Genomic DNA, 222,324 nt, shown 5'->3' with positions numbered 1-222,324 from the left:
GCCGCATCCTGACCGGTGAAACCACTGTCGAAGACGGCTTTGCCAATATCGAAGCCGAAGCCAACAAACTGCTGGCCCGCTTCGCAAAAACCCAAGGTTAATCGCTTAACTCCTGATCGGCGGCTCGCTGCGCAAGCAGCGGGTCGCCGGTTCTTATGAATTGGAGAGATTATGAAACGCGCTGGATTTGCCAACCCGTGGTTGCCCATTCTTTTATTGGTGCCGCAGTTGACCATTATTGCCGTATTTTTCTATTGGCCCGCGGCGCATGCGATCCAATCGTCATTTTTCTTGCAGGACCCTTTCGGGTTCGGCTCGACGTTTGTGGGGCTTGAGAATTACGCTGACCTGCTGGGCAACAAGGAATACCTGAAAGTCGCGGGTTTTACGGTCGTCTTTACGCTGCTTGTGACCTTCCTGTCGCTTGGGCTCGCTTTGTTGTTGGCGGTGAAAGCTGACAATGTCATTCGCGGGGCCAAGACCTACCGCACACTTTTGATGTGGGTCTATGCCGTCGCGCCCCCGGTGGCCGGTTTCATCGGGATCTTGATGTTTGATCAATCAACCGGCCCGCTGACCGCATTTTTCCAATCGCTGGGCTGGGATTTCAAACTCGGCGTGGTCTATTCGGATACGGCCTTTGCCATGGTCACGGTTTCGGTGTGGAAACAAGTGCCGGTGAATTTCATTTTTTTCCTGTCTGGGCTGCATTCCATCCCCGTTGCGGTGCGCGAAGCCGCGCTGATTGACAATCGTTCGGCGTCGGGCCGGTTCTGGGATGTCACTTTTCCACTGCTTGCGCCGACCGGGTTCTTTCTGCTGATCACCAATATCACCTACGCGCTGTTTGATACTTTCGGTGTGATAGACACGCTGGTCAAAGGTGAGCCGGGCAACAACCCGATGAACCTTGTTTACAAGGTCTATGTTGATGGTTTCCGCGGCAATGATCTGGGCGGCTCCTCTGCGCAATCCGTTATCCTGATGGTGCTGGTTCTGGCTCTCACCGTCTTTCAGTTCCGCCTTGTTGAGCGGCGCATTCACTATACTTGAGGGCACGATGATGACTGACACATTGACCGAGACCCCAACTCTTGTGCAGCCCAAAGCACCCCTGTTGCGCTGGCGTGTGATCACTGATCACGCAGTGCTGATTGTGGGTGCGCTGTTCATGCTGATGCCGCTGGTGCTGGTATTCACAACCGCGTCGTTGCCAGATGCCGAAATCGTAAAGCACGGGTTGCAGCTGCGCATCGGCGATCAGCTGGATGACAATTTCACGAAAGCAATGTTTGAAACCAGCGGCTTTACCGATGCCAATTCTGGCCTAGTGATGCTGAAAAACTCCATGATCCTGGGTGTTGGCTTTGCGGTGGGCAAAATCGTGCTTGGCATGATGGCCGCCTATGCGCTGGTCTATTTCCGCCTGCGCTTTGCACTCTTTGCCTTTTGGGTGATCTTCACCACCCTGTTGCTGCCGCTTGAGGTGCGCATTCTGCCCTCCTACGAAGTGATCCAGGGCTTGGGGCTCATGAACACTTACACCGGCCTGATCGTGCCGCTGATTGCCTCCGCCACTGCCACTTTCTTTTTTCGACAGTTCTTCCGCTCTGTGCCCGAGGAATTGGTGGAAGCGGCGCGCATTGACGGGGCTGGCCCGCTGAAGTTTTTCATCGACATTCTTGTGCCGCTCAGCCGGACCATGATCGCGGCCATGTTTATCATCATGTTTGTCTATGGCTGGAACCAGTATCTCTGGCCGACGATGATCACCACGGATGAAGGCATGTTCACGCTGGTGCGGGGCATCAAACAGATCACGCAGGTGCTCGAGGGCACCAATCTTCCCGAATACGGTCGCGCGAACCTTTTGGCGATCATTGCGGTGCTGCCTCCTGTGGCCATCGTGGTGTTCTTCCAAAGCTGGTTCGTCAAGGGCCTCACCGATTCCGACAAATAAGGAAACCAGACAATGGCGAGTGTCATTCTGAACAATCTCAAAAAGACCTATCCCAATGGGTTTCAAGCCGTGCATGGCGCTGATTTCACGATCCGTGATGGCGAATTTATCGTGTTGGTTGGCCCCTCCGGTTGCGGCAAATCCACTTTGCTGCGCATGATCGCTGGGCTTGAGGACATCTCCGAAGGGACGTTGTCCATCGACGGGCAGGTGGTCAACACCATCGACCCCGCAGACCGCGATATCGCCATGGTGTTCCAGAACTATGCGCTCTATCCGCATATGTCCGTGGCCAAAAACATGGCCTATGGGCTGAAAAACCGCAAAATCAGCAAGGCCGAGATCGAAAAACTGGTGGCGCGCGCCGCACAGGTTCTGAACCTGACGGAAATGCTGGACCGCAAGCCCAGTCAATTGTCCGGCGGTCAGCGCCAGCGTGTGGCAATGGGGCGGGCCATTGTGCGCAACCCTAAGCTCTTTTTGTTTGACGAACCGCTGTCCAACCTTGACGCCAAGCTGCGTGGCCAGATGCGGATTGAAATTCGTCGCCTGCAGCGCGAACTGGGGGTGACGTCAGTCTATGTGACCCACGATCAGGTCGAGGCGATGACCATGGCGGATCGCATTGTGGTCCTGAACGGGGGGCGCATTGAACAGATCGGCACGCCCGCCGAAATCTATCACCGCCCGGCATCGACCTTTGTCGCCAGTTTTATGGGGGCACCCCCGATGAATTTGCTCGCCGCGACGGCCGCCGAAAACGGCGCGGTTTCTTTGGGGCAGGATATCCAGGTCGCCGCTGGTGCCGATCTTGCAGCGGGCCGCAAAGTGACATTCGGGTTGCGTCCAGAGGACGTCGCCTTGGTGGCAGAGGGCGGCATTCCATTTGACGTTCAGATCGTCGAAGAATTGGGCGCAAACCGTTTGCTGCACGGCCAAGTCGCTGCGCAGCCTTTCACCGTCTCGGTGCCCAAGGACAACCCCGCCACCACAGGGCGCAATCAGCTTTTGGTGCGGCCGGAAACCGTCCACCTCTTTGCTGACGGCGTGGGCGCGCGGATTTGATATGACCCTTGTTCTCAACCAGCTTCCGGCCGTCAGCGCGGCGGAGGCGGCGCGTATAACGGCTGCGCCGCGCACCGAGGAGGCGCATCGCGCGCTCATGGCCAGCCTGCCCGCAATGACCGCCGTGGAGGTGTCCGGCACGCCAAGTCGCGATGTATTGCCAAAGCGTTTCACGGCGGCGGCCTGGAATATCGAGCGGTGCCTATTCCCGGAAAAATCCGCAGACCTGCTTGCGGATTTGCGGCCCGATGTCGTGTTGCTCAGCGAGGTGGACGCCGGCATGGCGCGCACCGGCCAGCGGCACAACACCGCCGAGATGGCGCAGGCGCTTGGCATGACATATGCCTATGGGGTCGAATTTTATGAAATGGGTCTGGGGTCTGGCAAAGAGCTGGAATTTTGCAGCGATGATGCCAACGCGCTTGGGTTCCATGGCAATGCGATCCTGTCCTCTGCGCCTTTCATCGATGTGACCCAGATCAGGCTGGATGAACGTGGCCATTGGTTCTGCACAACGACCAATCCGGGGGCGGATACGCAGCCGCGCGTCGGCGAGCGCATGGCCATCGCGGCAACGATTTTGTCCGAAGAAGGCCCGGTTTGCGTTGTCTCAACCCATTTGGAAAGCAACGCAGATGCAGCACATCGCCACCAGCAATTTGCGCGTATTCTAGATGCGGTTGATCACTTCGCCCCTGGCTTGCCGACACTGATTGGCGGCGATTTGAACACGGGCAATCATCTGCCGCCCGATTTTGACCATCGTCAGGAAACCCTGTTTGCGCTGGCTGAGGCGCGGGGGTTTGACTGGGGGCTGACGCCGGAAGGGGTGACAACGCGCGCCAGCCTCATCACGCCGCATGATTCACGGCGCATGAAATTGGATTGGTTCTGTCAGCGTGGCTTTAGCGCCGGGCAGGGCCGGCTGATCGCCGCGCTGGATCCAGAGGATGTTCCTCTGTCAGATCACGAATGTATTTCTGCTGAGCTTACGCTCTGAACGAAAAAGCCCCGAGAGAAATCTCGGGGCTTTCAGCTTGGTTTGCGGGTCGCCTTACCCGATCGCGACGGATTTCACGTCGGCATCGATATAGGGCAGATAGGGCTCAAAATTGTCTGAGAACATCTGAACCAGCTTGGTGGCCTGCGCATCATAGGCGGCTTTGTCGTCCCAGGTGCGGCGTGGGTCCAGCAGGACTTCGGCGACGCCAGGCACCGAAACGGGAACCTCAAAGCCAAAGTTTGGATCCTTGCGGAACTCGGCAGAGACCAGCGATCCTTCGAGCGCTGCGGTCAGCAGGGCGCGGGTTGCGCGGATCGGCATGCGCGAGCCGGTGCCATAAGCGCCGCCCGTCCAGCCGGTGTTCACCAGCCAGCAGGTGGCCCCATGCTTAGCAATCTTCTCACGCAGCAGGTTGCCATAGACCTCTGGGCGACGCGGCATGAAAGGCGCGCCAAAGCAGGTGGAGAAGGTTGGCTGTGGCTCGGTAACGCCGCGCTCGGTTCCGGCCACTTTGGCTGTGAAGCCGGACAGGAAGTGATACATCGCCTGCGCCGGGGTCAGACGCGCGATTGGAGGCAGAACGCCAAAGGCATCACATGTCAGCATGATGATGTTTTTGGGATGGCCGCCGATTGAGCTCTGCGAGGCGTTGGAGATGTAGTGCAGCGGATAGGCACACCGCATGTTGGCCGCGAGGCTGTCGTCTGCAAAATCCAGTTCTTTGGTGTCCGGGTCGAAAACCATGTTTTCGATTACGGTGCCAAATTTTGTGGTGGTTGCGTAAATCTCTGGTTCGGCTTCCGGGTCCAGATTGATCGTCTTTGCATAGCAGCCGCCTTCAAAGTTGAAGGTGCCCTGATCGGACCAGCCGTGTTCGTCATCACCGATCAGAACGCGATCAGGGTCGGCGGACAATGTGGTTTTGCCGGTGCCGGACAGGCCAAAGAAGACCGCAGTATCCACCGGGTTGCCTTTGGCGTGGTTGGCCGAACAGTGCATCGGCATGATGCCCTTTTCCGGCAACAGGTAGTTCAGCAGTGTGAACACCGATTTCTTGTTCTCGCCCGCGTATTCGGTGCCACCGATCAAGATCAGCTTGCGATCAAAGTTCAGCGCAATCACCACCTCAGAACGGCAGCCGTGTTTCTTTGGGTCGGCCACAAAGCTTGGGCAGTTGATGACGGTGTAATCAGCGGTGAAATCATCCAGATCTTCGCGATCCGGGCGACGCAGCATCGTGCGGATGAACAGCCCGTGCCAGGCCAATTCCGTGACCATGCGCACATTGATCGAATGGCGCGGGTCCGCGCCGCCGACCAGATCCTGAACATGGTAGTCCTTGTCCTGCATATGGGACAGGAAATCAGCATAGAGCGCATCAAAATGCGCAGGGCTCATTGCAGCGTTTTCTTCCCACCAGATCGTGTCTTTGACGCTGTCGGTCTTGACCACGAATTTGTCTTTGGGGGACCGGCCTGTGTATTTGCCGGTCGACGTCAGAAACGCGCCGCCATTGCCCAGCGTGCCTTCGCCATTTTTCAACGCGGTCTCAACCAGCGCTGGTTCCATGTAGTTGTAATAGACATTGCCCAGACCTTCGATCCCTTGATCTTCGAGGCGGAACTGCGGGTTGAGCCGTCCAAATGTCATTATTCTAACTCCTGTAGCCGCGCTGGTGCGGCGGTCCTTGATCAAAATCCGGGGTTTCGCCCGAATTATTCGGCCAAAGAAGCATGACCGATATTGGCGCTCTTAACACGCGATTTCTGGAGTTGAATAGAGGGCTGGAGGCAAGTTAGCGCAACCAAGTATATGTTATCGCAAACTTTTTGAAACAATCTTGCCGCGTCGGCGGGAATTAGCGCACGGTTAAGGAAATTGGAAAAAAATGGGTGCGCTCATGTGCTGATTCGCCAAATGGGATTGATTGATCGGCAAAATTTGGCGCATAATGCCTCAAAAAATAATTATAGAGCAGTAAAAGGAATACTCCTATGTCCAAGATTGCGCTTGTGGACGACGACAGGAATATCCTGACGTCGGTTTCCATGACTCTTGAGGCGGAAGGCTTCGAGGTCGAAACCTACAACGACGGTCAGCAAGCTCTGGACGCGTTTAACCGCAAACTTCCCGATATGGCCGTGCTGGATATCAAGATGCCCCGTATGGACGGGATGGATCTGCTACAGCGTCTGCGCCAGAAAACGTCGATGCCCGTGATCTTTCTCACGTCGAAAGATGATGAAATCGATGAGGTGCTGGGCCTGCGGATGGGGGCGGACGATTACGTCAAGAAACCCTTTAGCCAGCGCCTGCTGGTGGAACGTATCCGCGCCCTTTTGCGCCGCCAAGAGGCGCAGAATGGCACCATCGTGAATGGCGAGACCGAAGACACCAAAGTGATGGAGCGCGGCGAACTGTCGATGGACCCATTGCGGCACGCCGTGACCTGGAAAGGCAAGGACGTCACATTGACCGTGACCGAATTCTTGCTGCTGCAGGCTCTGGCGCAACGTCCAGGTTTTGTGAAATCACGCGATCAGCTGATGGATGTCGCATATGACGATCAGGTCTATGTGGATGACCGCACCATCGACAGCCACATCAAGCGTCTGCGCAAAAAGATGCGCACAGCGGACAGCGAATTTTCCGCGATTGAGACGCTCTATGGTATCGGTTATCGGTATAACGAAGAATAATGGCACTGGCTGAACAGATAAGTGCAGGGCGCATGTCGGCGGGACGTGAAGGTGATGTGGTATTGGGCGACGATTGGGTCGCCCCTGAATCGACCGTCGAGCGTGAAATGCGCGGTCGGCGCGAACGGCGTCGCCTGACACCTCTCAGCCGATCTCCTCTGACCCGGAAAATCATCACATTCAATCTGATCGCGCTCTGCTTTCTGGTTGCCGGTATTCTGTATCTGAGCGCGGCGCGCAGCAACTTTGTCGAGCAGCGCAGCGAAAACCTGATGGCCGACGCCCAGTTGATTGGCGGCGCGATGACGGTGCAAATGCCTGCGGGCGCGCCGGTCAGCCTGGTGTCCGGCGACGGGGTTGATGTGCGCCGCACGCTTGATCAATTGCCGCTGCGGCGCGGTATCAACGTCCAGATCAGCGATTTTTCCGGCGCAGTAATTGCCGAAAAGAGCGGCGCGTTAAGCGCCCCGCAAGAGGGGCGGGCCACCCCGTTGACCGACGCGCTGAGCTGGCTGTGGCGCAATGTTGTCGGCGAGGACACGCGCCTTGAAAATGCGGCCTTTCTAAATGGAGAAATCGCCCGGTTTTCGCAAGACGCCCTGAACGGCGGCGCGCAGGTGGCTGAGTTGACCACCTCAAACGGGGAAACCGTCTTGGCCGTCGCTGCGGTGATGGAGCATGCCGGCCGCCCGCTGGGGGTGGTGACGCTGACCAGCGCCGTGGGTGAGATCGACGAAATGGTGCGTTTGCAGCGCGAACGTATCTTGCAGATGTTTTTGATTGCCATTGTTGTCTCGGTCGGCCTGTCCATTGTGCTGGCCTCAACCATTTCCAACCCGCTGAGTGATCTGGCCGCTGCGGCAGAAATTGGGCGCGATCGCGACGCCCGTCAGGTCAACCCGGGGCGTGTGCGCATTCCGGATCTGACTGCGCGCCCGGATGAAATTGGCCGCCTCAGCAGCGCTTTGCGCGGCATGGTCGGCGCGCTATATGACCGGATCGACAACAACGAACAATTTGCCGCTGACGTGGCGCATGAGATCAAGAACCCGCTGGCCAGTCTGCGCTCGGCGGTGGGCTCTCTCCGCATGGTCAAGCGCGAAGATCAGCGCGAAAAACTGCTGGATGTGATTGATCACGACGTGCGCCGTCTTGATCGTCTGGTTAGTGATATTTCCAACGCTTCGCGTCTGGATGCGGAACTGGTGAAAGAAGAGGAAGAGCAGTTTGACATGCTCTCCATGGTCAGCAACCTAACGCAATATCTGGGTGAGGAAGCGCGCGTAAAGGGCATCGACTTTATCACCGATCTGCCCAGCAAACCCATTGAGATCACCGGGCTCGAAGCGCGCCTGGCACAGGTGTTTGTCAATCTGATCACCAACGCGGTCAGCTTCTGCGAAGACGGCGATGCCATTCGCGTCTGGGTGCGCAAGCGCCAGAACCGTGTTTTGGTTGTGGTAGAGGACACCGGCCCCGGTATCCCGGATCAGGCTCTGGGCAAAATCTTTAACCGCTTCTATTCCGAACGCCCCGAGCATGACTTTGGCAACAACTCCGGCTTGGGTCTCGCGATTTCCAAACAGATCGTCGAAGCGCACGGCGGGGTCATCTGGGCCGAAAACATTCGCCCGACCGAGGCTGACATTACTTCTGATCCGCTCGGTGCGCGCTTCGTTGTGGGTCTGCCGGTCTGACGTCATGAGTGCATCCGGCAATTCGAGTTCGGGGCCGTTGCCAACAGGCAGCGGCCCTTTCTCTGGCCACTATGAGCACGCGAGCTGTGTCAGTATCGAAGGGAGGGGCGTGCTCCTCTCAGGGCCGTCAGGCAGCGGCAAATCCGCTCTGGCGCTGGAGTTGATCAGTCGCGGTGCCCAATTGGTGGCGGATGACCAAACCGTGCTGGCGCGCGACGGTGCCCAGATTGTGGCGCAGTGCCCAAAGCCGATCTCAGGAAAAATCGAGGCGCGCGGTGTGGGGATCTTGCGTGCCGTCCCGGCGGGACCGACGCCGCTGGCACTATGGGTGGATCTGGGGCGCGTTGAAACCAAGCGGTTGCCCCCAGCGCACACGATCACGCGATTGGGCGTTACGTTGCCCTTGCTATTTCACGTCGCATCCCCACATTTTCCAGCAGCGATCATACATTATGTAAGATACGGTCGGAGCGACTGAGATGACCAATATACCCAACGCAGAGCAGAACCAGAGACTCGTGCTGGTCACGGGCCCTTCGGGGGCCGGGCGCTCGACCGCGATCAAAGTGCTGGAAGATGTCGGCTTTGAAACCATCGACAATCTGCCACTGGGGCTGGTGTCGCGGCTGTTTTCCGGCCCGCCGCTAGAGCGGCCGCTCGCCTTGGGCCTTGATACGCGCAACCGGGATTTCAGCGCATCTGCGTTGCTTGATTTGATGCACGCGCTGCGCGCGCATGCGCCCGAGTTGCTGTATTTGGATTGCAGCCCTGCGGTGCTCCAGCGGCGCTATAGTGAAACCCGCAGGCGCCATCCGCTGGCCCCAGCCGAAAGCGTGACGGTCGGCATCGAGCGCGAGCAAGAGCTGCTGGCCCCGATCCGCGCCAGCGCCCATGTGTTGATCGACACGTCTGACCTGAATGTGCATGGGCTTCGGGACACGCTGGAGCATCAGTTTGCGCCGCGTGGCGGCAAGTTCCTGGCTGTGACCCTGACCAGCTTTAGCTACAAGCGCGGCGTACCGCTCGGCGCGGATATGGTTCAGGATTGTCGGTTCTTGCAAAATCCCTATTGGGACCCAAGCCTGCGCGCCTTTGATGGACGTGATCAGGCCGTGGCCGAGTTTGTCGCTAAGGACGAGAGATTCGAGGAGTTCTTTGATAGGTTGCGAGGTTTGATTTCGTTTCTCCTTCCGGCGTATCGCGCCGAAGGCAAGGCACATCTGAATATCGCTCTCGGGTGTACTGGGGGGCAACATCGATCGGTTTTTGTCACCGAAAAGCTGGCGCAGGCCCTTGCGCAAGCTGGCTGGCAGGTGTCAATTAGGCATCGCGAATTGGATCGACGCGAAGGGAGGAGCGCGTCGGTGCAAAAGGCTGCTGGTAGCAAGGAAGCAAAGGCGTGATCGGAATTGTCATTGTGGCCCATGGCGGGTTGGCAAAGGAATATCTCCTCGCTGTTGAGCATGTTGTAGGCTCGCAGAAAGGCATTCGTGCCATTGCAATTGCTGCTGACCATGATCGCGGCACCAAGCAGAGCGAAATATGCACTGCCGCCGACGAGGTCGACACAGGGGCCGGCGTTGTTGTCGTGACCGATATGTTTGGCGGCTCTCCCAGCAACCTTTCCCTGCGGGCCTGCGCCCCCGAAAATCGCCGCATCGTCTATGGTGCGAACCTCCCAATGTTGATAAAGCTCGCGAAAAGTCGGCATCTGCCGGTGCCTGATGCCGTGCGGGCTGCACTGGATGCAGGTCGCAAATATATAGACAGCCAAAATATTGTGGCAGATTGATTGAATTTATGACGCAGAGCGAAACACGCACACTGAAGATTGTGAACGAAAAAGGGCTGCACGCCCGTGCCTCCGCCAAGCTGGTCGAGGTCGTCGAAGGGTTTGACGCTTCGGCAGAAGTGTCCAAGGATGGGTTGAGTGCAGGCGGCGACAGTATTATGGGGTTGCTGATGCTGGCCGCGTCCTGCGGGACCCAGATCGATGTGCAGACATCCGGTCCCGACGCCGCGGCACTGGCAGACGCGATTGAGGCGCTGGTCGCCGATAAGTTCGGAGAAGGCTTCTGAGGCCCGCCGGGCGGCCTCGGAGTCTCAGCCGGACAGGAAGTAAACACGTTGGACAAGTCATCTGAAACACCGGCCACGGCCAAAAACGGCGGCGAGACCTACGACCGCCGGCAGCTGACCTATGCGCATTCGTTTGACGACAGTTGGACAACGGCTGCGATCAAGACCATAGAATGGTTCACCGGCAAAATCTCGATCCTGCGCATGGTCAACCGGTTTGAGCGCATGAATGCCAACCATCGCGGCCAGGCGTTCTGGCGCGGGGCGCTTGGCGTCATGGGGATCGATCTGCAAACGCCCGAAGAGCAAATCAACAACATCCCCAAAGAGGGCCCGATTGTCGTGGTCGCCAACCATCCGCACGGCATGGTGGATGGGATGATCCTGGCGGAACTGATTGGCCGGGTGCGCGAAGATTATCGCATCCTGACGCGCTCCGTTCTGACGGGGCTGGATGAGGCCGCGACCTCGTTCATGATCCCGGTGCCTTTTCCCCATGACCCGGATGCGCAGCGCAAGATGGTCGAAATGCGCGCCAAAGCGATGGACTTCCTGAAGCAGGGCGGTGTTGTTGCGCTGTTTCCCTCGGGTGTGGTGTCATCGTCCGACAGCCTGTTTGGCCCGGTGATCGAGCGCGAGTGGAACGTCTTTACCGCGCAGATGATCCGCCGGTCGGGCGCGCGGGTGGTGCCGATCTTTTTCCCAGGGCAAAATTCGCGCTGGTATCAGATGGCAAACCGCATCTCAGCGACGCTGCGGCAGGGGCTCTTGCTGCATGAAATCGTCAATGCCTGTAACAAGCCGCAGAAACCCGTGATCGGCGCGCCGCTGACAGATCAACAGATGGAACAGTTGCAAAGCGATCCACGCGGCTTCATGGCCTATCTGCGCGCGCATACGCTCGGGCTTGGTACCAAATCTGACTCTTAGGGCCTAGCGCGTCGGCACCGGGGTTTCGCCGCGATAATCATAAAATCCGCGTTTGGTCTTGCGACCCAGCCAGCCGGCTTCCACATATTTGGTCAGCAAAGGGCAGGGGCGATATTTGGTATCCGCCAGCCCGTCATGCAGCACGTTCATAATCGCAAGGCAGGTGTCCAGCCCGATGAAATCCGCCAGTTCAAGCGGCCCCATCGGATGGTTCGCACCCAGTTTCATCGCATTGTCGATAGAGGCGACATTGCCCACGCCCTCATAAAGCGTATAGCAGGCTTCGTTGATCATCGGGATCAGGATGCGGTTGACGATAAAGGCCGGGAAATCTTCGGCTGAGGCCGCGGTCTTGCCCAGTTTTTCCACAATCCCATGGCAGGTCGCGTAGGTCTCGTCATCCGTTGCAATCCCGCGAATAAGCTCAACCAGCTGCATCAGCGGCACTGGGTTCATGAAATGAAAGCCCATGAATTTCTCAGGCCGATCCGTGCGACTGGCGAGCCGGGTGATCGAAATCGAGGAGGTGTTGGATGTCAGGATTGTATGGGGCTGAATATGCGGCAACAGCCCTTCAAAGATCTTGTATTTGATCTCTTCATTTTCTGTCGCGGCTTCGATGATCAGGTCGGTTTGGCCGACCTCTGGCTGCGCCAAGGTGGTTGAGATCCGCGCCATGGCGAGGGCCTTGGCATCTGCGCTGATCACTTCGCGTGATACCTGGCGATCCATGTTTTTCGAGATCCGGGCAACCGCGGCATCCAGGCTGTCCTGTTGAATGTCGTTCAGCACGACATCATAGCCGGCCAATGCCATGACATGCGCGATGCCGTTGCCCATCTGGCCCGCGCCGATGACCCCAATAGATTTGACTTCCATGCTCAACCCCTTCGCCTCTTGCCAGACATTACGCGCGCTGATGGGCACTTCACAAGAGGCAGCGACAGAAACAATTTGCTGAAAATCGTCTCTTTAACAAGATCGCAAGGGGATTCGCCTTTTCATGGCTTTGGTGGGCAGAAAGGTGACAGAATGAACTATCCCCAGACGCGACGACGCGCCCTGCATTACGACCCCTGTCGCTATGGGCAATCGCGGATCAATTTTCGTGGGCCCAAGCGCCGCACAAATGGTCGCTATATCGCCTTTCTTGGCGGCACGGAAACCTATGGCAAATTCATCGTCGCGCCTTTCATTGACCTGACCGAAGAATTGCTCAGCATCCCTTGTGTGAATTTTGGCTGCATGAACGCGGGTGTTGATGTGTTCCTGCAAGATCCGGATGTGATGTCGATTGCGGCCGGGGCCGAAATTACGGTGATTCAGGTGCTGGGCGCACATAATATGTCCAATCGCTATTACCGCGTGCACCCGCGCCGCAATGATCGGTTTCTGGATCCCTCTGCTTTGATGGAGTCGGTGTTTCGCGACGTGGATTTTGCGGAATATCATTTTACGCGCCACTTGTTGCAGGGCATTGAGCAGCGCGCGCCAGATCGCTTTTCCTTCATGCGCGAAGAATTACGCTCGGCCTGGATGGCGCGCATGCAGACTTTGATTGAACAGTTGCCGGGCAAGAAAGTGCTGCTGTGGTTTGCGCCGCACAGCCCGCCCACTACCCCGATCACCAGCGCAGATGGGCCTGAGCCGTTGTTTGTCGACGCAGCAATGCTTGATCGGCTGCGCCCGATGGTCGATGGGGTGGTTCAGGTGCGGCTGAGCCGGGAGGCGCGGGTCGCCGGCACGGTTGGCATGGTGTTTGCGCCGCATGAAAAACAGATGGCCGCGCAGATGCTGGGGCCTCAGGCCCATGATGAGGCGGCGCGCAGCCTTATCAAAGTGCTCAGGCCGCTGCTGCCCAATGCACAAAAGCAAAGGCCCGCCTGAAGCGGACCTTTGTAAATCGCGATTGCCTTTGAAACGCTGGGCTTAGCCGAGCTTTTCGGTGAGTTCGGGCACGGCCTCAAAGAGGTCGGCGACGAGGCCGTAGTCGGCGACCTGAAAGATCGGCGCGTCTTCGTCCTTGTTGATCGCAACGATGATCTTGCTGTCTTTCATCCCGGCCAGGTGCTGGATCGCGCCGGAAATGCCGATGGCGATGTAAAGCTCCGGCGCGACGACCTTGCCGGTCTGCCCGACCTGAAGATCATTGGCCGCATAGCCTGAATCCACCGCCGCGCGCGAGGCCCCCACCGCTGCGCCGAGTGTATCGGCCAGCTTTTCGATCAGCGCAAAATCCTCTTCAGAACCGACGCCGCGCCCGCCAGAGACAACAATGCCTGCTGAGGTCAGCTCGGGCCGATCGCTTTCGGCGACCTTGTCTTCCACCCATTCGGACAGGCCGGGGTTTTCGGCGGCAGAAATGCTCTCAACAGGGGCTGCGCTCCCTTCGCCCGCGGCCTCAAAACCGGCGGTGCGGAAGGTGATGACCTTTTTGGCGTCCGAGGTTTGCACGGTCTGAATCGCGTTGCCGGCATAAATCGGGCGCTCAAACGTATCGGCGCTGACAACCGCCGTCACATCCGAGAGCACCATCACATCCAAAAGCGCCGCAACGCGCGGCAGGATATTTTTCGCATCCGTCGTCGCCGGGGCCACGATATGCTCATAATCGGCCGCCAGGGACGCAATCAGCGCCGCCGTCGGCTCCGCCAGACGATGGCCCAGGGCGGCGTCTTCGGCCACCAGAACCTTGGTCACGCCGTCGATCTTGGCGGCAGCTTCGCCCGCCGCCGCGGCAGAGGCCCCCGCCGCCAGAACAGTGACATCGCCCAGGGCCTGCGCCGCAGTCACAGCCTTTGCAGTGGCATCCAGCGCCAGCGCGCCATCGGTGACTTCAGCCAAAAGAAGTACAGCCATTACACCGCCCCCGCGTCTTTGAGTTTCTCAACCAGCTCATCCACTGAGCCGACTTTGATCCCGGCAGAGCGCTCTGCCGGTTCTGCCGTTTTCACCACGCTGAGGCGCGGGGTCACATCCACGCCCAGATCGGCGGCTGTCTTTTCATCTAGCGGCTTTTTCTTGGCCTTCATGATATTGGGCAGCGAGGCATAGCGCGGCTCGTTCAGGCGCAGATCGGCGGTGATGATCGCGGGCAGTTTGACCGAAATGGTCTGCAGGCCGCCGTCAACTTCGCGGGTCACTTTGGCGGTCTCACCAGCGATTTCAACGCCGGAAGCAAAGGTCGCCTGCGACCAGCCCAGCAGCGCCGACAGCATCTGGCCGGTGGCGTTCATGTCGTTGTCGATCGCCTGTTTGCCGGCAATCACCAGACCGGGCTGCTCTTCTTCCACCAGCTTGGCCAGGATCTTGGCCACGGCCAGCGGCTCGATATCCTGATGCACGTCATCAGCCGCGACCACCAGAATGGCGCGATCCGCGCCCATCGCCAGCGCCGTGCGCAGGGTTTCCTGCGCCTGCTTCACGCCGATGGATACCGCGATCACCTCATCGGCCTGACCGGCCTCTTTCAGACGGATCGCCTCTTCCACCGCGATCTCGTCAAACGGGTTCATCGACATTTTAACATTGGCGAGATCAACTCCGCTGCCGTCCGCTTTCACGCGAACCTTCACGTTGTAGTCAATCACGCGCTTGACAGGTACCATGACCTTCATTGCGTCAGACTCCTTTAAAACTGCCGGTCGCAGGCGACTCGGCAAATCATTCCATCCCGGCTTTGATAGCCCGTCGGGCGCACTAGAAACAGGCGAAAATCGTCAGATTCTTGCGTTCGGACGTCGCGTTTTCTTTGTTTATTTCGGCAAGGATCGCGGGGCTCTTCGGTGATGGCGCTATCAGTCAGCGGTTGGCACCCGGCACCCAAAGCACATCTTTTTCGCCGTTTTCATTTGCGATGCGCGCGGCCACAAAGAACCAATCAGAGAGGCGATTGAGATAGGTGATCACATGCGGGTTCACCTCGGCGTGGCTGGCCAGATCGGTGCTGAGCCGCTCGGCGCGCCGCGCCACCGTGCGGCAGACATGCAGATGCGCGGACAGCGCGCTGCCGCCTGGCAGCACAAAGCTGCGCAGCGGTGTGAGCACGCTGTTCATCGCGTCAATTTCGCTTTCTAGCCGTTTGACCTGGCTTTCGGCCATGCGCAGCGGTGGGAATTCTGCGTCGGCGTCCTTGGCGAGATCCGGGCGACACAGGTCGGCCCCAAGATCAAAGAGATCGTTCTGAATGCGCGCCAGTTGATCATCCATCGCGCCCTCTGCCGCCAGTCTCGCGACGCCGACAAAAGCGTTGAGTTCATCGCTGGTGCCATAGGCATTGACCCGCGCGTCATGTTTGGCAACGCGATCACCATTGCCCAATGCGGTTGTGCCTTTGTCGCCGGTTTTGGTGTAGATCTTATTCAGGACAACCATGTCAGCCCCGCCCGCTGAAGAATACAAACAGTAGGATCAGCACGACCGCGGCAAACTGCGCAGCAATCCGCAGTCGCATCAGCTTGTTGGCGTATTTCTTGTTGAATTCGCCCCCGCGTGCAAAGCCGCCGATGCCGATCATCAGAACAACAAGAACACCAATCGAGGCCGCAGCCGCGATGAGAAACAGGGGATCTTTTAGCATCACTCACTCCTATAGGACTGCGCTCTAGATAGCGTGATTTTCACGGAAGGCGAGCGGCGAAGTGACGCGAGGCTATCAGTTTTTTCAGCCCTTGGCGATGAGCCAATCCAACGTGCGCGTGGGCACCAGGCGGCGCATTGCGCCCATGAAATACGTGGGGGTCGTGATGTAATAGCGTGGGCGCGGGCGGCGGGCGGTCAGCGCATGCACCAGTTTTCGGGTGACGGCTTCGGGTGGCAATTCAAATGGATCGGGGCCGCGATCCTCATAGAGGCGTTTCAGCAGGCGGGTTTCATATTGCTGTGCGCGCGGGGAGGCCTGCCAATCGATCCAGCGTTCGAAATGCGGGATCGAATTTTTGCGAATATTGGATGTCACCGGGCCGGGTTCGAGCAGGCAGATGTGGATGGGGGTGTCGCGCATTTCGATGCGCAGCACATCTGTCAGCCCTTCGAGTGCATATTTTGTTGCCACATAGGCCCCGCGCCAGCCCAGCGGCACCAGCCCCAGAACCGATGAGTTGTTGATGATCCGCCCATGCCCTTGGGCGCGCATCACCGGGATGACCTGCCGTGTCAGATCATGCCAGCCGAAAACATTGGCCTCAAAGATGCTGCGCAGCGCGTCGGTTGGCAGATCCTCGACCGCGCCGGGCACCCCGAAGGCCCCATTGTTAAAAAGCGCATCCAGCGTGCCGCCTGTTGCTGTGAGCACCTCGGCAAGTCCGCGGCGAATGCTGTCGTGGTCCTGATAATCAATGCGCGGGCTTTCCAGCCCCATGTCACGCAGACGCTGGCAATCTTCTTCCTTGCGGCAGGCGGCGAAGACGCGCCAGCCCCGGGCACTGAGCCCGATGGCTGCATTGTGACCGATGCCCGAGGAGCATCCGGTGATCAGAATGGATTTCGTCATGCTGCCTTGCCTGCTGCTTGCCTTGCTTTGCAAAGCATGACGCAAGCCGCCGGGCGGCGCAATCACGCGCTTGGATCAATATTGATCGATTTTTTCCAGAAGGCGCGACGCCATCCAACCGATCTGCCCGGTTTCAAGCGACTGCAGCTTGACCCATCCGATATTTTCATCGCGCAGAACTTCGACCTGTGTGCCTTGGATGAACTTGCCGATGACAGAATATTCAGTGCCCGGGCCATTGCGCAGATTGACGCGATAGGCAGACACCTGGCGGAAATCGGGGGCTTGCACCCCATTGCCAGCCACGGCGAGCGAAAAGGCAGGTGCGCTGGCGCGCGTCACTTCGGGCTGGGCCGAGGCTGTTGCTGTGGTGACATCCGCCGTGCTCATGCTGGCTTGAACCACGGGCACGCCCACGGTGTCTGATGCCTCGGCAGCCGTGCTGGCAGGCGCAACAACGGCGATCTCTTCTTGAGGTATGGGCACCGGTGTGCCCACGAGCGCAGGACGCTCATAGAAACTGGCCAAGATCGGCTCCAGTACCTCTGGCGGTATGGCGTCAGCATCTGCCTCATCAGAGGCAATCACCACTTCGGTTTCGCCACTGCGCGCCGCATCCTGCGCGGCGCGATAGCCCGGTTGAAAGTCTGAGCCCCCACTTGCTTCGTAGAAAGCCCATCCCAAGAACACGAAGGTTAAACCAATAAATCGTAACACTGTATCATCCCCTATACTGCCGCCCCAAAAGGACTCAGCCTTTCGCGGCGGTACGGGGGAAGTATAGCACATTTACGATTTCTCAAGTTCAGGGCAAAAATCGCGGCTTTTCCCCCTATGCTCGCTTGTCGGGGTTTGGGCGGGGCTGTATCACTTTCCTATGACTGATCTTGTTGACGACGAAGACACCCCATCGCTTGAAGTTGCAGAGCCGTTGCGCCGCGCCATTGGCGAGCGTTACCTGACCTATGCGCTGAGCACGATTATGCACCGCGCGTTGCCCGATGCGCGCGACGGGCTGAAGCCCGTGCACCGGCGCATTTTGTATGCGATGAGTCGGCTAAAGCTGGCGTCGAGCGGTAAGTTTTTGAAATCAGCCAAGATTTCCGGGGATACCATGGGGGATTTTCACCCGCATGGCGATGCGGCCATCTATGATGCGATGGCGCGTTTGGCGCAGGATTTCAACGTGCGCTACCCGCTTGTCGATGGTCAGGGCAATTTTGGCAACATCGACGGCGATAACCCGGCGGCCAGCCGTTACACCGAAGCGCGGATGACCTTTGTCGCCGAGGCGATGTTGCAGGGGCTTGATGAGAACGCCGTTGATTTCCGTGACAATTATGATGGCCGGCTGACTGAACCCGTGGTTTTGCCGTCGGAGTTTCCGACGCTTCTGGCCAATGGCGCGGCGGGAATCGCCGTGGGCATGGCGACGAATATTCCGCCGCACAATATTGTCGAACTGGTGGAGGCCTGCCTGCATCTGATCAAAACGCCCGATGCGCGCGATGATACGTTGCTCAATTACGTGCCAGGGCCGGATTTTCCGACCGGGGGCGTGATTGTTGAGCCAAAAGAAAACATTGCGCAGGCTTACCGAACCGGACGCGGGTCGTTCCGGCTGCGCGCCAAATGGGAAGTTGAAGATCTTGGCCGCGGGCAGTGGCAGATTGTTGTCACTGAAATCCCCTATCAGGTGCAAAAATCCAAGCTGATCGAGAAAATCGCTGAGCTGATCCAGACCAAGAAAGTGCCGATTCTGGCGGATATTCGCGATGAATCTGCTGATGATATTCGGGTGATCCTTGAGCCGCGTTCCAAGAATGTCGAGCCTGAGGTGCTGATGAACATGATGTTCCGCAGCAGCGACCTTGAGGTGCGCTTCAGCCTGAATATGAACGTGCTGATCGATGGCGTGACACCGAAGGTCTGCAGCATGAAAGAGGTCTTGCAGGCCTTCTTGGACCACCGCCGCGACGTGTTGCAGCGCCGCTCGCATTTTCGGGTGGAAAAGATCGATCACCGTCTTGAGGTGCTGGAAGGTTTTATTATCGCTTTCCTCAATCTGGATCGGGTCATTGATATCATCCGCTATGATGATTCCCCTAAACAGGCGCTGATGGCGGAAAGTTGGGGCGGGGCATTTGTACGCGCCACCGATGAAAAGGATTATCAATCGCCGCTGCCGGCCAAGAGTGAGGGCGAGCTGACCGAGGTGCAGGCCGAAGCGATCCTGAACATGCGGCTCCGCAGTCTGCGCCGCCTTGAGGAGATGGAGCTGATCAAGGAACGCGATGCTCTGATGGCCGAGCGTGCGGATCTTGAGGATCTGTTGGCCAGCGACCAGCTGCAATGGGACAAGATTGCCGAACAACTCAAGATCACCAAAAAGACCTTTGGCAAGGATTACGATGGCGGCGCGCGGCGGACGCAGTTCGCCGAAGCCGGTGAGGTCGAAGATGTGCCGATTGAGGCAATGATCGACCGCGAACCAATCACGGTTGTCTGCTCGCAGATGGGTTGGATTCGCGCCATGTCAGGCCATATTGACCTGACGCGCGAGTTGAAATTCAAAGATGGCGATGGGCCGCGGTTCATCTTCCACGCCGAAACCACCGATCGCCTTTTGGTGTTTGGCACCAACGGTCGCTTTTACACCGTGTCGGCCAGCAACCTGCCCGGCGGGCGCGGTATGGGCGAGCCGCTTCGGTTGATGGTAGATCTGCCAAATGAGGCTGACATCGTTGACATCTTTACCCATCAACCGGATCGCAAGCTGCTAGTGGCCTCGACCGCAGGCGACGGGTTTATCGTCGCCGAAAACGATGTGCTTGCCCAGACGCGGACCGGCAAACAGGTTCTGAATGTGCGCGGCGAGGTGAAAGCCCTGCTCTGCAAACCGGCCACGGGCGATGCGGTCGCCTGCGTGGGCGAAAACCGCAAGGTTTTGGTCTTTGCGCGGGACGAATTGCCGGAAATGGCGCGCGGCAAAGGCGTGAGGCTGCAGAAATACAAAGATGGCGGGCTGAGCGATGCGGCGACCTTTGTGATGGACGAAGGGCTGAGCTGGAAAGACCCAGCCGGCCGCACCCGGACCGAGACCGAACTTGCCGAATGGACAGGCAAACGCGCTGGCACCGGGCGCATGGCCCCGCGCGGCTTCCCGCGTGACAACAAATTTAATTGAGTGACCGGCTCACCCCATTAGGTGGGCCGACGTGTATCAGCGGGCCTTTGGGCGTGCACCGGATGAGAGAGGGAGCGCGATGACACTCGTCTCGCCCTGGCAGGCGGCCAAAGATGCGCCGCCGGCTGAGCCCACGGTGGGCAGCACCGATTTCGCGGGTCGCCGCTGGCGTCTGTTTCGCATGACCATTGGCCTTGGCCTGCTGACGGTGCTGACACTTGGCCTTTACCGGTTTTGGATGAAAACCAAACTGCGGCGCTGGTATTGGTCCGCGTTCCGCCCGCTGGGCCACCCGGTGGAATATGTCGGGGACCCATGGGAGAAACTCCTTGGGTTTCTGATCGCGGTGGTTTTTCTGGCGTTTTACATCGGGGTCGTGAACCTGTTGCTGATGTTTGCCAGCTTTTCGTTGTTCAACGGAAATGTCGCGGCCTATTTCCTCAGCTTTCTGGGGGTGATCCCGCTGTGGTTTTACGCCCGCTACCGCGCGCGGCGTTATGTTTTGGCGCGCACCCGCTGGCAGGGCATCCGCTTTGGTCTCGCGCCCGGGGCCTGGGGGTATGCGCGCCGTGCGCTTTGGCATTGGTTTTTGACACTGATCACCTGCGGGCTGCTGTGGCCGCGCAAGGCATTTTATTTGGAAAAATTCATCACCGACCGGACGTTTTTCGGCGATCAATCGCTTCGGCAGGAGGGGCGGTGGACCGGTCTGCTGCGCCCCTGGCTCGGGGTGTGGCTGCCGCTCTTTGCGCTCGCGGTGTTTCTGGCGACGCTGGTCTATGTGGATTCGCAGATCGTTGCGCCCGAGCTTTTCGATGATCTGTTTGATGAAGCAGCAGAATCTGCGCCCTTTGCGCAGCTCTTTAGAACTTTGCTTGTGGCGCTGCCAATCGCCTTTACTGTCCTGCCGATCTGGGCGGCGTTGGGCGTAGTAAATTATCATGTCAAATCGCTGCGCTATCTGACGGAAAACAAGCATCTGACAGAGGCCAATCTGTCCATCGCCCCCCGGTTCTGGCGCGTGACGGGCATCTATTTCTGGGGCTATCTGCTGGCGTCGCTTGTCGCGTCGCTCTGCCTGATCCCGATCATTGCCCTGATTGTCGTGGTGGCGATGTCCTATGGGGCGGGCTTTGAGATGGAAATTGGTGTTCTGACCGATCTGCCGCGCATTGTCGCCGTTGTCTTGGCCGTCGCGGGGTATTTCACACTGTTTTTGATGTGGTCGGCGCTGACGCATACCTTTGTGCGGTTTCCGCTGTTGCGCCATTACGCTGAGACGCTCAAGATCCATCACCCGGTGGCGCTCAAGGAAGTGCGGCAGCGTCCGCGCGATGAGTTTGGCGAGGCCGAGGGCTTTGCCGAAGCGCTGGATGTGGGGGCTGCGATATGAGTGATGAAACCACGATCCGTGTGGGCGTGCGCCCCGCGGCACTGGGGGCGCTGGGCACCTACTTTGACGGGCATACAGCCACAGCCCAGCCAGCGCGCCTGCGCATCGAAGAAAGTCGACGCGCGCTTGTGATCGAACTGCCCGGCCAACACGTCACATGGCCCCTGAATGAGGTGCGGCAACTCCCGGATCAAGCAACAAAAGACGAATTGGTGTTGGCGCGCGCAGGGGATCCTGTGGCGCGGCTTGTGACCGATGAGATGCGCCTAGCGCAGCGGTTCCCGAACCTCAGCCGCCGCCACAGCCATGTCAAACGCAGCCGCGTTGCGCGCTGGGCGCTTATGGCGCTTGCGGCGGTTGCCTTGATTATCTTTGTGCTCGTGCCGCGCATGGCCGACCAGCTGGCCAATTTCATTCCGCCCGAAGGGGAAAAGGCGCTCGGCGATGCGACGCTGGGGCAGATCCGCAGCGCGCTGGGCGGAGGGGACGCCTTTCCGATTGCCACATGTGAGGGGGACGCTGGTCAGGCCGCACTGTCCAAGATCGAGGCGCGCCTGGCGGTGCATGCCCAATTGCAAACCCCATTGACCGTGCATGTTCTGGATCATGAGATGGTGAATGCCTTTGCCCTGCCCGGAGGGCATGTGGTCTTTTTTGACGGGCTGTTGCAGGCCGCTGAAACCCCAGAAGAATTCGCGTCGGTCTTTGCGCATGAGATCGGCCATGTGGTCAGCCGCGACCCAACGCGCCATGCGCTGCGCTCAGCCGGGTCCATCGGGGTCTTGGGGCTGCTGTTTGGGGATTTCGCGGGCGGGGCTTTGGTGCTCTTTTTGACCGAACGTTTGATCGATGCTCAGTATTCGCAAGCGGCGGAAAGCGGCGCGGATGAATTTGCGCTAACGCTGATGGAAGCGGCAAGCGTGCCGCCCAAGGCGCTCGGCGATATGTTTGACCGGTTCCGCAGCCTTTACGGCGATATCGACGGCACAACCGCGCATTTCCTCAGCCATCCCTCGTTGGGTCGGCGCATCGACAGGGCCGAGGTCTGGCAGGCTGAGGCCGAGGCGCGCGGCTTCATCGCGGCCCCGCTTCTCAGCGACACGGAATGGCAGGCCCTGAAAGCGATCTGCCGCTAAAGCGGCTCCGCAGTGAGCCAGACCCCGCCTTCGGGGCGCAACGTCAGGATCATCACCGGCTTAGGCGTGCGGCCGGGGATGGATTTGAAGCGAAAGCTTTGCAACAGAGTGGCCAGTATGATCATCGCCTCTTGGATGGCAAAACTTGCGCCGATACAAATCCGTGGCCCATCGCCAAACGGCAGATAGGCATAACGATCCACCGGTTTCTGATCCAAAAACCGCTCTGGGCGAAAATGGTCAGGGTCTTCCCACAGCAATTCATGCCGATGCAGCGCATAGATCGGGATCATGACGGTATCACCGGGGCGCACCTCGCGCCCACAAAGCGTATCGGCTGCCTGCGCTGTGCGCGAGACGATGCCAGCAGGCGGATAAAGCCGCAGGGTTTCGTCTATCAGGGCCCGCAAGTAAGGCAGTTTCGGCAGGTCTTCGGCCCGGATGGGCCTGTTGCCAATGGCCTTAAGCACCTCTTGCCGCGCCCGGTTCTGCACAGCCGGATCAAAGGCACAAAGATAAAGCGCCCACGAAAGGGTAAGGGCGGTGGTCTCATGGCCTGCGACAATGAAGGTCAGGAGGTTGTCGCGCAATTCTGCCGCGTTCATCTTTTGCTGCGTTTCAGGATCTTCGCCCTCCAGCAACAGATCCAGCAAATCGGGCACATCACGCGGCCCACGCGCCTGACGGGCGGCGATCGCCTCGTCCGCGACACGTTTCATATCGCCGACGGTGTTGCGCGCCCAGATGCGCCCCGGACGCGGCAGCCAATCTGGTGCGCCGATCATATCAAGCAAAGAGATCTTCCCGGCATCGGCAATATAAGCATCAATGGCCTGGTGCACAGCGGCGGCGTCAAACGCGCCTTCGCCGGAAAAGGTCACATCAGCGATGACATCAAAGGTGGTGCGCACCATTTCATCCATCAGATCCACCGCAGCCGGGTGTTGCCCCTGAATGCGCTGCGCACAGCGCGCGGCAGCCGCTTGCATGATCGGGCCCAAAGCCGTGACATTGCGATGCGAAAACACCGGGGCAGCCGCGCGTCTTTGCCAGCGCCAATGGGCCCCTTCGGCCACGAACAGGCTTTCGCCGATGGCCGGGCGCAAGAGGTTTTTGGTGGCGGCGGATTTTGGGTAATCCTCCAGCTTTTCCAGCAGCATGTGGCGGATCGCAGCCGGGTCCATCACCATGTGCCAGCGCAGGCCGGTCTTGCCCGACACCATGGGTTGCTTCACGGCGATGTAAGGCAGAATGCCCAAGAGATTGTGGCGCGCGGCTTTCAGGCTCGCCCAAAGACCCAATGGCGTGCGATGCAGCGCGGCGTGGACAGGCAAAGGCGGCTGGTCTGGCATCCTTGATCCTCCTTACGGGTAGTCTAGATGGTTTTGCAGCCAAGAAAAGCTGTGGATCGCGCAATTGCCTCGGATCATTTGCGCCCTCGCATGGGTTGGGTTATGCCGTTAAGGACCATTACTAGAGGAAGATGCATGAAACGTCTCGTTGCCCTCGCGGCCCTGATTCTCAGCCTGACAGCCTGCGCGCAGGACGGGGATACGCCAGCAAAACTGGATTTGGGTGATTTTGTGCTGGGGCACAATATCGTCGTGGCACCTGATCTGAAAAAGGGCCCGACATCACGCAATGCGACACCAGAGGAATTGACCGAAGCGCTGAAAGCCAAGCTCGACACACGGCTGGGGCGGTACGATGGCGATCGTCTGGTGCATTTGGGCGTGAACATCGGGGCCTATGCCCTGGCGCGCCCCGGTCTGCCGCTGGTCTACACGCCAAAATCGGTCCTGGCGATGACCGTAACCGCCTGGGATGATCGTGCAGGTGTCAAATTTCACGAGGAACCCAAGCAGGTCATCGTCTTGGAGCGGTTTGGCGGCACGCCGGTTCTTGGCTCTGGCCTGACGAGCACCCGTGAAGAACAAATCGAAGCGCTGACCGAGAATGCGGCGCGGGCGATTGAAAAATGGCTTGCCGAAAACGCGGCCTGCATGACAGAAACACCGACCGAACGGGAACTTGCAGCCTGCTGGAAAGAGCCGGAGCGCCCCCAAAACGACGAGTGAATTTCCTATAAAGCGCGGGGTTTTGCGCCCTGCGCTGAATTGCGCGCGCGAAGGCAAAACTGTGGCTTGATTTTTGCGCTGCAACCCAATATGTCGCGCCCGGAAGATTAATTTGGGCCGACCCGAGGCCCCCCTAACATAAAAGGCGCCTGAAGATGGCTAAGGAAAAGTTTGAACGTTCCAAACCGCACTGCAACATCGGCACAATCGGCCACGTTGACCACGGTAAAACCACGCTGACCGCAGCGATCACCAAGCAATTTGGTGACTTCAAAGCGTATGACGAGATCGACGGTGCGCCCGAAGAAAAAGCGCGCGGCATCACCATCTCCACCGCGCACGTTGAATATGAAACCGACGCACGTCACTACGCGCACGTTGACTGCCCAGGTCACGCGGACTACGTGAAAAACATGATCACCGGTGCGGCGCAGATGGACGGCGCGATCCTGGTTGTGAACGCAGCTGACGGCCCAATGCCACAGACACGTGAGCACATCCTGCTGGGCCGCCAGGTTGGCATCCCTGCGATGGTTGTTTTCATGAACAAAGTTGACCAGGTTGACGACGAAGAGCTGCTCGAGCTGGTTGAAATGGAAATCCGCGAGCTGCTGTCTGAGTATGAATACCCAGGCGACGACATCCCTGTGATTGCTGGCTCCGCTCTGGCGGCGCTGGAAGATCGCGACGACAACATCGGCAAAGAGAAAATCTCTGAGCTGATGGCAGCGGTTGACGAGTATATCCCACAGCCACCACGCGCGGTTGACGAGCCGTTCCTGATGCCAATCGAAGACGTGTTCTCGATCTCTGGCCGCGGTACTGTTGTGACCGGCCGTGTTGAGCGTGGCGTGATCAACGTGGGCGACGAAATTGAAATCGTCGGCATCAAAGACACTCAGAAAACCACCTGTACTGGTGTTGAAATGTTCCGCAAACTGCTGGATCGCGGTGAAGCGGGCGACAACATTGGCGCGCTGCTGCGCGGCGTTGACCGTGAAGGCGTTGAGCGTGGTCAGGTTCTGTGTAAGCCAGGTTCCGTGAACCCACACACCAAGTTCGAAGCGGAAGCCTACATCCTGACCAAGGAAGAAGGCGGTCGTCACACCCCGTTCTTTGCGAACTACCGTCCACAGTTCTACTTCCGGACCACAGACGTGACCGGCACAGTGAACCTGCCAGCGGGCACCGAGATGGTGATGCCAGGCGACAACCTGAAATTCGACGTTGAGCTGATCGCGCCTATCGCGATGGAGCAAGGCCTGCGCTTCGCGATCCGCGAAGGTGGCCGCACCGTTGGGTCCGGTGTTGTATCTAAGATTGTTGAGTAAGATTGTGGCTTGAGCCCGCAAGGGCTCAAACACGATCAGGCGGTAGGGGCTTTTGAGCAGCTCAGCTGAGCAAAAGCTCCCGAAAGCCATCAGCGACAGAAATTAGAAAGGCCGTCCCACGGGGCGGCCTTTTTCGTTGGGGGCGCTCCGGCTGGGCGGTCGAAATGCCAGAGCTCAAACACATGAAAGGCGGCCCTTGCGGGCCGCCTGTTTCGCTTTGATCCGCGCTGATTGGGAGGAAAGCAGCGCGGATCAGATGCTGCGCATTATTGCAGGTGCTTCAGCGCGGAGCGCACTTGTGCTTGGGTCTGAACAAAGCTGTCGTCGCCATCGTCGTTGATGATGCTCAGGATGTGGGCAACAGCAGCGTCCGAGTAGCCGGAAAGATCAGCCTCCGGGGCAAATTTTTGCACAGTTGCGTTGCCTGCGGTCATGGCGGATGCGGCACCGGATACGGCGATCAGGGCTGCGGCGGAGAGTGTCAGAATACGTTTCATTTCAGTGGTCCTTTCTTGGGAGTGTCGTGGGGTAAGGGGCGTTATTGCAGGTGCTTCAGTGCGGAGCGGACTTGCGCCTGTGTCTGCAGAAAGCTGTCATCGCCATCGTCGTTGATGATGCTCAGGATGTGGGCAACAGCAGCGTCCGAGTAGCCGGAAAGATCAGCCTCTGGGGCGAATTTTTGTACAGTTGCATTGCCTGCGGTCATCGCGGATGCGGCACCGGATACGGCGATCAGGGCGGCTGCGGAGAGTGTCAGAATACGTTTCATGTCAGTGGTCCTTTTTGGGGGTGTCGTGGGGTAAGGGTGGGTTATTGCAGGTGCTTCAGCGCGGAGCGAACTTGCGCTTGGGTCTGCACAAAGCTGTCGTCGCCATCGTCGTTGATGATGCTCAGGATGTGGGCAACAGCGGCGTTCGAGTAGCCGGAGAGGTCAGCTTCTGGGGCAAATTTTTGTACAGTTGCATTGCCTGCGGTCATGGCAGATGCGGCACCGGATACGGCGATCAGGGCTGCGGCGGAGAGTGTCAGAATGCGTTTCATGTCAGTGTTCCTTTCTTTAGTGTCATGCCCGGTGATGGGGTGGGCGTTTTGTTGTTTGCGCCAGCTGTCGTGCTGACACCAAACAAACTAGGAAGGCGGCGGCCGAGTTTGAATTCACGAAAACGCACACGCAAAATCACGCTTTTCTGCGTTGAAATGAGCCGCGCGAAAACAGGGGGCTGTGCGAAATTGCAGAGCAACCGTGCACATCAATAAACACTGGCCAATGGCCTCTCCTGCGGCCTGATCCGGTGTTAGCAGCGCGCGAGCGAAGCGTGAGAATTTCCTGATTTCATCCTGCTGTCACAAAAACGTGCAGGGCTTTTTTCCTGAATATGTTTCAACCTTTTCACAGACCCGCGCGCGATCTGTCAGTGGCGGCGATTTTTCGTGAGCATTCTGTGAACTGATTTCTGAGGTAGAGTCGTTTTTTGGCTTGAAGTTGCGGCGAGTCTCTCGTAATTCGATCCACACCTTAGGGGTATAGCTCAGCTGGTAGAGCGACGGTCTCCAAAACCGTAGGTCGCGGGTTCGAACCCTGCTGCCCCTGCCATTCCTTCTGGAGTTGGGAACGTGACTATAGCGCTGCACTGATTTTCGACGTATTTTCAGACAGGAGCGTTTCATGCCTTTTCCGGACCCAACCACTGTACATCCGATCAAGCTGCAAGATGGCACCGTGCATAAAGGCACTGTGTTTCTGAAAGCTGCGCTGACGCACCCGCGCATCGAGGTTGGCGACTATACTTATATGTCCGATCATACGCCGTTGCTGGAGCCCGGCGATATCGCAGAGCGGCTTGCGCCCTATCTTTGGGATTTCGCGCCAGAGCGTTTGATCATCGGCAAGTTCTGTCAGTTGGCTGCGGGGGCGCAGTTCATCACGGCCTCGGCCAATCATCGCTATGACGGATTGTCGAGTTTTCCATTCCTTGTGTTTGGTGGCGGCTGGGAGGGGCGCGCAAGCCGGCCTGCGCCGGGGGCAGACACGCGCGTTGGAAACGATGTCTGGATTGGGGCCGGGGCCAAAATCATGCCCGGCGTCACCATCGGGGACGGGGCCATTATTGCGGCAGGCGCGGTCGTGGCCAGCGATGTTGCCCCCTATACCATTGTGGGCGGCAACCCGGCGCGGCTGATCCGGGCGCGGCTGTCAGAAGAAGACGCAGCAGAGATGCAGCGCATTGCCTGGTGGGATTGGCCGATCGCGCATATCACCGCGCATGAGGCAGAGATTTGCGGCGCGGATCTTGCGGGTTTGGCGGCGGCGGCCCCGGTGCCGGGCAAATAAAATAAAGAGATCACGCGGGCGCGCATCAAGACTGCGGGCCTTGAATTTTCCCGGCGCGCGGCGTATGTCAGCAGTCGATTCAGAAAAAGAAGATGCATCATGGCCCGTACGAACCCAGCCCAGTTCATTCAGCAGACCCGCGCAGAGGTGTCCAAAGTTGTTTGGCCCACCCGCCGCGAAGTGGTTTTGACGACCGTCATGGTTTTCATTATGGCGGCGCTGACCGCTGTTTTCTTTGCGACAGTGGATCTGGGCATCCGCACCGGGCTTGAGATTGTTCTCAACATGTTTGGCTGATTTGTCTTCGGACAAAGCCCTTGAATTTGCGTCGCTTCCCCGGTAGGTGACGGGCTACTTTCTGACATGGCGCGCTGCGATTCGAGTTGCGCGCCGATTTTATTGGGAAAGCGGGCATTAAGCCCTTGAGGTCAAATAATTTTCGGCACGAAGCCGAACGGACGGGAAAGAACGGCATATGGCAAAGCGTTGGTACTCTGTAAGCGTCCTCTCAAATTTTGAGAAGAAGATCGCTGAGCAGATTCGCCAATCGGCGATCGAATCTGGCCTTGAGGATCAGATCGAAGAGGTGCTGGTCCCAACCGAAGAAGTAATCGAAGTGCGCCGCGGCAAAAAGGTCGCGACCGAACGCCGCTTTATGCCGGGGTATGTTCTCGTGCGCATGGAGATGAGCGATCAGGGCTATCACCTTATCAGCTCCATCAACCGCGTGACGGGCTTCTTGGGTCCGCAGGGCCGCCCGATGCCGATGCGTGATGCCGAAGTGCAGGCCATCCTGGGTCGTGTCGCTGAAGGCGAAGAGGCACCGCGTACGCTGATTTCGTTTGAAGTTGGTGAAAAGGTTCAAGTCAACGACGGTCCGTTTGAAGGCTTTGACGGGATGGTTGAGGACGTGGATGACGATAACCAGCGTCTGAAAGTGACTGTGTCGATCTTTGGCCGCGAAACGCCGGTCGAACTGGAATTCACTCAGGTGTCCAAGCAAGCGTGACCTGATGGGTACACCGATTATCTTAAGCCGCCTTCGGGCGGCTTTTTTGTGTCCGCGACTTTCGCAAGCTGTGTGACCTCCCTAAAAGAGCGAAAAAATGACAACGCTTCTCGGCGTTTGAGGGAATGGTTATGAGAATTTTTGCAACAACGCTGATCGGTTTGGTTGGTTTGGCAGCACTGCCCGCTGCGGCAGACCAGACTTATTATGAGCTGGATTTGTCAGCAGCCTATGATTGGCGCGGCGGCAATGGTCTTAATAGTTCGGGTTCGCCTTTGCGCGAAATCGAAGAATTTGAACTTGGCGGCATCTCGGCGCTGGCCAACACCCGTTTTGACAATGGCGTCATTCTGCAGGGGCGTTTGCGCTATGATCACAGCTTTGCGGAAACCGAGTTGTTTGGTTGGATTCCGTCAGGCGACTCCTACCGCAACGGCAGCGAGCTTGCGGTGCAAGGCGGTCAGATGCTCGGGGCCTATTATCTTGGTGGGTTTGCGTCGCTGGGGCAGGTCAACGCCAATCCGTGGGACGATGATCAGGACGCTGGCTTTGCGAGCTTTGGCGTGCAGGCGGCTTGGTATGGCGAGAATTGGTCTCTGTCCGGCACGCTTGGCAGCCTTGATACCTGGGCCGAAGACCCTGAAGTGATCGACAACGCAGTAATGGTAGGCCTGTCCGGGGCATATTATTTCAACGGTGGGGCAACTTCGGTTGGCGCGTCGGTGACAAAACTGGCGGGCGAACAGGACACAGATTCGGGCAGCGGGCCAGATCCTGTGGACGTCTGGACCGCCAGCATTGAGATTGAACATCTGCTGCGGGACAGCACCAGTTATGCGATGACGGTTTATGGCGGTTTTCAATGGATCGAAGCGCGCGAGCAAAGCAGCAGCGGGTTCACCGAGATCGTCAATGACCGCATCCTAAACGCCGGTGTGCGCATCCAGTTGGGCAACCGCGCTGCGGCGAAAGGGCCGCGCGCCAAAACGCCGCCGCTGCCGGATATGTTGCGCGCGATCGGCGCGGTGCCAGCGGTCGATTAAGAATATCATGCGTGACGCTTCCTGCGCTTGCAATCTTGGTAGGGGCGGTGTAGGTCGCGCGCTTAAGCCGCTTCTGCGGCGAATCTCCCGTGGGAGGTACGGTCATCGCGATGATCACGCCGGACCACGCAACATAAACCGGGCAAATCGCGTTTTGCCCCCGTTGAAAGGAACAGCAGATGGCTAAGAAGCTTGCTGGTACTATGAAACTGCAGATCCCTGCAGGTGCAGCGAACCCATCTCCGCCAGTTGGCCCAGCCCTGGGTCAGCGCGGGATCAACATCATGGAATTCTGTAAAGCGTTTAACGCAAAAACACAGGATCTGGAAAACGGTGCGCCGTGCCCAACCGTGATCACCTATTATCAGGACAAGTCCTTCACCATGGACATCAAGACGCCTCCTGCGTCTTACTACCTGAAAAAAGCCGCTGGCCTGAAGCCAGTTGGCAAGCGTAACCGTCCACGTGGTGCTGAGAACCCAGGCCGCGAAACCGTTGCGACCGTGACCGTCAAGCAGGTTCGTGAAATCGCGGAAGCGAAAATGAAAGACCTGTCTGCAAACGACGTTGAAGCAGCAATGCAGATCATCATGGGCTCCGCACGCTCCATGGGTATCGAGGTGAAAGGGTAAGTCATGGCTAAACTTGGTAAACGTACCCGCGCCGCGCGCGAAGCATTCGCAGGCAAAGACAACCTTTCTGTTGAAGAAGCGGTTGCTCTGGTCAAAGGCAATGCTGCTGCGAAATTCGATGAAACCGTAGAAATCGCTGTTTGCCTGGGTGTTGACCCACGCCACGCGGACCAAATGGTGCGCGGCGTTGTTGGTCTGCCAAACGGCACCGGCAAATCCATGCGTGTTGCAGTTTTTGCCCGTGGTGCAAAAGCAGAAGAGGCCCAAGCGGCCGGCGCAGACATCGTTGGCGCAGAAGACCTGATGGAAACCATCCAGGGCGGCACCATCGATTTTGATCGCTGCATCGCAACCCCTGACATGATGCCCATCGTTGGTCGTCTGGGTAAAGTGCTTGGCCCACGCAACCTGATGCCAAACCCAAAAGTTGGCACCGTAACCATGGACGTCAAGGCAGCTGTCGAAGCGGCCAAAGGCGGCGAAGTACAGTTCAAAGCTGAAAAAGCAGGTGTTGTACACGCTGGTGTTGGCAAAGCCTCCTTTGACGAAGGCAAGCTGGTTGAGAACGTTCGTGCCTTTATGGGCGCAGTTCTGAAAGCCAAGCCTGCTGGCGCAAAAGGTGCCTACGTGAAGAAAATCGCACTGAGCTCCACCATGGGCCCAGGCGTGACTGTCAGCGTTGAGAACGCAACAGCGGAATAAGCAGATCCACTGATCTTGCAAACGAAGGCGCGCACTGCAGGGTGCGCGCCTTTTGTTTTGGCCCGAACCTAGGCAGACGTCTAGGTTTTGCGTCCTTAGAATTATGTGTTAAGATGCATGTCAGAATTCGCAGCAATCGGCAAAAGGTGGCAAATGCCCCTGCTTGCCCCTTGCGCAGCAGGTTAATCCCAACTAAATGACAGTCCTACAAGCCAGCGTGCGATTCTTCGTGCGCTGTTTTGTATTTCGTCCAAGACGGTGAGTGAGGGTTTCCTTCTTAATTTCTTGCCTGAGACGGGAAAGACCAGATTGACCGGGGACTTTCCTCGGGTGGTTTTGGTTCAGCCCCGTAAGTCGGACCTGAACGCTGAGCTTCGCTTAGCAAATATGAGCCGGGGGGCGGATGCCTCCCAAATTTGGAGTAAAACTGTGGATAGAGCACAAAAAGAAAAATTGGTCGACGAACTCGGCCAAATCTTTGAAAGCTCTGGCGTTGTAGTGGTTGCCCACTACGCGGGTCTTACAGTTGCTGACATGCAGAACCTGCGCGCGAAAGCGCGTGATGCAGGCGCTGCCGTTCGCGTTGCCAAAAACAGGCTCGCCAAAATCGCCCTAGAAGGAAAGCCTTGCGCAAGCATCGGCGACTTCCTGTCGGGTATGACCGTTCTGACCTATTCCGAAGACCCTGTGGCCGCGGCCAAAGTGGCTGAGGACTTCTCCAAGGAAAATGACAAATACGTCATCCTTGGCGGTGCAATGGGTGAGAACGCTCTGGATCGTGCTGGCGTGACAGAAGTGTCCAAGATGCCTTCCCGCGAAGAGCTTATTGCTACTATCGCTGGTATGCTTGGCGCACCTGCTTCCAATATCGCTGGCGCAATTGGCGCACCTGCTTCGAACATCGCGAGCATTCTGTCTACCATCGAGGAAAAGGCAGAAGCTGCGTAAGCAACTTGAGAGCCGCGTTTGGTTAATTGCTGAACGTTGGAACACATATCTTATAACGGAAAGAGTCTAAAATGGCTGATCTGAAAGCACTCGCAGAAAGCATCGTGGGTCTGACCCTGCTGGAAGCACAAGAACTGAAAACCATCCTCAAAGACGAATACGGCATCGAGCCAGCTGCTGGCGGCGCCGTAATGGTTGCAGGCGCAGCAGGCGGCGACGCTGGTGCAGCTGCTGAGGAAAAAACTGAATTTGACGTAATTCTGAAAGCCGCAGGCGACAAGAAAATCAACGTCATCAAAGAAGTCCGTGGCATCACCGGCCTGGGCCTGAAAGAAGCAAAAGAGCTGGTTGAAGCCGGCGGCAAAGCCGTCAAAGAAGGCGTCGACAAAGCTGAAGCAGAAGACATCAAAGCGAAGCTGGAAGCAGCTGGCGCAGAAGTCGAGCTGAAGTAATCTTTTCCGGGTTTTACCCGGAGTGATTGTGAGCAGGGTACGGTTTTCCGTACCCTGCTTAACCTGTCTTAGTAAGGCCCTTATCTGTAAAGGGTTTTTCTAAGACGAGGTTACGGATCGGGAGGCCGCTGGTGGGACAGGGCCGGGAATTGATCCATCGTCTGTCTCGATAGGGAATGGTGCCGGGGCCCGACGGTATGCAGACCCGATGAGAATTTTGAAAGGTGTCATCGAACATGGCTCAAACTTTCCTTGGCCAGAAACGCTTGCGCAAATATTTCGGCAAAATCCGTGAAGTATTGGAAATGCCGAACCTGATTGAGGTTCAGAAATCCTCATACGATCTTTTCCTTCGCTCCGGCGATGCAGAGTTGCCACAAGATGGCGAAGGCATCAAAGGCGTGTTCCAGTCGGTTTTCCCGATCAAGGACTTTAACGAGACCTCGATTCTGGAATTCGTCGGCTATGAGCTGGAAAAGCCGAAATACGACGTTGAAGAATGTATGCAACGCGACATGACATACAGCGCACCGCTGAAAGTCACGCTGCGTCTGATCGTGTTTGATGTCGATGAGGATACCGGCGCGAAATCCGTAAAGGACATCAAGGAACAAGACGTGTTCATGGGCGATATGCCTTTGATGACGCCAAACGGCACCTTTGTCGTAAATGGCACCGAGCGTGTGATTGTTTCGCAGATGCACCGCTCGCCCGGCGTGTTCTTTGACCACGACAAAGGCAAAACTCATTCCTCGGGTAAGTTGCTGTTCGCCTGCCGCATCATTCCGTACCGCGGCTCTTGGCTGGACTTTGAGTTTGACGCCAAAGACATCGTCTATGCGCGTATCGACCGTCGCCGCAAACTGCCTGTGACCACCCTGCTGTATGCGCTGGGTCTGGACCAGGAAGGCATCTGCGAGGCCTACTACGACACTGTCGATTACAAGCTTGAGAAGGGCAAAGGTTGGGTCACCAAGTTCTTCCCAGAGCGTGTGCGCGGCACCCGTCCTGCCTTTGATCTGGTGGACGCCGGCACCGGCGAAGTCATTGCCGAAGCCGGTAAGAAAGTCACCCCACGTGCCGTCAAAAAGCTGATCGACGAAGCGCAGGTGACTGACCTGCTGCTGCCATACGATCAGATCGTGGGCCGTTTTGTGGCGCGTGACATCATCAACGAAGAAACCGGCGCGATTTATGTCGAAGCAGGTGATGAGCTGACTGTCGAATACGACAAGGACGGTGATGTTATCGGCGGCACGCTGCAGGATCTGGTGAACGCCGGCGTGACCGAGATTCCGGTTCTGGATATCGACAACATCAACGTTGGCCCCTACATCCGCAACACCATGGCGGCCGACAAGAACATGAGCCGCGAAACCGCGCTGATGGACATCTATCGCGTGATGCGTCCGGGTGAGCCACCCACCGTCGAAGCGGCCTCTGCGCTGTTTGACACGCTGTTCTTTGATTCCGAGCGTTACGACCTGTCTGCGGTTGGTCGCGTCAAGATGAACATGCGCCTTGCTTTGGATGCCGACGATTCCCAGCGCACGCTGCGCAAGGAAGACATCATTGCCTGTATCAAAGCGCTGGTTGAACTGCGCGATGGCAAAGGCGACGTGGATGATATCGACCACCTCGGCAACCGTCGTGTGCGCTCTGTTGGCGAACTGATGGAAAACCAGTACCGCGTTGGTCTGCTGCGCATGGAGCGCGCGATCAAAGAGCGTATGTCTTCCGTCGAAATCGACACTGTGATGCCACAGGATTTGATCAACGCGAAACCAGCGGCTGCTGCTGTTCGTGAATTCTTCGGCTCCTCGCAGCTGTCGCAGTTCATGGACCAAACCAACCCGCTGTCCGAAGTGACGCACAAACGTCGTCTTTCGGCGCTTGGGCCAGGTGGTCTGACACGTGAGCGTGCCGGCTTTGAGGTGCGCGACGTGCACCCAACCCACTATGGCCGCATGTGTCCAATTGAAACGCCGGAAGGCCCGAACATTGGTCTGATCAACTCGCTGGCAACATTTGCGCGGGTGAACAAATACGGCTTTATCGAAACACCTTATCGCAAGGTTGTGGATGGTCAGGTCACTGACGATGTGACCTATCTGTCGGCAACCGAAGAAATGCGCCACACTGTTGCGCAGGCGAACGCCAATTTGGATGCAGACGGTCGTTTCGTAAATGAAATGGTCAACACCCGTCAGTCGGGCGACTACACCATGGCCTCTGTTGCGGCTGTCGATCTGATCGACGTTTCGCCAAAACAGTTGGTATCGGTTGCGGCCTCTCTGATTCCATTCCTTGAAAACGACGATGCGAACCGCGCCCTGATGGGCTCGAACATGATGCGTCAGGCTGTGCCTCTGCTGCGTGCAGAAGCGCCGCTGGTCGGGACAGGTATCGAAGAAGTTGTTGCGCGCGATTCTGGTGCGGCAATCATGGCGAAACGCGGCGGTATCATCGACCAAGTTGATGCGCAGCGTATCGTTGTGCGCGCGACCAGCGATCTGGAACTCGGCGATGCCGGCGTTGACATCTATCGTCTGCGTAAATTCCAGCGTTCCAACCAAAACACCTGCATCAACCAGCGTCCGCTGGTCAAAGTAGGCGACACAGTTACCAAAGGCGAAGTGATCGCTGATGGCCCGTCCACTGATATGGGCGAACTGTCCTTGGGTAAAAACGTGATCGTCGCGTTTATGCCTTGGAACGGCTACAACTACGAAGACTCCATTCTGATCTCTGAGCGTATCGCGCGTGACGACGTGTTTACTTCGGTGCACATCGAAGAATTCGAAGTCGCCGCACGTGACACCAAGCTTGGCCCAGAAGAAATCACACGCGACATTCCAAACGTCGGTGAAGAAGCGCTGCGCAACCTCGACGAGGCGGGCATCGTTTACATCGGTGCGGATGTAGAGCCGGGTGATATTCTGGTCGGCAAGATCACACCAAAGGGCGAAAGCCCAATGACGCCAGAAGAAAAACTGCTGCGCGCCATCTTTGGTGAGAAAGCCTCTGACGTGCGCGATACATCGCTGCGCGTAAAGCCAGGCGATTTCGGGACTGTGGTTGAGGTACGTGTCTTCAACCGCCACGGCGTTGAAAAAGACGAACGTGCCCTGCAGATCGAGCGTGAAGAAGTCGAAGCACTGGCACGTGACCGTGACGACGAGCTGGCGATCCTGGATCGCAACATCTATGCGCGTCTGCGTGACATGATCATGGGTAAGAAGGCTGTGAAAGGCCCGAAAGGCGTTCGCCCGAACTCCGAAATTACCGAAGATCTGCTGTCGATGCTGACACGTGGTCAATGGTGGCAGCTGGCTCTGGAAGACGAGCAGGATGCACAGATCGTAGAAGCGCTGCACGAACAGTACGAAATCCAAAAACGTGCGCTGGATGCGCGCTTTGAGGACAAAGTCGAGAAAGTGCGCCGCGGCGATGATCTGCCCCCAGGCGTCATGAAGATGGTCAAAGTCTTTATCGCGGTGAAGCGTAAGCTGCAGCCGGGCGATAAGATGGCGGGTCGTCACGGGAACAAAGGTGTTATTTCCAAGGTTGTCCCAATGGAAGACATGCCGTTCCTCGCAGACGGTACGCCGGTTGATTTCTGTCTGAACCCACTGGGTGTTCCATCGCGGATGAACGTTGGTCAGATTCTTGAAACCCATATGGGTTGGGCCGCGCGCGGTCTGGGCATCAAAATTGACGATGCTCTGCAAGACTACCGCCGCACAGGCGATCTGACACCGGTTCGCGAAGCCATGGAACATGCTTATGGTCCTGAGGTTTACGCCGAAGGTCTGGCAGGCATGGAAGAGGACGATCTGGTCACAGCGGCGGCAAATGTCACCCGCGGTGTTCCGATTGCGACACCAGTCTTTGATGGCGCGAAAGAGGACGACGTGAACGACGCCCTCATGCGCGCTGGCTTTACCACAAGCGGTCAGTCCATCTTGTTTGATGGCCGCACAGGCGAGCAATTCGCGCGTCCTGTTACCGTTGGTGTGAAGTACCTGCTGAAACTGCACCACCTTGTGGACGATAAAATCCACGCGCGATCGACTGGTCCATACTCGCTGGTTACTCAGCAGCCATTGGGCGGTAAAGCGCAGTTCGGTGGTCAGCGCTTTGGTGAGATGGAGGTCTGGGCTCTGGAAGCTTACGGCGCTGCATACACCCTGCAGGAAATGCTGACTGTGAAATCGGATGACGTGGCTGGCCGGACGAAAGTCTACGAAAGCATCGTCAAGGGCGAAGACAACTTCGAGGCAGGCATCCCAGAATCGTTCAACGTTCTGGTGAAAGAAGTCCGGGGTCTCGGCCTGAATATGGAACTCCTGGATGCGGAGGTTGAGGAATAAGGGCCTCGGCCCTTCTTCCCCTCCACCCTTCCGCACGAATTTGAGGTATCAAAATGAACCAGGAACTGACCAACAACCCGTTTAACCCGCTGACCCCACCAAAAGTCTTTGATGAAATCAAAGTCTCCCTGGCGTCCCCGGAACGGATCCTGTCGTGGTCCTATGGCGAAATCAAAAAGCCAGAAACCATCAACTACCGTACGTTCAAACCAGAACGCGACGGTCTCTTCTGCGCACGTATCTTTGGCCCAATCAAAGACTACGAATGTCTTTGCGGCAAATATAAGCGCATGAAATATCGCGGCGTTGTCTGCGAAAAATGTGGTGTCGAAGTGACGCTGCAAAAAGTGCGCCGCGAGCGCATGGGCCACATCGAACTGGCTGCGCCGGTTGCGCACATCTGGTTCCTGAAATCGCTGCCAAGCCGCATCGGCCTGATGCTGGACATGACACTGCGTGATCTGGAACGTGTGCTGTATTTCGAAAACTACGTGGTGATCGAACCCGGCCTGACAGATCTGCAATTCGGTCAAATGCTGACCGAAGAAGAGTTCATGGACGCGCAAGACGCCTATGGTATGGACGCTTTCACCGCCAATATCGGTGCCGAAGCGATCCGTGACATGCTGTCGATGATCGACCTTGAGGCCGAGGCTGAAACGCTGCGCGCCGAACTGGCCGAAGCCACCGGTGAGTTGAAGCCAAAGAAAATCATCAAGCGTCTGAAAGTTGTCGAATCCTTCTTGGAATCCGGCAACCGCCCAGAGTGGATGGTTCTGACCGTGATCCCAGTGATCCCACCAGAGCTGCGCCCGCTGGTGCCGCTGGATGGTGGTCGTTTCGCGACCTCCGATCTCAACGATCTGTATCGCCGCGTGATCAACCGGAACAACCGTCTGAAGCGTCTGATCGAGCTGCGCGCACCTGACATCATCGTACGTAACGAAAAGCGGATGCTGCAGGAATCTGTGGATGCGCTGTTTGACAACGGCCGTCGTGGTCGCGTGATCACTGGTGCCAACAAACGCCCATTGAAATCGCTGTCTGACATGCTGAAGGGTAAGCAAGGTCGCTTCCGTCAAAACCTTTTGGGTAAGCGCGTCGACTTCTCTGGTCGTTCGGTGATTGTGACCGGTCCTGAACTCAAGCTGCACCAATGTGGTCTGCCGAAAAAGATGGCGCTGGAGCTGTTCAAGCCGTTCATCTATTCGCGCCTCGAAGCCAAGGGTCTGTCTTCCACTGTGAAGCAAGCCAAGAAGCTGGTGGAAAAAGAACGCCCCGAAGTTTGGGATATCCTGGATGAGGTTATCCGCGAACACCCGGTTATGCTGAACCGTGCGCCAACGCTGCACCGTTTGGGCATTCAGGCGTTTGAACCCACGCTGATCGAAGGTAAGGCTATTCAGCTGCACCCGCTGGTCTGTTCTGCGTTTAACGCGGACTTTGACGGCGACCAGATGGCCGTGCACGTCCCGCTGAGCCTTGAGGCCCAGCTGGAAGCGCGGGTTCTGATGATGTCGACAAACAACGTTCTGTCGCCAGCCAACGGTGCGCCGATCATCGTTCCGTCGCAGGATATGATCTTGGGCCTTTATTACGTGACCATCGCCCGCGATGGCATGAAAGGCGAAGGCATGGTCTTCTCGTCGATCGACGAAGTAGAGCACGCCTTGGATTCCGGCGCGGTGCATTTGCACACCAAAATTCAGGCGCGTATCCCGCAGATCGACGAGAACGGTCTTGAGGTGATGAAGCGGTTTGAAACCACACCGGGTCGTGTGAAACTGGGCGCGCTGCTGCCGCAGAATGCCAAGGCACCCTTTGATCTGGTGAACCGGCTGCTGCGGAAGAAAGACGTGCAGAACGTGATCGACACCGTCTACCGTTACTGCGGTCAGAAAGAATCTGTGATCTTCTGTGACCAGATCATGTCCATGGGCTTCAAAGAAGCGTTCAAGGCCGGCATTTCGTTCGGTAAGGACGACATGGTTATCCCTGATACCAAATGGACTTTGGTTGATGAGACCCGCGAGCAAGTAAAAGACTTTGAACAGCAGTACATGGACGGCCTGATCACTCAGGGCGAAAAGTACAACAAAGTTGTCGATGCTTGGTCAAAATGTAACGACAAGGTCACCGACGCGATGATGAACACCATCTCCGCGCCAAAGACCGATGAGGCCGGTGCCGAAATGGAACCGAACTCTGTTTACATGATGGCCCACTCCGGTGCGCGTGGCTCGGTCACTCAGATGAAACAGCTGGGCGGGATGCGCGGTCTGATGGCCCGTCCGAACGGCGATATCATTGAGACTCCGGTTATCTCGAACTTTAAAGAAGGTCTGACCGTTCTTGAGTACTTCAACTCCACCCACGGTGCCCGTAAGGGTCTGTCGGATACGGCGCTGAAGACTGCGAACTCCGGTTATCTGACACGTCGTCTGGTGGACGTGGCGCAAGACTGCATCGTACGTCTGCAAGATTGTGGCACCGAACGCGCGATCACAGCGGAAGCTGCGGTCAATGACGGTGAAGTGGTTGCGACGCTGGCTGAGCGTATTCTGGGCCGTGTGGCTGCAGATGACATTCTGCGTCCGGGTACGGATGAAGTTCTGGTTGGCGCGGGTCAACTTATTGACGAGCTGATGGCCGATTCTGTTCACGAAGCTGGTGTTGCCTCTGCACGCATCCGCAGCCCGCTGACCTGTGAAGCCGAAGAAGGCGTATGTACCCAGTGTTATGGTCGTGACCTGGCACGCGGTACTGTGGTGAACACCGGCGAAGCCGTTGGTATCATCGCGGCGCAGTCGATTGGTGAACCTGGTACACAGCTGACAATGCGGACCTTCCACATTGGTGGTGTTGCGCAGGGTGGTCAGCAGTCCTTCCAGGAAGCAAGCCAGGAAGGCACGATCCGCTTTGAGAACCCGAACCTTCTGGACAATGCCCAGGGCGAGACCATGGTTATGGGCCGCAACATGAAGCTCGAAATCGTGGACGGCAATGGCGACGTGCGCGTCACCCACAAGCTGAGCTACGGTTCCAAGCTGTTCGTCAAAGACGGCGCGACCGTTTCGCGCGGTGAAAAGCTGTTTGAATGGGACCCATTCACACTGCCAATCATCGCCGAGAAAGCCGGTAAAGCGAAATACGTGGACCTCGTGTCCGGTATCGCTGTGCGCGACGTAACCGACGAAGCCACTGGCATGACCCAGAAAATCGTATCCGACTGGCGCTCTGCGCCAAAAGGCAACGAGCTGAAACCAGAAATCATTCTGGTGGACGCAGATGGTGAACCAGTGCGCAACGCGGCGGGCAACCCTGTGCATTACCCAATGTCTGTGGATGCCATCCTGTCGGTTGAAGACGGTCAGGACCTGCAAGCGGGTGACGTTGTTGCGCGTATCCCGCGCGAAGGTGCAAAGACCAAGGACATCACCGGTGGTCTGCCGCGCGTTGCGGAACTGTTCGAAGCGCGTCGTCCGAAAGATCACGCGATCATCGCCGAAGTCGATGGTTACGTGCGCTTTGGCCGCGACTACAAGAACAAGCGTCGTATCTCGATCGAGCCATCCGATGAGTCTCTGGAGACCGTCGAATACATGGTGCCGAAGGGTAAGCACATTCCTGTACAAGAAGGCGACTTCGTGCAGAAAGGTGACTACATCATGGACGGCAACCCAGCACCACACGACATTCTGGCCATTATGGGTGTCGAAGCGCTGGCAAACTACATGATCGACGAAGTTCAGGACGTGTACCGTCTGCAGGGTGTGAAGATTAACGATAAACACATCGAAGTTATCGTGCGTCAGATGCTGCAGAAGTGGGAAATCTCTGACTCTGGTGAGACCACGCTGCTGAAAGGCGAGCATGTCGACAAACAAGAGTTTGACGCGGCCAATGAAAAAGCGCTTGCGCGTGGCAAACGTCCGGCTCAAGGCGCGCCGATCCTTCTGGGGATCACCAAGGCGTCGCTGCAGACACGTTCGTTCATCTCTGCGGCGTCCTTCCAGGAAACCACCCGCGTTCTCACCGAGGCCTCTGTCCAAGGTAAGAAAGACAAGCTGGTTGGCCTGAAAGAGAACGTCATCGTGGGCCGTCTGATCCCAGCCGGGACCGGTGGCGCAACCCAAGCTGTGCGCAAAATCGCATCGGATCGCGACAATGTTGTGATCGAAGCACGCCGCGAAGAAGCAGAACAGGCCGCCGCTCTGGCTGCCCCCTCTGCCGAAGGTTTCGCGTCTGCGGATGATGTCTTTGACAGCGGTCTGGTGGAAACTCCAGAAAGCCGCGAAGAGTAATCTTCGCCCAAAAGAAGCTTTGATGACCCCCGGCTTTGACCGGGGGTTTTCTTTTGCCGCCGCCAATTCCGGCTTGCACAGCGGGCATCAACGGCTAGGGTCGGCGCATTGCTCTTTTGATTGGCGCGACGATGCCTATTTCTGTTTCTGACAACTTGCGTGGCGTGCTGCTGATGATTGCGGCCATGGCCAGCTACACCAGCAACGACACCGTCATCAAATATATGGCCGGGGATATGTCGTTGTCCCAGCTGCTGGTGCTGCGCGGGGTGCCGACCATATTGCTGATCACCGCGCTGACTTATTACATTGGGGCGCTGCGGGTTGCCGGAACGCGCCGCGACTGGGGGTTGGTTTTCATCCGCTCCCTTGCCGAAGCAGCGGCGGCCTATCTGTTCATCCACGCCCTGAGGCGCATGGAAATCGCCAATGCCACAGCGGTTCTGCAGGTGCTGCCACTGACCGTTGCGCTGGGGGCGGCGGTGTTGTTCCGCGAGCCGCTGGGCTGGCGACGGCTTCTGGCGATTGCCATTGGATTTATCGGCATGCTGCTGATCGTGCGCCCGGGGCCAGACGGCTTTCGCACCGAGACATTTTATGTGCTTGGCGCGGTGGCCTGCATCACGGTGCGCGACCTTTCGGCGCGCAAAATTTCAAGTGCGGTGCCCTCGCTGATGGTGGCGCTCTGCTCTGCGCTTGGTGTGACCCTGATCGCGTCGATGGTTTCCCTTGTGACGCAGAATTGGCGGCCGGTGACACCAACCGAAATGGGCTTTCTCTGCCTGGCGGCGGTGTTCATTGGCGGGGGCTATCTGTTTTCTACCATGGTGATGCGGGTGGGCGAAATCAGCTTTATCGCGCCATTTCGCTATACCAGCCTGCTGTGGGCGATGGTGCTTGGCTATCTGGTTTTTGGCGACTGGCCAGATGCGATCACGCTGCTGGGCGCAGCGATACTGGTGGCAACCGGCGTCTTCACGCTTTACCGCGAGGCGCGCGCCAAGCGCCGTCAGGCAAAGGCGCGGCGGACCTGATCGCAGTTGATGGCGAAGGTCTTTTCAAAATGCGCTTCGCCCGCGGCATCCAATAGCGTCATTTCAAGCGGCTTGACCCGTTTGCCTTGGCGCGAGTCATTAAACCCATTGTGCCCGCGCACAAACATATCCTCATCGGTGTAGGTGACTGTGGGCATGAATTGATGCAGCTTGCTGTGGGCAAAATTCATGATGGTGGTCGCCTTGAACTGCGCAACCGCCATGGCCAGCGCGACCCCGTACGAGGGCAGCACCGTGGGTGTGGCCAGCATGCCCTCGGCTGACGGGCGCGCGGAATACCCGCGATTGAAATCAAACCCCACCAGCGGGTTTTTCGCCACCAGACTGGCGGTGTCATCGACCGCCGCGCGCAGGCGGGCAACGAAATTGACCGATACGGCATCGTCATCGTCATGGCGAAACTGCAGGCTGGGCAGCGCGGTGTTTCGGTTGAGGCTGCGGTTGATGATCTTTTTCATGATCTGCCGATGCGGTGCCGGATCTTCAGCGATGATGCGGGCCTGCGGCATGTCTGCGGTCATCGCGTGCAGCCGCTCTAGATAAGGCTTGGGCAGGCAGCTGCCGACGACAATCAGAAAGTCGAAATTCTGATCGGTCTGCGCTTTGAGACCGGGCAGGGCGATGGTTTCGAACATGCGCAGGCGTTCTTCCATTCGCTCTGGCGCATAGAGGAACGCGCGCCGGTCCTCGATGCTGTCATGTTCCACCTGAAAGCCCCCCAGCGCCGGGTAGGAAAAGCGGCATAGACCGATCACCTGCATATCGCTTGCCTGCATCTGATTGCCCTTTGTGGTTGCTGCCGTTTTTTTTGAACATGTCAGCGGGGCCGGGGAAAAGCAACAAGGCCAGGCCCCACCCGTGGGGCGGGTCGGAGGCTTGCCAGCTTTGCCGGCAAAGTCCATTGATTAAGTTGAACTTACAATGACGCGGCGCTGCTGCACGCGCCCCCATCGGTTGACAACCCTCCCGACTCCGCTTATACGCGCGCTCATCCGGCAATGGGCGCAGTGCGTCTTACGCCGAAATCAAGATTCTGGTGGCTAAGGTCCGCGCTGTTTTGAAGTGCGCACCCTCTGGAAACAAACCGCGATGTTCGCCTCGGAATGGGAACATTTGCGGCTTTTCGCTATGTGGCAACGCATACCGGGAAAAAAAGATGAGCGTATGGGGCAACCCATGCAGATATGAGTTAGGAAACGGGAAACCCCTATGCCAACGATCCAACAGCTGATTCGCAAACCGCGTCAGCCTAAAATCAAGCGCTCCAAGTCGCAGCACCTGGAGCAGTGCCCACAGAAACGCGGTGTGTGCACCCGCGTTTACACCACTACGCCGAAGAAACCGAACTCCGCGATGCGTAAAGTTGCGAAAGTTCGTCTCACCAACGGCTACGAAGTCATCTCTTACATCCCGGGTGAATCCCACAACCTTCAGGAACACTCCGTGGTTCTGATCCGTGGCGGTCGTGTAAAAGACCTTCCGGGTGTCCGTTACCACATCCTGCGCGGTGTTCTGGATACCCAAGGCGTTAAAGACCGTAAGCAACGTCGCTCCAAGTACGGCGCGAAGCGTCCTAAGTAAGAAGGATATTTATAGATGTCTCGTCGTCACGCTGCTGAAAAACGCGAAATTCTGCCAGACGCAAAGTTTGGTGATCGTGTTCTGTCCAAATTCATGAACAACCTCATGATCGATGGTAAGAAATCCGTCGCAGAAAAAATCGTTTACAACGCGCTGGATCGCGTTGAAGCGAAAGTAAAACGCGCCCCTGTCGAAGTGTTCCACGAAGCACTGGACAACATCAAACCAAACCTGGAAGTCCGTTCCCGCCGTGTGGGTGGTGCAACCTATCAGGTTCCGGTTGAGGTGCGTCCTGAGCGCCGCGAAGCGCTGGCCATCCGCTGGCTGATCGCTGCGTCCCGCAACCGCAACGAAAACACCATGGAAGAACGCCTGGCGGGTGAACTTCTGGATGCCGTGAACTCTCGCGGTACTGCCGTTAAGAAGCGCGAAGATACTCATAAGATGGCCGATGCGAACAAAGCATTCAGCCATTATCGCTGGTAATTCCAAAAGGCTTATTTGACCAATGGCACGCGAATATACACTGAACCATTACCGTAACTTCGGTATCATGGCGCACATCGATGCAGGTAAAACCACCTGTTCCGAACGCATCCTGTATTACACTGGTAAATCCCACAACATCGGTGAGGTGCACGATGGTGCGGCCACCATGGACTGGATGGAGCAGGAACAAGAACGCGGTATTACCATCACTTCCGCTGCGACCACCACATTCTGGGAACGCACCGAAGATGGCCAAACTGCGGACACGCCAAAGCACCGTCTGAACATCATCGACACCCCAGGCCACGTTGACTTCACCATTGAAGTTGAACGCTCCTTGGCGGTTCTGGATGGTGCGGTTTGTGTTCTGGACGCCAACGCTGGTGTTGAACCTCAGACCGAAACTGTTTGGCGTCAGGCTGACCGCTATAAAGTTCCTCGCATCGTGTTCGTTAACAAAATGGACAAGATTGGCGCGGACTTCTTTAACTGCGTTCACATGATCGAAGACCGTACAGGTGCAACGGCTGTTCCAGTTGGCATCCCAATTGGCGCAGAGACCGAGCTGGAAGGCCTGGTTGACCTCGTGACCATGCAAGAATGGGTCTACGAAGGCGAAGACCTGGGCGCATCCTGGGACAAACGCGAAATTCGTCCAGAGTTGAAAGACATGGCGGACGAATGGCGCGGCAAGATGATCGAAGCGGCCGTCGAAATGGACGACGACGCGATGGAAGCCTATCTGGAAGGCGAAGAGCCTGACGTTCCAACCCTGCGCAAACTGCTGCGCAAAGGGACACTGGAAATGGCGTTCGTGCCTGTTCTGGGTGGTTCTGCGTTCAAAAACAAAGGTGTTCAGCCGCTGCTCAACGCTGTGATCGACTATCTGCCGTCCCCACTGGACGTTGTTGATTACATGGGCTTCAAACCAGGCGACGAAGAAGAAGTTCGGGATATCGCGCGCCGCGCGGATGACGAAATGGCCTTCTCTGGTCTGGCGTTCAAAATCATGAACGACCCATTTGTTGGCTCGCTGACCTTCACACGTATCTACTCCGGTGTTCTGAACAAGGGTGATACGCTGCTGAACTCCACCAAAGGCAAGAAAGAGCGCATCGGTCGTATGATGATGATGCACTCCAACAACCGTGAAGAAATCACCGAAGCATTCGCAGGTGACATCATCGCGCTGGCCGGTCTGAAAGACACCACAACCGGTGACACGCTCTGCGCTGTCAACGATCCTGTGGTTCTGGAAACCATGACCTTCCCAGATCCGGTGATCGAGATCGCGGTTGAGCCAAAGACCAAAAACGACCAAGAGAAAATGTCTCAGGGTCTGCAGCGTCTGGCGGCAGAAGATCCATCCTTCCGCGTGGAAACTGACCTGGAATCCGGTCAGACCATCATGAAAGGCATGGGCGAACTTCACTTGGACATCCTGGTGGATCGTCTGAAGCGCGAGTTCAAGGTTGAGGCAAACATCGGTGCGCCACAGGTGGCCTACCGTGAAACCATCGGCCACGAAGTCGAGCACACCTATACCCACAAGAAACAGTCGGGTGGTTCCGGTCAGTATGCTGAGGTCAAACTCATCATTACCCCAACTGAGCCAGGCGAAGGGTACTCCTTTGAGTCCCGCATCGTTGGTGGTGCTGTTCCTAAGGAATACATCCCAGGTGTTGAAAAGGGCATCCAGTCCGTTATGGACAGCGGTCCGCTCGCAGGCTTCCCTGTGATCGACTTCAAAGTTGCTCTGATCGACGGTAAGTTCCACGACGTTGACTCCTCCGTCCTGGCCTTCGAAATCGCTGGTCGTATGGCGATGCGCGAAGGTATGCGACTGGCAGGGGCCAAACTGCTGGAGCCTATGATGAAGGTTGAGGTGATCACCCCGGAAGAATACACCGGCGGCATCATCGGCGATCTCACCTCCCGTCGTGGTCAGGTGTCTGGTCAGGAGCCACGCGGCAACGCGGTTGCGATTGACGCATTTGTGCCACTGGCCAACATGTTCGGCTACATCAACACCCTGCGTTCCATGTCTTCGGGCCGCGCGCAGTTCACGATGCAGTTTGACCACTACGATCCAGTTCCGCAGAACATCTCGGACGAGATCCAGGCAAAATTCGCTTAACGGGGGCGGCGGGCTTCGGTCCGCCCTACCCATAACCCGTAGGCCGGGCGTCTGCCCGGCATCCCCAAATAGGAGGCCATCATGGCTAAGGAAAAGTTTGAACGTTCCAAACCGCACTGCAACATCGGCACAATCGGCCACGTTGACCACGGTAAAACCACGCTGACCGCAGCGATCACCAAGCAATTTGGTGACTTCAAAGCGTATGACGAGATCGACGGTGCGCCCGAAGAAAAAGCGCGCGGCATCACCATCTCCACCGCGCACGTTGAATATGAAACCGACGCACGTCACTACGCGCACGTTGACTGCCCAGGTCACGCGGACTACGTGAAAAACATGATCACTGGTGCCGCTCAGATGGACGGCGCGATCCTGGTTGTGAACGCAGCTGACGGCCCAATGCCACAGACCCGCGAGCACATCCTGCTGGGCCGCCAGGTTGGCATCCCTGCGATGGTTGTTTTCATGAACAAAGTTGACCAGGTTGACGACGAAGAGCTGCTCGAGCTGGTTGAAATGGAAATCCGCGAGCTGCTGTCTGAGTATGAATACCCAGGCGACGACATCCCTGTGATTGCTGGCTCCGCTCTGGCGGCGCTGGAAGATCGCGACGACAACATCGGTAAAGAGAAAATCTCTGAGCTGATGGCAGCGGTTGACGAGTATATCCCACAGCCACCACGCGCGGTTGACGAGCCGTTCCTGATGCCAATCGAAGACGTGTTCTCGATCTCTGGCCGCGGTACTGTTGTGACCGGCCGTGTTGAGCGTGGCGTGATCAACGTGGGCGACGAAATTGAAATCGTCGGCATCAAAGACACTCAGAAAACCACCTGTACTGGTGTTGAAATGTTCCGCAAACTGCTGGATCGCGGTGAAGCGGGCGACAACATCGGCGCGCTGCTGCGCGGCGTTGACCGTGAAGGCGTTGAGCGTGGTCAGGTTCTGTGTAAGCCAGGTTCCGTGAACCCACACACCAAGTTCGAAGCGGAAGCCTACATTCTGACCAAGGAAGAAGGCGGTCGTCACACCCCGTTCTTTGCGAACTACCGTCCACAGTTCTACTTCCGGACCACTGACGTGACCGGCACAGTGAACCTGCCAGCGGGCACCGAAATGGTGATGCCGGGCGACAACCTGAAATTCGACGTTGAGCTGATCGCGCCTATCGCGATGGAGCAAGGCCTGCGCTTCGCGATCCGCGAAGGTGGCCGCACCGTTGGTTCCGGTGTTGTTTCCAAGATCACTGAGTAAGATTGTGGCTTGAGCCCGTAAGGGCTCAAACACGATCAGGCGGTAGGGGCTTTTGAGCAGCTCAGCTGAGCAAAAGCTCCCGAAAGCCATCAGCGACAGAAATTAGAAAGGCCGTCCCACGGGGCGGCCTTTTTCGTTGGGGGCGCTCCGGGCTGGGCGGTCGTAATGCACAGGATGTTGCGTCGCGGCACGAACCGAGGGAAGGGCGCTTACGCTATGTTCCGCCATACGCATCGTTCGATCAAAAGCCGATAGATGAACTGCCCCACGAGAACATCTCGATGCCCACCCGAGGTCGGGCGCTGCCCGGCCTGCAACCCTTCATAAAAACCCCTTGCCACAAGGGGTTTCAGCCCGTATACGGCGCGAGTTCTCTTACAGAACATCAAGGCGGGGTGATTCCCGCCTTTTGGGTTCGAAGAGGGTTTGCGGTGGTCGCACATCCTCCTCTCAACTCTGACGCCAAAAAAGGCTGACGAAATGCAAAGTCAAAACATCCGCATTCGGCTGAAGGCATTCGATTACCGTGTACTGGACGCCAGCACACAGGAAATCGTCAACACTGCAAAGCGCACCGGCGCTGACGTGCGTGGCCCGATCCCAATGCCAAACAAAATCGAGAAGTTCACCGTTCTGCGTGGTCCACACGTTGACAAGAAATCTCGTGACCAGTTCGAAATCCGTACGCACAAGCGTCTGCTCGACATCGTTAACCCAACCCCACAGACCGTGGACGCGCTGATGAAGCTCGACCTGGCGGCTGGCGTTGACGTTCAGATCTCAGTTTAAGGAGCTCTGACATGCGTTCTGGTATTATCGCGAAAAAAGTGGGCATGACCCGCTTGTTCATGGAAGACGGCAAGCAGATCCCTGTGACCGTACTTCACCTTGATGAGCTGCAGGTTGTTGCGCAGCGTACATCTGAAAAAGACGGTTACACAGCGGTTCAGCTGGGTGCCGGTGCAGCCAAAGCAAAGCGCACATCCCAAGCGATGCGCGGTCACTTTGCGGCAGCAAACGTTGCGCCTAAGCGCAAGGTTGCGGAATTCCGCGTTGACGAAGCCAACCTGATCGAAGTGGGCGCAGAAATCTCTGCCGAGCACTTTGTTGAAGGTCAGAAGGTTGACGTTGCGGGCACATCGATCGGTAAAGGTTTTGCCGGTGCGATGAAGCGCCACAACTTTGGCGGTCTGCGCGCGTCGCACGGTGTTTCGATCTCTCACCGTTCCCACGGTTCGACAGGTCAGTGTCAAAACCCTGGTCGCGTCTTCAAAGGTAAGAAGATGGCCGGTCACATGGGTGCTGTGCGCGTGACAACGCAGAACCTCGAAGTTGTGAAAACCGACGCCGAGCGTGGCCTGGTCTTCATCAAAGGTGCCGTTCCTGGCTCCAAAGGTGGCTGGGTGACTGTCAAAGACGCCGTGAAAAAGAAACTGCCTGAGAACGTTCCGTTCCCAGCTGCTCTGAAATCCGCCGCAACCGAAGCTCCGGCTGAAGAAGCACCTGCGGAAGGTGGTGAAGCATGAAACTTGACGTGATCAAACTCGACGGCGGCAAGGCCGGCTCTGTGGACCTGTCCGAAGATCTGTTCGGTCTGGAACCACGTGCAGACATCCTGCACCGTGTTGTGCGCTGGCAGCGTAACAACGCGCAGGCTGGCACCCACAAGGTGAAAACCCGCTCTGAAACTTCTTACTCGACCAAGAAGATCTATCGCCAAAAAGGCACCGGTGGCGCACGCCACGGCGACCGTAACGCGCCGATCTTCCGCGGTGGTGGTATCTACAAAGGTCCGGTTGTGCGCAGCCACGGCCACGAACTGCCAAAGAAGTTCCGCAAGCTGGGTCTGCGCCATGCGCTTTCCGCCAAGGCGAAAGCAGGTGAGCTGGTTGTGATCGAAAATGCAGAAGCCGAAGGCAAAACCGCTGCTCTGGCCAAACAGGTGAAAAACCTGGGCTGGAAACGCGCGCTGGTCATCGACGGTGCATCGGTCAACGAAGGCTTCCTGAAAGCAGCGCGCAACATCGAAGGTCTGGACATCCTGCCAACGATGGGCGCAAACGTTTATGATATTCTGAAGCGTGACACTCTGGTGATCACCAAAGCAGGTATCGAAGCACTGGAGGCTCGACTGAAATGAGCGCGAAGGCTGAACATTACGATGTGATCCGCAAGCCGGTGATCACCGAGAAGGCAACCATGGCATCCGAAAACGGTGCGGTTGTGTTCGAAGTGTCCATCGACAGCAACAAACCTCAGATCAAAGAGGCCGTTGAGGCCCTGTTTGGTGTGAAGGTCAAAGCGGTCAACACCACGATCACCAAAGGCAAGACCAAGCGTTTCCGTGGTACCATGGGTAAACGCAAGGACGTGAAAAAAGCATATGTGACCCTCGAAGAGGGCAACACAATCGACGTGTCCACCGGACTCTAAGATCTGCTTTTTGCCAAGCTATTGCAAAGCCCCGGAGAGACCTCTCCGGGGCTTTTGCTTTGGTGCGCCGCGTGTTGACCCGGCAGACTGCGCCCGGCATGATGCGCCGCAGAATGATTTCATAAATTGAGGGCTGGCCGTGGCAGAAGATTTGGCGACATCCGCAGAGGACACACAGGCGGGCTGCGTCTATACGCTTGATCCGGGGACGTTATTTCTGGATGCCAAAGAGGCCGCAGAGATCGGCGCGCGCTATGCCGCAGACTATCAGTCCGGCACGCCCTATCACTACATCTGAATTGATTATTTCCTGCCGCTGTATTCACGGGCCGTGTTTCAGGCGCTGAACTCCAAATCCTTCATTCGTTTTCTCGAAGAGATGACCGGCATCGATGGGCTGATCCCCGATCCCTATTACCACGGCGCGGGCATTCACCGCACCAACAACGGCGGCTATCTGGGGATTCACGCGGATTTCAACCACCACAAACAGATGAACCTTGAGCGGCGCCTAAATGTTCTCATCTATCTGAACCCGGATTGGCAGGCCGATTATGGCGGCAGCTTTGAAGTCTGGACCGATGACATGCAGGAAAAGATCGCGGCGTTCCCGCCGGTCATGAACCGCTTTTGCTGTTTTTCCACCAGCTCCACCAGCATGCATGGCAACCCGGAGCCGGTGAACCACCCCGACGGCCAGCCGCGCCTGTCCATCGCGCTTTATTACTATACGGCCACGTGGAGCGACAGCCACGTCGCCCATTCTACCCTGTTCCGGGTGCGTCCGGGCATGGGCGATGTTGCCGAAAGCAAAGAGCACCGCCTGCACAAAATGCGCAAATACACCCCGCCTGTGGTGCATGGCTTTGCAGAGAAAGTGATGCGGAAACTGCGGCTGGTGTGAAGCGACGCCAGAAAGAGATGCGTAGGCCGGGCTTCAGCCCGGCCTACCGTTTCGCGGTATCGGGCGGTTTCGTCATGACGGGCGCGGGACGAGGCCACAGGCTTTCATGTCGCCCCCAAAGGGCTGCTCCCGACCGCGGGTGGGGGTGAAGCCCCCGCCCATGGGGGCGGTCGGGGGCTGCCCGGCGTACCGCCGGCGACATTTATTTCTATTGCGCGATCCTGTGAAAGGCTACGGATATTGGAGGGATAAACTGGCCGATTGTACCAGAGCAGCGGACCCCGCGGGACGGCTTCCAGTCGACGACTAACCGGACTTAACTTCGCCAGCTTTTTGAATGATCTGAACAAAGTCAATTGGGTCATAGAAGTAGTTTCGGTAGGCTGATCGGAGTTGATTGGGATTATCCGAGCGCACATAAACTGCGTTGATGCTAGTTTCTTCTTTCTCAAGCTCAGAAGATTTATCGATAGCTTGTGTGGCCGACGAAAACGGTAGAACTTCCAAGCAAGGCTCGCCATTTTCGTCACGGTAAATGTTAAGTACGTTGTGCCTTCTCAGCCGATCAGCACTTTCAAATTGTTTTAGAACCTTCAACCTACCTAGTATGCCCAATTTATTTTCCAGCGATTGCAACTCGTCTCGCAACTGTTCCAATGACTGTGCAGGAAAGGCTCGTGCGATGTTCTCATGACTTCGAGCAATGATTTCGCTGGCTAATGCGAAAAAGCGACCTCGATCAGATTGATTTAACTCAAATTTTGTTTGCTCTCCGTCTAAGAGATCCGAGATTTCAACCGCTGTTGCCCAAGCGTGTTGCGCCCGAGTTCTGTATTGAATTTCTACAAGGAGCCCGTCCCATGGTTTCTTGTCTTCGCCTCGGGTTGAGCCTCTTGGAAAGTGTTTGTAAACATCATGGATTCCTCGGTAGCCTGTGAACTTTGGCTTTTCGATGTAGTCATATTTTTGGGGATCATGTCGAAGCTCGTGTTCAACATTCCTCATTACTTTGCTCGAGTGCATGAAATTGCGAAATGAACGAAGAGCATCTAGGTTTTCAAAAATCATACGGCAGCCTGCGAAATCGTGCATCGAAGCGACATCTTTTATTAAGAAGTTTCCGTCTGCATCTTGACGTTTGAGCTTTCCTATCACCGTATTTCGCCGTTTTAGCCTTTGCGCAAATTCAACTGAATGACCTTGTTTGGCAAAATGCCTTTTCAGCCAGATTTGAAAGGTGTTAATGACGTAGCCGTGCGATGCTCGCCATTGGTCGACTAAATTTATGTCATCATTGGTTGCCTTCCCGGCTGCGATCTTTTGGCCAGCTCGCCGCACTGATGACTTGCTGTTCGGTGGAGTAGGATATGCCATATGAAATGTATCTTTTTAATTATCTGGTTAGTACGTTCCGTTCAGCATATTGGTCGGTCTCGGTAGTGTTCAACTCAAAATGACTTGCAGCTATGAGTTAACTCTTGCGGTCTCCCCCATTGCCACCTATCCCCATCCCTGTTAAACGCAGCCATCGCTCTCAGCCTCAGATTCGTTCTGGGGCTGATTGTTATTGTTACCGGGACCTTCGGGGCCCTTCATACGGTCACCCATTTTTTCCAAGGTGGGGGGCTTTCATCGCGGGATCGTCACGTAATAAGGGCGGGCCGCATTGCTAAACGGAAGACAGTAAACATGGCACTCAAGTCGTATAAACCGACGACGCCGGGCCAGCGCGGGCTGGTTCTGATCGACCGTTCGGAGCTTTGGAAAGGACGTCCAGTCAAGTCTCTCACTGAGGGTTTGACTAAATCGGGCGGCCGGAACAACACCGGACGGATCACTTCTCGTCGTCGTGGCGGTGGCGCAAAGCGTCTGTACCGGATCGTTGACTTCAAACGTACGAAATTTGATGTCGCGGCAACCGTAGAGCGGATCGAATATGACCCGAACCGTACCGCGTTCATCGCTCTGATCAAATATGAAGATGGCGAACAAGCCTACATTCTGGCCCCACAGCGTTTGGCTGTTGGCGATCAGGTTGTGGCATCGGCCAAGGCCGACATCAAGCCAGGCAACGCTATGCCGTTCTCTGGCATGCCGATCGGTACCATCATCCACAATATCGAACTGAAGCCAGGCAAGGGCGGTCAAATCGCACGTGCCGCTGGTACATATGCTCAGTTCGTCGGTCGTGATGGTGGCTACGCTCAGATCCGCCTGTCCTCGGGTGAACTGCGCCTGGTCCGTCAGGAATGCATGGCCACCGTTGGTGCCGTGTCCAACCCTGACAACTCCAACCAGAACTACGGTAAAGCGGGCCGCATGCGCCACAAGGGCATCCGTCCGTCCGTTCGTGGTGTTGTTATGAACCCGGTTGACCACCCCCATGGTGGTGGTGAAGGCCGGACCTCTGGTGGTCGTCACCCGGTTACGCCGTGGGGTAAGCCAACCAAAGGTAAGCGCACCCGCAACAAGAACAAAGCGTCGCAAAAGCTCATCCTGCGCTCGCGCCACGCCAAGAAGAAGGGGCGTTAATATATGTCTCGCTCTGTATGGAAAGGCCCTTTTGTCGATAGCTACGTCCTTAAAAAGGCCGAAGCTACACGTGAAAGCGGTCGCAACGAAGTTATCAAGATCTGGTCGCGTCGTTCCACCATTCTGCCTCAGTTCGTAGGTCTGACATTTGGTGTGTACAACGGTCAGAAACACGTTCCTGTCAACGTCACAGAAGACATGATCGGTCAGAAGTTCGGTGAGTATTCACCAACTCGGACCTATTACGGTCACGCTGCAGACAAAAAAGCGAAACGGAAGTAAGTCATGGGCAAGGCAAAGAACCCCCGCCGCGTGGCAGATAACGAAGCAATGGCAAAACTGCGCATGCTCCGTACTTCCCCGCAAAAACTGAACCTGGTTGCTGGCATGATCCGCGGCAAGAAAGTTGAGAAGGCGCTGACCGACCTGACTTTCTCCAACAAGCGTGTCGCGCAAGACGTGAAGAAATGCCTTCAGTCCGCCATCGCCAATGCTGAAAACAACCACAACCTGGATGTGGACGAGCTGATCGTTGCAGAAGCTTACGTAGGTAAGAACCTGACAATGAAACGCGGCCGTCCTCGTGCACGTGGTCGTTTTGGCAAGATCATCAAGCCATTTGCTGAGATCACCATCAAGGTGCGTCAAGTAGAGGAGCAAGCCTAATGGGACATAAAGTCAATCCGATCGGCATGCGCCTGCAGATCAACCGGACTTGGGACAGCCGCTGGTACGCGGACACCAAGGACTATGGTGATCTTCTGCTTGAGGACATCAAGATCCGTGAATTCATCAAGGAAGAGTGCAAGCAAGCTGGTGTTGCTCGTGTGATCATTGAACGTCCGCACAAAAAGTGCCGCGTGACGATCCACACCGCACGTCCAGGCGTTATCATCGGCAAGAAAGGTGCAGACATCGAAGTGCTGCGCAAGAAGCTGGCCGCGATGACCGACTCTGAACTGCACCTGAACATCGTTGAAGTGCGTAAGCCAGAGCTCGACGCTCAGCTGGTTGGCGAGTCCATCGCGCAGCAGCTGGAACGCCGTGTGTCCTTCCGTCGCGCAATGAAGCGTGCCGTGCAGAACGCCATGCGTATGGGTGCCCTGGGTATCCGTGTGAACGTCGCTGGCCGTCTGGGCGGTGCCGAGATTGCACGGACTGAATGGTACCGCGAAGGTCGTGTGCCTCTGCACACCCTGCGCGCCGACATCGACTATGCACATTCCGAAGCGATGACCGCCTATGGCATCATCGGGATCAAGGTTTGGATCTTCAAAGGCGAGATCATGGAACACGATCCAGCGGCGCGCGATCGCCGTTCGCAGGAAGTCCAAGATGGCCCAGCACCACGCGGTGCCGGCGGTCGTCGCTAAGGGAGAACTGAAAGATGCTTCAACCAAAGCGTACAAAATTCCGTAAGGCCCACAAAGGCCGGATCAAAGGCGATGCAAAGGGCGGGTCTGACCTGAACTTTGGCTCCTTTGGTCTGAAATCTCTGCAGCCAGAGCGTGTGACTGCACGTCAGATTGAGGCGGCTCGTCGTGCGATGACCCGCCACATGAAACGTCAGGGCCGCGTTTGGATCCGCATTTTCCCGGATCTGCCTGTGACCTCTAAGCCCGTCGAAGTACGTATGGGTAAAGGTAAAGGGTCCGTGGACTATTGGGCCTGCAAAGTGAAGCCTGGTCGCGTGATGTTCGAAATCGACGGTGTATCCGAAGATGTCGCACGTGAAGCGCTGCGTCTGGCCGCGATGAAACTGCCGGTGAAAACCCGCGTAGTGGCACGCGAAGACTGGTAAGGTCGTGCCGGGCTGAAGCCCGGCCTACGAAAGATTGGCCCCCGGCGCGAAAGCGGCGGGGGTTTTTTTGTGTTGGATTGGTCCAGCGACCGAACCGAGGGGCGCAAGCGAAGCGCCCGCCCCGTGGGGGCGGTTCGGGCGCTGCAAAATCATTGATTTTGCATTGGCCGAATTGGCAGGGCTGGGACGCTTATTCCGGCTCAAGCGGCGTCAGCGGCGCTGCAAGGGGACGAACCCCGCGCCGCAGCGGTTAGTCCACCCACTTATAGTTGAAGCTGACCGAGATGCGTTCTTCCTCGGCCATATTCATCGGCACCTCATGGCGCAGCCAGCTTTCCCACAAGAGGACATCGCCGACTTTTGGGGCCACGTAGATGAAATTGCGCATTTCCTCGCGCGCGGTCTTCAGGCGGGCAGGGGCATTCATCATCATCGCATGGCGCGGGTCTTCCAGCTTGAGCGCGCTGGTCCCTTCGGGCATGGCCACATAGGTGGTGCCGGAAATCACCGAATGGGGATGGATGTGCGAGCCGTGGGAGCCGCCCTCGGGCAAGACATTGATCCAGAGGTCTTCCAGCACCAACTTACCCTCGCCAAGGTCAAATTCCAGATCCTTGGCAAACGCCATCACATGCTGGTCCAGCACTTTGACCAGATCGGCAAAGATCGGAAACCGCCAGGGCAGATCGGTGAGAGAGGCATAGCTGGTGTAACCCGGATAGGCGTTTTCTTCGCACCATGCGTGGCCCGCGTCGTCATCATCGGCAATGACGCGGCAAGAGGTTTCCAATTCGGCACCGTCGATGGCAGGACCGAAGTCGGCAAGCGCGGCACGATAAAGGCGGGTCACAAAGAGAGAGCTGATATCTGGCATGACGTCCCTTTAGCGCAGCGCGCGCTTCTTGGCGAGGGCCGGCACCCCTGCAAACCCCATAAAATACCCAGAAAAAATTGACATATCCGGGTTTTTCCCTTGCCCCGTGGGGGATGCCCCCCTATAGAGGCGCATCTCGCGGATTCCCGTTAACGGGATTCGTGTGTTTGTCATTGATCCACCAGGTTTAAGGTGACCCTAAACATACTGTCAGGGGCCTTCTGGTGTTTTGAGAAAGGAAGAGGCGCATGAACGCCAATGAACTTCGTGAGAAGTCCGCGGAAGAGCTCCGCGACGAACTCGCAAACCTGAAAAAAGAAAGCTTCAATCTGCGCTTTCAACAGGCCACCGGTCAGCTGGAAAACACTGCAGGCATCAAAGCGGCTCGCCGCAACGCTGCACGTGTAAAAACCATCCTGAACGAAAAAGCCGCACAAGCTGCAGAATAAGGAGCTTTGAGACATGCCTAAACGTATTCTTAATGGCGTCGTGACCAGCAACGCAAACGAGCAAACAGTAACCGTTTCCGTTGAACGTCGTTTCACGCACCCTGTTCTGAAGAAAACCATCCGTAAGTCCAAGAAATACCGGGCTCACGATGAAAAGAACGCTTTCAACGTTGGTGACAAAGTCAAAATCATTGAGTGCGCACCAAAGTCGAAAACGAAACGTTGGGAAGTTCTGGAAGCTTAAGTTCAAGCTTCCCGGACGACTTAACAAAGTCGAAACCCTGGGAACATAGCTGACACGCATCGTCAGTTCCCAAAGGTCGGGAGAAACCAAATGATCCAGATGCAAACAAACCTGGATGTTGCTGACAACTCTGGCGCGCGCCGAGTTCAGTGCATCAAGGTTCTGGGTGGCTCTAAGCGTAAGTACGCATCCGTCGGCGACATCATCGTCGTATCGGTTAAAGAAGCCATTCCACGTGGTCGTGTGAAAAAAGGCGACGTCCGCAAGGCCGTTGTTGTTCGCACCGCCAAAGAAGTTCGCCGTGAAGACGGCACAGCCATTCGCTTTGACCGCAACGCGGCCGTGATCCTGAACAACGCAGGTGAGCCGGTCGGGACCCGTATCTTCGGGCCAGTTGTGCGCGAACTGCGTGCCAAGAACTTCATGAAAATCATCTCGCTCGCCCCGGAGGTGCTGTAAGATGGCTGCTAAGTTGAAAAAAGGCGACAAGGTCGTCGTGCTTGCCGGCAAGGACAAGGGCAAAGAAGGTGTGATCACCTCCGTTGACCCAAAAGCGGGCAAGGCTGTTGTGGAAGGCGTCAACATGGCCATCCGCCACACCAAGCAATCCCAGACATCTCAGGGTGGTCGCGTGCCTCAGGCTATGCCGATCCAGCTGAGCAACCTGGCATTCCTGGATGCAAACGGCAAAGCAACACGCGTTGGCTTCAAAGTTGAAGGCGACAAAAAAGTACGCTTCGCAAAGACCACAGGAGATGTGATCGATGCTTGATAACACTGATTACACCCCACGTCTGAAGGCGCTGTACAAAGACAGCATCCGTGCCGCTCTGAAAGAAGAGTTTGGCTATAAGAACGACATGCAGATCCCTGCACTCGAAAAAATCGTTCTGAACATCGGTTGCGGTCGTGCGGCTGTAAAAGACAGCAAGAAAGCCAAGTCCGCGCAAGCAGACCTGACTTTGATTGCCGGTCAAAAAGCACTGACCACCACTGCGAAAAACTCCATTGCTGGCTTCCGCGTTCGCGAAGGCATGCCAATGGGCGCAAAGGTGACTCTGCGCGGCGACCGCATGTACGAATTCCTCGATCGTCTGATCACCGTAGCGATGCCACGTATTCGTGACTTCCGCGGCGTGAAGCCGAGCTTTGATGGCCGCGGCAACTTTGCCACCGGTCTGAAAGAGCACATCGTTTTCCCAGAAATCGACTTCGACAAAGTTGACGAGAACTGGGGTATGGACATCGTGATTGCAACCACCGCAAACACCGACGCCGAAGCCAAGAGCCTGTTGAAAGCTTTCAACATGCCATTCAACGCTTAAGCGCGGGAGAGGATATCATGGCTAAAAAATCTATGATCGAACGCGAAAAGAAGCGCGAGCGCCTGGTTGCTAAATACGCTGCCAAACGTGCCGAGCTGAAAGAAATCGCAAACGACGAAAGCAAGTCGATGGAAGAGCGTTTCAAAGCGCGCCTGAAGCTTGCCAAACTGCCGCGCAACAGCTCGGCCACACGTCTGCACAACCGTTGTCAGCTGACCGGTCGTCCTCACGCTTACTACCGTAAGCTGAAGATGAGCCGTATTGCGCTGCGGGAACTTGGCTCCAAAGGCCAGATCCCAGGCATGGTTAAGTCGAGCTGGTAAGGAGGGTTAAAGAATGAACGATCCTATCGGTGATATGCTGACACGCATCCGCAACGGCCAACTGCGCGGCAAGTCCACAGTGTCTTCGCCTGCGTCTAAGCTGCGCGGCTGGGTCCTGGATGTACTGGCTGACGAAGGCTACATCCGCGGCTACGAAAAGACCACTGATGTCAACGGCCACGCGGCTCTTGAAATCAGCCTGAAATATTTCGAAGGCACCCCTGTTATTCGTGAAGTGAAGCGGGTTTCCAAACCTGGCCGTCGCGTTTACATGGGCGTCAATGACATTCCTGTTGTCCGTCAGGGCCTGGGTGTGTCGATTGTCTCCACCCCAAAAGGTGTGATGTCGGATGCGAACGCTCGTGCCAACAACGTTGGTGGCGAAGTGCTCTGCACAGTCTTCTAAGGAGAGCTGACTATGTCTCGTATTGGTAAAAAACCGGTCGAGCTGCCCAGCGGCGTAACTGCCTCTGTCTCCGGCCAGACCATCGAAGTGAAGGGCCCAAAAGCGACCCACAGCTTCACCGCAACCGATGATGTGACCCTGTCTGTTGAAGACAATGTTGTCACCATCACCCCACGTGGCAAATCCAAGCGCGCGCGTCAGCAGTGGGGCATGTCCCGCACTGTTGTGCAGAACCTTGTAACCGGCGTGACCGAAGGCTTCAAAAAAGAGCTGGAGATCGTTGGTGTTGGTTATCGTGCACAGATGCAGGGCAAAGTCCTGAAGCTGTCTCTGGGTCTGTCCCACGAGGTGAACTTTGAGGTTCCAGAAGGCGTAACGGTCACTGCACCAAAGCCAACTGAAATCATCATCGAAGGCACCGATGCACAACTGGTTGGTCAAGTCGCGGCAAACATCCGCGAATGGCGTAAACCAGAGCCTTACAAAGGCAAGGGCATCAAATACAAAGACGAGTATATCTTCCGCAAGGAAGGTAAGAAGAAGTAAGGACCAGACAAATGGCAAACAGCACACGGGAACTGTTCCTCAAGCGCCGCCTGCGCGTCCGGAACAAACTTCGCAAGGTCAACGTTGGCAAGCTTCGCTTGTCCGTGAACCGCTCGAACAAAAACATCAGCGCGCAGCTGATCGACGACGTAAATGGCGTGACCCTGGTCTCCGCTTCCTCTCTGGAAAAGGATCTGGGCGTTGTTGGCAAGAACAACATCGAAGCGGCAACGAAAGTGGGCGCGGCAATTGCCGAGCGCGCAGTCAAAGCTGGTCACACCGAAGCGTATTTCGATCGCGGCGGTCGCCTCTTCCACGGCAAAGTGAAGGCTCTGGCCGACGCTGCGCGTGAAGGTGGCCTGAAAGTCTGATTTTGGTGCCCCCTGGCCAAGCCGGGGGGCGCTTTATCAACGTGAGGGTCTGCGTTTGCGGGCCCCGATGATCCGGGGGCCATTTGGCCCACCAGGATTGGACAATAGGCGCCAAGCGCCAGAACATAAAGGAATGCCAAATGGCAGAACGTGAAAATCGTCGTGGCCGCGGTCGCAACCGCGAAGACGAAACACCAGAATTCGCGGATCGCTTGGTTGCGATCAACCGCGTATCTAAAACCGTAAAAGGTGGTAAGCGCTTTGGCTTCGCTGCTCTGGTTGTCGTCGGCGACCAGAAAGGCCGCGTTGGCTTCGGCAAAGGGAAAGCGAAAGAAGTCCCTGAGGCGATCCGCAAGGCGACAGAACAAGCCAAGCGTCAGATGGTTCGCGTACCTCTGCGCGAAGGCCGCACTCTGCACCACGATGTCAACGGCCGTCACGGCGCAGGCAAAGTTGTGATGCGTACCGCACCTGAAGGTACCGGTATCATCGCAGGTGGTCCAATGCGTGCGGTATTTGAGATGCTGGGCGTGAAGGACGTGGTTTCCAAGTCCATCGGTTCTCAGAACCCTTACAACATGATCCGCGCTACCCTGAACGGCCTGACCAAAGAGTCCAGCCCACGTCAGGTGGCCGCACGTCGTGGCAAAAAAGTTGCTGACATCCTGCGCAAGGACGAAGCACCTGCTGCTGCACCTGCAGACGCAGACGCATAAGGAGACTGAATCATGGCTAAAACTATCGTTGTGAAGCAGATCGGTTCCCCGATCCGTCGCCCACAAGATCAGCGCGCGACTCTGATCGGTCTGGGTCTGAACAAGATGCACAAAACCCGTGAACTGGAAGATACCCCTTCCGTACGTGGCATGATCAACAAGATCCCACACATGGTTGAGATCATCGAAGAAAAAGACTAAGTCCCAGACTTACTCATTTCTACAAGAACGCCCCCGATTTTCGGGGGCGTTTTTTGTTGTGTGGCGGCTGTTGTTCCCAGGCCGCCCAAAGGCGCGCCAAATGCGATCAAAACGCGGGCAGATCGCGCATTCAGGCATGCTGCAACTGCATAACGGCACTGCCGAAACGTCCGTTGTTGGCGCTAACGGAATGCCCTATCTCTAAGGCACGAGGAGAAAACAACTTAAACCGCTGGGAAATTCGTCCCGGCACACACAAAGGATTTGCAATATGGCAACCGCAGTAAACACAGCATTCTTCGGCACCGGCATTTCTGATCGCCTTCGTGGCCTGATCGCAAATGTCAAAGAAGCGCAAGCAAAACGCGCCCTCTACCGCACCACCTATTTTGAGCTTTCGTCGCTGAGCGACCGTGATCTGGCGGATCTGGGGTTCTCTCGCTACGACATCGCCTCTATCGCGCGTGAGCACGTCTACGGCAAATAAGCCGAAGCATCATACGCCAAAGTTTTGCGCCTCCCGTTTGGGGGGCGTTTTGTTTTGGGCTACTTGCGTTGACGCCATCGCTTGAGTTCAACTGGGGTGTCCTCACAGGTGCTCAGTATCAAATCCCGGGACAGATAGGGGCCGGCCTGACGGCTGTCCGCCGAGGTTGATAGGCAAAGATTTGGCGCGGCGGCAGGGCGGATTTCGCCACTCTCGCTTTCAAAGCTGAATTTCTGAGACTGTGATCCTGTGCATGGCGCCAAGGCAAACTCTGTGTCAGCGATATCTAGGCAGATCCCGCTGAACGTCGCTGACAGAATTTGCTGGCTGGCGTCATCGTAGAAAAACTGCACATCCCCGCCACGTGGCTTGCAAGAGTGTACATGGGCGCGGTTTGATTGACCGCGACCAACAGTGTCAAGGCAATAGCCCAGCTTGTCCGGCTCATCGAGGTTGTCGGCAAGATAAAGAACGGGCGCAGGCGTTTGAATATTGGGCTCTTCGGCGAGGACCGCGTTTGGAAGTGCCAGTGGCAGAATGACATAAAGGAATTTCATGGCGCGCTCCTAGGTTGGTTAGGGATTATACGCTGTGACCGCGGATTTCCGACGAAATTTCTTAAAGTGGGCGCGCAGCGCTGCAGGCGGGCGCTGCCAGGGTGTGCGGGCCATGATTCCTCGCTTGATTCTGCATCAGACTCCGCCTATACGCCCCCAGTGGCCTCTTTGGGTCACAGAATCACAAATCAAGAAAAGCCGTGTTTGGCCCGCTTACGCTTCAGGGGTCAGTTCCGGCAAGGAGAAGCGAAATGAAACTGCACGAACTCCGTGACAATCCAGGTGCCGCCAAGAAACGCATGCGTGTTGGCCGTGGTCCTGGCTCTGGCAAAGGTAAAATGGGTGGCCGTGGTATCAAAGGCCAAAAATCCCGTTCCGGTGTTGCGATCAATGGCTACGAAGGTGGCCAAATGCCCCTGTACCAACGTCTGCCAAAGCGTGGCTTTAACAAGCCAAACCGCAAGGCATTCGCTGTTGTGAACCTGGGCCTGATTCAGAAATTCATCGACGAAGGCAAGCTGGACGCAAAAGCGGCGATCACCGAAGACGCAATGGTTGCTTCCGGTCTCGTACGCCGCGTTAAAGACGGCATTCGCGTGTTGGCCAAAGGTGAAATCACCGCCAAAGCCACCATCGAAGTGACCGGCGCGTCCAAGTCCGCGATCGAAGCTGTTGAAAAAGCGGGTGGCTCTCTGAAGGTCACTTCCGCGGCAGCGGCTGAATAAGAGGTTGTGAGCGGGCGCTGGTCCGCTTACATACACTCTAGTTTTCCTAAGAACGCCGCCGGAGCTGGAAAACGCTCTTGGCGGCGTTGTCATTTGAAGAGAGATCCAGATGGTATCTGCAGCAGAGCAAATGGCGGCCAACACAAGCTGGGCCGCGCTTGGTAAAGCCACCGATCTTCGCAAACGCATCCTGTTCACAATCGGCCTTTTGATCGTTTATCGCCTCGGCACCTATATTCCGGTGCCTGGGATCGACGCCGCCGCACTGCGTGAATTCATGGAATCTGCGGCCAGCGGCATCGGCGGTATCCTGACAATGTTCACCGGCGGCGCCTTGGGCCGCATGGGGATTTTTGCTCTGGGGATCATGCCCTATATCTCTGCCTCGATCATTGTGCAGCTGCTGACCTCCATGGTGCCAGCGCTGGAACAACTGAAAAAAGAGGGTGATCAGGGCCGCAAGAAGATCAACCAATACACCCGCTACGGCACCGTCGTGCTGGCGACCCTACAGGCCTATGGTCTGGCGGTCAGCCTGCAGTCGGGTGATCTGGTGACGGATCCGGGCCTTTATTTCATCATCTCCTGCATGGTGACGCTGGTGGGGGGCACCATGTTCCTGATGTGGCTGGGTGAACAGATCACCGCACGCGGCATTGGCAACGGGATCTCCTTGATCATCTTCGTTGGCATTATTGCTGAGGTGCCTGCGGCGCTGGCGCAGTTCTTTGCCTCTGGCCGCTCTGGCGCGATTAGCCCTGCGGTGATCATCGGTGTGATTGTCATGGTCATTGCGACCATCGCCTTTGTGGTGTTCATGGAACGCGCGCTGCGCAAGATCCACATCCAATATCCGCGTCGTCAGGTCGGCATGAAGGTCTATGATGGCGGCTCTAGCCACTTGCCTGTCAAAGTGAACCCAGCGGGTGTGATCCCGGCGATCTTTGCCAGCTCGCTGCTGCTGCTGCCAACCACGATCAGCACATTCTCAGGCAGCCAGACGGGTCCGATCATGTCGACCATTCTGGCCTATTTTGGCCCGGGCCAGCCGCTTTATCTGCTGTTCTTCGTGGCGATGATCGTCTTCTTTGCGTTCTTTTATACGTTCAACGTGTCGTTCAAGCCTGACGAGGTCGCTGAGAACCTGAAGAATCAGAACGGTTTTGTGCCCGGCATCCGCCCCGGTAAGAAGACCGCCGAGTATCTTGAATACGTCGTGACCCGGATTCTCGTGCTTGGGGCCGGTTACCTTGCGGCAGTTTGCCTCTTGCCAGAGATTCTGCGTGGTCAATTGGCGATCCCATTCTATTTTGGCGGCACTTCGGTTCTCATCGTGGTCTCGGTTACGATGGACACCATCCAACAAGTCCAAAGCCATCTGCTGGCCCACCAGTATGAAGGCTTGATTGAAAAATCGCAGCTGCGCGGCAAGGGAAGCAAGAAGCGCGGCAGGAAGGGAGCTGCGCGTCGATGAATATTATTCTTTTGGGCCCACCCGGTGCTGGTAAAGGCACTCAGGCCAGCCATCTTGTGAAAACTCGTGACATGATTCAGCTGTCCACTGGTGACATGCTGCGCGAGGCAAGAAGCAGCGGCACTGACATGGGCAAGAAAGTTGCGGCCATCATGGACGCAGGCGAGTTGGTCACAGACGATATCGTGATCGGCCTGATCCGCGAAAAGCTGGAAGGCAACAAACAGGGCGGCTTTATCTTTGACGGCTTCCCGCGCACCTTGACCCAGGCGGATGCCCTGGAAGAGCTGCTGAATGAGGTTGGCGAAAAGCTGGACGCGGTGATCGCGCTGGCAGTGAACGACGAAGTTCTGGTGGACCGGATCGTTGGCCGCGCAGCTGAGGCAGTGGCCGCTGGCGGTGTCGCCCGCGCGGATGACAACGAGGAAAGCCTCAAGATCCGCCTGATGGAATATTACAAAAAGACCAACGCGCTGATTGGCTATTACCATGCCAAGGGCAATCTGGTCTGGGTGGATGGCCTGGCACCAATTGAAGAGGTGCAGTCCAACATCGCAAAAGCGCTGGACTAAGCTTTCTTGACAAAAAACGCTAAGGGCTGGTGGCAACACCGGCCTTTTTCTTTTTGGCAACAAACTTTACTTTTGCACCCGCTCTGTAATGCTGGCCAAAACGGAACCAGCAGGGGCGTGTGATGACCGATTTTCTACTCTTGGCGTTTGTTTTTCTGATTGCCGGGGTTTTGGCCGTGCCGATCGCCTCGCGGCTGGGGCTTGGCTCTGTGCTTGGCTATCTGATTGCAGGCATCGTGATCAGCCCCATTCTGGCCTGGCTGCATGTCGACGTGATTTCCATTCAGCATTTCGCCGAATTTGGCGTTGTGATGATGTTGTTCCTTGTGGGGCTTGAGCTTGAGCCAAAATTGCTCTGGTCCATGCGCGCGAAGCTTTTGGGGCTTGGCGGCGGGCAGGTTGGCATCACCGCGGCTTTGGTCATGGCCGTGGCGATGGCCTTTGGGCAGCCGTGGACCGTTGCCCTGGCCATCGGTCTGGTTTTTGCGCTGTCCTCCACTGCCATTGTCTTGCAGACGCTGCAGGAAAAAGGCCTGATGAAAAGTGATGGCGGACAGTCGAGTTTTTCGGTGCTGCTGTTTCAGGATATTGCCGTGATCCCGATGCTGGCGCTTGTGCCGCTGCTGGCGATGCCCGAGATCATCGAAGCCATGAGCCAAGCGGCGGCGCAGGCGGCTGATCACGGGGATGGGCACGGCGGCGACGGCCATGGATCGTCCATGAGCCTCGTTGATGGGCTGCCGGGATGGGCGGCTGCGCTTGTGACGCTTGCGTCGATTGCGGTGGTTGTAGGGGGCGGCATGTTCCTCACCAGCCCGATTTTCAGGTTCATTGCTGGCGCGCAACTGCGCGAGCTTTTCGTGGCCACGGCGCTGATGATGGTGATCGGCATTGCCTTGCTGATGTCTCTGGTCGGGCTGTCGCCGGCCTTGGGCACCTTCCTTGCCGGGGTTGTGCTGGCCAATAGCGAATATCGCCACGAGCTTGAGAGCGACATTGATCCCTTCAAGGGTCTGCTTTTGGGGTTGTTTTTCATGACGGTTGGGGCCGGGATCAACTTTGGCCTCTTGTTTGACAACCTCGCTGCCATCGTTGCGCTGACGCTGGGGCTGATGCTGCTGAAATCTGCGGTGCTTTTCATGCTTGCGGTGATCTTTAAGATCAAAGGCGCAGACCGTTGGCTGTTTGCGCTGGGTCTTGCGCAGGCGGGCGAATTTGGCTTTGTGCTGCTGTCCTTCACAGTTTCAAGCGCGGTGATCCCTGCGGATCTGGCAGACCGCCTTTTGTTGATCGTTGCGCTGTCGATGCTGCTGACGCCGGCGCTTTTCATCATCTATGATCGTGTGATTGCCCCGCGCTTTAGCCAGCAGGAAGAGCGCGAGATGGATGAGATCGCCGAAGAAAGCGATATCATTATCGCGGGGCATGGCCGCGTCGGCGGCATTGTCGCGCGGATGATGCGGGGGGCTGGCCTTAATCCAACGGTGATTGACTACAGCTCTCGGCAGCTGGAGATGCTGAAACTGTTTGCGGTGCAGGCCTATTACGGCGATGCGACACGCCCCGACCTCTTGCATGCGGCGGGGATCGCCAATGCCAAGCTGTTGGTTGTGGCCATCGACGACAAAGACCAGATTTCTGAGCTGGTTCACTATGTGCTGACCCATTACCCCGACGTGCATGTTGTCGCCCGCGCCGTGGATCGGAACCATGTCTATGATCTCTATGCTTTGGGCTGCCGCGATATCATCCGCGAAACCTATGACAGCTCGCTGCGTATGGGGCGATCTGCCTTCGAAGGCCTGGGTTATTCGCGCGATCAGGCGCAGCGGATCGCAGATATTTTTTCCGAAGTGGACCGGCGCGGCATGGTCGCTGTGGCCGAGCATTACGATCCGGCAATCCCGGCAACCGAGAACGAGGCCTATCTGGCATCGATCCAGGAACGGCGCGCAGAATGGGATGCCGAGCTGAGTGAACGCACGGGGGCAATCATGGCAGAAGGGCGCGCGAAAACCGGATAAGTAAATGCCCGCAAAAGAATAGGCATTGAGGGGAGCCGGATCGCGCGCTCCTTCTGCGCCTTTAGATTGTTCTTAGGTGAAGACTGCTTTAATGAAACCTCGTGTTTTTTTTAAATGAGGTTCATATGCTTGGTAAAAAGTTCAAATGTGAATTCAGTGTGGGTGAAGCTATTGGCCAATTGGTCATTTGGATAATCCTATCCGTTATCACATTGGGTTTAGCTCTCTTTGTTTTGCCATATTATTTTGTAAAGGCACCAATTAACCGCACCTATATGGTGGATCAGGACGGTGCAAAAATCGCAAAACTTCATGCCGAAGTGGCGTTCGTGGATATCTTAGGTCATGCTTTGGTCTGGTTGCTGCTGACAATTGTCACCTTCGGTTTGGCTTATCTTATTTACTGGCCTGCTGTGATTAAGCGTGTTCTGAATTCGGTAAAAACAACCGAACTGTAAGTTGGTTTGGGGAAGGCCTTGACCCTCCCCAAATTCCCCCGTATGCACCCCTATCTCTGTTAGAGAATCAAATTCCGTCATGCGGGTCGCCCCCGGATGACAGACCACCTGATCAGCTGTAGCCCGATGGCCTTATCGCCTCGGGCTTATGTTGTGAAAAAAGGTTCTGGAGTTACGGAACCGCAACGAAAAGGAAAGTGACACGTGGCACGTATCGCCGGCGTAAACATCCCGACCCACAAACGGGTCCCGATCGCCCTGACCTATATCACTGGTATCGGTCATACCTCCGCTAAATCCATCTGCGAAGCTGTTGGCATCGACGCAACCCGTCGTGTGAACGAACTGTCTGACGCAGAAGTTCTGGCTGTTCGCGAGCACATCGACGCAAACTTCACCGTTGAAGGTGATCTGCGTCGTGAAGTTCAGATGAACATCAAACGCCTGATGGATCTTGGTTGCTACCGTGGCCTGCGCCACCGCCGCAACCTGCCTGTACGCGGTCAGCGTACCCACACCAACGCTCGTACACGCAAAGGCCCTGCAAAGGCCATTGCTGGTAAGAAGAAGTAAGGGGAGGGTTTGATCCATGGCACGCGAAAAGACTCGTACTAAGAAAAAAGAACGCAAGAACATCGCCTCTGGTGTTGCGCATGTGAATTCTTCTTTCAACAACACCAAGATCCTGATCTCTGACGTTCAGGGCAACGCAATTTCCTGGTCCTCTGCAGGCACCATGGGCTTTAAAGGCTCTCGTAAGTCTACGCCTTATGCTGCACAGATGGCTGCGGAAGACGCAGGCAAAAAAGCGCAAGACCACGGTGTAAAAACCCTGGAAGTGGAAGTTCAAGGTCCAGGTTCTGGCCGCGAATCCGCACTGCGCGCGCTGGCTGCAATTGGTTTCAACATCACCTCTATCCGTGATGTGACCCCAATGGCCCACAACGGCTGCCGCCCACCAAAGCGCCGCCGCGTTTAATCTCAAATTCTGTTTCTGGGGCCGCGTGTATCGCACGGCCCCAGTTCGTCATTTTGAAACCTCGGGAGTCTGACCCTTTCGGAACATGGGGGTAAGACAAGAATGGAGGGACGCATGATCCACAAGAATTGGGCAGAATTGATCAAGCCGACCCAGCTTGAAGTGAAGCCGGGCAATGATCCTGCGCGTCAGGCGACTGTTGTCGCCGAGCCGCTGGAGCGTGGCTTTGGTTTGACGCTGGGCAATGCATTGCGCCGCGTTTTGATGAGCTCGCTGCAAGGCGCGGCCATCACATCCGTACAGATCGACAACGTTCTGCACGAGTTTTCTTCGGTTGCAGGTGTACGTGAAGACGTCACCGACGTGATCCTGAACCTCAAGCAGGTTGCTCTGCGCATGGAAGTCGAAGGGCCAAAGCGCCTGTCGATCAGCGCCAAAGGCCCTGGTGCCGTGACTGCAGGTGACATTTCTGAATCCGCAGGCATCGAAGTTCTGAACAAAGACCTGGTTATCTGCCATCTGGATGATGGCGCTGACCTCTTTGTTGAGCTGACGGTTAACACCGGCAAAGGTTATGTGTCTGCAGACAAGAACAAGCCAGAAGATGCGCCTATTGGTCTGATGCCAATCGACGCCATCTATTCGCCTGTCAAGCGCGTGTCCTATGATGTGCAGCCGACTCGTGAAGGTCAGGTTCTGGACTATGACAAGCTGACGATGAAAATCGAAACAGATGGCTCCATCACACCAGAAGACGCGGTTGCTTATGCAGCACGTATTCTGCAGGACCAACTGTCTATCTTCGTCAACTTTGATGAACCTGAAGCGGCTGGCCGTCAGGACGAAGACGATGGTCTGGAGTTCAACCCACTTCTGCTGAAGAAAGTGGACGAGCTGGAACTGTCGGTACGTTCTGCAAACTGCCTGAAGAACGATAACATCGTTTATATCGGCGATTTGATCCAGAAAACCGAAGCAGAAATGCTGCGCACCCCGAACTTTGGCCGTAAGTCTTTGAACGAAATCAAAGAAGTACTGTCCGGTATGGGTCTGCACCTTGGCATGGACGTCGAGGACTGGCCGCCAGACAACATCGAAGATCTGGCAAAGAAATTCGAAGACGCCTTCTAAGCGCGTCTTGAACAATTCGGGCGGGCCGCTTATACGGCCCGCTCAAATGCCCACAATAGTGGGGAAAACAAGGGCAATCCTGCCCCAAGGAGAGCGGCCCACCCGCATGGGACGCCAGACAAAGCACCGCCTGACCAAGGGCACCAAAAAAGGATTATTAAAATGCGTCACGCACGTGGTTACCGCCGCCTGAACCGTACCCATGAACACCGCAAAGCGATGTTTGCAAACATGGCCGGCTCCCTGATCGAGCATGAGCAGATCAAAACGACTCTGCCAAAAGCAAAAGAACTGCGCCCGATCGTAGAAAAAATGATCACACTGGCGAAAAAGGGTGATCTGCACTCGCGCCGTAATGCTGCGTCTCGTCTGAAGCAAGACAAGCACGTTGCGAAACTGTTTGACGTCCTCGGCCCACGTTTTGCTGAGCGTCAGGGTGGCTACATCCGCATCCTGAAAGCGGGCTTCCGCTATGGCGACATGGCCCCAATGGCGATCATCGAATTCGTTGATCGTGACGTTGACGCCAAAGGCGCAGCTGACAAAGCTCGTATCGTAGAGATCGAAGACGCCGAATAAGCGCCTCTCTCGTCACGATTTAACAAGGCCCCGTCTGGTTTCAGGCGGGGTTTTGTCGTTTTCAGGCAAGGCATTGCATAAACTTTGGGCAAAAGCAAAAATACATCAGTAAATGTGACCTATTTTGCGGGCTGCGGCTTGTCAGCGGGCCGGCCGGGACTTAGGTCACAGGAAATCCCGATACATTTTCTGTTTTGGTGCGCGCCATGACCCTCAGCCGTTTGAAATCATTGTTGACCCCATTTGACATGCAGGGCCTGACCTTTGGCATCCTCTTGGCCTGCCTGTCGATGGTGCTTTTGAAAAGTGCAGGGCTTGTCACCGGGCAGACCGCTGGTTTGGCGTTGTTGCTATCGTATGTGCTGCCGGTTGGCTTTGGCCCGATGTTCTTTTTGATCAGCTTTCCCTTTTTCATCGCGGGCTGGATCAAACGCGGCACCGTCTTTGCGTTTCACACGTTTCTGGCCATTCTTGGCATTTCGCTCATCACGCCTGTGCTCGATGCTTCGATCCATTTCACCTATATTCACCCATTGGTGGCGGCGATTTTGGGCGGGGTCTGCGCCGGAATGGCAGTGATCGCGATTTTTCGCCACAACGGATCTGCGGGCGGCATGACGGTTCTGGGGCTGCTGGTCGAAGAACGCACCGGCATCAAGGCGGGCTGGGTTCAATTGGCCATCGATGGTGTCATTTTTCTTGTGGCCGCAGCGATGATGCCTTTGGTGCTGGTGCTCTATTCCTTTGTGGGGGCGGTGGTGATGAACCTCATGATCGCTTGGAACTTCCAAATTAGCCAGAGCGGACAGTCGCCAAAAATGTCCGGAGAACCCGCGCAGTAATGTCACAGCCATAAACCAATGTTTATCAACGGCGCGCATGGGCCTGCGCGCGGTTGACGCGGCGCGCTTGGGACCGCATCAAGTTCCCCGAACTCCACCTTGGACAGAATGGAAAAATGCGCTTGAATCCCCTTGGTCTTGTTTTGACTTTTGCCGCTCTTGTGGTGCCCATCATCTGGTTGCCCGCGCTCAATCACGGCGGGGACACGCTCGCGCTTTTCAGTCAGTACATGGGGATGGCAGCGCTGATCGCGATGGCGATTTCTCAGTTGATCGCAACACGCTTCAAAGTCGTGGAAATGATATTCGGCGGGCTGGATCAGGGCTATGTTCTGCACAAGTGGCTTGGCATTCTCGCCATGGTGTTCATCCTGCTGCACGATACGATTGACGCAGACATGCGCCATCTGGGTGGGCAAAACTGGCTGGAGGAACTGGCCGAAACCTTGGGGGAGCTGAGCCTTTATGGCCTGCTGATCCTGGTGGTGATCACCATCGCTACCTTCATTCCCTATCACCTCTGGCGCTGGACACATCGGTTGATGGGGGGCTTTTTCGTCGCTGGCGCGGCGCATTATCTTTTCATTCTGAAGCCGTTCAAAAATGGTGATCCGCTTGGGCTTTATGTCTCGGCCTTCTGTCTCTTGGGCTGCCTTGCCTTTTCTTATCGGCTGTTGCCCGCGCGCCTGCGCCCCTCGCGCCGGTATGAAGTGGCCGAGGCAACACCGACAGGCAATGCGCTGGCCATAACGCTGACCCCAAAGGGGCGGGCGCTGCGCTATCGGCCGGGGCAATTCGTCTTTGCCAGCTTCGCCAGCGCAGAGCCGCATCCTTTCACGATTTCCAAAGCGCCAAGCGACGATGGGCAATTGCGGTTGAGCGTTGCGAAACTTGGGGATTTCACCCACCGTCTGCATGGCAACCTGCGCGTGGGGGATGCCGTGCGCATCGAAGGCCCCTTTGGTCATTTCGAACGTCGCTCGCGCGGGAAGGGCCAGCAGGAACTCTGGATTGCCGCTGGCGTTGGCATCACGCCGTTTCTTGCCTGGGCCCAAGCGCTGACAGATCAGGACGATCCGGTGCATCTGGTCTATTGCGTCAAATCCAAACCCGCCGCCGCGCATCTGGCTGAACTCGAGGCGCTGGCCGCGCAAAAACCGAACCTGACGCTCCATTTGCATGTGTCCAGCAGCGACGGGCGCGCCGATGCTGACAGCATTCTTGCCAAGACCGGCCAGGATCCGGCCAAACTCACCGTCGCGTTCTGTGGTCCAAAGCCCATGCGAAAGGCGCTGATTTCCGGGTTTGGCAAACGTGGCGTCTCGGCGCGGCGCTTCAAATTTGAAGAATTTGAAATTCGTACCGGCATTGGCTTGCAGCGGCTCGCCAATCTGCTGTTTGAACGGGTGGCTTTGCCGGAGCGTATCAAAACGCGGCTTGATCTCTGACGGACCAAAACGCGCGGCCTTGGCGCGGGTTGTAATTGCCTGGCATGGGGCGCATATGCTCAAAAAAACGAGCATCGGAGGCCCCATGTTGTTGCGCGCAGCTATTTTCTCACTCGTATTGGGTGCGGCCAGCACGCTGGCAGCGCCGAGCTTCGCCGAAACCCGCGTGCCAACCTCATCGGCTGAGGTCACGCTAAGTTTTGCGCCCCTCGTGAAAGAGGCGGCACCCGCCGTGGTGAACATCTATGCCAAACGGGTTGTGGCCGTGCGCGAGAGCCCGTTTTCGGGCGATCCGTTTTTCCAGAACCTGTTCCGTGACTTTGGCAGCGCACGGCCGCAGGTCCAAAACTCGCTCGGATCGGGTGTGATCCTGTCGCCAGATGGCATTGTGGTGTCCAACTATCACGTGGTTGGCATGGCGACGGATATCCGCGTGGTGCTGAACGATCGGCGCGAATATACCGCGCGGGTGCTTTTGGCTGATGAGGCCAACGACCTTGCCATATTGCAGATCAACGAAGACGTCGCCGACATGCCGCACCTCGCGCTGCGTAACAGTGACGAGGTCGAAGTGGGCGATCTGGTGCTGGCCATCGGCAACCCCTTTGGAGTGGGGCAGACCGTCAGCAGCGGCATCGTTTCGGGTCTGGCGCGCTCGGGGGCGGCCGCAGGCAGCGGGCAGGGGTATTTCATCCAGACCGATGCGCCGATCAATCCGGGCAATTCGGGCGGCGCATTGATTGACCTGACCGGGCAATTGATCGGGGTGAATACGCGCATCCTGACCCGTTCGGGCGGCAGCAACGGCATCGGCTTTGCCATTCCGGCCAATCTCGTGGCGCAATTTGTGGCGCAGGCGCAGGCGGGCAACAGCCGTTTTGAAATGCCTTGGGCCGGGGCCGTCGGCCAACCTGTCGATGCCGACATCGCCAGCAGCCTCGGGCTGGATCGTCCGGGCGGTATTCTGATTTCGGATCTGCACCCGCAAAGCCCCTTTGCCGATGCAGGTATTCGCCCCGGCGACGTAATCCTTGCCGTTGATGGGCTCCCCGTGACCGGCGGGGCAGAGATGATCTTTCGTATGGCAGTGGCGGGTCTTGGGGCTGAGGCGGAGATGACGGGCATCTTTTCTGGCAAAGAGGGGGTGCGCCGGGTTGCGCTGACCGCGCCGCCAGAGACCCCGGCGCGCGCGCCTTTGGAAACCCAAAACACCTCTGCCATTCCGGGCCTGTTGCTGTCCAATATCAACCCGGCGGTGATCGCGGAGTTTGGCCTGCCCCTCACCGCCCGCGGGGTTCTGGTCGAGGACGTCGGCACCATCGGCCGCCGCGCAGGGCTGGTCCCCGGTGATATCCTTGTGGCGATCAACGGCGCAGAGGTTGCTGATACTAACGGGGCCGCAGAGGCGTTGCGCCAGGCCCAAGGGCGTCTGCGGCTGGATGTACAACGCGGCTCGCGCCGGCTCGTGATGCGCTTTAGACTATAGCTATGTCCGACCTCTTTTCAGATTCTCCCGCGCCTGATGGCCCCGCAACCGACACCGCCCCCCGGCCACTGGCGGATCGGCTGCGTCCGCAATCGCTGTCTGATGTGATTGGCCAGCAGCAGGTCCTGGGGCCGGAAGCCCCTTTGGGGGTCATGCTGGCTTCGGGCGCACTAAGCTCGCTCGTCTTCTGGGGGCCACCCGGTGTTGGCAAAACCACAATTGCACGGCTACTGGCGCAGGAAACCGATCTGCATTTCGTGCAGATCAGCGCGATTTTCACCGGCGTGCCCGAATTGCGCAAAGTCTTTGAAGCGGCGAAGCTGCGGCGACAGAACGGTCATGGCACGCTGCTGTTCGTGGATGAGATCCATCGTTTCAACAAGGCGCAGCAGGATGGGTTTTTGCCACATATGGAAGATGGCACCATCCTGTTGGTGGGCGCGACCACGGAAAACCCCAGCTTTGAGCTGAACGCCGCGCTGTTGTCACGCGCGCAGGTGCTGGTGCTGGAGCGGCTGGGCTTTGACGATCTTGAGGCCTTGACCAAACGCGCTGAGGCGGAACTGTCGCGCCCCTTGCCGCTGGCGGCGCAGGCACGCGAGACATTGCTTGAAATGGCCGATGGCGACGGGCGCGCGCTGCTGAATTTGGTCGAGCAGATTGCCGCCTGGAAAGTGGCGGCACCGCTCACGCCCGAGCAACTCGCCAAACGTCTGATGCGCCGTGCAGCGAAATACGACAAGAACGGCGAAGAACATTACAACCTGATTTCGGCGCTGCATAAATCGGTGCGCGGCTCTGACCCGGATGCCGCGCTCTATTGGTATGCGCGTATGCTGGAGGGGGGCGAGGACCCGCGCTATCTGGCGCGGCGCTTTGTGCGCATGGCGGTGGAAGACATCAGCCTCGCAGACCCGCAGGCGCAGGCGGTCTGCCTGCAGGCCTGGCAGACCTACGAGCGGCTTGGCTCCCCCGAAGGGGAACTGGCGCTGGCCAATGCGGTGGTCTATCTGGCGCTCGCGCCAAAATCCAATGGGGTCTACAAAGCCTATAAGGCCGCCCGCGCGTCGGCGCGCAAAACCGGTTCACAAATGCCGCCCAAACACATTCTCAACGCACCCACGAAATTGATGGATGAGCAGGGCTATGGCAAAGGTTACGCCTATGATCATGATGCCGAGGATGGCTTTTCTGGTCAGAACTATTTTCCCGAGGGCATGCAGCGCCCGGCGTTTTACGAACCGGTTGAGCGCGGCTTTGAACGCGAGCTCAAAAAGCGGCATGAGTACTTTGCAAAGCTGCGCGAAAAACGCCAAGATCGCCAATGATTGCAGGTCATAGCGTGACGCTTTCGCCCGGTGTTCGCGCGCGCTGACAGGGCGCGTGGGCTTTCGCTTGCCTTGTGCCGGGGGGAAGCGTAACAGACCCGGATGATACTGAATCTCGTATATGTGGCGCTTGGGGGCGCGGTGGGCGCATGCCTGCGATACCTAACCGGACTGGGCGCGCTGCGTCTGTTTGGTCCTGGCTTTCCCCTGGGTGTGATCACGGTCAATATTTTCGGCTCCCTCGTTATGGGGATCTTGGCGGTGTATCTGGCCAAGCGTGGACTGATGCAATTCAGTCCGCTGCTGATGACCGGGCTGCTGGGCGGGTTCACAACATTTTCGGCGTTTTCGCTTGAGGCGGTGACGCTTTATGAACGCGGGCAGGCCAGCGCGGCGGCGGCCTATGTATTGATTTCTGTGGTGGGCGCGCTGATGGCGCTGATCGTGGGGCTTTGGATCGCGCGGGGGATATGGGCATGAGTGGCGTACAGAATATCACGGTTTCAGCGGATGACGCCGATATGCGGCTGGACCGCTGGATGAAAGCGAAATTTCCGCAGCTCAATCAGATCCGCATTGAGAAAATGTGCCGCAAGGGCGAATTGCGTATCGACGGCGGGCGGGTCAAACCGGCGACGCGGCTGGTCGAAGGCCAGAGCGTGCGCGTCCCGCCGGTGCCGGATTTCTATGCGCCCAAACCACAGAGCACCCTGCGTATTTCGGCGGCGGATGAGAAACTGATTCAGTCCTGCGTGATCTACCGCGATGATGACATCATCATTTTGAACAAACCTGCGGGCCTGCCAACCCAGGGCGGCAGCAAACAGACGCGCCACGTCGATGGGCTCGCTGAGGCGCTGAAATTTGGCTACGAAGAAAAACCGCGTCTGGTGCACCGGCTGGACAAGGATACCTCCGGGGTTCTGGTGCTGGCGCGCAGCCGCAAGATGGCGAGCGATCTGACAGCCGCCTTTCGCCACCACGCCACGCGCAAGATCTACTGGGCCGTCGTTGCTGGCGTGCCAACGCCCTATCTGGGTGAAATCAAATTTGGCCTCGTGAAGGCACCGGGTCGCGGCAAACACGGCGAAGGCGAGAAGATGATTGCGCTGCATCCGCGCGATGTCGCCAGCACGCCGGGGGCGAAGCGGGCGATTACGCAATATGCGACGCTCTATCGTGTGGCCAGCCGCGCGGCCTGGGTCGCGATGGAACCGATCACCGGGCGCACCCATCAGCTGCGCGCGCATATGGCCGAGATCGGCCACCCGATTGCCGGCGATGGTAAATATGGTGGCTCCGGTCAAGAAAACCTGGGCGATGGCTGGGGCGCACAGTTGGGTGGTATTATCAGCAAAAAGCTGCACCTGCACGCGCGCACCATTTCCTTTGAGCATCCGGCGACGCGACAGGTCCTGACCATTCATGCGCCTTTGCCCGATCATATGAAACACACGTTTGAAACCTTTGACTGGACGCCCGACATGGCGGCGGAAGATCCGTTTGAGGAACTGCAATGAGTGATCTGCGGCTGGTTCTCTTTGATGTCGATGGCACCTTGGTGGACAGCCAGGCCGACATTCTGGGGGCGATGTCGCTGAGCTTTGACTCGGTGGGTCTGCCGGTGCCTGAGCGCGAGGCGATCTTGCAGCAGGTGGGACTATCTTTAGAGGTGATATTTCCCAACCTTGTGCCGCATGGGTCAGCGTCGCAGCATGCGGCGTTGGTTGAGGGTTATAAATCTGCCTATATGCATTTGCGGCAAACCAAGGGCAGCGCCGAAAGCAGCCCGCTGTTTCCCGGTGCACGCGCGGTCATTGATCAGCTGCATGCCGACCCCGAAACGCTGTTGGGTGTTGCCACCGGGAAATCGCGGCGCGGATTGGACAAGTTGCTGGACGGTCATGGCCTGCGCAAATATTTCGTGACGCAGCAAGTGGCGGATCACCACCCGTCAAAACCGCATCCGGCCATGGTTCTGGAGGCCTTGAATGAAACGGGCGTCAGCCCGGACCGTGCGGTGATGGTCGGCGATACCAGCTATGACATGGAAATGGCCAAAGCTGCGGGTGTGTTTGCGATTGGCGTTGACTGGGGCTATCACCACGCTGCGCAGCTGACGGCGGCGGATGTCGTCATTTCCAAATTTGCAGAAGTGCACGATGTGCTGAATTCGGTCTGGGGGTAAGTCATGTCCAATTGGGAAGTCAAAAAACGGTTCTGGAGCGCGGCGGGCTATCGTGAGAGCGATAGTGGCTATGTGATTGAGCTTGATGGGCGCGGCCTGAAAACCCCGGCCAAGACCCCGGTTGTTGTGCCAAGCAAAGCGCTGGCCGAGGCGATTGTTGCTGAATGGCAGGCGCAGGGTGATGAGATCGATCCCCTGGCGTTGCCCTACACGCGCACAGCCAATTCAGCATTGGATAAGGTCACGCCGCAACATGCGGCCGTCGCGGATATGCTTGCGGAATACGGTGGCACCGATCTGCTGTGTTACCGTGCAGAGGCGCCCGAGGGGCTGGTCGCGCGCCAAGCTGCTGCGTGGGACGAGGTGTTGGATTGGGCGGCCGAAACTTTGGGGGCGCGGCTGAAGTCCACTGCTGGTGTGATGTTCCTTGAACAGGATGCGGCGGCGCTTGCGGCGCTGCGAGAACAAGTGCACGCGCTTTCCCCATTTGAACTGGCCGCATTTCACGATTTGGTGAGCCTGACCGGATCGCTTGTTCTGGGATTCGCGGCCACACGCGAATTTTTGCCTTCGGAAGATATCTGGCAGCGCTCGCGCGTTGACGAAGCTTGGCAAGAAGAGCAATGGGGAAAAGACGAAGAGGCAACTTCCCTTGCGGAAACCAAGCGTCAGGCGTTTTTACATGCCTATGATTTCTATAAAAAGTGTAACGATTAAGCATATTTGTGCGCGAATTTTTCGCCGCAGGCAGTTTTTGAGAATTCATCAAAAACCTTGATGGCGCCCTTGACCTTTTCCAATGAATCCGCCCAAACTGCCCTCGCTGAGGGGGCGAGAACCCTACCAGTATGAAGCCATTCTAGAAATAGAAGGGCGACCGCCCTAACAGGGGCGGCAATTCAGGAAGAGGTAAATATGAAAAAATCCGTAATCTTTGGTGCCGCGACAGTTGCTTGCTTGTCCGCCGGTGCTGCTGCTGCTGGCACTCTTGATGACGTCAAGGCCCGTGGCAAACTGAACTGCGGTGTAACGACCGGTGTTGTCGGCTTTTCCGCACCAAACGCTGAAGGCGTTTGGGAAGGTTTTGACGTTGACGTATGCCGTGCTGTTGCCGCGGCCGTTTTGGGCGATTCCACTGCGGTAGAATTTGTACCAACCACACCAAAGACTCGTTTCACCGCGCTGTCCGCTGGTGAGATCGACATGCTGTCCCGCGTGACCACATGGACTCTGTCCCGTGACGCAGACCTGAAGTTCACCTTTGTTGGTGTGAACTATTATGACGGTCAGGGCTTTATGGTTCCAAAGGAACTGGGCGTGTCCTCTGCCAAGGAACTGGACGGTGCAACCGTTTGTATCCAAACCGGCACCACAACCGAGCTGAACCTGGCGGATTTCTTCCGCTCCAACAACATCAGCTATGAGCCAGTGCCAATCGAAACCGTTGCTGAAGCTCAGCAGCAGTATCTGGCAGGGTCTTGCGACGTTTTCACAACCGACGCTTCGCAGCTGGCCTCCACACGCGCCACTTTTGAGACTCCTGGTGATCACACCATCCTGGGTGACATCATCTCCAAAGAGCCGCTTGGCCCAACCGTTCGCCACGGCGATGACGAGTGGGCAGATGTTGTACGCTGGTCCTACAACACTCTCGTAGCCGCAGAAGAGCTGGGCATCACGTCTGCAAACATCGCCACACTGGCGGGTGAAAAGACTGACAACCCAGAAATCAACCGTCTGCTCGGCCACGAAGGCAGCATGGGCGAGATGCTGGGTCTGGACGCCGACTGGGCGGTCCGCATCATCTCTGCTGTTGGCAACTACGGTGAAAGCTTTGAGCGTCACCTGGGTGGCCAGTCCGCAATTGGTCTGGCACGTGGTCTGAACGCACTGTGGACCGAAGGTGGTCTGCAGTACTCTCCACCAGTACGCTAATAGCCTAAAGTTTGGGGCGTAGGCGCAAGCCTGCGCCCCATTCACTATACCGGCACTGAAATTCGATCGCGCGCCTCGGGCGCATATAAACCAAACAAAAGACGATCGAAATCACGGGGAATCTCTAATGTCTACACTTACCGACCCTCCGAAGGAGTCGTTTCGGCTGTCTATGCTGATTTACGACACGCGCTACAGGTCACTTACATTTCAAGTGATCGCTGCGCTTGTCCTTGCTCTTTCATTCTGGTTTCTGGGAAACAACCTCATTCAAAACCTGCGCGCTGCGGGTTTGAATATTTCCTACAGTTTCTTGGGTGATACCTCCGGGTATGACATCAACCAAGTTCTGATCGACTATGACAGTCAATCCACCCACCTGCGCGCCGCCATTGTCGGGGTTCTGAACACCCTGTTGGTTGCGTTTTTCGCCTGTCTCACCGCCACTGTATTTGGTGTGATTGCAGGTGTTCTGCGCCTTTCCAACAACTGGCTCGTGGCCAAAGTCATGTCGGTTTACGTGGAAATTTTCCGCAATATTCCGGTACTGATCTGGATCATCATCATTTTCACCATCATGACAGCGGTACTGCCGGGGCCACGCGCATTCCGCGGCGATAATGCGACCTCCAGCATGGTGCTTGATCTTTTTGCATTCACCAACCGCGGGATCTATATCCCAAGCCCACAATTTGAGAGCGGGCTGTTTGCCAGCGCTGGCCTCAACTGGCTGCTGGTGATTGCGTTTCTGATCGGGTCCTGGTTTGCGACGCGCCGCGTGGCGGCCTGGGCGACAGCCAAGCAAGAGAAAACCGGTGAGCGTCCTTCGACCCTGTTCATCAACCTTGCGATCTGGTTTGTCCCTTTTGTCCTGCTGATGCTCATCATGGGTCTGACCTGGGATGTGCCGGCGCTGAAAGGGTTCAACTTTCAGGGAGGCATCAAGGTTGGTGGCCCGCTGATTGCGCTGTGGTTTGCACTGTCGATCTACACAGGTGCCTTTATCGCAGAGAACGTGCGCGCGGGTATTCAGGCGATTTCCAAAGGCCAGACCGAGGCCGCCTCTGCTTTGGGGCTGCGTCAGAGCCGGGTCATGAACCTCGTGGTGCTGCCGCAAGCGCTCCGCGTGATCATTCCGCCACTGATTTCTCAGTATCTGAACATCACCAAGAACTCGTCTCTGGCGATTGCAGTGGGCTATGCCGACATCACCGCGACCCTGGGCGGCATCACGCTGAACCAGACCGGCCGCGCGATTGAATGCGTGCTGCTTCTGATGTTGTTCTATCTGACGATTTCGCTGCTGATCTCCGTTGTTATGAACTTCTACAACAACGCTGTTAAGCTGAGGGAGCGTTGATATGAATACTGATATCGCCTTTGTACAAACCGAAACCATTCCGCCATCTCCGCCCCCATCCAGTGCGATCGGGCCGTCAAAATGGATCAAGGACAACCTCTTTTCGAGCATCCCGAACACCATTTTGACCATCGTTACCATCTGGCTGATCTACACGGTTTTGATGCAGGTTGTGCCATGGGTGGCAAATGGTGTTTGGACAACATCATCGCTGACCGAATGCCGCGAAGTCCTTCAGGGCAAAACCGGCGCCTGTTTTTCGGTTCTGAGTGAACGCTGGAACCAGATCCTCTATGGGTTCAAATACCCGGTCGATTCCTACTGGCGTCCAAACCTTGCGCTGGTTCTGCTGGCCTTTGCCGCTGCGCCGGTGATGTTCTTTGATTTGCCGCGCAAAATGCTGATCTTCACGGCGCTTTACCCATTCATCGCCTTCTGGCTGATTTGGGGGGGCACAATCCTGGGGCCGCTTGTGGCGCTTCTGGGCTTTGTGGCCGGTGGCTACACCTTCAAGACGCTGTCGATGAAAAGCTTTGCCGCCGGGTTCTTCGGGGCGATTGCCGCTGCCTTTGCCATCTGGATTATTGGCGGCGCTTTGATCCCGGAAACCGCATCTGAGAATGCATGGCTTTCCCCGGTTCCGAGCCGCGATCTGGGCGGCTTCATGCTGAACCTGATGCTGGGCGTGACCTGTGTGTCGCTGTCCCTGCCATTGGGCGTTGCCCTGGCATTGGGGCGTCAGTCGAACATGCCCCTGATCAAGGGGATCTCGGTCGTTTTCATTGAATTCGTCCGTGGTGTGCCGCTGATCACCTTGCTGTTCGTGGCCTCGGTCATGCTGGCGTACTTCTTCCCACCGGACAGCACCGTGGACTTGTTCCTGCGGGTTGTGATCATGATTACTATGTTCTCGGCAGCCTATATCGCCGAGGTGATCCGGGGTGGCCTGGCCGCCTTGCCAAAAGGTCAGTACGAAGCAGCGGACAGCCTTGGTCTTGATTATCCTCAGGCCATGCGGTTGATCATCCTGCCGCAGGCGCTGAAAATCTCGATCCCGGGCATCGTGAACGTCGCGGTGGGTCTGTTCAAAGACACCACACTGGTTTCCGTTATCTCGATGTTCGACCTGGTCGGCATGATCCGGGGCCCTATTCTGGCGTCCACCGAATGGAATGGCGTCTATTGGGAGCTTCTCGGCTTTGCCGCGCTTCTGTTCTTCATCGTCTGCTATGGCATCTCACAATATTCACAGTGGCTGGAGCGTCGTCTTGCCACAGATCACCGTTAAGGAGTTCACACCATGTCTGAACTAGCAATTGAACGCGAAATCGATCGCTCCAAAATGCAGGTCTCTGATGAGATCGCAATTCAAATCAACGGCATGAACAAATGGTACGGAACGTTCCATGTGCTGCGTGATATCAACCTCACCGTGAACCGCGGCGAGCGTATCGTTATTGCGGGCCCTTCGGGGTCGGGTAAGTCGACGCTGATCCGGTGTCTGAATGCTCTGGAAGAGCATCAACAGGGCCAGATTGTCGTGGATGGCACAGAGCTGACATCCGATCTGAAGAACATCGACAAGATCCGTTCCGAAGTCGGCATGTGCTTTCAGCACTTCAACCTGTTCCCACATCTGACGATCCTGGAAAACTGCACACTGGCCCCGATCTGGGTGCGCAAGACCCCCAAAAAGGAAGCGATCGAAACAGCGATGCACTTCCTGGAAAAGGTCAAGATTCCGGATCAGGCGCATAAGTATCCGGGGCAGTTGTCCGGTGGTCAGCAGCAGCGTGTGGCCATTGCGCGCTCGCTTTGCATGAAGCCGCGCATCATGCTGTTTGACGAACCAACCTCTGCGCTTGACCCAGAGATGATCAAAGAAGTGCTGGACACCATGATCGAACTGGCGGAAGAGGGCATGACCATGCTCTGCGTGACGCACGAGATGGGCTTTGCTCGTCAGGTTGCCAACCGCGTGATCTTTATGGACCAAGGTCAGATTGTTGAGCAGAACGAACCGGAAGAGTTCTTCAACAATCCCAAGAGCGAACGCACCAAGCTGTTCCTCAGCCAGATCCTCGGCCACTAAGCCAAGCGACAAAGACAAGAAAGCCCCGCCAAGTGCGGGGCTTTTTCATGCGCAGCTGAGGCGCGCTGTTATTCAAGATCGCGCGGTGTGGTGAAACCAATCACCTCACCGCTGCCAAATGTGACTTCAGACCAATCTTCAACGTCAAAATCGATCACCGTGGTTGCCCCGGTCGGGTAGTCGGCAAATCGGTCGTGCGCGGGGGGCGTGGCCACCAGCCGGTGCGCCAGATCTGCAATTCCGGGGTTGTGACCGATCAGACAGACGCAGGGGCCGTCAGCAGCGGACAGCACCTTACGCATCTTTTCTGCGGACGCGAGGTAGAGCGTATCTTTTTCCGCCCGCGCCACATCGTCAAACCCCAAACCGTCGCAGGTTTGTTTCGTGCGCTCTGCGCTGGAGCAAAGCAGCACATCAGGCACATAGCCATTCTTGCGCAGCCAGTCGCCGATCAGCGGCGCGCTGCGCAGACCGCGGGCATTCAGGGGGCGGCGATGATCGGCCAGATCATGCGCCCAGCTTGATTTCGCGTGCCGCACCAGAATCAGACGTTTGGGCATTGGGGCCTCCTATTTTGGTTTGCGCATGAAGGGCAGGGCAAGGCTCCAGCCCAGCCGCGCTGGACGTTCGTCCTGCCAGCGCAGGCCGGTTGTCATGCCCTCATGTCCGGCCGCGGGTTGCGGGATATAGGTGCCAAAGGCGCGATCCCAGATCGACAGGGAAAACCCATAATTGCTGTCATGTTCTTGGCGATGCACCGAATGGTGTACGCGGTGCATGTCGGGCGTCACCAGAATGCGGCGTAGGACCGCATCAAACCCGAGGGGCAGGCGGATATTACTGTGATTGAACATGGCCGTGCCATTCAGAAGGATCTCAAACAGGATAATCGCCAGCGCGCTGGGTCCGATCAGATAAACCAGCCCAATCTTGAGCACCATCGACAGCGCAATTTCAATCGGGTGGAAGCGGATCGCGGTTGTCACGTCCATGTCGCGATCCGCGTGATGCACCTGATGCAAGCGCCACAAAAGCGGCACCTTATGGGTGACGAGATGCTGCAGCCAAATGGCAAAATCAAAGATCAGGATCGCAAGCAGAAGCTCCACCCAGCTTGGCCAATCCAAGATATGAAACAGCCCCCATCCAAGTGTCGCCGCATCCAGCGTCGCCCCCACCGCCAATGCAGGCAAGGCCAGCGCCAAGAGGCGCAATGCCCCGGTGTTCAGCAGGGACATACCCCAATTGGTGCGCCAGCGGCGCGGCCGGCTTTCGGTGGGGGTGCGGCGCGGAACCAGATGTTCTGCCGTCGCCAAAAGGATGAAAAGGCCAAAAAAAACGCTCAGCCGGATGAGAACTTCATGCTCCATAGGCCCAAGGTATCTCGGCCCCGGCTGCTGTCAATTGCCGCCGCTTCACAAGCTGGTCAGCTATCGCCCCGGATCAGTGAGCCTGCGCCATGTTCTGTGAACAGCTCCAGCAGGCAGGCGTTGGGTGCACGTCCATCCAGAATGACCACCGCGCGCACGCCGCCATCAATGGCATTCAGTGCGGTTTCGGTTTTTGGAATCATGCCGCCGGCAATGACGCCAGCCTCTGTCATCTCGCGGATCTGGGCAGACTTCAGCTCTGTCACAACCTCGCCATCCGCCCCTTTGACCCCGGGGACATCTGTCAACAGCAGCAGGCGATCTGCATTCAGCGAAGCGGCCACAGCCCCCGCTGCGGTGTCGCCATTGACGTTGAAGGTCTCGCCATCCTTGCCCGCACCCAGTGGGGCGATGACCGGAATGGTGTTTTTGGCAAAGAGGTCATGCAGCACTTCGGGGTTCATCTGCGCCGGGGTGCCGACAAAGCCAAGATCCGGGTTGGTCTGTTCACACAGCATCAGGTTGGCGTCTTTGCCCGACAGGCCGACCGCTTTGCCGCCCTGACGGTTGATCGCCTGCACAATGCGTTTGTTGACGGTGCCTGACAGCACCATTTCCACCACTTCGACGGTGGCCGCATCGGTCACGCGCTTGCCGTTTACGAATTCGGATTTGATCTGCAGCTTGTCCAGCATGGCATTGATCATCGGGCCGCCGCCATGCACCACAACAGGGTGAATACCAACCATCTGCATCAGAACAACATCGCGGGCAAACTCATCCATGGCCTCATCGCTGCCCATGGCATGCCCGCCCAGTTTGATCACAACGATCGCGCCGGTGTAGCGTTGCAGGTAGGGCAGCGCCTGGGACAATGTGCGGGCGGTGGCAATCCAATCGCGGTTCATGTTCTGTGTTTTCATCCTCTGAGCCTTTTGACCAGACGTGTTAGTCAGTTTGGGACATCGTTCCAAGCGGAGATTGATGTCAGGGAAGATTGGCGATCAGCGCGCGCATCGCTTCTAGGCCCCAGCCTTTTTCGCTGGATGTCACAATGATTTCCGGGAAGGACGCCGGGTGTTTGGCCAATGCGCCGCGCACCTGATCCAAGGTCTTGGCGCGGTCTTTCTCTTTGACCTTGTCCGCTTTGGTCATCACAACCTGAAAGGTCACAGCCGCGCTGTCCAGCAGCGACATGATTTCCTCGTCGACCTTCTTCACGCCATGGCGGCTGTCGATCAACACGAAAGCGCGGCGCAGCCCGACGCGGCCGGACAGATATCGTTTGAGAAGGCGTTGCCATTTTTCGATGACCGGAAGCGGCGCATTGGCAAAGCCATAGCCCGGCAGGTCAACCAGGAAATGGCTCTCTGCCAGCGTGAAATAGTTGATTTCCTGGGTGCGGCCAGGCGTATTTGACGCCCGCGCCAGCCCTTTGCGCCCGGTCAGCGCATTGATCAGGCTGGATTTGCCGACGTTGGAGCGCCCGGCAAAACACACCTCCACCCGTTCGTCCGGGGGCAGGCCGTCCATGGCGACAACGCCCTTGAGAAAGTCGGCATTGCTGCCCACGAACAGTTTACGGCCTTTTTCGCGGCTGGCGTCGTCCGGTTCTTCGATGATCGGGAAGGGCAGTTGCATTACAGCACCTCTATTGTGTCGCCAATGGCGATTTCGCCGTCTTTGGTGACAATGACTTTTACGCCAAAATCCTGGTGGTCCCAGGTGTCGCGCAGGGCTTTGAGGGTCTCTGCATCGCGCAGGCCGGTTTCAGGATTGGCCTCGGTGGCGACGCAGCGTTCGATGCGGGCCTGCACCTCAAATTCGGCACCACCAATGCGCAGCTGCCGCCCGACCCAGTCAAACTCTTGCCAGGCGGGCAGGCCTGTGACGTGGATATTGCCCCGCCAGCGGTCCATCGACAGGTCTTGCCCCAACACCGCGCCAAGCGCCGCGTTGGTCGCGCTGTTGATGATCGACAGCGACGGGTATTTTGAATCGGTCAGGCCGGTGCCGGGCACCGACAGTATGCCGGTGGATTGCCGCCGCTCGGGCGGCATGATCGGGCGCACCCATGCCACAAAGGCGGCGGCCTCGGTGTCCGGCGAAAAGGTCAGATCCGGCAGATCGGGGTGAGACAGCGTGATGCGCTGCGCTGCCTCATCCAGACATGCCGTCATGGCCATCAGGCGCGGCGCACTGGCCCCGCGCGAGAAGTTGATACAGGCCGCCCAAGCAGAGCCATCTGCCTTGGTGGCGTCGTGGGTCACAGCCCAGTGACGATCCCAAGGCATGCAGTGACCGGCCTTGAGCGCAACGCGCTCAAGGGGTTCGCGGCCATGTGCCTTGATGGGATGTCGCCAAAGGGCTGAAACCGCCGTCACTTGTCAGAGGCCTTTGCTTTGCGCTTAAAGCCGTTGCGGATATTGCCAAACACGTCCGGTTTGTACCCATGGCTGCGCATGATCAGGTACTGTTGGGTGAACGTGATGGTGTTGTTGGCAATCCAGTAGATCACCAGACCGCTGGCAAAGCTGCCCAGCATGAACATGAAGATCCATGGCATCCATGCAAAGATCATCTTTTGCGTCGGGTCTGTGGGCGCTGGGTTCAGCTTTTGCTGCAACCACATCGACAGACCCAGCAGGATCGGCAGAATGCCCAGGCTGACGATAAAGAAGATCGAGCCAGGTTCTGGCGTGCTGTAGGGCAAGAGGCCAAAGAGGTTTAGGATCGAGGTCGGATCCGGTGCCGACAGATCCTTGATCCAGCCGATCCATGGCGCATGACGCAGCTCAAGCGTTACAAAGATCACCTTGTAGAGCGAGAAGAAGATCGGGATCTGAATGAGGATGGGCAGACAGCCTGAGGCCGGGTTGACCTTTTCTGTCTTGTAAAGCTCCATCATCGCCTTTTGCATGGCCTGACGGTCATCCCCAGCCTTTTCCTTGATCTTTTCCATCTGCGGCTGAAGTTCTTTCATCTTCGCCATCGAGGCATAGGATTTATAGGCCAGCGGGAAAACGATGATCTTGATCAGCACGGTCAGCGCGATGATCGCCCAACCCATGTTGCCAATGACCGAATTGAGCCAGTGCAGAACCGCAAAAATGGGTTTCGTCAGGAAAAAGAACCAACCCCAGTCAATGGAATCAAGGAAACCAGCGATGCCCGCTTTTTCATAGGCGCGAATGGCAGCCCACTCCTTGGCGCCGGCAAACAGCTGGCTTTCCACCACAACCGATTGCCCGGCAGCCAGCGTTTGGGTCGGCAGCACGGCCTCTGTCTGGTAGATATCGCGCCGCTCGTCGTATTTTGCCACCGATTTGAACGGGCTGCCCGGCGCTGGCACCAGCGCGGACATCCAGTAATGATCGGTAAAGCCGATCCAGCCGTTTTCGGAGACCTGCGTCACCTCGGCGCGCGCGCCTTCGAGCTGGTTGAAATCATAGTCGGCGATATCGCCATAATCTGCTTCGGTCAGTTCGCCATCGGACATGGCAACAAGGCCTTCGTGCAGGATGAAGAAGTTCTTCATCTCCAGCGGCTCACCATGGCGGGCCAGAATACCATAAGGGGCCAGCGAGACGCTCGCATCCGAGGAGTTCTGAACCGATTGTTTGATGCTGAAGAGATAGTTTTCGTCGATCGAAATTTCACGGCGGAAGGTCAAGCCCGCGCCATTGTCCCAGACCAGCGTAACCGGGCTGCCCAGATTCAGCGCGTCACCCTGTTCGACAGACCAGATGGTATTGGCACCGGGGACGGCATCCAGGCTCAGGCCAGCACCGGGGGCCCAGCCATACAGCGCATAATAGCTGCCCGGCGTGCCACGCGGCACAAAGAGGTGCACGATGTCCGATCCCGGATCAAGCGTTTCGCGGTAATCTTTCAGCGACAGATCGTCGATGCGCCCGCCTTGAAGCGAGATGGAGCCGTTCAGGCGCGCGGTTTCGATTTTTACGCGCGGCGCTTCGACATTGGCCTCGGCAGTTGTGGTGGTCGCTGTGGTGCCCGTCGTTGCCGTTGTGGCGGGTGTTGCAGCCACAGGCGCGGTGGCGACTGGGGCCACTTCTGCTGTTGTTGCTGCTGTCAGATCCTCAACCGGCGCTTCGGGCGGCGGGAAAAGTACAAACCAGACCAGTATCACGATGAAACTGAGTGCGGTTGCAAGAATGAGGTTCTTGTTGTTGTTGTCCATTTTGCTGGGCCACCTGTCTGTTTGAGCGCGCATCGCATGCTGCGGGCGCTCTTGACCAATTCCGTTTCAAATGCCGTGCCCCATCCATCGGACGGGTCCGGCACATTGACTCAGGGTGGTTCAACAGAGGTCGGCCCAAAAGGTCAAGTGGATTCACGGTTCTGGGGCGTTCAGAAGCCAATTCATGACGCCAGCGCGGGGTTATCCGCGCAATTGGCGTTGCGCTGGCGATGCTCCTTGCAGCGCGGCATTGTGGCGGGCGATCCAGGGAATCGTCGCCTCAAAGGGCATGGGGCGGGCAATGCCATACCCTTGAATGTGCGTGCAGCCGAGGCTGGCAAGCTCTGCCAGTTCGGCGTCTGTCTCAACCCCTTCGGCGAGGGTCTCCATGCCCAGTCGGTCGGCCATTGTGATAATGGCCTCTACCAGACGCCTCTGTTCGGGGTCCTGGTCGATGTTTTTCACAAAGGACCGGTCGATTTTCAGGCGTGATACCGAAAACCGCCGGATCGAACTGATTGAGGCATGCCCAGTGCCAAAATCATCCAGATCAATATGGCATCCCAGTTTCGCCAAGCCATTTACATTGCGCGATACGGTGCCGTCGGCGGAACTGGCGATCACGGTTTCCAGCACCTCGATGGCGACGCGATTGGGCGCAAGCTCATAGCGGTCAAGCTCCCAGTTGATCTTGTCGACCAGCATGGGGTTGCGCAGCTCGTCGCCGGCGAAATTGACGCCGACATGCGGTATGTCAAACCCCTTGGCCTCCCAGGCTTTCTGCGCCTCCAGCGCGGCGCGCAGCATGAGGTCTGCCAAACGATCAAGCTGCCCAGTTTCGGTCAACGTATCCAGAAAGACCGCTGGCGGCAGGGTGCCGCGGGCCGGATGATCCCATCGCGCCAAAGCCTCAAATCCGGTGATCTTGCCCGTGCTGCTGGCGATTTGCGGTTGGAACCAGGCGGTGATCTGCCCATGCTGGAGCGCCTGCGCCGCCTCTTCGCGCAGCTTGCGTTCGTTGTCTTCGCGCACGCGCATCGGGTCCGAATAGGGCTGCACCGGGTCCTGCCCCGGTTGGCAGGCGCGGCGCAAGGCAATTTCTGCGGCATCATACAGCGCGCTGAACTCACGATTGCGCAGGCGATCGCTTTCGCAGAACCCGATCGCAATGGTCAACTGCACGGTGTCATTGTCAAAGGGGATCGGTGCTTCCAATGCCTGGCGCAGCCGCGCCGCCAATTGCAGGCAAGCGGTTTGGTCCAGATGGCGCACCGGGCTGAGGACCAGAACAAACGCATCGTCGCAGGGCTGCGTCAGAATATCACCGTCACGCAGCTGATCTTGGATGCGCTGCGCGATGGCGCGCTGGGTTTCGCGAAACAAGTCACTGCCATGCTGCGGACCGGTGAGGGGCAGGTTGCCAATACGCAGGGCAAAACACGCGGTTTTGCGGTGCTGCGCCTCAAGCCCGTCCATCCAATGTTGCGCGACGGTTTCCATATAGGCGCGCGACTGAATGCCCGATGCGGGGCGCAGCCCACCGTTGGGTTTGATCAAGACATGAAAGAAGAGCGAATCCAGCAATGGCAGGCCGACCGCCGTCACCAGCAGGGCACGTTCCCCCCCGAGCTGATAGGCCGCAACACATAAGAGCGCGATGGCGATGCCGATCAAATCCGGGCGAAACGCGGGTGCCCGCGTCATGCGCCAGCGATGAAGTCCTGCGAGTATTTGCGATGGCCGCATGTCGTGCCCCCTGCTGTAAACCCATTGGTCAGCAGGGCAAGGCTAGGCGATGCATCACGCCAAGAGGTTAACGCAGGCTTGGCGGCAGGTCGGAATCTGTTTCGACTTTTACAGAGTCGCGGGTGAGATTGGCGAAATCAAACAGTTTTGGATCCAAAAGATGCGACGGGCGCGCATTCATCAGAGCGCGGAACATCACCTGCCGGCGCCCCGGGCTGTTCTTTTCCCATTGATCAAGGATCTGTTTGACCTGCTGGCGCTGCAGCCCATCCTGACTGCCACAAAGATCACAGGGAATGATCGGATAATTCATGGCCTTGGCGAATTTCTCGCAATCTTCCTCGGCGACATGGGCCAGCGGGCGATACACAAACAGGTCGCCCTCTTCGTTCACCAGCTTTGGCGGCATGGTCGCCAGACGTCCGCCATGAAACAGGTTCATGAAAAAGGTTTCCAGAATGTCATCGCGATGATGGCCCAACACGACGGCAGAGCACCCTTCTTCGCGGGCGATGCGATAGAGATTGCCGCGTCGCAGCCGCGAACACAGCGCGCAATAGGTGCGGCCGGCGGGCACCTTGTCTTTCACAATCGAATAGGTGTCCTGATATTCAATGCGATGCGGCACGCCCATCTTTTCCAGAAAGGCCGGCAAGACCGTGGCCGGGAAATTCGGCTGCCCCTGATCCAGGTTGCAGGCCAATAGCTCCACCGGCAGCAGGCCACGCCACTGCAATTCGTGTAGGACGGCCAACAGCGTATAGCTGTCTTTGCCGCCAGAGAGACAGACAAGCCAGCGGCTGCCGCGTTCGATCATGCCATATTGATCGATGGCCTCGCGGGTATAGCGCACAATCCTTTTGCGCAGCTTCTTGAAGCTGGCAGAGGAGGGTGCGCCGTGAAACAGCGGATGGATATCGTCAAGCTCATCATCAAACATGCGCCGCATATGCCACTCATGGGAGATTCTGAAAAGGGCAAAGCGCATTGCGGCGCTTTGCCCATGGGTGTGCGGCTTAGAACCGTGGCGGCATCCAGCGTTCGGCGGGATCCGCGCTGGGCGGCAAGCCAATGTCGCGCCGGTGATGATCGCTTAGCTGGCTGATATCGTCCGGCGGGCGGGTTTGCGGCCGCACGATGTGACGCAGCAGGGCGGCAAGCGCTCTCCAATGTCCAAATTGCGCGGTCAGCGCTGCGATTTGCTGTTGCAGGTCAGCGCGCAGCTCTGCTGCGCCCAGCAATGGGTGATGTCGTGTCATATGTCTCTCCGCCATTTGGGGATGGCGGACTCCTATAGATAAAAATGTGACGTCAGCCCGAAGATCAGGCTTTGGTCAGGTCAGGTTTGGAAAATGTGCTCTTACAGGGCTGCCGGATGGCAAGCGCGCTGCGAAACGTGGTTATGAGGCGCGCCAGGTGCGCGCAAAAGTGCCACGTCGAAAGAAGCATCGTGCAAAAAACAGATATGTCATGGTGCCTCCCTCAGTTGGTGTTGAACACGCGGGCAGAATAGCCAGACATTGTCATATGCCAAGTCTGAATTTCAGACTGAGATCACTCGCCGGATTTTGTTGCCGGATTGACACGCTCTGGTTGTGACGCCTCATCTGTGCCCGGCACAGGGTCATAGCCCGTCCCGCCAAGTGGGTGGCAGCGGCCCAGTCGGCGCAGGGTCAGATAGCCGCCCTTGAAGGCCCCGTGTTTTTCCAGCGCCTCAAGCGCATAGGCTGAGCAGGTCGGTTGATAGCGGCAATTGAAACCGACCCAGGGGCTGAAGATCAGCCGATAAAGGCGCACGGGCAGGGCCAGTATATGGGCCAGCGGTGTCACTTTTCCGGCTCGTGCAGTTTTTTCAGCGCATAGATCAGATCGCGCTTCAGGTCTTCAAAATCGCGCGCCGCCGTCGCTTCGGGCCGCCCGATCAAGACATAATCCCATCCGGCGCGCCCCTTGGCGGGCAAAACCGCGCGGGCCACAGCGCGCATGCGCCGCTTGGCGCGGTTGCGGGCCACTGCGTTGCCGACTTTTTTGGAACAGGTAAAGCCGACGCGAATGGCTTGGCTGTCAAAGGGTTCGCCAGCGCCGCGTTTGCGGGCCTGCACCATCATGCTGCCAACACCGCGTTTGCGCGCGCGCGCCGCAGCCAGAAATTCGTTTCGCGTCTTTAAGATCTGCAACGACGGGTTGCCCGAACACGACGAAGCCGCCGGAGGGTCATCCCTTCGGCTGGCAGAACCATCCTTTGGGGCCTCCGGCGGCATCATGTCGTCTCGCAATAATCTGAGGAGCTTACGCGCTCAGAGACTTGCGGCCTTGCGCGCGGCGCGCGTTGATGATCTTGCGGCCAGCTTTGGTGGCCATGCGCGCACGGAAGCCGTGGCGGCGCTTGCGAACCAGGTTCGAGGGTTGGTAGGTGCGTTTCATCGCTCCGTCTCCGTACTTTGTTGCTACACGCGCGCCGACTCACTGCGGGCACGTTCTCTATTCGAATGCCGTCTAATAGGGGGGGTGTTTGCATAAGTCAAACGCCCAACTGGGGTTTTGCAACAAAAATCCGGAGATATCTGCCGCAATGTTTCAATTTGCCTGTAAAACCCCGGATCTGATCACAGAAGGCGTGATTAACATCAAGCGGCTGTGAGAACCATTCCGATCTGTTGCTCTGACCCGCATCTTAGAGGAAACCGGAATGAGAGAGACAGAAAATGAGCGATATGACTGAGACACCGAAAACCGGGATGACCAAACATGTGCCGCTGCTAGCGATTCTGATCGTGGCCGCGATCGGGGCGTTCACGCTGAAGGATTATCTGAGTTTTGAGACCCTGCGGGATAACCGCGAGGCCTTGCTGGCGTATCGTGACGACAATTACCTGCTGACTGTTCTGCTGTTTATCACCGCCTATGTTGCGATTGTCGCCTTTAGTTTGCCCGGGGCAACCATTGCCACGCTCACAGGCGGGTTTCTTTTTGCAACCTTCCCCGGTGCGCTGTTCAATGTCACCGCGGCGACCATTGGCGCGGTTCTGATCTTTCTGGCGGCGCGCTGGGGGCTGGGTGAAAAGCTGGCCGCTAAGATGGAAGGCTCCGAAGGGGCGGTCAAGAAGATCAAAGACGGCATTGATGAAAACCAGTGGTCGATGCTGTTTCTGATCCGCCTTGTGCCGGCTGTGCCGTTTTTTGTGGCCAACCTTGTGCCTGCGCTGGTCGGTGTGCCGCTGCGCCGCTTTGTGATTTCAACCTTCCTTGGAATCATTCCGGGCGGCGTGGTTTATACCTCGGTCGGGGCCGGGCTTGGCGAAGTCTTTGAACGTGGTGAAACCCCGAATTTGGGCATCATCTTTGAACCACAAATTCTGTTGCCAATTCTGGGGCTCTGCCTGCTGGCAGCGCTGCCCATCGCCATCAACGCTCTGCGCGGCAAAAAGGATATTTGATCATGGCTGTTATCAAAACGGATCTCCTGGTGATTGGCGGCGGCTCAGGCGGGCTGTCGGTGGCGGCAGGCGCGGCGCAGATGGGCGCGGATGTTGTGCTGCTGGAAGGCCACAAGATGGGCGGGGATTGCCTGAACTATGGCTGCGTGCCCTCCAAAGCGCTGATCGCAAGCGGCAAAGTTGCCCATACACAGGCCCACGCCGCGAAATACGGCGTCGCTGATGTCGCCCCCGCCGTGGATTATGCCGCAGCCAAAGATCACGTGGCCGGCGTGATCGCCGAGATTGAGCCAAATGACTCTGTTGAACGGTTCGAAGGTCTGGGGGTGCGGGTTATTGAGGAATTCGGTAGTTTTGTCTCGCCGCGCGAAGTCAAAGCGGGCGGGGACATCATTCGCGCGCGGCGCGTCGTGATTTCCACAGGGTCCTCGCCGCTGGTCCCACCCATTCCGGGTCTGGACAGGGTGCCATATTTGACCAATGAAACGCTGTTTGAGTTGCGCGAGCAGCCCGAACATCTGCTGATCATCGGTGGTGGCCCCATCGGGCTTGAGATGGCGCAGGCGCATCAGCGCCTTGGCAGCAAGGTGACAGTGATCGAAGGTATGAAAGCGCTGGGCAAAGACGACCCTGAGCTTGCGGCCATTGTGCTGGACAATCTGCGCGGTGAAGGCATCCAGATCGAAGAGGATGCCTTGGCGCAGGAGATACGCGGCACGGCCGGCGCGATCGAAGTCGAAACCAAAGATGGCCGGGTCTTCAAAGGCAGCCATCTTTTGATGGCGGTGGGCCGCAAGGCCAATATCGACCGGCTCAACCTTGAGGCCGCAGGTATCGAAACCACCCGCACCGGGATCAAAGTCGACGCGGGCATGCGCACAAGCAACCGCAAGGTTTATGCCATTGGCGACGTTGCTGGCGGGCTGCAGTTCACCCATGTCGCCGGGTATCACGCGGGTCTGATCATCCGCTCGGCCCTCTTTGGGTTGCCTGCAAAGGAACGTACGGACCATATCCCCTGGGCCACTTATACCGATCCGGAACTGTCACAGGTCGGGCTGACCGAGGCGCAGGCGCGTGCCAAACATGGCGATGGCCTCGAAGTTGTTCGGTTTCCCTATACCCACAACGATCGCGCGATCGCAGAACGTAAGACGGCGGGGCTGATCAAGGTCATGGTGGTCAAGGGCCGCCCTGTCGGGGCATCGATTGCCGGATATCAGGCGGGGGAGCTTATCAACCTCTGGGCGCTGGCCTTGGCCAACAATATGAAAATGTCGCAGATCGCGGGTATGGTTGCACCTTATCCGACAGTGGGGGAGTTGAACAAACGCGCCGCAGGTGCTTACTTCTCCCCACGATTGTTTGAAAGTTCAAAGGTAAAGCGCATCGTTGGCTTTGTGCAGCGTTGGTTGCCGTAATTAGGCGCAGTAGCATGTTAAAGACACTTTCCGGGCGTTTTCTGTTTTTGACCATCATCTTTGTGATGCTGGGCGAAATTCTGATCTTTGTGCCTTCAGTCGCGCGCTTTCGCGAAGATTATCTGCTGTCCAGATTGGAGCGCGCGCAGATCGCCTCGCTGGCGCTGTTGGCAGATGATATGATCGACGCGGAGCTAGAAGCCGAGTTGCTGCGCAACGCCGAGGTTTACAACGTCGTGCTGCGCCGCGACGAAATTCGTCAGCTCATGTTGTCATCGGAAATGCCCGCCCAGATCGAAGCGACCTATGATCTGCGTGATGCCACGGCTTTGACACTGATCATGGATGCGATGAACCGGCTGTTCACCCGCGAACCACAAGTGATCCGTGTGATCGGTGCGCCGGTGCGCGAAGCTGGCTTGCTCATTGAGGTCACGATCTGGACCAAGGGCCTGCGCGACGCGATGATCGACTATGGCCTCAACATCCTGTGGCTGTCACTGGTGATCTCGGGCATCACCGCGTCGCTGTTGTTCGTGGCTGTGCGGCTGATCTTGGTAAAACCCATCAAAAGCGTCGTTAATCATATGCAAAGCTACGCCTCAGCCCCCGAGGATGCGCGCCGGATCATCACGCCCACCTCGACCGTGAATGAGCTGCGCGAAGCCGAAGAGGCGCTGCATCTGTTGCAGACCGAATTGACCGGCGCGCTGCGCCAAAAAGAACGTCTGGCCCAGCTGGGTAGCGCGGTGGCCAAAGTCAGCCATGATCTGCGCAACATCCTGACCTCGGCGCAGCTGTTCACCGACCGGATCGAAATGTCCGAAGACCCGGCGGTCAAACGCATGGCGCCGAAACTCGTCAATTCGATCACCCGCGCCGTGCATCTGTGCGAAAGCACGCTGGCCTTTGGCAAGGCCGAAGAGCCTGCGCCGAAACTGACGGATGTGGATCTGGCGGAACTGGTCGAAGATGTACTCGCCTCCGAACGTCTGGCAGTGGGCGAATTTGACCTCAGCTTTGCGGACAACGTGCCGGGTGGGCTGATGGTCCGGGCTGATTCTGAACAGCTGTATCGGGTGATCTCCAATCTTGTGCGCAATGCCCGTCAGGCCATTATCAGCCGCGGCATCCCGGCAGAGATCATGGTGGCCGCAGAGGAAGACGACGTGGCCTGGCACATACAGGTGCGCGATACCGGCCCGGGGCTGCCCCCCAAAGCGCTGGAGCATTTGTTTAAGCCTTTTCAAGGCGGTACCCGTAAGGGCGGCACCGGCCTTGGCCTTGCAATTTCCGCAGAGCTGCTGCGCGGACACGGTGGCAACCTGGCCCTCTTGCAGAGCGATGAGGCGGGAACCAGCTTTGAAATCACCCTGCCAAAACCCGAGACAACAAAAACGTAAGTTTTTTGTTTTTTGCCCTTGCGCGCCCCCACGCTTGGCATTAAACCGCCCCTCACACCGCGCTCTGGTAGCTCAGCTGGATAGAGTACTTGACTACGAATCAAGGGGTCGGGGGTTCGAATCCTCCCCAGAGCGCCATTTTTCCCATCGTGAAATGACGAATAGTTCTGCCACTCGAGCGCAGAAAATTTTCTGTTGTAAACGCAGATACATTGCGGCGGCGCGGTGATGAATACAGCCTCGTTGTCCTGACGCGCGGCACCGCTGGGGTGGTTGGTGGCCTGTCTGAAAGCCTCAATTCTTCGGAACCTCGATCCCGAAGCTTTACAGAAGGCGCTGGAGTTTGCTTCAAAAGTCGCCGCAATATCCGTGTCTCGGAAGGGGGCCAATCCGCCTTGGGCGCATGAGGTGACAGCTTGGCGCGGCCGGGCCTGATGCTTGGGGCAGAAATGAAGCGCGTGTATTGCGATTTCTTTGCCGCATCCCTGACAAATTCGGGTTTAAAGGGCATCCGCCTCCGATTGTGTATGCGCGTAGACGGTGTTTCTTGAGACCCCCAATTTACGCGCTGCGAGGGCAATGTTGGCGTTGCACTCTTGAAACAACCGGTTGATTTCGCGGCATTTGGCTTCTTTGACGTTGCTCCCTTTGCATCGTGGGCACACCGACTCCCTTGTGTCGTTTCGCAGGATATACCGATTGACATGTTCGGCGCGCAGGACGGTTGCGGGGCATTGAATTGCCAATGTGGTCAGCAGTTTTTCCAGCTCGTAAAATGTGGCGGGCGCGTGGTGCTCGAAGATCGCCTCAATGGCCGCGCGCGATAGCTGATGCTCTGCGGAAAGCCGCGACATCATGGATATGGCGACATAGGCGGCATCTGTCCTTTCGCAGAGCGGCGGCAATTGAAACTCGAGCTGCGAGAGTTTTGCGAAGGTCATGGAAACGAACTTGGACCAATGGGCTTGCGGCTCTGGTGTGGCGCTTTCGACAACCAAGATCGACCACTTTGCGGTGGATTTATGTTGCAGCAGCCGGTTGATCAGCTGGGCCAGCTGTTCTGAGACGCGCCCGGTGGCCTCTGACAGATCCTCCAGAACCAGCATGCCGCCCGTTTCCACCAGAAAGCGGCTGTTCTCGTCCCCACCAAAAAGTTCGCCGGTCAATCCATCGGTTTCCGCATTGAGACTGGCGGCACGGCAATCCACGGCGATCAAGGGTTTGTCCGGGCAGACCGCATGGTGCACGGCCTGCACAAAGGTGGTGCGCCCGGTCCCCGTTGCGCCGATCACATATTGCGGGGTCATCATCATGGCCGACCGAATAGCCAGCTTGAGGCTGTTCAGAACCTGTTCATCCCGGAACACTGGGGCATCGGGAAGGGACGGCACGTCGTAGGTCGAGGACAGATTCAAAGCCAGATTTTGCGCGCTGGGCCCGGCAGACCGTCTGGAGAGGCGGATTCGCGCAAAGAAGGCCGAATTCAGCCAGTCCACCAGTCGCACGGTTTCCCCGCCCTGCATGGCCTTTAGGTTGGTGCTGAAATCCGTCCTGAAGAGGTCGCGAAATTTCGACAGAACTGCGACATCCAGACCATTCAAGAACGCGGCCGCACGGCGATTGGCGCCCAGGATGGTCCCCTGTTCGTTGAAGCTGATCATGCCGACGCTTTGGGTCTTGAGATATTCCTCGCGAGGATGGAATTGCACAATGATGTTGCCCCGGTGGTCTTCGACGAACAGGCGGTTTTCAATGTTTGAGGCGGCCAGTTCAACCAAGGCCTGGGTGTGAAATTGCCGTGCCGCGACCTCGGAGGAGGCGTCCAGCAGACCCACAATTTCCCCCTGGCTGTCAAAGATCGGCGTCGACACACAGGACACCTGTCCGTGGCTTGAGAAATAATGCTCCCCGCCCGTCACCATGCTGGTGCGCCCGGAATAAAGCGCGAGGCCAAGCGCATTTGTGCCGCGGTGTGTTTCGTCCCAGATGGTGCCGCACCGGACCGAGCGCGCGCATTTGGACAGGCTGAATTCGGTATCCATGATGGTTTCCAACACCACGCCGCGGTGGTCCGCGAAGGCGGTCATATGGTTGGTGCCTGCGATCTGCGTGCTCAGCAATTCCAATTCAGGCCGCACCACGCGCAGCAGCTGCTCATGCTTCTGCCGCGTCTCTCTCAGCGCTTGAATGCCGATATCCGCATCGACCGGCTCTCCGACCGGATCCAAGCCGTACTGCAGGCATCGGTGCCAACTGTCAGCAATTTGTTCAGGGACTGCGCCAGAGGCAAAGCGCCCTTTGGTTTCAAGCGCTGCGCGCGCCTTCAGAAACATAGACTGCACAACGTCCTCCCAGCGTTGGTGTCGATATTTAACATAAAGAGCCACACGCAATCTGATTTCAAGACGAGTGTTCACAAAGTGAACGCCGTTTTTTTGGCGCGCTTCAGATTCTGAACACAGGCGGATCCCCCGGGGCCGCCCGAGAATGATCAATTGCATGAACGAAACATCGAACGCTCGGCCCGAGCAACGGCCCGAGCAAAGGAAAGCGATGTGCAGATGCTGCAAGGCACCTGAGGGAGGAAACAATGAAAGCGCAAGTGCTCCATACCTATGATGACGATCTGACTGCTGACACCTGGGTGACATACGAAGATGTCCCTGACCCGAGCATTTCAAAAGGTTCTGATGTGATTGTGCGGATCGGCGGAGCCGGAGTTTGCCGCACGGATTTGCATGTCATTGAAGGGGTCTGGCGGCCGCATATGGACCCGACCGGCGACGCTTTGTTGCCGCTTATCCTTGGGCATGAAAACGCCGGTTGGATCGAAGACGTCGGCCCCGAGGTCGAAGGTCTGAAAAAGGGTGATCCCGTGATCATTCACCCGAAAATCTCAAATGGGACATGCATCGCCTGTCGTCGCGGCGAAGACATGCATGGCGACGGCACGTTTCCTGGGCTGGACAGCAATGGCGGTTATGCCGAGGCGCTGGTGACATCCGCCCGCAATATCATCGCGTTGCCAAAAACGCTCAACCCAAAGGAGGTTGCGCCTTATTCGGATGCTGGCCTGACCGCCTATCGCGCCGCCAAGAAAGCGACACGCCATCTGTTGCCGGGGCAATATTGCGTGATCATCGGGGCCGGGGGTCTGGGCCATATCGCGATCCAGGTTCTGCGCGCGATGTGTGCTGCCGAAATCATCGTGGTGGATACCAATGAAACCTCACTCAAGTTGGCTGAAGAATGCGGTGCGGATCACCTGATCAAAGCGGATGGCGGCGAAGTCGACGCGGTCTTGTCGCTGACCAAAGGGCATGGCGCCGAAGCGGTGCTGGATTTTGTCGGCGAGCGGGGCACCACCAGCAAGGGGTTGGCGATGACGCGCAACGCCGGCAGCTACTACGTCATCGGCTACGGCGAAGATGTCAAAGTGCCGACCGTTGACCTGGTCATCACCGAGAAAAACATCATCGGCAATCTCGTCGGCACATGGGCAGAACTGTCCGAACTGATGGAACTGGCGCACCGCGGACTGGTCCACCTGGAAACCCAAGAATTCAGTCTGAAAGACGCCAATCTTGCGCTTCGCGCTTTGCACGAAGGCAAAATCAAGGGGCGGGCGGTGCTCGTTCCTTAATGCATCAATCTAGGGAGGAAAACATGATTGATACCAATATACGCGCCGGTATGGCCGCGCTGACGAGTGCCGTCGCCCTGACGTTTGGCGGGGCGGCCTTTGCAGACCCCGAGGCGGTTTTTGATCACCATTTGCAAGCGTTCGTAGACCGCAACATGGAGCAAAATCTTGCAGATTACACCGATGACTCGGTGGTGATCATTCCGAATGCCATTTTCCGGGGGCTGGATGAAATCGAGGGCTTCTTTGGCGCTATTTTCCAAGAGTTTGCGCAGGATGGCTCTTCGTTTGAGCTCACCGAAAAGCGCGTTGAGGGCAATGTCGTCTACATCAGTTGGCGCGCTGAGACCCCCGACAACAGCTACGTCTACGCGACGGACACCTTCGTCATCGAAAACGACAAGATCGTGACGCAAACGATCGGTTTGGTCGTCGAACCTAAATAGGTCGCGACACCCAACAGGAGGAGACAAATATGAAACGCATAAGTTCAACTTTGACGATCGCGGCCATGCTGACATCAACCGCAATGCCTGCGGCGGTGCAAGCAGAGGCTGACTATTCCAAATACGGAATTGCCAAGGATATTCCCGGCTCGTGCAGCTATGCCGCCATTGATGCCAAAGATTATTCTGGGCAGACGCTCAATGTCATCACCCATGCCATTCCGGTGATCGGCGAGCCGACCGCGCTGCACGCAGAGCAGTTTTCAGAGCTGACGGGCGCTGAGGTAAACGTTGTACACGTTCCTTTCGGCGACCTCTTTCAGCGCATTATGATCCCCTTCCAAAGCGGGCAGAACGCCTATGATGTTCTGTTCTATGCTTCCCTTTGGATCGGCGATTTCAACCGTTTCCTGGCCCCCGTGCCCGAGGCCTACACAGCCTCAAGCGGTATGGCTGATGTCACTGACAGTTTCAAAGGTGTTGCCACCTGGAATGGCCAGATGATCCAATACCCAATGGATGGCGACCGTCATTACCTCAAGTACCGCACCGATGTGTTTGATAACCCCGAGATGCAGGCAAAATTCAAAGAGGCAACCGGACGCGACCTTGCGGTGCCGACCACTTGGGAAGAGTACAACGAAGTGGCCAGCGTGTTCTCAGGGTTTGACTGGGATGGCGACGGCGAGCTGAACTATGGCTCTGCCGAAGTTGCCAAGCGCGACGATCTGATGTTCTCAGCCTTCATCAGCCGGGCGGCCCCCTATGCCAAACACCCGGATGTCGGCGGTGGCTTCTTCTTTGATATCGAAACCATGGAGCCGCTGATCAACACCCCAGGCTTCGTGCGCGGGCTGGAATTGTTTGTTGAGGCGCAGCAGGCCTTCCCTCCGGGTGGCACCAACTTTGGCCTCGGGGATGAGATTTTCTCATTCGGCGGTGGTCAGACTTTGATGAGCTACTCTTGGGATGATGCCTTCATCCAGGCGCAACAGGACGGCAGCCGCATTCGCAACGCCGTTGGCGCAGCACCGCTGCCAGGTGCCAAGCAAGTGTGGAACCGCGAAACTGGCGAATGGGACAGCTTTGATGAACCAAACCGTGCGCCTTACATGACTTGGGGTTGGTCATCCGCGGTGTCCAAGGAGTCCGAAAACCAAGAGATGGCCTTTGATTTCCTGTGCTTTTTCTCAAACGAAGCCAATACCTTCCATGATCTGCAAATCGGCCGCTTTGGGGTAAACCCCTATCGCGATAGCCACTTTGACAGTGCGTTCTGGCAGGGCCTTGGCTGGGATGCGGACGTGGCGGACAGCTATGTCACCACCCTCTCGGAAATGGAAGACAGCACCAACCGCGTTTACGATCTGCGTGTTCCCGGCGTGGGGCAGTTCATGTCCTCCATGGCGAATGGCGTGGCCGAGGCGCTTGCGGGTCAGAAATCCCCACAAGAGGCCCTGGATGGCGTGGCTGACGAATGGTCAGACATCGTTGAGCGCATCGGTGCGGATCGTCTGCGCGAGGCTTACGCCAACGTGGTTCGGCTGGAAGATAACGAAGGTTGACCTCCTCAACCGCCTTCGTTGGGGGACGGTGCGCCGTCCCCCACAACACATTACTACGAATTGGACTTTGACATGCTAAAGCCAAAGCATTTCTTTCTGCTGCCGGCGCTGCTGACGCTTGCGGCGATCATCCTCTTTCCATTGGTCTTTACGGTGCGGGTCAGCTTCTCTAGCTGGGATGTTTATCAAGCCGGTCTAGACTTTATCGGGGGGCGCAACTATGCGCGGCTTTTCGAAGACACGCGCTTTTGGGAAAGCCTGCTGCGCCTGTCCGGCATGAGCCTTATCACGGTGACATTGCAGTATGTTCTTGGCTTTGCGCTGGCCTTGGCGGTCTGGAAAAAGATGCGGGGCGGGAGGATTTTCCGGGTGTTGTTCCTGGTCCCGATGATGACCACGCCTGTGGTCATGTCGGTCATCTGGCGCACCGTGTTTCATGAAAGCCTGGGCCCGGCCAACGATTTGCTGAGCATGGTGGGCATTGGTCCAGTGCCCTGGCTTTCGAGCGCGGCTGGGGCGTTCATCAGCGTGGTGATCGTCGAAGTCTGGCAATGGACACCGTTCATGTTCTTATTGCTGCTTGCTGGGCTCGTCTCACTGCCTCGCGAACCCTATCTTGCCGCCGCGATCGATGGTGCGTCGCCCGCGCGGACGTTTTGGCAAGTGACCTTCCCCTTGATGGCACCCATTTCAATCGGGGCAATCATCATTCGCCTGATCGAAGCCTCAAAGATCATGGATACGGTCTACGTGATGACCTCCGGTGGGCCGGGCACGGCCACGGAAACACCATCCTATTACATCTACATTCGGGGCTTGCGCGATTTTCAGGTCGGCTATTCGGCAGCCTTATCGCTCGCCTATCTCGTGCTGATGATCATCACGCTGACCATCATCGCCAAAGTTCTGATGCGCTTTCTGGTTGGAAAGGAAACCTGATATGGGACGTACCTATCACATCATCAAATACCTTTGCCTGCTGGTCTGGACGGCCTTTGTTGTCTTTCCGTTCCTTTGGGCGCTGAGCACATCTTTCAAAGATGCCAATGCCGTGACAAGCGGGGCGCGTTACCTGCCGTGGGTCGAGTTTGAACCCTCGGTGCAAGGCTGGACGTCATTGTTCGCAAGCGGCAGCCAGGGCATCAATATCGTGACGCCCTTTCTGAATTCGGCATCGGTCACATTGCTGGCCAGCATCGTGAGCCTGGGGCTGGGCACCTTGGCGGCCTATGGCCTCAGCCGGTATTCCTACAAAGTTGGATTTGTGAAGAATTCGGACATTACGTTCTTCTTCATTTCGCAACGCATTATGCCGCCTATCGTTCTGGCAATCCCGTTCTTCTTGATGCTCAAGGAGATCCAGGCGCTGGACACGATATTTGGCCTGGTCATCGTCTATGTCGCGCTTTTGCTCCCTATTGCGGTATGGGTGATGACCGATTTTTTCGCCTCGATCCCGAAAGAGTTGGATGAAATGGCCATGATCGACGGGTGTACCCCCATTGGCGCGTTCTTCCGTGTGGTTTTGCCCAACTCGACGGCTGGTCTGGTCGTGGCTGGAATGTTCTGCCTGATCTTCGGTTGGAACGACTTTTTCTTCGCCTTCATCCTGACATTCACCGAAACGCAGCTGTTGCCGGTCGCGATTGTGTCTCTCAACTCTTCGGTCACGCCGTGGTGGTCGCTGTCAGCCTTTGCGTTGATCTCGGTCACGCCGCTCGCCCTCATTGCGATTGTGGTGGAGCGTTTCATGTCTCGTGGGTCTCTTGCAGGAGCATTCAGATAACACCATGCTAAGTTTGAAAAATATCTCGACCACGCATCGCAAACGGCCTCTATGCAACCTGAGTGCTGAGCTGGAAAGCGGCAAGATCTATACCATTCTGGGGCGCACTGGCGCTGGCAAAACCGAGCTTTTGCGCATTGTGATGGGCCTTGATGATATTGCGGATGGGCATCTGGAGCTGGATGGCCAGAACCTTGCTGACCGGCCTGTGCGCCTTCGCCAGATGAGCATGGTGTACCAGCAATTCATCAACTACCCGCACCTGACCGTCGTGCAAAACGTCGCCTTTCCACTGCGCCGCCAGGGGTTCTCGCGTGCAGATGCCCATGACCGGGCGATGGCCGCGCTGGCGCTGGTGGGTTTGGCCGGGTTTGAGCATCGGATGCCCCCTGAGCTTTCCGGTGGGCAGCAGCAAAGGGTCGCCATTGCCCGCGCGATCGTCAAGAAGGCCCGTATTCTGTTGATGGACGAGCCGCTGGCGAATCTTGACTACAAGCTGCGCGAAAAGCTGCGCGAAGAATTTCCGCGCCTTTTGGCGGAAAACGCGGATGGCATCATCTTGTATTCAACCACCGAACCCGCCGAGGCGATGCAACTGGGCCATGAAATGATTGTCATGCATGAAGGATGCATTCTGGCAATGGGTGCCCCTGCGGACATCTTTGAGAATCCGGCAACCGTAGAGGTGGCAAAGCTAGTGAGCGATCCGCCGGTCTCGATCTGCCATGGCGAAATCGCCAATGGGCAGCTGATGCTGGCGGGCACGGCTTTGCCCGAGGGGGCAGGCCTTGTGCTGAAAGGGGACGGCCCTATCCAGGTCGGCATTCGCCCGGACGCGCTTTCTATTGGCGGGGACATGCCCGCAAAGGTCGTGTTGGCAGAGTTTTCCGGCTCGGACACAATCGTGCATCTTAGTCTGGAATTTGGCGCGGCGGTGATGCTGCTCGAGGGCATCCACGAATTCAAAACAGACCAATCCATTCAAGTTTCCTTGGACACATCCACCCTTCTGCTGTTTTCGGCAGAGGGAAAGAATATCACTGAAAGGCGTTCAAATGGCTGAAATAACGCTCAGAAATTTGGGGCACAGCTACTTGCCAGGCCCAAAATCAGAAGATGACTATGCCCTGAAACCCGTGGATCTGGTTTGGGAAGATGGCAAAACCTATGCGCTTCTCGGGCCGTCGGGTTGCGGCAAAACGACGATGCTCAATATCATTTCAGGGCTCTTGCACCCTTCGGATGGTCAGCTGCTGTTTGACGGTCAGGATGTGACCCATAAAGGCACGTCGGAACGCAATATCGCGCAGGTGTTTCAGTTTCCGGTGATCTACACCACAAAATCGGTGCGCCGAAACCTCGCCTTTCCGCTTGAATGTCGCAAATGGGACCCCAAGAAAATCGCAGCGCGCGTTGCCGAAGTGTCCGAAATGCTCGATCTTGATGACATTTTGGACATGCCGGCCCGTCAGCTGAGCGCCGACCAGAAACAATTGATTTCATTGGGCCGTGGCCTTGTGCGGGACGATGTCAGCGCTGTTCTGTTGGATGAGCCGCTGACCGTGATCGATCCGCAGATGAAATTTGCCCTGCGCCGCAAGCTGCGCCAGATCAATCGCCACACCGGCACCACGATGATTTTGGTGACACATGATCAAAGCGAAGCCATGTCTTTTGCCGATGAGGTTGTGGTGATGAAAGATGGCCGCGTTCAGCAATCCGGGCGTCCGGAACAATTGTTTGAACGGCCAGAGAATACCTTTGTGGGGTACTTTATTGGTTCGCCGCCGATCAATCTATTTGACGTTGATGTGCAGCATGACAATTTACATTGTCCGGCCCTTGCACTGACCGGCCTTCGGCGCGGTTCATTTGAAGAAGGTGCGTTGAAAATTGGCGTGCGCCCGGAACATATTCGCGTCACAGAGCCCAAAGGCACCGGCGCAACGGCCATGGTCGAGGCCTGCGAAAATCTCGGGATCGAGCAAATCCTCAGCCTCCGCGCTGCCAATGGCGAACTCTTCAAGGTCAAGTCGCGGCTCCGGCAAAAGATCGCGGTGGGCCGCCCTTTGGCGGTTTCCGTTGCTGAAAAAGATGTGCTGGTGTTTCAAGATGGCAAGCTGGTTTAGAGCGGTCGCGCGCCGCCCGCGATAACCTGGCCCGGTCACGGGCCGGGCGGGGCAACCATATTGATGCGACGCGCCGCGCGATCCCACCGCATATACCAATGGCCCAAAGTTCCCGATTTGTTCCTGACAAGATCCCACTTCTGCAGGGGCGAGTCGGGCCTATTCTGGCCCGGTTCAAAAACCGGGGTGCAGTGCCAGCGGGTTTCGGCCGCGTTGCTGCCCATGCCTTCGGGGATAATCGCCAACCCAGTTGACTTGCCATCCCGCGCCGCGAGCTGAAGCCGCCGCCCTTCGGTCAGAGTCAAAGGTTTGTTAAGACGCAGGACAACAAGTCTCAGCGCCCCAGAGCGCAGGCAATCTTCGGCGACGGCCAGCGTGTCCGTTTGGTTTTCGGTATTGCTGAGGGTCACTGTGGCTGGATCGATGAACTCGACAAACCCGGATGGGTTGATCAGGGTCGGTTCCCAGCGCTCGCGGATCCACATCATCTGCCCGCCAAGCCGCGCCGCCAAGGCGAAGGCAAAGCTATTGGCCCCCGCGCCAAAAACTTCGTGGGTGCGGGAGGCGCGCAGGGGAAAAACCGAGTCAATAGAACGCTGCATGGGCAGAGCATACCGACATTAGGCCGACCCAGACAAGATCGGAGCCGCGCTGGCGCAGAGATGTTTGGGCGCATTCCAGAAACGCGACATTGCGCCTGAGAAGGCTTTTGCCTTCGTGCCAAGGGGCGGTCAGCCACGGCGCTTGTGCGCTGGCGTGCGGGATTGGTGCAGCACCAAAAGCACCGACAGGGACGTGACCAAAATGCCGATCCAGGCGGTGCGGTCAGGGACAAAGGACCAGATCATATAGTCCAGCAGCAGCGCCCAAAGCAGGCTGGTAAACCGCAGCGGGGCGATGCGGCTGACCAGTTCATTCTGATGGGCGAGGGCGATCAGCAGCCCGGCGCCAGCACCAAATAGACCTGCGAGTATGGCAAACCCGCCATCCCGAAGTGTGGGCACCGCCCACCCCTGCGCGGGACTGAGCACCAGGCTGCAGCCGATCACAAAGCAATAGGAGAGCAGCACGGAGGAATGCACGTCCAGCCCGCGCCCGATTTTGCGCGTATAGACGTCCCGGGCCGCAAAGCCGATGTTGCCGCATAGGGCCAGGGCGACGCCATAGGTGGAAAATTCAAGCGCTGGGCGCAGGATGATCAGGCACCCGGCGAACGCACCGGCGATGCCGACCCAGACCAAGGCTCTGGGTTTCTCGCCTAGAAAGAGCGCGGCAAACAACGTCGAGAAGGCGGGCAGCGCCGCAAGGAAAGCGGTCAGCAGGCTGATTGGTAGTTCGAAAATCGCCAGTGCAAAGCCAAAGCCCGCCGCGCCATCCAGTAGGGCGCGGATCAGGGTTGTGCGCCCAAAGCTGATGCGCAGGCGGCCGGTGCCGACCATGGAAATCGCCATCACAACCGCAAAGGCGGTGGCCGTGCGCATGATAACCGCCTGCGCACTTGGCATATCCCCCGCCAATTTGAGGCTCACTCCGCCTGCGACGCCGCAAAAGACCGAGGTCAGCGCCAACAGCCGCCAAAGCGGTTTGGCGGCGGTCGGTGTGGTCATGCGTTGCTGTCCAACATGCAGCGCGCGACGCGCTGCAGCCCGGCGCGCATGCAGATTTTCGCATCGATGGTTTGATAGGGAATACCGAGCACCTCATAGGCCAGACCGTGACGCTCTGCGAGCAGCCCCGTTGCCATGAGAGCAACCGGATGATCCAGCCCCCGCAATTGCGCGGCTTCATGACCGATCAGAACGCCTGACAGAAAGGACGCCACATCTTCAGCTGCCAGCCTTCCGGTCAATGTGTTTGCGCGACTGGCAAAGACCGCCGTCGCCAAAGGCTGCCGCGCGCCATGCTGCACGCCGTCAGAAAAAGCAGCTGCCGAGAATGCAGTGCCTGTCGCCAGAGCGCCCACCAGACTATTACCCAACAGCAAATCAAACAGCTCGCCGGTGACGAAGCTCTGAAAGCTGGTCAGCGCCCCATCGCTGAGCGTCGCGTGTTTGCAGTGCCGCCCTGGGATGCTGACGGTGAGGTTTTGCAGTCCCAATAATTGAGAAACGGCAAGCAGCTGTACCTCTTCGCCGCGCATGATATCCGCGTTTCCCAGCGAGTCAGCGCAGGTTGCGCCCGGTAAAATCAGTGTCGGATGCCCCAGAAATTCGAATCGCTTCGCTTGAGAGAGCAGTTTTTCTGGGGTGATCGGACAGTTTGAATAAGGCGCAGGATGCCATCCATTCACCGCGCCAACCATGCCGGCAAATAGCAGCGGCGCAGATTTTTGACCTGTAACAAACTCGCCGAGACAGTGAGCCAGCACATCGGAAAACCCTTTGTTTCGACCCTCTTCCAAGGGTGTCGGCGCGGTAAACGCATCAATTATGTCCCCGTCAGAACCAAGGGCCCAGCCTCTTAATTCGGTGTTCCCCCAATGAAAGTTAAATGCGGCTGGTTCTGACATTTCTAAGATTTCCTCAACGCAAATGCATTGACAGGTTAGAAAGGCGTGCCGTAAGTTTCAAATATGAATTACGTGTCTCAAATATAGGGATTGCAAATGGCGGCTGATTTAAATGGGGTATTGCCAGTGGTTCCAACGCCGTTTCTGGACAGCGGTGAGTTGGACTTGCGATCCTTGGCAAATCTGATTGATTTCGCCGTTGACGCTGGCGCAAGCGCTTTGGTCTATCCCGGCGTTGCCAGCGAAGACGTGCATTTGACGCCAGCGGAACGCGCGGCCTGCCTGCAGACCGCTGTGCGGCAAAATCGCGGACGACTGCCGATTGTTGCGGGCGTGAATTCCAAGACCGCCCAGGGCATGGTCGATGCCGCCGAGCAGGCCGCCGCAAGCGGTGCAGATATGATCATGGCGATGGCCATTCCCGACATGGGCGCTGACTATGTGAATTGGTTCAAACGTATTTCGGCCGCGACCGAGGGGCGGCCGATCATCCTGCAGAATCTTTTCGCGCCGCGCGGCGCTGACCTGTCCGCACAAGAGATGCTGAACCTGGCCGAGGCCATCCCGGCCATCCACTATGTCAAGGAAGAGGGCATCCCATCAGGGGTTAAGGTCAGCGCGCTGGTCGCCGCTGTCGGGGGCAGCTTGAAAGGGGTCATTGGCGGCGGTGGTGCGCGTTATGTGTTTGAAGAACTTGAGCGCGGCGCTGTGGCCACCATGCCAGCCATTGAGTTGCTTGAATTGCATGTCGGCCTGCTCAACGCCTATTTTGAACATCGGCGCGACCATGCGCTGGAGCTTTACACCAAATCGCTGCCGCTGCTGTTGATCCAAGCGCCGTACCGCATGCGCATGACAAAGCACATTCTGAAGCACAAAGGTTTGATAAAAAGCGATTTTGTACGCGAGCCTCTGCCGGAAATGGATGACCAGCTTAAGCATCTTGTGCTTGAACTATACGAAGCAACCTCTGCCATTCGGGAGACATCTCTTGCCTCGTAGAATTGAAAAAATCGAAGTTTTTCTCTTCGAACGCTCCAAAGACGACGCCTATCTGGGCGCAACGGATCAGGGTATCGTTGATCTGGGGCCGGATTATTTCGTGCGGCGTTTCAATGGGACGATTTATCCCAAGAATGATCGTTCCATTGTCGTGGCCCTGACGGACAGTGATGGCGCGACAGGATGGGGTGAAACCTATGGGCTTGTCGCCCCCAAGGCGGTGGCCGCACTGATATCGGACCTATTTGGGCCTTATCTGAAAACTTTGGATCTCAACGACCCGGCGCAGGTTTGGGATCAGCTTTACGAATTGCAGCGGGTGCGCGGCTATTGGGGCGGCTATCTGGCGGATGCGCTGGCGGCGCTGGATATTGCGCTTTGGGATCTGTCGTGCCGCAGCAACGGCCAAAGCCTTCAGGCGGCGTTGGGGCGTGCCGGAACCGGCGCGATGGATGCCTATGTGTCCGGTCTGCCGGCCAAAACACGCGTCGCCCGCGCCGATCTGGCCCTGTCCTGGAAGGACAAGGGATTTGACAAGGTCAAAACCCCAATTGGGGCCGTCGACAATGGCGATGTCATTGGTGAAATGATCGGGTTGCGCAAGGCTTTGGGGGATGAGCACCACATCGCATTGGACATGCATTGGACCCGTAGTGCGGATGAATGCATTCAACTCGACAAAGATCTGGCGGAGATGCGCCCGTGGTTTCTGGAGGCCCCGACAAAGGCTGAGGATATTGCCGCGCAGCACAAGATCCGCGCAGAAATCGGTGCCCCCCTTGCTTTGGGGGAGGAATGGCGCACCGATTGGGATTATCGCAACCGGCTGAAGGCCTGCGATATCATCCAGCCTGAAATGGGCCATACCGGCGTGACCCAGATGGTGCGCATGGGCCACCTGGCCCATGACAACGGGGCCAAGATCATGCCCCACGCAACCATTGGCCTTGGGATTTTCATGGCCGCAAGCCTGCGCACAGCTTTTGCGTTGAAGGCGGCTGCGCATGAATTCCAACACACGATCTATCACAGAAATGGGGCGTTGCTGGATGGGCTCGCCACCTGTGAAAACGGTGCTTTCCAAATACCGGACACACCGGGACACGGAGTTTCCCCAACAGCGGAGGCTTTCAACTACCTGACCAAACTCGACTAGTCGAAACAACGGAGGAGGAGAAAAATGTTCAATCTCAAAAAAACTGCAATCTCAAGCCTGGTCGCGCTCAGCACCGTGCTTGGCGGCGTGGCAAGCGCCGAAACGCTCAGCTTTGTGACCTGGCAGCGCGATGACGGCGCATACGGGCAATGGTGGGCTGAGGCCAAAGCCAAATTTGAGGAAATGCACCCGGGTGTGACCATCGATATGAGCCAGCTGGGCCGCAAAGAATATGCGGATACCATGTTTACAATGTTTGCGGGCGGCACGCCGCCGGACATCGTTCATCTGGCGGCCTTCGAATATCAGCCCTTTGCTGATCAAGGCTGGCTTGAGCCGCTTGGTCCCTGGATCGAAAAAGACGGCATCGATCTGACCGGCTGGGCCGGGCAATCCACCTGTGAGTGGAAAGGCGAAACCTATTGCCTCATGCTGCTCTATGCCGGGTTTGTGCTCGCGTATAATGAAGAGATGATCAAAAACGCGGGCTTTGATGGGCCGCCGACCACCTATGATGAATATGTCGAAATCGCGCGGGCCCTGACCGGGGATTCTGACGGCGACGGCATCGTCGACAAATACGGCATTGGTCTGTCCACCATGGAACCTGCAACCGTGATGCACCAGATGCAGGGCTTTGCCTTGGATTCCGGTGGCAACTGGACGCGGGACAGCAAGCCAATTTTTGACGACCCGGCCACCATCGATGGCATCCGCAAGTGGAAGTCGCTGATGCAAGAAGGGCTGTCACCAAGCCAGGCCCGCTCTAACGATCTGCGTCAGCTTTTGATCGAAGGTCATGTTGGCATGTGGATTGATGGCCCTTGGGTTGCCTCTATCCTGGATCGCGCCAGCGAAGAGATGCGTCCAAAGCTGAAGCTTGCGCATTCGCCTCTCAGCCCACCACTGGGCGGGACCTCGAACATCCTGGGTATGAGCTCTGAAATTTCTGACGAGCGCAAAGCGCTGGTCTGGGACTTCATCAAAATCGTGCACAGCGAAGAATTCCAGAACAAGTTCTCTGACTATTCTGGTTCGCCTGCACCACGGCCCGGCATGGATTACGAAGACAATATCGCCGCGAACGAGAATTTCGCTTTGTTCGTCGAAGCGTCTCAGCGCGCGGCGGATGCCGGTGTAGACCGTCTGCCAAAAGGTCTTGAGCTTCATAACAGCGAGCTGTCCAAAGTTGTCTTTGAAGAGGCACAGCGGATGCTGGCAAATGACCTTGATCCAGCCGAGGTTGGGGCAACGCTCCAAAAACGTGTCGAGGCTTTTGAATAAGCCATCGCTCTAAACCCGACGCGGCCGGGGGGACCGGCCGCGTTTTCATGCGTATCTGGAGATATTGATGATTGACTTTAGCTCCCCACGGCATCGCCATAAATTGGGATATCTGCTGGTGGCCCCAGCGCTTATTCTGATGGCTTTGATCATCGTCTACCCAATTGTCATGTCGGTCGACATCAGCTTTCAGGATGTCAAGATCGCGCGCATTGGCGTTGATCGTAAACCGTGGACGTTTGAGAATTACGAGTGGCTGTTCACCTCGGCCAAGTTTTATCAATCGCTCTGGGTGACAATAAAACTGCTGCTGGTTGTGGGCGGGGCGGCATTGGCGATCGGCTTTGCCACAGCACTGCTGGTCAATCAGAAATTCAAAGGCCGCGCGCTCGCGCGTCTTCTTGTGGCGCTGCCATGGGCCGTCCCAGAAGTGGTTGCGGTGGTCATCTGGGCCTGGATGCTGGACAGTTCCTTTGGGGTGCTGAACTGGGTGCTGCTGTCCAGCGGTATCGTCAGCAAACCCATTGCTTTTGCCAGCGATCCTGTCGCGGCCTTTGCGTCGATTTGCTTTGTGATGATCTGGAAAGGCTATCCCTTTATTTGCATCATGCTGTTGGCCGGGCTCCAGTCGATCCCAGAAGAACAATATCAGGCCGCCAGCGTGGATGGGGCCAATGTGTTTCAGCGCTTCCTCCATGTCACAATTCCCAACATGCTGCCGGTTCTGGGTGTTGCCTTCATCATGACGGCGCTCTGGGTCTTCCGGGATTTTGCCATCATCTTTGTTTTGACCGAAGGCGGGCCCATCGGATCGACAACATCGCTGGCGATCATGACCTTTGAGGAAAGCTTTAAGTTCTTCCGCATGGGGCAGGGATCTGCGGTGGGCGTTATCACCCTGATTATCTGCGCACTCCTCAGCCGCGCGCTGGTCAGCCGTTTTGCCAAATCTGTGAACTGAAGGGGCAGACATGAAACTTTCGAAATTCTTTGGTCGGTTCAGCCTATATGCGACGGTGATTACCCTTTGCGCGGTGCTGTTGTTCCCGGTCTACTGGATGATCCTGACCGCGCTTTCCCCGGCGAGCGAGCTTCGGGCCTATCCGCCCAACTTCCTGCCGTCAGCGCCGCAATGGAGCGTTTTCACAGAGCTGCTGGCCAATCACCCGTTTGATGTCTGGTTCTTGAACTCGCTGAAAATCGCAGTGGTTGTCATGATCATTTCGCTGACGGTTTCGGTGCTTGCGGCCTATGCATTGTCGCGCTTTCGTATGCGTGGTGCCCAAAGCATGGGGTTGTTCATCCTGACCGCAAAAATGCTGCCCGGCACGCTGATCATCATCCCGTTCTTTGTCATCTTCCGCTCTGCCGGTCTGATCGGGTCGCTTTGGTCGGTGATCATCGCCCAAGCCACAATGATCATCCCTTTCACCACCTGGATGCTGAAAGGCTATTTTGACACCATTCCTAATGAGTTGGAGCAGGCGGCATTGGTGGATGGATGTTCGCCGATTGGCAGCATCTTTCGCATCATTCTGCCGATCTCGGCACCGGGGCTTGCGGCGACCTCGCTCTATAGCTTCGTGATCAGCTGGTCGGACTTCCTGTTCGCGCGCACATTTGTTGTGACGTCCGACAGTCTTTGGACACTGAATTTGGGGATTTCATCCCTCAAGGGCGAGTTTGTGACGGATTGGAACATTGTGATGGCGGCATCGCTGATGACCTCGATCCCCATCATTATCGTGTTTCTCTTCCTTGAACGTTACATGGTTGGCGGTTTGGCCGCTGGCTCAGAGAAATAAGGGGCACTGAGGTGGCTACAATTGAATTCAATCAGGTCGGTAAATCCTACGGGTCTGTCGAGGCGATCAAGGATTTCAACCTATTCATCGAAGACGGAGAGTTCTGCGTTTTTGTGGGGCCGTCGGGTTGCGGCAAATCCACAGCACTGAAAATGCTGGCCGGTCTGGAGGAAACCACAAACGGCAGCATTCGGATTGGCGGCAAAGACGTCACCGATCTGGGGCCGGGCAAACGCGATATCGCGATGGTTTTCCAGAACTATGCGCTCTATCCGCATTATTCCGTGCGCAAGAACATGGGGTTTGGCCTGAAGATGCGCGGTTATCCCGCCGCCGAGATTAACGAACGTGTGGAAGAGGCGGCGAAAATCCTTGAACTGACCCCATATCTGGATCGACGCCCCCGGGCGCTGTCGGGCGGTCAGCGTCAGCGCGTCGCCTTGGGCCGCGCCATCGTGCGCGAACCGGCGGCCTTCCTGATGGATGAGCCTTTGTCCAATTTGGATGCAAAGCTGCGTGTGCACACGCGGTCTGAAATTGTGAAACTGCAACGCCGGCTTGGTGTGACATCGGTTTATGTGACCCACGATCAGGTCGAGGCGCTGACCATGGCGGATAAAATCGTTGTCATGAAGCTTGGCGTCATTCAGCAGGTTGGCTCTGCCGATGAGCTGTTTGAAAATCCCTGCAACCTCTTTGTTGCCGGATTCATCGGATCGCCGGGCATGAACTTTTTCCGCGGCGCGATTCAAAACACCGATGGACGGGTCTTCACGACCTTTGGCGGTGCCCAAGTGCCACTGCCAGACAGTTTGGCGGCGCGCGCGGGCAAAGAGGCGATTTTTGGCATTCGCCCGGAACACATCGTGATGGGGCAGGGCAATCTGCAAACCGAATTGTCGCTGGTTGAAAGCCTGGGCACCGAAAAGATTCTGCATTTCCAGGTGCCTGCAGGGCAGACTATCGACAACAGTGAATTTGAAATGGACGACGAAGAAGATCGCGATGCAGAATCCATGCGCGCGCGGATCATTGATGATCACAAGTACCAAAATGGCGAAACCGTGAATATGGATTTCCCCAAGTCCAAAATTCACGTATTCGATATCGAAACGCACGCAGCCATAAAGTGATAGCCAGTGAGCCGATTTGACGATGTCGCGAAACGTTTTCCGGGGGCCGGGACACTCGTAAAGGGGATCCAGATCTTGGAATATCTGGCCGACCGCAAGGAAAGCTGCAGCTCCGCTGAGTTGCTTTCGGCGACGCGGTTGCCAAAAGCGACGTTATATCGGCTGCTGGGCGCCATGGTTGAATTTGGATTTGTGCGGCACGACAAGCAGAACAAGACCTATACGCTGGGCCATCGGTTGATCGAACTGGGCCATGGCACGGCGGGGGCGCATGATCTGCGCAGCGCCGCCGAGCATGAGCTGCGCAGGCTCGCAAAAGAGCTGAATGAAACCGTGAGTTTCGCAGTGATGGAACAAGACCGCACGATCCATGTTGATGTGCGTATTCCCAGCAATCCCTTGGCGGTGAAAATTGATATCGGCCGCAATTTTGAAGCCATCCATTCTGCCTCTGGTCAGGCCATCTTGGCCTCCATGGCACCGCATCAGGTGAATGGTTTCTTGGCGCATCTGACCGCTGAGGAAAAAGCCAAGATATTGGCGAATTTCGCCATCAGCCGCGCGCGCGGCTATACGATCGCGGAATCCAAAACCATTGACGGCGTGTTGATCATTGCCGTCCCGGTCTATGGGCCCAGCCAAATGGGCAACGGCGCGATTGTCATGACTGCCTTGGCAGACCGCATTCCCCACGGGCGGCGGCATGTAATTGGCCGCGACCTCATGGAGGCGGCGCGCCGCGTCATGGGCAATATCGGCAGCGCCCCGGTCAGCATCACGCCAAACCCGCGCCGCAGCCGCCATGTGGATGAGCAGCTGGAATGTGTCAGCGCAGCCGGGGCCATTGTCGGCGAGGGCCCGGTCTGGGACCATCGCACCAATCTTTTGTATTGGGTGGATGTGACCGCACCGGCCTTTCATGTCTTTGATCCAAAGACCCAGAAAAATCACGCAACGCCGTCGCCGCATTTGGTCAGCGCGCTGTTGCCCAGCGATGATGGCGGCATGGTGGCCGTGACGCAAAACGGATTGGAAAAATACAATCCGATCACCAATGCGCTGGAAGAGCTTTATGACCCGGAGCGGCATCTGCCCTCCAACCGCTTCAACGATGCCAAGACCGACCGCAACGGGCGGATCTGGGCCGGGACCATGAGCCTGGATGCAACCATGCCGTCCGGTTCGCTATATTGCTTTGACGAAGTGACCAAAGCGGCCGCGCGCGACGGCGGCTTTCAGGTGTCAAACGGCTTGGGCTGGAGCCCGGATGACAAGAAATTCTATTTTGTCGACAGCGCCTTGGGCACGGTCTTTTCCTATGATTTCAATGCCAAGTCCGGCGCGCTGAGCAATAAGAAAAGCTTTCTGGTCTTTGAGCCGCACGAAGGTAAACCGGATGGCATCTGTGTCGACAGCGCCGGGAACGTCTGGGTTGCGCTTTGGGATGGGTGGCGCGTCGCCTGCTATGCGCCAGATGGGCAGCTTATTCGCGAAATCGACATGCCCGTGCCGCGCCCCACAAGCGTTTGTTTGGGCGGCGCGGATCTGAAAACCCTGTATATCACAAGCGCCTCCATTCGCCTGCCTGCGGATGTCCTCGAAGAGGCCCCCCTGTCCGGCGGATTGTTCAGAATCCAGGTGGATATCGCCGGGCAGCCAACAAATGAGGTGCGGCTGTGAGCACCCTAAGGTATGATTTTTCCGGCAAGACGGTTGTCGTCACCGGTGCCGCACGCGGGATCGGATTGGGTATCGCTACAGCCTTTCTTTCCGCTGGAGCGCAGGTCATTGCCGTGGACCTGTCCTTTGATCGCCCAGAGCGCCAAGGCGAAGAGCAAATCCAATGCGATTTGTCCGACATGGCGCTGCTTGAGCAAACCTTTGCAGGGATCGCCGCGCAGCACCCGGATATTCATGCGCTGGTGAACAACGCCGGGTCCGACAAGCGCATCCCATTTGGCGACATGACGGCCCAAGAGTGGCGCTGGATGCTGGATGTAAACCTGACGCATTTTGCGCGCATCACTCAGCTGCTTTTGCCCGCATTGCGGCAGGGCAAAGGCGGGGCTGTCGTCAATATGTCCTCCAGCGCCTGGATGAAACTTGCGGGTAATCTTACCGCCTATCACGCCGCAAAGGCCGGCATCGTCGGGCTGACCCGCGGTCTGGCGCGGGATCTTGGCGGTGATTTCATCCGCGTTAACGCGATTGCGCCCGGGCGGGTGTTTACAGAGCGTTCACAAGGATCGGTCACGGACGACTACATTGCCGAAACCCATCGCCTGCAATGCCTCCCCCAGCTGATCGCTGCGGAGGATATCGCGCAAACGGCGCTTTGGTTGGCCTCTGAGGGTGCGCAGATGTTGACGGGGCAGGTGATTGTTGTGGACGGCGGCGTGGTTTGAACGCGATCGTGGCTGAGCCCTATAAGAGATTGCGCGCAAATTCGACGACCTGAGCGGCCGATTTTGACAGGCCGGTTTCAGAATAGACAAGATCGAGTTTTGCGATGTTGTCCGTGCCCGACAGCTTGACGAAGGACACAGAGGGCAGGGTAATGCACGCCACGCTTTCCGGGATGAACCCGATGCCGGCCCCCGTCCCGACCAAACCGATTGCGGTATACATCGTGTTGGCCTGAACAGAGATCTTGGGCGAAAAGCCCGCCAGCTGGCACATTTTGGTCAACTGCGCGAAAAATGCTGGCGAGCGGTGTTCGGGGTAAAATACGAAATGCTCATGCGCCAAGCTGCTCAGCTCGACAGATGGCGTCCCGGCCAGCGGATGGGTTTTGGGAACGACCAGAACAAAATTCTCTTCGACCACATTAAAACTGGTCAGCTCCGGGTCCGCGATGGGCGGGCGAAGGACGCCGATATCGATCTGCTTTTTCTTCAGCGCAACCAGCTGTTCTGTCACGGTCATTTCGTCCAGATGAATCTCCACTCTGGGAAACTCGGCGCGAAAGGGCTCCAGCAGTTGTGGCAGATATCCCAGCGACGCTGAGTGCACAAAGCCGATGCGGACCCGACCAATTTCTCCGCGCCGCGCCAGGCTCGCGGTGTCTTTTGCACTTTGGACATCGGCCAGGATCGTGCGCGCCTGCGGCAGCAAAAGCGCGCCCGCCTCGGTCAATTCTACCTTGCGTTTTGTGCGTTTGAAGAGCTGAACATTCAGCTCTTGCTCAAGCTTTTTGATCTGAAAACTAAGCGGCGGTTGCGAGATATTTTCGCGCTCTGCCGCGCGGCCGAAATGCAATTCCTCGGCCACAGCGACAAAGTACCTGAGTTGATGCATCTCCATTTTGTCTCTCCTGTCGGCGGGCCGTTCCGCGGCTTGAGTTGGGCACATTTAATACGAGATCGGTATTAAATAAGCGTCAAAAAAATATTGGATGTATATTTCGTGATTTTGCAACCTTTTTGATACCGGGCGCATCCGCGGGGGGATGACACTGGGCGGTCAGGGCGATCACAGCGTGAGGAGGCGCTAGCGATGACAGAATATACACCCAAAAACCTGGTTGTGATCATGGCGGATGAACATAACCGACAGTCACTTGGGTGCTATGGTCATCCTTTTGTCGAAACGCCAAATCTGGATCGGCTGGCGCAATCGGGGACGCGCTTTACCGCCGCCTACACGCCATCGCCGATCTGCGTGCCCGCCCGGGCGAGTTTTGCCACCGGCAAGCCCGTTCACGAAATTCGCAAATGGGACAATGCCCACCCGTTTGATGGCACGCAGGACAATTGGCACCGGCGTCTGCGCGATGCGGGCCACCACGTGCAGTCGATTGGCAAGCTGCACTTCCGGGGCGGCGAAGACGAAGACAACGGTTTTACGGAATCCACCATTCCCATGAATGTTGTTGACGGGATGGGGGATGTTCTGGGGCTGATCCGGGATCGTTCGGTTGTGCGTGGCGCGGCAGATAAGATGGCGCGTTTGGCCGGGCCGGGCGAATCCGCCTATACCGCCTATGACCGCGAAATTTCATCGCGTGCGCAAACCTGGCTGCGCCAGAATGCGCAGGACCACGCAGATAAGCCCTGGGTTTTGTTTGTTTCTTTCGTGTCGCCGCATTTCCCGCTCACGGCACCTGCCGAATATTTTCATCGCTACGCTCATCGCCCGATGCCGCGCCCCAAACTTTATGGGGACTCCGAACGCCCGGACCATCCCTACCTCAGAGATTATGCCGAGACCTTCGAATATGACGCGCATTTTGAAACCGATGCGGACGTGCGGCGCGGGCAGGCGGGCTATCTGGGGCTGTGCAGCTTTATTGATGATCAGGTCGGCCACATCATGACGGCGATCGAAGCGGCAGGGCTGCAGGACGAGACGCGCATTGTCTACACCAGTGACCACGGTGACAATCAGGGCGCGCGTGGTCTTTGGGGCAAATCGACCATGTATGAAGAATCCGTCGGCGTGCCTCTGATCGTCTCTGGCCCGGACATCCCCCGTGCCAAAGTGCACGATGCACCGCGCTCGCTGATTGATCTGTCACGCTTTATTTTGCAATCGACCGGCTGTGATGCCGACGGGTTTGGCGAGGTCGATCTGCTCAGCGAAAACGACGCAGAGGTGATATCGGAATATCATGCAACGGGGTCAAAATCCGCCTGCTATATGCTGCGCTGGGGCCAGTGGAAGTATGTCCATTATGCCCTGTATGAGCCGCAGTTGTTCGATTTGAAAAATGACCCTGAGGAACTGACCGATCTGGCGCAGGACCCGGCCTACCAAGATATCTTGAACGACTCCCGGGCGCGCCTTGAAAAGCATCTGAACCCGGATGTGACCCATCAGCAAGCGATGGAAGATCAACAGGCTCTGATCACGAAATATGGCGGCGTCGAGGCCATCATGGCGCGCGGGGACTTCGGTTTTTCACCGCCACCGGGGGTGCAGGCCAATTTTGCGGTCTCAGACAAAATCAAGACCTAGAGACATCACCTGCTTCGTGGCCCCAAGGGGAGAACCTGGGCCACGCCAGAGCATCAATTCAATTGCGTTATTCGGAGAAGACGACTCAATGGCAAATGTCCAAACGCGCAACATCAAGAAAAAATACGGCTCGGTCGAAGTCTTGCATGGCATTGACCTAGAGATCGAGGACAAGGAGTTTGTTGCACTGGTCGGCCCGTCAGGCTGCGGGAAATCCACGCTTTTGCGCATCATTGCCGGGCTAGAGGAACATTCTGGCGGCGATGTGCTGATCGGCGGCGAAACCGTCTCGGACCTGACACCAAAGGATCGCGATATCGCGATGGTGTTTCAATCCTATGCGCTTTACCCGCATAAGAACGTCTATGAAAATCTCGCGTTCACGCTGCGCATGCGCAACACGCCCAAAGGTGAGATTGATACAAAGGTGCGCGCCGCCGCCGAGGCGCTGAACCTGACGGATTATCTTGATCGGGCACCGGCGCAGCTGTCTGGCGGTCAACGTCAGCGGGTCGCCATGGGGCGCGCCCTTGTGCGCAAGCCCAAAGTGTTTCTGTTTGATGAGCCGCTGTCCAACCTTGATGCGAAACTGCGTGTCGAAATGCGCACAGAAATTCGCCGCCTGCATCAGGATCTGAATGCCACCTCCATCTATGTCACCCACGATCAGGTGGAGGCGATGACCATGGCCGACCGGATTGTGGTGCTGCATGACGGCGACATCATTCAAGTCGGGAAACCGATGGAGCTTTATGATGCGCCGGCGACGACCTTTGTCGCCTCTTTTATCGGATCGCCGCAGATGAACCTCTTTGAGGGCAATTTGGATGCGGCGGGGGGCCATTTTCACGTCAGCACCGGGTCGTCCATTCGCTTGGGAAAACAGTATCGCTCTGAGGCCTCGGTGACGCTTGGCATCCGGCCTGATGATCTGGAACTGGATGCCAGCGACGCCGCTGACATTCAGGGCAAGATCCGGGTTGTGGAACATACGGGCGGGGAAACGCTGGTGTTTGTCGATACGCCTTTTGGCCCGCTTTGCGTGCGCGCGCCCGCGCGCAGCCAGGCGCGTGTCGGGGACATCACCGGCGTCAAAATTGATCGCGAACGCCTGCATATGTTTGATGCCAGCGGTCTGCGCATGTCGGCAGGGGGGGCGTAAATGTTTTCAATCCGTCGCCATCCCGTGTTTTTCGTGGTGCTGTTTGCACCCGCCTTGTTGCTGGTCGGGGGGCTGATGCTGTTCCCGATCGTGAACGGCATTCGCCTGTCCTTTACCAATGCATCCCCGCTCCGGGCGGAAACGCGCTTTGTGGGGGTCGAAAACTTTATCTATCTCTTCGAAGATCCGCGCTTTTGGGAGGTTCTGGGCAATACCGTCTATATCTGCGGTCTTTCCACGATCTTCTGCACCATTCTGGGCCTTGTGGTCGCTTTGCTGCTGGACAGCGGCATTCGCTTTGTCGGGTTTTTCCGCGCCGCCGTGTTTCAGGTTTGGGTCGTGCCTTGGATTGTGATCGCGATCCTCTGGGGCTGGCTGTTCAATGACGAATGGGGAATTGTGAACCAGTTCCTGCGCTCCACCGGCATTATCGAAGGGCAAATGGCCTGGATGTTTGAGCCAAAGCTGGCCCCTTGGGTGGTCATCTTTGCCTATAGCTGGCGCGCGGTGCCCTTTGTCATGGTGATTGCGCTGGCGGCCTTGCAGGGCATTCCCAAAGAGGTCAACGAAGCCGCCGAAATCGACGGTGCCGGATACCTCAACAGGCTGCGCCACATCACCTTGCCGCTGCTGCAGAACATCCTGCTTGTTGCGGCGCTGCTGGAAGCGGTGCGCTTCCTTCAGGAAGTGACCATTCCGCTGGTCCTGACCCAGGGCGGCCCAATCGGGGCCACCAATGTCCTGAGCCTGTTCACTTACAAGGCGGCCTTCACCGAATGGGATTTCGGCCTCGCCTCGGCGGCGGGCACCGTTTGGCTGCTCTTCGTGATTGTCTTTGCCGGTGTCTATAACCGCTTTTTACTGAGGAAAAGCGCATGAGTGTTTCTGCCCCAATCCTGCGCCGTCGCGCCAACCAAGCCGCGCTGTACCTCAGCGTCTGCACCCTGGTCCTCATCATGCTGATCCCAATCGGCTGGATGCTGTCGACGTCTTTCAAACCGCTGCGCGATGTGTTTCAGACGCCGCCGCAGTGGATCCCGGATGAGATTACTTTCAAGAACTATGTGGCCCAGTTCAACGAGGTGCTCGGCACCTTGATGCTGAATTCGATGATCGTTGCGGTCGGGGCCGCCGTGCTTGCAACCTTTGTTGGCGCGATGACGGCCTATGGTATTTCGCGGTTTCGCTTTAAAGGTGGCGCGCTCTTGATGCTGTTCTTTATGGGGTCTCTGGCCTTCCCAGTGCCGCTGTTGATGATTTCGCTCTATAGCCTTTTCGTCAAACTCGGGCTGCTGAATACCTATGCGGCTTTGATCTTGGGCCACACGGCTGTGACAATTCCGGTGTCGATCTGGCTGCTGAAAAACTTCTTTGATCAGCTGCCCCGCGAAGTGGAAGAGGCGGCTTATGTGGATGGGGCCAGCCCGCTGAAAGTCTTTCTTTTTGTGGTGCTGCCGATGGCGCGCCCGGCGCTGGCGGCTTCTGCGATTTTTGTTTTTGTGGTCAGCTGGAATGAGCTGCTCTTTGGCCTGACCTTCACCAGCACTACCGACATGCGCCCGCTGCCGGCGGGTATCACGCTGGTGTTCTTGCAGGAGTTCGAAGGGGCCTGGTCGGAAATGATGGCGCTTGCTGTCATGGTCTCGATCCCGGTCCTGATCCTGTTCTTCTTCTTCCAAAAGACGTTTTTGCGCGGCGTGACCGCCGGAGCCGTCAAAGGATGAACCCCGTGCCGCAAGGCACACCCAACTGTTTCAGGGAGGAAACAATGAAATATCTCTACTCAAGCGTATTGGCTCTGACGATGGCAACAACCATCCCGCAGATGAGTGCGGCAGAGGATGTGGTCTATTCTGGGTGGCTTGGCACGTATAGCTACCTGGAGCCCGTCGCGGGCAAGATGGAAGAAAAATTCGAAGCGAACAATCCAGGGGTCGATTTCATTCGGCAGGACGTGCCGTTTGAAAAGGCGCTGGATCAGGCGACCGTGGCCCATCTGGGCGGCAATGCTTCGGATCTCATTCACCTGATTCCGGGGTGGGTGCCAGCACTGCAGGCCATTGGCGGCCTTGCCCCGCTGGATGATCTGTTCACCGACGAGGAGCTTGCGCAAATTCCGGATGCCGCGCTGGAAGCATTGCGGTTTGAGGACGGCAAGCTTTATGCGCTGCCCTGGGTGCCCGGCCCGGTCATGATGTTCTACAATCGTAACCTGCTTGAGCAGGCCGGTTTTGACCCGGACAAGCCGCCCACAACATGGGATGAGCTGAAAGAAATGATCATGGGGGTCTGTGCCCTTCCCGCCGGGGACGATGGCAAGATTTACGGGCTTGCGCTGCGCAGCTGGTCCAATCCCAACGCGGTGCAATGGTCGATTCCATGGATCTATGGCTTTGGCGGCGACGTTGTTGATGGCGATGGCAATATCAAGTTCAACACCCCAGAGACCCGCGCGGCCTATAGCTGGTTGCAGGATATCTCGACTTCGGGCTGTGCGCCGGATGGATTCTCCGTTGGCGAAACACGCAATCTGATGGCCTCGGGCAAAGCAGGCTTCATTCTGGAAGGTCCATGGGGTCGTGGTCTGTTCAACAACCTGTCCGAAAACACGATCAAGACCGGCGCTGACGGCGACATCTGGGTGGCCCCGCTGCCAAATGCCCCGGATGGCAGCCACCGCACCATCGGCAACAGCCACGTGATCGCGATTTCTTCCGCGTCAAAAAACAAGGAGCTGGCCGCGGAATTCGTCAAACTGATCCTGTTTGATCAGGACATCACCGATACCTATTTCGAGCTGAGTGACCAGGTGTCCACGCCTTCGGCGGCGCTTTTGGCGCAGGGGCCAATGGGCGCGGATGAATTCACGCAAAAATTCGTCGAAGAGCTGCAGGTCTATAACGAAAGCCCGATCAAACATCCGAAATTCTACGCGATCTTGGATCAGGTCGTCCCTGAATATCAGCGGATCTTGAAAGGGGCAGATATCGAAAGCTCGCTGGAAACTGCGGACAAGCAGATCGAGCGGCTGTTGTCTCGCTAAGACAGAGATAACGTCGAGACTGACTGAAAGGACTGTGGCGGCCTCACGACCTAGGGGCCGCCATTGCATGTGGGGGAAGCCAATGGATATCGCCAAGAGCTATGACTACATCGTCATTGGTGCCGGCGCGGCAGGCTGCGCGGCTGCGGCGCGTTTGTCAGAGGAGGCCACGCAATCCGTTTTGCTGATTGAAGCGGGCCGAGACGATCCTTGGATCTGGCTCAAGATCCCGCTTGGGATCGGCAAGGTTCTGGTCGGCAACCGGGCGCTCTGGCGCTATGAAACAGAGGCCGAGCCAGAGCTGAAGGGCCGCAAAATATTCTGGCCGCGCGGGCGTGTTTTGGGCGGAACCTCCACCGTGAATGGCATGCTTTGGGTGCGCGGCGACCCGCAGGAATACGACCATTGGGCCGAAAATGGCTGCGACGGTTGGGGCTACCAAGATTTGCTGCCCAGTTTCAAAGCGATCGAAACCACGCAGCTTGGCGCGGACGCCTACAGAGGGCGCGGCGGCCCGGTGAACGTGGTGGAATATGGACCGCAAGATGCCCTGAACCTCGCGTTTCTGCAGGCCTGCGCGCAAGCGGGTATCCCGTCAACGTCAGACTACAATGGGGCCACCTATGAAGGGGCGGCCATGTTGCAACTGAACACGCGCAAGGGTCTGCGCCATGGCGCGCGTGAAGCCTATGCACACCCTGCGTTGTCGCGCCCGAACCTGACGGTGTTGTCCGGGGCCAAAGCGCAGAAAATTTTGTTGGACGGGCGGCGCGCCACGGGCGTTCGGATCCTGGGGCCGCGCGGAGAGGTGGAATACCACGCCGACAAAGAAATCATCCTCTGTGCCGGGGCCATCGACAGCCCGAAGTTGCTGCAGCTTTCAGGCATAGGGGACCCCGATCATCTGCGCTCTGTCGGGGTGACACCGCTGCACGGGTTAAGGGGGGTGGGTCGCAACCTGCGCGACCATATCCATACGCGATTGTCCTTCCGCTGTAGTGAGCCCATCACGCTAAACGATGTGATGCGAAACCCGCTGCGGCAGGTTCTGTTTGGGGCCAGATACCTGCTGCGCCGGGATGGGTTGATGGCAAGCTCGACCTCAACGGCGCACGCGCTGATGCGCAGCGATCCCACAAAGACGCGGCCCGATGTCAAACTGCAATTGCACCCACTGACCTCCAGCGATGCGCGCAACCCCAGAAAGCTGGTTTTTGACAAGTTTCCTGGGTTTGGGATTGGCACTTTCCCGCTGCGCCCGCAGTCAACGGGCACGGTGATGATCACATCCCCCAACGCCGAGGCCGCCCCAGCGATTGCTGCAAACTACCTGTCGGCCCCCGAAGATCTGGATATTGCTGTTGCCGCTGTCAAAATGGCGCTTAGGGTGGCGCATCAACCGGCGCTGGGCGGGTTGATGGCCCAGCAGCTGCGCCCTGCGCCTTCGGCAAAGAGCGTCAAGGATCTGGAAGACTTTGTGCGCGAAACAGGCACCACCTCTTATCATCCGATCGGGACCTGCAAAATGGGGCAAGATGATCTTGCGGTCGTTGATGCGAACCTGAAAGTGCGCGGGATCGAAGGGCTGCGTGTCGCGGATGCTTCGATTTTTCCAACCATGCCCTCCTCCAATACCCACGCCCCCAGCATCTTGGTCGGGGAAGAGGTCGCCCGGCGGATACGGTCTGAATGATACCAATTAGGTATTAATCAGCTACGAAATAAATAATTCATAGCTTATTGCCGCAGGGCTAAGCTGATGTGAAGCGCGCGCGGGCCCCTCATTCTTTGTGGTGTCCAGGCAATCTGTCGGCGCGGCAAAGGTTGGAGGAAATGCTGAATGCCCAGCGACGGTGCGCCCCAGGACAAGATCTTCGCTTTGAGTGATGCGCAGAAAGACCTGCTGACCGCGCTTTGTATTTTGGTATTTGCCCTCGGCGGTTTCTTCTTCATCAACTCAGAAGGGGCCTCCGTCTATCCGGGGGATGGGGGGCTGACATGGCGTACCTTGCCCTTCATTTATTCGGGGCTTCTGACGGGCTTGTCTTTGATTTACCTCACGCAATCCTTTCACAAGATGCGCGCAGAGGATGCTGGGGCACCGAAGGCGCGCGACGCGGCAGAAGAGCGGACCGAACGCATTGTATGGGTGCGACGCATCGGCAGTCTTCTGCTATTGCTGGCCTTTGCCATGACGTTGAAAGTCTTTGGCTTTGCCACCGTGGTGCCGATTTTCTTGTTCTTGTTGTTCCGCCTCTATCAGCGCGGGCGATGGCAAACCGATTTGATGCTCTCTATTGGCGGCGGCTTTCTGCTTTGGGTGCTTTTTGTGCCGGTTCTGAAAATGAACCTCAAGGGCGGGGCGCTAGATGTCCTCACGCCCATTCTCTTGAAGGCTTTGAAAGCGGTGGGATTGTAAGATGTTGGAAGGTCTTGCCAGCGGATTTATCGAGATGGGCAGCTTCACAAACCTGCTGCTGATCTTTCTGGGGACGGCACTGGGGGTTTTGGTCGGGGCCTTGCCGGGCCTGTCCTCGCCCATGGCTATCATTGTGCTGTTGCCGATCACCTTCACGATGGAAACCCTGCCCGCCTTTGCCCTGATGGTTGGGATCTACGTGGGCACCAAACTGGGCGGGTCGTTTTCGGCCATTTTGTTACGCACACCAGGCACGCCAGCGTCGGCCTGCACGGCATTGGATGGCTATCCGATGGCGATGCGGGGCGAAGCGGGGCTGGCGCTGGGATACGCCACCATGTCCTCCACAGTGGGTGGCGTATTAGGTTGGGTTGGCGCGGTTATGGCTATTCCCGTTATTGCGGGCATCGCCTTATATTCCGCGCCACCCGACATTGCCTTGATCGGGATCGCCGGCCTTGTGATGGTCGCGGCATTTGCCCGCGGCTCCATTATCAAAGGCCTGTCGGGGGTCTTGATCGGACTGATGATTTCCTCTGTGGGTCTGGACGGCCAAGATGCGGTGATGCGCTATACCTTTGGGCTGACCGATTTTGAAAGCGGCATTCCCTTTGCGGCGATCCTGGTGGGAGTCTTTGGGTTTGCCGTGGTCTTTGCGGATATCGAGATGACCGTGAAGGGCAGCGAGCTGCTGACCAAAGACGTGAACCTGAAAGTGCCGCATGTCTTTGACCTGTTGAAGCGCTGGCGGGCATGGTCCACCGGCACGCTCTATGGGCTGGTCATCGGGGCAATTCCGGGCGTGGGTGCGGATGGCTCCACCTGGCTGTCCTATGCCACCGTCAAGAACCGCTCCAAATCGCCGCCGCCCGAGGCCTTTGGCACCGGCGTCCCCGAGGGGATTATCACGCCGGAATCCTCCAATAATGCGACGACGGGCGGGGCGCTGATCCCCATGCTGACCCTCGGCATTCCGGGGGATGGCTCCACCGCCATTATGCTGGGCGCCATGGTCATGCACGGGTTGACGCCCGGTGTCGGCCTGATGCGCGACGATCCTGACATCGTGTTCGGCCTGCTGGCCGCGCTGCTGATCGCAACCATTTTCATGTTCTTCATTGCCATGGGCGCAATCCGTGGGTTCATCTTTGTCTTGCAACGCGAGCGCAGTGTGCTCTTCCCCTTTATTCTGGTCTTTGCCTCGGTCGGGGCCTTTGCCAGCAGCAATACATTGTTCCCGGTCTATGTGGCCATCGCCATGGGCGTGGTTGGGTTTTTGCTGGAACGGCGGGGCTTTCCGGTTGTGACCATCGTTTTGGGCGCGATCCTCGGGCCGATCATCGAATATAACGTGCGGCTTGGGCTGGCCCTGTCCGGCGGGGAGTGGTCGACATTTGTCGGCACCTGGCCCCGCGTTGCGCTTGTTGCGCTCGTCGCGCTCTTACTTTTCGGAGAAGTGAAAAATGCGATCCGTGCTGGACGCAATCCTTCGAAACTGGCGACACCATCCACGTCCGAATAATGGATGGCCCACTGAATTTGCATTCTCTAAGGGAGGGAAAAATGAACCGTAGAACCTTGACCAAACTTCTCGCAGGCGCGAGCACAGCGTTGGCCGTGATGGCCGGCGGCATTGCCAGCGCGCAGGATTTTCCATCAGAAACCATCCGCCTGATCGTGCCCTATAGCCCGGGTGGCGGCACCGACAGTATCGGACGCGCCTTTGCGCTGGCCCTGGAGGAGGTGTCCGGCCAAGCGGTTGTGGTCGAAAATATCTCAGGCTCCGCCGGGATCAACGGCATGCTGGCTTTGGCGAAATCCGAGCCCAATGGCTATACCATTGCGCTGAACGGCACCTCGGATGTGACCGCGCCCATCGCCTTCCGCGAACAAGCGCCTTATGAAATCGGTGACTTTGCCTGCGCCGGGGCGATTTTCAACACACCTGTCTGGGTGCTTGCGCATAGCGACAATGGCTATGGGTCGCTGGATGATTTTCTGGAAGATGCGCGGGCCAATCCCGGTGAGCGGATCATGGGCATCACCGGCAAGGTCAGTGCCACGGATTTTGTGGCCTCCACGATCAAGGGGACATCCGGGCTGGATTTCAAAGTGGTCTCTTTTGGCGGCGGCGGGCCGCTGAAGAAAGCGATCATTGCCAATCAGGTGGATGCGGGTGTGATCATCTCGCCTGTGCTGCTGCCGGAAGTCAAAGAAGGCACGCTGACCGCATTGGCAGGCGCGGGTGACATGAGTGGGATCAATCACGATGCCTCCAAATCCTTGGGACATATTCGCGACTCTGGCGCCGATATTGATGTTGCGCTGGTGCGCGGGATCTGGATGCCAGCAGGGGTTGATCCGGCCGTTCAGGCCAAGATGGAATCCCTCGTGAGCGAGGCCATCGCAACAGATACTTTCAAGTCGTTTGCAAGCAACTTTGGCTTTGCACCCTATTCTGAAAGTGGCGCAGACTTCTGCGGGCGTCTGGATCAGGAAGTGACGGATCTTCAGACGGTACTGAGCCGGTATCTGGAAAAATAGTCCTGACCCCTTTGGAACCGGAAGGGCAATACGCGAAAGAGCGATCAGAAGCTGATCGCTCTTTTGCTGTTTGGGGCCAATGGGCGCAGCGCCCTATAGGATCTGGCTGAGGAACAGTTTGGTCCGTTCATCCTTTGCGCTGTCAAAGAAGGTGTTTGGCGGGCCGTGCTCGACGATCACCCCCCTGTCGGTGAAATAGATATGGTCGGCCACTTCGCGCGCAAACCCCATTTCGTGGGTGACAAGGATACAGGTCATGCCGTCTTCGGCGAGATCTTTGATTGTGACCAGAACCTCTTTGACCGTCTCCGGGTCAAGCGCCGCCGTGACCTCGTCAAACAGCATGATGTCAGGGCGCATCGCCAGCGAGCGCGCGATGGCAACGCGCTGTTGCTGGCCCCCGGAAAGTTCGCCCGGATAGGCATCTTCCTTGCCGCCCAGGCGGACCTTTTTCACCAGGGAACGCGCACGTTCTTCGACCTCGGCTTTGTTTTCTTTCAGAACCAGAACCGGGGCCATCATGATATTTTGCAAGACGGTCTTGTGAGGGAAAAGATTGTATTGCTGAAACACCATGCCGACTTTCTTGCGCAGCTCAAGCTTATCAAGGTCGGGGTCATGGACCTCTTGACCCTCGACCTTGATAGAGCCGCCCTGAATGTCGTTCAGCGCGTTGATGCATCGGATAAGCGTGGATTTCCCGGACCCTGACGGGCCGATGATGCAGATCACCTCACCCTTTTGGATGTCCATGTCGATTCCCTTGAGAACCTGAAAATCACCAAAGGATTTCTGCACGTTCTTGATCGACACAATGGGTTGGTCGGGGGTCCATGTGGAATTGGCAGTCATAAATGCCTCCTTACAGTTTAACCGCAAAACGGCGCTCAAGCCGTAGGGTTAGGCGGGCAATTGGGTAGCAGTAGATAAAGAAGAGGATCAGAACAAAGCCGTAGAAAGGGGCCAGCAATTCCGGCAGGTTGTCTTCGGCTTCGATGGCCTGACGGGTCAGGTTGACGACCTCTTCCACACCAAGGATCGAGACCAGCGGGGTGGCCATAGTCAGAATGGCATACCAGTTCATCCACGGCGGGATCATGCGTTTGAAACACTGTGGCAGGATGATCCGCCACATGGCTTGACGGCGTGTCATGGCAAGGCTTTCAGCGGCTTCCCACTGTGTTGTCGGCACAGAAGCCACCGCCCCGCGCACGATCTCAGAGATATTGGCGATGATCGGCAGCGACAGGCCGATCACAGCCTTGATCCAGGCCGGGAAGAAGAATGTATTGCCAAAGATCGTGAGCTCAAACGGCAGCGCCAGCATCACAATGAACAGCAGCACCAGCCAGGGAGAGTTGCGGAACAACTGCGTGATCCCCCAACAGAGCCAGCGCAATGGTTTGACATGGGAAATTTGCCCCAGACCGATGGCCAGCCCCCCCAATGTCCCAAGCAAAAGACAGAGGAAGGAAATCAGGATGTTGAACAGAAAGCCCTTGGTGATCAGAAACGGGGCCCACCGCCACAGCGCCCCAATCGGGTCTACGCCGGTTGCGGTTTGCGCATAGACGATCTGCGGCCAGATCGCGGCCACAGCCAAAGCGGCAAAGGGCGTCCAGACAGGCAGCGACCCCAGAGACCGCGACAGGGTCATCGGATCGTATGACATGCGGCGTGTGGTATCGATGGGCTTGAGAACCGCAAACCTGTTTTGGTTTGAATGCGTTGTCATCAGATATCTCCTATTTGCCATAGCCCGGGATGCGCAGGGCGCGTTCCCAACGGGACATGCCAAACACCAGAATGCCGACCATGCCGATATAGACCACAAACATCAGCAGCATCGCGGGATACTGCGCAGAGGGGTAGTCGTTCCAGATGGTGACACATTGATACAGCAGCTCCGGTACGGCGATGGCAAAGGCCTGTGTTGTGGTCTTGACCAGGTTCACCAAATTGTTGTTGAGCGCCGGCAATGACACCCGGAGCGCCAGGGGCAGAACCACGTAGCGGTAGGTCTGCAGCCGCGACATGCCCAGCGATTCAGAGGCCTCTTGGGTAGAATGCGGGACCGCTTCGATGCCGGCGCGAAAGATTTCGACATTGAAGGCACCGGCAAAGAACGACAGCGAGATGATTGCCCAGCCCACATTCGAAATGATCGGGACTTCGAGCCAGCCATCAGGGCTGTAGGTGGGGGTGAAGGCCCCAAGCGCGAAATAGAAAAACAACAGCTGCACAAAGGGCGGCGTGTTGCGGAAAAGTTGGATGTAGCCCTGAACGACCGCACGCGCGATCCTTTGGTTGGACCCTTGCAGCCAGGCCCCGATCACGCCGATGATCACGCTGAAAATAACGCAGGCGATCGACAGCCAAACCGTGTATTTGAGGCCGGTCCAGATTTTGCCAGCCTGTTTTTCCTCATAGAAGAAGATGAAATTCCAACGGGGATTTTCTTGGGCAAACTGCTGAAAGAAATCAGCGAAGCTTTCAAGCATAGGGAGGCTCCCTAAAAATGGGCCCAACAGTGGAAAGGGTAAGAGCTGCCGGGCCCAAGGTTACAGGGAGGTTTTATTCAGCGAGCCAGTCTTTAAAGCGCTCGTTCTCACGCTGCAGGTATGCGGTGGCTTGGATGCCCCACTTTTCTTCCAGCGCAATCAAATCGCCGGATTGGTGCCAGTTGTACTGCATGCCGGACATGAAGCGGCCAAAGACGCAGTTGCGTTCTGCAATCGGCACAGCCAGGCCCCATGGGTTGTCGTCCTCAGAGGTCAACGGCATTTCAAAATCGTCAAAGTTGCCAGAGGCCAGATCCGCTGCGATGACGCTGTCGTCATAGACCCAAGCGATACATTTGCGGTCCCGCAGTGCTTGCTTTGCTTCGGCGTTGCCGGTGAAAGCCACGATCTGCGCGCCATAGCGGTCTTCGATAATTTGGTTGTAGAACGCGCCTTGCTTGCCGCAGACGGGTTTGCCTTCCAGGTCCGACCATTCATCGATGCCCAATGCTTTTGGGGCCATGATGTTGGTGCCGGAAGAATAATAGTTCGGGCCGACCACGCCGACGATTTCGCGGCGGTCCGTGCGATCAGACATGGTGGCAATCATCAGGTCGATGCGGCCGCCTTCCAGAAACTGCATGCGGTTGGACGATTGCACGCCGACCAGTTCCAGCTCCACGCCCAGGGTGTCGGCAACCTCTTTGGCCATGTCCGCTTCCATGCCGATCAAATCGCCGTTCTCACCGCGGAAACCCCAAGGTTTGGTATCGGCTTTCACGCCAACAACAATCGTGCCGCGTTCCTGGATCTTGTTCCAGGTTTCGTTGGTGCATTGTTCCGCAACGGCGGCAACGGTCGAACCGAGCAAGGAAGCGATGGTCAATGCTGCAGTGGTCTTTTTCATTTGGGTCTCCTTGTTGGATGTGAGACTGCGTCTCGCTTATTGGCCGCTGGCACCTGCCAAGGGCGTTTGATGGGACCTAGGGTGGGAGAGGAGTCGCAAAAAAAGCTAACGTAATTTTTGCAAGCGCATTGCAAAATTTGCAACGCACAACGCATTTTCAGCCGCTACAGCTATAGGGGTAGATAGGAGTTTGATTATGGAATTAGCTTGGCTTGAAGATTTTTTGGCGCTGTCCTCGACCGGCGTATTCGCCAAAGCGGCCGATGCCAGAAACATAAGCCAGTCTGCTTTTACACGTAGAATCAAGAATTTAGAGCATTGGGTTGGGACACCGCTGTTTGACCGCAGCGTCCATCCCGTCTGCCTGACCCCATCGGGCGAGGCGTTCAAGCGCACAGCCTACGAATCCGTCAAGGCGCTGCGCGAGGCGCGCCAGGACCTGATCCAACTTTCGCGTCGCGAAGGTGAGTTGCTTAATTTTGTAGCACTTCACACGCTTGCAATCTCATTTATCCCGTCATGGTTGAAAGATGTTTCCAGCTTCATGGGGCCGTTCAATTCCCGGTTCGGTGTTGAAAATTTCTCTGACTGTGTCGAGGCGTTGATCGCGGGGACGACGGATTTCATGCTGTGTTATGATCACCCGTCGGTGCCGACCATGACAAATGATGCGCGGTATCCCTGGATCAAAATTGCACAAGATCGCTTGGTGGCGGTGTCCGGTGTTGATGCAGAGGGCGCTCCGATCTACCGGCTTGATACCCAGGGCACCGTCCCCTTCATCGCCTATTCGCATGAAAGTTTTCTGGGCCGCATGAGCGATATCGCGATCAGCCGTGCAGGCATCGCCCCGCAGCTGGAAAAACGCATGGAAAATTCGGTGGCAGAGGCCCAGAAGGCCGCCTGCGTCGAGGGGCTGGGTGTCGCTTGGTTGCCAGAGGCCACCGTCAAACAATCGCTTGCGCAGGGCGATCTGGTCCGGATCAGCGATGCGGAGTCCGAACAGAGCATGTCGATCAAACTCTATCGCAATATCGAGAAAAGCCGCGCCCCGGTGGAGCGGTTCTGGACCCTTGTCGGAAGCGCCGGCATGCAACGTCACTAGCGCTGTCGATGGGTGTCAGGACTTCTGCGCCAGCATCCAGAACCGTTCCAACTGCGGGCGCGACCTGTCGATGGAGCGATAAAGCTTGATATCAATACCCAGCTCAAAACTCGGCTGACTGATTTTTTTGAGCAGCCCCAGCTCAATTTCGCGTTCTGCAGCCTGTGCAGGCAGGAAGGCCACGCCGTGCCCTTCAAGGCAGGCCGACTTGAGCGCTTCGGACATCGAATTTTCATAGGTCGATTTGAGCCGGCCAAGAAACTTGCCGCGTTCCATGCACACGGTGCTGATGCGCCCTAAAAACGTGTCGGGCGGATAGGACAGATACGGCAGGGGCTCTTGCTGCTCAAAATGGAACTTTGGGTTGCCGTGGCGGTCCACGCCGCTGACAGCAATCATAGTGTCCCTGGCAATGGTCGTAGAGGGATAGCGATGTTCGTCTGAAATCGAGATCACCGAGGGATGATGATAGCACATCATGAAATCCGCACTGCCGCTCAGGATCGCTTCGGCGCAGCCGGAAAAGTTTTCGGCGAACAGCCGTGTTTTCACCGGGCCGGTATTGGCGACCATTCCGGTCAACCAGGACGGAAAAAAGGAAATCGCCAGCGTGTGCAGCGCGACAAAATCAAGCGCTTCGGCCTCGCGGAACGACAAATCGCGAATGTCTTCTTTCGTCAGTGTCAGCGCTTTGATCGTTTCAACGGCGGTGGGTTTGAAGGCCTTGCCAGCCGGGGTCAATTCGACCGGATGCACGCTGCGGTCAAAGAGGGGCGTGCCAGCCCAATTCTCAAGGTTCTTGATGCGGCGGGTAAAAGCGGATTGGCTGATGTTGCGCGCATCGGCGGCCCGCGCAAAAACCCCCGCCGACGACAGTGCCATGAAATCTTCCAGCCAATCCAATTCCATGTCATTCTCCGCTGTGTGCTTTGCTCAGATTGCACGGGTATTGCGAAATTCGCAATCCTGTTGCGTCACTTGTCATGGAGCCGCGGTGCCAAGCTGACTACTCTACCGGCATCCAACCTCCACCGCCCCTGCGTACGGCGCGCGCCATAGGGCGACGAAAAAGGCATTGCATATGACCGGCACCCGCACAGAAACCGACAGCCTGGGCACCATCGACATTCCGCCGAATGCCGCCTGGGGCACGCAAACGCAGCGTGCCATTGACAATTTTCCGATCACAGGCGTTTCCATCAGCCATTATCCAGAGCTGGTCGTTGGGCTCGCGCAGGTCAAAAAAGCCTGCGCACTCGCGAACAATGAGCTCAATGGTCTGCCAGACAAAAAGGCTGAGACCATTATCGCCGTTTGTGATGAAATAATAGGCGGTGCGCATCACGAGCAATTTGTCGTGGATGTCATGCAGGGCGGCGCGGGCACCTCAACCAACATGAATGCCAATGAGGTGATCGCAAACCTGTGCCTCTCTAAGCTGGGCCATGGTTTTGGGGACTATGCGCATCTGCATCCCAATGATGACGTCAATCGCGCTCAATCCACCAATGATGTTTACCCGACCGCCATCCGTCTGGCGGTGCTGGCGCGGATCAAGCCTCTGATCGACATCATGCATGGGCTGACAAGCAGCTTTGATGCCAAGGGCGCGGCGTTTGATCACATTACCAAGGTTGGGCGCACCCAATTGCAGGATGCTGTGCCGATGTCGCTGGGCGCAGAGTTTCGCGGCTTTGCCACCACGATCCGTGAAGATATTCAGCGCCTCAGCGATCTGTCGCAGCTTTTGACCGAAGTGAACCTAGGCGGCACGGCGATTGGCACCCGGATCAATGCGCCGGCCAACTTCGGTGAAACCGCGGTGGCGCATCTGCGGCGCATCACGGGGGAGCCGCTGGGCGTTGCCTCTGACCTGATCGAAGCCTCTTCCGACCTAGGGGCGTTTGTCATGTTTTCCAGCGCGCTAAAGCGGGTTGCGATCAAACTGTCCAAGATCTGCAATGACCTGCGCCTGATGTCCTCAGGCCCGCGCGCCGGTATTGGCGAGATTATGCTGCCACCGGTTCAGGCGGGCTCTTCGATCATGCCGGGCAAAGTGAACCCGGTGATCCCCGAGGTTGTGAACCAAGTCTGCTATCAGGCGATCGGCAATGATCTCACCGTCACCATGGCAGCCGAGGCCGGGCAATTTCAGCTTAACGCGATGGAACCTGTGATCATTCACAAGGTGCTGGAAACCATGGGCAGTTTGACCAACGCGATGACCGTGCTGCGCACGCGCTGTGTCGACGGGATCGTCGCGGATGAGGCGCGCTGCAAGAGCCTTTTGGAAAATAGCCTTGTCCATGTCACGAGCCTGGCGCCAGTAATCGGCTATGAGGCGGCGACAAAATTGGCCAAATATGCACAGGCCCATGGGCTCAGTCTGGTAGCGGCGGCGGACAGCGCCCTTGCAGAGGTCGATGCACAGCGGGCCAAAGATCAATTGACCAAACTGACAGAAGGGTCTGCCCATGGCTGATCTCAAACCTTTGCGTCTGGGCATTGTCGGTGGCCTTGGGGCCGTGGCGGGGGCAGATCTGCTTTACCGGATTGTCAAATCCACTCCGGTGCGTTCCGAAGGCGATCACCGTGAGTTGGTGTTCGAACAGAAACCGATGCGCGAGCCAAGCGCGCCGATGGACCGGGATTACAGCCCGACGCACCGCAAGTTTTACGTGTTTGACACGCTCTCGCACCTAGAGGCCGAAGGTTGCGGCGCGGCGATCTTGCCCTGTTTTGTCACCCATAGTTTCTTGGGCGAGCTGCAGGACGAGCTGAAGATCAAGCTGATCAGCATGACCGACGCCATCAAGGATGCGGTGCTTGCGATGGACAACCCGCCGCAGACGGTGGGCGTGATCACAACGCCATATGTGCGCCATTCGGGCCTGTTTGACAGCCTGTTTGGCACCGGCATTCGCGTTGTCTATCCGAGCCTTGCGGCAGAAACGGCTGTCATGCAGTCGATCTATGGGCCGAACGGCTTCAAATCCGGCAACTACGGGGATCAAATCATTCAGCCGATCAATGCGGCGCTGGAGGATTTGCAAGGGCAGGGGGTTGATCTTTTTGTGCCGGGGTTGACGGAAATTCCCATTCTTCTGGATCAACTCGCCGTGCCAACCGGCATGGCGGCGCTGAACACGGCAGAGGTCTATGCCCAGCACGCATTGAAAGCGACCGCGACGGACCGTCAGCGGCGGTTTAAGGTTGGCGTTGTCGGCGGCGTTGGCCCGGCGGCCACGGTTGATTTCATGTCGAAACTCGTGGGCGGGACCGAGGCGGCGCGTGATCAGGACCACATCAAGGTGTTGGTTGAGCAAAACCCGCAGATCCCAGATCGCACCGAAAATTTGGTTGCCGATGGCATTGACCCGACCGTTGCGCTTTATTCGACCTGCAAGAAGCTAGAGCGCGGCGGCGCAGATATCATCGCGATCCCCTGCAACACTGCCCATGCCTATGTGGATCGCATTCAGCGGCACCTGGATATTCCCATCGTCAGTATCCTGTCGTCGACCACGGACTTCATCCGCGCGACCTCGCCCGAGACCCGCAAAGTCGGCATTCTGGCGACAAATGGCACGATACAAAGCGGGCTCTACCAAGAGGCGCTCCGGCAGGCTGACCTGGATTTCATCATACCTGATGAGACGCACCAAGCGCTTGTCATGCAGTCGATCTATGGGCCCGAGGGGGTCAAAGCAGGGGTCGTTGACGGGCTGTGCAAAGCGCAGATCGCGCAGGCATTTGCGCATCTGGTGGCACGCGGGGCCGAGGCCGTGATTCTCGGCTGCACCGAATTGCCACTGATCGTGACCGAAGAGGCCGCAGAGCTGGGGGCGATCCCGGTGGACCCGACAAAGGTGCTTGCTGAAAAATGTGTCAGTCTTGCGCAATCGGCAACGAAAGCGGCAGTTTGAGAACGATCACGCCATTGCAAACGCCTGATTGCAAAATTTGCAATGCCGTTTCGACATTCGCATGGCGGCTTTGCGCTGACCGGTGCTAAAAATCACATAATTGGGTTCACCCCTTGTCAACAGGAAAGGAAATACTATGGCTTCGGCTCAACAAAAATCGGGTTTTCTCGCCCCATGGCGGAATTTGCTGCTGTGGCAGCAGATTGTTATCGCTCTGGTGCTGGGTGTCATCACAGGTGCCATTCTAAACGTCACGGGCAATGAATCCGCTGCCGTTTCCATCAAGTATATCGGCACTATCTTCCTGTCGCTGATCAAAATGCTGATCGTGCCGCTGATCTTTGTCTCGCTGGTTTGCGGTATGACCTCTGTCAGCGACATGGCGCGCATGGGGCGGATCGGTTTTAAAGCGGTTCTCTTTTATCTGGGCACAACCGCCTTTGCGATCACCATTGGTCTTATCCTGGGGACGCTGTTTCAGCCCGGCGCAGGCATTGACCTTGGCACCGCATCCGCGATGGAGGCAAAATCAGCTCCGCCCTTCATTCAGCAGTTGATTGCCATTGTTCCAAAGAACCCGATTGCCGCGGCCGCTGACGGGAATGTTCTGCAGATTATTTTCTTTGCCATCATGTTTGGCCTGTCCATCAACCTCGTGGGCGATGCTGCCAAACCTGTGCGTGACTTCTTTGAATCCCTGAACAGCGTCATTCTGAAACTGACCGAGATCGTCATTTCCTTCGCGCCATATGGTGTGTTCGCGCTGATGGCCTGGGTGGCCGGGACCTATGGTCTGGATCTGCTGCTGCCGTTGGGCACGATTATTGTCGCGCTGTATCTTGGCTGTATTCTGCATGCGATCTTTGTCTATGGCACACTGGTTTCCGTGGTCGGCCGTTTGAACCCTGTGCGGTTCTTCCAAGGCATTATTGAACCGCAAATCGTGGCCTTCACCAGCACGTCAAGCTCCGGCACGCTGCCAGTGACCATGACAGCGGTACAAAAGAACCTTGGCGTGAACCGTTCGGTCGCAAGTTTCACCCTGCCATTGGGCGCCACCATCAATATGGACGGCACCGCGATGTACCAAGGTGTGGCTGCACTGTTTGTTGCACAGGCCTTTGGTGTTGATCTCGGCGTGTCGGAGTACATCACCATCATCCTGACCGCGACCCTGGCGTCCATCGGCACTGCCGGCGTACCTGGCGCGGGTCTGGTGATGCTGTCTCTGGTGCTGACCTCGGTGGGTCTGCCGCTGGAAGGTGTCGCGATTATCGCCGGTATCGACCGCATTCTGGACATGGCACGGACGTCGCTGAACGTGACAGGCGATGCCGCCTGTACGGTCCTGATCGCGAAGTCCGAAGATCAACTTGATCTGGAGGCGTACAACACGCCACACGTGCTGGAAACGCCTGAAATCACGCGCGCGTAACAAACCCCAGCGTGAAACAAATATGTGGTGCCCCTGACCGGGGGCACCATTTTTTATGTCGCGTTATCTGGCTACGTCGATCACCTGTTGCGCGCCATCGCCGCGGCCAAAATGACAATGGGCACAGCCTGCTTTATGCAGCGCATCTGCTAAATGTGCGCTCGGCCCGGCGATATTTCGCAGCGTTGAAACAGTAATTTGTTGACCGACTCTCCAATGATCTGGCATGACACCCCTCATATCCGGTTCTGAAGCGTGCTTCAGAAGCAATAGGGAATGCCGTGCGGCGATGCATATCGCCAAATCTGCAACTGCCCCCGCAACTGTAAGCGGCGAACACGGCTGATATTGCCACTGGGATGTCCCGGGAAGGCCAGTTCTGTGTAGTGACCCGCAAGTCAGGAAACCTGCCGGATGTGCACCCTCGGAAGGGGTGTTGTTCATCGGCGTCGGGGCGTGCGCCGGATCCTCTTGCCTGACAGTGGCAACTGGTTCTGTGTGCCTTGACGCGAATTGCAAAACTGCATCGGGGAAGGTGCAAGGTGATAAGGACCAAATTCATGAAAAACCTGCTGGTTTCAGCAGCCGTGGCGATTGCCATGCCAATGCTCGCAAGCGCCCATTTTCTTATGGAATATACCGAGGACACAGTGATCGAGCGTCCGGGGGATGTCCCGGTCAAACTGGTGTTCTGGCATCCGCATGAGGCCGGTCATGTGATGACGCTTGAGCGACCGGAAGCCTTCTTTGTGATCCACAATGGTGCCAAGACCGACCTGATGGAGACCTTGCAAGAAACCACTTTTGACGGGCCGAGCAATAGCGCCAAGGCCTTTATCGGCGCAGTGCCGGTCAAACGGTCTGGCGATTATGTCGTGGTGACAGTGCCCGCGCCCTATTACGAAGACTCCGAAGATATCTACATCCAGCAGATCACCAAGACCTACCTTAATCGCAACGGTCTGCCGACGGATTGGGATCAGCCGCAAGGGCTCGCCACAGAAATTCTGCCGCTGAACAAGCCTTATAACGTGATCGCAGGGTCCAGCTTTACGGGCCGCGTGCTGAGCGACGGCAAACCGGTCGCCGGTGCGGAAATCGAAATCGAATATATGGCGGCGGAACCTGACCTGCCCGGCACCGGGGCCAAACCGGCCACCGTTTCGCCAATGCCCGGCGGGGCCATCGTCGCGATTTCTGATGACAACGGCTATTTCTCTTTCGGCGTGCCCAAAGCCGGGTACTGGGGGTTTGCCGCGCTGGGCGTTGGCCCTGCGACAGAACACAATGGCAAAGAGCTGAGCCAGGATGCGGTCATTTGGATCCGCGCCTGGGATCTGGAGTAGAGCGGCATGCACATCGTTGACGGAGCCCTTGCAAACCCAGTGGTCATCGGCGGTGCAATCGCCGCCGCAGGGGGCATCACCCTGGGGCTGAAGTCGCTGGATCTTGAGCGCATTCCCACCGCGGGCATGTTGTCGGCCAGTTTTTTTGTTGCCTCTCTGATCCATGTGCCCGTCGGCCCGTCGTCCGTGCATTTGATCCTGAATGGGCTCGCCGGGCTCTTGCTTGGCTGGGCGGCTTTTCCGGCCTTGTTTGTCGGGCTGCTGTTGCAGGCTGTGTTCTTTGGCTTTGGTGGGCTGACCGTGTTGGGGGTGAACACGGTGACGATTGCCCTGCCGGCGGTCTGCGTTGGGCTGCTGCTTAAGCCGATGATTGCACGGGGAAGGCCACTGAACGGGGCCATCTGGGGCGGTATCGGCGGCGCGCTGGCCATCGCGGGCACGGCTGTGATGGTCGGCCTGGCGCTGGCGCTGTCCGGCGATGCTTTTCTGCCGGCGGCGAAACTGGTGTTTTTTGCCCATATTCCGATCATGGTGATCGAAGCGGTTCTGACAGGATTTGCCGTGCTTTTGGCGCGCCAGGTCAAGCCAGAGCTGTTCAGCCCGACACCTTCGCTATGAAACATATTCTTCTCATCCTGGCCCTTATGGCCCAGCCCGTCCCGGCCCTTGCGCATAAAGTCATCGTTGGCGTTTTTGCGGCAGGCGAGGCCATTGAGGGCGAGCTTGGGTTTTCAAACGGGGATATGGCCGCCGGGCAGGAGGTGGTGGTCTACGGCCCGGAGGGGCAAGAATTGGGCCGGACTGTCACAGACACCGATGGGTTTTTCCTCTTCACACCAACGCAACCCATTGCGCATCGGTTCAAGGCCAATCTTGGCGCTGGCCATGTGGCGGATGTGACCATGCCTGCTGACGACGTGGCCACGATTTTGGGTATGACACCCGGTGTCGCAGTGCCCGCTGCCGTGCCGCAGGCCGAAAGCGCCACTCTGCGGACCGCGCTGTCGGACGCAGAGCGCGCCGCCATTGCCGCCGCGGTGCGTGATGAAATTCGACCGCTGCGCCGCGAAATTGCCGCCTATCGCGAAAAGAACGATCTTCAGACCATTTTGGGCGGGATCGGCTATGTCCTTGGCCTGTTTGGCATCGGGTTTTATATAGCCGCACGCAAGAAGCTGTCTGCCTGATGGCGCATGTGCTGGAACCTCGGGCCAAGACGCTCTCTGAAGCGGGGGCAGAGGCCCCTTATGGGCTGATCGGCGCGCTTGACCCGCGCATGCGGATTGTCTTGGCCTGTGTGTTTGCGATTGTGACTGTGGCCCTTAGTACGATCAGCGCACTTATTGCTGCGCTGTCCGTGTCGGCCTGTTTGTTGTTGCTGTCGCGTTTGCCGATACGGCGCACCCTAAAGCGCATGGCGATGATGGACAGTTTCATCATTGGCATGCTGCTTTTGCTGCCCTTTACGATGCCCGGGGATGCGATTTTCAGCATCTTTGGCTTTGCCGCCAGTTGGCAGGGCCTTTGGAAAGCGGTTGAGATCGCGTTGACGGCCAATGCGGTGATCCTGGCCCTGATGGTCTTGGTGGGCACGCAGGAACCTGTCACCTTGGGGCAAGCCCTGCATCGCCTGCGGTGCCCCGATGTGCTTGTGCATCTTCTGATGTTCACCATCCGCTATATCGAGGTGCTGCGCGAAGAATACCTGCGCCTGCGCGGGGCAATGAAAACCCGGGGGTTTCGCCCCGGCACCAACTGGCACACCTACCGCAGCTTTGGCTATCTGGTCGGCATGATGCTCGTGCGCGCGATTGAACGCTCCGAGCGCATCCTCGCGGCCATGAAATGCCGCGGGTTTTCCGGACAGTTTTTGCTGCTGCAAGATTTTGCCCTGACGCGGCGCGACTATGCATTTGCCCTCATGCTTTGCGCAATCTGCGCCGGGCTGCTTTATCTGGATACGCTATGACCTTGCTGCAGCTTGAGGATATTCGATTTGCCTATCCGGGCCAGCCCCCGGTGCTGGACGGCGCGTCCTTTCAGCTCGCGCCGGGGCAGCGCCTGTCGATTTTGGGGGCCAATGGGGCCGGGAAATCCACGCTGTTCCGCATTGCGCTGGGGCTGCAGGTGCCGGATGCTGGGCGCGTCGTGGCCTTTGGACAGGACCGGCGCGCCGAGGCCGATTTTCATGAGGTGCGCCGCCGGATCGGTCTGGTGTTTCAAGATCCCGACGATCAGCTGTTTTGCCCCACTGTGGCCGAAGATATTGCCTTTGGCCCCTTAAATTTGGGGCGCAGCAAAGCCGAGGCTTTGGCCATCGTTGACAGGGTTCTGGCAGATCTTGACCTGAGCCACCTGCGGGATCGGATCACCCATAAACTGTCGGGCGGAGAGAAACGGCTTGTCACGCTGGCGACGGTCTTGGCGATGGAGCCGGAGGTCCTGCTGCTGGATGAGCCGACCAATGCGCTGGATTCCAAGAATGAGGCGCGGTTGCTGGAAATTTTGCGCGCGCTGCCACAAGCGATTGTGCTGGTCAGCCATTCGCCGGCGTTTCGCGCGGCCTTGGCACCGGAAGCTCTGCAGCTGCAAAACGGTAAGCTGATCGCCACGTAATGGTCCAGCCGTGGCCGTCAGTCTGCCTCGGCCCAGATCGCCAGTTCATTGCCATTGGGATCGGCAAAGTGGAAGCGCCGCCCCCCGGGAAATGCGTAGATCTCTTGCAGGATGGTTCCGCCCGCCGCCTTGACCGCTGCAAGCGACGCCTCAAGATCATTGGAAAACAAGATGACCAGCACGCCGGGTTTTGCCACGGGGATAGAATCCACCCCATTAAAACCCCCTTCGATCCCAGCACCGCTGAAACTCAGATACCCATCACCCCACTGCTGAAACTCCCAGCCAAAAAGACTGGAATAAAAGGCCTGCGTCGCCGCAAGATCCACCAGCGGCAGTTCAATATAGTTGATCGAATGATGCTGATGCGCCATGTCCAGGCCTCCTTTGGTGGGTGGCGCTTAGGCTATGCCGACCCTTGGCCCGGAACAAGCCGGATGTTGTCCCTCAGACCGAGACAGAGCCGCCGTTGGTCAGATCTTCCAGCAGGGCACTCAAAAGCTGGGCTTTGCCGACGTAACCGGATTTCTTGTAGATCGAATTGGTCTGCGCTTTGATCGTGCCTTCCTTGGCATTGCGGATCTCGGCCATTTCCGCGATTGAGCAGCCTTTCAGCAGCAGCCGTGTCACATCGCGCTCTGCTTCGGAAAAGGCCCATTTGTCAAAATAGGCCGCCAGCAGGTCTTCGAACGCCTGGCTGGCGCGGTCCACCTTGTCTTCCAGCGTTTCCTGATAGCGCCGCATTTTGGCGACCTCGAGCCCCAGCACAAGGATGGCCACAAACAGAAAACCCATGATCAGCACTTCCCAGACGTGCAGATCATCCCAACGCTCGATCCATTGGGCCCCCATGGCTTCGCCAATATCTTCGAACATCATGACAAAGGCGCAGAAGAACGATGCAAAGAAAGCGAAGGTCAGACGAGATTTTGAGGGCACGGGATCGGTCCTTTCCGGTTAGGGGCGCATCGGCCAAATGCGGGATAGCGCGCCAAAACCGTGACGCGCAACCCTGCATGTTGAAATGATGGGCGCGCCGTGATGTGCAGCGCGCCCCTGACTTAAAATGTCCACTCGTACTTTGCAGAAACACTCTGGCCCTTTTGGCCATTGCCGAACTGGCCGTTGGCCGCCAGTGTCAGCATCCCGCCCTTGCCAATGGCGGTTTCATAAGACAGGCCGATAACGCCGAAGCGCTGACTTTCACTGCCGCCGGTGGTCAGCGCAGCGCTGGAGCCAAAGATCGACACATCCATCAGGCTCGGGCTGCTGATGTCGCGATGCACCGCGTCCAGCGATAGGTTCAGGGTGCCCTTGGGCAACTCAGCGGCCCAATTGGCGCCAAGGGTCACTTCGGTAAAACTAACATCGCGCGCCGCGACAGTTGCATTCGCGGAGGACCCTGTTTCGGTATAGCCGTCGATCTTTTGTACGCCGTGGCGCAGCCCCGCGCGCGGGGTCAGGGTAAGGCGCTCCGAAAGGGCGACATCGCGGCTGATGCCAAGCTGCGCCATCTGCACAACGCTGCCAAAACTGCCGATCGCATCGCTGCTGCCGCCAATGCTGCGGCGGTTTTCATGACTGAATCGCCCCGCGCCAAAGCCAAAGCTCAGATCAGCCCAGCCGAAATCGCGGGCAACGAGGGTGCTGATAAACCCGCCTTCGGTGCGTTGGCGGTTGTTGACCTGCGTGCTGTTGCCTTCAGCCAGCGCCAACGCCATGCCCCAGCGCGTGTCGCCAACCACATCCGTCAGGCCTGCGGTCAGTGATCCCAGATCCGAGCGTGCGGTGCCCGCGGCCCCCGGGCTGCGCGCATGGCGATAGCCGAGCCGCACGAAACTGCTGACGGGCATGTGGGGGGTGCCAGCCTCAGTGCTGTTGCGGCTGACGCCAGCGGTGCCGCCGCCCAGACCCAGCTCGGCCTTCAGGCCATCGGACAATGCGCCCAGCTCAAAGGGCAAAAGGCGGTTGGCGGCAAAATCTTCACCCATCGCCGAGGCATAAACCGGCGTGCCGCCGCCCGCGCCATCGCTGAACCAGGCCTGATTGTCGCCGCTCAGCACGGTTGCGAAACCGCCCGCGCCCGGATCGGCATCTTCAAAGGCATAGACCCGCGCATGGCCCATATGGGTCAGCGTGACATCGGCGTCATCGACATAGATCAACCCCTGCACGATGGCCGAGGTTTCCACGTTGAGCGCGCCGCCCCCAGCGCCGAGATACAGCGCATATGTGGTCTCAGAGCCGCTGGCAGCGACATCGCCGGTCAGATTGACGGTGCCCGAGAAAACATCTGCATAGATACCATAGGCCGCGGTGCCGCTGCCGCTTGCGCCGCTGACCGCAATCGTGCCGCTGTGCGTCAGCGTGCCGCTGAGGTCAAAGACCCCGATCCCGGCCAAATCTGCCCCGTCCCCGGCCGAGGCCCCGGTCGTATTGCTGCTGACCGTGATGACCCCAGAGTTTGTCACCGTGCCCGCCAATGTGTCCACGCCGATCCCCGCACCGTAAAAATAGGTTGGGTCGGCAAAATTCCCGGCCACGGTGATGGTGCCGCTGTTGGTCACACTGCCGGTCGCGCCCAGGTTTTCCACCGCGATGCCGGTGGCGCGCCCGCCGCTCTGAGCGGTTGAGGTGACGTCGATGGTGCCGCTGTTGCTGGCTGTGCCCGAAAGATCATAAAGATACATGCCATAGCCAGAGGCCCAGCTGTCCCCTCGCGCATTGATCGCAATTGTGCCGGTATTGCTGAAAGCTCCGGACATGTCCGCCAGCTCGCTGCCTTCACCGCCTGCTTCGATCCCGGTGGCGCTGGCGAAGTCACCCGAGGCGTTGACGTCCAGCGTGCCGGAATTGCGCATCTCGCCTTGCATTTGATAGGTGAGCATCCCCGTGGCATAGGCCGCATTTTCGCTGCCTTGGGATACGGCGGACACCAATACGGTGCCGCTGTTGCTGGCGATGCCATCCGTGTCAACGCCGAGCGCCCAGATGCCGCTGGCCAAAGCGCTGTTGCCGGTCGCCTCCACCTCAAGTGTGCCCGCGTTGCTGAGTGTGCCTTGCAGAGCGAAGGCCCCAAGTCCCAAGACCTGGGCGCTGCTGCTGGCGGCGCTGGCGGACACCGTCATGGTGCCGCTGTTGTCGACCTGCGCGCCGGATGAGACCCCAAGAACAAGCCCGCCTGCCGCCCAGATCCAGTTTTGCCCGGTTGCGGCGACATCGATTACGCCGGTGTTGGACACTGTCCCAGAGAGGGTGTTCACCATAAATCCGGCAGCCGAGGCGCTGGAAAAATCAGAATTTGCAGTCACCGAGAGGGAGCCGCTGTTCAGCATATCGCCGGTTGCCGTTGTCATGCGAATGCCCGTCGCCGCGGCATAGGACCTGGCGGTCGCGTTGACCGCGATCGTGCCGCTGTTGCTGACACGGCCCGAAACGGCCTGCAGGTCGATCCCAACAAGCGTGGCCGAGCTGTTGCCAGAGCTGTTGATGTCAATCGTGCCCTCATTGCTGAGCGCCCCGCTCAGATCGCCGGTCAAAAGCGCACCGGCATGGGTGGTGCCGCCGACATTGTCGGCGGTTATGCTGCCCGCGTTGGTGAGCGTGCTGGTGAAAGCGGCAACATCGATTTCGACAATTGCGTCATCGCCCAGCGTGGTCACGGCGACCGCGCCGCTACTTGTCACGGTATGGTCTTCGTCCACCGCCGAATAGCGCGGCGTGGTTTCCACCGTGTCGATGGTTTCGGCCTGCGCCTCGCCCAGCATCAGCGCCGTGACCGAGACGGTGCCCAGAAACAGCGAAGGCGCCATGCTGGCGACGCGCCCTTTCCATTTGGTCATCCGGCCGCCATGGGTTGAAAGCGCCTGCGCGCGGTTCGATCTGCTCACGTCTTATCCTCGGTGACTTATGGGCGCTGGCAAGGTGCAGCGCTGTGTGATTCACCGCGTCTCTTACGCAGGGAGCGAATGTGAGAAAACCGAGGGGCATTGAAAAATATCTAAAGAAATCAGTTTTATAACCAAAGTTTATGTCTGAAATCTCGATCTGATAGCACAGCGCAGGTCCGGGGCGCGCGCTCGATTGCGCTTTGCACTGCGCCTGCGGTAAGCCTGCGCCGGAAAAGGATCGCACCATGAGCAATACGACACCCGCTGGCTCGGGATCACAGCGGCAGAAAATGACAGCGGCGCAGGCCATCTCCGCCGCGCAGCAGGCCTATCAGTCAGGCGAATGGGCAGCCTGTATCTATCTCTGTCAGCGGCTGCTGCGGGCGCTGCCATCCCACGCACTGGCGCATCAGCTCTGGGGGCTGGCAGCCTATCAACAGGGCGAGAGGGATGTGGCCGTCGCGCGGCTTGAAACGGCACTGACCCATGCGCCGCAGGACCGGCAGTTGATGGCCAATATGGTCGAAGTGCTGCGCAACGCCGGCCAGTTACAGCGCGCCATTGCGGTGGGGGAGGCGGCGATTGCCACCACTGCGCCTTCGGCCGGGGCGCTGTCCAATCTGGCGCTGGCCTATTATGACGCCAGTGATCTCGCCAGAGCCAAGGCGCTGCACCAGCGCGCGCTGGCGCTGGTCCCGGATCACATTGCGTCGCTCAACAATCTCGGGTCCATCGCGCGCAACGAAATGGACCTTGAGGGCGCGCTTGCGGCCTATCGTGCGGTCCTGCGCACTGCGCCCGCACATCATGAAAGCCGGAATAATTTGGCGACCGTATTGCTGGATCATGACCGGATCGCCGAGGCCGAGGCGGCAGTGAAAACCGTGCTGACGATGCAACCGGAAAATGCCGAGGCGCTGTCGATCCTAGGCCGCATCGCCCTGCAGCGGCTGGATATGGACGCGGCGGAACGCTGCTTTCGCAGCGCCATTGCCCATGCGCCAAATCTGGTGACGGCGCATTTGGGTCTGTCACAGGTGCTGCTGGAGAAAAACCACCCAGACCTGGCCCGCGCCGCAGCCGAGGCCGCCTTGGACATTGAACCGGACAATGGGGCCGCTTTGCACCAATTGGGTCACATCGCCAGCCTGGCCGGAGCGCCCGATGAGGCGCTTGGGCTTTATGCGCAGGCGCTGTTGCGGGATCCCAGCAACGCGGCCAGTCATCTGGGGCAGGGACATTTGCATCTGGAGCATGGTGAGATGGCCAAGGCGCGCGCCGCGTTTGAACGCGCAGCGGCACTGCAGCCGCAGGACAGCGCGCCGCTGCTGGCGCTGGCCCGGCTGAGCAAGCGCAAGGGCGCAGACGATCCGCTTTTGCAAAAATTGCTGGCGCATTTGCCGGGGATAGAAGCGATGTCGCTGTCTAAACAGATCCCGCTGCGGTTCGGTCTGGGGGATCGGCTTGATGCCGCCGGGCAGCATGCGGCCGCTTGGCCGCACTACGCCGCTGGTGCGCGGCTCAAGCGGGCCAGTCTGTCTTATGATGCCGCCGCGCGGGATCAAGAGGTGGATGAGATCATCGCGACATTTGATGCCGCCTTCATCGAGCGCCTGCGTGCATTTGCCAACCCGTCGGCCCAGCCGATTTTTGTGCTGGGGATGCCGCGCTCCGGTACAACGTTGACCGAAAGCATCTTGGCCAGCCATTCGGGCGTGCACGGCGCGGGGGAGCTTGACGATCTGCGGTGCGCCTTCGAAGGCACCGGCGGGACGACATTTCAGCAGCGATTGCCGCAGATGTCCGGGACAGCGATCGCCGGGGCCATCAGCACCTATGTGGATCGGATCGCTGCACTGGGCGGCGGCGCGGCGCAGGTGACGGATAAAATGCCCGCCAATTTTGATTTCATTGGCGTGATCCATGCGCTTTTGCCCAATGCGCGTATCATCCATGTGGCGCGGGACGGGATGGACAGCTGCCTTTCGGGTTTCACCCGGCTGTTTGAGCGCAGCCAGCTGCACAGCTATGACCTTGTCGAAATGGGCCGCTATTACGCGGGGTATCGACGGCTGATGCGCCACTGGCAGAGGGTCTTGCCGCAGGGGGCCTTTCATACGGTGCCCTATGAGGCGCTTGTCACCGATCACGAAGCGCAGGCGCGGGCGCTGCTGGAGTATTGCGGGCTGGCATGGCAGCCCGGCGTTTTGGACAGCCACCGCAGCACCCACCGCGTGCGCACCGCCAGCATCACGCAGGTGCGTGAGCCGGTCTATGCGCGTTCAGTCGGTAAATGGCAGCGCTATGAGGCGCATCTTGCGCCACTCAAGGCGCTGGTTGACGCGGCTGACGCAATGCAATGAAAAAGGGCGACCCGCGGGCCGCCCTTTGCAATCGTTACCTTGCCAATGAGGCTGGGGCTAGTTGGTGATAATCTCTGGCCCCATCACGGCATTCGGCAGCACCGTTGAAATCCACGGAATATACGTCACCATGATCAGGAAGATGAACATGATCCCGAGGAAGGGCAGCGCTGCGCGCACCACGCCCATCATCGACATATTGGCCACGCCTGCCGTCACAAAGAGGTTGAGGCCAACGGGCGGGGTGATCATGCCGATCTCCATGTTCACCACCATGATGATGCCCAAATGGATCGGGTCTATTCCCAGCTCAATCGCGATTGGGAACACCAAGGGCGCAACGATCACCAACAGCCCCGAGGGTTCCATGAACTGGCCACCGATCAGCAGGATGATATTGACGATCACCAGGAACATCACCGGACCAAAGCCGTAGGACAGCATCACCTCGGTGATTTTCTGCGGGATCTGTTCATCCGTGATGACATGTTTCAGCAGCAGCGCATTTGCGATCACAAACATCAGCGTGATGATCAGCTTGCCGGCGTCGCGCAGGGTGCGCACGGTGTCCGGGTGCCAGATGGCGGTGATCAGCGCATAGGGTTTGTGCAAGAGCGTTTTGCGTTCCTCTCCGGCCAGTGGCCCCATGTCGCGATAGACAAAACAAGCCACCAAGAAGGCATAGACAGAGGCCACAGCCGCCGCTTCGGTCGGGGTAAAGATCGCGCCGGTCACGCCGGGCACACCATAGATGCCCACCATGATGATGACGATCAGCAACAGGCCCCAGATTGCGTCGCGAAAGCTGTCCCAGATCTCGCCAAACCCTTTGAATTCTCCGGCAGGCATGTTTTTGACCCGCGCCATCACATAGATGCCGACCATCAGCATACTGCCCGCCAGAAGACCCGGGATGACGCCCGCCAGGAACATGCGCCCGACCGAAACCTCAACGGCTGCGGCATAGACCACCATCACGATGGAGGGCGGGATCAGGATGCCGAGCGTGCCCGCATTCGCAATGACCCCTGCGGCAAATTCCTTGCTGTATCCGGTTTGGCGCATCGCCGCGATCACGATGGAGCCGATGGCCACAACCGTTGCTGGGGACGAGCCGCTGAGTGCGGCAAAGATCATGCAGGCCAAAACGCCCGAAATCGCCAAACCGCCGCGGAAGTGCCCGACAAGGGCGATGGAAAACCGGATGATCCGCTGCGCCACGCCGCCGGTGCTCATAAAGCTGGAGGCGAGGATGAAAAACGGGATCGCCAGCAGGGTGGAGTGCCCTTCGAAAGCCTCAAACAGCGTCTGCGCCACCGAGGCCAGCGAGGCGTCAGAATGGATCAGCAGAAATACGATCGACGAAAAGCCCAGCGAAACGGCAATCGGTGCCCCGATCAGCATCAGGCCGATCACCATGGCAAACAAAAACAGGATTTCCATGATCTCAGTCCTTCATCTTTGCCGCGGCTTCGGCGACGTCATCTTCGGCTTCGTGGGAAACGATCAGGAGTGTTTGGTGGCCCTGCAGCACGCGCTGAGCGGCTTGCACAAAGCGGATCACCAGCAGCAGCGCTGACAGTGGCATGACCAGATAGGGCACAACCTTGGGCATCTTTTCGTAGGCGTCGCCATCGTTGAACGCCCCTTCGAGCCAGCGCATAAAGCCGGGGATCGGGATATCCTGGGTTTCATACCAGCCCTGGCCACGCACGTTTTCGGTAAAGCCCGTGGGGAACCAGCGCCCGCTTGTGGGCTGCAAATTGGCGTAAGGCGCCCAATAGTCCCACCCGCCCTTGAGCAGCAGCAGCGCATAGATAATGCAGATCACCACCACAAACAGCGCCATAACCCGCTGCACAGAGGTCGGGGCCATATTTGCAATGACATCGACCCCCAGATGCATGGTTTTCTTGACCGCATAGCTTGCCCCCAGCAGCACCAGCCAGGCAAAGAGAAAGACGGTCAGCTCCAGCGCGTAAAAGATGTTTGAATTGAACCCGTAGCGCGCCACCACATTGGCAAACGTCAAGAGCGTCATTGTCCCGAGGATGGCGGCGATCGTGGTCTCCTCCACGCGGTCCATCGCTGATGGCTTGGCGTTGATGTCGGCCATGTCCCTTCCTTTCCCTAATTTTTATGGAAAACGGGCACCGTCGGTCTGCGGCGGTGCCCGTGAACGGTCCTCCCTGTGTTCGGAAGGACCCAGCGGTTTAGTTGGTCATCAGGTTGATTTCTTGCGCTTTGTCGATGTTGTCTTGTCCGACATCATCAGCAAATTTCGCCCAGACCGGCTTCATCGCGTCCACCCATTCCTGACGCTGTTCTTCGGTCAGCACACGCACGGTGCCGCCTGCATCGATGATGGCCTGTTTGGCCGCATCGTTTACGCGGGTAGATTCGGCGTTCCGCACGGCGGTGACTTCGTCCACAATGGTCAGGAACTGCGTGCGCACATCTTCGGGCAGCCCGTCCAGCCAATCGGCGCTGGCCACCAAGAGATAATCCAGAATGCCGTGATCGGTTTGGGTGATGCCGTCCTGCACCTCAAAGAATTTCTTGCCATAGATGTTGGACCAGGTGTTTTCCTGCCCATCCACAACGCCCTGTTGCAGCGCGCCATAGACTTCGGAAAAGGCCATCTTTTGCGGGGAGCCACCCAGCGCTTCCATCTGGGCGACCAGCACATCAGAGGACTGGACGCGGAATTTCAGACCATTGGCATCGGTCGGCGACACCAGCGGCACATTGGCGGACATCTGTTTCATGCCATTGTGCCAATAGGCCAGCCCCTGCAAACCACGTTTGTGCATGCTGTCCAGCATGTCCTGACCGGCGTCTGACGCCTGAAACGCCTCAACCGCATGGATGTCGCGGAACATGAAAGGCAGATCGAAGATGCGGAACTGTTTGGTGAATTTCTCAAATTTCGACAGCGAGGGCGCGGCCAGTTGTACATCGCCCTGCAGCATCGCTTCGAGCACTTTGTTGTCATTATAAAGCGTGGAGTTCGGGAAGACCTCCAGGCACATGACGCCATTCATTTCCTCGTTCACCCGCTTCTCAAGCAAGGACGCCGCAATGCCCTTTGGGTGTTTGTCAGTGTTGGTGACGTGGCTGAATTTGGCGACGATTTCGCCCTCTTCACAGCTGGCTGATGCCAGTGACGGAAGCGTTGCAACAGCGGCAACACAGGCGGTCATCAATAGGTTTTTCATAGGTCTCTCCCTTAGGTCGTGCGCTCCTCCAGCGCGATGGACCATACTAAGCAAGGCGGCTTTCATTAGCTCAAGTTTCGGGTCGCCATTATTTTATTCTATGTAATTTCAAGGCTTTGGGGCGAAAATTTTTTCAGGGCCTTCATTTTTTCCGAAATTTCGGACAGTTTCATTCCAGCGATCCCACCGAAATTGCGGCGCAAAACAGGGTCGCGACTCGGGGATTTTGTGATTCGAACGTATTTTTTCATCGCAGTTCTATACGTCATGCTCAGCTTTGCTGCGGCCTGGGTGGTCTATCAAAATGCTCTCAGCAGCGGCATTGCCGCGACCGCGCAGGCCGGGCAGGTGCGCCTGAGCGAAGTCACCAGCACGCTGCGCCTGCAGCTCTCGGGGTTTCGCACACTTGCCAATGTGCTGGCAAACGAGCCGATCCTGCAAACCGCACTGGTCACAGCACCCGATGCCGAGCTGCGCGATTGGCTGGCAGATTTTCAGCTGACCTATGGGGCCTGGCACATTGATCTGGCGGATCCCCAAGGGCGCATCATCGCCTCTTCTGGCCCAGCACGCGAGGGGCAGCAGGTCACGCCGCGCCTGATGGCAGCTGCGCTGAATGCGCGGTTGGAATTTGAACATGTGCGCGAGGGCGGGGTGCGCCTGACGCGCTTTGCCCGCGGGTTGTTTACCGCCGATCACGTGCCCTTGGGGGTCGTTGTGGTCTCTGCCGAAATGGCGGCGCTTGAATTTGAATGGCCGGTTGCGCCAGAACCAGTGGTGTTTTTTGACGCGGACAATCAGTCTTTCATCGCCAACCGGCCAGAGCTGTTGGGTCTCAGCCTGACGGCTGCGCCGGATGCGGGGGGCTTTCCGATCCTGCGGCAACCGGGGCCACATGCCCTTTGGCGGCTGGGTCCGCCCGCCAATAGTCAGGGTGATGTGCTGCGGCTGGAGCGGTTCATCGCCCCGCTGGATTTGCGCGCCGAAATTTTTGTCAGCGTTGCCCCGGCGCAAGAAGCGGCCCGGCTGCGCTTTGCCTTGGCCTTGGCGACCGCGCTCGTGATTGGCCTCATCGGTGCAATCGCGGTGCAGCAACGGCGGCAATTGGCGTTTGAGGCCGATTATTCCGCCACGCTGGAGGCGCGGGTTGAGGCGCGGACCGCAGAATTGCGCAAGGCGCAGGGCGAATTGGTGGAGGCCTCAAAACTTGCGGCGCTCGGGCGTCTGTCGGCGGGCATCAGCCACGAGTTGAACCAGCCCTTGGCGGCGATCTTGAATTTTGCCGAAAACGGGCGAAAGTTTCTGGCCAAGGGGCGCGTGGACCCGGTCAGCGACAATCTGGCCCTGATCGGCGATCAGGTGCGCCGCATGACACGGATCATCAACAACCTGCGCGCCTTTGCGCGCAAAGAGGTGATGCCGACCGAGCCGATCAGCTTTCGCGCCGTGGTGGAAAATGCCTATGGTTTGGTCGCTGCCGATCTGGCCAAGGCCGGGGTGGCGGCGTCTTTGTCCTTGCCCGACGACGACGTGGATGTATTGGCAGGGCGCGTGCGCCTTGAGCAGGTGGTGCTGAACCTGCTGACCAATGCCATGGACGCAATGGCGACGAGCACCGACAAAAACCTTTTGGTCTCGCTGGACAGCACAGGGTCAAGCGCTGCGCTGACTGTGCGTGACACCGGCAGCGGCATTCAGGATCCGGATCGCGTGTTTGAGCCGTTTTACACCACCAAGAACCTTGGGGCCTCGCAGGGACTGGGCCTTGGCCTGTCGCTGGCACTGGGCATTATTCAGCAGTTTGGTGGGCAGCTCAGCTGTCGCAATCTTGCCCAAGGGGCGGAATTCAAAATTACCCTGCCATTGCTTGAGGACACTCAGGATGTCTAAGAAAATTCTGATCATCGAAGATGACCCGGTTCTGCGCGCCTCAATTGTGCAGACGCTGGAACTGGAGGATCTGGAGCCAATCCCCACCAATGGCTTTACCCAGGCGCGACGCAGCATCCGGTCCAATTTCAACGGGGTGATCCTGTCGGACATCCATATGCCCGATCACACAGGGTTTGATGTGCTGGAGTTTGCACTGGCGCGAGATGCGGATCTGCCGGTGGTGCTGTTAACCGGGCATTCCGATGTGCCGACGGCGATGCGGGCGCTCAAGCAGGGGGCCTATGATTATCTGGAAAAGCCCTGTGACCCTGATGCGCTGGTGGCAACCCTGCGCCGCGCGCTGAACCACCGTGCCGCCGTGCTGGAAAATCGTAGCATGCGCACGGAACTTGACGCGCTGCAGGATGACAGCACCGGCGAAACGCTGGCGGACAAGCTGGAATTTCACGAAAAGAAAATCATCGAGCAGGCCATGCTGGCGGCCAATGGCCGCGTGGCCGAGGCCGCCGAGGCGCTCGGCATTCCGCGCAACACGCTTTATGATCGCATGTCCAAACTCGGCGTGGTCGCCAAAGCCTTTCGCCGCAGCAAGGACGAGTAGGGCAGCGCGCAGCGCCTACCAGTCGACCTCAAATTTGGTGACAACCGCCTCTACTTCGGCATCGCTCAGCATCTTGGGCGAAAGGCCGCGCGTCAGCAGGCTCAGCTTGGCGGTCTCCTCCAGCTCTTCGGTGGCATAGGCCGCAGCCCAGAGGTCTTTGCCCGCCACCACCGGTCCGTGATTGGCCAGCAGGACGGCAGAGCGTCGGCCCGCAAGGCCGCGCACCGCTTCGCCCATGCCTGCATCACCGGGCAGGAAAAACGGCAAGAGCTTCACCTTACCAAGCCGCATGATGCCATAGGGTGTCAGGGGCGGCAGCACATTGTCTGGGTCGGTTTCAGGCAACATCGACAGCGCCACCGAATGGGTGGAATGCAAATGCACCACGGCGCCAGTTTCTGCGCGCGTGTCATAAAAGGCGGCATGCAGCGGGATCTCTTTCGTGGGTTTGTCGCCGCCCAGATGGCGCATCTTTGCGTCCATATGCGAAATACGCGCCGGGTCGAGAAACCCCATGGATGAGCCGGTTGGCGTGACCAGAAAGCTGCCATCTGACAAGCGCACCGAAATATTGCCTGAAGCCCCGCAGGTCAGCCCACGATCAAACATCGACTTGGCGATCTTGCAGATGTCCTCGCGGGCGCGGGCTTCTTCGCTCATTGCGCCGTCTCCATTAAGGTTAATGCCGTTTCAAAGAAATCTTCTGCGCCAAAGTTGCCCGACTTCAGCGCCAGCGCAATGGGCCGATCTGCCAGTTGCACAATCGGCACACCCGCCGCAATGCGCGGCCCGATGTGCAGGGCCTTGGCGTTCAACCCTTTGACCACCGCGCCAGATGTTTCACCGCCCGCCACCACGATGCGTGCGGTGCCCTGTTCTGCCAGCACATGGGCCAATTCTGAAAACAGCGCCTCGATGGCGCTGGCGGCGGCACCTGCGCCAAACCGATCTTGCGCAGCGCGCACGACATCGGGGTCCGCCGAGGAATAGACCAGCGGCACGCCGGGTTGGGCATTTACCCAATCAGCCACAGTGGCAGCGGTGACCTTGCCGCTCATGACATCTTCGGCGGCGATTTCTAATGCGGCATTTTCTTTGCGATAGGCCGCAACCTGCGCGCGGGTCGCGCGCGAACAAGATCCGGACATAATCACACCTTTGCCCCGAGTTGCCTGCCACGCGGGCGGCGCTGGGCTGGCGTTGAAATTTGCGGGCAGACCCAGCGCAATACCAGAGCCGCCGCACAGCAGTTTCACCCCTTTTGCCGCTGCGCCAATGGTTTTTAGGTCTTTGTCCTCGATGGCGTCGACGATCACCATCGCAGGGCGCTTGGGCAGGGCCGCGCTGATCGCATCAGGGCCTTGGCTCACGATCTGCGCGGGCACATGCGCCACCGGCCAGCTGGTTTGCGCGCCCAAAACGCGGCGCAAATCGGCGTCGCGCATGGGCGTCAGCGGGTGATCCTGCATGCCGCTTTCATTCAGCAAAACGTCATTCACAAACAAATGCCCTTGATAGACCGAGCGGCCGTTTTCAGGGAAAGCCGGGCAGACAAGAATCTGCCGCGCATCCAGCCGTTCAGCCAAGGCTTCAAGCACCGGGCCAATATTACCCTCTGCGGTGCTATCAAAGGTCGAGCAGACTTTGAGTACAATTTGCTCTGCACCCTGCGCGATCAGCCAATCACAGGCCGCCAGACTGTCGCGGATCGCTGTGTCTACGGGGGCGGTGCGCGATTTCAGCGCGACAACCCCGGCCTCCAGTGTGGCCGGGGCGGGGGCACTGGGCACACCGATAAACTGGGTCACGCGCATGCCGGCCTCGGCCAAGGTCAGCGCAATGTCTGATGCGCCGGTGAAATCATCTGCAATGATGCCAAGCTTCATTTGGGCAACTCCGCAATGGGGCCGATATCCAGCCGGTGAATATGGGGGGCGCGGTCTTCAGCAAATATCTGGCGCACCAGCGGGTCATGGCCGGGAATAATCAGCTCTGGCGTGCTGGCAAGCCGCAACAGCGTGTCAAACCCGTCCAGCATATCCTGCAGGTCCACCACGATCGGAAAAGGTTTGCGGGCCATGAAATTCTCATAGTAATGCGCCGCATCCGAAGCGAGCACCATCCAGCCCGATTGCGTGCGCACCCGCACGCATTGCAGCCCGCGCGAATGACCGCCAATGCAATGCACAGTCACGCCCTCGGCAATCTGGCTGTCGCCGTCATGGAAACTCAGCTTGCCGCGATAAAGCCGCGTCACCGCCTCGCAGATGTGTCCGGCGGTGAATGGCGCTTTGAGCGTGTCGTGACACATGCAGGGGCCGGTGGCAAAAGCCATTTCCGCCGCTTGCAGATGGATATGCGCATTGAGAAACAGTGCCAGCCCGCCCGCGTGATCATAATGCAGATGGGTGACGATCACCTCGGTGATGTCTTCGGGTGTTAGGTCAAACGGGGCCAAAGCCTCGCGGGGATCAAGCCGAATGGGGCGGCCGCGTTTGGCGGCCTCATCATGGTCATAGCCAGTGTCAACCAAGATCGTGCGCGTGCCGTTTTTTAGCAGCCACATGAAATAATCCATCGCATGGGGCGCGTCGTGATTGTCGTCAAAGATAAAACTATCCGCACGGGTGCGCGCATTGCGATCGGCGTATTTGACCGCGTAGATTTCCCATTGGTCTGTATCTGTTGTCATCGCAGCACCTCGTCAAATGTTGTTACCTGCTTGTCGGCGACCATGGCACCCACCGCTGCATCAAAGCTTTTGAAATGCGGCGCGGCAAGGTGCAGATCAAAGGCGGCGCGATCATCATAGATCTCATAAAGGAACACCACATCCCCTGCACGGCAGACATCAAACTGCTGGCAGCCCACTTCCAGCGCGCGCGACTGCCGGGCGTTTTCGATCATCAGCGGCAGAAACGCCTCGGTCTGGCCGGGCTTTAGGGTAAATGTCACACAAACTGCGTACATCAGGCTTCCTTTCGGCGAAGATTGGCAAAGGCGCGGCGCAGGGCCGGGATTTGCGCGCTGATCAAAGCGACGTTGAGGGTCAGAAGAATGGCTGCGCCGGGGCGCGATACAAAGACCCCTAGATCACCGTCAGACAAAAACAGTGACCGGCGGAAGGTCTCATCAAATAACCCCCCAAGGATCACACCAATTACCAGCGGCGCAATCGGGTATTTCATCAGGTTCATGAAATAGGCCACAACGCCAACCCCCAGCATCAGGTAAAGATCGTTGATCCCGCCGCCCACTGAGAAGGAGCCAATGGCGGTCAGCACCATGACAACGGGCAGAAAGACGGTCTGCGGGATGCGCAGGATCTTTATGAAGATGCGCGCGGTAAACAGCCCCAAAATCCACATGGTGAACGACGCCAGCACCATGATCGCGACAACGCGCAGGATGATATTGGGGTCAATGGTCGGGCCGGGGATCACGTTGTTGATCTTAAACGCCCCCATCAGCGCCGCTGCGGGCGGAGAGCCGGGAATGCCCAGCACCAACAGCGGGATCAACGCGCCGCCGATACAGGCGTTGTTGGCGGTCTCAGACGACAACAATCCCTCCAGCGAGCCTTTGCCAAAGTTCTTGCCGTCGGGCGAGACGGTCTTGCCAACCCCATAAGACACCCAGCCCGCCACATCCTCGCCGACCCCGGGCAGGGCCCCGACGCCGGTGCCAATCACGCCAGAGCGGGTGATGGTTGGCAGGTGGCGACGCACGGCCGCCAGATTGGGCAGGATGCGCCCCTGAAGGGCAATCATTTTGCCCGCCTCGACATGGCGCAGCCCCTCGATGATCTGCGGCACCGCAAAGGCCCCCATCAGAACAGGCACAACCTGAAACCCCGACAGCATGTAAGACCAGCCAAAGGTATAGCGCGGTTCTGACAACAGCGGGTCCATGCCCACCATGGCCATCGCCAGCCCGATCAGCCCGGCGATCCAGCCTTTGATCACCAGATCTTCGGACATAAGCGTGCCCGACAGCAGGATGCCAAAGAGCGCCAGCAAGGCCTTTTCCGGGCTGGCGATGTTTTTTGACACCAGCAGCAAGACCCAGACAAAAATCAGCAGCGCCACAGTGCCAATCAAGGTGCCGATAAAGCTGGCGGTTGTGGTCAGCCCCAGCGCTTCGCCACCGCGGCCAGCCTTGGCCAGTGGGTGCCCATCCATCGCCGTGGCGGCAGAGGCGGCTGTGCCGGGGATATTGAGCAAAATAGATGGGTAAGAGCCGCCATAAATGGCCCCGACATAAGCCCCCAAAAGCGCGATCAGCGAATAATCCAGCGGGATTTTATTGCCAAAGAACCCGGTCAGAATGGTCACGGCGAGTGTCGCCGTGAGGCCGGGCAGCGCCCCGAATGTGATGCCCAAAAAGACCGAGGTCACAAGATAGACATAGGTCAGCGGATCCACCACCAACGCGACAAACGCGCCACCAAATCCAACCAGTTGGGAAAGTACAAAGTCCATTATTTCTGGCTCCAGATCGGTTTCAGCGTCACGTAGTAATGATATTCGATTTGTTTAAAGAGCAGCCCGCCTCGGTTGGGCACGTTCTGGCGAAAGCCAAAGGCCATGGCGCAGACCAACAGGGTGGGGGCGATCACAGCAATGATCGGAATGGCGCGGTGCACCCGCGACTGCCGCTCGCGCATAAAGACCCAGATCGTGAGCGCCGCCCAAAGGATCAGCACCAACCAATCATCGTCATGGGCCGTCCATTCAGATTGCGGCAGGTGGCGGATCATGGCGTAGCTTCCAGCCAGTGAAAGCACCGCGGCGGCCAGCATCATGCGTTTAGGATGTCCGCCGTGATAGCCATAGATCAGCGCAGTGATCAGCAGGCCTGACCCCAAGATGAAATCTACGCGCGGCACAAGCCCCGCAATGTAAAAGAACAAGATCAGCGCAATGGTGCCAAAACGCAGCGCTTCGCCTGGGTGCCAGCCGATGCCAACCGCGCTCAGCGCCCGTTTGGCCCCGCCGTCGCGTACAGCCACCACCATCAGCACAGCAGACAGCAGCAACAGCCCGGTAAAAATGCCGAGCGGCACAATGGCGGCGGAATTATACCAGTCTGATCCGCTGACACCGGCGCGGTTTGCGCCCCAGAGCGGGATGAACGACGTGCGCCACAGAAAGAAGATGGACAGCACAAAAAGCACGATGGCGGCCCAGAAATCGCGGGCGCGCAGCACGGCCAGCGCCTGCTGGGCCTCTGCGGGCGTTTGCGATGCGGGAAAAGGTGGGGGCAGCGGGCTGGTGTCAGCCTCATGCGGGTTCGTGGTCAATCGAGCCTCCCTGAATATGCGCTCTGGTGATCTGTGCTGTGCGAAACGCCGTCAGAAAGGGCGCGATGCGCTCGCGCCCCTTCCGCTGTCATCTGCCGATAGGCTTATGGTTTTTCGATACCCAATGAGGCCGGATCAACGGTCGCAGCGCCCAGCTCTTGCAAGGTGTAGGCAAAGTTGGCTTCTAGGGTCGCGAAGATCTTAGAGGCTTCTTCGCCATATTGACCGCCAACATCATAGTTGTTGGCTGCGGCCCATTCGGCCACGGCCTCGCCTGCGATGGCCTTTTCAAAAGCCGCGCCCAGTTTGGCTTTGATGTCATCGCTTGCCGAATTATGCACCGCAAAGCCGATGGCCTGTTTCAGCGGCAGATATTTGTCGAGCCCATCATAGCTGTCAAAGGCGGATGGCACGGTCATGCCCGCGATCTCAACACTGTCCGGTGTCAGCATCGCCAATGGCTTCAGCTGGCCACCTTCGATCAGCGCGGCTTGTTCCGCCAGCGATGTCACCACCAGCGCGACTTCGCCTGCAATCGCCGCTTCTTGACCGGGGGCGGAGCCTTTGTAGGGCACGAATTTGAATTCAGCACCTGATCCGTTCTGGATCGCCAAGAGGTTCAAATGGTGGATCGACCCGGCACCCGAGGCCGCCGCAGGGATGGTGCCCGGGGCCGCTTTGGCGGCGTCGACCAGCTCTTCCAATGTCGCGTAGGGTGAATTCGCAGGCACCGAAATCAGATCAGGCGAGCCGCCGACGATGAAGGGATACCAATAGTCAAATTTCTTGTCCCAGCCGCCTTGCACAGCTGCGGTCACGTTGGATTCTGACAGGCCCACCAAAGTATAGCCATCATCTGGCTGGTTCATCACATAGACCATGCCGTTTGAACCCGCGACGCCGCCGGTTTGGTTGGTCACGTTGATTGAAACGGGCAGGTGTTTTTCCATCTCTGCCATGATCATACGGTTGATGGTGTCAGTGCCGCCGCCAGCGCCCCAAACCACAGCAGTGGTGATGTCGCGATACGGGTAGTCCTGCGCCAATGCGCCCCCCGCCAAGCCAGTGACTACGGCAGCCACACTCATGAGCTTCGCAAATTTGAGTTCCATTCTTGTCCTCCCAGACACAATGCGTTTTTAGTTGCATCTAATTGCGTATGCATTAATTAATGCGATGTCAAATTTTTTAATGGCCCGGTGCAGGAAAACCTGCCAAACAGGGCACAGGAAGGAACGCGGAACTATGACGAGCACTTTTGAAATTGCAGTTTTTGCTGGGGATGGCATTGGCCCGGAAATCACTGATCCTACAGTGAAAATTCTGCAGGCCCTGTCGGACCGCGCTTCGGGATACACGCTGCAATTTACGGACGCTGCAGCAGGCGCCGCGCATTACGCCAAGACCGGCGAATCTCTCCCGTCGGCCTCAATGGAAACAGCGCGCCGCTCGGATGCGATTCTCCTTTCCGCGATGGGATTGCCCGATGTGCGCTATGCCGATGGCACCGAAATTTCGCCGCAAATCGACCTGCGCAAAGCGCTGACGCTCTTTGCCGGTGTGCGTCCTGTTACGGTGCGTGCGGGCCAAAGCACGCCCTTGAACATGCCCAAGGGCAAAGAGATTGATTTTGTGCTGATCCGCGAAAGCACCGAAGGTCTGTTTTATTCGCAAGGCCATGGCGAGGTGACAGAGAATGAGGCGCGTGAAACGCTTTTGATCACCCGCGATATTTCCGAAAAACTCTTCCGCTTTACCTTTGAGCTGGCCAATCAACGCAAAGCGCAGGGCCGTGGCCCGGGGCGCGTGACCTGTGTCGACAAGGCCAACGTCTTCCGCGCCTTTGCCTTCTTCCGCGATATCTTTGACGCTGAGGCAGCCAAACATCCAAATCTGACAGCAGATCACGCCTACGTCGACGCCACCGCGCTATGGATGGTGCAAAAGCCGTGGGAGTTTGACGTGCTGGTCACCGAAAACATGTTTGGCGACATTCTGTCCGATCTGGGCGCGGGGCTGATGGGCGGTCTGGGTCTGGCCCCTTCAGCCGATATCGGTCTGGACAACGCGGTGTTCCAGCCCTGCCATGGCTCCGCCCCCGACATTGCCGGACAAGGTGTGGCGAACCCCTTTGCGATGATCCTCTCTGCGGCGATGATGCTCGATTGGCTCGGCATCAAACATGACAACGCCGAAATGGCAGCCGATGGCAAACGCCTGCGCGAAGCGGTTGAGGCGGTGGTGGCCGAGGGTAAGGTTCTGACCCGCGATCTGGGCGGTACGGCGGGCACGGCCGAGGCGGCCACCGCTGTTCAGGCCCAGCTGGTGCTGGAGGTGGCATGACAGGCAAGATCAAGGTCGCCTGCGCGGGCGCGGGATATTTCAGCCAGTTTCACTATGGCAGCTGGGCGCGCATGGCCGAGGTGACCTTGGTCGGCTCGTGTAACCGCGACATCGAAAAGGCGCGCGCCACGGGGCTGCCCGCCTATGATGATCTGGCTGTCATGCTGGCGGACACGCAGCCCGATGTGCTGGATATCATCCTGCCGCCTGTCGCCCATGCCGACAGCATTCGCATCGCGCTGGACGCAGGCATCAAGACCTTGATCTGCCAAAAGCCCTTTTGCCGGGATCTGGCCGAAGCGCGCGCGATGGTGGCCCTGGCCGATGCCGCAGGGGCGACCATCGTGGTACATGAAAACTTTCGCTTTCAGCCCTGGTATCGCGCGCTGAAATCTGCGCTGGATCGCGGCGAGGTTGGGCAGGTGCAACAGCTGACCTTCCGGCTGCGTCCTGGTGACGGGCAGGGGCCGGAGGCCTATCTGGACCGCCAGCCCTATTTTCAGCAGATGCAGCGGTTTCTGGTGCATGAAACCGCCGTGCATTGGGTGGATACCTTCCGCTATTTGCTGGGCGATCCGCTGTCGGTCTATGCCGATCTGCGGCGGGTGAACCCGGTCATTGCAGGCGAAGATGCGGGCTATATCCTGTCCGAGCACCCCGGTGGGGTGCGCGCGCTGTTTGATGGCAATCGCAATCTGGATCACGCCGCCGACAATCATCGGCGCACCATGGGCGAGGCTTTGTTGGAAGGCACCGAGGGCAGCATCGCCCTGAAAGGGGACGGATCGCTTTGGCTGCGCCGTTTCGGGGCCATCGCGCCCAGTTGCCTGCTGGTGCCAGACGACTGGGACGGATTTGGCGGCGACTGCGTGCATCACTTGCAGTCCCACGTCATTTCTGGCCTTCTGTCAGGCGGCCCCTTTGAAAATGACGCGGCCAGCTACCTGAAGGTGGTTGAAATCGAAGAGGCAATCTATGAGTCTGCAGCCAGCGGGCGCAAACTGAAGTTGGAGACAGAGTGACAGCACCATCGGACAAACCGCCTTCGAACATGCAGCGGGCTTTTTTCGCGCTGCGCGACATGATCTTTTCCGGCGAATTGGCCCCCGGTTCTGATCATCTCGAAAGCGAGTTGGCCCAGCGTCTGGGCGTGTCACGCACCCCGGTGCGCGAGGCGGCCCTGATGCTGGAAAGTCAGGGACTGCTAGAGCTGCGCCCCCGCAAAGGCGTGCGTATTCTACCCATTTCGCCCGATGATATGGCCGAAATCTACGATGTGCTGACAGAGCTTGAATGCCTTGCCGCGCGTCAGGCCGCCGGCAAATCCTATGGCGACAAAGATCTGGCCGGGCTGTCCGATGCCATTGAAAACATGGAAGTCGCGGTTGCTGAGAACAACCTGGAGAAATGGGCGCAATATGACGATCAGTTCCACAGTGAACTGGTGCGCCTTGGGGGCAATTCACGGGTCCTTCTGATCTTTGAAATGATGAACGATCAGGTGCGCCGCGCGCGCGCCGTGACATTGTTCATGCGGGCGCTGCCTGTGAAATCAAACGAAGATCACCGCCGCGTCTATGAGGCGATTAAATCCGGCGATCCGCAGATGGCCCATGAAATTCACCGCGCGCACCGCCAGAATGCCAAAGTCATGATGGTTGAGCTATTGCAAAAACATCGGTTGCTGAGCATTTGACACCCGTTGCGGCACGGGCGTTCGCGATGAAAACGTAAAATTAACTTTTAATATCAGCGCCTTAAGTGGCAAAAACCTTATCCGCGGATAAGGTCTGCTTTGGGCTGTTCTCGGGCGCGGGGCGCTCTGTCGAAACCAACAAAACGCCCCGGCTCATGATCAGGAAGCCTCTAGCAAGCAGGCGCGATAATGCCGCCCGTCGCGTTTCAGATCGGGCCGCGTGGTGGCGCATTCCGGCAGCCGCGCAGGGCAGCGGGATTGAAACAGGCAGCCCTGCGGCAGGTTGAGCGGGCTGGGCAGATCGCCATCCAGTACCTGCGGCGTGATCCGCTGGCTTGGGTCAGGCACCGGCACCGCCGACAAGAGCGCGCGCGTATAGGGATGGGTGGGGCGCGCCACCAGCGCATCGGCGGGGGCTTGCTCCATCATACCGCCCAGATACATCACCAGGATCTCGTCCGAGATATGGCGCACAACACCCAGATCATGGGCCACAAAGATCAGCGTCAGCCCCATATCGGCCTGCAATTCCTGCAGCAGGTTAACCACCTGCGCCTGAATGGACACATCGAGCGCCGAGACCGGCTCGTCACACAGCAGCACCTTGGGTTCTGCCGCCAGCGCCCGCGCGATACCGATGCGCTGACATTGCCCACCGGAAAATTCATGCGGATAGCGGTTGGCGTTGCGGCGCGGAATGCCGACCCGATCCAGCAGCGCATGCACCCGCGTTTCGCGGGCCTCGCCGTTCATCTCGGGAAAGAACATCACCAGAGGCTCTGCGATAATGTCGCGAATGGTCATGCGCGGGTTCAGCGAGGCGACCGGATCCTGAAAGATCATCTGCACCTGGCGGCGTAGGGCGATGACTTCTTTGCGGCGGCTGTAATCCACCACTTTGCCGCCAACGCGCACCGTGCCGTGACTGGGTTTCACCAGCCCCGCGATGGCCCGCACCAGCGTGGATTTCCCGCAGCCGCTTTCGCCAACGATGCCCAGCGTCTGCCCGCGGTTGACGGCAAAGCTGACGCCATTGACCGCCTTGACCACGCCGGGTTTAGACCAGGGCCATTTCTTGGTTTGATTGGCGGTAAATCGCACCGCAAGATCCTGAACGGAGATCATTTCGGATGTCATGTCAGTTCCTCCACGGCGCGGATGCAGGCGCGTTGATGCGGGGCTGGGGACAGCTCGGGCAGGATGTCAAAACAGGCCTCAAGCGAGTCGCCGCAGCGCCCGGCAAAGGGGCAATGCACCAGCGGTCTGGTCTGGTTGGGCGGCTGGCCCGGAATGCTTTGCAACGTGGCGCTGGGGTCATGGATATTGGGCACGGCCCGCATCAACCCGCGGGTATAAGGATGGGCGGGGGCGGCGAAAATCGCCGCTGTGCCCGCGCGTTCCATCACCCGGCCGCCATAAAGCACCAGCGTTTCATTGCAGAACCCGGCCACAACGCCCAGATCATGGGTGATCAACATGATCGAGCTGCCGTACTCTTTCTGGATATCTTCCAGCAGGTGCATGATCTGCGCCTGCACGGTCACGTCCAGCGCGGTTGTCGGTTCATCTGCCAGGATCAATTTCGGCCGACAGAGCAGCGCCATGGCAATGACGATCCGCTGCCGCATACCGCCGGAAAACTCATGCGGGTAGCTTTTCAGCCGGTTTTTGGCATCGGGGATCTGCACCGCTTCCATGACCTCAAGCACCCGGCTGCGCGCGGCGCGCCCGCGCAGACCTTCGTGCAGCTCAAGGATTTCATTCAGCTGCCGCTCCACCGTCATGTACGGGTTGAGCGAGCTCATCGGATCCTGAAAGATGATGCTGATTTCCTTGGCGCGGATCTTGTTCATCTCGCGCCGGGGCAGATCCAGAAGGTTCTGGCCCTTGTAAAGAATTCGCCCGGAGGCTTCGGCGTTATTGGCCAGCAGCCCCAGGATCGCCAGCGCGATTTGCGATTTGCCAGAGCCGCTTTCGCCGACCACGGCCAGTTTTTCGCCTTCCTCGATATCAAAGCTGACGTTGTTCACCGCATGCACATAACCATCAGGCGTGCGAAAACGGATGCTGAGATCTTGCACAGAGAGCAGGGTCATGAGCGCTCCTTTGGGTCGAGCGCATCGCGCAGCCCGTCCCCGATATAATAAAGTGAAACCTGGGCAATCACGAAGAAGGCGGCCGGATAGAGCAGCTGCCAAAGCGTGCCGAAGGTCATGGTTTTCGCGCCTTCGGAAATCAGCGCGCCCCAGCTGGTGTTGGGTTCTTGAATGCCCACACCCAAGAAGGACACAAGGCTTTCATACATGATCATTTCCGGGATCGAGATCGACATGTAGATCACGATCACCCACAGCATATTGGGCAGGATGTGCTTAAAGATGATCTTGGCGTCGCTCATGCCCAGCATGCGGGCCGCGTCGACAAACTCTTTGTTCTTCAGCGTCTGCACTTGGCCACGCACAATCAGCAATCCGGCGGTCCAGTTGATGATTACCATCACCAAGATCATCTGCATCAGCGAGCGGCCAAAGAAGGCCTGCCAGACCACAAAGAAGATGATGTAAGGGATCGACAAGGTGATGTTCAGTGCGCCGACGATGATCTGATCGGTGCGCCCGCCGTAATAGCCGGCGATGGCCCCCATGGTGGCCCCGATGCAGACCGCGATGATAGCCGCAAGAAAGCCCACCAGCAGCGAAACCCGGCTGCCTTGCACCACGCGCGCGTAAAGATCGCGGCCCAGCTCGTCGACGCCAAAGTAATGGCCGTTCTCAAGGCTCGGCCCGCCCGCTTCTTTGACGCGGCCCAGCACGGACCAGTCGATTTCTTCATAGCTCCACTGCGCAAAGAACTGGCCAAAGCTGGCAAACAGCACGAGGCCAAACAACAGCGTCACCGAGATCACCGCCATCTTGTTCTTGAAAAACCGGATACGGGCATCTGCCCAAAAGGACCGGCTGTTGATCATTTCTTCTGCGGCAGCCTGCGCAAATTCGGGGCTGCTCATGATTTTCTTTGCGCGCATCAGAGGCCGCTCCGTATTTTTGGGTCAATCCAGGCGTAGATCAAATCAACGATCAGCAAGAGCGCGAAGGTCAGGACCGAATAGAGGATCGCGAGGCCCAGGATCACCGCGTAGTCGCGGGTATAGGCCGCATCGATAAAGTTCTGACCAATGCCGCCGGTGGAAAAGAAGATGTCGATAAAGACCGAGCCGGTGATCATATAGACAAAGACCGGCCCCATGTAGGAAATCACCGGCAAGAGCGCCGGTTTCAGCGCATGGCGGATCAGCACGGTGCGTTCCGGCAGCCCCTTGGCGCGGGCGGTACGGATGTATCCCGCGCTGAGCGTTTCCAAAAGCGAGCCGCGCGTCAGCCGCGCCACCGAGGCCATGTAAGATGTGCCAAGCGCCACGGCGGGCATGATCACATAGGGCCATTGGCCGCCGTTCCAGCCGCCGCCGGGCAACAGCCCCCAGCTGAGCGTAAAGAGCAGCACCATGATCGGCGCGAGAACAAAGTTGGGGAAGATCTGCGAAAAGATCGCCAGACCCGTCATCACGTAATCCCAGAAACTGTTGTGGCGCAGCGCGGCAATCACGCCCAGCGGCACACCCAGCGCCAAGACAAAGAGCGCCGAGAAGAACCCATAGGTCAGCGTCACCGGAAAACCCTGTGCAATCAGGTCGTTCACGGTGCGGTCCTTCTGGGAAAAGCTGGGGCCGAAATCAAAATGCAGGATGATATTCTTCAAATAGGTCCAGAGCTGCACATAGAGCGGCTCGTCCAGCCCATAGCGCTCTAGCACGTTTTTCATCACGGCGGGCGGCAGGGGGCGTTCGGATGTGAACGGCCCGCCCGGCGCAAGGCGCATCAGGAAGAAGCAGAACACAATCAGGATCAGAATGGTGGGGATCACCGCCATCAGGCGGCGCAGGGTATAATTGAGCATGGAAACCTCATAATGCCCCGCCGCATTTGAGCGGCGGGGCAAGGGTTAAGGGTCAGATCGGCAGGATTATTCCGCGACTTTGTACATGTCTTTGGAGTAATATTTCTGCTGCACGTTCTCGACCGGCCAGCCTTTGACGTTGGATTTCAACATCATGTTGGCCGAGTAGTGATAGACCGGAATGACAGGCATTTCTTCGGCCAGGATCTGCTCTACCTCGGTATAGAGCGGGCCTGCCTCCTTGGAGGATTTCGCCTTTGCCATCAACTCATCCACGCGGGCGTTGTTGTATTTGGCATCGTTATAGCCAGAGGAGGAGACCAGAAGATCAAGGAAGGTTGAGGCTTCGTTGTAATCCCCGCACCATGCGCCGCGGGCCATTTCAAAGTTCTGGTTGCCACGGTTTTCAAGGAAGACTTTCCATTCCTGGTTTTCCAGCGTCACATCCACACCCAGTTTTTGTTTCCACATCTGCGTGGCCACAATCGCGACCTGCTGGTGCGCTTCGGAGGTGTTGTAAAGATAGGTGAAGGCCAGTGGCTCGCCGCCTTTGCCATAACCTGCCTCGGCCATCAGTTCCATCGCCTTGGCATCGCGCTCCTGCTGGGTCATGGCCGCATAGTCGATCTCGGGCACGTCAAAGCCCGCAGTGGCCGCCGGGGTGAAGTTGTAGGCTGGGAATTGACCGCCTTGCAGCACCTGATTGACGATGACTTCGCGATCCAATGCCAGGGCAAGCGCTTTGCGCACACGCACATCTTGGAAGGCCTCTGGGCCGCTGTCCAAGTTGTAGGAGAAGTAATAGTTGCACAGGCGCGGCACTGCGATGGCCTCGTCCGGCAGCTCTTCTTTCAGGGCGGGGTACTGACCGGCGGGGATGTCGGTCTTGTCCAGCTCGTTGGCGCGATAGCGGGTCAGACCCTGCGCGTCATCGCCGATCACCAGAGCAACGACTTTTTCCAGAACGGTGTTGTCATTGTCCCAATACATCGGGTTGCGTTCGCGCACCGAGCGCTCTTTCAGCACGTGTTCGGTCAGCACATAGGCGCCGTTGCCCACGATGTTTTCTGGCAAGGTCCATTCATTGCCATGCGCGTCGATCACCCATTTGGGGGCCGGGAATGTGGTGGCATGGGCGACCATGTCAGCAAAATACGGCAGCGGCTGGGACAGCTGGACCACAAAGGTATGATCATCAGGGGCCGACACGCCAAGCTCGTCTGGGGTTTTGTCACCGGCAATAATCTCTGCGCCGTTTTTGATCGACATCAGCTCCATGTACCACGCATAGGGCGAGGCCAGTTCCGGGGTCACGGCGCGTTTCCAGGCATAGACGAAATCGCCAGCGGTCACCGGGGTGCCATCGGACCATTTGGCATCTTTGCGCAGGGTGAATGTATAGGTCATGTTGTCGTCAGACACTTCATGGCTCAGCGCGACGCCGGGTGCGCGGTTGCCTTGGCCGTCTTGATTGTACAGCCCTTCAAACAGGTCGCGTACAATGCCGGAGCCATCGGTATCTTCGACCAGCTGCGGATCCAGCGAGGAGGATTCATCCAGCAGGCGATAGGTATAGGTCTGATCCTCGGCGAGGTTTGTTCCTGCCGGAACCTCCGCGGCAAAAGCGGCTGTGGTCAGCGCAGTGGTGAGGCTGAGGGCAAGGGCGAGTTTGGTTGTCTGTCTCATATGGTTCCCTGTTTCAACTTGGGCAGCCGCGCGCACGGCTGATCAGCCGGGGCGCAGTGATGCCATTTCGATCGGGCCATGCGGCCCGTGCTCACGGGAGTCGTGCAGCAGCGGCGGAAGACAGCAGCGACAGGCTGTTGGTCGTTTGGGGACGCTTGCGCATCGTGTCGCTCCACACGAGGGATCTGCGCATACCGTCACCACTGGTCTCCCTGTGCAAAAACAAACCAGAGAGCATGGGGAATTGGCAAATGCCACTTTTGCATAGGGTCATGTGGCTTTGGCATAAGGGTCCTGGCACGGCGCAGGCGTGCGCGCCACATTTCCCTGCGCGCCGCGATGCGCTATGGGAGTTTCCAGACGAGCAAACGAGTACCGCCATGACCCTCACCCTCACGTTGCAAGGCGCACAGATTCTGGCCGATGGGCACATGCAGCCCGGCGAGATCGGCCTGGCCGAAGGCAAGCTGACCGCCGCCGGGCACGGGCGCAGTGTTGATCTGTCCGGCTACTGGGTTCTGCCTGCCTGTGTCGATATTCATGGCGACGGGTTTGAGCGCCACTTGGCCCCGCGCCGTGGCGCGATGAAAGATCTGGGGCAGGGGCTGATCTCGATGGATGCCGAGCTGGCCAGCAATGGCATTGGCACAGCGACCTTGGCGCAGTTTTTCAGCTGGGAAGGTGGCATGCGCGGGCCTGATTTCGCGGCGCGGTTTCTGGCCGCCCACGCCAAGGCAGATCTGCTGACCGAGACGCTGGTGCAGCTGCGCTTTGAGACCCATCTTCTCAAGGAATATGCCGCCTTCGAAGAGTTGGTGGCTGCGTTTTCAGTGCCTTACGTGGTGTTCAACGATCACCTGCCGCATGCTGCGCTGGCCAAGGGAAAACGCCCGCCGCGTCTGACCGGGCAGGCGCTGAAAAGCGGGCGCAGCCCGGAAAACCATCTTGCGATGTTGCAGGCGCTGCATGATCAGCGCGATGAGGTGCCCGCCGCTTTGGCGGCGCTGGCGGCGCGGCTGAGCGCGCGCGGATTGCGCCTTGGCACCCATGATGATGCCACCGCGCAGGATTGTGACGCTGCCCGCGCATTGGGTGCCAATCTGGCGGAGTTCCCCGAGACGCACCTTGCCGCTGAGGCCACCCGCGCCGCAGGGGGGCACATCATTCTGGGGGCCCCGAATGTGGTGCGCGGCGGTTCCCATTCCGGCAATGTGTCGGCTGTGGATCTGATCGCCGACGGGCTCTGTGATGCGCTGGCGTCTGACTATCATTATCCGGCGCTGAAACAGGCGGCCTTTGCGCTGTCAGATCCCGGGGTGCTGCCCTTTGCGGCGGCTTGGCATTTGGTCAGCGGCGGGCCTGCCAGTTTGCTTGGATTGGCCGATCGGGGTGAAATTAACGTCGGGGCACGTGCGGATCTGGTGGTGCTGGACCCAGAAAGCCGCCGTATCGAAGCCACGATTGTCGGTGGCCGCATGACCCATTTGGCGGGGGGCGCTGCTGAGAGATTCGTGCGCGCCTAAGCGGCGGGGCAGGGCGCCCGCCAGATTCGGCGGGCGTCGTTATTTTGGCCGTGGCCGGCTTAATCTTTCGGGACAACCCGGTTGATATGCGCCATCTTGCGGCCCGGTTTGACCTCGGCCTTGCCATAGAGATGCACGGCGACATGCGGCGCAACCATCAGCTCTGGCAGGCGGTCCATATCGTCGCCAATCAGGTTCTCCATCACCACGTCAGAGTGGCGTTTGCCATCCCCGAGCGGCAGGCCAACCACGGCGCGGATGTGCTGTTCAAACTGATCCACTGCGCAGCCATTTTGTGTCCAATGGCCCGAGTTATGCACCCGCGGCGCGATTTCATTGACGATCAGCCCGGCCTCAGTCACGAAAAGCTCAACCCCCATGACGCCCACATACTCAAGCGCATTCAGGATCTTTGAGGCCATCAGCACCGCATCCATCCGCATGCCAGCGGACAGGCGCGCCGGCACGGTGGTGGTGCGCAAAATGCCCCCGACATGTACGTTTTCGCCCGGATCAAAACAGGCGACCTCGCCGCTGATGCCGCGCGCGGCAATCACCGACACCTCGTGTGAAAACTTTACAAAGCCTTCCAGCACCGAAGGCGCATCGGCCATGTCGGCCCAGGCGGCAGGGGCATCCGCCGCAGAATTGAGGCGCGCCTGCCCCTTGCCGTCATAACCAAATCGGCGGGTTTTCAGGATCGACGGCGTGCCAATGGTCGTCAGCGCGCGGTCAAGGTCTTCGGCGCTGTCGACCTGCGCAAAGGGCGCGACCGTCAGGCCGAGGCCCGAAAGGAATTCTTTTTCGGTGATGCGATCCTGACTGACGCGCAGGGCCTCGCGGCCCGGGCGGATCGGGCGGTGCGCCTCTAGGATATCCAGCGCCGAGGTCGGGATGTTTTCAAATTCATAGGTGATGACATCCACCGAAGCGGCAAAGGCAGCCAGCGCATCGGCGTCGTCATAGGCGGCAGTTGTCACTTGGTCGGCGACATGGCCTGCGGGCGGGTTTGCGCCCGGTTCAAAGATATGGGTTTTATAGCCAAGCCGCGCCGCCGCGACGGACAGCATGCGGCCCAATTGGCCACCGCCCAGAATGCCAATTGTGCTGCCGGGTTTTAAGATCTCACTCATCAACTGGTTCTTCCGCGATAGAGGCCGAAAGCGCGTTGCGCCACGCGTCCAGACGTGTGGCAAGCGCCGGGTCATTCAGCGCCAGAATACCGGCAGCCATCAGCCCGCCGTTCTTGGCACCCGCTGCGCCAATGGCCATGGTTGCCACCGGAAAGCCGCGCGGCATCTGCAGGATCGAATAAAGGCTATCAACGCCAGACAGCGCGCGGGTCTGAACCGGAATGCCAATGACCGGAACGCGCGTCTTGCTGGCCATCATGCCCGGCAGATGCGCCGCGCCGCCTGCACCGGCGATAATCACCTGCAGACCGCGATCAACAGCGGTTTTGCCATAGTCCCACAGACGATCAGGGGTGCGGTGCGCCGAGACGATTTTCTTTTCATAAGGCACGCCCAGTTCATCCAGCACGTCTGCTGCTTCTTTCATGGTGGGCCAGTCTGATTGGCTGCCCATGATGATGCCCACTTTGATGTCCGTCATAACCCGCCTCTGAAATTAGGAGCGCGCACTATAGCCGGATCGGGCTGCTAGGCAATGATATCCGGGGTCAAACGATCCTCGATATAGGCGATTTTGTCCTTAAGATGCAGTTTTTGTTTCTTCAGGCGCTGAATCGTCAGCTGATCGCCTGTGCCCCGTTCCACCAGGGCGGTAATCGCCTCATCCAGATCGCGATGTTCCTGCTTGAACACTTCCAGCTCGATGCGCAGAACATCATCTGTTTTCATCGACAGGTCACTGAAAGCATTCATATGAAAAATCCCGGTTCTTTCCGCCCTTAAGATAGCCTGATTGGCTACACAAGCAAAGCCCTTGCGCTCGCCCTGTGGCGCGCCCATATTATTGCCAAGCTGGTCGCCAGAATGGGACCGGACGCCAAATTGTCGCTTTACGTAAAGGACATAGAGATGAGCAAACTGACCTTGGGGTCCTATCCCCACATGCTGGGTTTTGAACAGCTGGAGCGTCTTTTGGAGCGCACCGCCAAAACTGGCAACGAAGGCTATCCCCCTTTCAATATTGAGCAAACCTCTGATTTTTCCTACCGCATCACGCTGGCGGTCGCCGGCTTTGCCGAAGAGGATCTGTCCATCACCGTCGAGGACCGTCAGCTGGTGATCCACGGGCGGCAGAACGACGATGGGGCAGAGCGCCTGTTCCTGCACCGGGGAATCGCTGCGCGTCAGTTCCAGCGCTCCTTTGTGCTGGCCGATGGGGTTGAGGTGGGCGAAGCGCAGATGGAAAATGGGCTGTTGCACATTGATCTGACCCGCGCACGTCCAGAGACGGTGGTGCAGACCATCAACATCAAGAAAGGGTAAGCCATGCACAGCAAGTATGATTTTGATCACGCGATGGATGATCGGATGGTTTACGTGCGCGAAGTGCCCGTGGCCGATCTGCCAGCGGATATGCAAGAAGAGGCCGAGGGGCTGGACACGCTGTTTGCGGTCTATTCGGCCACAGATGGCGAGCGGCTTGCCTTGGTGAAAGAACGCCGCCTGGCCTATGTTCTGGCGCGCCAGAACGACTATGCGCCGGTCAGCGTGCATTAACCGAGTCCAGAGACAGAAAAAATACGGTGGCCCCGATGCGCAATACTGACCCGGCTGTCGCCGTTCTGCCCTATGGGAAAAAACTCGGGCTGCGCCCCGCGCGCATTGCGCTGGATGACCTCAATTGGCCGTTGGGCCAACCTGCGCGGCTAAAGGGGCGGCACCTCAGCGATCTGGCCCCCACCGATCACCTGATCCTTTACCCGCGTGACACGGTGCATTTTCGCCTTGGCTGGGGCACGCAGGCCAAAGTTTCGCTCATGGTTGTAGAGCCCCGGGTGATCCACGGTCATCACATGCGCAAACTGGCGCTCACCCATCGCAGGTTTCATCGGGTGCTGTCCTGCGATGAGGCGTTCTTGGCCTCGATTCCCAATGGGGTTTTTCAGGTCTATGGCACCACATGGGTGCCGGGGTGGCGTGATCTGCCCGTCACCAAAAGCCAGAATATGTCGCTGATTGCCTCAGCCAAACGCTCGCAAGAAGGGCACAGGCTGCGTCATGCGTTGGTGGACTGGGCCAAGGCCAAAGGTGTGGACATGACCGCGCTTGGCGGCGGCTATGCGCCATTTGAGGAAAAATCCGACGGATTGGCCCCGTATCGGTTTTCGGTGGTGATCGAGAATATCCGCGAGCGGAATTATTTTTCCGAAAAACTGGTCGACGCGGTGCTGTGCGAAACGGTGCCGATTTACTGGGGGTGCCCAAATCTCGGCGATTTTCTGGACACAAGCGGCATGATCATTTGCCAGTCCGAAGCTGAGCTGCGCGCCGCAATTGAGGCCGCCACACCCGCGCGTTATGCCGCGCTGCTGCCCGCATTGCGCGCGATCAAAGCCGCAGCTGCCGCCTATGGCGACATCGAAGCCCGCGCCGCGCGCGCGGTGATTAAAGCATAAACGCGCGCCGGGCGGCGCGCGTTTATCGCTATGTTTATGCTTTGATCAAACCCATGCTTTCCAGCTTGAGCAAGACCTGGTGGGCGCAGTTGTCGACTTCGACGTTTTCTGTTTCCACCGAAAGCTCTGGGTTGGCAGGTACATCGTAAGGGTCTGAAATACCTGTGAATTCCTTGATTTTGCCTTCGCGCGCCAGCTTATAGAGGCCTTTGCGGTCGCGGCGTTCGCATTCTTCGATGGAAGTCGCGACATGCACTTCGACGAATGCGCCGAACTGCTCGACATCTTCGCGCACGGCGCGGCGGGTGGAGGCATAAGGCGCGATGGGCGCGCAGATGGCGATGCCGCCGTTCTTGGTGATCTCGGAGGCGACATAGCCGATGCGGCGGATGTTGAGGTCGCGGTGCTCTTTGCTAAAGCCCAGCTCAGAGCTGAGGTTTTTGCGCACGATATCACCATCCAGCAACGTCACAGGGCGGCCACCCATTTCCATCAGCTTGACCATCAGCGCGTTGGCGATGGTGGATTTCCCAGAGCCGGAGAAGCCGGTGAAGAATACGGTAAAGCCCTGTTTGGAGCGCGCAGGTTTGGTGCGCCGCAGCTCGGCGACCACCTGCGGGAAGGAGAACCATTCCGGAATTTCCAGACCTTCCGCCAGACGGCGGCGCAGTTCGGTGCCCGAAATGTTCAGGATGGTGACATTATCCTTGTCTTCGATCTCGTCCGCAGGCTCGTATTGGGCGCGTTCTTGCACATAGACCATGTGTTTGAAGTCCACCATTTCGATGCCCATTTCTTCCTGATGTGCGCGGAACAGTTCTTGCGCGTCATAGGGGCCGTAGAAATCTTCGCCTTGGCTGTTTTTTCCGGGGCCAGCGTGGTCGCGGCCAACGATAAAGTGGGTGCAGCCGTGGTTTTTACGGATCAGACCGTGCCACACCGCCTCGCGTGGGCCGGCCATGCGCATGGCAAGGTTCAGCAGCGACATGGTGGTTGTGGCCGAAGGGTATTGATCCAGAACCGCCTCATAGCAGCGCACGCGGGTAAAGTGATCAACATCGCCCGGTTTTGTCATGCCGACCACCGGATGGATCAAGAGGTTGGCTTGCGCTTCCTTAGCAGCGCGGAAGGTCAGTTCCTGGTGCGCGCGGTGCAGCGGGTTGCGGGTTTGGAAGGCGACAATTTTGCGCCAGCCGAGTTTGCGGAAATAGGCGCGCAGCTCATTTGGTGTGTCGCGGCGGGCGCGGAAATCATAGTGTACAGGCTGCTGGATGCCGACAATCGGGCCGCCCAGATAGATTTTGCCAGCTTGGTTGTGCAGATAGTTTACAGCCGGGTGCGCATCATCGTCGGCGCCAAATACTTTTTCGGCTTCACGCGCTTTGTTTGGCTCCCAACGGTCGGTGACGGTCATGGTCGCCAGAATGACGCCTTCCTGATCGCGCAGGGCGATGTCTTGGCCCAGTTCGATTTTCGCGGCAAACTCTTCGGACACATCCAGCGTGATCGGCATGGGCCAAAGGGTGCCATCGGCCAGACGCATGTTTTCGACAACGCCGTTGTAATCCTCTTCGGACAAGAACCCTTTGAGCGGATTAAAGCCGCCATTCATCAAAAGCTCCAGATCACAGATCTGACGCGGGGAAAGATCGTGGCTGGTCAGATCCGCGGCTTCGACTTTCAGTTTCTGGGCGCTCTCGTAAGAGACGTAAAGTTCGGGGATGGGGGCAAAGCTGTTCAGCATGCTAATGGTCCTGTTTTTTAACGGGAAAAGCCCGCTGCTGCTGCCGGTTAACTCTGCGTGGAGCGCATCGTATTCGGCAAATTTACGGGCGAGAAATTGGTCGGTGAGCTGCCGTTTGGTGGCAGCGCCTTTGGCGGTGAGCGCATAGGCAAAACGTTGGCGTTTGTCCTGCCCGGCGCGGGCGTTGATGGTAATATGGCCTGCCTCCGCTGCGCTGCGCAGCATGGCGTTCAGACGGCCAAGCGAGACCTCAAGCGCCGCGGCGGTGGCGCGCTGGGACGCCTCCGGTGCGGTGTCCAGCTGGCGCAGCAGGCGGAACAGAAGATCCTCCTCTGCTTGGCTGGGCTTTGTCTTGGTGTCGGGCATGGCGATGTCATGGCTCAAGTATGTTCACGAGTGAACGCATTGCATGGTCCGGCGCAAAGGCAAAGCATTTTTTGGCCTGATTTCGGAAAATTTTCAGGTTTTTGCGGGGAAATGGCCACTTTAAAAGGCGGTTGTTCTGAGGTGTGCGTAAAACAAAGGCCACATGTTCGCGCTATGCTCTGTCGGCGCTTGGTCTGTTTTGCTGATTTGGGCCCAATCAGGAGCACCGCACTTTTTTGCCAAAGCGGGGGGATTTCGCGCAATTTGCGCCAGATTCGCGCAGTTTTGGCTGCGGGCGTGGCGCTGCCACGTCGTGAGGGGGCGCAATTCGAATCAAAAATGAGGCTCGGCAAGCGGCCGCCGCGCGCACAAAAAAGGGGGGCAGAGCCCCCCTTTTGATGGCAGATTTCTGGATCTGCTTAGTCTTGTTCTGCCAGATAGCGTTCAGCATCCAGCGCCGCCATACAGCCCATGCCGGCAGAGGTGACCGCCTGACGGTACACGTGGTCTGTCAGATCGCCCGCAGCAAACACGCCGGGGATCGAGGTTTTGGTGGTGCCGAGCTCCACCTTCACATAGCCGCCGTTGTGGGTTTCCAGCACGTCTTTCACCAGTTCGTTGGCGGGCGCGTGGCCGATGGCAACAAAGACACCCGCGCAGGGGATCTCGTTGATCTCGCCGGTTTTGGTGTGTTTCACCTTCACGCCGGTGACGCCCAGCGGAGCCTCGGTGCCGATCACCTCTTCCAGCTCATGGAACCAAAGCGTTTCGATCTTTGGGTTCTTCTCAAGCCGGTTTTGCAGGATCTTTTCAGCGCGCAGCTCATCGCGGCGGTGGATCAATGTGACTTTTGAGGCGAAATTCGTCAGGAACAGCGCTTCTTCAACGGCGGTATTGCCGCCGCCGATCACCACGATTTCCTGCCCGCGATAGAAAAAGCCATCGCAGGTGGCGCAGGCGGAAACGCCAAAGCCTTTGAATTTCTCTTCGCTCTCCAGCCCCAGCCATTTGGCCCGCGCGCCAGTCGCCAAGATCACCGCATCCGCCGTATAGGTGGTGCCGCTGTCACCTTTGGCCACAAAGGGGCGGCTTTCTGTATCAAGCTCGGTGATGATGTCGCCAATGATCTCGCAGCCCATCGCCTGGGCGTGTTCCTGCATTTTGATCATCAGATCCGGGCCCTGCACTTCGGTAAAGCCGGGGTAGTTTTCAACTTCGGTGGTGGTGGTCAGCTGGCCACCCGGTTCGATCCCTTGCACCAGAATCGGGCTGAGCATGGCGCGGCTGGCGTAGACGCCGGCTGTATATCCCGCAGGGCCTGACCCAATGATCAGAACTTTCGTGTGTTTGCTGTCGCCCATATCCCACCCGTGTGCATGTTGTTGCGTGTTAGGCAGGGGATATAGCCATCCCGCTCGCCCGCGAAAACCCCTGACATGGCCGCTATGTGTCTGGCGGGGGCGTTGGCACAGGGAAATGCAGCGCTGTGATGCGGAATCTGTCAGCGTGCGGACGCGGCGAATTTGGCGAAATTTTATTGCGCATGTACGCCTGGCTGTTATAACAACTGCAAATTTCACGGAGAATTTGAATGCCCGTCACCCGGCTGGACCCGATTGATCGCAAAATCCTTGCTGAGCTACAGGCCGATGGTCGCATGACCAATGTTGAGCTGGCCAAACGGGTTGGGATCTCTGCGCCGCCTTGCTTGCGCCGTGTACGGACACTCGAAGAATCGGGCTATATCCGCGGCTATCATGCTGACGTCGATTCGCGCGAACTGGGCTTTGAAGTGCAGGTCTTTGCCATGGTTGGCCTCGTCAGCCAGGCCGAGTCGGATCTGTCCGCTTTTGAAGAGCGCTGCCGCGGCTGGTCGTTGGTGCGCGAGTGCCACATGCTGAACGGTGAGGTGGATTTCATCCTGAAATGCGTGGCACCGGATCTGTCGACGTTTCAATCCTTCCTGACCAATGACCTTTTGAAGGCGGACAATGTCGCCAGCGTCAAAACCTCATTGGTGATCCGCGACGCCAAGGACGAGCCGGGCGTGCCCTTTGATGTTCTGGAAGAGCGGATCAACCGCACCGCCTGACCCCTTCGTTTAGACCTGCGGTAGCAGCCAGGCGTGCAGGTAAACCTGCATGCGATCTTCGATGCTTTGCGTATTGTTCAGCGCGCAGAAATGCAGCGCCAGCGCCTGAAAAAGAAAGGCCCCAATGCCATCGGCCAGCAGGGCGGGCGAAATATCCTTGCGAAAAGGCGCTTTGGCCAGCCAGTTGGCCAGTACCTCCCCCATGCGGAAGATGACGCTGGCGATCGGGCCAATCTCGGCTTTGGCCGCGGCACCGGAATGGCGCAGAATAACATCAAATATATAGCGCTCTGAGACGGCAAATTGCATGACCGGGCGCAGCGCGGCAGTGAGCGATTCGATATCTTTTGGGGCAGGCCGTTGCTCAATCTCATCCAGAAAATGATGTAATTCCGGGGCGATCAACGCCTCCATCAAGGCATCTTTATCTTTGAAATGCGCAAAGAAGGTGCCCTTGGCAACCCCGGCCTGTTGCACAACGTGCTCCACGCGCAGGGCCTCGTAACCCGTTGAAGTCACGATATTCCTTGCGGATTCAAGCAATTTTGCGCGTGTTTTGAGCGTGCGGGTCTGTGTTTTCACCATGGCGATAATTCGCATGTTTTTTGACTGCGGTCAAATTTGTAATTGACCATGGTCAATATTTTTCCCATGAAATTGACCATGGTCAATTAATGGAGCTATCATGACACGCAAACGCATATTTGTTCTGGATGGGCACCCTGCCGAAGCCTCGCTCGCGCGCAGCTTTGCCGAAGCCTATGCGGCCCGCGCCACCGCAGCGGGGCATGAAGTGCGCCTGATGCATCTCCACGCGCTCAATTTTGACCTGGATTTCGAATATGGCAGCTATCGGCAGATCAAGCCGTTGGAGCCGGACCTGCAGACCTTTGTGCAGAACCTTGAGTGGTGCGAGCATTTGGTGCTGACGACGCCGATGTGGTGGGGCGGGCTTCCGGCGAAGTTGAAAGGGCTGATTGATCGCAGTTTTCTGCCTGGCCAGATGTTTGATACACGCGGCAAGCTGCCCAAACCCATGCTGGGCGGGCGCACGGCGCGGGTCATTCTGACCTCGGATTCGCCCGGTTGGTATTTCCGCTTTTTCCTTAAGAATGCGCTGAAATGGCAGCTGCGGCGGCAGGTTCTTGGGTTCATCGGGCTCAAGACAAAGATCACCGCCTTTGCCCAGGCCAGTCATCCCAAGGATGGGCAGGTCGAGCGTTGGCAGCGGCAGGTGGCCGATCTGGGCGCGCGCGCTGCCTGAAAAGGACACGAAAAAACCCGCTGTCTTTCGCAGCGGGCTTTTTAAGAGGGAGTCTTGGAAACCCGAGGTTCTGGGCTGATCAGGCGCTGCGCTTCAGCGGCAGGGCTGGTTTCAGCGAAATCTTTTCAACGCCCATCATGCGTTTCTTGGCCCAAGGCAGCACCGGTTGTGGCTGTTGGCTGGATGCGATGATCGACTTTAGAAAACGTTGTTTACACATTGGGTTGCTCCGTCTTGCCCGTTCGGGATTGTTCCTGCTTGATGAACAATCTGACGGTCAATTGGGGCGCAGTTGCGGCAACATTGGCAAGATTTGGCGGATTTGCAGGGGTGAAATCGCGGCGATCAGATCCGAATGACCGAAATCAGGCGGCCATAATCGGCCTCTTTGTGATGGGTGGCGCGGCGATAGCTGTAAAATCGGGCCGGGTCGCTATAGGTGCAGTGGCGAATCCACTCCGCGTCTGCGATGCGCGCATTGCGCAAGCGCGACAGGCCAAAGGCTGGCAGGTCAAAATGATACCGATCGCCATTGCCCTGCGCGAAAAAGCGGCCGTGTTCCGGGTCGGCGCTCATGAATTCATCCAGAAATTCTGGCCCGACCTCATAGGCGCGCTGGCTGATCGTGGGGCCAATCACCGCGACAATCTCATCGCGGGCGGCCCCAAGCGCAATCATCGCCTCAACGGTGTTTTCCAGCACCCCATCCAGCGCACCGCGCCATCCGGCGTGGGCCGCGCCGATCACGCCATTCATGCGATCGGCGAACAGCACCGGCTGGCAATCAGCGGTCAGGATCGACAGGGCGACCCCCGGCGTGGCCGTGACCATCGCGTCGGCCTTTTCCAACCCATCTTCACTGCCATCAATTGTTGCGACATCTGCGGAATGCACCTGATAGATCCGCGCCAGCTGCGCCACATCCATCGCCTTGGCGACGCGGGCGCGGTTGATGTCGACAATTTCCTTTTGGTCGCTGCTGCCCGTGCCACAGTTCAGCCCGGCGAAGACGCCAGAGGATGCCCCGCCCTTGCGGGTGAAGAACCCGTGCCGCACCGGGCTCAAGAGGGCAGAGGACAGGATCTCGATGCTCATGCTTCCACTCCGGCTGGGGGATGTGCGCCGCTGGGATAGAGCGCAACAACTTTGAACAGATTTCCCATTTCTTCGGGATGGGTCAAGCGTCGATGCGCGGCAATATGCTGTTCGATCTGGACCGGCTCCATCAGATTGGCCAGCGTTTGGGCGCGCTGGGTGATGCCGAGCCGCTCCAGAAACACACCTTGCGGGGTCACGCGCGAATAAGCGCAGGGCGCGGCGGCGCAGAGCGCTTCGAAATCGACATGTGCGGTCAGGTCGGCATCGCCGGGCAGGTCCAGCGCATCGACCTCTTTGTGGGATTTTAGCGCCTGCAGCGTATCGCCGAGCGAGCGCCAATCGCCATAATCCACGATCAGCGCGGCGCCGCCAAAGCGTTCGATCCGTGCGCCAATGCTGGCGACAATCGGCGCGGCCGCTTCGCAGACCTCAACCAGATCGCCGTCTTCGGTGTCGTCAAGGCGATGCGCCAGCGCGGGCTGATCGGCCACCGCGCCAAGGCCGTAGCAGAGCGCTGCGTTTTCAAACCCCACAAGCCGTTCACGCCAGCCCGCCCCATCGCGGATGAATTGACGAATGGGCAATGCATCAAAGAATTCATTGGCCACAAAGAACAGCGGCAGATCGGGCAGCGTGTCAACGCTGTCATGCCACGTCGCCTCACCCAAAAGTTCGCGCTGTTTGCGGCGCAGCGCGGGCGAGGCTTCGATCAAATGCAGCTCAAGGGCGTCGTGAAAGCCCGGCACCCGGCGGGTGGCGCGCAGCAGATCCGCCATCAAAGTGCCGCGGCCCGGCCCGGCCTCGGCCAGGGCAAAGCGTTCCGGGCTGCCCTGATCGGCCCAGGCCTGCGCGAGCGACAGCCCCAGAAGTTCGCCGAACATCTGCGTCATTTCCGGCGCGGTGGTGAAATCGCCCTGCGCGCCAAACGGATCGCGCGTGGCGTAATAGCCAAGCTGCGGGTGCATCAGGCATTCGGCCATGAAATCAGAAATGCGGATGGGGCCAACCGTGCGGATCCGGTCGATCAACTGATCTTTCAATGTCATGGGTTCACCTTGGCAGCGCGCCGCGCCAGCCACAAGCCGCCCAGGATCATTGGCAGGCTCAAAAGCTGCCCCATGGTCAGCCCGACCCCGTCGATATGAAGCGCCAGCCCCAGCGGATTGCCGGGCGCGATAAACTGCTGATCCGGTTGGCGGACAAATTCGACAAAGAAGCGCGCGAGGCCATAGCCGGCCAAGAACACGCCAGTGATGCGCCCGGGTGTTTTAAGCGCACCTTTGCGGTAGGCAAGCCACAGCAATAGCGCCAACAGCAGCGCGCCTTCCAAAACCGCTTCGTAAAGCTGCGACGGATGGCGCGCGCAAAGCCCGGTCAACTGGCCGCAATCTTGCGCGGCAGGCCCGGGAAAGGCCACGCCCCAAGGCAGGGTGGTGGCGCGGCCCCAAAGCTCTGCGTTGATGAAATTGGCGATGCGTCCCAGCAGCAGCCCGACAGGCGCGCCCAGCACGATGGCATCCCCGATCGACAGTTTCGGCAGCCCGGCGCGCGCGCAATAAATCCATCCGGCCACCAGCACGCCTAACATGCCGCCGTGAAACGCCATGCCGCCCTGCCAAACCTGCAAAATTTCCGCCGGGTGGCTCAGATAATAGCTCGGCTGGTAAAACATCGTATAGCCAAGGCGGCCCCCGACAATAATGCCGACAATGACCCAGGTCAGCAGATCCTCGAGCTGGCGTGGTGTCATCGGGGCGCTGCCGGCGGGCCAGAGCGCGGGCCGGCGCAGGGCATGCAAGGTGATGCGCCAGGCGATCAGAATGCCGACAATATAGGCCAGCGCATACCAGCGCAGGGCAAATTCAAAACCGCCTAAAGACAGCGTGAAAATCTCGGGTGACATATCGGGAAAGGGGATCATCGCCTGCATGGGGTCTCTCTGCCTGTCGATCCGGGGCAAAGTCAACCTTGTCGCCGCCCCGCTTTGCCCCCATATAAGACCTTAGACACAGAGTTACATAGGCGGAGCGCACAACATGCAGACTCGCAATAAAATCATGGACGACATGTCCAAACTGATGGCCAACGCAATGGGCGTGGCGCAGGGCGCAAAGGATGAGGCGGAAAATGCGATGAAATCGCTCATGGACCGCTGGCTGGCGGATCGTGACTTTGTCACCCGCGAAGAATTTGACGCCGTGCGGGCCATGGCGCAGAAAGCGCGCGAAGAGAATGAGGCGCTGAAAGCCCGGATCGAAGCGCTGGAAAAAGACTGACGCTTTCATTCTGCCGGATCGACCAAGTTAACGGGCCTTTGGGCCCGTTTTTTTGTGCCTGAATTCTGGGCAATGGCTGGCGTGCGCGGCGTTTCATCCACAGCTAATTGCGCGATCCGCGAATATTTCACTTTACTGCAGGCAGAGCGAGACCTACCATATCTAGTAGGGGCGTTGGTAGTTATCCACAGCCCTTCGAGCAGGCACCAAGCGCTAGTGACGCTGCCACGTCCGGGCGCACAAAAGAAAGAGGTGGCGCTATGGCAGTATCAGAGCAGTATTTCGAAGAAGAAATACATCCGATCGACATTGTCGAACACATTGCCGAACATCACGATTGGTCCTTTGACCGCATTGCCGAAGATCAGATTGCGATGGCAATCGAAGGGCAGTGGCGAACCTATTCCATCACCCTGGCATGGTCCGCATATGATGAAACCCTGAAAATGGTCTGTTCCTTTGAAATGGAGCCGCCCAAAGACAAAATGGCAGAGCTTTTCGAAGTATTAAACGCCATTAATGATCAATGCTGGGCCGGGGGGTTCACCTTCTGGGAAGAACAGCAGCTGATGATCTACCGGTATGGCCTTGTGTTGTCCGGCGGGCAGGTGGCCAGCCCGGATCAGATCGACACCATGATCAATGTGGCCATCGCCAGCGCCGAACGGTTCTACCCGGCGATACAGCTGGCCACTTGGGGCGGGCGTCCGGTTCAGGAAAGCCTGCAGGTTGCCATTGCCGAGGCTTACGGGCGCGCCTAGGCCGCCCGGCCACGCCAAAGAATGAACAATCCGGCCAGGACAATCAGGCCGGAGCCAAGCAGAATCTCGGGCGTTAGCTGCTCTTTGAAAAAGAGTAAGCCGAGCGCCACGCCAAAGATCAGGCGACTGTAGCGAAACGGCGTTACGGCAGAGACGTCGCCGGTGCGCATCGCCTTCATCAGGCAGCTATAGGAGGCGACCCCGACGAGGATCGCGCCCAGCAGCGCCAGCGCGGTCGCCGCGCTAAGAGGGCGTGGCGCGAGGCCCTGCCATCCCCCATAGGCCAGTCCAGCGAGCACAATGGTCAGAAACCCATAAAATCCTAATGTCGCTGTGCCCAAAGACTTGGGCGCGACGCGGCTGGCGAGGTCGCGCCCGGCAAACCCCAGCATGCCCAGAACCGCCAAAAGCGATAGGGGCGTGAAACTTTCGGCCCCCGGCTGAATGATCACCAGAACGCCCAAAAGCCCCAGTGCAATGGCGGTCCAGCGCCGCCAGCCGACGGTTTCGCCCAGAAATATCGCCGCGCCCGCCACCACGACCAGCGGCGCTGCCTGCAAAATCACGGTTGCGGCCGACAGTGGGGTAAGCGCAATCGCAAGCACGTAAAACAGCCGCCCGGTGAACTCAAATCCGAACCGCAGCTGCATGATCGGTGCCCGAACATCGCGCAGGAAAAGTGCCGCGCCCTGATGTCGGGCCAGCGCGGCGAAACACAGCGCGCCGCCCAGCCCAAACAGCACCATCAGCTGGCCAATCGGCAGGGCCTGCGCCACGGATTTCAACAGCGCATCCTCAGCGGCAAATCCGGCCATGGCGGCCAGCATCCAGAGGCTGCCGTGCAGATTGGCGCGGCGGAGATCAAGGGTGGGATTTTGCAAAATTTCGTCCGTCAAATAACTGGCCTTAGTGATGCGCGGGTTGGGGGCAGGGCGTCAAGCGATCTGAGTGTCAAATTGCTCCGGCGGCTCTCGACGTCGCCGGGAAACCACGTCAAAGTGCCAGCAACCACAAAGATTGAAGAAGGGGAACCTCATGGATATGGCGTATCTTGCTGACAAGGGGCTTGTGCTGCTGGGCTGCGGGAAAATGGGTTCGGCCATGTTGCAGGGTTGGCTGGCGGACGGGCTGCCTGCCGGGTCGGTTTATGTGCAGGATCCCTATCCTTCAGATTGGGTCAAAGCGACGGGCGTTCATGTGAATGCCGACCTGCCTGCTGCCCCCGCCATTGTGCTGATTGCGGTCAAACCGCAAATGATGGCGGCGGCCCTGCCGGTGCTGCAGGCCATGGGCAATGGGTCAACCGTGTTCCTCTCGGTGGCCGCCGGGGTGTCGATTGCGAGCTATCAGGATATTCTGGGCGATCAGACACCGATTATCCGCGCCATGCCGAATACGCCCGCAGCGGTGGGGCAGGGGATCACGGCAATCATCGGAAATGCAAGCGCCACTGAGGCGCATCTGGATCTGGCCGATAGTTTGCTGAGCGCAGTCGGGCAGGTTGTGCGCCTTGACGCCGAAAGCCAGATGGACGCTGTCACCGGGGTTTCTGGCTCGGGCCCAGCCTATGTGTTTCACATGATCGAATGCCTTGCCAAAGCGGGCGAAGCACAGGGGCTCGCGCCGGATCTTGCCATGGCGCTGGCCAAGGCGACCGTCGCAGGCTCTGGCGCACTGGCCATGGCCGCCGAGGACAGCCCCAGCCAGTTGCGGGTGAATGTCACCAGCCCCAATGGCACCACCCAGGCGGGGCTTGAGGTCTTGATGAACGAAACCACCGGCCTGCCTGATCTGATGCACCGCACCGTGACGGCGGCAACGGAGCGCTCCAAGGAGCTGGCCAATGGCTGAGATCAGCTTTGACGACTTTCAAAAGGTCGATATTCGTGTCGGCAAGGTGATTGATGCCCAACCCTTTCCCGAGGCGCGTAAACCGGCGATCAAGCTATGGGTGGATTTCGGTGCCCCACTGGGCGTGCGCAAAAGCTCTGCCCAGATCACCAAACATTATTCGCCCGACGGTCTGATTGGCCTTCAGGTCATGGCGGTGGTGAATTTCCCGCCGCGCCAGATTGGCAAATTCATGTCTGAGATCCTGGTGCTGGGCATGCCTGATGACGGCGGTGAGGTCGTGTTGGTGCGCCCGGATCAAGAGATCCCACTTGGAGGACGGCTGTTTTGAAAACCCTGCTCATCACCCGCCCCTTGCCGCAGCCCGTGACCGACCGGCTTGCGCCGCATTTCGCCATCACCCAGCGTGAGGACACCACAGCGATGCGCGACGATGAGCTGCGCGCGTCGTTGCGGGATTTTGATGCGGTTCTGCCAACGCTTGGCGATCTATACAGCGCCGATGTTTTTGCCGATGTCCCCGCGCCGCGCGCCAAGGTGTTGGCGAATTTCGGCGTTGGCTATAATCACATTGACGTTGAGGCGGCGCAGGCTGCGGGGGTCGCGGTCAGCAACACCCCCGGCGCTGTCACCGACGCGACAGCAGATATCGCTCTGACGCTGATGCTCATGACCGCGCGCCGGGCGGGCGAGGGGGAGCGCATTTTGCGCGCTGGGCACTGGCAGGGCTGGCATCCAACGCAACTGCTGGGGTTGCACCTGAGCGGTAAGACAGTGGGCATCATCGGCATGGGCCGTATCGGTCAGGCGATTGCGCGGCGCTGCCATTTCGGATTTGGCATGACGGTGAAATACGTCAACCGCTCGGCCAAGGCGATGGATTTTCCGGCGCAGCAACTGGCGGATATTCCGGCGTTGGCCGCCGCGGTGGACGTGCTGGTTGTCGCCACACCGGGCGGGGCTGAAACCCATCATCTGATCAATGCCAGCTGCTTTGATGCCATGCCGTCCCATGCCATTTTGATCAATATTGCCCGTGGCGAAATCGTTGACGAAGCGGCGCTGATCACCGCCTTGGAACAGGGGCAGATCGCGGGCGCGGGGCTGGATGTTTATGAATTTGAACCCAAAGTGCCAGAGGCACTGCGACGGATGGAGAACGTGACGCTCTTGCCGCATCTGGGCACGGCTGCGCTTGAGGTGCGCACCGACATGGGGCTGATGGCGGCAGAGAACCTTTTGGCCTTTGACGCTGGGAGGCCGCTGCCGAACGCGGTTTAAACGCCCATTGCTTCGCGCCAGTGACGGCGGCAGAGCGAGACATAGGTTTCATTGCCGCCGACCTGCACCTGCGCCCCTTCGCGCAGCGCCTGCCCATCCGGGCCTTGACGCACCACCATGGTGGCTTTCTTGCCGCAATGGCAGATGGTGCGCACTTCGCGCATTTCATCGGCCAGCGCCAAAAGCGCGGCAGACCCGGGGAACAGCTCGCCCTGAAAATCCACCCGCAGCCCGTAACACATGACCGGGACGCCCAGGTCATCGACTGCGCGCGCCAATTGCCAGACCTGCGCCTTGCTTAGGAACTGCGCCTCGTCGATGAAAACGCAGGCGATCTCTTGGTGATCCAGGCGCGTCGCAATCAGTGCGAATAGATCGGTCTCATGGTCAAAGGTCTGCGCCGGTTCTGATATGCCAATGCGCGAGGCGATTGTGCCTTGGCCAGCGCGGGTGTCGAGCTGCGCGGTCAGCAAGAGGCATTCCATCCCGCGTTCGCGGTAATTATGCGCGGCCTGCAACAGCACGGTCGATTTGCCCGCGTTCATGGTGGAATACTGAAAATAGAGCTTTGCCATAGTCCGCTGATAGGCCAGAGATGCCCGCGAAATCAACCCGCTATTGTGGCGGTAAGAACGATGACCGGACACCCCCAATCGGGGGTGCCCGGACCGCCAAATACTCGTTAAAACAGACGGTGAGGGTTGCCCCCTCTGGGGATGCCGCCCGCTGTAACCTTTATCCCTCCTTGGCGTATGGGGCGCTGACCGACCGAGGTAGTTGCCAACGCCCCATATCATCGCATTTGGCCCAAAGTTTGGGGCTAAGAGCCGAATACTGCTCCCCTCGGAACAATTAAAAAATGACAAATTCGGCAAAGCGCATTAATGGGAAAAGACTTAACGATTTCCCCGCATGGGCGGGACAGGTATGGGGGACAGCGCATGGCCGGAAATGGCAGCTACCTGAAAAAACACACCGAAGCTTTGGTGAAAGACGTTGGCATTGAAACCGCCTGTACCTTGACCGGCAAATCCAAGGCCACCTTGGGGCGCTATTATTCGGACCATGAAGAACATACCGACCGCTTCATGCCGATTGACGCGGTGGCGGCACTGGAAGATGCAGCGAGCTATCCGCATGTCACCACAGCATTGGCAGAGCTGAAGGGCATCACCCTGTCTTTTGATGAACGGCGCAAGAACTCTGATAGCAAGGGCGGGGTGAATTCCGATGTCATTGCGCTGAGCCAGCGGTTTGCCATGCTGATGGCTGAATACAATCAGTCCATCGAGGATGGCATTATCACCATCAACGAAGCCAAACGCCTGCTGAAAGAAACTTTGGCGCTCCAGCATGTGCTATTGGACATGAAGCTGCACCTGGAAAGCGAAAGCGCGTCTCAGAACGGCGCGTCTGGGTAAGTCACCCCGGCCAGATATAATCCGTGCGGCGGGCTGACCGGGCCGCAGGCCGCGCGATCTGTCGCTTCCAAGGCGTCGCGCACCCGATCTGGTGCCCAGGCCCCGGCCCCGACACGTTCCAGCGTACCAACAAAACTGCGCACCTGATTGTGCAGGAAAGACCGCGCGCGCACGTGAAAATGCACCTCCGGCCCCCAAAGCGTGTCGACCTGTTCAACACGCAGCTCGTCTAGCGTTTTGACCGGGCTGGCCGCCTGACAGATCGAGCTGCGGAAGGTCGTAAAATCGTGATGGCCCAAGAGGTGGTTGGCGGCCTCTTGCATGGCCTCAACATCAAGTTGGTGGTTGATTTGCCAGACCAGCCCCCGTTGATGGGCGGACGGGGCGCGGCGCATCAGAATGCGGAAGAGATAGCGGCGCTCTAGGGCTGAAAACCGTGCGTGCCAGTCATCGTCAACCCGCGCCGCGTCCACAATCGACACCGGCGCTGGTTTCAAATGATAGTTCAGCGCTTCGGACAGGCGAAACGGCTCCCACGCCTTGAGCATGTCGCAATGGGCGACCTGCCCCATGGCGTGCACCCCGGCATCGGTGCGCCCGGCGGCGGCAATCGTGTGGGCGCGCGGCTCCAGCTTGGCCAGCGCGGCCTCGATTGCGCCCTGCACCGAGGGCTGATCCGCCTGACGCTGCCAGCCCGCAAAGGGGGCACCGTGATATTCAACTTTGAGAGCAATCCGAACCATGCCCCGCCATAGCGTTCCATGCGGCGCTGGGCAACGGGGGGAGGGGGAATTATCCGCAGGCTTTCCCGCCTATTCGCGGATCAGCGCTATGGAAAACCCCGATCTTGCTGCATATTTGTGAAAAGCAACAAGGCATTCTTTGAAGATGCAGAAGGGCAGCAGTGATCATTACTGATCTGGCAAATGAAGTGTCAAAACGGGTTGAAGCCGTAAGTGACGGGCTAAACGAAGCACTGTTTGAGCCAGTGATCCGCATTGGCGTGACCGGGCTGGCGCGTTCGGGCAAGACGGTGTTTATCACCTCGCTTGTGGCCAATCTGCTGGACCGGGGGCGCATGCCTCAGGTCGCCGCCATCAACGAAGGCCGTGTCTTGTCAGCCTATCTGCAGCCGCAGCCCGATGTCACCGTGCCCCGGTTTGACTATGAAAACCATCACGCGGCCTTACTGGGCCCCAATCCTCATTGGCCGGACAGTACCCGCGCGATCAGCGAGTTGCGCCTGTCGCTCAAGGTGCAGCCGCGCGGGCTGCTGGCGGGGCTTCAGCGTCCGCGCACCGTGCATCTGGACATTGTCGATTATCCCGGTGAATGGCTGCTGGATCTGGGGCTTTTGGACAAAACCTATGCCGCGTGGAGCGCCGAGGTTCTGGCGCGGCTCAGCGAACGCGATGAGGGCGCGGTTTATCTGGCCCGGCTTGAGAATGTTGATGGCTCGGCGGATCTGGATGAGATGCAGGCGCAGCGGCTGGCGCGGCGCTTTACCGAATACCTCAATCGCGCGCGCGATGCGGGGTATTATGATTGCACACCGGGGCGGTTCTTGCTGCCCGGTGATTTGGCCGGCTCTCCGGTTCTGACCTTTGCGCCGCTGCCTGCCGTCGAAGGCGGCAAGCGCCGCTCGCTTTATCGGCAGATGGAGCGCCGGTTTGAAGCCTATAAAGCGCGCGTCGTGAAGCCGTTTTTTCAGGATCATTTCGCGCGCATTGATCGGCAGGTGGTGCTGGTGGATGCGCTGGGGGCCATTCATCGGGGCCCGCAGGCCGTGCGCGACATGCGCAACGCGATGGGCGAGATCCTTGCGGCGTTCCGCCCGGGTCGCAATGCGTTTCTCAACCGCTTGCTCTTGGGTAAACGGGTGGAGCGTATCCTTTTTGCCGCCACCAAGGCAGACCACTTGCACCACAGTCAGCACGGGCGTCTCAGCGCGTTCATGAAGGCGCTCACCCGGGATGCCTATGATCGGGCGCAATTTGCCGGGGCCAAAACCCACGCGATGGCGCTGGCCAGTTTACGCGCCACCGTCGAGGAAAGCATGACCCATGATGGCCGCGCGCTGAATTGTGTGCGCGGCACTTTGCTGGACAGCGGCAAACAGGCGGCCTTTTACCCCGGCGAGTTGCCCGAAGACCCAGCGCAATTGCTGGCCAGTGCCCAGACCGGCGCGACCGAATGGCTGGGCGATGGCTATGAATTCATGAATTTTGCGCCCGCGCAATTGACGCTGAAACCCGGCATGGGGCCGCCGCATGTGCGGCTGGACCGGGCGGTGCAATTTTTGATTGGGGATCGGCTATGACCGTGATCCTACGCCCGGCCATGGCGCACGATAGTATTGCGACCAGCGCGATCATGAATGCGCATTTTCAATCGGTGCGTTGGATGCCCAAGTTCTATGCGCTGCCTGATCTGCGTGGCTTTTGCCGCGAGATGATCGCGCGCAGCTGGGTGTCAGTGGCGGTGCAGAATGGCGAGGTGATCGGCTTTCTGGCGCGGCACAACAACTATGTGCATGCGCTTTATGTGACCCTCGCGGCGCGGGGGCAGGGCGTGGGGCAGGCTTTGCTGGCGCGCGCGCAGGGCGAGGCTACGGCGCTTGATCTTTGGACACATCAGGCCAATTCCGTGGCGCGCCGGTTTTATCAGCGCGCGGGCTTTCACGAGGTTGAAAGCAGCGCGGGCCATCACAATGACGAAGGGCTGCCAGACGTGCGATATTACTGGCAGCGGGGGGCAAAACATGTCTGACACGGGACGAAAAAAACCGGTTCTGATCACGCTGGAGGATGCCGCGCAGCCGGATGTTGCCGCTGCGCCCAGCCCGCCTGAGGACGACCCACTGCCCCCGCAGGGCCAAGCCATGCAACAGATCGCGCAGATCGCCGCCAAACCGCCCTCGCGTCTGGCGCGCTGGTTCTGGGGCTTGCTTGCGGCGCTGCTGACCACGGTGATTTCGCTGATGGCATGGCAATTTGCCACGGATCTTTTGGCGCGCTATCCGCTGCTTGGCATGGGCGTGAGCGCGCTGCTTGCCGCCTTTGTGCTGGTGTCCCTGCTGATCGCCGCCAAAGAAATGATCGCTTTTGGCCGCCTGCGCCGTGTGGATGCGCTGCAGCGCGCGGCGGATCAGGCGTTGGCCGACGACTCGGTTGAGGGCGCGCGCCGCGTGGCCCGCGATTTGGCCGCGCTTTACAAAGGGCGCGAAGAGATGCGCTGGGGCGCGGACCGCATGGCAGAGCGGCTTGATGACAGTTTTGACGCAATTGCGGTGCTGGCCGCGGCGGAGCAGGAATTGTTGGCCCCGCTTGACGCCGCCGCCAAACGCGAGGTCGAGGCCGCCGCGCGCCAAGTCGCCACGGTGACAGCGTTGGTGCCGCTGGCGCTGGCGGATGTGGCGGCGGCGCTGGTTGCAAATCTGCGCATGATCCGCCGCATTGCCGAGATTTATTCTGGCCGGTCCGGCACTTTGGGCAGCTGGCGGCTGACCCGCGCGGTGATGGCGCATTTGGTGGCCACCGGCGCGGTGGCCGTGGGGGATGATCTGATCGGCTCTTTGGCCGGGGGGTCCTTGCTGGGCAAGGTTAGCCGCCGCTTTGGCGAGGGGCTGGTCAATGGCGCGCTGACCGCACGGGTGGGTGTGGCCGCAATGGAGGTTTGTCGCCCGATGGCTTTCTCAGCAGAGCAACGCCCCTCGGTCAGCCGATTGGTGAAACGCGCGCTGACCGGGCTATTTGGCAGTTAACGCAGAATGGGCGGCGCGTCTTTGGGCGCGCGCACCTGTTCCAGCCCGACGCGCAGGCCACGGCCAATGCGATGGGCCAAGGCGGAAAACGCCTTTGCAGCATCGGGCGAGAGCTGGGCGCTTAAGACCTCATCAAACAAAGCAAGCCATGGGGTGAAGTGGCGCGGCATCACGTCGGGCGTGCTCATATGCACCCGCATCGGGTTGCCAGCATAGCCGCCTTCTTTCAGGATCGCACTGCGCCAAAACTGCGCGATCTTGGCTTCGTGCGCTGGCCAGTCACCTTCGGCAATATGCGCCGCAAAGATTGGCCCCAATTCGGGGTGGCGGCGGATGCGGGCATAAAACACGCTGACAATCCGGTCGACTTCTGCGGGCGTGATCTCAAACAGTTGCATGGGGTGCGGCATTGGGGTGGCTTTCGATCTGTACTGCGTCACATTGGCCCGCTTTGTGTGCGCTGCCAAGGTGCCATCCGGTCGCGGGCGGGCGGCAAAGTTGCGCCTTTACGCTCTGCATTTGCAGGCTTATAACGCCGCCATGACCTGTGTAATGGCGATCATCATTCGAATTACATGCCCGGCGCTCTGATCATAGCGAGCCGCCGGGAAAAGGCGTATGGGATACCACGCCGCCCCTTCATATTTCTCTGAAACAAGACATCCGAAGGACGCCCGAAATGTGCGCCGACACCCCTGAATACAAAGATACGCTGAACCTGCCGAAAACCGATTTCCCGATGCGCGCAGGCCTGCCCAAACGCGAGCCAGGCTGGCTGGAGCGTTGGGAAAAGATCGGCGTCTATGATCGCCTGCGTGAAAAAGAGGGCCGCCCGCCTTTCACGCTGCATGACGGCCCGCCCTATGCCAATGGTCATCTGCACATCGGCCACGCGCTGAACAAAACCATCAAAGACATGATCGTGCGCTCGCATCAGATGATGGGGTTTGATGCGCGCTATGTGCCGGGCTGGGATTGCCACGGCCTGCCGATCGAATGGAAGATCGAAGAGCAATACCGCCAGAAGGGTAAGAACAAAGACGACGTCGATGTGGTTGAATTCCGCCAGGAATGCCGCGCCTTTGCCGACCAATGGGTCAATGTGCAGCGCGAAGAATTCAAGCGCCTTGGCATCACCGGCAATTGGGAAAATCCCTATCTGACGATGGATTACCACGCCGAAACGGTGATCGCCGAGGAATTCATGAAATTCCTGATGAGCGGCACGCTCTATCAAGGCTCCAAGCCGGTGATGTGGTCGCCGGTCGAAAAGACCGCGCTGGCAGAGGCCGAGATCGAATATCACGATCACCAGAGCCACACGATTTGGGTGCCGTTTGAGTTTGATACGATCGTTGCGCCAGCAAAAAAAGGCAAGGAAGCTGTCGATCCACTATTGATGACTGCCCGAGTTGTAATCTGGACCACCACTCCTTGGACCATCCCATCCAACAAAGCTGTCGCATACGGAAATAAGATTGCATACGGTCTTTATCGCGTGGATGCGACGGAAGAAGAAAGCTGGACCAAGCCCGGTGATCTCTACATCTTCGCAGACACTCTTGCCGCAGATGCGTTGGGCAAGTCTCGAGTCACCGAGTTCACTCGTGTTCGCGACGTTGCTGCTTCCGAATTTGAAGGTGCTGTCCTAAAACACCCATTCAATGGCCTCGAGGGTGCCGACGGCTTCTGGGATTACGACGTGCCAATGATCGATGGCGATCATGTCACTGATGATGCCGGCACCGGCTTTGTGCACACTGCGCCAAGCCACGGTGCGGACGACTATGAATGTTTTGTCGCGCGCAACTGGATTGATCGCATGACCCACAATGTGGGGGAGGAATCCGAGTTCCTGCCACATGTGCCGTTCTTTGCCGGGCTTCAGGTCTTTGATCGCAAAGGCAAAGAAGGCAAAGCCAATAATGCTGTGATCGCCAAGCTGGTTGAGGCCGGCGGCATCATTGCCCGTGGCCGCGTTAAGCACAGCTATCCGCATTCCTGGCGCTCCAAAGCGCCGATCATCTTCCGCAACACGCCGCAGTGGTTCGCTTCGGTCGACAAAGCGGTGGGTGATGGTCAGGACGAACTGGGCACAACCATCCGCACCCGTGCGCTGACCGCGATTGACCAGCAGGTCAAATGGTGGCCACAGACCGGGCGCAATCGCCTCTTTTCCATGATCGAGACGCGCCCAGATTGGGTGCTGTCACGCCAGCGCGCCTGGGGTGTGCCGCTGACTTGCTTTACCAAGAAGGGCGCGTTGCCGACCGATCCGGACTTCTTGTTGCGTGATGAAACGTTGAATGCGCGTATCTCTGCCGCGTTTGAGGCCGATGGCGCGGATGTCTGGTACACCGAGGGGTTCAAGGAAAAGATGCTCGATGGCATCGCCAATCCGGAGGAGTATGATCAGGTCTATGACGTGCTTGATGTGTGGTTTGACTCCGGGTCCACCCACGCCTTTGTGCTGCGCGACCGCGACGACGGCACCGAAGACGGCATTGCCGATGTCTATATGGAAGGCACCGATCAACACCGGGGCTGGTTCCATTCTTCGCTGTTGCAATCGGTCGGCACCACGGGCCGCGCGCCGTACCGCAATGTGATCACCCACGGGATGACGCTCGACGAAAAAGGGCTGAAAATGTCCAAATCGATCGGCAATACCATCGTGCCAGAGAAGGTCGTTCAGCAATATGGCGCGGATATTCTGCGTCTCTGGGTGGCCCAAACCGACTATATGATCGATCAGCGTATCGGGCCGGAAATCCTGAAAGGGGTGGCCGACAGCTATCGCCGCCTGCGCAACACTATGCGCTATATGCTGGGCGCGCTGGGCAACTTTGACGCTGCCGAGCGGGTTGAGCCTGCGGATATGCCCGAGCTTGAGCGCTGGGTGCTGCACCGTTTGGCGGAAATCGATCACAAGGTGAAATCCGGCTACAAATCCTTTGATTTCCAAGGGGTGTTCAGCACGGTCTTTAACTTTGCCACTGTGGATCTCTCGGCCTTCTATTTCGACATCCGCAAAGATGCGCTCTATTGCGATGGCGACACTTTGCGTCGCCGCGCCGCGCGCACTGTGATGGATCTGCTGTTTGAACGCATCACCACCTGGCTGGCCCCGATCTTGGTCTTCACCATGGAAGAGGTCTGGCTGGAGCGGTTCCCGGGCGATCAATCCTCGGTGCATCTGGTGGATATGCCAGACACACCTGCCGATTGGCTGGACGAACCGCTGGCCGCCAAATGGGCCAAAGTGCGCCGGGCGCGCCGGGTTGTCACCGCCGCGCTGGAAGTGCAGCGAACCGACAAGGTGATTGGCGCCTCGCTTGAGGCCGCACCGATTGTGCATGTGCGTGACGCAGACATGCTGGAGGCGCTGAAATCGGTGGCCTTTGATGACATCTGCATCACCTCGGGCATGATGCTGACCCCCGATCCGATCCCGGCAGAGGCCTTCCGCCTGCCGGAAGTCGAAGGCGTGGGCGTCGAGTTTGAGAAGGCCGACGGCGAGAAATGCCAGCGCTGCTGGAAAATCCTGCCGGACGTTGGCAAGCACAGCCATGCGGGCACCTGCAGCCGCTGTGATGAGGCGCTGAGCTAAAGTTAGAAAAGCCGCTGGAGTTTCCGGCGGCTTTTTTCTTGTGATTGTCCCTTGGCCGCGGCAGAGTTTCCCCATGCCCGCGATTTCATTTCACAGCCCGGTTGGCCCACTGAGCCTGCAGGAAGACAATGGCGCGATTGTGCGGCTGGATTGGACGGCGTTTGAGGATCAGCCGACTGATCTGTTGCGGCGCGCCCGCGATCAGCTGGGGGCGTATTTTGCCGGCGCGCTGACAGAGTTTGATCTGCCCTTGGCGGTGTCTGGCTCTGATTTTCAGCAGGCGGTCTGCGCCGAGATGCTTAAGATCCCGCTGGGTGAGACCCGCACCTATGGCGATATCGCCAAGGCGCTTGGCTGCGCTGCGCAGCCGGTGGGGCGGGCCTGCGGCGGCAATCCGATTCCGATCATCATTCCCTGTCATCGGGTGATGGGGGCCGGGGGTAAGCTGACCGGGTTTTCAGGGCAGGGCGGTGTGGAAACCAAAGTGGCGCTGCTGCGCCATGAACGCGCAGCCGGGCTGCTGATTTAAGCGCGCTTAACTGCGTTCTGGCAGCAGTTGCTGCACGATGCCGACCAAAAGCAGATAGACCGAGGTTGTGACCAGCCCCCAATGCGCCCAGCTGTCCGGGTGGAAATCCACCCAGGCCGCCCAGCCTGCAAAGAATGTCCAGGCCAGTGCCATGGGCAGGGTGACGCTGCGCCAGCGCGCGGTGCGCACCGGATGCACAAAGCGCAAGGGCACAAACATCGCCACGGCCAGCGTGCTGACCAGTGCAAGGCTGACCCAGAAGTTTGGCTCAACCGCAAAGATCACGATCACCACCATATTCCAGCAGCCGGGAAAGCCGGAAAAGGAGTTATCCTTTGTTTTCATGCGTGTGTCGGCAAAATACATGGCCGAAGCAAAAGTGATAATGATGATTGCAAACCAGCCGGTCCAGCCGCTCATGAGGCCCGATTGAAACAGGGCAAAGGCCGGGATGAACACATAGGTCAGATAGTCGATGATCAGATCCAGCAGCACGCCATCGAATTCGGCTGCATGGGCTTTGACGTCATAGCGGCGCGCCAGAGGCCCGTCGATGCCATCGACCGCAAAAGCCACCACCAGCCAAAGGAACATCAGGCTCCATTTTTCCTGCACTGCCGCCAGCATCGCCAGCATGGCAAATACCGCACCCGTGGCCGTCAAGAGGTGGACGCTGAGCGCCTTGAAACGCGGAGTGAGCAAAGGTTGGGTCATGGGGGTGACATGGCGCAAATTGCGCCGTGTTGCAACGCATCCCCCGCCCGGCGGGCCTTATTTTACAATATGTTCCTCTTTCACAAACATATTGGCCCAGGCGCGGTCGATCAGCTCGGGTGACATCTGATGTGGGATGCCCTCAAAATTGCAGATCGAAATCATCTGGTCGATCAGGAACACTGGCTGATAGTTGGCATAGACATTGTCAATGCTGGGGTATTTGCGTTTCAGCAGATGCACCAGCGTCGCCTCATCCAGCGGCATACCGCGCTGTTTGGCGACCAGCGCAAAGATTTTTAGGAAGTTCTCCTGATCCGGGCCGTCGATCTTGATCTTGAAAAAGATCCGGCGCAGCGCAGCCTGGTCAAAAATCTCGTTCGGGTGGAAGTTGGTGGAAAAGATCACCAGCGTGTCAAACGGGGTTTCGAATTTTTCGCCCGATTGCAGCGCCAGAATATCACGGCCTTCTTCCAGCGGCACAATCCAGCGGTTGACCAGCGCCTGAGGGGATTCTTGTTGGCGACCAAGGTCATCAACGATGAAAATACCGCCGGCAGCTTTCAATTGCAGTGGTGCCTGATAGGTGCGCGCGGTGGGGTTATACACTAGGTCCAGCATGTCCAGCGTCAGCTCGCCCCCAGTCACCACCGTAGGGCGGTCGCAGCGCACATAACGGCGGTCAAAACCGCGCCGCCGGCGCAGGCTGTTGGGGTCATCCACTTCGGCCTCAGCCTTGGAATGCACGATGGGGTCATAGACGGTGATCACCTGACCGGCGTATTCGATGGCGCGGGGCACATAGACCTTGTCGCCCATCGCCTTGCGAATGCCATTAGAGATTGACGATTTCCCGTTGCCGGGCGGCCCATACATCAGGATGGAGCGTCCGGCGGAAACCGCGGGGCCAAGGTGATCCAGCAGGCTGTCTGGCAGGATCAGATGGCCCATGGCGTCGGTCAATTGCGTGCGGGTGATTTGAATATCGCGGATCGACTGGCGTTTGATCTGCTGGTCATAGACATGCAGCGGCACGGGCATCGCACCGAAATATTCCGATTGCGCCAGCGCATCCAGCGCCCGCGCCTTGCCGGCGTCGGTCAGCTGATAGCCCATTTCATTGCCGCTGTTGGCGTTCAGCGTGCCGGTGGCTTCCAGCAGCCGCTGTTCGCGCGCCATGTCAATCAGCTCTTGCGTGACCTGTGTCGGCAGGCAGATCGCCTCGGCCACATCTGACACCATGTCGACATTTTTGCGGAACATGGTTTTCAGCAGGATATCCCGCATCATGACCAGCGGCAGCTGCATGTCCTCAAGCGTTTTGGGCGCAGGGGGCGCGGTGACGCGGGTTTCCGGGGTTTGAAGCGGCATGTTCATGGCAAGACCTTCAGCTAAACGCGGTATTGCCCGTTAGTTTGCAAGAGAAGATGGCGGTTTTGCGGCAGCGATCGGAAGATGCCGCGACATATGCGTCGCCTTACTGGCCCTGCATGACCCCAAGCGCCAGATAGATCAGCAAGGTCCCACCAAGGGCCAGCCCCATGGGGAAGTCTTTCTTGCGCTGCCAGCTTTCCCAGTCCGGCACGAGGCGGCGCAGGGCGGAATGTTTCGCTGCGCGGTGCGTGACCCAGGCCGCCAGCAGCGTGGCGGCAAAGATAAACGCCAGGCGCGATAGGTCCGCGGCGGGCACAAAGGGCGCGGCCGCAGCGGCGAATTTGGCATCGCCTGCGCCGATCAGCCGGGCGGCATTCAGCGCAATGCCAATCACCAGAACAACGGCAAGGTGAAGATACCGCCAGAGATAGCTGTCAAAGGGCAGGGCGATCAGCCCGATCACGGCAAATACCGCAAAAAGCGCCACAACCGAATGGTTGGGGATTTTCATGGCGCGCATATCGCTCCAGGCGACATAGAGGCAAATCGGGGCGACAAAGGGCAGGAACCACAGGGCTGCCGAGGCAGAAAGCGACATCAGGCGTTTTCCAAGGCCCGCAGGCTGCGCACCGCCAATTCAAAATGCTGCGGATGGGTGTCAATCGCCTCGCGCAGCAACGCTTTGCCGATTTCCACATCGCCTTGTTTGATCGCCGACAGCGCCAGCGTGTGCAACAGCTGCGCCTTTTCGGTCTGCTCCATCGGCACAACAGGCAGCGAATAGTTACGCTGCGCCCCGCGCGCCAGAACAAGGTTGTTTTTGGCGGTAAAGAGGCTGCTGTCCTGCGTGATGGCATCGACGAACAGGCGCTCGGCCTCGGAGAAATCGCCGCGCGTCAGCTTGGAATAACCCCAGTTGTTCAAAACCCCGGACGGCTTGGTCGTCAGCCCCACGGCGATTTCATAAAAGCTGTCGGCCTTTTTCCAGTCTTGCGCAGAATCCGCCACCATGGCCTCAAGCCGGTAGCGTTTGAAGGTCTCATGCGTGGGCGGCACGCCATCAAGCGTGGCGTCGGCCTCTTTCCAATTGCCCGACCGGATCAGCGCATCTGCCAGATCCACACGATCATCATTGGTCGCTTCGGGATGTTTGGTGACTTTGCGCCAGGCGACCACAGCCTCTTCGTGCCGTTTGGCGCGGATCAACGAGACGGCCAGCCCGCGCTGCAAATCAATGCGATCAGGCTTTTCCGATAGGGTGCGGGTGAAATAGGCCACCGATTCATTGGGATCGGCAATGGTCAGCATGATGTCTGACAGGTTTGCCTCGTCAATGGCATTCACGCTTTCCAGCGCGCGGTCAACGTCTGAATCCCCTGCTTTCTGACAGCCCGCAACCGTCAGCGCGGCAGTCAGAGTGAGACTCACAAGAAGGGTGTGGCGCATTTTCTGCGTCCTTTGCTGCTCTTGCCTATGGGGTGCGCCTGAGCACGTAGTCGTTGCTGCCGCGGCGTACCAATTTGAAGTCTTCTTTTTGTTGCGCCCCATCATAAGCAGGATTTTCCAATTTTGCGAGCGCCAAGCGCAAATTGTCGCGAATTGCGTCACTTTCGCCATTGTCCAGTGCATAGGCTTTCTTGAGGATCTGCGCGGCCTCCGCGGTTTTGCCCCGCTCCATCAGCACAACGCCCAGATTGTTCCAGGTTTCCGGCAGGCTTTCATCCGCCTTAAGCGCGTCGCGCAGCACCTCTTCGGCCTGCCCCAAACGCCCAAGTTGCAGGTTGGCAGTGCCAATCCCTGCGAGGATTTCCGGGGTCAGCCCCTGATCCACCGCAGCGCGGGTATAGGCGCGCATCGCCAGTTCATATTCGCCCGCATCCATCAGCCGATGGCCGACAAGCACCGGGTCCACCGCCGCGCCGCGCGGGTCGACCGCCGGGGCAAAGGGGCTGTCTTTGCTTGCGCCAGATACACCGAGGCCGCCCTGCGAACAGGCGGCCAAGGAAAGGGTCAGAATTGTCAGCGCTGTACTTAGCGCCCTGCGATTATGTGTTGTCACCGGACCTACTGGGCAGAAATCTGCGTAATGTTCATCACAGACGGCGACACCAGGATCAGCAAGAGCGGCGGCACCGTCAGCATCATTGTGGCAAGGGTCATCTTGGTTGGCAACTTGTTTGCCGCTTCTTCGGCGCGCATCACACGTTTGTCACGCATTTCCGCCGAATAGACCCGCAGCGCATCGGCAATGGGTGTCCCGAAAGAGGCCGATTGGTTCATCACGGTCACGAAGCTTGATACATCGGTTACGCCGCAGCGTTCGCCCATGTCGGTCAGCACCGTGGATTTGTCTTTACCGGCTTTCATTTCATTGGCGACAATTTCGTATTCATCGGCGAGCGACGGATAGCTGGCGCGCAGCTCGGCGGCGACGCGAATGATGGACTGATCCAGCGACTGCCCGGCCTCAACGCAGACCAGCATCATATCAAGGCTGTCCGGAAAGCCATTGATGATTTCTTCTTTGCGGGTCTCCACACGGCGGGTGATCCAGTATTTTGGAAGGAAATAACCCGCCGCACCGGGGCCGAGCACCCATTGCACCATTTGCGTGGGGGTGGGGTTTTCAGGGTTCAGCACCAGCGTGAAATAGGCCACACCCAGCACCAGCCCGGTGATGCCCAAAGCAAATTGCGCCAGATAAAACGCCCGCACCGCATCGCGCGACTGATAGCCCGCCTGCAACAGCTTTAGCTGCATGGAGGACAGTTCTTCGGCGTCCTGCGGCTCTAGGAAGGATTTGTATTTTTCCAGCTGTTCGTTGGCATTGGCGCGGCGCAGCTTTTCTTTCTTGCTGCTGGTGGCGCTGGGGCGGCTTTCGGTTTTGTTCAGCTTTGAGAGGGGGTCATTCTTGTCGCGCAGCATCATCATGATTGCGCCGACAATGATCAAAAGACCCAATCCGCCCACCAGGATGATCGGCCCAAAGGGACCAAGCGCGCCCGTCATTGTGTTTGTCATCGTTTCAAGAAAGGACATCTGAACGCTCCTTAGACTTTGATATTCGTGAGAATGCGCATCACGATCAGGTTGGCGGCGAGGAAAAGACCGACTGCGATACAGCCCATGATGAACCAGGGGTGATCGGCCACTTCGTCATAATAATTGGGATCGGACAGGTTGATGAAGATCAGCGCCGCGACCGGGAAGCCCGACAGGAACTTGCCGGACCACTTGGCCTCGGCCGTGATGGCTTTGACCCGGCGGAAAAGGCGGAAGCGGGCGCGGATCACTTTGGACAGGCCGGCCAAGATCTCGGCCAGGTTGCCGCCTGACTGCTGCTGGATGGTCACGGCGACCGCCAGAAAGCGCAGATCCTGCATGTCGAGCCGTTCGGCCAGTTCTTTCAGCGATTCACTGATGTCGCGACCATAGGCATTTTCATCGGCGATAATGCCAAATTCGGTGGCCAATGGATCCGGTGTTTCCTTGGCAACAATTTGAATGGCCGAAGAAAACGGATGCCCAACGCGCAGGCTACGCACCATCAGTTCAATGGCGTCCGGCAGTTGCTCTTCGATCATCGCAACCCGTTTGCCCGCTTTCATGCTGACCCAGGCATAGACCCCGCCGACGCCAGAGGCGACCGCCAGCAAGGCATTGGTCGCCGGGCCGGATTGGGTGCCGATGGTGAGACCCATGAAGGCCACAGCAGACAGCGCAGCCATGATCAGAATCAGCTGTTTGGGCGAAAAGGCGATCGCGGCTTTCTGTGCCTTGGCGGCCAGAAGCGAATAGAGCGGGATCGAGCGTGATTTGGCGTGCTGCACCATTTCTTTGCGCAGCTGCTCTAGCACATCCTGACGGGCGGTGCCGCGCTCCAGCATTTCAAGTCGGCGGCTCACCTTGTTGTTCAGGCTGATGGATTTGCCGAAAACGGTCAGATAGGCCCCTTCGACAAGGACAACAACGCCAACGAAAATCAGGCCGTAGATCAGGAGTTCTGGGCTTATGGGCATCGGTTTTATCCTGCTGTCGGTTCATAGATATGCGCGGGCAGATCATAGCCCCACATGCGGAAACGTTCTGAGTAGTGGCTGCGCACACCCGTGGCGGTGAAATGGCCAATGATCTTGTTTTCCGGCGTCAGGCCAGTGCGCTGAAAGCGAAAGACTTCCTGCATGGAAATCACATCGCCTTCCATGCCGGTAATCTCGGTGATGGATGTCATGCGGCGCGAGCCGTCTTGTAGGCGGCTGGCCTGCACGATCAGGTTGACCGCCGAAGAAATCTGGCTGCGCACCGCTTTCAGCGGCATTTCGATCCCGGCCATCGCAATCATGTTTTCCAGTCGCGACACGCCATCGCGGGCAGAGTTGGCGTGGATTGTGGTCATGGAGCCATCGTGGCCGGTGTTCATCGCCTGCAGCATGTCGATCACTTCTTCGCCGCGGGTCTCGCCCACGATGATGCGATCTGGCCGCATCCGAAGGGCGTTTTTCAGACAGTCGCGCGGGGAAACCTCGCCTTTGCCCTCGACGTTCGGCGGGCGGCTTTCCATACGACCCACATGAGTCTGTTGCAGTTGCAATTCGGCGGTATCTTCGATGGTCAAAATGCGTTCGCTGTCGTCGATGAAAGACGAAAGCGCATTGAGCGTGGTGGTTTTACCAGAGCCCGTCCCGCCCGAGACGATCACGTTCAGCCGGGTGGCCACGGCGGCCTGCAAATACGCGGCCATTTCTTCGGAGAAGGCCCCAAAGTTGACAAGGTCATCAATGCCCAGCTTGTCTTTTTTGAACTTACGAATGGACACCAGCGAGCCGTCGACCGCAATCGGTGGCACCATGGCGTTGAAACGGGAGCCATCGGCCAGACGCGCATCCACATAGGGGTTGGATTCATCCACACGGCGGCCCACAGCCGAGACAATCTTGTCGATGATCCGCAACAGGTGCTTTTCATCTTTGAAAGTGATGTCCGTCAGTTCCAGCTTACCGGAGCGTTCCACAAAGATCTGCTGCGGCCCGTTCACCAGAATATCGTTGACGCTGTCATCTTGCAGCAGGGTTTCAAGCGGGCCCAAGCCTTTGACTTCGTTGTATAGTTCGGAAAACAGCTGATCCCGTTCCTGCCGGTTGAGCACGATGGCGCGGTCCTGCAGCACTTCGGTTGAGATCGCGTTGATCTCAGCGCGCAGATCGTTTTCTGACGCCTTTTCCAGCGCCGCCAGATTGAGGTTGTCCAATAGCTCGCGGTGCAGATCGAGTTTGATTTCTGACAGGCGCTCTTTGCGTTTGCGGTCCTTGTCGTTGGCAGCGGCCTGTGCATGCGCCGCCGGCAGCGGCTTGCGCAGAGTGACACGTTCCACAGGGGCCATTTCCGGCGCTTTTTGCGGGGCGGCAGCAGGCGCTGGCGCGGCCTTTGCTTTGGCTGCGGCTGGGACCGGTTTGGCTTTGGTGTCTTTTTTGTATCTGCTAAACATCTTCGTGTCCTCAAGCCGCTTTGCTGTTGTCGTCGGTCAGCTCAAATAGAGATTGGGCCAGTTTTGCGATTTCTTTGCGCAGCGGGTTTTTCCCGGCGAGTTCGGCCAAAGGCTGGCCCTGGTCGCTGCTTTGCATGATTTGTTTGCCGCCATCGGGCAGTTGCACCTCGATCGAGATACCCAGGCTTTCCGCCAGCCGTTTGACCCGCGCCTTGCCGGACAGATCGGTGAATTTCGGCGCGCGGTTCAGCACGTAGCGCAGTTTTTCAAATGGCAGGTCTTCGGCCTGCAGGGCGCGTTTCATGCGCATGGCGTTCTGAGCCGAGCGCATGTCCATTTCCAACAGTGCAAAATACACGTGCGAGCGGTTCAGAACCGCCTCGGTCCATTGCACAACCGTTGTCGGCATATCGACAATCACATAGTCGAAATTCTGCGCCGCCATTTCCAGGATACGGTCGATATCTTCGCTGGTGATCAGATCCAGCGGCAGGATCTCTGCCGGTGCGGTCAAGACGCTGACCCGATCTTCAAAGGATTGCAGCGCCTGATAAAAGCTTTCGCGGTCCATGCTTTCGGTGTCGGTCAAAAGCTCAAACACCGCGTCGCGGCGCTGCAGGTCCAAGAAGGTGGAGACCGAGCCGAATTGCAGATCAAAGTCGATCAAGCAGACCGAAGGCGATTTGTCTTTGGCGACGGTGGCCAACTCGTAGGCGAGATTGACGGCAAGGGTGGTGGAGCCGGTGCCGCCTGCAAGACCGTGGGTCGCCAAAATGGCCCCCAGATTATCCCCTGTTGGCTGCGGGACTGTCGCGGGCTGCGCCGCTGCGGGGGCTGCCGCTTCGGCGGTGGGGGCTGTCATCGGCGGGGGCGCATGGCGCAGGGTTTCCACCACTTCGAGCAATTCGCCGGAAGGCGGCGGATAAGGGATAAACTCATCGGCACCCATGCGCAGCAATTGGTGCAACAGCGAGGGCGTGACATCTTCGGCGATCAAAAGCGTTTTGATGCCTTTTTCCTTGGCTGCAATGACCACTTTCTTGAGGATCTCTGGGTCGTCCTCGTCCAGGTCGTCAATCGCCAGCGCGATGAATTCGAGGGCTTCCGCCTCGGGCTGATTGAAAAACTGCAATGCGTCTTCGAAACCGAGATCGCCCCATTGCTCGCCCATGACTTCTTCCATGTCGACGATCAAAAGGTCAAAATTCTGCACATCCCGGCAGACAGTACACGCCAGGATCGCGTTTGGGTCGGTTTCGAATGTTTTACTACTCGTCATTGCCATCATCCTTAGACGTCACCCTGCCTTGCCTTGTTTCAGCAGTCTTCTGGGCGGTGCCCGACTCAATGGGCACAAACATCCTGTAGGAAAGTTTTTGACGGCCAAGTTGGGCAAGATTTGGGCTAAAAAACCGTAATTGTGCGGTATCGTGCGACTTTTCGCGGGCATTTGCCCGGTTATTTCTAATCCGAGAACAATTAACCCAAGGGAAACGGCCAAAAAAATGGCCCGCCGAGGGGGCGGGCCGCGGCAATACGGAAACCGGATTGCTTATTCGCTGGAGTTGACCGAGGGCACAGCCCCCGTCGGAATCGGCACTGCGCTGGCGATATATTCGCGATAGATCACCGCGGCGTATTTGCCATCCAGCAAGCTTGGGTGCCCCTGCACGAAACCGCTGACTTCGGTCACTGTGCGGCGGTTGCGACGCTCGCGCCCCTGGGTGACGACAAGCGGCTGTGTTTCGCCAAAGGAAACAACCGCCTCAAGTCGGCTGCGGCTGATACCCAGCGTGCTGAGGTAAGACACCACAGCCTGAGCCCGGCGCAGGCCGAGGCGTTTGTTGTAGGTTTGCGACCCAACCAGATCGGTATGGCCATAAACGCGGAAGCGCACTTCGGGGAACTGGCGGATCCAATCCGCCTGCTGACGCAGGATGGCCCGTGCATTGGCGTCCAGCTGCGAAGAATTGAAGGCGAATGTCACCATGCTTGGCACTTCGTCGGCAAAGCGATTGGCCAGATCAACGGTATATTTGATGGTGCCGTTCTGAACGCCGACATTATGCGTCGTCGCCGCGCCAAAGGTGCCATGTGCATCCACCACGGCCCCGGATTCCTGAAAGAACGAGGGGAAGGTGGCATTGGTGTTGGCGCAGGCCGTCAGTGTCAGGGCGGCGGCGGAGGTCAGAAGAAACTGTTTCATGCGCATCACCCCTTAATCCAGCACATAGCCGTAAGAGCCGCCGAAGTCCTGCTTGGCGACCTCGCCCGCGGCGCCGCGCATACGGCGGTTGGGGCCATCAGACACACGGCCATAAAGGAAAAGATCCTTTTCTGACGGGGGTTTGATACGATCCGTCGGTAGGGCAATGGCGTCGCCACGTGTGGGTGTCACCAGATGTGCCGTCACCACGATCACCAGTTCGGACTGGCTGCGCTGATACTCAGCGCTGCGGAAGAGCGCGCCCAGAATGGGCACGTCGCCGAGCCATGGAAGCTGGCTGTTGGTGTCCTGAAAATCGTCCTTCAGCAGCCCGGCAATGGCAAAGCTTTCGCCATCCCGCAGCTCAACTGTGGTGGAGGCTTTGCGGGTTGTCAGCGCGCTGATGGTGATCGAGCCATTGGTAAAGCCGTTGGCGGCATCGAGCGCGGAGACTTCGGAATTCAGTTCCAGATTGATCAGCTCGCCATCGACCACGCGCGGCACGAACTGCAGGCTGACACCAAAGGGTTTGAATTCGACCGAAATGGTGCCGTCATCCTGTGGCACCGGGATCGGATATTCGCCGCCCGCGTGGAATGTCGCCTGTTGCCCCGAAAGGGCGGTCAGGTTTGGTTCGGCCAGGGTGCGCACCATGCCGCGGCTTTCCAGCGCCTCCAGCAAAATGCCAAGCTGCACAGAGCCGACCCCAAATTCAAAGGCAATCGCGCCATTGGCATCGCCGCGCGGCGTAATCGTCCCGCCACCCAAGCTATTTTCTCCGACCAGCCAGGTGCCGGTCTCTGCGTTCACATTGCTGCCGCCAATCGCCAGCGACGAGCTGAGCGATTTGGAAACCGTGCGCTCCATCTCGGCAAAACGGACTTTCAGCATGACCTGTTGCACGCCGCCGACGCTCATCAGGTTTGACACACGTTCCGGCGCATAGCGTTCGGCCAGTTCGATGGCGCGTTGCAGTTTTTGCGCGCTGGACACCGTGCCAGAAAGCACGATGCCGTCATTGGCGGTGCGCACTTCGATCTTTTCATTCGGCAGGATCTGCGTCAGCCGCTCTTTGAACTCAGAGATATCCGCCGCGACACGGACGTTCACATTGGTGATCAGACGCCCGGTGGCGTCCAGCAATGTCAGCGTGGTGGTGCCGGGGGATTTGCCGAGCACATAAATGGTGCGATCGGACAAGGTGGAAATATCGGCAATCGCCGGATTGGCGATGCTGAGCTCTGCAAAGGGGGTGTCGCTTTCGACCACCACGGCGCGGTTCATTGGCACAGCTAGCAAGGAGCCGGTGCCATTGCGTACCACGCGCAGGGTTTCCGCACTTAGCTGGCTTGCCGCCATGGGTGCAAGCGCGACGGTCATCCCTAAGAGAACCGCCTTAATAAGTCTTCGATATGTCATGACCTGCCTCTCCGATCACGCCTCAGGTGCGGATCTGATGTCCGCTTTGCCAATACCCTGCGGCAATTCGCATTTTTTTGCAAGAATCAATGGCTTCTGGTGCAAAATGCATGTGGGTCAGGGGCAACACTGCCGCACAAGCAAACAGCGCCCCTGTCCGGGGCGCTGCGCTAAGGTCTTGATTATGCTCAGTTAGAGCAGGGGATCGCGATTTCGACCACTTCTGCGCCACGGCGTGTGCGGATGGTGCAGACCTTGGGTTTTTCCTGAATTTCGACCACTTTTTTCTCGGCCCGCTCGATGCCGAGCAGCTTCATCTGATCAACTTCGACGGTTTCGGCCACAGTGTCATCCAGGGCCCCAACCAGCGAGAGCGAGAGTTTGCCAGAGTTCTGCGCCTGCGCCAGCGCGGCGACTTGCTCAGGTTTCACGGCCACCGTTACGGTACGCGCGATAGAACCTTCGACACTGTCGGTATCCACGGTCTGGTCGATCGCAATTAGATCAACGCCCGCCTGGATCAGCTTGGTAAAGCTGCGGTTGCCCTCTTCCGCTCCGTCGGCGGTGCCGGTCCAATAGACGTCCACGCGGTCGCCCGGACGCAAGAAGCCAGAGACGCCGCTGGCCACATCCACACGGATGGCAAAGGCACGGGTGCCTTTTTGCAGGCGGGTGGTCAGGCCGGCGTCTTCGCCGGGTTTGGTGATTTTGATCGCCATGATCGGCTCACCCGGCTCCATCGGGCGGGTGACAAGACGCGGCTCGGCGTTGTCATTGGGAAAGAGGTCGTCTTTTTCCAGAAACACGCCTTTAGGCATGGAATTGTCGGGCCATTTGATCTTGAGGACATGTTTTTCCTCAAGCTTCTCGCCGAATTTCAGCGAGGCATTGGCCACATAAATATCGGTGGTTTTGATCGCCGGCTGCTTGGTCTGCCGCTCTTTGGCAAGGGCGGTCTGATAGCTTTCGACGTAATTCTGCGCCATGTGGACAGCAAAGCCTGCGAGGCCAAGGCCGACCAGTAGGACAAGAGCAAACATTGCACGCATGGTGATATCCTCAAGAGTTTACAAGACTTTTTGTTTCTGACCCAAAGTCGTCGAAAACTGTGGCAATACTAAGTTGGTGACTAGGCAACTTTGCGCATTAGGCGGCTACGTACGTAAGCGGTGCCTAGATACTGGGCGCACTAACTGCCGTTCGCTTCAGGAATTTCCCGAGCTGGGTCTTGCTGCTGGATGACGGTTGCTGCATCGCTTGTGAGTTCTGCAGTCTCGGTTTGAACTGAACCCATAACCGCAAGGACCAGGGTGATTGTCCCGGCTGAAAGAACAACCCAGTCAACAGTGACCGCGCCAGACTCCCGGTCAATAAATCGCATTAGGAACGTTTTCATGTTTTTTGCTCCAACGTTGTGAGGTCAGATTATCAGTTAATAAATCTGCCTCGCGCGACATCGACGGCTTTGTTCTTTCATCACAAATGACACAAAAAAGGCGCGCCCTGATTTCAGAAGCGCGCCCTTAAGGATTCTGTGAACCAAACCGCTGCGGCTTAGGTTATTGCGCGGTGGCTGCAGTTGACAGAGCTGTGTCAACCACTGCTTCGCCGTTTACTGATGTCGCGATTTCACCAGCCAACTGCGCTGTTTGAGTTTGAATGCTGGAATAAGCTGCGACTGCCAGGCCAACAACGGCTGCGGTCAGAACAACCCAGTCAACAGTTACTGCGCCGTCTTCGTCTTTGCGGAAGTTTTTGATAAATTTCATCATGGTAGGTCCCTCCATAGGATCTCAAGTTTGTTCAGTTTCGACCGTGTCGGGTCCGTTGTGGCCGTCTCTCTCTTTGGCCTGTTCCCGACTTGGTATGAGCATATATAGCCCTGAGATTGGGGCACGATTTGGGCACGAATGGTGCGATTTTAGGGGGCGTTAACTTTTGAGGAAATTAGTGGTTAAGATGCTGATTTTATAGGAAAATATATTTCAACTTTTTCTTAATAATCTTAAATTTTTGCGCGAAAATAGCAAAACCTACCCTTTTGAATAGGGTGTTTTGCCGCCTGAATCCCGCTTTTGAGGGCGTTTTTCTGGTTCTGCGCGGCATTTGCTGACATCATAAGGCTGAGCAGAGCGTATAAAGCCGGTGAGGCATGGGCATCTTTAGAACAATCCTGATTCTGGCGGGGCTGATGGTCGCTGCCGCTGCGCAGGCCGAAGGGCCCGCGCCTTTTCCTGATTTTGACGCCAAGCGCATCAAGCCGCCGACCGCGGGCAGCAGCAAACGTATCACCGTGCAGATCGAAGAGCGCGCCAATCCTGCGGTGCCGCCTGTTGGCGTTCCCGGCGCGGTCGCGCAGCCAACTGAGGAAAGCGCGGCCGCGCCAGAGGGCGCGGTTTCTTTATATGATTGGTTCTGGGATGCGGTGGCCCCCGCAACAGAGGCGATTGGGCCGGGGCGTCTGGATGATGCCATGCGCGCCATTCAGTCCGATGCCGGGCGCGGCGCGTTGCAGCCGCCACGATTGCAGGCGATGCAGGATCTCGCCCGCAGCTATGGAACGGATTTATTGATCGGCAGCGTCGGCACCGAAGTCTCGCCCGCGCTGGCGCTGGCTGTGCTTTATGTGGAATCGGGTGGCAATGCCGCTGCGGTCAGCCCGGCGGGCGCGCAGGGCGTTATGCAGCTGATGCCTGCCACGGCAATCCGCTTTGGGGTGATGGATGCCTTTGATGCGCGCGACAATATCAAAGGCGGCATCGCCTTTCTTGATAGTCTGATGCGCCGCTATAATGGCGATCCGATCCTGACCCTGGCCGCCTATAACGCGGGGGAGGGCGCGGTGGCGACGCACACCGGCGTGCCGCCTTTTGCCGAAACGCGCAATTATGTGCCCCGGGTGCTGTCGGCCTATGGGGTGGCGCGCGGGCTGTGTATTACGCCGCCGCTGTTGGCCAGCGATGGCTGCGTGTTTGCGGGCCTCAACCACTGAGCCCTAGCAATTGGGCACATTGACGGCGAGGCCGCCCAGCGAGGTCTCTTTATATTTCTCATGCATATCTGCGCCGGTCTGGCGCATGGTTTCGATCACGCTGTCCAAAGGGACGAAATGTGCGCCATCGCCGCGCAGGGCCAGCGAGGCGGCCGAGACGGCTTTGATCGCGCCCAGCCCGTTGCGCTCAATGCACGGCACCTGCACCAGCCCTTTGACCGGATCGCATGTCATGCCCAGGTGATGTTCCAGCGCAATTTCGGCGGCGTTCTCCACCTGCTCCGGTGTGCCGCCCATGACGGCGCAAAGACCCGCAGCGGCCATTGCCGCGGCAGAGCCGACCTCTGCCTGACAGCCCGCTTCGGCACCAGAGATCGAGGCGTTGAACTTGACCAGCCCGCCGATGGCCGCAGCGGTCAGCAAGAATTCGTCAATCCGCGAGGCCGTTGCCCCCGGCACGTGATCCAGCCAGTAGCGGATCACTGCGGGCAGAACCCCTGCCGCGCCATTGGTGGGGGCGGTGACAACTTGTCCGCCAGCGGCATTCTCTTCGTTGACGGCCATGGCATAGGCGCTCATCCAGTCGTTGATAGTGTGAGGCGGCGCAAGGTTGAGGCCCCGCTCGGCCTGCAGGCTGTCATGGATCTTCTTGGCGCGGCGGCGCACATTCAGACCGCCGGGCAGGGTGCCCTCGCTGCTGAGTCCGCGATCAATACAGTCGTTCATCACCTGCCAGATGCGCGCGCAGCCTTTGGCCAGATTCTCCGCTCCGCCGCGCGACTTTTCGTTGGCGGCCTTCATCTCGGCGATGGTCTTGCCAGAGGTGGCGGCCATGTCCAGCATTTCCTTGGCGGTCTTAAACGGGAAAGGGACAGGCGCGCCTTCATCTGTTGTCTTGCCTGCGGCCAGTTCCTTTTCGGTGACAACAAAGCCGCCGCCAACAGAATAATATGTTTCCTGCAGGATCACATCGCCCTGTTGGTCGGTCGCCATGAGAATCATGCCATTGGCGTGGCCGGGGAGTGCGTAATCATAGTCAAAGCGCAGATCGGTTTTGGGTTGAAACTGCAATTTGGGCAATCCGTCCGGGGTGACAGTGCTGGTGGCATTGATCTGCGCCAGCGCTGCCTCTGCAGCGTCGGCGTCATAGGTTTCCGGCGAAAATCCGGCGAGACCCAGAATGGTCGCGCGGTCCGTCGCATGGCCAACGCCGGTAAAGGCGAGCGAGCCGTGCAGGCTGGCGCGCAGCCCGGCAAATTCAAATGGGCTGGCGCGCATATGATCCAGAAAACGCGCTGCGGCCACCATTGGCCCCATCGTATGGGACGAAGAGGGGCCAATCCCGACTTTGAACATTTCAAATACCGACAGAAACATGTGATGGCTCCCTGAGATAGGCGGCTCTGATGTAGTTTCCTATAGGAAACATAGTGCATTTGCGCAAGCGCTTCACCCCAGGCCACACCCAGCGGCGCGAATTCCTTTGATCTCTGGAAAAACGGGCCAAATCCCCTCGCCCCGACGGGATAATGTGCCTATAACCAACCCAACTTGAAATTACGGAGAACTTCATGAGCTCAGATCTCTCGCCAATTGATAAGGCCAAATTCGTCGCTGCGAAGAAAGCGGTGGAATTCGTCGAAGACGGGATGCGGGTCGGTCTGGGGACGGGATCAACAGCGGCCTGGATGGTGCGCTGTTTGGGCGAGATGGTGCGCGAAGAGGGGCTGAAGATCAAAGGTGTGCCGACCTCAACCCGCACGGCGCAACTGGCCAAGGAGGTCGGGATTGATGTTGTCAGTCTGGATGCGGCCAAGTGGCTGGACCTGACCATTGATGGCGCGGATGAGTTTGATGCAGAGCTGAACCTGATCAAAGGGGGCGGCGGCGCGCTGCTGCAGGAAAAGATCGTGGCCACCGCAAGTGACCAGATGATCGTGATCTCGGATGTCAGCAAAGAAGTCGAAACTTTGGGGGCCTTTCCGCTGCCTGTCGAAGTTATCCCCTTTGGCTGGCAGACGACGCAGGCGCTGATCGAAGAAACGCTTGTGTCGATGGATGTGATGGGGCGCTCGGCCTCATTGCGCATGAACGGCGGCAGCCCCTATGTCACCGATGAAGGCAACCACATTTTGGACCTGCATCTGAAGCGCATCGGCGATCCGCGCCAGATGGCCATGATTCTCAACCAGATGCCGGGTGTCGTTGAAAACGGCTTGTTCATAGATATCTGTGACAGAGTTGTGATCGGCTATGGGGATGGCAGAGTGGCCGTGCGAGACATAAATGCAGGGACAATCGAAGAGAATATGATCGATTTCGTCGAAACCGAAAATCTCTTCTCTGACCTGAACGACTGAGGATTATGATGAGCTTTGATTTCGACCTATTTGTGATTGGCGGCGGCTCTGGCGGTGTGCGTGCCGCGCGTGTTGCCGCGCAGGAAGGCGCAAAAGTGGCGCTGGCCGAAGAGGACCGCTATGGCGGCACTTGCGTGATCCGGGGCTGTGTGCCCAAGAAATTGATGGTTTTTGCCAGCGAATTTTCCGGCATGGTGTCGGATGCGCAGGCTTATGGCTGGAATATCCAGCCCGGCTCCTTCAGCTGGAACACCTTCCGCGGCGAGCTTTATGCCGAACTTGACCGCCTTGAGGGGATCTATCGCACACTTCTGAAGAACAGCGGCGTTGAAACCATGGATCAGCGCGCCACCGTCAAAGATGCACACACGGTGCGTCTGGCGGATGGCACTGAGATCACGGCAAAGCATATTCTGGTTGCTGTGGGCGGCCGCCCGACCAAGCCCGCGATCGAGGGCGCAGAGCTGGCGATCACTTCGAATGATATTTTCCACCTTGAGACGCTGCCAGAATCCATCCTGATTGTCGGCGGCGGTTATATTGCCAGCGAATTTGCGGGCATCCTGAATGGCATGGGCGTGAAAACGACGCAGTTCTATCGCGGCGAGCAGATCCTGCGCGGCTTTGACAACGAAGCACGCACCCATGTTGCCAACGAAATGATCGAACGCGGCGTGGATCTGCGTTTGAATACCAATGCTGTGAAGCTGGAAAAGGCCGGAGATCAGATCAAGGTCACGGACACCCATGGCGATATCCGGTTGTTTGACAAGGTGATGTTTGCCACCGGCCGCGTGCCCAATACCGACGGGTTGGGGCTGGAAGAGATCGGTGTGAAACTGGGCCGTGGCTCTGAAATCATCGTGGATGATTACAGCCAGACAGATGTGCCTTCGATCTACGCCGTGGGCGACGTGACCGACCGGGCCAACCTGACCCCCGTGGCAATTCGCGAAGGCATGGCCTTTGTCGAGACGGTCTTTAAGGGCAATCCGACCAAACCAGATCACGAGTTGATTCCGACCGCGATCTTTACGCAGCCCGAAATGGGCACCGTGGGTCTGTCCGAAGAAGAGGCCGCGGCGCAAGAGCCGGTCGAGGTCTATGCAACTTCGTTCAAGCCTATGCAGCAAAGCTTTGCGGGGCGCAGCGAAAAAGTGATGATGAAATTGATTGTCAGCCAGGCCACTCGAAAGGTATTGGGCTGTCATATCGTGGCCCCGGCAGCAGGGGAAATGATCCAGCTGGCGGGTATCGCCATTAAGATGGGCGCAACCAAAGAAGATTTCGATCGCACGGTTGCGGTCCACCCCACAATGTCCGAAGAACTGGTGACAATGAAGGCTCCTAGCCGCACAGTGGGTTGATTTTTAGCGCATACTCCACAGGTTAGTGGGGTACGCATGTGGTTTTGAAAGGGGATAAACCTTTATGTCAGGCAATAGTGGCGGCCCGTGGGGCGGCGGCGGCAATCAGGGCGGCGGCGGTGATCGCGGCAATAACGGCGGCGGAAAGCGTCCGCAGGATGATGGCCCTCAGATCCCCGATATCGATGAGCTGATGAAAAAAGGCCAAGACCAATTGCGTGTGCTCATGGGCGGGCGCGATGGTGGCGGACGGTCTGGTGGTGGGCGCCCCGGTGGTGGGCAAGGCCCGCAACTTGGCAAAGGCACCTTGCTGATTGGCGTTCTGGGTGCGGCTGTGCTCTGGGCGATGGCGAGCTTTTATACCGTTAAACCCGAAGAACAATCGGTCGAACTGTTTTTGGGGGAATATTCTGCCACGGGCGATCCGGGCCTGAACTTCGCGCCTTGGCCCGTTGTGACCGCTGAGGTCATCCCGGTGACGCGCGAACAGATCGAAGATATCGGTGTGGGCGCGCGCGGCTCTGATGCCGGCCTGATGCTGACGGGTGATGAGAATATCGTTGATATCGATTTCCAGGTTGTCTGGAACATCACAGATCCGGCCAAATTCTTGTTCAACCTGCGCGATGCGCCGCAAACCATTCGGGCGGTGTCTGAATCCGCGATGCGTGAAATCATCGCGCAATCGGACCTCGCGCCGATCCTCAACCGCGACCGTGCTGCCATTGCGGATCGTCTCAAAGAGCTGATCCAGCTGACACTTGATAGCTATAACTCTGGCGTCAATATCGTGCGTGTGAACTTTGACAAAGCGGACCCGCCAACTCAGGTGATTGATGCATTCCGTGACGTTCAAGCGGCGGAACAAGAGCGTGACCGGACCCAGAAAGAAGCGGACGCATATGCCAACGCAGTTCTGGCGGGGGCACGCGGTGAAGCGGCGCAGGTTCTGGAAGAGGCCGAAGGTTATCGCGCCCTGGTTGTGAACCAGGCCGAAGGTGAAGCCTCGCGCTTTAAGGCGATCTTGGAAGAATACCAGAAGGCACCTGACGTGACACGCAAGCGTCTCTATCTGGAAACCATGGAAGAGGTTCTGGGCCGGATCGATAAGGTGATCCTGGATGATCAGGCGTCTGGCCAGGGCGTCGTGCCATACCTGCCGCTGAATGAACTCAAGAAGGGGAGCAACAACTGATGAACCGCTCTATGTATCTTGTCGGACTGGTGGTGGTGGCCATTGGTATTATTAGTTCGTCGCTGTTCATCGTGGACGAGCGCGAAAAGGCTCTGGTTTTGCAATTCGGCCGCGTCGTCGACGTCAAAGAAGACCCGGGCCTGGCGTTCAAGATCCCGCTTATCCAAGAAGTTGTGCGCTATGATGACCGGATCCTGTCGCGCGATGTCGATCCGCTTGAAGTGACACCGCTGGATGACCGCCGTTTGGTTGTCGATGCCTTCGCGCGCTATCGCATCGCCGATGTGAACCAGTTCCGCCAAGCGGTGGGTACTGGCGGCGAGGCGACAGCCGCGCGGCGACTGGATTCGATCCTGCGGGCGGAAACCCGTGAGGTGCTGGGTTCTGTCAGCTCCAACGATATCCTCAGTTCTGACCGGGCTGCCCTGATGCTGCGCATTCGCAATGCCGCAATTCAGGAAGCGCGCGGTCTGGGCCTTGAGGTGATCGACGTGCGTCTGAAGCGCACCGATCTGCCACGTGAAAACCTGGATGCAACCTTTGGCCGGATGCGCGCTGAGCGTGAACGCGAAGCCACAGATGAACGCGCCCGCGGCCAAGAGGCGGCGCAGCGTATTCGCGCGCAGGCGGATCGGACCGTGGTGGAACTTGTGTCAGACGCGAAGCGCCAGTCCGAAATCATCCGCGGTGAAGCGGATGCGACACGCAGCGCGATCTTTGCCGAAGCCTATGGCGGGGACCAAGAATTCTTCCGTTTCTACCGCTCTCTTGAAGCCTATCGTGGGGCCCTGTTGGAAAACAACTCCACTATGGTGATGTCCCCGGACAGCGAATTCTTTGACTATCTGAAGTCTGATACCGCTACACAGCGCTGAGAATTCAATAGCTCACATTGCAAACCAAAAGGGCTGACCTGCGTCAGCCCTTTTTTGTGATCTCTCCTATGCGGCGCGACGCGCGCACATCAATTGCTCTTGAGGTCGACCTGTGGGGTGCGCAGAACGTCAAAATCGACACGGACAACATTGGCGGCAACCTCTTCTGACGGGCCAAGCGCCTGTAAGGCGTGTGACAAATGCTGCGCGACGTCCGGGCGGTTCTTTGAATTTGCCTGCTCAATCAGCAACGGCAGCATACGGCGCAGACTTTCGTTTTCACTTTTGCTGGAGTCGTAAAGCTCATCCACCGCGGCGCGGGTCAGAACAAAATGCGCTTGCAACAGGGGAAAATCACAATATTGCGACAGTCCGATCATTTCATCGAGTTTCGATTTGAACCACTTATGCATAATAAACTCCCCAAGCCTCAAATTTCGTAAAATTCAGTCGTGCGCCGCTCCGTAAATCTGGTCTAACTGAATTGTGCCGAACTATTTCACCAAAGCAATGCAAAGTTTGTTAAGGCGTACTAAATTTTTTGAACTACAATTAGATAACTAGTGAACTGTTGCATTGATGTCGACTGCGGTGCAGGGTTTTTAGGCAGAAATCTGCGCTTTTACGCCTCACGCAGTTATCACAAGGCATTGAATGACTTACCACCATGTTGAGCCGCGCAAATTGTGCCCTATGTTAAAGACTGGACATTGCGCGTCGGGGGCGCGATGGGCAGGAAAAACCAACAAAGGAGTTAAGGGAGTGAGACCTTACACCGTTTCCGCTTTGCATCCGAATACCGGAATTTTGCGGGCCATGTGGCTGTCGGCATTGGCCATTGTCATGTTGCTTGTGCAGGCGCTTACCGCGCAGGCCCGCCCCGACAGTTTTGCTGAACTCGCCGAAAGCGTCAGCCCGGCTGTCGTGAACATCACCACATCTACCGTGGTTGCAGGCCGCACGGGGCCGCAGGGCATCGTGCCTGAGGGCAGCCCGTTTGAAGATTTCTTTCGTGAGTTCCAGGACCGTCAGGGCGATGGAGATCGTCCGCGCCGCAGTTCGGCGCTTGGGTCCGGCTTTGTGATCTCCGAAGATGGCTATGTCGTCACCAACAACCATGTGATTGATGGTGCAGACGAAATCCTGGTGGAATTTTTCACCGGTGCAGAACTCGTCGCGACCGTGGTCGGCAAAGACCCGAACACTGATATCGCACTCTTGAAAGTCGAAAGCGAAGCGCCGCTGCCTTTTGTCAGCTTTGGTGACAGTGATCTGGCACGCGTGGGCGATTGGGTGATGGCGGTTGGCAACCCGTTGGGCCAGGGCTTCTCGGTTTCAGCCGGTATCGTGTCGGCACGCAACCGTGCGCTGTCGGGGACCTATGATGACTACATCCAGACCGACGCCGCGATCAACCGCGGCAACTCGGGTGGCCCGCTGTTTAACATGGACGGCGAAGTTGTCGGCGTGAATACCGCAATCCTATCGCCCAATGGCGGCTCGATCGGGATCGGCTTTTCCATGGCGTCAAACGTGGTCACACGTGTCGTGGATCAACTGCAGGAGTTTGGTGAAACCCGCCGGGGTTGGCTCGGTGTGCGCATCCAAAACGTGACCGAAGACATGATTGACGCGGTCGAAGGGCTTGAGAAAGCCGCAGGCGCAATGATCACCGATGTGCCCGAAGGCCCCGCGCTGGACGCCGGGCTGAAAGCTGGCGATGTGATCCTCAGCTTTGATGGCAAAGACGTCGAAGACGTGCGCGGCCTGGTGCGCGAAGTCGGCAATACTGCCGTGGGCAAAGCGGTGCGTGTTGTTGTGTTGCGCGACGGGAAGACTCAGACTTTGAAGGTGACGCTGGGTCGCCGCGAAGAGGCAGAGGCTGCCGTGCCGGCCGCTGCGCCAGCTTCGCCGGATGAGCCAAGCGAGCTGCAGGTTTTGGGGCTGACCCTGACCCCGGTGACACAAGAGCTGCGCGATCAGCTGGGGCTGGATGCCGACAGCACCGGCCTCGTCGTCAGCAACGTCGACGAAACCTCAAAAGCCTTTGAAAAAGGGCTGCGCTCCGGGGATCTGATTGTCGAGGCAAGCCAGCAAAAGCTTTTCGCGCTCAGTGATCTGGAGGCCCGTATCGAAGAGGCTGAGGACGCCGGTCGCAAGTCGATCCTGCTTTTGGTGCGTCGTGGCGGGGAGCCCCGCTTCGTAGCGCTGGGGCTGGCTGAATAGCAGCCAAGACAGCTTGGCAAAGAAAAGGGCACCCTCGGGTGCCCTTATGCGTTTGGCCGGTGCGATGCCTGCTCGGTGAGCTCATCCCTGGCGCGCGACGGCCACCAACCCCAACTGGCGCGCTGCCTCCAGCGTGAGAATGCCGGTGTCCAGCCCCTGTGGCGCTTGATAGCGCCGGATCGCGGCGCGGGTGCGCGCGTCCATCCGGCCGGTGACAGAGCCGCGATAATAGCCCCGCGCTTTCAGCGCCCGTTGCAGCGATGCAATAAATTCTTCGTCAAAGACCGGCGGGCAGGGGGTTTCAAACCAGGTGTCGCGCCGTTCGCGCACGATCCGTTGCAGCGTTTCGGTCTTGTAGATTGCCGGGCTCAGCACGGTGCCGTCAGCCAGCACTTCGGCGGGTTGCACGATGATCTGTTCTGTTACCGTTTCAATCACCGCAGGGGACACGGACTTCCCCCAACAGGACCCAGGGGGGGCACCCGGCGGTGCCTGCAGGCTCAATTGACGAATATCCGGCTCGCGCAGCGCCGCGATGTCGGGCGCGCCAACGCTGGGCAGATCGCAACCTGCCAGAACCAGCGCGGTCAGCGGCAACAGGAATTTGTGACAAAACATGCTCGGCCTTCGTCAACGGGCGTTCGCTATTATCTCTAACGGGTTTTCCATGCGCCCAAAAGCCTCTCGCACTTTTGGCTGCGGAATTCTGCGCCGGGGTGCCTAATCTGCGGCATCGGCGGTAAAATCCCCGTCAACCTGCGCCAGCAGACATAAAAACCCATCAAAAAGGGGTGGCAAGGTGGCCTCGCGGGGACTAGGTAATCTGCGAAACTTCTAGGAAAGAAAGACGCGATGGCAAAAATCACCTATGTCGAATTTGGCGGCACCGAGCATACCGTAGATGTGGCATCCGGCCTTACCGTGATGGAAGGCGCGCGCGACAATAATATTCCGGGCATTGAGGCAGACTGCGGCGGCGCCTGCGCCTGCTCAACCTGCCACGTCTATGTGGATGCGGCCTGGGCGGAAAAACTTCCGGCCAAAGATGACATGGAAGAAGATATGCTGGATTTCGCGTTTGAGCCTGACCCCAGCCGCTCGCGCCTGACCTGCCAGATCAAGGTCACAGATGATCTGGATGGCCTGAAGGTCTACATGCCCGAAAAGCAGATCTGATGCGCTTGCGCGTCGCTTGTTTGGTTGCTTTCGCTCTGGGGGCCGCGCCTGCTGCGGCTGCCGAGATTGCCTCGGCCCGCTTCACCGATCCCACCACGCGCTACGCGCATGGCGTTCTGGGCGATGCCATCGAATGGGGCGCGCTTGAAATGCGCCTGACCACGGGCAAGCGCCTGCGTGTCGTTCTGCCGCAATCGCGGGTGTTTGAAGATTTGGAGCCGCGGCTCCTTGATGTGGATGGGGATGGCGCTGCCGAAGTGGTGGTGGTCGAAAGCAGCCAGACGCAGGGCGCGCGCCTGTCGATCTATGATGAAGGCGGTCTCGTGGCCGCAACCCCTTTCATCGGGCAACGCAATCGCTGGCTGGCCCCGGTGGGCGCGGCGGATCTGGATGGCGACGGGGCGGTCGAACTGGCCTATGTGGACCGTCCGCATCTGGCCAAGACCCTGCGCATTTGGCGTTTTCAGCAGGGCGCGCTGCAGGAGGTCGGCCAGGCCACAGGGGTGACGAACCACCGCATCGGCGAAGATTTCATTTCCGGCGGCATCCGGCACTGCGCGGGCCGCGCGCCTGAAATGATCACCGCCAATGCAAATTGGACGGAAATTATCGCAACGCGCTTTGACGGCAACGCAACAGACAGCCGCGCCATCGCGCCCTTTGCCGGACCAGAAAGCTTTGCGGCAGCGCTCGCCTGTCGCTGACCCGCTTCATCTTTTTCAAAATACTCTGGGGTGAGGCCACAAGGCCCCGCCTTGCGGCCGAGGGGCAACGCCCCTCTCGCCGCGTCTGTTAGAGCGCGCGCCAGCCGATGTCGCGACGATAAAAACCGCCGGGCCAGTCGATGGCCTCCACCATCTCATAGGCGCGGTCGCGCGCCTCTTGCAGGGTTGCGCCGCGCGCGGTCACGTTGAGAACCCGCCCGCCGCTGGCAAGGATCTTATCCCCATCAGCTTTGGTGCCCGCATGGAACACAAAGTTCTTGCTGTCGCTGTTCAGCGCGGCCAGCCCTTTGATCTCGCTGCCCTTCTCATAAGACCCAGGATAGCCATTGGCCGCCATCACCACAGTGATGGCATGATCGTCCGCCCAATTCACCTTGGCCTCCTTCAGCCGGCCCTCGGCAGCGGCCTGCATCAGGTCCAGTGCCTGCGCACCGAGGCGCAGCATCAACACCTGGCATTCCGGGTCGCCAAAACGCACGTTGTATTCCACCAGACGCGGCTGCCCATCCTTGATCATCAGCCCGGCATAAAGCACGCCCTGAAACGGCACGCCGCGTTTGGCCATTTCCGCCATGGTCGGCTTGACGATTTCATTCATCGCCTTGGCTTCGATCTCTGCTGACAGCACCGGCGCGGGCGAATAGGCCCCCATGCCGCCGGTGTTCAGCCCAGTGTCGCCTTCGCCCACGCGCTTGTGGTCCTGCGCGGTGCCGACAGACAGCACATCCTCGCCATCCACCAGCACAAACAACGAGGCCTCTTCGCCTTCCATGAATTCTTCGATCACAACTTCGGCTCCGGCCCCGCCAAAAGCCCCGCCGAACATGTCGTCAATCGCCTCCAGTGCCTCGGCTTCTGTCATGGCGACAATGACGCCTTTGCCTGCGGCCAGACCATCCGCCTTGACCACAATCGGCGCGCCATTGGCGCGGATGTGCGCTTTTGCA

At 58.1% G+C, this 222,324-nt stretch carries 232 protein-coding genes, 2 tRNA genes and 1 riboswitch (2 of these 235 cut by a window edge); of the genes, 146 read left to right on the top strand and 88 right to left on the bottom strand.

The annotated features are described in order from the left end of the window. The 5 genes from N6L24_RS09060 to N6L24_RS09040 all read left to right on the top strand — a co-directional run. A protein-coding gene (locus N6L24_RS09060; protein WP_271844347.1) for an extracellular solute-binding protein crosses the window boundary here: on the top strand, positions 1–101 show its 3' end. It extends 1,198 nt beyond the left edge of the window; 101 of the gene's 1,299 nt are visible here — the last part of the coding sequence; its start codon lies off the left edge, out of view; the stop codon is at positions 99–101. 70 nt (positions 102–171) lie between these two features. Continuing rightward, entirely contained in the window at positions 172–1,053 is an 882-nt protein-coding gene (locus tag N6L24_RS09055; protein ID WP_271844346.1) for an ABC transporter permease subunit, read from the top strand. A 10-nt stretch (positions 1,054–1,063) separates the two neighbouring features. After that, positions 1,064–1,960, top strand: a complete 897-nt coding sequence (locus N6L24_RS09050; RefSeq protein WP_442872591.1) for an ABC transporter permease subunit — start codon at positions 1,064–1,066, stop codon at positions 1,958–1,960. 12 nt (positions 1,961–1,972) lie between these two features. Beyond that, a complete protein-coding gene (locus tag N6L24_RS09045) occupies positions 1,973–3,025 on the top strand; it encodes a sn-glycerol-3-phosphate import ATP-binding protein UgpC (RefSeq protein WP_271844345.1) in 1,053 nt (350 codons plus the stop codon). A 1-nt stretch (position 3,026) separates the two neighbouring features. Continuing rightward, positions 3,027–4,025 (top strand): endonuclease/exonuclease/phosphatase family protein, encoded by a 999-nt coding sequence (locus N6L24_RS09040; RefSeq protein ID WP_271844344.1) that lies wholly within the window; start codon positions 3,027–3,029, stop codon positions 4,023–4,025. 54 nt (positions 4,026–4,079) lie between these two features. Here N6L24_RS09040 and N6L24_RS09035 read toward each other — a convergent pair whose 3' ends face one another. Continuing rightward, positions 4,080–5,678, bottom strand: coding sequence for a phosphoenolpyruvate carboxykinase (locus tag N6L24_RS09035; RefSeq protein WP_271844343.1), 1,599 nt, complete (start codon positions 5,676–5,678; stop codon positions 4,080–4,082). Positions 5,679–6,022: 344 nt separating this feature from the next. Here N6L24_RS09035 and N6L24_RS09030 point away from each other — a divergent pair, with 344 nt between their 5' ends. The 7 genes from N6L24_RS09030 to N6L24_RS09000 all read left to right on the top strand — a co-directional run bounded on the left by N6L24_RS09030 (position 6,023) and on the right by N6L24_RS09000 (position 11,433). Continuing rightward, positions 6,023–6,727 carry a response regulator transcription factor gene (locus N6L24_RS09030; RefSeq protein WP_271844342.1) on the top strand — a complete coding sequence of 235 codons (705 nt, stop codon included), beginning with the start codon at positions 6,023–6,025 and terminating at the stop codon, positions 6,725–6,727. Beyond that, positions 6,727–8,424: a sensor histidine kinase gene (locus N6L24_RS09025; RefSeq protein WP_271844341.1), complete on the top strand. Its 1,698-nt coding sequence runs from the start codon at positions 6,727–6,729 to the stop codon at positions 8,422–8,424. Before N6L24_RS09030 ends, N6L24_RS09025 begins: the two co-directional genes overlap by 1 nt. A gap of 109 nt (positions 8,425–8,533) precedes the next feature. Continuing rightward, on the top strand, positions 8,534–8,902 hold the full coding sequence (locus N6L24_RS09020) for an HPr kinase/phosphorylase (protein WP_442872590.1): 369 nt from the start codon (positions 8,534–8,536) through the stop codon (positions 8,900–8,902). A 1-nt stretch (position 8,903) separates the two neighbouring features. After that, on the top strand, positions 8,904–9,827 hold the full coding sequence (gene rapZ, locus N6L24_RS09015; RefSeq protein ID WP_271844339.1) for an RNase adapter RapZ: 924 nt from the start codon (positions 8,904–8,906) through the stop codon (positions 9,825–9,827). Next, positions 9,824–10,216 (top strand): PTS sugar transporter subunit IIA, encoded by a 393-nt coding sequence (locus tag N6L24_RS09010; RefSeq protein WP_271844338.1) that lies wholly within the window; start codon positions 9,824–9,826, stop codon positions 10,214–10,216. The genes rapZ and N6L24_RS09010 overlap by 4 nt, the downstream gene beginning before the upstream one ends. Before the next feature lie 8 nt (positions 10,217–10,224). Beyond that, the gene (locus N6L24_RS09005) at positions 10,225–10,503 is read left to right on the top strand and encodes an HPr family phosphocarrier protein (protein WP_271844337.1); all 279 of its coding nucleotides are present in this window, start codon (positions 10,225–10,227) and stop codon (positions 10,501–10,503) included. Between the two features lie 48 nt (positions 10,504–10,551). After that, on the top strand, positions 10,552–11,433 hold the full coding sequence (locus N6L24_RS09000) for a lysophospholipid acyltransferase family protein (RefSeq protein WP_271844336.1): 882 nt from the start codon (positions 10,552–10,554) through the stop codon (positions 11,431–11,433). Positions 11,434–11,436: 3 nt separating this feature from the next. Here the strand turns inward: N6L24_RS09000 and N6L24_RS08995 are convergent, their stop codons facing one another. Continuing rightward, the gene (locus N6L24_RS08995; protein WP_271844335.1) at positions 11,437–12,312 is read right to left on the bottom strand and encodes a 3-hydroxybutyryl-CoA dehydrogenase; all 876 of its coding nucleotides are present in this window, start codon (positions 12,310–12,312) and stop codon (positions 11,437–11,439) included. 153 nt (positions 12,313–12,465) lie between these two features. Here N6L24_RS08995 and N6L24_RS08990 point away from each other — a divergent pair, with 153 nt between their 5' ends. After that, complete coding sequence (locus N6L24_RS08990) at positions 12,466–13,320, top strand: DUF6473 family protein (RefSeq protein WP_271844334.1); 855 nt, start codon at positions 12,466–12,468, stop codon at positions 13,318–13,320. A 42-nt stretch (positions 13,321–13,362) separates the two neighbouring features. On the opposite strand, the gene N6L24_RS08985 is transcribed toward N6L24_RS08990, so the two are convergent. The 6 genes from N6L24_RS08985 to N6L24_RS08960 all read right to left on the bottom strand — a co-directional run bounded on the left by N6L24_RS08985 (position 13,363) and on the right by N6L24_RS08960 (position 17,641). Beyond that, a complete protein-coding gene (locus tag N6L24_RS08985; RefSeq protein ID WP_271844333.1) occupies positions 13,363–14,292 on the bottom strand; it encodes an electron transfer flavoprotein subunit alpha/FixB family protein in 930 nt (309 codons plus the stop codon). After that, on the bottom strand, positions 14,292–15,050 hold the full coding sequence (locus N6L24_RS08980) for an electron transfer flavoprotein subunit beta/FixA family protein (protein ID WP_271844332.1): 759 nt from the start codon (positions 15,048–15,050) through the stop codon (positions 14,292–14,294). Before N6L24_RS08980 ends, N6L24_RS08985 begins: the two co-directional genes overlap by 1 nt. Before the next feature lie 184 nt (positions 15,051–15,234). Then, on the bottom strand, positions 15,235–15,807 hold the full coding sequence (locus N6L24_RS08975; protein WP_271844331.1) for a cob(I)yrinic acid a,c-diamide adenosyltransferase: 573 nt from the start codon (positions 15,805–15,807) through the stop codon (positions 15,235–15,237). Between the two features lies 1 nt (position 15,808). Further along, positions 15,809–16,012, bottom strand: coding sequence for a twin transmembrane helix small protein (locus tag N6L24_RS08970; RefSeq protein WP_271844330.1), 204 nt, complete (start codon positions 16,010–16,012; stop codon positions 15,809–15,811). An 84-nt stretch (positions 16,013–16,096) separates the two neighbouring features. After that, on the bottom strand, positions 16,097–16,924 hold the full coding sequence (locus tag N6L24_RS08965; protein ID WP_271844329.1) for an SDR family NAD(P)-dependent oxidoreductase: 828 nt from the start codon (positions 16,922–16,924) through the stop codon (positions 16,097–16,099). Positions 16,925–16,999: 75 nt separating this feature from the next. Next, complete coding sequence (locus N6L24_RS08960) at positions 17,000–17,641, bottom strand: SH3 domain-containing protein (RefSeq protein WP_271844328.1); 642 nt, start codon at positions 17,639–17,641, stop codon at positions 17,000–17,002. A gap of 160 nt (positions 17,642–17,801) precedes the next feature. Here N6L24_RS08960 and N6L24_RS08955 point away from each other — a divergent pair, with 160 nt between their 5' ends. From N6L24_RS08955 to N6L24_RS08945, 3 genes are all read left to right on the top strand, one after another. After that, positions 17,802–20,111, top strand: coding sequence for a DNA topoisomerase IV subunit A (locus tag N6L24_RS08955; protein WP_271844327.1), 2,310 nt, complete (start codon positions 17,802–17,804; stop codon positions 20,109–20,111). Positions 20,112–20,190: 79 nt separating this feature from the next. Beyond that, positions 20,191–21,504: a DUF898 family protein gene (locus N6L24_RS08950; protein ID WP_271844326.1), complete on the top strand. Its 1,314-nt coding sequence runs from the start codon at positions 20,191–20,193 to the stop codon at positions 21,502–21,504. After that, a complete protein-coding gene (locus tag N6L24_RS08945; RefSeq protein ID WP_271844325.1) occupies positions 21,501–22,640 on the top strand; it encodes a M48 family metallopeptidase in 1,140 nt (379 codons plus the stop codon). The genes N6L24_RS08950 and N6L24_RS08945 overlap by 4 nt, the downstream gene beginning before the upstream one ends. On the opposite strand, the gene N6L24_RS08940 is transcribed toward N6L24_RS08945, so the two are convergent. Beyond that, complete coding sequence (locus tag N6L24_RS08940; protein WP_271844324.1) at positions 22,637–23,992, bottom strand: cytochrome P450; 1,356 nt, start codon at positions 23,990–23,992, stop codon at positions 22,637–22,639. The two genes, N6L24_RS08945 and N6L24_RS08940, sit on opposite strands and share 4 nt — an antisense overlap. 135 nt (positions 23,993–24,127) lie before the next feature. Between N6L24_RS08940 and N6L24_RS08935 the strand changes: the two genes are divergently transcribed. Together N6L24_RS08935 and tuf (N6L24_RS08930) are read left to right on the top strand one after the other, a co-directional pair. Beyond that, the gene (locus N6L24_RS08935) at positions 24,128–24,718 is read left to right on the top strand and encodes a hypothetical protein (RefSeq protein WP_271844323.1); all 591 of its coding nucleotides are present in this window, start codon (positions 24,128–24,130) and stop codon (positions 24,716–24,718) included. 155 nt (positions 24,719–24,873) lie between these two features. Then, positions 24,874–26,049, top strand: a complete 1,176-nt coding sequence (gene tuf / locus N6L24_RS08930; protein ID WP_271844322.1) for an elongation factor Tu — start codon at positions 24,874–24,876, stop codon at positions 26,047–26,049. 266 nt (positions 26,050–26,315) lie between these two features. Here tuf (N6L24_RS08930) and N6L24_RS08925 read toward each other — a convergent pair whose 3' ends face one another. Genes N6L24_RS08925 through N6L24_RS08915 form a run of 3 tightly spaced genes read right to left on the bottom strand, consistent with a single transcriptional unit; the run spans position 26,316 to position 27,090 of the window. Next, complete coding sequence (locus N6L24_RS08925) at positions 26,316–26,546, bottom strand: hypothetical protein (RefSeq protein ID WP_271844321.1); 231 nt, start codon at positions 26,544–26,546, stop codon at positions 26,316–26,318. A gap of 41 nt (positions 26,547–26,587) precedes the next feature. Beyond that, positions 26,588–26,818 carry a hypothetical protein gene (locus tag N6L24_RS08920; RefSeq protein ID WP_271844320.1) on the bottom strand — a complete coding sequence of 77 codons (231 nt, stop codon included), beginning with the start codon at positions 26,816–26,818 and terminating at the stop codon, positions 26,588–26,590. A gap of 41 nt (positions 26,819–26,859) precedes the next feature. Then, positions 26,860–27,090 carry a hypothetical protein gene (locus tag N6L24_RS08915; protein ID WP_271844319.1) on the bottom strand — a complete coding sequence of 77 codons (231 nt, stop codon included), beginning with the start codon at positions 27,088–27,090 and terminating at the stop codon, positions 26,860–26,862. A gap of 477 nt (positions 27,091–27,567) precedes the next feature. Here N6L24_RS08915 and N6L24_RS08910 point away from each other — a divergent pair. The 12 genes from N6L24_RS08910 to N6L24_RS08855 all read left to right on the top strand — a co-directional run bounded on the left by N6L24_RS08910 (position 27,568) and on the right by N6L24_RS08855 (position 42,878). Then, a tRNA-Trp gene (locus tag N6L24_RS08910) sits at positions 27,568–27,643 on the top strand. A 72-nt stretch (positions 27,644–27,715) separates the two neighbouring features. Beyond that, entirely contained in the window at positions 27,716–28,381 is a 666-nt protein-coding gene (locus N6L24_RS08905) for a CatB-related O-acetyltransferase (protein ID WP_271844318.1), read from the top strand. Between the two features lie 99 nt (positions 28,382–28,480). Beyond that, positions 28,481–28,678, top strand: coding sequence for a preprotein translocase subunit SecE (secE, locus tag N6L24_RS08900; protein WP_271844317.1), 198 nt, complete (start codon positions 28,481–28,483; stop codon positions 28,676–28,678). Between the two features lie 178 nt (positions 28,679–28,856). Next, complete coding sequence (gene nusG, locus N6L24_RS08895; RefSeq protein WP_271844316.1) at positions 28,857–29,390, top strand: transcription termination/antitermination protein NusG; 534 nt, start codon at positions 28,857–28,859, stop codon at positions 29,388–29,390. Positions 29,391–29,521: 131 nt separating this feature from the next. Continuing rightward, entirely contained in the window at positions 29,522–30,433 is a 912-nt protein-coding gene (locus N6L24_RS08890; protein WP_271844315.1) for a hypothetical protein, read from the top strand. A gap of 179 nt (positions 30,434–30,612) precedes the next feature. After that, complete coding sequence (rplK, locus tag N6L24_RS08885) at positions 30,613–31,065, top strand: 50S ribosomal protein L11 (protein ID WP_271844314.1); 453 nt, start codon at positions 30,613–30,615, stop codon at positions 31,063–31,065. Positions 31,066–31,068: 3 nt separating this feature from the next. Then, on the top strand, positions 31,069–31,767 hold the full coding sequence (rplA, locus tag N6L24_RS08880; protein ID WP_271844313.1) for a 50S ribosomal protein L1: 699 nt from the start codon (positions 31,069–31,071) through the stop codon (positions 31,765–31,767). Between the two features lie 429 nt (positions 31,768–32,196). Further along, entirely contained in the window at positions 32,197–32,715 is a 519-nt protein-coding gene (gene rplJ, locus N6L24_RS08875) for a 50S ribosomal protein L10 (protein ID WP_271844417.1), read from the top strand. 71 nt (positions 32,716–32,786) lie between these two features. After that, entirely contained in the window at positions 32,787–33,167 is a 381-nt protein-coding gene (gene rplL / locus N6L24_RS08870) for a 50S ribosomal protein L7/L12 (RefSeq protein ID WP_265019688.1), read from the top strand. Positions 33,168–33,403: 236 nt separating this feature from the next. Next, complete coding sequence (gene rpoB / locus N6L24_RS08865) at positions 33,404–37,540, top strand: DNA-directed RNA polymerase subunit beta (protein ID WP_271844312.1); 4,137 nt, start codon at positions 33,404–33,406, stop codon at positions 37,538–37,540. A gap of 53 nt (positions 37,541–37,593) precedes the next feature. Then, the gene (gene rpoC / locus N6L24_RS08860) at positions 37,594–41,844 is read left to right on the top strand and encodes a DNA-directed RNA polymerase subunit beta' (RefSeq protein ID WP_271844311.1); all 4,251 of its coding nucleotides are present in this window, start codon (positions 37,594–37,596) and stop codon (positions 41,842–41,844) included. Positions 41,845–41,975: 131 nt separating this feature from the next. After that, positions 41,976–42,878: a DMT family transporter gene (locus N6L24_RS08855; protein WP_271844310.1), complete on the top strand. Its 903-nt coding sequence runs from the start codon at positions 41,976–41,978 to the stop codon at positions 42,876–42,878. On the opposite strand, the gene N6L24_RS08850 is transcribed toward N6L24_RS08855, so the two are convergent. Continuing rightward, the gene (locus tag N6L24_RS08850) at positions 42,854–43,675 is read right to left on the bottom strand and encodes a putative rhamnosyl transferase (protein ID WP_271844309.1); all 822 of its coding nucleotides are present in this window, start codon (positions 43,673–43,675) and stop codon (positions 42,854–42,856) included. The two genes, N6L24_RS08855 and N6L24_RS08850, sit on opposite strands and share 25 nt — an antisense overlap. Before the next feature lie 433 nt (positions 43,676–44,108). Between N6L24_RS08850 and rpsL the strand changes: the two genes are divergently transcribed. The 10 genes from rpsL to N6L24_RS08800 all read left to right on the top strand — a co-directional run bounded on the left by rpsL (position 44,109) and on the right by N6L24_RS08800 (position 51,700). Beyond that, positions 44,109–44,480 carry a 30S ribosomal protein S12 gene (rpsL, locus tag N6L24_RS08845; protein ID WP_054000841.1) on the top strand — a complete coding sequence of 124 codons (372 nt, stop codon included), beginning with the start codon at positions 44,109–44,111 and terminating at the stop codon, positions 44,478–44,480. A 15-nt stretch (positions 44,481–44,495) separates the two neighbouring features. Continuing rightward, the gene (gene rpsG / locus N6L24_RS08840; protein ID WP_271844308.1) at positions 44,496–44,966 is read left to right on the top strand and encodes a 30S ribosomal protein S7; all 471 of its coding nucleotides are present in this window, start codon (positions 44,496–44,498) and stop codon (positions 44,964–44,966) included. 22 nt (positions 44,967–44,988) lie between these two features. After that, complete coding sequence (fusA, locus tag N6L24_RS08835; RefSeq protein WP_271844307.1) at positions 44,989–47,106, top strand: elongation factor G; 2,118 nt, start codon at positions 44,989–44,991, stop codon at positions 47,104–47,106. An 81-nt stretch (positions 47,107–47,187) separates the two neighbouring features. Continuing rightward, positions 47,188–48,363, top strand: coding sequence for an elongation factor Tu (gene tuf / locus N6L24_RS08830; protein WP_271844306.1), 1,176 nt, complete (start codon positions 47,188–47,190; stop codon positions 48,361–48,363). A gap of 480 nt (positions 48,364–48,843) precedes the next feature. Then, positions 48,844–49,152, top strand: a complete 309-nt coding sequence (rpsJ, locus tag N6L24_RS08825) for a 30S ribosomal protein S10 (RefSeq protein WP_271844305.1) — start codon at positions 48,844–48,846, stop codon at positions 49,150–49,152. An 11-nt stretch (positions 49,153–49,163) separates the two neighbouring features. Beyond that, positions 49,164–49,889 (top strand): 50S ribosomal protein L3, encoded by a 726-nt coding sequence (gene rplC, locus N6L24_RS08820; RefSeq protein ID WP_271844304.1) that lies wholly within the window; start codon positions 49,164–49,166, stop codon positions 49,887–49,889. Beyond that, a complete protein-coding gene (gene rplD / locus N6L24_RS08815; RefSeq protein ID WP_271844303.1) occupies positions 49,886–50,503 on the top strand; it encodes a 50S ribosomal protein L4 in 618 nt (205 codons plus the stop codon). The genes rplC and rplD overlap by 4 nt, the downstream gene beginning before the upstream one ends. Next, entirely contained in the window at positions 50,500–50,796 is a 297-nt protein-coding gene (locus N6L24_RS08810; protein ID WP_271844302.1) for a 50S ribosomal protein L23, read from the top strand. The genes rplD and N6L24_RS08810 overlap by 4 nt, the downstream gene beginning before the upstream one ends. A gap of 139 nt (positions 50,797–50,935) precedes the next feature. Next, positions 50,936–51,094: a hypothetical protein gene (locus N6L24_RS08805; RefSeq protein WP_271844301.1), complete on the top strand. Its 159-nt coding sequence runs from the start codon at positions 50,936–50,938 to the stop codon at positions 51,092–51,094. A 33-nt stretch (positions 51,095–51,127) separates the two neighbouring features. Then, complete coding sequence (locus N6L24_RS08800) at positions 51,128–51,700, top strand: 2OG-Fe(II) oxygenase (protein WP_271844300.1); 573 nt, start codon at positions 51,128–51,130, stop codon at positions 51,698–51,700. 306 nt (positions 51,701–52,006) lie between these two features. On the opposite strand, the gene N6L24_RS08795 is transcribed toward N6L24_RS08800, so the two are convergent. Further along, complete coding sequence (locus N6L24_RS08795; protein WP_271844299.1) at positions 52,007–53,074, bottom strand: RelA/SpoT domain-containing protein; 1,068 nt, start codon at positions 53,072–53,074, stop codon at positions 52,007–52,009. 315 nt (positions 53,075–53,389) lie between these two features. Here N6L24_RS08795 and rplB point away from each other — a divergent pair, with 315 nt between their 5' ends. Genes rplB through rplP form a run of 5 tightly spaced genes read left to right on the top strand, consistent with a single transcriptional unit; the run spans position 53,390 to position 56,033 of the window. Then, positions 53,390–54,232, top strand: coding sequence for a 50S ribosomal protein L2 (rplB, locus tag N6L24_RS08790; RefSeq protein WP_271844298.1), 843 nt, complete (start codon positions 53,390–53,392; stop codon positions 54,230–54,232). A gap of 3 nt (positions 54,233–54,235) precedes the next feature. Further along, positions 54,236–54,514, top strand: coding sequence for a 30S ribosomal protein S19 (rpsS, locus tag N6L24_RS08785; RefSeq protein WP_271844297.1), 279 nt, complete (start codon positions 54,236–54,238; stop codon positions 54,512–54,514). 3 nt (positions 54,515–54,517) lie between these two features. Beyond that, a complete protein-coding gene (gene rplV, locus N6L24_RS08780; RefSeq protein ID WP_058313894.1) occupies positions 54,518–54,898 on the top strand; it encodes a 50S ribosomal protein L22 in 381 nt (126 codons plus the stop codon). Further along, entirely contained in the window at positions 54,898–55,605 is a 708-nt protein-coding gene (rpsC, locus tag N6L24_RS08775; protein WP_271844296.1) for a 30S ribosomal protein S3, read from the top strand. The genes rplV and rpsC overlap by 1 nt, the downstream gene beginning before the upstream one ends. 14 nt (positions 55,606–55,619) lie before the next feature. Then, positions 55,620–56,033: a 50S ribosomal protein L16 gene (gene rplP, locus N6L24_RS08770; RefSeq protein ID WP_271844295.1), complete on the top strand. Its 414-nt coding sequence runs from the start codon at positions 55,620–55,622 to the stop codon at positions 56,031–56,033. Positions 56,034–56,283: 250 nt separating this feature from the next. Here the strand turns inward: rplP and N6L24_RS08765 are convergent, their stop codons facing one another. Then, on the bottom strand, positions 56,284–56,907 hold the full coding sequence (locus N6L24_RS08765; protein ID WP_271844294.1) for a TIGR02466 family protein: 624 nt from the start codon (positions 56,905–56,907) through the stop codon (positions 56,284–56,286). A 248-nt stretch (positions 56,908–57,155) separates the two neighbouring features. Here N6L24_RS08765 and rpmC point away from each other — a divergent pair, with 248 nt between their 5' ends. The 12 genes from rpmC (at position 57,156) to N6L24_RS08705 (ending at position 61,975) form a co-directional block, all read left to right on the top strand. Beyond that, positions 57,156–57,356 (top strand): 50S ribosomal protein L29, encoded by a 201-nt coding sequence (rpmC, locus tag N6L24_RS08760; protein WP_271844293.1) that lies wholly within the window; start codon positions 57,156–57,158, stop codon positions 57,354–57,356. Positions 57,357–57,369: 13 nt separating this feature from the next. Further along, positions 57,370–57,600 carry a 30S ribosomal protein S17 gene (rpsQ, locus tag N6L24_RS08755; protein WP_058313885.1) on the top strand — a complete coding sequence of 77 codons (231 nt, stop codon included), beginning with the start codon at positions 57,370–57,372 and terminating at the stop codon, positions 57,598–57,600. Positions 57,601–57,690: 90 nt separating this feature from the next. Further along, a complete protein-coding gene (gene rplN, locus N6L24_RS08750; RefSeq protein WP_007427594.1) occupies positions 57,691–58,059 on the top strand; it encodes a 50S ribosomal protein L14 in 369 nt (122 codons plus the stop codon). Between the two features lies 1 nt (position 58,060). Then, entirely contained in the window at positions 58,061–58,372 is a 312-nt protein-coding gene (rplX, locus tag N6L24_RS08745) for a 50S ribosomal protein L24 (protein WP_271844292.1), read from the top strand. After that, positions 58,365–58,925 (top strand): 50S ribosomal protein L5, encoded by a 561-nt coding sequence (gene rplE / locus N6L24_RS08740; RefSeq protein WP_271844291.1) that lies wholly within the window; start codon positions 58,365–58,367, stop codon positions 58,923–58,925. The genes rplX and rplE overlap by 8 nt, the downstream gene beginning before the upstream one ends. 17 nt (positions 58,926–58,942) lie before the next feature. Further along, positions 58,943–59,248, top strand: coding sequence for a 30S ribosomal protein S14 (gene rpsN / locus N6L24_RS08735; RefSeq protein WP_271844290.1), 306 nt, complete (start codon positions 58,943–58,945; stop codon positions 59,246–59,248). Between the two features lie 13 nt (positions 59,249–59,261). After that, positions 59,262–59,654, top strand: a complete 393-nt coding sequence (gene rpsH / locus N6L24_RS08730; protein ID WP_271844289.1) for a 30S ribosomal protein S8 — start codon at positions 59,262–59,264, stop codon at positions 59,652–59,654. A gap of 12 nt (positions 59,655–59,666) precedes the next feature. Continuing rightward, positions 59,667–60,200, top strand: coding sequence for a 50S ribosomal protein L6 (gene rplF / locus N6L24_RS08725; protein WP_271844288.1), 534 nt, complete (start codon positions 59,667–59,669; stop codon positions 60,198–60,200). A gap of 11 nt (positions 60,201–60,211) precedes the next feature. Further along, complete coding sequence (rplR, locus tag N6L24_RS08720) at positions 60,212–60,571, top strand: 50S ribosomal protein L18 (RefSeq protein ID WP_271844287.1); 360 nt, start codon at positions 60,212–60,214, stop codon at positions 60,569–60,571. A gap of 140 nt (positions 60,572–60,711) precedes the next feature. After that, complete coding sequence (gene rpsE / locus N6L24_RS08715) at positions 60,712–61,287, top strand: 30S ribosomal protein S5 (RefSeq protein WP_271844286.1); 576 nt, start codon at positions 60,712–60,714, stop codon at positions 61,285–61,287. Between the two features lie 12 nt (positions 61,288–61,299). Further along, positions 61,300–61,488: a 50S ribosomal protein L30 gene (gene rpmD, locus N6L24_RS08710; protein WP_271844285.1), complete on the top strand. Its 189-nt coding sequence runs from the start codon at positions 61,300–61,302 to the stop codon at positions 61,486–61,488. Positions 61,489–61,759: 271 nt separating this feature from the next. Beyond that, entirely contained in the window at positions 61,760–61,975 is a 216-nt protein-coding gene (locus tag N6L24_RS08705; RefSeq protein WP_271844284.1) for a DUF1127 domain-containing protein, read from the top strand. A 59-nt stretch (positions 61,976–62,034) separates the two neighbouring features. On the opposite strand, the gene N6L24_RS08700 is transcribed toward N6L24_RS08705, so the two are convergent. After that, the gene (locus tag N6L24_RS08700; RefSeq protein WP_271844283.1) at positions 62,035–62,532 is read right to left on the bottom strand and encodes an RICIN domain-containing protein; all 498 of its coding nucleotides are present in this window, start codon (positions 62,530–62,532) and stop codon (positions 62,035–62,037) included. Between the two features lie 251 nt (positions 62,533–62,783). Between N6L24_RS08700 and rplO the strand changes: the two genes are divergently transcribed. From rplO to N6L24_RS08595, 21 genes are all read left to right on the top strand, one after another. Beyond that, positions 62,784–63,257, top strand: a complete 474-nt coding sequence (rplO, locus tag N6L24_RS08695) for a 50S ribosomal protein L15 (protein ID WP_271844282.1) — start codon at positions 62,784–62,786, stop codon at positions 63,255–63,257. Positions 63,258–63,366: 109 nt separating this feature from the next. Continuing rightward, positions 63,367–64,731, top strand: a complete 1,365-nt coding sequence (gene secY / locus N6L24_RS08690; RefSeq protein WP_271844281.1) for a preprotein translocase subunit SecY — start codon at positions 63,367–63,369, stop codon at positions 64,729–64,731. Further along, entirely contained in the window at positions 64,728–65,303 is a 576-nt protein-coding gene (locus N6L24_RS08685; protein ID WP_271844280.1) for an adenylate kinase, read from the top strand. Before secY ends, N6L24_RS08685 begins: the two co-directional genes overlap by 4 nt. Before the next feature lie 122 nt (positions 65,304–65,425). Then, entirely contained in the window at positions 65,426–67,327 is a 1,902-nt protein-coding gene (locus N6L24_RS08680) for a cation:proton antiporter domain-containing protein (RefSeq protein ID WP_271844279.1), read from the top strand. 125 nt (positions 67,328–67,452) lie between these two features. Next, a complete protein-coding gene (locus N6L24_RS08675) occupies positions 67,453–67,785 on the top strand; it encodes a DUF6693 family protein (protein WP_271844278.1) in 333 nt (110 codons plus the stop codon). Between the two features lie 204 nt (positions 67,786–67,989). Continuing rightward, positions 67,990–68,358 carry a 30S ribosomal protein S13 gene (rpsM, locus tag N6L24_RS08670; protein WP_271844277.1) on the top strand — a complete coding sequence of 123 codons (369 nt, stop codon included), beginning with the start codon at positions 67,990–67,992 and terminating at the stop codon, positions 68,356–68,358. A gap of 16 nt (positions 68,359–68,374) precedes the next feature. Beyond that, positions 68,375–68,764 carry a 30S ribosomal protein S11 gene (rpsK, locus tag N6L24_RS08665; RefSeq protein WP_271844276.1) on the top strand — a complete coding sequence of 130 codons (390 nt, stop codon included), beginning with the start codon at positions 68,375–68,377 and terminating at the stop codon, positions 68,762–68,764. A 114-nt stretch (positions 68,765–68,878) separates the two neighbouring features. Next, positions 68,879–69,895: a DNA-directed RNA polymerase subunit alpha gene (locus tag N6L24_RS08660; RefSeq protein ID WP_271844275.1), complete on the top strand. Its 1,017-nt coding sequence runs from the start codon at positions 68,879–68,881 to the stop codon at positions 69,893–69,895. A 162-nt stretch (positions 69,896–70,057) separates the two neighbouring features. After that, a complete protein-coding gene (gene rplQ, locus N6L24_RS08655; RefSeq protein WP_271844274.1) occupies positions 70,058–70,474 on the top strand; it encodes a 50S ribosomal protein L17 in 417 nt (138 codons plus the stop codon). A 206-nt stretch (positions 70,475–70,680) separates the two neighbouring features. Then, positions 70,681–71,316 carry a YitT family protein gene (locus tag N6L24_RS08650; RefSeq protein ID WP_271844273.1) on the top strand — a complete coding sequence of 212 codons (636 nt, stop codon included), beginning with the start codon at positions 70,681–70,683 and terminating at the stop codon, positions 71,314–71,316. A gap of 116 nt (positions 71,317–71,432) precedes the next feature. Then, entirely contained in the window at positions 71,433–72,764 is a 1,332-nt protein-coding gene (locus N6L24_RS08645) for a ferredoxin reductase family protein (RefSeq protein WP_271844272.1), read from the top strand. An 85-nt stretch (positions 72,765–72,849) separates the two neighbouring features. Beyond that, positions 72,850–74,250, top strand: coding sequence for a trypsin-like peptidase domain-containing protein (locus N6L24_RS08640; protein ID WP_271844271.1), 1,401 nt, complete (start codon positions 72,850–72,852; stop codon positions 74,248–74,250). A gap of 2 nt (positions 74,251–74,252) precedes the next feature. After that, positions 74,253–75,578 (top strand): replication-associated recombination protein A, encoded by a 1,326-nt coding sequence (locus N6L24_RS08635; protein WP_271844270.1) that lies wholly within the window; start codon positions 74,253–74,255, stop codon positions 75,576–75,578. Between the two features lie 102 nt (positions 75,579–75,680). Then, positions 75,681–76,058: a fluoride efflux transporter CrcB gene (gene crcB / locus N6L24_RS08630; RefSeq protein WP_271844269.1), complete on the top strand. Its 378-nt coding sequence runs from the start codon at positions 75,681–75,683 to the stop codon at positions 76,056–76,058. Next, positions 76,055–77,098 (top strand): RluA family pseudouridine synthase, encoded by a 1,044-nt coding sequence (locus tag N6L24_RS08625; RefSeq protein WP_271844268.1) that lies wholly within the window; start codon positions 76,055–76,057, stop codon positions 77,096–77,098. The genes crcB and N6L24_RS08625 overlap by 4 nt, the downstream gene beginning before the upstream one ends. Continuing rightward, entirely contained in the window at positions 77,095–77,766 is a 672-nt protein-coding gene (locus tag N6L24_RS08620) for an HAD-IA family hydrolase (RefSeq protein WP_271844267.1), read from the top strand. Before N6L24_RS08625 ends, N6L24_RS08620 begins: the two co-directional genes overlap by 4 nt. 3 nt (positions 77,767–77,769) lie before the next feature. Then, complete coding sequence (locus N6L24_RS08615; RefSeq protein WP_271844266.1) at positions 77,770–78,483, top strand: ATP12 family chaperone protein; 714 nt, start codon at positions 77,770–77,772, stop codon at positions 78,481–78,483. A 198-nt stretch (positions 78,484–78,681) separates the two neighbouring features. Beyond that, positions 78,682–79,701: an amino acid ABC transporter substrate-binding protein gene (locus tag N6L24_RS08610; RefSeq protein WP_271844265.1), complete on the top strand. Its 1,020-nt coding sequence runs from the start codon at positions 78,682–78,684 to the stop codon at positions 79,699–79,701. A 127-nt stretch (positions 79,702–79,828) separates the two neighbouring features. Beyond that, positions 79,829–81,061 (top strand): amino acid ABC transporter permease, encoded by a 1,233-nt coding sequence (locus N6L24_RS08605; RefSeq protein ID WP_271844264.1) that lies wholly within the window; start codon positions 79,829–79,831, stop codon positions 81,059–81,061. A 1-nt stretch (position 81,062) separates the two neighbouring features. After that, positions 81,063–82,349, top strand: coding sequence for an amino acid ABC transporter permease (locus tag N6L24_RS08600; protein ID WP_271844263.1), 1,287 nt, complete (start codon positions 81,063–81,065; stop codon positions 82,347–82,349). 12 nt (positions 82,350–82,361) lie between these two features. Beyond that, a complete protein-coding gene (locus N6L24_RS08595; protein ID WP_271844262.1) occupies positions 82,362–83,153 on the top strand; it encodes an amino acid ABC transporter ATP-binding protein in 792 nt (263 codons plus the stop codon). Between the two features lie 68 nt (positions 83,154–83,221). Here N6L24_RS08595 and N6L24_RS08590 read toward each other — a convergent pair whose 3' ends face one another. From N6L24_RS08590 to rpmH, 12 genes are all read right to left on the bottom strand, one after another. Continuing rightward, positions 83,222–83,713 carry a SixA phosphatase family protein gene (locus N6L24_RS08590; protein ID WP_271844261.1) on the bottom strand — a complete coding sequence of 164 codons (492 nt, stop codon included), beginning with the start codon at positions 83,711–83,713 and terminating at the stop codon, positions 83,222–83,224. 9 nt (positions 83,714–83,722) lie between these two features. Then, positions 83,723–84,523 (bottom strand): sterol desaturase family protein, encoded by an 801-nt coding sequence (locus N6L24_RS08585; protein WP_271844260.1) that lies wholly within the window; start codon positions 84,521–84,523, stop codon positions 83,723–83,725. Positions 84,524–84,579: 56 nt separating this feature from the next. After that, entirely contained in the window at positions 84,580–85,446 is an 867-nt protein-coding gene (argB, locus tag N6L24_RS08580; protein WP_271844259.1) for an acetylglutamate kinase, read from the bottom strand. A 64-nt stretch (positions 85,447–85,510) separates the two neighbouring features. Next, positions 85,511–86,164 carry a ribosome biogenesis GTP-binding protein YihA/YsxC gene (yihA, locus tag N6L24_RS08575; RefSeq protein WP_271844258.1) on the bottom strand — a complete coding sequence of 218 codons (654 nt, stop codon included), beginning with the start codon at positions 86,162–86,164 and terminating at the stop codon, positions 85,511–85,513. After that, entirely contained in the window at positions 86,164–86,907 is a 744-nt protein-coding gene (locus N6L24_RS08570) for an MOSC domain-containing protein (RefSeq protein ID WP_271844257.1), read from the bottom strand. The genes yihA and N6L24_RS08570 overlap by 1 nt, the downstream gene beginning before the upstream one ends. Continuing rightward, the gene (gene yidC, locus N6L24_RS08565; RefSeq protein ID WP_271844256.1) at positions 86,904–88,724 is read right to left on the bottom strand and encodes a membrane protein insertase YidC; all 1,821 of its coding nucleotides are present in this window, start codon (positions 88,722–88,724) and stop codon (positions 86,904–86,906) included. The genes N6L24_RS08570 and yidC overlap by 4 nt, the downstream gene beginning before the upstream one ends. Before the next feature lie 201 nt (positions 88,725–88,925). Continuing rightward, positions 88,926–90,428, bottom strand: coding sequence for a putative bifunctional diguanylate cyclase/phosphodiesterase (locus N6L24_RS08560; RefSeq protein WP_271844255.1), 1,503 nt, complete (start codon positions 90,426–90,428; stop codon positions 88,926–88,928). Positions 90,429–90,537: 109 nt separating this feature from the next. After that, positions 90,538–91,410, bottom strand: a complete 873-nt coding sequence (ttcA, locus tag N6L24_RS08555; protein ID WP_271844416.1) for a tRNA 2-thiocytidine(32) synthetase TtcA — start codon at positions 91,408–91,410, stop codon at positions 90,538–90,540. A gap of 76 nt (positions 91,411–91,486) precedes the next feature. Continuing rightward, complete coding sequence (locus N6L24_RS08550; protein ID WP_271844254.1) at positions 91,487–91,729, bottom strand: hypothetical protein; 243 nt, start codon at positions 91,727–91,729, stop codon at positions 91,487–91,489. Positions 91,730–92,024: 295 nt separating this feature from the next. Beyond that, positions 92,025–92,300 (bottom strand): membrane protein insertion efficiency factor YidD, encoded by a 276-nt coding sequence (gene yidD, locus N6L24_RS08545; protein WP_271844253.1) that lies wholly within the window; start codon positions 92,298–92,300, stop codon positions 92,025–92,027. Next, on the bottom strand, positions 92,297–92,734 hold the full coding sequence (rnpA, locus tag N6L24_RS08540) for a ribonuclease P protein component (protein WP_271844252.1): 438 nt from the start codon (positions 92,732–92,734) through the stop codon (positions 92,297–92,299). The genes yidD and rnpA overlap by 4 nt, the downstream gene beginning before the upstream one ends. Positions 92,735–92,759: 25 nt before the next feature. Further along, positions 92,760–92,894: a 50S ribosomal protein L34 gene (gene rpmH, locus N6L24_RS08535; RefSeq protein ID WP_037911188.1), complete on the bottom strand. Its 135-nt coding sequence runs from the start codon at positions 92,892–92,894 to the stop codon at positions 92,760–92,762. A 281-nt stretch (positions 92,895–93,175) separates the two neighbouring features. Between rpmH and N6L24_RS08530 the strand changes: the two genes are divergently transcribed. From N6L24_RS08530 to N6L24_RS08515, 4 genes are all read left to right on the top strand, one after another. After that, positions 93,176–93,907: a TVP38/TMEM64 family protein gene (locus N6L24_RS08530; RefSeq protein WP_271844251.1), complete on the top strand. Its 732-nt coding sequence runs from the start codon at positions 93,176–93,178 to the stop codon at positions 93,905–93,907. Between the two features lie 2 nt (positions 93,908–93,909). Beyond that, on the top strand, positions 93,910–95,328 hold the full coding sequence (locus N6L24_RS08525) for a dihydrolipoyl dehydrogenase family protein (RefSeq protein ID WP_271844250.1): 1,419 nt from the start codon (positions 93,910–93,912) through the stop codon (positions 95,326–95,328). Positions 95,329–95,342: 14 nt separating this feature from the next. After that, positions 95,343–96,731, top strand: a complete 1,389-nt coding sequence (locus N6L24_RS08520; protein WP_271844249.1) for a sensor histidine kinase — start codon at positions 95,343–95,345, stop codon at positions 96,729–96,731. 61 nt (positions 96,732–96,792) lie between these two features. Beyond that, positions 96,793–96,869 (top strand) — tRNA-Arg (locus N6L24_RS08515). A 362-nt stretch (positions 96,870–97,231) separates the two neighbouring features. On the opposite strand, the gene N6L24_RS08510 is transcribed toward N6L24_RS08515, so the two are convergent. Next, positions 97,232–99,064 carry a sigma-54-dependent Fis family transcriptional regulator gene (locus N6L24_RS08510; protein WP_271844415.1) on the bottom strand — a complete coding sequence of 611 codons (1,833 nt, stop codon included), beginning with the start codon at positions 99,062–99,064 and terminating at the stop codon, positions 97,232–97,234. 257 nt (positions 99,065–99,321) lie between these two features. On the opposite strand from N6L24_RS08510, the gene N6L24_RS08505 reads away from it, so the two are divergent. The 7 genes from N6L24_RS08505 to N6L24_RS08475 all read left to right on the top strand — a co-directional run bounded on the left by N6L24_RS08505 (position 99,322) and on the right by N6L24_RS08475 (position 106,300). Beyond that, on the top strand, positions 99,322–100,374 hold the full coding sequence (locus N6L24_RS08505; RefSeq protein WP_271844248.1) for an NAD(P)-dependent alcohol dehydrogenase: 1,053 nt from the start codon (positions 99,322–99,324) through the stop codon (positions 100,372–100,374). A 23-nt stretch (positions 100,375–100,397) separates the two neighbouring features. Then, a complete protein-coding gene (locus N6L24_RS08500) occupies positions 100,398–100,820 on the top strand; it encodes a nuclear transport factor 2 family protein (RefSeq protein ID WP_271844247.1) in 423 nt (140 codons plus the stop codon). Between the two features lie 29 nt (positions 100,821–100,849). Continuing rightward, positions 100,850–102,385: an ABC transporter substrate-binding protein gene (locus tag N6L24_RS08495; protein WP_271844246.1), complete on the top strand. Its 1,536-nt coding sequence runs from the start codon at positions 100,850–100,852 to the stop codon at positions 102,383–102,385. A 72-nt stretch (positions 102,386–102,457) separates the two neighbouring features. Further along, the gene (locus tag N6L24_RS08490; protein WP_271844245.1) at positions 102,458–103,324 is read left to right on the top strand and encodes a carbohydrate ABC transporter permease; all 867 of its coding nucleotides are present in this window, start codon (positions 102,458–102,460) and stop codon (positions 103,322–103,324) included. A gap of 1 nt (position 103,325) precedes the next feature. After that, a complete protein-coding gene (locus N6L24_RS08485; protein WP_271844244.1) occupies positions 103,326–104,171 on the top strand; it encodes a carbohydrate ABC transporter permease in 846 nt (281 codons plus the stop codon). A gap of 4 nt (positions 104,172–104,175) precedes the next feature. Beyond that, a complete protein-coding gene (locus N6L24_RS08480; protein ID WP_271844243.1) occupies positions 104,176–105,234 on the top strand; it encodes an ABC transporter ATP-binding protein in 1,059 nt (352 codons plus the stop codon). Continuing rightward, complete coding sequence (locus tag N6L24_RS08475) at positions 105,227–106,300, top strand: ABC transporter ATP-binding protein (protein ID WP_271844242.1); 1,074 nt, start codon at positions 105,227–105,229, stop codon at positions 106,298–106,300. Before N6L24_RS08480 ends, N6L24_RS08475 begins: the two co-directional genes overlap by 8 nt. A 35-nt stretch (positions 106,301–106,335) precedes the next feature. On the opposite strand, the gene N6L24_RS08470 is transcribed toward N6L24_RS08475, so the two are convergent. The 3 genes from N6L24_RS08470 to N6L24_RS08460 all read right to left on the bottom strand — a co-directional run bounded on the left by N6L24_RS08470 (position 106,336) and on the right by N6L24_RS08460 (position 108,809). Further along, positions 106,336–106,902 (bottom strand): ImuA family protein, encoded by a 567-nt coding sequence (locus tag N6L24_RS08470; protein WP_271844241.1) that lies wholly within the window; start codon positions 106,900–106,902, stop codon positions 106,336–106,338. A gap of 129 nt (positions 106,903–107,031) precedes the next feature. Then, positions 107,032–107,907: a DMT family transporter gene (locus tag N6L24_RS08465; protein ID WP_271844240.1), complete on the bottom strand. Its 876-nt coding sequence runs from the start codon at positions 107,905–107,907 to the stop codon at positions 107,032–107,034. Continuing rightward, positions 107,904–108,809: a 2-dehydro-3-deoxygalactonokinase gene (locus tag N6L24_RS08460; protein WP_271844239.1), complete on the bottom strand. Its 906-nt coding sequence runs from the start codon at positions 108,807–108,809 to the stop codon at positions 107,904–107,906. Before N6L24_RS08460 ends, N6L24_RS08465 begins: the two co-directional genes overlap by 4 nt. A gap of 96 nt (positions 108,810–108,905) precedes the next feature. On the opposite strand from N6L24_RS08460, the gene N6L24_RS08455 reads away from it, so the two are divergent. The 8 genes from N6L24_RS08455 to N6L24_RS08420 all read left to right on the top strand — a co-directional run bounded on the left by N6L24_RS08455 (position 108,906) and on the right by N6L24_RS08420 (position 117,594). Then, positions 108,906–109,811, top strand: a complete 906-nt coding sequence (locus N6L24_RS08455; RefSeq protein ID WP_271844238.1) for a dihydrodipicolinate synthase family protein — start codon at positions 108,906–108,908, stop codon at positions 109,809–109,811. Then, complete coding sequence (locus N6L24_RS08450; protein WP_271844237.1) at positions 109,801–110,967, top strand: mandelate racemase/muconate lactonizing enzyme family protein; 1,167 nt, start codon at positions 109,801–109,803, stop codon at positions 110,965–110,967. The genes N6L24_RS08455 and N6L24_RS08450 overlap by 11 nt, the downstream gene beginning before the upstream one ends. A 24-nt stretch (positions 110,968–110,991) precedes the next feature. After that, on the top strand, positions 110,992–112,251 hold the full coding sequence (locus N6L24_RS08445; protein ID WP_271844236.1) for an ABC transporter substrate-binding protein: 1,260 nt from the start codon (positions 110,992–110,994) through the stop codon (positions 112,249–112,251). 67 nt (positions 112,252–112,318) lie between these two features. Continuing rightward, the gene (locus tag N6L24_RS08440; RefSeq protein WP_271844235.1) at positions 112,319–113,212 is read left to right on the top strand and encodes a carbohydrate ABC transporter permease; all 894 of its coding nucleotides are present in this window, start codon (positions 112,319–112,321) and stop codon (positions 113,210–113,212) included. Positions 113,213–113,222: 10 nt separating this feature from the next. Continuing rightward, complete coding sequence (locus N6L24_RS08435) at positions 113,223–114,056, top strand: carbohydrate ABC transporter permease (protein WP_271844234.1); 834 nt, start codon at positions 113,223–113,225, stop codon at positions 114,054–114,056. A gap of 11 nt (positions 114,057–114,067) precedes the next feature. After that, positions 114,068–115,189, top strand: a complete 1,122-nt coding sequence (locus N6L24_RS08430) for an ABC transporter ATP-binding protein (protein WP_271844233.1) — start codon at positions 114,068–114,070, stop codon at positions 115,187–115,189. A gap of 6 nt (positions 115,190–115,195) precedes the next feature. Beyond that, complete coding sequence (locus tag N6L24_RS08425; protein ID WP_271844232.1) at positions 115,196–116,869, top strand: SMP-30/gluconolactonase/LRE family protein; 1,674 nt, start codon at positions 115,196–115,198, stop codon at positions 116,867–116,869. Then, a complete protein-coding gene (locus N6L24_RS08420) occupies positions 116,866–117,594 on the top strand; it encodes an SDR family NAD(P)-dependent oxidoreductase (protein ID WP_271844231.1) in 729 nt (242 codons plus the stop codon). The genes N6L24_RS08425 and N6L24_RS08420 overlap by 4 nt, the downstream gene beginning before the upstream one ends. A 19-nt stretch (positions 117,595–117,613) precedes the next feature. On the opposite strand, the gene N6L24_RS08415 is transcribed toward N6L24_RS08420, so the two are convergent. Then, complete coding sequence (locus N6L24_RS08415) at positions 117,614–118,492, bottom strand: LysR substrate-binding domain-containing protein (protein ID WP_271844230.1); 879 nt, start codon at positions 118,490–118,492, stop codon at positions 117,614–117,616. A 192-nt stretch (positions 118,493–118,684) separates the two neighbouring features. Between N6L24_RS08415 and N6L24_RS08410 the strand changes: the two genes are divergently transcribed. The 9 genes from N6L24_RS08410 to N6L24_RS08370 all read left to right on the top strand — a co-directional run bounded on the left by N6L24_RS08410 (position 118,685) and on the right by N6L24_RS08370 (position 129,313). After that, complete coding sequence (locus N6L24_RS08410; RefSeq protein ID WP_271844229.1) at positions 118,685–120,145, top strand: sulfatase-like hydrolase/transferase; 1,461 nt, start codon at positions 118,685–118,687, stop codon at positions 120,143–120,145. 88 nt (positions 120,146–120,233) lie between these two features. Then, positions 120,234–121,307, top strand: a complete 1,074-nt coding sequence (locus N6L24_RS08405; RefSeq protein ID WP_271844228.1) for an ABC transporter ATP-binding protein — start codon at positions 120,234–120,236, stop codon at positions 121,305–121,307. Continuing rightward, positions 121,308–122,186 (top strand): carbohydrate ABC transporter permease, encoded by an 879-nt coding sequence (locus tag N6L24_RS08400; protein WP_271844227.1) that lies wholly within the window; start codon positions 121,308–121,310, stop codon positions 122,184–122,186. Further along, positions 122,183–123,031: a carbohydrate ABC transporter permease gene (locus N6L24_RS08395; protein ID WP_271844226.1), complete on the top strand. Its 849-nt coding sequence runs from the start codon at positions 122,183–122,185 to the stop codon at positions 123,029–123,031. The genes N6L24_RS08400 and N6L24_RS08395 overlap by 4 nt, the downstream gene beginning before the upstream one ends. Positions 123,032–123,075: 44 nt before the next feature. Beyond that, on the top strand, positions 123,076–124,350 hold the full coding sequence (locus N6L24_RS08390) for an ABC transporter substrate-binding protein (protein WP_271844225.1): 1,275 nt from the start codon (positions 123,076–123,078) through the stop codon (positions 124,348–124,350). An 82-nt stretch (positions 124,351–124,432) separates the two neighbouring features. Next, entirely contained in the window at positions 124,433–126,043 is a 1,611-nt protein-coding gene (locus N6L24_RS08385) for a GMC family oxidoreductase (protein WP_271844224.1), read from the top strand. Positions 126,044–126,190: 147 nt separating this feature from the next. Continuing rightward, positions 126,191–126,769, top strand: coding sequence for a tripartite tricarboxylate transporter TctB family protein (locus N6L24_RS08380; protein WP_271844223.1), 579 nt, complete (start codon positions 126,191–126,193; stop codon positions 126,767–126,769). A gap of 1 nt (position 126,770) precedes the next feature. Continuing rightward, positions 126,771–128,291 (top strand): tripartite tricarboxylate transporter permease, encoded by a 1,521-nt coding sequence (locus N6L24_RS08375; protein ID WP_271844222.1) that lies wholly within the window; start codon positions 126,771–126,773, stop codon positions 128,289–128,291. Positions 128,292–128,332: 41 nt separating this feature from the next. After that, the gene (locus N6L24_RS08370) at positions 128,333–129,313 is read left to right on the top strand and encodes a Bug family tripartite tricarboxylate transporter substrate binding protein (protein ID WP_271844221.1); all 981 of its coding nucleotides are present in this window, start codon (positions 128,333–128,335) and stop codon (positions 129,311–129,313) included. A 93-nt stretch (positions 129,314–129,406) separates the two neighbouring features. Here N6L24_RS08370 and N6L24_RS08365 read toward each other — a convergent pair whose 3' ends face one another. The 4 genes from N6L24_RS08365 to N6L24_RS08350 all read right to left on the bottom strand — a co-directional run bounded on the left by N6L24_RS08365 (position 129,407) and on the right by N6L24_RS08350 (position 132,721). Then, positions 129,407–130,165 carry an amino acid ABC transporter ATP-binding protein gene (locus tag N6L24_RS08365; protein WP_271844220.1) on the bottom strand — a complete coding sequence of 253 codons (759 nt, stop codon included), beginning with the start codon at positions 130,163–130,165 and terminating at the stop codon, positions 129,407–129,409. Positions 130,166–130,175: 10 nt separating this feature from the next. Then, on the bottom strand, positions 130,176–131,048 hold the full coding sequence (locus N6L24_RS08360) for an amino acid ABC transporter permease (RefSeq protein WP_271844219.1): 873 nt from the start codon (positions 131,046–131,048) through the stop codon (positions 130,176–130,178). A gap of 10 nt (positions 131,049–131,058) precedes the next feature. Beyond that, on the bottom strand, positions 131,059–131,814 hold the full coding sequence (locus tag N6L24_RS08355; protein ID WP_271844218.1) for an amino acid ABC transporter permease: 756 nt from the start codon (positions 131,812–131,814) through the stop codon (positions 131,059–131,061). Between the two features lie 73 nt (positions 131,815–131,887). Continuing rightward, on the bottom strand, positions 131,888–132,721 hold the full coding sequence (locus N6L24_RS08350) for a transporter substrate-binding domain-containing protein (protein WP_271844217.1): 834 nt from the start codon (positions 132,719–132,721) through the stop codon (positions 131,888–131,890). A 196-nt stretch (positions 132,722–132,917) separates the two neighbouring features. Between N6L24_RS08350 and N6L24_RS08345 the strand changes: the two genes are divergently transcribed. Beyond that, the gene (locus tag N6L24_RS08345) at positions 132,918–133,826 is read left to right on the top strand and encodes a LysR substrate-binding domain-containing protein (RefSeq protein WP_271844216.1); all 909 of its coding nucleotides are present in this window, start codon (positions 132,918–132,920) and stop codon (positions 133,824–133,826) included. A 15-nt stretch (positions 133,827–133,841) separates the two neighbouring features. Here the strand turns inward: N6L24_RS08345 and N6L24_RS08340 are convergent, their stop codons facing one another. Next, positions 133,842–134,735 carry a LysR family transcriptional regulator gene (locus N6L24_RS08340; RefSeq protein ID WP_271844215.1) on the bottom strand — a complete coding sequence of 298 codons (894 nt, stop codon included), beginning with the start codon at positions 134,733–134,735 and terminating at the stop codon, positions 133,842–133,844. Positions 134,736–134,907: 172 nt separating this feature from the next. Here N6L24_RS08340 and N6L24_RS08335 point away from each other — a divergent pair, with 172 nt between their 5' ends. From N6L24_RS08335 to N6L24_RS08325, 3 genes are all read left to right on the top strand, one after another. Next, positions 134,908–136,308: an aspartate ammonia-lyase gene (locus tag N6L24_RS08335; RefSeq protein WP_271844214.1), complete on the top strand. Its 1,401-nt coding sequence runs from the start codon at positions 134,908–134,910 to the stop codon at positions 136,306–136,308. Further along, on the top strand, positions 136,301–137,752 hold the full coding sequence (locus N6L24_RS08330; protein ID WP_271844213.1) for an aspartate/glutamate racemase family protein: 1,452 nt from the start codon (positions 136,301–136,303) through the stop codon (positions 137,750–137,752). Before N6L24_RS08335 ends, N6L24_RS08330 begins: the two co-directional genes overlap by 8 nt. Positions 137,753–137,888: 136 nt before the next feature. Further along, positions 137,889–139,187, top strand: a complete 1,299-nt coding sequence (locus N6L24_RS08325; RefSeq protein WP_271844212.1) for a dicarboxylate/amino acid:cation symporter — start codon at positions 137,889–137,891, stop codon at positions 139,185–139,187. 63 nt (positions 139,188–139,250) lie between these two features. Here N6L24_RS08325 and N6L24_RS08320 read toward each other — a convergent pair whose 3' ends face one another. Then, positions 139,251–139,415 (bottom strand): hypothetical protein, encoded by a 165-nt coding sequence (locus N6L24_RS08320; protein ID WP_271844211.1) that lies wholly within the window; start codon positions 139,413–139,415, stop codon positions 139,251–139,253. After that, positions 139,414–139,616, top strand: a riboswitch (cobalamin riboswitch). (Overlaps the previous gene by 2 nt.) Positions 139,617–139,747: 131 nt before the next feature. Between N6L24_RS08320 and N6L24_RS08315 the strand changes: the two genes are divergently transcribed. Genes N6L24_RS08315 through N6L24_RS08295 form a run of 5 tightly spaced genes read left to right on the top strand, consistent with a single transcriptional unit; the run spans position 139,748 to position 143,149 of the window. Beyond that, positions 139,748–140,533: a DUF4198 domain-containing protein gene (locus tag N6L24_RS08315; protein WP_271844210.1), complete on the top strand. Its 786-nt coding sequence runs from the start codon at positions 139,748–139,750 to the stop codon at positions 140,531–140,533. 6 nt (positions 140,534–140,539) lie between these two features. Continuing rightward, positions 140,540–141,151, top strand: coding sequence for a cobalt transporter CbiM (cbiM, locus tag N6L24_RS08310; RefSeq protein WP_271844209.1), 612 nt, complete (start codon positions 140,540–140,542; stop codon positions 141,149–141,151). Next, a complete protein-coding gene (locus N6L24_RS08305; protein ID WP_271844208.1) occupies positions 141,148–141,720 on the top strand; it encodes a cobalt ABC transporter permease in 573 nt (190 codons plus the stop codon). Before cbiM ends, N6L24_RS08305 begins: the two co-directional genes overlap by 4 nt. Next, on the top strand, positions 141,720–142,502 hold the full coding sequence (cbiQ, locus tag N6L24_RS08300) for a cobalt ECF transporter T component CbiQ (protein ID WP_271844207.1): 783 nt from the start codon (positions 141,720–141,722) through the stop codon (positions 142,500–142,502). Before N6L24_RS08305 ends, cbiQ begins: the two co-directional genes overlap by 1 nt. Continuing rightward, a complete protein-coding gene (locus tag N6L24_RS08295; RefSeq protein WP_271844206.1) occupies positions 142,499–143,149 on the top strand; it encodes an energy-coupling factor ABC transporter ATP-binding protein in 651 nt (216 codons plus the stop codon). The genes cbiQ and N6L24_RS08295 overlap by 4 nt, the downstream gene beginning before the upstream one ends. A gap of 17 nt (positions 143,150–143,166) precedes the next feature. On the opposite strand, the gene N6L24_RS08290 is transcribed toward N6L24_RS08295, so the two are convergent. The 3 genes from N6L24_RS08290 to N6L24_RS08280 all read right to left on the bottom strand — a co-directional run bounded on the left by N6L24_RS08290 (position 143,167) and on the right by N6L24_RS08280 (position 147,039). After that, positions 143,167–143,523, bottom strand: coding sequence for a VOC family protein (locus N6L24_RS08290; RefSeq protein WP_271844205.1), 357 nt, complete (start codon positions 143,521–143,523; stop codon positions 143,167–143,169). Positions 143,524–143,596: 73 nt separating this feature from the next. Further along, positions 143,597–144,088: a helix-turn-helix transcriptional regulator gene (locus tag N6L24_RS08285; protein WP_271844204.1), complete on the bottom strand. Its 492-nt coding sequence runs from the start codon at positions 144,086–144,088 to the stop codon at positions 143,597–143,599. Between the two features lie 122 nt (positions 144,089–144,210). After that, the gene (locus N6L24_RS08280) at positions 144,211–147,039 is read right to left on the bottom strand and encodes an autotransporter outer membrane beta-barrel domain-containing protein (protein ID WP_271844203.1); all 2,829 of its coding nucleotides are present in this window, start codon (positions 147,037–147,039) and stop codon (positions 144,211–144,213) included. A 245-nt stretch (positions 147,040–147,284) separates the two neighbouring features. On the opposite strand from N6L24_RS08280, the gene N6L24_RS08275 reads away from it, so the two are divergent. Beyond that, positions 147,285–149,402 carry a tetratricopeptide repeat-containing sulfotransferase family protein gene (locus N6L24_RS08275; protein WP_271844202.1) on the top strand — a complete coding sequence of 706 codons (2,118 nt, stop codon included), beginning with the start codon at positions 147,285–147,287 and terminating at the stop codon, positions 149,400–149,402. 57 nt (positions 149,403–149,459) lie between these two features. Here N6L24_RS08275 and N6L24_RS08270 read toward each other — a convergent pair whose 3' ends face one another. The 3 genes from N6L24_RS08270 to N6L24_RS08260 form a co-directional block, all read right to left on the bottom strand. Then, positions 149,460–150,845 (bottom strand): TRAP transporter large permease, encoded by a 1,386-nt coding sequence (locus tag N6L24_RS08270; protein ID WP_271844201.1) that lies wholly within the window; start codon positions 150,843–150,845, stop codon positions 149,460–149,462. A gap of 4 nt (positions 150,846–150,849) precedes the next feature. Then, on the bottom strand, positions 150,850–151,518 hold the full coding sequence (locus N6L24_RS08265) for a TRAP transporter small permease (RefSeq protein ID WP_271844200.1): 669 nt from the start codon (positions 151,516–151,518) through the stop codon (positions 150,850–150,852). Between the two features lie 97 nt (positions 151,519–151,615). Then, positions 151,616–152,620: a DctP family TRAP transporter solute-binding subunit gene (locus tag N6L24_RS08260; RefSeq protein ID WP_442872589.1), complete on the bottom strand. Its 1,005-nt coding sequence runs from the start codon at positions 152,618–152,620 to the stop codon at positions 151,616–151,618. A 228-nt stretch (positions 152,621–152,848) separates the two neighbouring features. Between N6L24_RS08260 and N6L24_RS08255 the strand changes: the two genes are divergently transcribed. Then, on the top strand, positions 152,849–154,510 hold the full coding sequence (locus N6L24_RS08255) for a sensor histidine kinase (protein ID WP_271844199.1): 1,662 nt from the start codon (positions 152,849–152,851) through the stop codon (positions 154,508–154,510). Beyond that, positions 154,503–155,114: a response regulator gene (locus N6L24_RS08250; protein WP_271844198.1), complete on the top strand. Its 612-nt coding sequence runs from the start codon at positions 154,503–154,505 to the stop codon at positions 155,112–155,114. Before N6L24_RS08255 ends, N6L24_RS08250 begins: the two co-directional genes overlap by 8 nt. 15 nt (positions 155,115–155,129) lie before the next feature. Here the strand turns inward: N6L24_RS08250 and otnC are convergent, their stop codons facing one another. The 7 genes from otnC to N6L24_RS08215 form a co-directional block, all read right to left on the bottom strand. Beyond that, a complete protein-coding gene (gene otnC, locus N6L24_RS08245; RefSeq protein WP_271844197.1) occupies positions 155,130–155,774 on the bottom strand; it encodes a 3-oxo-tetronate 4-phosphate decarboxylase in 645 nt (214 codons plus the stop codon). Further along, on the bottom strand, positions 155,771–157,000 hold the full coding sequence (gene otnK / locus N6L24_RS08240) for a 3-oxo-tetronate kinase (protein WP_271844196.1): 1,230 nt from the start codon (positions 156,998–157,000) through the stop codon (positions 155,771–155,773). The genes otnC and otnK overlap by 4 nt, the downstream gene beginning before the upstream one ends. Then, complete coding sequence (locus tag N6L24_RS08235; RefSeq protein ID WP_271844195.1) at positions 156,997–157,806, bottom strand: N-acyl homoserine lactonase family protein; 810 nt, start codon at positions 157,804–157,806, stop codon at positions 156,997–156,999. Before N6L24_RS08235 ends, otnK begins: the two co-directional genes overlap by 4 nt. Continuing rightward, positions 157,803–158,084 carry a putative quinol monooxygenase gene (locus N6L24_RS08230; protein WP_271844194.1) on the bottom strand — a complete coding sequence of 94 codons (282 nt, stop codon included), beginning with the start codon at positions 158,082–158,084 and terminating at the stop codon, positions 157,803–157,805. Before N6L24_RS08230 ends, N6L24_RS08235 begins: the two co-directional genes overlap by 4 nt. Continuing rightward, on the bottom strand, positions 158,084–159,595 hold the full coding sequence (locus N6L24_RS08225) for a tripartite tricarboxylate transporter permease (protein WP_271844193.1): 1,512 nt from the start codon (positions 159,593–159,595) through the stop codon (positions 158,084–158,086). Before N6L24_RS08225 ends, N6L24_RS08230 begins: the two co-directional genes overlap by 1 nt. After that, on the bottom strand, positions 159,595–160,416 hold the full coding sequence (locus tag N6L24_RS08220) for a hypothetical protein (protein WP_271844192.1): 822 nt from the start codon (positions 160,414–160,416) through the stop codon (positions 159,595–159,597). Before N6L24_RS08220 ends, N6L24_RS08225 begins: the two co-directional genes overlap by 1 nt. Positions 160,417–160,520: 104 nt before the next feature. After that, a complete protein-coding gene (locus tag N6L24_RS08215) occupies positions 160,521–161,528 on the bottom strand; it encodes a Bug family tripartite tricarboxylate transporter substrate binding protein (RefSeq protein ID WP_271844191.1) in 1,008 nt (335 codons plus the stop codon). Between the two features lie 133 nt (positions 161,529–161,661). Between N6L24_RS08215 and N6L24_RS08210 the strand changes: the two genes are divergently transcribed. Genes N6L24_RS08210 through N6L24_RS08200 form a run of 3 tightly spaced genes read left to right on the top strand, consistent with a single transcriptional unit; the run spans position 161,662 to position 164,455 of the window. Then, on the top strand, positions 161,662–162,759 hold the full coding sequence (locus tag N6L24_RS08210) for an isocitrate/isopropylmalate dehydrogenase family protein (RefSeq protein ID WP_271844190.1): 1,098 nt from the start codon (positions 161,662–161,664) through the stop codon (positions 162,757–162,759). Next, the gene (locus N6L24_RS08205) at positions 162,756–163,781 is read left to right on the top strand and encodes a Gfo/Idh/MocA family protein (protein ID WP_271844189.1); all 1,026 of its coding nucleotides are present in this window, start codon (positions 162,756–162,758) and stop codon (positions 163,779–163,781) included. The genes N6L24_RS08210 and N6L24_RS08205 overlap by 4 nt, the downstream gene beginning before the upstream one ends. After that, complete coding sequence (locus N6L24_RS08200) at positions 163,778–164,455, top strand: GntR family transcriptional regulator (RefSeq protein WP_271844188.1); 678 nt, start codon at positions 163,778–163,780, stop codon at positions 164,453–164,455. Before N6L24_RS08205 ends, N6L24_RS08200 begins: the two co-directional genes overlap by 4 nt. Positions 164,456–164,614: 159 nt before the next feature. On the opposite strand, the gene N6L24_RS08195 is transcribed toward N6L24_RS08200, so the two are convergent. The 5 genes from N6L24_RS08195 to N6L24_RS08175 form a co-directional block, all read right to left on the bottom strand. After that, positions 164,615–165,592: an ABC transporter ATP-binding protein gene (locus tag N6L24_RS08195; RefSeq protein WP_271844187.1), complete on the bottom strand. Its 978-nt coding sequence runs from the start codon at positions 165,590–165,592 to the stop codon at positions 164,615–164,617. Beyond that, positions 165,589–166,551, bottom strand: a complete 963-nt coding sequence (locus N6L24_RS08190) for an ABC transporter ATP-binding protein (RefSeq protein WP_271844186.1) — start codon at positions 166,549–166,551, stop codon at positions 165,589–165,591. Before N6L24_RS08190 ends, N6L24_RS08195 begins: the two co-directional genes overlap by 4 nt. Next, entirely contained in the window at positions 166,548–167,480 is a 933-nt protein-coding gene (locus tag N6L24_RS08185; RefSeq protein WP_271844185.1) for an ABC transporter permease, read from the bottom strand. The genes N6L24_RS08190 and N6L24_RS08185 overlap by 4 nt, the downstream gene beginning before the upstream one ends. Beyond that, positions 167,480–168,409: an ABC transporter permease subunit gene (locus N6L24_RS08180; RefSeq protein WP_271844184.1), complete on the bottom strand. Its 930-nt coding sequence runs from the start codon at positions 168,407–168,409 to the stop codon at positions 167,480–167,482. Before N6L24_RS08180 ends, N6L24_RS08185 begins: the two co-directional genes overlap by 1 nt. A 66-nt stretch (positions 168,410–168,475) precedes the next feature. After that, positions 168,476–170,095, bottom strand: a complete 1,620-nt coding sequence (locus N6L24_RS08175; RefSeq protein WP_271844183.1) for a peptide ABC transporter substrate-binding protein — start codon at positions 170,093–170,095, stop codon at positions 168,476–168,478. A 380-nt stretch (positions 170,096–170,475) separates the two neighbouring features. On the opposite strand from N6L24_RS08175, the gene N6L24_RS08170 reads away from it, so the two are divergent. Further along, positions 170,476–171,618 carry an alpha-D-ribose 1-methylphosphonate 5-triphosphate diphosphatase gene (locus tag N6L24_RS08170; protein WP_271844182.1) on the top strand — a complete coding sequence of 381 codons (1,143 nt, stop codon included), beginning with the start codon at positions 170,476–170,478 and terminating at the stop codon, positions 171,616–171,618. A gap of 59 nt (positions 171,619–171,677) precedes the next feature. Here the strand turns inward: N6L24_RS08170 and N6L24_RS08165 are convergent, their stop codons facing one another. Genes N6L24_RS08165 through N6L24_RS08155 form a run of 3 tightly spaced genes read right to left on the bottom strand, consistent with a single transcriptional unit; the run spans position 171,678 to position 173,504 of the window. Further along, entirely contained in the window at positions 171,678–172,751 is a 1,074-nt protein-coding gene (locus N6L24_RS08165; RefSeq protein WP_271844181.1) for a 5-(carboxyamino)imidazole ribonucleotide synthase, read from the bottom strand. Beyond that, positions 172,744–173,232 carry a 5-(carboxyamino)imidazole ribonucleotide mutase gene (gene purE / locus N6L24_RS08160; RefSeq protein WP_271844180.1) on the bottom strand — a complete coding sequence of 163 codons (489 nt, stop codon included), beginning with the start codon at positions 173,230–173,232 and terminating at the stop codon, positions 172,744–172,746. Before purE ends, N6L24_RS08165 begins: the two co-directional genes overlap by 8 nt. A 47-nt stretch (positions 173,233–173,279) precedes the next feature. Further along, the gene (locus tag N6L24_RS08155; protein WP_271844179.1) at positions 173,280–173,504 is read right to left on the bottom strand and encodes a YdcH family protein; all 225 of its coding nucleotides are present in this window, start codon (positions 173,502–173,504) and stop codon (positions 173,280–173,282) included. Between the two features lie 156 nt (positions 173,505–173,660). On the opposite strand from N6L24_RS08155, the gene N6L24_RS08150 reads away from it, so the two are divergent. The 3 genes from N6L24_RS08150 to N6L24_RS08140 are packed head-to-tail and all read left to right on the top strand — an operon-like array spanning position 173,661 to position 175,207. After that, the gene (locus tag N6L24_RS08150; RefSeq protein ID WP_271844178.1) at positions 173,661–174,074 is read left to right on the top strand and encodes an Hsp20 family protein; all 414 of its coding nucleotides are present in this window, start codon (positions 173,661–173,663) and stop codon (positions 174,072–174,074) included. A 3-nt stretch (positions 174,075–174,077) separates the two neighbouring features. Beyond that, positions 174,078–174,308, top strand: coding sequence for a DUF1150 family protein (locus N6L24_RS08145; protein WP_271844177.1), 231 nt, complete (start codon positions 174,078–174,080; stop codon positions 174,306–174,308). A gap of 35 nt (positions 174,309–174,343) precedes the next feature. Next, a complete protein-coding gene (locus N6L24_RS08140) occupies positions 174,344–175,207 on the top strand; it encodes a hypothetical protein (protein WP_271844176.1) in 864 nt (287 codons plus the stop codon). Between the two features lie 34 nt (positions 175,208–175,241). On the opposite strand, the gene N6L24_RS08135 is transcribed toward N6L24_RS08140, so the two are convergent. Both N6L24_RS08135 and trxB read right to left on the bottom strand, forming a co-directional pair. Further along, the gene (locus N6L24_RS08135; RefSeq protein WP_271844175.1) at positions 175,242–177,317 is read right to left on the bottom strand and encodes a bifunctional sulfate adenylyltransferase/adenylylsulfate kinase; all 2,076 of its coding nucleotides are present in this window, start codon (positions 177,315–177,317) and stop codon (positions 175,242–175,244) included. A 419-nt stretch (positions 177,318–177,736) separates the two neighbouring features. Then, entirely contained in the window at positions 177,737–178,678 is a 942-nt protein-coding gene (trxB, locus tag N6L24_RS08130; RefSeq protein WP_271844174.1) for a thioredoxin-disulfide reductase, read from the bottom strand. Positions 178,679–178,908: 230 nt separating this feature from the next. Between trxB and N6L24_RS08125 the strand changes: the two genes are divergently transcribed. After that, complete coding sequence (locus N6L24_RS08125; protein ID WP_271844173.1) at positions 178,909–179,409, top strand: Lrp/AsnC family transcriptional regulator; 501 nt, start codon at positions 178,909–178,911, stop codon at positions 179,407–179,409. 9 nt (positions 179,410–179,418) lie between these two features. On the opposite strand, the gene N6L24_RS08120 is transcribed toward N6L24_RS08125, so the two are convergent. After that, positions 179,419–179,994: a TetR/AcrR family transcriptional regulator gene (locus N6L24_RS08120; RefSeq protein WP_271844413.1), complete on the bottom strand. Its 576-nt coding sequence runs from the start codon at positions 179,992–179,994 to the stop codon at positions 179,419–179,421. A gap of 100 nt (positions 179,995–180,094) precedes the next feature. Between N6L24_RS08120 and N6L24_RS08115 the strand changes: the two genes are divergently transcribed. Then, a complete protein-coding gene (locus N6L24_RS08115) occupies positions 180,095–180,673 on the top strand; it encodes an NAD(P)H-dependent oxidoreductase (protein ID WP_271844172.1) in 579 nt (192 codons plus the stop codon). 79 nt (positions 180,674–180,752) lie between these two features. On the opposite strand, the gene N6L24_RS08110 is transcribed toward N6L24_RS08115, so the two are convergent. The 4 genes from N6L24_RS08110 to lgt all read right to left on the bottom strand — a co-directional run bounded on the left by N6L24_RS08110 (position 180,753) and on the right by lgt (position 183,701). Then, positions 180,753–180,893, bottom strand: coding sequence for a hypothetical protein (locus N6L24_RS08110; protein ID WP_271844171.1), 141 nt, complete (start codon positions 180,891–180,893; stop codon positions 180,753–180,755). Between the two features lie 125 nt (positions 180,894–181,018). Further along, a complete protein-coding gene (gene pgeF, locus N6L24_RS08105; RefSeq protein WP_271844170.1) occupies positions 181,019–181,768 on the bottom strand; it encodes a peptidoglycan editing factor PgeF in 750 nt (249 codons plus the stop codon). Then, positions 181,765–182,817 carry a class I SAM-dependent methyltransferase gene (locus N6L24_RS08100; protein WP_271844169.1) on the bottom strand — a complete coding sequence of 351 codons (1,053 nt, stop codon included), beginning with the start codon at positions 182,815–182,817 and terminating at the stop codon, positions 181,765–181,767. The genes pgeF and N6L24_RS08100 overlap by 4 nt, the downstream gene beginning before the upstream one ends. Continuing rightward, positions 182,814–183,701 carry a prolipoprotein diacylglyceryl transferase gene (gene lgt / locus N6L24_RS08095; protein ID WP_271844168.1) on the bottom strand — a complete coding sequence of 296 codons (888 nt, stop codon included), beginning with the start codon at positions 183,699–183,701 and terminating at the stop codon, positions 182,814–182,816. Before lgt ends, N6L24_RS08100 begins: the two co-directional genes overlap by 4 nt. A 106-nt stretch (positions 183,702–183,807) precedes the next feature. Here lgt and N6L24_RS08090 point away from each other — a divergent pair, with 106 nt between their 5' ends. Then, complete coding sequence (locus tag N6L24_RS08090; RefSeq protein WP_271844167.1) at positions 183,808–184,047, top strand: accessory factor UbiK family protein; 240 nt, start codon at positions 183,808–183,810, stop codon at positions 184,045–184,047. A 260-nt stretch (positions 184,048–184,307) separates the two neighbouring features. Continuing rightward, on the top strand, positions 184,308–184,808 hold the full coding sequence (locus N6L24_RS08085; protein WP_271844166.1) for a YbjN domain-containing protein: 501 nt from the start codon (positions 184,308–184,310) through the stop codon (positions 184,806–184,808). Here N6L24_RS08085 and N6L24_RS08080 read toward each other — a convergent pair. Continuing rightward, positions 184,805–185,635, bottom strand: a complete 831-nt coding sequence (locus tag N6L24_RS08080; protein ID WP_271844412.1) for a DMT family transporter — start codon at positions 185,633–185,635, stop codon at positions 184,805–184,807. The genes N6L24_RS08085 and N6L24_RS08080 overlap by 4 nt on opposite strands. 208 nt (positions 185,636–185,843) lie before the next feature. Between N6L24_RS08080 and proC the strand changes: the two genes are divergently transcribed. The 3 genes from proC to N6L24_RS08065 are packed head-to-tail and all read left to right on the top strand — an operon-like array spanning position 185,844 to position 187,940. After that, on the top strand, positions 185,844–186,659 hold the full coding sequence (gene proC, locus N6L24_RS08075) for a pyrroline-5-carboxylate reductase (protein ID WP_271844165.1): 816 nt from the start codon (positions 185,844–185,846) through the stop codon (positions 186,657–186,659). Beyond that, the gene (locus N6L24_RS08070) at positions 186,652–186,990 is read left to right on the top strand and encodes a tRNA-binding protein (RefSeq protein ID WP_271844164.1); all 339 of its coding nucleotides are present in this window, start codon (positions 186,652–186,654) and stop codon (positions 186,988–186,990) included. Before proC ends, N6L24_RS08070 begins: the two co-directional genes overlap by 8 nt. Further along, on the top strand, positions 186,987–187,940 hold the full coding sequence (locus N6L24_RS08065) for a 2-hydroxyacid dehydrogenase (protein WP_271844163.1): 954 nt from the start codon (positions 186,987–186,989) through the stop codon (positions 187,938–187,940). Before N6L24_RS08070 ends, N6L24_RS08065 begins: the two co-directional genes overlap by 4 nt. Here N6L24_RS08065 and N6L24_RS08060 read toward each other — a convergent pair. After that, positions 187,937–188,515, bottom strand: a complete 579-nt coding sequence (locus N6L24_RS08060; RefSeq protein WP_271844162.1) for a thymidine kinase — start codon at positions 188,513–188,515, stop codon at positions 187,937–187,939. The genes N6L24_RS08065 and N6L24_RS08060 overlap by 4 nt on opposite strands. Before the next feature lie 366 nt (positions 188,516–188,881). Here N6L24_RS08060 and N6L24_RS08055 point away from each other — a divergent pair, with 366 nt between their 5' ends. Beyond that, positions 188,882–189,361 carry a hypothetical protein gene (locus N6L24_RS08055; RefSeq protein WP_271844161.1) on the top strand — a complete coding sequence of 160 codons (480 nt, stop codon included), beginning with the start codon at positions 188,882–188,884 and terminating at the stop codon, positions 189,359–189,361. Here N6L24_RS08055 and truA read toward each other — a convergent pair. Further along, positions 189,340–190,104 carry a tRNA pseudouridine(38-40) synthase TruA gene (gene truA, locus N6L24_RS08050; protein ID WP_271844160.1) on the bottom strand — a complete coding sequence of 255 codons (765 nt, stop codon included), beginning with the start codon at positions 190,102–190,104 and terminating at the stop codon, positions 189,340–189,342. The genes N6L24_RS08055 and truA overlap by 22 nt on opposite strands. Positions 190,105–190,265: 161 nt before the next feature. Here truA and N6L24_RS08045 point away from each other — a divergent pair, with 161 nt between their 5' ends. From N6L24_RS08045 to N6L24_RS08035, 3 genes are read left to right on the top strand one after another with little or no spacing between them, the layout of a single operon-like run. After that, a complete protein-coding gene (locus N6L24_RS08045) occupies positions 190,266–191,681 on the top strand; it encodes a YcjX family protein (protein WP_271844159.1) in 1,416 nt (471 codons plus the stop codon). Continuing rightward, positions 191,678–192,130, top strand: a complete 453-nt coding sequence (locus N6L24_RS08040) for a GNAT family N-acetyltransferase (protein ID WP_271844158.1) — start codon at positions 191,678–191,680, stop codon at positions 192,128–192,130. Before N6L24_RS08045 ends, N6L24_RS08040 begins: the two co-directional genes overlap by 4 nt. Continuing rightward, a complete protein-coding gene (locus N6L24_RS08035; protein ID WP_271844157.1) occupies positions 192,123–193,124 on the top strand; it encodes a YcjF family protein in 1,002 nt (333 codons plus the stop codon). The genes N6L24_RS08040 and N6L24_RS08035 overlap by 8 nt, the downstream gene beginning before the upstream one ends. Here the strand turns inward: N6L24_RS08035 and N6L24_RS08030 are convergent. Next, positions 193,121–193,591 (bottom strand): group III truncated hemoglobin, encoded by a 471-nt coding sequence (locus N6L24_RS08030; protein ID WP_442872588.1) that lies wholly within the window; start codon positions 193,589–193,591, stop codon positions 193,121–193,123. The two genes, N6L24_RS08035 and N6L24_RS08030, sit on opposite strands and share 4 nt — an antisense overlap. A gap of 212 nt (positions 193,592–193,803) precedes the next feature. On the opposite strand from N6L24_RS08030, the gene ileS reads away from it, so the two are divergent. Both ileS and N6L24_RS08020 read left to right on the top strand, forming a co-directional pair. After that, positions 193,804–196,734 carry an isoleucine--tRNA ligase gene (ileS, locus tag N6L24_RS08025; RefSeq protein WP_271844156.1) on the top strand — a complete coding sequence of 977 codons (2,931 nt, stop codon included), beginning with the start codon at positions 193,804–193,806 and terminating at the stop codon, positions 196,732–196,734. A gap of 73 nt (positions 196,735–196,807) precedes the next feature. After that, entirely contained in the window at positions 196,808–197,263 is a 456-nt protein-coding gene (locus N6L24_RS08020) for a methylated-DNA--[protein]-cysteine S-methyltransferase (protein ID WP_271844155.1), read from the top strand. Positions 197,264–197,269: 6 nt separating this feature from the next. On the opposite strand, the gene N6L24_RS08015 is transcribed toward N6L24_RS08020, so the two are convergent. The 13 genes from N6L24_RS08015 to N6L24_RS07955 all read right to left on the bottom strand — a co-directional run bounded on the left by N6L24_RS08015 (position 197,270) and on the right by N6L24_RS07955 (position 210,233). After that, the gene (locus N6L24_RS08015; protein WP_271844154.1) at positions 197,270–197,977 is read right to left on the bottom strand and encodes a CDP-alcohol phosphatidyltransferase family protein; all 708 of its coding nucleotides are present in this window, start codon (positions 197,975–197,977) and stop codon (positions 197,270–197,272) included. Positions 197,978–198,034: 57 nt separating this feature from the next. Next, positions 198,035–199,348, bottom strand: a complete 1,314-nt coding sequence (locus N6L24_RS08010) for an ATPase (protein WP_271844410.1) — start codon at positions 199,346–199,348, stop codon at positions 198,035–198,037. Positions 199,349–199,454: 106 nt separating this feature from the next. Beyond that, the gene (locus tag N6L24_RS08005) at positions 199,455–199,949 is read right to left on the bottom strand and encodes a prepilin peptidase (protein ID WP_271844153.1); all 495 of its coding nucleotides are present in this window, start codon (positions 199,947–199,949) and stop codon (positions 199,455–199,457) included. Beyond that, entirely contained in the window at positions 199,949–200,797 is an 849-nt protein-coding gene (locus N6L24_RS08000; protein WP_271844152.1) for a tetratricopeptide repeat protein, read from the bottom strand. The genes N6L24_RS08005 and N6L24_RS08000 overlap by 1 nt, the downstream gene beginning before the upstream one ends. Positions 200,798–200,822: 25 nt before the next feature. After that, positions 200,823–201,410: a tetratricopeptide repeat protein gene (locus N6L24_RS07995; protein ID WP_271844151.1), complete on the bottom strand. Its 588-nt coding sequence runs from the start codon at positions 201,408–201,410 to the stop codon at positions 200,823–200,825. Positions 201,411–201,415: 5 nt separating this feature from the next. After that, positions 201,416–202,390 (bottom strand): type II secretion system F family protein, encoded by a 975-nt coding sequence (locus N6L24_RS07990; RefSeq protein ID WP_271844150.1) that lies wholly within the window; start codon positions 202,388–202,390, stop codon positions 201,416–201,418. 11 nt (positions 202,391–202,401) lie between these two features. Then, positions 202,402–203,370: a type II secretion system F family protein gene (locus tag N6L24_RS07985; protein ID WP_271844149.1), complete on the bottom strand. Its 969-nt coding sequence runs from the start codon at positions 203,368–203,370 to the stop codon at positions 202,402–202,404. Positions 203,371–203,375: 5 nt separating this feature from the next. Then, the gene (locus N6L24_RS07980) at positions 203,376–204,836 is read right to left on the bottom strand and encodes a CpaF family protein (protein WP_271844148.1); all 1,461 of its coding nucleotides are present in this window, start codon (positions 204,834–204,836) and stop codon (positions 203,376–203,378) included. 10 nt (positions 204,837–204,846) lie between these two features. Then, the gene (locus N6L24_RS07975; RefSeq protein WP_271844147.1) at positions 204,847–206,115 is read right to left on the bottom strand and encodes an AAA family ATPase; all 1,269 of its coding nucleotides are present in this window, start codon (positions 206,113–206,115) and stop codon (positions 204,847–204,849) included. A 273-nt stretch (positions 206,116–206,388) separates the two neighbouring features. Continuing rightward, on the bottom strand, positions 206,389–207,042 hold the full coding sequence (locus N6L24_RS07970; RefSeq protein WP_271844146.1) for an OmpA family protein: 654 nt from the start codon (positions 207,040–207,042) through the stop codon (positions 206,389–206,391). Positions 207,043–207,054: 12 nt separating this feature from the next. Beyond that, positions 207,055–208,461 (bottom strand): type II and III secretion system protein family protein, encoded by a 1,407-nt coding sequence (locus tag N6L24_RS07965; RefSeq protein WP_271844145.1) that lies wholly within the window; start codon positions 208,459–208,461, stop codon positions 207,055–207,057. A gap of 188 nt (positions 208,462–208,649) precedes the next feature. Beyond that, positions 208,650–209,510: a Flp pilus assembly protein CpaB gene (cpaB, locus tag N6L24_RS07960; protein WP_271844144.1), complete on the bottom strand. Its 861-nt coding sequence runs from the start codon at positions 209,508–209,510 to the stop codon at positions 208,650–208,652. A gap of 510 nt (positions 209,511–210,020) precedes the next feature. Then, positions 210,021–210,233, bottom strand: coding sequence for a hypothetical protein (locus tag N6L24_RS07955; RefSeq protein ID WP_271844143.1), 213 nt, complete (start codon positions 210,231–210,233; stop codon positions 210,021–210,023). Positions 210,234–210,613: 380 nt separating this feature from the next. Between N6L24_RS07955 and N6L24_RS07950 the strand changes: the two genes are divergently transcribed. Beyond that, a complete protein-coding gene (locus N6L24_RS07950) occupies positions 210,614–211,453 on the top strand; it encodes a lytic transglycosylase domain-containing protein (RefSeq protein ID WP_271844142.1) in 840 nt (279 codons plus the stop codon). 3 nt (positions 211,454–211,456) lie between these two features. Here the strand turns inward: N6L24_RS07950 and N6L24_RS07945 are convergent, their stop codons facing one another. Next, positions 211,457–212,830 (bottom strand): L-serine ammonia-lyase, encoded by a 1,374-nt coding sequence (locus N6L24_RS07945; protein WP_271844141.1) that lies wholly within the window; start codon positions 212,828–212,830, stop codon positions 211,457–211,459. Between the two features lie 194 nt (positions 212,831–213,024). On the opposite strand from N6L24_RS07945, the gene rpiA reads away from it, so the two are divergent. From rpiA to hflC, 4 genes are all read left to right on the top strand, one after another. Beyond that, on the top strand, positions 213,025–213,813 hold the full coding sequence (rpiA, locus tag N6L24_RS07940; RefSeq protein WP_271844140.1) for a ribose-5-phosphate isomerase RpiA: 789 nt from the start codon (positions 213,025–213,027) through the stop codon (positions 213,811–213,813). A gap of 8 nt (positions 213,814–213,821) precedes the next feature. Then, entirely contained in the window at positions 213,822–215,180 is a 1,359-nt protein-coding gene (gene gor / locus N6L24_RS07935; RefSeq protein WP_271844139.1) for a glutathione-disulfide reductase, read from the top strand. Positions 215,181–215,244: 64 nt separating this feature from the next. Further along, a complete protein-coding gene (hflK, locus tag N6L24_RS07930; RefSeq protein ID WP_271844138.1) occupies positions 215,245–216,375 on the top strand; it encodes an FtsH protease activity modulator HflK in 1,131 nt (376 codons plus the stop codon). Beyond that, complete coding sequence (gene hflC, locus N6L24_RS07925) at positions 216,375–217,250, top strand: protease modulator HflC (protein WP_271844137.1); 876 nt, start codon at positions 216,375–216,377, stop codon at positions 217,248–217,250. Before hflK ends, hflC begins: the two co-directional genes overlap by 1 nt. A gap of 89 nt (positions 217,251–217,339) precedes the next feature. Here hflC and N6L24_RS07920 read toward each other — a convergent pair whose 3' ends face one another. Beyond that, positions 217,340–217,663, bottom strand: coding sequence for a hypothetical protein (locus N6L24_RS07920; RefSeq protein WP_271844136.1), 324 nt, complete (start codon positions 217,661–217,663; stop codon positions 217,340–217,342). A 403-nt stretch (positions 217,664–218,066) separates the two neighbouring features. Between N6L24_RS07920 and N6L24_RS07915 the strand changes: the two genes are divergently transcribed. After that, on the top strand, positions 218,067–219,476 hold the full coding sequence (locus tag N6L24_RS07915; protein ID WP_271844409.1) for a Do family serine endopeptidase: 1,410 nt from the start codon (positions 218,067–218,069) through the stop codon (positions 219,474–219,476). A gap of 81 nt (positions 219,477–219,557) precedes the next feature. Here N6L24_RS07915 and N6L24_RS07910 read toward each other — a convergent pair whose 3' ends face one another. Continuing rightward, the gene (locus N6L24_RS07910; RefSeq protein WP_271844135.1) at positions 219,558–220,094 is read right to left on the bottom strand and encodes a peptidoglycan-binding domain-containing protein; all 537 of its coding nucleotides are present in this window, start codon (positions 220,092–220,094) and stop codon (positions 219,558–219,560) included. A 234-nt stretch (positions 220,095–220,328) separates the two neighbouring features. Between N6L24_RS07910 and N6L24_RS07905 the strand changes: the two genes are divergently transcribed. Both N6L24_RS07905 and N6L24_RS07900 read left to right on the top strand, forming a co-directional pair. Continuing rightward, complete coding sequence (locus N6L24_RS07905; RefSeq protein ID WP_271844134.1) at positions 220,329–220,652, top strand: 2Fe-2S iron-sulfur cluster-binding protein; 324 nt, start codon at positions 220,329–220,331, stop codon at positions 220,650–220,652. Continuing rightward, positions 220,652–221,356: an FG-GAP repeat domain-containing protein gene (locus N6L24_RS07900; RefSeq protein WP_271844133.1), complete on the top strand. Its 705-nt coding sequence runs from the start codon at positions 220,652–220,654 to the stop codon at positions 221,354–221,356. Before N6L24_RS07905 ends, N6L24_RS07900 begins: the two co-directional genes overlap by 1 nt. A gap of 88 nt (positions 221,357–221,444) precedes the next feature. Here the strand turns inward: N6L24_RS07900 and purD are convergent, their stop codons facing one another. After that, positions 221,445–222,324 carry the 3' portion of a phosphoribosylamine--glycine ligase gene (purD, locus tag N6L24_RS07895; RefSeq protein ID WP_271844132.1) on the bottom strand. The gene runs 383 nt beyond the window's last position, so 880 of the gene's 1,263 nt are visible here — the last part of the coding sequence; its start codon lies off the right edge, out of view — the gene reads right to left on this strand; its stop codon occupies positions 221,445–221,447.

Source organism: Cognatishimia sp. SS12, assembly GCF_028369055.1.
Taxonomy (GTDB): Bacteria; Pseudomonadota; Alphaproteobacteria; order Rhodobacterales; family Rhodobacteraceae; genus Cognatishimia.
The sequence above is the reverse complement of the archived record's forward strand: the minus strand, read 5'-3'. Positions and strand labels throughout refer to the sequence as shown.

Excerpts from the sequence above, each read along its gene's own strand:
- N6L24_RS09055 (WP_271844346.1), top strand. The coding sequence starts at position 172 with ATGAAACGCGCTGGATTTGCCAACCCGTGGTTGCCCATTCTTTTATTG.
- N6L24_RS09050 (WP_442872591.1), top strand. The coding sequence starts at position 1,064 with ATGACTGACACATTGACCGAGACCCCAACTCTTGTGCAGCCCAAAGCA.
- N6L24_RS09045 (WP_271844345.1), top strand. The coding sequence starts at position 1,973 with ATGGCGAGTGTCATTCTGAACAATCTCAAAAAGACCTATCCCAATGGG.
- N6L24_RS09040 (WP_271844344.1), top strand. The coding sequence starts at position 3,027 with ATGACCCTTGTTCTCAACCAGCTTCCGGCCGTCAGCGCGGCGGAGGCG.
- N6L24_RS09035 (WP_271844343.1), bottom strand. The coding sequence starts at position 5,678 with ATGACATTTGGACGGCTCAACCCGCAGTTCCGCCTCGAAGATCAAGGG.
- N6L24_RS09030 (WP_271844342.1), top strand. The coding sequence starts at position 6,023 with ATGTCCAAGATTGCGCTTGTGGACGACGACAGGAATATCCTGACGTCG.
- N6L24_RS09025 (WP_271844341.1), top strand. The coding sequence starts at position 6,727 with ATGGCACTGGCTGAACAGATAAGTGCAGGGCGCATGTCGGCGGGACGT.
- rapZ (WP_271844339.1), top strand. The coding sequence starts at position 8,904 with ATGACCAATATACCCAACGCAGAGCAGAACCAGAGACTCGTGCTGGTC.
- N6L24_RS09005 (WP_271844337.1), top strand. The coding sequence starts at position 10,225 with ATGACGCAGAGCGAAACACGCACACTGAAGATTGTGAACGAAAAAGGG.
- N6L24_RS08995 (WP_271844335.1), bottom strand. The coding sequence starts at position 12,312 with ATGGAAGTCAAATCTATTGGGGTCATCGGCGCGGGCCAGATGGGCAAC.
- N6L24_RS08990 (WP_271844334.1), top strand. The coding sequence starts at position 12,466 with ATGAACTATCCCCAGACGCGACGACGCGCCCTGCATTACGACCCCTGT.
- N6L24_RS08985 (WP_271844333.1), bottom strand. The coding sequence starts at position 14,292 with ATGGCTGTACTTCTTTTGGCTGAAGTCACCGATGGCGCGCTGGCGCTG.
- N6L24_RS08980 (WP_271844332.1), bottom strand. The coding sequence starts at position 15,050 with ATGAAGGTCATGGTACCTGTCAAGCGCGTGATTGACTACAACGTGAAG.
- N6L24_RS08975 (WP_271844331.1), bottom strand. The coding sequence starts at position 15,807 with ATGGTTGTCCTGAATAAGATCTACACCAAAACCGGCGACAAAGGCACA.
- N6L24_RS08970 (WP_271844330.1), bottom strand. The coding sequence starts at position 16,012 with ATGCTAAAAGATCCCCTGTTTCTCATCGCGGCTGCGGCCTCGATTGGT.
- N6L24_RS08965 (WP_271844329.1), bottom strand. The coding sequence starts at position 16,924 with ATGACGAAATCCATTCTGATCACCGGATGCTCCTCGGGCATCGGTCAC.
- N6L24_RS08955 (WP_271844327.1), top strand. The coding sequence starts at position 17,802 with ATGACTGATCTTGTTGACGACGAAGACACCCCATCGCTTGAAGTTGCA.
- N6L24_RS08950 (WP_271844326.1), top strand. The coding sequence starts at position 20,191 with ATGACACTCGTCTCGCCCTGGCAGGCGGCCAAAGATGCGCCGCCGGCT.
- N6L24_RS08945 (WP_271844325.1), top strand. The coding sequence starts at position 21,501 with ATGAGTGATGAAACCACGATCCGTGTGGGCGTGCGCCCCGCGGCACTG.
- N6L24_RS08940 (WP_271844324.1), bottom strand. The coding sequence starts at position 23,992 with ATGCCAGACCAGCCGCCTTTGCCTGTCCACGCCGCGCTGCATCGCACG.
- N6L24_RS08935 (WP_271844323.1), top strand. The coding sequence starts at position 24,128 with ATGAAACGTCTCGTTGCCCTCGCGGCCCTGATTCTCAGCCTGACAGCC.
- tuf (WP_271844322.1), top strand. The coding sequence starts at position 24,874 with ATGGCTAAGGAAAAGTTTGAACGTTCCAAACCGCACTGCAACATCGGC.
- N6L24_RS08925 (WP_271844321.1), bottom strand. The coding sequence starts at position 26,546 with ATGAAACGTATTCTGACACTCTCCGCCGCAGCCCTGATCGCCGTATCC.
- N6L24_RS08920 (WP_271844320.1), bottom strand. The coding sequence starts at position 26,818 with ATGAAACGTATTCTGACACTCTCCGCAGCCGCCCTGATCGCCGTATCC.
- N6L24_RS08915 (WP_271844319.1), bottom strand. The coding sequence starts at position 27,090 with ATGAAACGCATTCTGACACTCTCCGCCGCAGCCCTGATCGCCGTATCC.
- N6L24_RS08905 (WP_271844318.1), top strand. The coding sequence starts at position 27,716 with ATGCCTTTTCCGGACCCAACCACTGTACATCCGATCAAGCTGCAAGAT.
- secE (WP_271844317.1), top strand. The coding sequence starts at position 28,481 with ATGGCCCGTACGAACCCAGCCCAGTTCATTCAGCAGACCCGCGCAGAG.
- nusG (WP_271844316.1), top strand. The coding sequence starts at position 28,857 with ATGGCAAAGCGTTGGTACTCTGTAAGCGTCCTCTCAAATTTTGAGAAG.
- N6L24_RS08890 (WP_271844315.1), top strand. The coding sequence starts at position 29,522 with ATGAGAATTTTTGCAACAACGCTGATCGGTTTGGTTGGTTTGGCAGCA.
- rplK (WP_271844314.1), top strand. The coding sequence starts at position 30,613 with ATGGCTAAGAAGCTTGCTGGTACTATGAAACTGCAGATCCCTGCAGGT.
- rplA (WP_271844313.1), top strand. The coding sequence starts at position 31,069 with ATGGCTAAACTTGGTAAACGTACCCGCGCCGCGCGCGAAGCATTCGCA.
- rplL (WP_265019688.1), top strand. The coding sequence starts at position 32,787 with ATGGCTGATCTGAAAGCACTCGCAGAAAGCATCGTGGGTCTGACCCTG.
- rpoB (WP_271844312.1), top strand. The coding sequence starts at position 33,404 with ATGGCTCAAACTTTCCTTGGCCAGAAACGCTTGCGCAAATATTTCGGC.
- rpoC (WP_271844311.1), top strand. The coding sequence starts at position 37,594 with ATGAACCAGGAACTGACCAACAACCCGTTTAACCCGCTGACCCCACCA.
- N6L24_RS08855 (WP_271844310.1), top strand. The coding sequence starts at position 41,976 with ATGCCTATTTCTGTTTCTGACAACTTGCGTGGCGTGCTGCTGATGATT.
- N6L24_RS08850 (WP_271844309.1), bottom strand. The coding sequence starts at position 43,675 with ATGCAGGCAAGCGATATGCAGGTGATCGGTCTATGCCGCTTTTCCTAC.
- rpsL (WP_054000841.1), top strand. The coding sequence starts at position 44,109 with ATGCCAACGATCCAACAGCTGATTCGCAAACCGCGTCAGCCTAAAATC.
- rpsG (WP_271844308.1), top strand. The coding sequence starts at position 44,496 with ATGTCTCGTCGTCACGCTGCTGAAAAACGCGAAATTCTGCCAGACGCA.
- fusA (WP_271844307.1), top strand. The coding sequence starts at position 44,989 with ATGGCACGCGAATATACACTGAACCATTACCGTAACTTCGGTATCATG.
- tuf (WP_271844306.1), top strand. The coding sequence starts at position 47,188 with ATGGCTAAGGAAAAGTTTGAACGTTCCAAACCGCACTGCAACATCGGC.
- rpsJ (WP_271844305.1), top strand. The coding sequence starts at position 48,844 with ATGCAAAGTCAAAACATCCGCATTCGGCTGAAGGCATTCGATTACCGT.
- rplC (WP_271844304.1), top strand. The coding sequence starts at position 49,164 with ATGCGTTCTGGTATTATCGCGAAAAAAGTGGGCATGACCCGCTTGTTC.
- rplD (WP_271844303.1), top strand. The coding sequence starts at position 49,886 with ATGAAACTTGACGTGATCAAACTCGACGGCGGCAAGGCCGGCTCTGTG.
- N6L24_RS08810 (WP_271844302.1), top strand. The coding sequence starts at position 50,500 with ATGAGCGCGAAGGCTGAACATTACGATGTGATCCGCAAGCCGGTGATC.
- N6L24_RS08795 (WP_271844299.1), bottom strand. The coding sequence starts at position 53,074 with ATGGCATATCCTACTCCACCGAACAGCAAGTCATCAGTGCGGCGAGCT.
- rplB (WP_271844298.1), top strand. The coding sequence starts at position 53,390 with ATGGCACTCAAGTCGTATAAACCGACGACGCCGGGCCAGCGCGGGCTG.
- rpsS (WP_271844297.1), top strand. The coding sequence starts at position 54,236 with ATGTCTCGCTCTGTATGGAAAGGCCCTTTTGTCGATAGCTACGTCCTT.
- rplV (WP_058313894.1), top strand. The coding sequence starts at position 54,518 with ATGGGCAAGGCAAAGAACCCCCGCCGCGTGGCAGATAACGAAGCAATG.
- rpsC (WP_271844296.1), top strand. The coding sequence starts at position 54,898 with ATGGGACATAAAGTCAATCCGATCGGCATGCGCCTGCAGATCAACCGG.
- rplP (WP_271844295.1), top strand. The coding sequence starts at position 55,620 with ATGCTTCAACCAAAGCGTACAAAATTCCGTAAGGCCCACAAAGGCCGG.
- N6L24_RS08765 (WP_271844294.1), bottom strand. The coding sequence starts at position 56,907 with ATGCCAGATATCAGCTCTCTCTTTGTGACCCGCCTTTATCGTGCCGCG.
- rpmC (WP_271844293.1), top strand. The coding sequence starts at position 57,156 with ATGAACGCCAATGAACTTCGTGAGAAGTCCGCGGAAGAGCTCCGCGAC.
- rpsQ (WP_058313885.1), top strand. The coding sequence starts at position 57,370 with ATGCCTAAACGTATTCTTAATGGCGTCGTGACCAGCAACGCAAACGAG.
- rplN (WP_007427594.1), top strand. The coding sequence starts at position 57,691 with ATGATCCAGATGCAAACAAACCTGGATGTTGCTGACAACTCTGGCGCG.
- rplX (WP_271844292.1), top strand. The coding sequence starts at position 58,061 with ATGGCTGCTAAGTTGAAAAAAGGCGACAAGGTCGTCGTGCTTGCCGGC.
- rplE (WP_271844291.1), top strand. The coding sequence starts at position 58,365 with ATGCTTGATAACACTGATTACACCCCACGTCTGAAGGCGCTGTACAAA.
- rpsN (WP_271844290.1), top strand. The coding sequence starts at position 58,943 with ATGGCTAAAAAATCTATGATCGAACGCGAAAAGAAGCGCGAGCGCCTG.
- rpsH (WP_271844289.1), top strand. The coding sequence starts at position 59,262 with ATGAACGATCCTATCGGTGATATGCTGACACGCATCCGCAACGGCCAA.
- rplF (WP_271844288.1), top strand. The coding sequence starts at position 59,667 with ATGTCTCGTATTGGTAAAAAACCGGTCGAGCTGCCCAGCGGCGTAACT.
- rplR (WP_271844287.1), top strand. The coding sequence starts at position 60,212 with ATGGCAAACAGCACACGGGAACTGTTCCTCAAGCGCCGCCTGCGCGTC.
- rpsE (WP_271844286.1), top strand. The coding sequence starts at position 60,712 with ATGGCAGAACGTGAAAATCGTCGTGGCCGCGGTCGCAACCGCGAAGAC.
- rpmD (WP_271844285.1), top strand. The coding sequence starts at position 61,300 with ATGGCTAAAACTATCGTTGTGAAGCAGATCGGTTCCCCGATCCGTCGC.
- N6L24_RS08705 (WP_271844284.1), top strand. The coding sequence starts at position 61,760 with ATGGCAACCGCAGTAAACACAGCATTCTTCGGCACCGGCATTTCTGAT.
- N6L24_RS08700 (WP_271844283.1), bottom strand. The coding sequence starts at position 62,532 with ATGAAATTCCTTTATGTCATTCTGCCACTGGCACTTCCAAACGCGGTC.
- rplO (WP_271844282.1), top strand. The coding sequence starts at position 62,784 with ATGAAACTGCACGAACTCCGTGACAATCCAGGTGCCGCCAAGAAACGC.
- secY (WP_271844281.1), top strand. The coding sequence starts at position 63,367 with ATGGTATCTGCAGCAGAGCAAATGGCGGCCAACACAAGCTGGGCCGCG.
- N6L24_RS08685 (WP_271844280.1), top strand. The coding sequence starts at position 64,728 with ATGAATATTATTCTTTTGGGCCCACCCGGTGCTGGTAAAGGCACTCAG.
- N6L24_RS08680 (WP_271844279.1), top strand. The coding sequence starts at position 65,426 with ATGACCGATTTTCTACTCTTGGCGTTTGTTTTTCTGATTGCCGGGGTT.
- N6L24_RS08675 (WP_271844278.1), top strand. The coding sequence starts at position 67,453 with ATGCTTGGTAAAAAGTTCAAATGTGAATTCAGTGTGGGTGAAGCTATT.
- rpsK (WP_271844276.1), top strand. The coding sequence starts at position 68,375 with ATGGCACGCGAAAAGACTCGTACTAAGAAAAAAGAACGCAAGAACATC.
- N6L24_RS08660 (WP_271844275.1), top strand. The coding sequence starts at position 68,879 with ATGATCCACAAGAATTGGGCAGAATTGATCAAGCCGACCCAGCTTGAA.
- rplQ (WP_271844274.1), top strand. The coding sequence starts at position 70,058 with ATGCGTCACGCACGTGGTTACCGCCGCCTGAACCGTACCCATGAACAC.
- N6L24_RS08650 (WP_271844273.1), top strand. The coding sequence starts at position 70,681 with ATGACCCTCAGCCGTTTGAAATCATTGTTGACCCCATTTGACATGCAG.
- N6L24_RS08645 (WP_271844272.1), top strand. The coding sequence starts at position 71,433 with ATGCGCTTGAATCCCCTTGGTCTTGTTTTGACTTTTGCCGCTCTTGTG.
- N6L24_RS08640 (WP_271844271.1), top strand. The coding sequence starts at position 72,850 with ATGTTGTTGCGCGCAGCTATTTTCTCACTCGTATTGGGTGCGGCCAGC.
- N6L24_RS08635 (WP_271844270.1), top strand. The coding sequence starts at position 74,253 with ATGTCCGACCTCTTTTCAGATTCTCCCGCGCCTGATGGCCCCGCAACC.
- crcB (WP_271844269.1), top strand. The coding sequence starts at position 75,681 with ATGATACTGAATCTCGTATATGTGGCGCTTGGGGGCGCGGTGGGCGCA.
- N6L24_RS08625 (WP_271844268.1), top strand. The coding sequence starts at position 76,055 with ATGAGTGGCGTACAGAATATCACGGTTTCAGCGGATGACGCCGATATG.
- N6L24_RS08620 (WP_271844267.1), top strand. The coding sequence starts at position 77,095 with ATGAGTGATCTGCGGCTGGTTCTCTTTGATGTCGATGGCACCTTGGTG.
- N6L24_RS08615 (WP_271844266.1), top strand. The coding sequence starts at position 77,770 with ATGTCCAATTGGGAAGTCAAAAAACGGTTCTGGAGCGCGGCGGGCTAT.
- N6L24_RS08610 (WP_271844265.1), top strand. The coding sequence starts at position 78,682 with ATGAAAAAATCCGTAATCTTTGGTGCCGCGACAGTTGCTTGCTTGTCC.
- N6L24_RS08605 (WP_271844264.1), top strand. The coding sequence starts at position 79,829 with ATGTCTACACTTACCGACCCTCCGAAGGAGTCGTTTCGGCTGTCTATG.
- N6L24_RS08600 (WP_271844263.1), top strand. The coding sequence starts at position 81,063 with ATGAATACTGATATCGCCTTTGTACAAACCGAAACCATTCCGCCATCT.
- N6L24_RS08595 (WP_271844262.1), top strand. The coding sequence starts at position 82,362 with ATGTCTGAACTAGCAATTGAACGCGAAATCGATCGCTCCAAAATGCAG.
- N6L24_RS08590 (WP_271844261.1), bottom strand. The coding sequence starts at position 83,713 with ATGCCCAAACGTCTGATTCTGGTGCGGCACGCGAAATCAAGCTGGGCG.
- N6L24_RS08585 (WP_271844260.1), bottom strand. The coding sequence starts at position 84,523 with ATGGAGCATGAAGTTCTCATCCGGCTGAGCGTTTTTTTTGGCCTTTTC.
- argB (WP_271844259.1), bottom strand. The coding sequence starts at position 85,446 with ATGAAAACACAGAACATGAACCGCGATTGGATTGCCACCGCCCGCACA.
- yihA (WP_271844258.1), bottom strand. The coding sequence starts at position 86,164 with ATGCAACTGCCCTTCCCGATCATCGAAGAACCGGACGACGCCAGCCGC.
- yidC (WP_271844256.1), bottom strand. The coding sequence starts at position 88,724 with ATGGACAACAACAACAAGAACCTCATTCTTGCAACCGCACTCAGTTTC.
- N6L24_RS08560 (WP_271844255.1), bottom strand. The coding sequence starts at position 90,428 with ATGACGCGGGCACCCGCGTTTCGCCCGGATTTGATCGGCATCGCCATC.
- ttcA (WP_271844416.1), bottom strand. The coding sequence starts at position 91,410 with ATGTTTGATGATGAGCTTGACGATATCCATCCGCTGTTTCACGGCGCA.
- N6L24_RS08550 (WP_271844254.1), bottom strand. The coding sequence starts at position 91,729 with ATGACACGACATCACCCATTGCTGGGCGCAGCAGAGCTGCGCGCTGAC.
- rnpA (WP_271844252.1), bottom strand. The coding sequence starts at position 92,734 with ATGATGCCGCCGGAGGCCCCAAAGGATGGTTCTGCCAGCCGAAGGGAT.
- rpmH (WP_037911188.1), bottom strand. The coding sequence starts at position 92,894 with ATGAAACGCACCTACCAACCCTCGAACCTGGTTCGCAAGCGCCGCCAC.
- N6L24_RS08530 (WP_271844251.1), top strand. The coding sequence starts at position 93,176 with ATGAGCGATATGACTGAGACACCGAAAACCGGGATGACCAAACATGTG.
- N6L24_RS08525 (WP_271844250.1), top strand. The coding sequence starts at position 93,910 with ATGGCTGTTATCAAAACGGATCTCCTGGTGATTGGCGGCGGCTCAGGC.
- N6L24_RS08520 (WP_271844249.1), top strand. The coding sequence starts at position 95,343 with ATGTTAAAGACACTTTCCGGGCGTTTTCTGTTTTTGACCATCATCTTT.
- N6L24_RS08510 (WP_271844415.1), bottom strand. The coding sequence starts at position 99,064 with ATGTTTCTGAAGGCGCGCGCAGCGCTTGAAACCAAAGGGCGCTTTGCC.
- N6L24_RS08505 (WP_271844248.1), top strand. The coding sequence starts at position 99,322 with ATGAAAGCGCAAGTGCTCCATACCTATGATGACGATCTGACTGCTGAC.
- N6L24_RS08500 (WP_271844247.1), top strand. The coding sequence starts at position 100,398 with ATGATTGATACCAATATACGCGCCGGTATGGCCGCGCTGACGAGTGCC.
- N6L24_RS08495 (WP_271844246.1), top strand. The coding sequence starts at position 100,850 with ATGAAACGCATAAGTTCAACTTTGACGATCGCGGCCATGCTGACATCA.
- N6L24_RS08490 (WP_271844245.1), top strand. The coding sequence starts at position 102,458 with ATGCTAAAGCCAAAGCATTTCTTTCTGCTGCCGGCGCTGCTGACGCTT.
- N6L24_RS08485 (WP_271844244.1), top strand. The coding sequence starts at position 103,326 with ATGGGACGTACCTATCACATCATCAAATACCTTTGCCTGCTGGTCTGG.
- N6L24_RS08480 (WP_271844243.1), top strand. The coding sequence starts at position 104,176 with ATGCTAAGTTTGAAAAATATCTCGACCACGCATCGCAAACGGCCTCTA.
- N6L24_RS08475 (WP_271844242.1), top strand. The coding sequence starts at position 105,227 with ATGGCTGAAATAACGCTCAGAAATTTGGGGCACAGCTACTTGCCAGGC.
- N6L24_RS08470 (WP_271844241.1), bottom strand. The coding sequence starts at position 106,902 with ATGCAGCGTTCTATTGACTCGGTTTTTCCCCTGCGCGCCTCCCGCACC.
- N6L24_RS08465 (WP_271844240.1), bottom strand. The coding sequence starts at position 107,907 with ATGACCACACCGACCGCCGCCAAACCGCTTTGGCGGCTGTTGGCGCTG.
- N6L24_RS08460 (WP_271844239.1), bottom strand. The coding sequence starts at position 108,809 with ATGTCAGAACCAGCCGCATTTAACTTTCATTGGGGGAACACCGAATTA.
- N6L24_RS08455 (WP_271844238.1), top strand. The coding sequence starts at position 108,906 with ATGGCGGCTGATTTAAATGGGGTATTGCCAGTGGTTCCAACGCCGTTT.
- N6L24_RS08445 (WP_271844236.1), top strand. The coding sequence starts at position 110,992 with ATGTTCAATCTCAAAAAAACTGCAATCTCAAGCCTGGTCGCGCTCAGC.
- N6L24_RS08440 (WP_271844235.1), top strand. The coding sequence starts at position 112,319 with ATGATTGACTTTAGCTCCCCACGGCATCGCCATAAATTGGGATATCTG.
- N6L24_RS08435 (WP_271844234.1), top strand. The coding sequence starts at position 113,223 with ATGAAACTTTCGAAATTCTTTGGTCGGTTCAGCCTATATGCGACGGTG.
- N6L24_RS08415 (WP_271844230.1), bottom strand. The coding sequence starts at position 118,492 with ATGGAGATGCATCAACTCAGGTACTTTGTCGCTGTGGCCGAGGAATTG.
- N6L24_RS08410 (WP_271844229.1), top strand. The coding sequence starts at position 118,685 with ATGACAGAATATACACCCAAAAACCTGGTTGTGATCATGGCGGATGAA.
- N6L24_RS08405 (WP_271844228.1), top strand. The coding sequence starts at position 120,234 with ATGGCAAATGTCCAAACGCGCAACATCAAGAAAAAATACGGCTCGGTC.
- N6L24_RS08400 (WP_271844227.1), top strand. The coding sequence starts at position 121,308 with ATGTTTTCAATCCGTCGCCATCCCGTGTTTTTCGTGGTGCTGTTTGCA.
- N6L24_RS08395 (WP_271844226.1), top strand. The coding sequence starts at position 122,183 with ATGAGTGTTTCTGCCCCAATCCTGCGCCGTCGCGCCAACCAAGCCGCG.
- N6L24_RS08390 (WP_271844225.1), top strand. The coding sequence starts at position 123,076 with ATGAAATATCTCTACTCAAGCGTATTGGCTCTGACGATGGCAACAACC.
- N6L24_RS08385 (WP_271844224.1), top strand. The coding sequence starts at position 124,433 with ATGGATATCGCCAAGAGCTATGACTACATCGTCATTGGTGCCGGCGCG.
- N6L24_RS08380 (WP_271844223.1), top strand. The coding sequence starts at position 126,191 with ATGCCCAGCGACGGTGCGCCCCAGGACAAGATCTTCGCTTTGAGTGAT.
- N6L24_RS08375 (WP_271844222.1), top strand. The coding sequence starts at position 126,771 with ATGTTGGAAGGTCTTGCCAGCGGATTTATCGAGATGGGCAGCTTCACA.
- N6L24_RS08370 (WP_271844221.1), top strand. The coding sequence starts at position 128,333 with ATGAACCGTAGAACCTTGACCAAACTTCTCGCAGGCGCGAGCACAGCG.
- N6L24_RS08365 (WP_271844220.1), bottom strand. The coding sequence starts at position 130,165 with ATGACTGCCAATTCCACATGGACCCCCGACCAACCCATTGTGTCGATC.
- N6L24_RS08360 (WP_271844219.1), bottom strand. The coding sequence starts at position 131,048 with ATGACAACGCATTCAAACCAAAACAGGTTTGCGGTTCTCAAGCCCATC.
- N6L24_RS08355 (WP_271844218.1), bottom strand. The coding sequence starts at position 131,814 with ATGCTTGAAAGCTTCGCTGATTTCTTTCAGCAGTTTGCCCAAGAAAAT.
- N6L24_RS08350 (WP_271844217.1), bottom strand. The coding sequence starts at position 132,721 with ATGAAAAAGACCACTGCAGCATTGACCATCGCTTCCTTGCTCGGTTCG.
- N6L24_RS08345 (WP_271844216.1), top strand. The coding sequence starts at position 132,918 with ATGGAATTAGCTTGGCTTGAAGATTTTTTGGCGCTGTCCTCGACCGGC.
- N6L24_RS08340 (WP_271844215.1), bottom strand. The coding sequence starts at position 134,735 with ATGGAATTGGATTGGCTGGAAGATTTCATGGCACTGTCGTCGGCGGGG.
- N6L24_RS08335 (WP_271844214.1), top strand. The coding sequence starts at position 134,908 with ATGACCGGCACCCGCACAGAAACCGACAGCCTGGGCACCATCGACATT.
- N6L24_RS08330 (WP_271844213.1), top strand. The coding sequence starts at position 136,301 with ATGGCTGATCTCAAACCTTTGCGTCTGGGCATTGTCGGTGGCCTTGGG.
- N6L24_RS08325 (WP_271844212.1), top strand. The coding sequence starts at position 137,889 with ATGGCTTCGGCTCAACAAAAATCGGGTTTTCTCGCCCCATGGCGGAAT.
- N6L24_RS08320 (WP_271844211.1), bottom strand. The coding sequence starts at position 139,415 with ATGCCAGATCATTGGAGAGTCGGTCAACAAATTACTGTTTCAACGCTG.
- N6L24_RS08315 (WP_271844210.1), top strand. The coding sequence starts at position 139,748 with ATGAAAAACCTGCTGGTTTCAGCAGCCGTGGCGATTGCCATGCCAATG.
- cbiM (WP_271844209.1), top strand. The coding sequence starts at position 140,540 with ATGCACATCGTTGACGGAGCCCTTGCAAACCCAGTGGTCATCGGCGGT.
- N6L24_RS08305 (WP_271844208.1), top strand. The coding sequence starts at position 141,148 with ATGAAACATATTCTTCTCATCCTGGCCCTTATGGCCCAGCCCGTCCCG.
- cbiQ (WP_271844207.1), top strand. The coding sequence starts at position 141,720 with ATGGCGCATGTGCTGGAACCTCGGGCCAAGACGCTCTCTGAAGCGGGG.
- N6L24_RS08295 (WP_271844206.1), top strand. The coding sequence starts at position 142,499 with ATGACCTTGCTGCAGCTTGAGGATATTCGATTTGCCTATCCGGGCCAG.
- N6L24_RS08290 (WP_271844205.1), bottom strand. The coding sequence starts at position 143,523 with ATGGCGCATCAGCATCATTCGATCAACTATATTGAACTGCCGCTGGTG.
- N6L24_RS08275 (WP_271844202.1), top strand. The coding sequence starts at position 147,285 with ATGAGCAATACGACACCCGCTGGCTCGGGATCACAGCGGCAGAAAATG.
- N6L24_RS08270 (WP_271844201.1), bottom strand. The coding sequence starts at position 150,845 with ATGGAAATCCTGTTTTTGTTTGCCATGGTGATCGGCCTGATGCTGATC.
- N6L24_RS08265 (WP_271844200.1), bottom strand. The coding sequence starts at position 151,518 with ATGGCCGACATCAACGCCAAGCCATCAGCGATGGACCGCGTGGAGGAG.
- N6L24_RS08260 (WP_442872589.1), bottom strand. The coding sequence starts at position 152,620 with ATGAAAAACCTATTGATGACCGCCTGTGTTGCCGCTGTTGCAACGCTT.
- N6L24_RS08250 (WP_271844198.1), top strand. The coding sequence starts at position 154,503 with ATGTCTAAGAAAATTCTGATCATCGAAGATGACCCGGTTCTGCGCGCC.
- otnC (WP_271844197.1), bottom strand. The coding sequence starts at position 155,774 with ATGAGCGAAGAAGCCCGCGCCCGCGAGGACATCTGCAAGATCGCCAAG.
- otnK (WP_271844196.1), bottom strand. The coding sequence starts at position 157,000 with ATGAAGCTTGGCATCATTGCAGATGATTTCACCGGCGCATCAGACATT.
- N6L24_RS08235 (WP_271844195.1), bottom strand. The coding sequence starts at position 157,806 with ATGACAACAGATACAGACCAATGGGAAATCTACGCGGTCAAATACGCC.
- N6L24_RS08230 (WP_271844194.1), bottom strand. The coding sequence starts at position 158,084 with ATGTACGCAGTTTGTGTGACATTTACCCTAAAGCCCGGCCAGACCGAG.
- N6L24_RS08225 (WP_271844193.1), bottom strand. The coding sequence starts at position 159,595 with ATGGACTTTGTACTTTCCCAACTGGTTGGATTTGGTGGCGCGTTTGTC.
- N6L24_RS08215 (WP_271844191.1), bottom strand. The coding sequence starts at position 161,528 with ATGGAACTCAAATTTGCGAAGCTCATGAGTGTGGCTGCCGTAGTCACT.
- N6L24_RS08210 (WP_271844190.1), top strand. The coding sequence starts at position 161,662 with ATGACGAGCACTTTTGAAATTGCAGTTTTTGCTGGGGATGGCATTGGC.
- N6L24_RS08205 (WP_271844189.1), top strand. The coding sequence starts at position 162,756 with ATGACAGGCAAGATCAAGGTCGCCTGCGCGGGCGCGGGATATTTCAGC.
- N6L24_RS08195 (WP_271844187.1), bottom strand. The coding sequence starts at position 165,592 with ATGACATCCGAAATGATCTCCGTTCAGGATCTTGCGGTGCGATTTACC.
- N6L24_RS08190 (WP_271844186.1), bottom strand. The coding sequence starts at position 166,551 with ATGACCCTGCTCTCTGTGCAAGATCTCAGCATCCGTTTTCGCACGCCT.
- N6L24_RS08185 (WP_271844185.1), bottom strand. The coding sequence starts at position 167,480 with ATGCGCGCAAAGAAAATCATGAGCAGCCCCGAATTTGCGCAGGCTGCC.
- N6L24_RS08180 (WP_271844184.1), bottom strand. The coding sequence starts at position 168,409 with ATGCTCAATTATACCCTGCGCCGCCTGATGGCGGTGATCCCCACCATT.
- N6L24_RS08175 (WP_271844183.1), bottom strand. The coding sequence starts at position 170,095 with ATGAGACAGACAACCAAACTCGCCCTTGCCCTCAGCCTCACCACTGCG.
- N6L24_RS08170 (WP_271844182.1), top strand. The coding sequence starts at position 170,476 with ATGACCCTCACCCTCACGTTGCAAGGCGCACAGATTCTGGCCGATGGG.
- N6L24_RS08165 (WP_271844181.1), bottom strand. The coding sequence starts at position 172,751 with ATGAGTGAGATCTTAAAACCCGGCAGCACAATTGGCATTCTGGGCGGT.
- purE (WP_271844180.1), bottom strand. The coding sequence starts at position 173,232 with ATGACGGACATCAAAGTGGGCATCATCATGGGCAGCCAATCAGACTGG.
- N6L24_RS08155 (WP_271844179.1), bottom strand. The coding sequence starts at position 173,504 with ATGAATGCTTTCAGTGACCTGTCGATGAAAACAGATGATGTTCTGCGC.
- N6L24_RS08150 (WP_271844178.1), top strand. The coding sequence starts at position 173,661 with ATGAGCAAACTGACCTTGGGGTCCTATCCCCACATGCTGGGTTTTGAA.
- N6L24_RS08145 (WP_271844177.1), top strand. The coding sequence starts at position 174,078 with ATGCACAGCAAGTATGATTTTGATCACGCGATGGATGATCGGATGGTT.
- N6L24_RS08140 (WP_271844176.1), top strand. The coding sequence starts at position 174,344 with ATGCGCAATACTGACCCGGCTGTCGCCGTTCTGCCCTATGGGAAAAAA.
- N6L24_RS08135 (WP_271844175.1), bottom strand. The coding sequence starts at position 177,317 with ATGCCCGACACCAAGACAAAGCCCAGCCAAGCAGAGGAGGATCTTCTG.
- trxB (WP_271844174.1), bottom strand. The coding sequence starts at position 178,678 with ATGGGCGACAGCAAACACACGAAAGTTCTGATCATTGGGTCAGGCCCT.
- N6L24_RS08125 (WP_271844173.1), top strand. The coding sequence starts at position 178,909 with ATGCCCGTCACCCGGCTGGACCCGATTGATCGCAAAATCCTTGCTGAG.
- N6L24_RS08120 (WP_271844413.1), bottom strand. The coding sequence starts at position 179,994 with ATGGTGAAAACACAGACCCGCACGCTCAAAACACGCGCAAAATTGCTT.
- N6L24_RS08115 (WP_271844172.1), top strand. The coding sequence starts at position 180,095 with ATGACACGCAAACGCATATTTGTTCTGGATGGGCACCCTGCCGAAGCC.
- N6L24_RS08110 (WP_271844171.1), bottom strand. The coding sequence starts at position 180,893 with ATGTGTAAACAACGTTTTCTAAAGTCGATCATCGCATCCAGCCAACAG.
- pgeF (WP_271844170.1), bottom strand. The coding sequence starts at position 181,768 with ATGAGCATCGAGATCCTGTCCTCTGCCCTCTTGAGCCCGGTGCGGCAC.
- N6L24_RS08100 (WP_271844169.1), bottom strand. The coding sequence starts at position 182,817 with ATGACATTGAAAGATCAGTTGATCGACCGGATCCGCACGGTTGGCCCC.
- lgt (WP_271844168.1), bottom strand. The coding sequence starts at position 183,701 with ATGCAGGCGATGATCCCCTTTCCCGATATGTCACCCGAGATTTTCACG.
- N6L24_RS08090 (WP_271844167.1), top strand. The coding sequence starts at position 183,808 with ATGCAGACTCGCAATAAAATCATGGACGACATGTCCAAACTGATGGCC.
- N6L24_RS08085 (WP_271844166.1), top strand. The coding sequence starts at position 184,308 with ATGGCAGTATCAGAGCAGTATTTCGAAGAAGAAATACATCCGATCGAC.
- N6L24_RS08080 (WP_271844412.1), bottom strand. The coding sequence starts at position 185,635 with ATGCTGGCCGCCATGGCCGGATTTGCCGCTGAGGATGCGCTGTTGAAA.
- proC (WP_271844165.1), top strand. The coding sequence starts at position 185,844 with ATGGATATGGCGTATCTTGCTGACAAGGGGCTTGTGCTGCTGGGCTGC.
- N6L24_RS08070 (WP_271844164.1), top strand. The coding sequence starts at position 186,652 with ATGGCTGAGATCAGCTTTGACGACTTTCAAAAGGTCGATATTCGTGTC.
- N6L24_RS08060 (WP_271844162.1), bottom strand. The coding sequence starts at position 188,515 with ATGGCAAAGCTCTATTTTCAGTATTCCACCATGAACGCGGGCAAATCG.
- N6L24_RS08055 (WP_271844161.1), top strand. The coding sequence starts at position 188,882 with ATGGCCGGAAATGGCAGCTACCTGAAAAAACACACCGAAGCTTTGGTG.
- truA (WP_271844160.1), bottom strand. The coding sequence starts at position 190,104 with ATGGTTCGGATTGCTCTCAAAGTTGAATATCACGGTGCCCCCTTTGCG.
- N6L24_RS08040 (WP_271844158.1), top strand. The coding sequence starts at position 191,678 with ATGACCGTGATCCTACGCCCGGCCATGGCGCACGATAGTATTGCGACC.
- N6L24_RS08035 (WP_271844157.1), top strand. The coding sequence starts at position 192,123 with ATGTCTGACACGGGACGAAAAAAACCGGTTCTGATCACGCTGGAGGAT.
- ileS (WP_271844156.1), top strand. The coding sequence starts at position 193,804 with ATGTGCGCCGACACCCCTGAATACAAAGATACGCTGAACCTGCCGAAA.
- N6L24_RS08020 (WP_271844155.1), top strand. The coding sequence starts at position 196,808 with ATGCCCGCGATTTCATTTCACAGCCCGGTTGGCCCACTGAGCCTGCAG.
- N6L24_RS08015 (WP_271844154.1), bottom strand. The coding sequence starts at position 197,977 with ATGACCCAACCTTTGCTCACTCCGCGTTTCAAGGCGCTCAGCGTCCAC.
- N6L24_RS08010 (WP_271844410.1), bottom strand. The coding sequence starts at position 199,348 with ATGCCGCTTCAAACCCCGGAAACCCGCGTCACCGCGCCCCCTGCGCCC.
- N6L24_RS08005 (WP_271844153.1), bottom strand. The coding sequence starts at position 199,949 with ATGTCGCTTTCTGCCTCGGCAGCCCTGTGGTTCCTGCCCTTTGTCGCC.
- N6L24_RS08000 (WP_271844152.1), bottom strand. The coding sequence starts at position 200,797 with ATGCGCCACACCCTTCTTGTGAGTCTCACTCTGACTGCCGCGCTGACG.
- N6L24_RS07990 (WP_271844150.1), bottom strand. The coding sequence starts at position 202,390 with ATGTCCTTTCTTGAAACGATGACAAACACAATGACGGGCGCGCTTGGT.
- N6L24_RS07985 (WP_271844149.1), bottom strand. The coding sequence starts at position 203,370 with ATGCCCATAAGCCCAGAACTCCTGATCTACGGCCTGATTTTCGTTGGC.
- N6L24_RS07980 (WP_271844148.1), bottom strand. The coding sequence starts at position 204,836 with ATGTTTAGCAGATACAAAAAAGACACCAAAGCCAAACCGGTCCCAGCC.
- N6L24_RS07975 (WP_271844147.1), bottom strand. The coding sequence starts at position 206,115 with ATGACGAGTAGTAAAACATTCGAAACCGACCCAAACGCGATCCTGGCG.
- N6L24_RS07970 (WP_271844146.1), bottom strand. The coding sequence starts at position 207,042 with ATGAAACAGTTTCTTCTGACCTCCGCCGCCGCCCTGACACTGACGGCC.
- N6L24_RS07965 (WP_271844145.1), bottom strand. The coding sequence starts at position 208,461 with ATGACATATCGAAGACTTATTAAGGCGGTTCTCTTAGGGATGACCGTC.
- cpaB (WP_271844144.1), bottom strand. The coding sequence starts at position 209,510 with ATGCGTGCAATGTTTGCTCTTGTCCTACTGGTCGGCCTTGGCCTCGCA.
- N6L24_RS07955 (WP_271844143.1), bottom strand. The coding sequence starts at position 210,233 with ATGATGAAATTTATCAAAAACTTCCGCAAAGACGAAGACGGCGCAGTA.
- N6L24_RS07950 (WP_271844142.1), top strand. The coding sequence starts at position 210,614 with ATGGGCATCTTTAGAACAATCCTGATTCTGGCGGGGCTGATGGTCGCT.
- N6L24_RS07945 (WP_271844141.1), bottom strand. The coding sequence starts at position 212,830 with ATGTTTCTGTCGGTATTTGAAATGTTCAAAGTCGGGATTGGCCCCTCT.
- rpiA (WP_271844140.1), top strand. The coding sequence starts at position 213,025 with ATGAGCTCAGATCTCTCGCCAATTGATAAGGCCAAATTCGTCGCTGCG.
- gor (WP_271844139.1), top strand. The coding sequence starts at position 213,822 with ATGAGCTTTGATTTCGACCTATTTGTGATTGGCGGCGGCTCTGGCGGT.
- hflK (WP_271844138.1), top strand. The coding sequence starts at position 215,245 with ATGTCAGGCAATAGTGGCGGCCCGTGGGGCGGCGGCGGCAATCAGGGC.
- hflC (WP_271844137.1), top strand. The coding sequence starts at position 216,375 with ATGAACCGCTCTATGTATCTTGTCGGACTGGTGGTGGTGGCCATTGGT.
- N6L24_RS07920 (WP_271844136.1), bottom strand. The coding sequence starts at position 217,663 with ATGCATAAGTGGTTCAAATCGAAACTCGATGAAATGATCGGACTGTCG.
- N6L24_RS07915 (WP_271844409.1), top strand. The coding sequence starts at position 218,067 with ATGTGGCTGTCGGCATTGGCCATTGTCATGTTGCTTGTGCAGGCGCTT.
- N6L24_RS07910 (WP_271844135.1), bottom strand. The coding sequence starts at position 220,094 with ATGTTTTGTCACAAATTCCTGTTGCCGCTGACCGCGCTGGTTCTGGCA.
- N6L24_RS07905 (WP_271844134.1), top strand. The coding sequence starts at position 220,329 with ATGGCAAAAATCACCTATGTCGAATTTGGCGGCACCGAGCATACCGTA.
- N6L24_RS07900 (WP_271844133.1), top strand. The coding sequence starts at position 220,652 with ATGCGCTTGCGCGTCGCTTGTTTGGTTGCTTTCGCTCTGGGGGCCGCG.